We start from the raw sequence: 227,834 nt of genomic DNA on the forward strand, positions 1-227,834 counted from the left end.
GAGACGCTGCTATCGCAGCTCCTCAGGATGAGGGTGAATGTGGAAATGGCCGTAGTTTCTTACTGTCGAAGGTAGCGAAGGGGCCTCACTCCGCGGTCTTTGTTTGCGGCAAAGCGTTTTCGCCGCCGAGGGCGGCGGTCAGTGCTGCCGCTGCCGTCTTCACCGCGTCGGCGAAGGGGGCGATCCTGTCCGGGCTGACCCGGCTTGTCGGACCCGAGACGGAGAGCCCGGCAACGGCCTCGCCATAGTGATTGAACACGGGCGCCGCGATGCAGCGCATGCCGAGGTTCTTTTCTTCCCCGTCGATCGAAAACCCGCGCGCCCGGATCGCTTCCAGGTCCGCAGCCAGCAGATCCGCGTCACACAGCGTGTGCTCGGTGAAACGCTCCCGGTCGGTCTGCTTCAGAATGCGCTTGCATTGATCTTCGTCCATGAAGGCCAGCAGCGCCTTGCCGATGCCGGAGGCATGCAGCGGCGACAAGGTGCCGGGCGGGAAGAACGCACGAATGCTTTCGTGGGTTTCCACCTGACTGACGAACAGCACCTGGTCCGCCTGCGCGACGCCCAGATTGGCCGTTTCGCCCGTCTGCTCCATCAGGGAGCGCAGGATTGGGCGGGCCCGCTCCACCAGACTGGTGCGCCTCAAAAATCGTGCACCGATAATGAAAGCGCCCGGGCCTATGTGCCAGAGCTGCTGGGCCTGATCGAACTCCACCAGGCCGCGTGTCTCCAGCGTGAACAGGATGCGGTAGAGCGTAGCCGTGGATTCGCCAAGCTGGTCCGACAGGGCCGACAGCGAGACGCCGGACTGGGTGCTCAGATGCTCGAATACGGCCATTGCCCGGTCGAGCGACTTGATGGTGTTCTGCTCGGTCTTGTCGTCCCAGGCGCGTGGTCTCCCACGGGCACGTCTTGTGGCGGAACTGTCGGGTTTGGGGTCTATCATCAGCTCACTTTTTCAGAAATTGAAAAATCAATTCACCATATGAAAAATATAACATACTGACAATACTGATAGTTTTCGCAAAATCCATTTTTGAAAAAATATTTTAAAAAAATTGCGGCGAGTTGCCTCCGCGCGATACCGTTTCTCAAAATTCATAAGAGGAAACGGCCATGAGCTTCCAAAATCCTGTTTTCATTCCCGGCCCCACCAACATGCCGGAGGCGCTCCGCAGAGCCTGCGACATGCCGACTCTGGACCATCGCTCGCCGCTGTTCGGACAGATCCTCCAGCCTGCGCTTGCCGGCGTCAAAAAGGTGCTGAAGACGGAAACCGCCGAGGTATTCCTGTTTCCCTCGACCGGCACCGGCGGCTGGGAAACCGCGATCACCAACTGCTTGAGCCCCGGTGACAAGATCCTGGCTGCCCGCAACGGGATGTTCAGCCACCGCTGGATCGACATGTGCCAGCGCCACGGCCTGAAGGTTGAGGTGGTCGAGGCGCCCTGGGGCACGGGATTGCCTGCGGACCGTTATGAGGAAATCCTCACGGCGGACACCAGTCACGAGATCAAGGCGGTTCTGGCAACCCACAACGAAACCGCGACCGGCGTCAAATCCGACATTGCCGCCGTGCGCCGTGCGCTGAATGCCGCGAAGCATCCGGCGCTGTTCTTTGTCGACGGCGTCAGCTCGATTGCCTCCATGGATTTCCGCATGGACGAATGGGGCGTCGATGCTGCGGTCACCGGCTCCCAGAAAGGCTTCATGCTGCCGCCGGGCCTCGCCATCATCGCCCTATCGCCTAAGGCGCAGGCCGCTGTTGAAAGCGCCCGGTTGCCGCGGACCTTCTTTGATGTGCGCGACATGATGAAAGCCTACGCGTCGAACGCCTATCCCTATACGCCAGCTGTCGGCCTGATGAACGGTCTGAAGCAGAGCTGCGACATGCTGCTGGCTGAAGGGCTTGAGAACGTCTTTGCCCGCCATCACCGCATTGCCGAAGGCGTGCGTGCCGCAGTCCGGGCCTGGGGCCTGGAGCTTTGCGCCCGGTCACCGGACATCTATTCGGACTCTGTCAGCGCGATCCGCACGCCCGAGGGCTTCAACGCCACCGGCATCGTGACTCACGCCGCAGCGAAATACGGCGTCGCCTTTGGTGTCGGCCTCGGAGAGGTCGCGGGCAAGGTTTTCCGCATCGGCCACCTGGGCAGCCTGACCGACGTCATGATGCTGTCGGGTCTGGCCACAGCCGAAATGGTCATGGCCGATCTCGGCCTCGACATCAAACTGGGGTCCGGTGTTGCCGCAGCCCAGGAAGTCTATCGCAGCGACAGCGCCATTGCCTCGAAGGAAGCCGCATGAAAACCGACGCCCTGACCCAGTACATCCCGACGCTTGAGGATATGCTCGTCGCCCATGAGCGCATCAAGCCGTATATCCACCGCACGCCGGTGTTGACTTCGTCATTCCTCAACGAACTGACCGGCGCGGAGCTGTTCTTCAAATGCGAGAACTTCCAGAAGGCGGGCGCGTTCAAGGTGCGCGGTGCATCCAACGCCGTCTTTGGTCTGGACGAGGAAACCGCCAAGGCCGGTGTCGCCACCCATTCCTCCGGCAACCACGCACTCAGCCTGTCCTATGCGGCCGGCCGAAGGGGCATTCCCTGCCACGTGGTGATGCCGAGAACGGCGCCGCAGGCCAAGAAGGACGCGGTTCGTGGGTACGGTGGCATTATCACCGAGTGCGAGCCCTCCACCTCCAGCCGCGAAGCGGTCTTTGCCGAGGTCGAAGCCCGCACTGGTGCGGAATTCGTTCACCCCTACAATGACCCGCGTGTCATTGCGGGGCAGGGCACCTGTTCCAAGGAATTGCTGGAGCAGACAGACGGCCTCGACGCAGTGATTGCCCCGATCGGCGGCGGTGGCATGGTCTCCGGCACCTGTCTGACCCTGTCGAACCTGGCACCTGACGTGAAGATCTATGCCGCCGAACCGGAGCAGGCGGATGATGCCGCCCGCAGCTTCAAGGCCGGTCACATCATTGCCGACGATGCACCGGACACGGTCGCCGACGGATTGAAAGTGCCGCTCAAGGAGCTGACCTGGCACTTCGTCTCCAATCACGTCACCGACATCCTGACCGCGTCGGAACAGGAAATCATCGACGCCATGCGCCTGATCTGGGCGCGGATGAAGATCGTCATGGAACCTTCTTCCGCCGTGCCACTGGCAACCATCCTGAAGAACAGGGACGTCTTCGCCGGAAAACGCGTCGGCGTCATCATCACCGGCGGCAATGTCGATCTCGGCAAGCTGCCCTGGAGCATCCTGTGTTCCGAGGAACGCAGCTAAGATGCGCCATTGCTTTAAAAACGATCAACTTTTCAGCATTCGGATGAAATCCGAACGCTGGTTGATCCGGACCGTTTGAGCCACTTGGAGAAGTACAAAATGAACGCACAAACCGGATTTGAAAAACTCGAAGTCGGCTATGACATTCCCGCCGTGCCCGGCATGGATGAGGCCGATATCCAGACGCCTTGTCTGGTGCTCGATCTCGATGCGCTGGAGCGCAACATCAAGAAGATGGGCGACTATGCCAAGGCCCACGGCATGCGTCACCGGGTGCACGGCAAGATGCACAAGTCGGTGGATGTCGCCAAGTTGCAGGAACGCCTCGGTGGTGCCGTCGGGGTGTGCTGCCAGAAGGTTTCGGAAGCCGAAGTCTTCGCCCGTGGCGGCATCAAGGACATCCTGGTGTCCAACCAGGTGCGCGACAAGGCCAAGATCGACCGCCTGGCCCGGCTGCCCAAATTCGGGTGCCGCACGATCGTCTGTGTCGACGATCTCGCCAATGTTGCCGACCTGTCGGAAGCAGCCGTCAAACACGGCACCACGCTGGAAGTCTTCATCGAGATCGATTGCGGCGCAGGGCGCTGCGGCGTGACCACGAGTGACGCCGTCGTCGAAATCGCCAAGGCGGTGGACGCGGCAAGCAACCTGAAGTTCACCGGCATCCAGGCCTATCAGGGCGCCATGCAGCACATCGACAGCTTCGAAGCCCGCAAGGAAAAGCTCGACATTGCCATTGCCATGGTCAAGGACGCTGTGGAGGCGCTGAAGATGGTAGGCCTGGAACCGGAGCTCGTTTCCGGCGGCGGCACGGGTTCCTATTATTTTGAATCCAATTCCGGTGTCTACAACGAGCTGCAATGCGGCTCCTACGCCTTCATGGATGCGGATTATGGCCGCATTCTCGACAAGGACGGCAAGCGCATCGACCAGGGCGAATGGGAAAACGCCTTCTTCATCCTGACCCAGGTGATGAGCCACGCGAAAGCCGACAAGGCGATCTGCGATGCGGGCCTGAAAGCCCAGTCCGTCGACAGCGGCCTGCCGGTCATCTACGGCCGCAGTGACGTCGAATATGTCAAGTGCTCGGACGAGCATGGCGTCATCGCCGACCCGAACGGCGTCCTGAAGGTCGGCGAGAAGCTGAAGCTGGTGCCTGGACACTGCGACCCGACTGCCAACGTTCACGACTGGTATGTCGGCGTGCGGGGCGGCAAGGTCGAGACGGTCTGGCCGATCTCGGCCCGTGGCAAGGCTTATTGAGGACCACGAGCTCCCAGCTGCTCGTCATTGCCGGGCTCGACCCGGTAATCCATGCCGTGATCTTTCCGCACGTCGAAGCTTTTCGAACGAATGGGGCACGGCATGGATGCCATGGTCAAGCCATGGCATGACGGCGGTGGAGTTTGTCACACCAACCACCTCCTCATCCTGAGGAGGGCTGACAAGCCCGTCTCGAAGGATGGGCCAAGAATTCCGGAACAAGTGGCCCATCCTTCGAGATGCGTGCAAGGCGCGCTCCTCAGAATGAGGTCTTTAGACGTTCAGGGTCAGAACCCTCTGGAGACACATATGATCATCGTTCCTGAAAAGGAAATCGCAGGCCTCATCGGCCGCCAGGAATCCTTTGACGCTGTCGAAAGCGTCTTTGCCGCCATGGCGAGTGGGGCAGCCTGTAATTTTCCGGTTATCCGTGAGGCCATCGGCCATGCCGATGCGCTTTATGGCTTCAAGTCGGGCTTCGACCGGTCTTCGCTGGCGCTTGGCCTGAAGTCCGGTGGCTACTGGCCGGGCAACATGGCAAAGGGCCTGACCAACCACCAGTCGACCGTGTTCCTGTTCGATGCCGATACCGGCAAGGCAAAGGCCGTTGTCGGCGGCAACCTGTTGACCGCTCTGCGCACGGCGGCAGCCTCTGCGGTTTCCATCAAGCATCTCGCACGCAAGGACGCGAAGGTGCTTGGCATGATCGGGGCCGGTCACCAGTCGGCATTCCAGATGCGGGCGGCCGCCGAACAGCGCAGCTTTGAAAAGGTACTCGGCTGGAATCTTCATCCGGAAATGCTGGTGCGCCTGGAGGCAACCGCAAATGAGCTCGGTCTGCCTTACGAATCTGTCGATCTGGCCAGGCTGGGTGCGGAAGCCGACGTGATCATCTCGATCACCTCCAGCTTTGATCCGATCCTGATGGAAGAGCACGTCACGCCGGGCACCCATATCGCCTGCATGGGCACGGATACCAAGGGCAAACAGGAAGTCGATACTGCCCTTGTTGCCAAGGCCAAGCTCTTCACGGATGAAGTCGCTCAGTCGGCAACCATCGGCGAATGCCAGCATGCGGTCGCCAGCGGAATTGTCTCTGAGGACAATATAATTGAGATCGGCGCCGTCATTAATGGTAATCATCCGGGCAGGATCTCGCAGAGCGATATTACGCTTTTCGACGGGACCGGCGTCGGCCTTCAGGACCTTGCCGTGGCGTCTGCTGCGGTCGATCTGGCAATCCAAAAGGGCGTCGCGATCGAAGTGGATTTCTAGACGGACCGTAGACAATGCGGATTGTGATCAACGGGTTCGGCCGGATCGGTCGGACCCTCTTGCGTCAAGTGATGAAACTACCCGAAGCGGAACGGATCGAGGTGGTGCGGATCAACGATATCGCACCGCTGGAAACCTGTGCCTATCTCTTCAAGTATGACAGCGTCTTCGGTCCCTGGCCGGGCGACGTAACGGCGGGCGAGGGCACCTTGACGGTGGACGGGCGCGAGATGGTGTTTTCCGCCGAACACGATCTGTCTGTTCTCGATCTTTCAGACATCGACGTGGTGCTGGAATGCACCGGCAAGGCGGACACGCGCGAGATCGCAGAACGCGGTCTGAAAGCAGGCGCGGCCAACGTGCTGGTGTCCGGTCCTTCCAGGGCCGCCGACATCACGCTGGTGCTTGGTGCGAACGAAGATCAGCTCGGCGATCACCGCATCGTCTCAAACGGCTCCTGCACCACCAACGCACTCGCCCCTCTGCTGCGCGGCCTGGATGATGCCATCGGCATCAAGAGCGGGCATATGACGACCATCCACTGCTACACGGGCAGCCAGCCGATGGTGGATGCCCCGCGCGGGCCGCTGGAGCGCAGCCGCGCAGGTGGTGTCTCGATGGTGCCGACCACCACCAGCGCCACCAAGCTGGTCGGCAAGGTGCTGCCGCAGCTTGAGGGCAAGATCAGCGGTGCCGCCGTCCGGGTGCCCGCGATCAGCGTGTCCGCCGTCGACCTGACGGTGACACTGGCACAGCCCGTCAAGGCACCCTTCAATGATAGACTGCTCGAGATCTTTTCCGGCAATCCGGTGATCGGCTTCGTGCAGGACCACGTGGTGTCCACGGACATGCGTGCGCGGCCGGAATCCCTGGTCATTCACCTGCCCGAAACGCTCGAGGCCAATGACCACCAGGTGCGTATTTTCGGCTGGTACGACAACGAATGGGGCTTTTCCGCCCGCATGATCGACATGGCCCGGCTGATGGCGGGGCGGTAAGGGGGGAGAAGCCGCAAGCTCTCCTGTCACCGTCGTTCCGGATCAGTGCAGCATCGCTGCAACTTGATCCGGAACGCAGCTGATCTGTGTCAGCGCAGCGAACACCTCAGAAGAAGACTTGGCCGCGCTTTCAGCGCGAAATATGTCTGGATTCCGGATCTGCGTCCGGCTGCGCCTCCCTTGTCCGGAATGACGGAGGGGAAAATTTCCAACTGCTGAAACGCCTGAAATTCTTCCCTGCGAACCCTCACCATCGTCATCCCGGCCAAACGAAGTGCGAGCCGGGATCGGGGAGCCCCTGGACCGGATCATTTCACATTATCAAGTGAAAAGCCCCGGCACCTGGTTTCGGATCTCCGCGCCCAGGAAGACGGGCGACAGAAATAAAAAGGGCCGCTCAGGCGGCCCTTTCTCATCCTCATGTAAAGCTTGGCCCTACGCCGTTTCTTCCTTCGGCAGGGAGCCGCGTCCGTGGCCGGAGAGACCGCCGGAGACCTCTTCGGTGGATTCGTCGGAGAGTTCCTCCGGCAGCACCAGGTTGAGGACGATGGCGATCAGGGCTGCCGGCAGCAGGCCGCTGGTCAGAAGGATGCGTGCGGTGTCCGGCATGTGCTGCAGGGCGCCCGGTTCCAGCTGAAGGCCGAGGCCGATGGACAGCGAGATGGCGAAGATCACCATGTTGCGCCGGTTCCAGTTCACATCCGACAGCATCGAGATACCGGCGGCAACAACCATGCCGAACATCACGATGACACCGCCGCCGAGAACCTCGATCGGAACGGTGCGGATCACCGCGCCGACCTTCGGGATCAGACCGCAGACGATCAGGAAGATCGCGCCGATGGTCACGACATGGCGGCTCATGACGCCGGTCATGGCGATGAGGCCGACGTTCTGGCTGAAGGAGGTGTTCGGGAAGCCGCCGAAGAAACCGGCAATGGCCGTGCCGAGACCATCGGCAAAGGTCGCCCCGGCAATTTCCTTGTCCGTGGCTTCACGTCCAGCGCCGCCCTTGGTGATGCCGGAAACGTCGCCAACGGTTTCCACCGCTGAGACGAAGGCCATCAGGCAGAAGCCGAGCACGGCTGCAAACGAGAATTCGAAGCCGTATTTGAACGGCTGCGGCAAGGCAAAGACGGCTGCACGGTCCCAGGAGGTCGACACAGCTTCGAACGTCAGCATGCCGGTGGCCAGCGCGAAGATGTAACCGGCGATCAGGCCGAGCAGAACCGCGGAGACGGACATCATGCCCTTGCCGAAGAACTTCAGCCCGAGCGTCACCACGATCACCACCAGGGCGGCAGCCCAGTTGAGCAATGAGCCGTATTCCGGTGTGCCGATGGCTGGAACACCGCCAGCGGCATACTGGATGCCGACCTGGACCAGCGCGAGACCGATCATGGTCACCACAAGCCCTGTGACCAGCGGCGGCAGGGCAAAGCGGATCTTGCCGATGACGAGACCCAGGCACGCATGGAAAAAGCCGCCGATGATCACGCCGCCGAAGAGGGCTGCAAGACCGTCGACGCCCTTGCCGGCAACGAGCGGGATCATGATCGGCAGAAACGCGAAGGACGTACCCTGAACGATGGGCAGGGCCGCACCGACCGGGCCGATGGTGATCGTCTGCAACAGGGTCGCGACCCCGGCAAAGACCATGGACATCTGGATGAGATAAAGCAGTTCGGGAAAATCGGGTGAATTCGACCCGAAGCCGAAACCGGCTGCACCGGCCACGATGATGGCGGGTGTGACGTTGGAGACGAACATGGCCAGGACATGCTGGATGCCAAGCGGGATCGCCTTGTAAAGCGGCGGTGTGTAATTGGGATCCCGGAGCTGCGCCGGAGATCCGATCGATGAATTAGACATTTCTGCTCCTCTGAAGGTCGTGCGAACGTCTCCGCCTCGTTGAGCGGGCGGGGATCGTTCTGAAAGGGAGGCCTATTCCTTGTTATCGGCCTCCACTGTCCAAGGGTCGGGAAACCAGTGTTCCTCCAGGTTGGCTCCTTCCCCGATGCGGTCCACGACCGCGTAGCGGCCCGCTTGCCAGAGCGGTGCCAGAACTCCGTGCCAGGTGCCGCGATACAGGTTGATCGCCTGCCCGGGCTGGCTGATGAATGCCTTCAGGTTGACCGGCTGGCCGTTCTCGTCGTCCGCGACGACAACCAGCATCGGCACACCGTCCAGCGGAATGAAGGCCTGACTGCCTTCCGGGTGACGCTCGACCATGTCGACGACATAGGGAAACGACCGGGCCTTGGCATCGAACAGGCTGATGCCTGCCCGGCCAGTGCCGAAGTCGAGCTTTGCCCGGTCATGATGACGCCCACACATGCCCTGATTGATGATCTTGTCAGGCGCGCCCGCCACCTCGAGGACATCGCCATAGGCGGCGAAGGCCTCTGCGGTCAGGGGCGAGGGGGCGATGACACGGCTCACTGGAAAAGGTCCTTGAGCCGGAACTGGGCGATCCGTTCCACCTGGCGGCAGGCTTCGCCGAATTCCGTCGCCCGGTCGTTGTCGATCCGGCGCTGGAAAGCGGCCATGATCGAAGCCTTGTCATGATCGCGCACCGCTATGATGAACGGGAAGCCGTGCTTTTCGACATAGGCATTGTTCAGCCGGGTGAAGGTCTCGCGCTCCTCGTTGGTCAGCATGTCGAGACCGGCGCTAGCTTGCTCGTTGGTGCTTTCCGCCGTCAGGCGGCCAGCCTGGGCCAGCTTGCCGGCAAGATCCGGGTGGGCGGTCAGAACGCCGAGGCGCTCTTTCTCGCTTGCGGACCGGAACATCCGGCACAGCGCGTTGTGAACACCGGCGGAACAGTCATGTGCCGGGCCAAGTTCCAGCTCGAAGGCGCGCTCGGCAATCCACGGAGAATGCTCGAAGATGCCGCCGAAGGTTTCGACGAACTCGGCTTTCTCCATGCGGCTGGGGTGCAGGCCCTTCTGCGGGGGATGGGTCTTGGCCCAATGATCCGCGATCTCGATCCGGCGCGGACACCAGACGCCGTCATGAGCCTGGATATGGTCGATGAATTTCTTCAGAGCCATGATCTTGCCCGGACGGCCGACAAGGCGGCAATGCAGGCCGATGGACATCATCTTCGGTGTGTCCGTCTTGCCTTCTTCATAGAGCATGTCGAAGGCGTTCTTCAGATAGAGGAAGAAATCCTCACCATCCGTCCATCCTGGCGCCGTCGCGAAGCGCATGTCGTTGGCTTCCAGCGTGTAGGGAATGATCAGCTGATCGCGGCCGTCGGCATCCAGCCAATAGGGCAGATCGTCATCATAGGTGTCTGAAATATAGGCAAATCCGCCTTCCTCCGCGACGAGGCGGACGGTGTTTTCCGAGCAGCGGCCCGTGTACCAGCCGAGCGGACGGCTGCCGACCACTTCTGTGTGCAGGCGGATGGCCTCGGCGATGGCCGCACGTTCCTCGTCCTCGGGCATATCCTTGTGCTCGACCCACTTGAGGCCGTGGCTGGCGATTTCCCAGCCGGCGTCCTTCATGGCCTGCACCTGTTCCGGGCTGCGCGCGAGCGCGGAGGCGACACCATAGATAGTCAGCGGAATGCCGGCCCGTGTGAAAAGCCGGTGCAGGCGCCAGAAACCGGCGCGCGCCCCGTACTCGTAGATGGATTCCATGTTCCAGTGACGCTTGCCCTGCCACTGGGCAGCACCTGGAATATCGGACAGGAACGCCTCGGACGCCGCATCGCCATGCAGCACGCAATTCTCGCCGCCTTCCTCGTAGTTCAACACGAACTGGACAGCGACCCTGGCTCCGCCCGGCCACTTTGGATCCGGCGGGTTCTGACCATAGCCACGCATGTTCCGGGAATAGCGATTCAAGACGGACCTCCTCGTGATACCAACGTGTTTTGAACCAAGCAAAGACTGTGCCTCATTCAAGGGGCTGGCATGTTGTCTTCTTATAAAACAGAATAATGGACATGACTTTCTCGTCTTTTTAGAAAGTGCTTCCTGTGAACCACGGGTGCCCTTCGATTAAGGCCCACAGCATCATGCGCGCAAACTGACATTTGGAGGAAGCCAAGATGGCCGGTTACCTGACGACTCACGTGCTCGACACCGCCCAAGGGTGCCCTGGAAAAGGCATCAAGATCGATCTTTATGCAATCGAGGGTGACAGCCGGACCTACATACGAAGCCTGCAAACCAACGACGACGGCCGCACCGACAGCCCGATCCTGCCGAAAGACGAATTCAAGACCGGAACCTACGAGCTGGTGTTCCATGTCGGCGCCTATTTCGACGCCACTGGCATTGCTCTGCCGAAACCGAAATTCCTCGACACGGTGCCCCTGCGCTTCGGGATGTCCGAAGAAGCGCATTACCACGTGCCGCTGCTGGTCTCACCCTTCAGCTATTCGACCTATCGGGGGAGTTGAGGAGGGGCACCGGTTCGAGTGTTTTCCAACGTTACCGCCTCATCCTGAGGAGCGAGCCTGCTCGCGTCTCGAAGGATGGGACCCTTGCTCCGAACAAGTGGCCCATCCTTCGAGACGGACCCAAGGTCCTCCTCAGGATGAGGTTTTTGCTGGGTTGGAAGCATCGGCATCCTCGGGTAGGGCAAAATTATCTAGACAAGGCTAATCGATTTCTTTCTGCTTGCCACGGACCTCCTGGAAGGCCTCCGAAGGCAATCCATCTCCCATGTGCTTCTTGATTATGATTTCCCGGTGCGGGTACGGGATATTGACGTTGTTTTCCTTGAAGGTGTCCCAAAGCGCCAGCAGCACCTTGCCGCGTACGTTGGTCAGGCCCTGTTGCGGGTCGCGAATCCAGAAGCGCAGGACGAAGTCGAGCGAACTGTCGCCGAAGCCAGTCAGCCAGCAGACCGGGCGCCGGGAGCCTTCAACCCGGCCGACCGTCATCGCCGCTTCGATGGCAAGCTTTGAGACCTCATGCGGGTCGGCATCGTAGGAGACGCCGAAATTGACGTCGAGGCGGACGAGTTCGTCGCTGAAGGACCAGTTGATCACCCGGTGGGTGATGAAGTCCTCGTTCGGGATGAGGTATTCGCGTCCATCCCGGGTGACGACGGAAACGAAGCGGGCGCGCAACTCGCGGATCCAGCCGAATGTGCCTTCCAGCGAGATGGTGTCGCCCGGTTTGATCGACTTGTCGAGCAGGATGATGATGCCGGATATGAAGTTGGAGATGACCTTCTGCAAGCCGAAGCCGAGACCGAGGCCGACCGCTCCGGTGAAGACGGTAAAGGCGGACAGATCGATCCCGACCGACGACAGCGCGATCGTGCCGGCCACCAGAATCAACCCGAATTTTGCGACCTTGCCGATCAGCACGCGGATCGACGGTGTCAGTTCGTCCGACTTTTGAACCTGCTCATCGAAATAACGTCCAAGAATGACGGCGACCCAGATGGTCGCAATCAGAAGCAGCACCGCCTTGAGAATCAGCAGCAACGACAGCCGCATCTCGCCGAGGGGCAGAGCCATGCTGTCGAGAAAACTGCCGGCCTCGTCGTCAAAGCCCAGAATGACCAGGGCAACATAGATCCAGGCGAGCCAACTGAGCGTTCTGGCAACCAGCCGGTTGCGGATAACTCTCGAAAGAACAGCAACAAACAGCCAGGCGAGCGACAGAGAGAGCGCAATGGCGATGAAATGGCTGCGGCTCGGCCACGTGACGGCGCGCATCACCGTAAGCGCGATGAACAGGAACAGGCTGAACAGGATCCATTCGGTCCGACGCAGCATAGCAATCACCACGCGTAGCAGACCCGGATGTCCCCTGATCTCGCGGGCGCGCGCTTCGAGCCTGGGTTCGACGCGAAGGCTCAGCACCTTGGCCAAGCCGAACAGAACCGCGATGATGGCGACCTGATAGGCAAACCAGGGCGCAGTCAGATAGCTGAGCGCAAGCATGCCCCAAGAGTGAAGTTCAGCAATGAAACCTTCGAGGTTCATGAACGCAGCCGTCCGTCTGTTTCCAGATGAAGCATCAAGAGCTTAACAGCATTCACGGCGCGTGGCCAAGGCGGGTGCAAAACCCCTTGTCTTCAGCGAAGGATACGATGCCGTGCCCCGGCCGGTTCACTCAGACGGCGCTCATGTGTGCCTAACATCCAGATCCACCCGGAAGCGCGATACCCAGTCGGCACTGGTGGCATCCGCCAGTTTGGTCACGCCGGGCACGACGCCATCCGCCGCGGTCTCCTTCAGGCCGAGGTGCTGGAGGACAAGGCGCAAGGTCGCCTGCGGGTCTGCCGAAAGGGCATCATATGTGATTCTGAGCGGGGCAATGCGCTGACTTTCGAACCAAGCCTGCCAGTCGCTCTCAAACCGGGTGAAGCGCTCGTAGCAGGCGCGGATCTCGGCAGCGTCATAGTGGGCTTCGCGCGGCTCAGACAAACGCTCCAGTTCGGTGCCGTCCGGGGCTCTGTGCCAGAGGCCGGATTGCTCGGCCCGAACGAAGGAGACCGCCTGTTCGACTTTGTCTGTCCGGGTCAGGTGAATGAACAGCGTGTTACCGAAGACAGCCTCAAGACGCGCCAGATCGCTGGGAGCGTCCGGATGCAGGCAGGCGAGCTGTTTCATGAAGAAATCGAAGCTGTGCCGCTGTAACCGCAATCCGAAGAGGCCGGTGCCACCTGTGCCTAATTCGATGGCCGCCGCAAATATCCGGCGCCGGAACTCCGCCTCGGGCTCGTCCGGCGCCGCCGCAACGCCAACGCCTTCGCTCCACGCCGTCAGAGACGGCTCGTGGAAATAGGACCTCGGATGCCCGGCAACGTCCGTTGCCGACAGAAGTTTGCACAAGAGCGTGCTGCCGCTTCGCGGCGAAGTGCACAGGATGTAGGACGAATACGCAGGCATTGGATCTTCCTGTCTGCGATCTGTGACAGGTGCAAGACACAAGCGCCATGGAAAGACACTTGCCGGGGATCTGGCCCTGAAAAGGTGGCGGATTTTCTATTCGGGGTGTCCGGCGAGCAACACCTTGCCAACGGCTCTCCCCCAACACCCTCCTCAGGATGAGGTGGTGGTTTGAAGGACCACAGCTGTGGGGGGGGAGGACACATGTAACGAGCGATATCAGCAGGGGCGGTGGAAACAATGAGGGAACAGGAGGCATCTGGTTCAGGCTCTCCCCCCCCAAAAAAAAACCCTCATGCTGAGGAGGACCGGGAGGTCCGTCTCGAAGCATGGGCGGCAAATTCGGAGCTGGTGGCGCATCCTTTGAGACAGCGCTTTACGCTTCCACAGGATGAGGGGGCAAGCACTCGGCGTGGAAACCGATAAGAGTGTTCACTCGCAAAGATCATCTGATACGGGTCGCGTCGCAACTAGCCCGGAACCGGCCTTTTTCCCGCTGAAAGAAAGCTGCGCTGCCCTCCTATGGGCGGAGGAGACGCCTCGGCAAAGCATGCAGCCGGTCTATAGCAACTTCAGGGAAACAGATTTCAGGATGTGAGGGCATAGCCCTCAATGCGTGCTAGCCATGTCCGCAAGCGATTTCTGGATATGCGCCACCATGAAATCCAGGAACAGGCGCACCTTCGGGTCCTGATGGCGGCGGTGGGTATAGAGGCAGGCCATCTGAACCGGGATAGGCGGCTCGTTTTCCAGCACCGGCACCAAAGACCCAGACGCCAGATAATCGGCGACTTCGAACACCGGCTTCAGCACGATGCCGTGGCCTTCCAGCGCCCAGCCGGTCAGAACATCGCCATGGTCGGATTCGAACGGGCCGGACACCGCGACACGCTTGACGCCGGTTTCCGTCTGCAGAGGCCACTGAAATTCCGGTGCACCGGGATACCGCATGTTGAGGCAGTCGTGGCGGCCGGCACCAAGCTCCTCGCTGGTTTTCGGGTTGCCCTTGCGGGCGAGATAGGACGGTGAGGCGCACAGCACGCGGCTGCAATCGGCGATCTTGCGGATCTTCAGGTTGGAGTCTTCCGGCAGCCCCAGGAAGAACGCGGCATCGAGGCCTTCACCCGTCAGGTCGACCTTGCGGTCGGACAGGCGCAGGCGAATGTCGATCAACGGATTGGCATCCTTGAATTTCGGGATCGCCGGGGCAATCAGCCGTTGGCCCATGCCGATGGGGGCGGCAACGAACAGCGTGCCGCGCGGCGAACGGGTGACGTTACTGATCTCCGCTTCGGCTTCTTCCACCGCTTCGATGATTTTTGTTGCACCGCGATAGAACAAGTTGCCATGCTCTGTCGGGCTGAGGGCACGGGTGGTTCGCTGGAACAGGCGGACGTTCAGATGCTCTTCCAGTTGGGACACCCGTGACGACGCGACAGCAGAGGAAATCCGCAGGTCGCGCGCGGCAGCGGACATGTTGCCCAGCTCGTAAACGCGCAGAAAGGTTCGGATGTTTTCCAGATACGCCATGAGGATGTCTAGCCGGGCCGGTTATTGTTCCGATTTTTTTGAAACTGCTCGGAATTATCCCGAGATACCAGAAAATTGCTGCTTGGGCTAGCTTGGATCAAACGAATTTGGAGGGGAAGCAATGCTGGACATTGCCATCATTTGGGACTGGATCGCCTTTGCGGTCCGCTGGCTGCATGTGATTACGGCGATGGCCTGGATCGGCTCGTCGTTCTATTTCGTTGCGCTGGACCTCGGGCTCAAGAAAGCTCCCGACCTGCCCAAGGGGGCTCACGGCGAGGAATGGCAGGTCCACGGCGGCGGCTTCTATCACATCCGCAAGTTCCTGGTGGCGCCGGAAAACATGCCCGAGCACCTGGTCTGGTTCAAATGGGAAAGCTATTCCACGTGGCTGTCCGGCGCGGCCCTGCTGATGGTCGTCTACTGGGTCGGCGGCGAGCTTTACCTGATCGATCCGGCCAAGGCCGATCTTGCCCTGTGGCAGGGTGTGCTGATTTCCGCCGGGTCTCTGACCATCGGCTGGCTGGTCTATGACCGGCTGTGCAAATCGAAACTCGGGGAAAGCCCGACGCTGCTGATGCTTCTGCTGTTCGCGCTGCTGGTGGCCATGGGCTACGGCTACAACGAGATCTTCACCGGCCGGGCCACCATGCTGCATCTTGGCGCCTTCACCGCCACGATCATGACCGCCAATGTGTTCTTCATCATCATTCCGAACCAGAAGATTGTGGTGGCAGACCTGAAGGCCGGCCGGACCCCGGATGCCAAATACGGCAAGATCGCCAAGCTGCGCTCCACCCACAACAACTACCTGACCCTGCCGGTCGTGTTCCTGATGCTGAGCAACCATTATCCGCTCGCCTTTGCTTCGGAATACAACTGGCTGATTGCCGCGCTGGTGTTCCTGATGGGCGTCACCATCAGGCACTATTTCAACACCAAGCACACGGGTGCCCCGGCGCCGACCTGGACATGGCTGGCAACGGCGATCCTGTTCGTCGCCATCATCCAGCTGTCCTTGGCACCGCTCCAGCAGGACACCTGGGAGGCCTCGGACGCCCGCCCGCTGACCGAGACGGAACAGGTGTTCGCGAATGCAGAAGGCATTGACGATGTCATGAACATCATCCCCGGCCGCTGCGGCATGTGCCACGCCCGCGAACCTTTCTACGAGGGCATCTACTGGGCCCCCAAGGGCATGCTGCTGGAAACCAAGGCAGACGTGGTGCGCGCCGCCAAGCAGATCTACCTTCAGGCCGGCGTCACCAACGCAATGCCACCGGCCAATGTCTCCTTCATGGAAGAGGGCGAGCGCAAGAAGATCATTGAGTGGTACAGGAACGCACGCGAGCAACTGCCCTTCGGTATGGCTGCGACCCATTAAAGTGCCGCCGCCAATCGGCCGCACAATGCGCTCCTCCTTGCGGGGAGCGTTTTTTGTTTGAGGCAGGCCGGTGCAGTCATGCGAAGCTGAGAACCGAAAATACTGGCGCAGCGCCCTGTCCAGTGCGTTCAGAGTTGCTCCGGAACTTCCGCAACAGGCAGCGTGACGAGAGCGATGCCGGGATCGTCCGGCGAGGTTCCGACCGAAAAGCCGAGCGACTGACACATGGAGATCATCGACGTGTTTTCCTTCAGCACCTCGCCCTTGATCACCTCGATCCCGTCCACCTTCGCATAGCGGATGAGCAGTTTCATCAAGGTCCAGCCAAGTCCCTGGCCCTTCAGGTCAGAGCGCACCATGACCGCATATTCGCCGGTCTGGTGATCCGGGTCGGCATGCAGCCGGACGACGCCAAGCAAGCTGCCGTCCTTCGGCTCGATGGCTGCAAAGGCGATGGCGCGGGCATAATCGAGCTGGGTCAGCCGCGACAGAAACCGGTGGCTGAAATCGCGCACAGGCGCAAAGAAGCGCAGGCGCAGATCCTCTGGCGTCTGCTGCTCGAAAAACGTCTTGAACAGGTCCTCGTCTTCCGGGCGCACCGGCCGGATGAAAATATCGCGCCCATCCTTCAGTTTGACGCTCTGTTCCCATTCCTGCGGATAGGGGGCAATGGCAAGACGGGACCTGCCGGTGCGGCCCGGACGCTTTTCCGGGTGGCACAAGGTCATGCGGGCATCAAGGCCGATCAGGCCGCTTGGCAGGGCAACCAGCGGGTTGATGTCGAGTTCCTGTATTTCCGGAATGTCGACGGTGATCTGGGAGAGTTTCACAAGCGCTTCGGCAAGCGCTGCCTTGTCCAGAGCCGGGCGCGCCGGCCCGCCGTCCAGAAGCCTGGCGATCCTTGTTCGGGCAATCAGCGCCTCGGCAAGGTTGAGATCAAGCGGCGGCAGTTCCAGCGCGATGTCCTCGCTTTCCTCGATGGCCGTGCCGCCGTGGCCGAACACCAGCACCGGGCCGAAGTCCTGTGTTTCGGCAACGCCCATATAGAGTTCCAGCCCATGCCGGTCTTCCAGCATCGGATGGATGGAGATCCCGTCAATCCGCGCGTCCGGATAGTCCCGCCGGGTTTTTTGGATCAGCTCCTGAGCAGCTTTGCGAACGGCTTCAGGACTTTCCAGACCAAGCCGGACACCGTCGATCCGCGATTTGAACGGCAGGTCCGGGGAGATCAATTTGGCAACGCAATGAGCCGCCGTCTTGAAGAACGGTTCCGACACTTGTGCCGCTTCTTCCGGCGTTGCAGCCATGGCGGTCGCCATGATCGGCAGGTCATAGGCTTCCAGAATCGCGACCACTTCCGGCGGATTGAGCCAGGTGCGGTCTTCCTGAAGGGCGGCGGCGACGATGCCGCGCGCCCGTGCGACATCTGGTGAGAACGTGCTCGGCAGGCTGGCCGGGGCCGCCATCAGGAATTCGCGTGCCTGTGCATCGTGGGCCAGATGCATCAGGCTGCGGGCAGCTTCCGCCGGGCTGGCGTAATTTGGAATCCGGGCCTCGGAAAGAGCGGCCCGTGTCGCGCCGTCGCCGCCGATAAGACCGGCCACAAGCGCCTTTCGCCGCCCGGTGCGGCGGCGGTCGAGGGCCGCGGCATCTGCAATTGCCTTTGCGATTGCGGACAAGGGCTGAAAGGCGCTGGCCGCCTGCAGCACGACGGCGCCATCCACATTCGGGTCTTTCAGCACAGTCACGATCGCCTCGGTGATCTGTTCCGGCGTGACGTTCTCTTTCAGGATCACCGAACCACCGGCCGCGGGTGTCACCGACAGACCGGCATAGCTGCGGCTGGTGTCCTCGAGGGCTGCCCGTGTGTCCGGGCCAAGCTCGGCGAACGAGCCCCCCAGATCCATCAGCCTGTCGACGGCGAGGCTGGCAAGGCTCCGTCCGTTCGCGATGACGGCAAGCTTGTTACATTGAGGAACGCGGATGTGGGAAAGGGTTTCCAGCGCCTCGAACATTTCATCGAGATCATGCACGCGCAATAGCCCGGTGCGGCGAAAGACGGTCTCGTAAACCCGGTCCGTGCGCGCAAGACGGCCGGCGTGGGTGCGGCCCGTGCCGCCCGAGTCCCGGCTCTTGCCGGAGCGGATCACGATCACCGGCTTGCTGCGCGCCGCCGCCCTGGCGGCGGAAATGAACTTGCGCGGAACGGCGATGCCTTCCAGGTGCAGGACGATGGCGCGGGTGTGATAGTCCTGAGCGAAATAATCGATCAGGTCACTGATATCGACATCCATCCGCGCGCCGAGCGACACCACGGCGGAAAACCCGGTGCGATGGGCTTTCGCCCAGGAAAGCGTTGCGTTGAGCACGGCCCCGGAGCGGGAGAAAAACGCGACTTCCCCCTTCTCTGGACGTTCGGCGCTGAGAAGCGCATTGAGCCCTGTTGCAGGCACGGCAAGACCAAGGGTGCCTGGCCCGATCAGGCGCAGGTTGGTTGCCTGTGCGGCTTCCCTGCACTCCTGAAGAAGCTCTTCCGGCCAGGTTTCAAATCCGGGGGAAGGGATGAGCACGGCCTTGGTTCCACCTGCACCCAGGACGCGGATCGTTGCCGGCAGTGTTTCCGCCTTGGCGAGATAAATCGCCAGATCCGGCATCTTTTCCAGATCGTCCAGCCGGGCAGCCTTGCGGCCCTTGAAAGGAACAACCTCGTCGATCCCGACAAGTGTCACCGGATGCCCGGCCTCTATGTCCTGCAGGCAGGAAACCAGCTTGCTGGTCAAGACGCCCGGGTGCCGGCAGGGGCCGATAACGGCTATCGATCCTGGCGCAAAGAAACCGTCGAGGTTGCGAATGGTCATGAGATCGATTCCTTGAAAAACGAGCGTAAGGAACGAGACGTTTGAAACGAACCTAGGTCATGGGCCACACATTTCACGGGCACGCAGCCAGAAACAGCAGAAAGGCTGCACACGAGGGACTTGCCTTGTCTGCGTCTTGAGCCGGTAACGGCTTGTTGTTTTTTCGCTCAAGAGCACTTGCGCACCGTCCCAGTCTTCTTGCGCTTTGGCGCGGTCAAAAAAAGCCCGCGGACCGGAGTGTGTCAGGTTCGCGGGTTTTTTGCATCGCAAAATCTCAACGATTGCGGGTGTGCTTATGCGTCAGTGCGCCATCAGTACCGGCACGGTCATCGCTTCCAGGATTTCCCGGGTTGCTCCGCCGAACAGGAACTCGCGCATACGGCTGTGGCCGTAACCGCCCATCACGACCAGGTCGTTACTGTTGTCGGAGACATGGTTGAGAACCGTGTCGGCAATGCTTGTCTGCGGATTGCTGATCACCTCGATGGTGACATTCATGTTGTGGCGGGCCAGATAGTTGGCGACATCGGCGCCGGGCTGGCCGGTTGCCTTGGTGGCCTTTTTCTCGACAACCAGGACGGTGATCTTGTCCGCCTTTTCCAGAACGGGAAGAGCCGCGTGGATGGCCCGTGTCGCGGTGGAACTGCCGTCCCAGCCGACCAGCACGTTCTGCGGCTGGAAGGATTTGCTGCCGATATAGGGTACGAGTAGAACCGGGACGCCGCTTTCGAAAAGAACCGTCTCGATCAGGAGTTCGCGCATGGGTTCCGGCTTGTCCGGATTGGCCTGGCCGATCACCACAAGGTCTGTCGGCCGGCAGTGCACCAGCACGTTTTCCAGCGGGCCGCCGGTCAGGATTTCCGCAAGCCGGCTTTCGTTCTTCACACCGGCCACACGGGCCAGCTCGTCGAACGCCTTCTTGGCCTCGGTCGCCGCGCCAACGGCCTGTTCGTGCGCTGCCTGCAAATAGTCAACCGGCATCGGCGCGGCTGCAAATGCAGGAACGACCGGCTCGAAGGATACCGCCAGTCCGGTGACATGGGCATCGTAGTTGCGGCCGAATTCGAGTGCGTATTTGGCGGCCGGCTGGTCACCTGCGAGATCCAGAACGGTCAAAATATCTTTGATAGGCATACATCCCTCCTGCGGCCGGCATCATCTCATCAATCCAGCCTCGTCAAAAATCTATAGGTGTCAATGTGGTGTGTCCTTGACGCGCATCAATGTCGCAATGCACGCGGCCTGTGTCCAGCGGGTGGCGGGAACGAAAAAAATGCGCAATATGGAACCATGTCGAAACGCTGGTTCTATCTGGCCTTGCCACCCCTGCTGCTCGTGGCGGCCGCTTTCATGCTGGTTCAGCTCTTCATGGAGATGGACGAGGACAGCGTTGACAGGAAGGCCGCCGAGCGGCTGACGCTCTATCGTCAGACGATTCTGGGGGAATACCAGAAGTACCGCTATCTGCCCTACATGATTGCCCGCGACCCGAGGGCGACCTCCGCGCTCGGCCTCGGCCAGCCGTCGGAAAGCGCCAATCGGTTCCTGCAGGAAATGGCTGAAAACTCGGGTGCCGAACTGCTCTATGTCATGAACGCCGAGGGCACGACGCTGGCTGCCAGCAACTGGCAGGACGAATTTTCACTGGTTGGCCGCAATTACGGTTTCAGGCCCTACTTCACATCGGCAATTCAAGGCGAGGAAGGTCGGTTCTTTGCAATCGGTGCGACCTCGCACGAGCCGGGCCTGTTCCTGGCCCGTCCGACGCCGGTCAGCGGCAAGCCGGTTGGTGTGGCTGTGGTCAAGGTGGACATGGGCCCCCTGGAAGAAGCCTGGGCCGAAGGCGGTGAGACCGTCTTTGCCTCTGACGACAATGGCGTGATTTTTCTGTCGAGCCAGCCCGATTGGCGCTACCGGACGCTGACGGTCCTGCCGGAGGAAGTGCGCCAGATGATCGAGGCCACTCGTCAATATGCCGGACGGGAACTGTCCCCGGTCAGCGACAAGCGGGATGAGGCGAAGCAGCAGCTTGTCATCGGCGGTAAGGACTACCGGCACAATTCGGCGGAGGTCGGCCTGCTCGGCTGGACCCTGCATTTCCTGGTTCCGGTGGAAGAAACCCGCAAGAGCGTGCTGCCGATCTGGGCGGCAACCATCACGCTGTGTCTCGTCTATGCAGTTATCGTGCTGGTTCTGCGCGGCTGGCGTCTGCGCAAGGCTTCTGTGTTGCTGCGCCAGGAATCGGCCGGACTGAAGGAACTCAATACCCGCCTGGTGGAGGAAATCCAGGAGCGGCGGCGCGTTGAAAAAGAGCTCCTGGAAGCGCAGCGCGGCCTTGCCCGCTCCAGCCGCCTTGCAGCCGTTGGCGAGATGTCGGCGGCCGTCGTCCATGAGCTCAGTCAGCCTTTGGCGGCCTTGCGCATGTTCGTTGCGGGCACGCGCAAGTTTCTGGAAAAGGGCGATACGGAAACCGCGTCGGAAAACCTCAACGAGATCGATTCCCTGCAGATGCGCATGGCCAGTCTCACGCAGGAACTGAAGCGTTTCGCCCGGCCCGGCGAAAGCCGGATCGAGAAGATCGACCTGACTGAAAGTGTGCGGACCGCCGAAAAGATCGTTCGTCCCCGTTTCGAGGAGACAGGCTGCAGCCTGAAACTGGACCTTCCGGCCGATCCGCTGGAAGCGGAAACCGCACCGCTCAGGATCGAGCAGATCCTGGTCAATCTCTTGCGCAACGGTGCCGATGCGAGCGCGGGTGAAGAGGCTGGCGAAGTTCGGCTGCGTGCGGGCCGGCAGGGGGCAGAGCTGGTGCTGGAGATATCCGACAATGGCCCCGGCGTTCCGGAAGACCTGAAGGAGCGGATCTTCGACCCGTTCTTTTCCACCAAGACCAGCAGCGGCGGCATGGGGCTTGGCCTTGCCATATCCATGCGGCTTGCGGAGGACCTGGGCGGCAGTCTGTCGGTGCGATCGAACACCCCAAGGGGCGCCGTCTTCGAGTTGCGTCTGCCTGCGTTGCCCAGTGAAAGGGCCAGTGAAAGTGCTGGTGAAAAGGCCAGCGAAAAGGCGGGTGAGACGCCGTCCAGCGCCAGGAACGAACGGGAACCGGAAGCCGCAGAATGACCGATCTTTCCCAGAAAATTCCAGTTCTTATCGTCGATGACGACCCGTCCATGCGCGCGGCGCTACGGCAATGGATAAGGCTTGCCGGGTTCGAAACCCGGGAAGTTGCAACGGCCGGACAGGCGCTCGCCGGATTGTCCCCTGACTTCGGCGGCTGTGTGGTTTCGGACGTGATGCTGGAGGGGGACGACGGCGTGTCGCTGCTCCGCAAGATCGGTGCGCTTGATGCGGATCTTCCGGTGGTGCTGATCACAGGTCATGGCGATGTACCGATGGCCGTTGAGGCAATGCGGGCGGGCGCATACGACTTTATCGAAAAGCCGTTCGATCCGGATCACATTGCCGATGTTGTGCGCAGGGCCTGCGACCGGCGGGCGCTCGTTCTGGAAAACCGTTCACTGCGCACGCAGCTTCACCACAGCGCCGGGCTGGAAAGCCGCCTGATCGGTACCAGCCCCGCCATGCAGGCCCTGCGCCAGCAGATCCTGCATTTCGCCGCTACCGATGCCTCTGTTCTGATCACCGGCGAAACCGGCACCGGCAAGGAAGTGATTGCCCAGGCCCTGCATGATTTCAGCGCGCGCAAGGATGGGCCTTTCATGGCTATCAACGCCGCGGCCCTGCCGGAGGCCATGGTGGAGGCGGAACTGTTCGGCCATGAGGCGGGGGCCTTCACCGGCGCCGACAGGCAAAGGATTGGCCGCATCGAGGCGGCCAGCGGCGGTGTGCTGTTTCTGGACGAGATCGTCTCCATGCCGCTGGCACTCCAGCCGAAACTGCTCCGCGTTCTGCAGGAGAAAAAGGTGGATCGTGTCGGCGGCACAAGGCCCGTCGATGTCGACATCCGTCTGGTCAGCGCAGCCAACATCGACCCAAGGGAAGCGGTGCGCACCGGCCGATTGCGTGAAGACTTGCTCTTCCGGCTGAACACGATCGAACTGCGCGTACCTCCGTTGCGCGAGCGTGGCCGCGACGCACTTTTGCTGTTCGATACCTTCCTCAACCGCTTCGCCGCCCATTACGGTCTGGATGCCCCGGCGACCAGCGCACGCGACGAGGCGTTCCTGCAAACCTATGGCTGGCCGGGCAACGTCCGGGAGCTGCGCAACGCCGCCGAACGCTTCGTACTCAATGCCCCGGTCGCGCCGCGGCCGCTGGAAGAGCTCGTGACCGGACAGCGGGAGACGGGCCCTGTTCCCACCGGTGGAGGTCTGAAGGAGCTCATGGACGCCTATGAGCGCAACCTGATCGAAGGCGCGCTCCGCCGTCACGGCGGGCGGATGGCCGATGTGATGCAGGAGCTCAACCTGCCACGCCGCACCCTCAACGAAAAAATGACCCGCCTCGGCCTCAGCCGCGATCAGGCCAATGCCGAGAGTGTGGAAGGGTAGGCATTCCTCAGAGCATTCCCCCGAGCGATTCCCTCACATTCAGCCTCATCCTGACGAAGCGCGTGAGCACTGTGTCGAAGGATGGGCCGCTTGCTCCTGAGTGTGCTGCCCGTCCTTCGAGAAGGACCTGACGGTCCTCCTCAAAGTCTGACTCGAAAGTGTCAAAGGACGCAATTGTCATGGTATCTGTCACGAACTTGCGCCCTTCTCAGTTGTCATCCCCGCGAAAGCGGGGACCCAGGAACCGCATGAGTTTGCTTTATAGGCTCAAGACTTACCTCACGGAGTCCTGGTTTCCCGCTTTCGCGGGAATGACAAATGTGGTTGAGGCAGTCTCCCCGGGCACCACTTTCGGGTCAGACACTCAGGATGAGGTTTTGGGGAAATGAGAGGGTGGTTTGAAGCCTGGCAAAGACAGAGGGGCAAGCAAGAGCCCCCGACCACCCAACCGGCGAAAATCCGCCGAGCGGATCGGGGTGTCGGCAAGATCTTGCCGAGCTGCACTGCAGCAAATCCGGCGCGGCGTGGAAAGAAACACCAATTCCTGCCGGAAAGTGTTGCCAGCAAGAACTGGCACGGGTCATGCTAGTGGATCATCGACTTGGCACGGGCTTGTGCGCGGAGGCGTTCAGGCCGAGTTGCCAGGGAAATGAGCAAACATCTTGGGAGGATTGCATGCTCTTTTCACTGAAATCCGCAACCGCTGTATCCGCGGCTGCGCTGTCTCTGGTCTTTGCCACCGAAACCTTTGCCGCTGATGTCACCTGGAACGTGTCGCTTTGGGGCAAGCGCCGTGCGTTTACCGAACATGTCGAAAAGCTGGCTGAAGAAGTGGCCGCGAAGACGGACGGCAAGTTCGAGATCAAACTTCAATACGGCGAAGCCCTGTCGAAGTCGCGCGAGAACCTCGACGGCATTTCTTTCGGCGCGTTCGAAATGGCGCAGATCTGCGCTTCCTATCACCCGGACAAGAACCCGAGCCTGACGGTGCTGGAACTGCCGTTCCTGGGCGTGAAGGACCTTGATGAGGAAATCAAGGTTTCGATGAAGCTGTATGAGCATCCTGCGGTCAAGGAAGACCTGGCCCGCTGGAACGCCCAGGCCCTGATGCCTTCGCCGATGCCACAGTACAACTTCGCCGGCAAGGGCGATGTGCCGGGCTCGATTTCCGATTTCAACGGCATGCGCGTGCGTGCTCTGGGCGGTATCGGCCAGTTGATGGAAGCTGTCGGCGCGGTGCCGACGTCCGTGACGGCTTCGGAAACCTATCAGGCAATCGATTCCGGCACAGTGGCGGCTGCGAGCTTCGCGCCGCATGCGCATCTGTCGTTCAAGGTGGTGGAAGTCGCCAACTGGTGGACCAAGAACCTGAACCCGGGAACCGTGCAGTGCCCGGTGATCGTGAACATCGACGCCTACAACGCCCTGCCGGACGACTTCAAGGCAGCTCTCGACAGCTCTGTTGAGCCGGCGCTGGCCCATTATCTGGAGACCTATGACAAGGTCTACGAAAAGTGGTGGCCGGAGCTGGAAAGCCGCGGTGTGACCCAGGTCGAGTTCTCCGATGCCGAACTGGCCGCTTTTGCCGAAAAGGCCGGTCCGATCCAGGCAGCCTGGGTCGAAGAGCAGTCCGCCAACGGTCTGCCGGCGCAGGACATCCTGGACATGGTCAAGTCGACCCTCGCGGAATAAGCCCGGCCAGCCTGGACTGATCCACACTCTTCCCGGCGCGATCCGCGCCGGGAAGCCAATGCTCGGGGCTTAACTCATGAACACAATCGATCCCGGAGGACGTTCCGTCTCGGAGCGCCCGGTCACTTATATCCGGTTTGACGGCTGGCTCGCGCACGTCGAGAATGCCTTCAACCTGTTCGCTGCCGGATCCATCCTGGCCTTGATGCTGCTGGCCGTGCTTCAGGTCATCGGCCGCCTGGTCTTCAACACCCCTGTGCCCGGCTTCATCGACATCACCGAACAGGCCATGGCCATCTTCGCCTTTGCCGGTATCGCCTATTGCCAACGCGTTGGCGGTCATATCCGCATGGAAATCGTGCTCGGCAAGTTGAGCGGTCGCACGCTTTACATCTGCGAAATGCTCGGCGTCATCCTGATCGCCCTGACGGTCGCCCTCCTGATCTGGGGCTCCTGGTACCATTTCGACCGGTCCTGGACGATCGGCGACAGCACCATGGACATCCGCCTGCCGACCTGGCCATCCAAGCTGATGGTGCCGGTTGCGCTCAGCCTCCTGTTCCTGCGTCTGTGCATGCAGATCTATGGATACGCCCGTCTCGTGGCCGATCCGACGCGAGAGGCCTTCTGCGTGCCGATGATCGAGGGAGTCGAAGAACACGCCAAACACGAGATCGAAGAAGTCTTTGGCGACGACGTTGAAGAAGGAGGCGCGCGATGACGACGCCGTTTGAAGTTGGCCTCCTGATGACCGGCGTTCTGCTGGTGCTCGTCATTCTGGGTGTTCGCGTGGCCTTTGCCGCGGCCTTTACCGGCCTGGTTGGCCTCATCATTCTGTTCTCGCTGAAGATGGGCTTCTCGAAAGGCTTTTTCGTCGCCTTGCAGATGGCAGGCACGATCCCCCATTCCAAGTCGGTTACCTATGCGTTGTCGGTGCTGCCGACATTCATTCTGATCGGTTTCCTTGCCTTCTACGCCGGCTTTACCAAACAGCTTTTCGAAGCTGCAAAACGCTGGCTCGGCTGGCTGCCGGGCGGCATGGCCGTCGGTACCGTGTTCTCCACTGCCGGTTTCGCGGCCGTGTCCGGGGCATCGGTGGCAACGGCTGCGGTCTTTGCGCGGGTCGCCATTCCCGAAATGCTGGCGGCCGGTTATTCCAAGCGCCTGTCGGCGGCGGTCGTTGCCGCGGGCGGCACGCTTGCCTCGCTCATTCCACCCTCTGCGATCCTGGTGATCTACGCCATTCTGGTGGAGCAATCTGTCGGAAAGCTCCTGATTGCAGGGTTCCTGCCGGGCGTCTTTTCCGCGCTGATCTATGTCGGTATCATTGTCGGCGTTTCCGCCTGGCGGGGAGACGCACCGCCTGTCGGCGGCTTCACCTGGAAAGAGCGTTTCGAAAGCGTGCCGGGCACCTTGCCGATCATCGCGGTCGTCGCGATCATCTTCTGCTCGTTCTTCTTCGGTCTGGCCACCCCGACCGAAGCCGGTTCGCTCGGCGCCTTCGTGGTGCTGATCGTTGCCTTCATGAAGGGCATGCGCACCAAGCAGCTCGGTCAGGCCCTGCATGAAACCGCGAAACTGACGGTGATGATCTTCACCCTGATCTGGGGCGTGCTTGTCTACGTGCGCTTCCTGGGCTTTGCCGGCCTGCCGGATGCCTTCAAGGACTTCATCGTCGCGCTGGACTATTCCCCCTGGGTGGTGATGGTCTGCATCCTTCTGGCCTATGCCGTGCTCGGCATGTTCATGGATGCGATCGGCATGCTGATTCTGACGCTGCCGGTGGTCTATCCCGCCGTGATGGCGCTGAACGGCGGCGAGGGGGTTTCGGCGGCAGACAGTGCCTTCGGCATGTCGGGCGAGGCCTGTTCGATCTGGTTCGGCATTCTGGTGGTGAAGATGGCGGAGCTCTGTCTGATCACACCCCCCATCGGCTTGAACTGCTTCGTGGTTTCGGGTGTGCGTCCGGATATTCCGGTGCAGGAAGTCTTCCGGGGCTGCGTTCCGTTCTTCGTCGCCGACGTGCTGACCATCGCGGGGCTGCTGGCCTTTCCGTCGATCATCACCATCCTGCCCGAGTTGATGGCCTGACGGGAAAGCCAAGAGCAAGAAAACAAAACGCCGCCGGAATTTCTTTCCGGCGGCGTTTTTTGTTGCAGGCCGGGGAAATGCCCCGGGTTCGGGTTAATCGAAGATGTGAGCCTGGCTCTGCGGCGTATCGTATTGGTTCGGTCCCGGTGTGCCGGAAAAGAACATGTTGGCGAACCCCTGGACGAGGGCGAAGAAACTGCCGACGATCGGAATGAACCAGACAAGCAGCCAGTAGCCCGATACGTCCCTGTCGTGAAAACGGCGAACCTGTACGGCAAGGTTCGAAACGAAAAACGGCAGGATCAGCAGCCACATGGTCAGCACGCTGCCGCTTGCAAGCAGTTCGTCCGAATTTGCGTAATTCTGCAGCTCGTCCTGGATTGCCGTTAAGTAGGCGAAGAGGACAGCCATCATCATGACCAGGTTGAAGGTGCCGATCCCCCAATAACCGAGGCGGCCGGTGCGGCCTTTGAAGCTGAAAAACAGCCCAAGGCATTGCATCACCGCGTCTATGAGGGAACCGCCGCTGTCGCCGGCCACCTGAATGGCTGCGCCGCCTGCGCGAGCATAGGCACCGGCAGTCGCCGCATAGCCGTCGTTGCTCGAATAGCTGCTCTGGTTCGGGCCCCACTGGCTCGGGACCTGCCGGTCCAGACCCCGTCTTCCAAACTGCTTGCGCTGCGCCGGCATGCGTATCCCCCGTCCGAAAATATCTTGTCAGAACGGAGATAACGCTACGCGAGGCAGTTTAAGATTGACGTAAGGGACGTGGTTAAATCTTGGTGAAATTGCTTAGGTTTTTCTGACCGGTCAGAACAGGCTGCCCTGGTTGGTTGCCGGGCCCTTGCCGGCCGGCTGCTTTTTCGCTTTGGCAGGTTTCGGGCCGGCACTGTCGCTGAGCGCGACCGCGTCGACCGTGCCGTCCGCCAACTCGATGGAGAGAGCTGCTCCGGAAGCAACCGCTCCTGCCGAGCGCACCGGCTGGCCGCTGTCATCGCGCACCACGGCATACCCGCGCGCCAGCACATCCTTGTAGGAAAGCGACTTCAGCAGCTTCTGCAATCCGTCGAGACGCGCCTTTTCCTGCGACAGGCGGGCAAGATAGGCCCGGTTAAGCCTCTCGCCCAGACCGGACAGGCGTTCGGTGCCGAGCGTTGTCTGCTGGGCCAGGCGGGACGGTGTCAGCCGCACGGCCAGTGCCTCGAAAGAGTGCCTCTTCTGCGAGACGGCCACCTGCAGCGCGCGCTGCTTGCGCTCGCTTGCCTGGATCAGATCCTGCCGTGCCTTCGTCGTCAGGCGGGACAGAAGCAGCGGAGACAGGCGTCCGGCAAAATTCTGATAGTGGGTCCGATGGGTTCTGGTGCTGACGATCAGAGCCCGTTCCAGGCTGCTGGCCAGCGTGTCGAATTTCTGGCGCGGCAGGGCCAGAAGATCCTGCGGTGCGGGCAGGGCGGCGCTGGCGGCGCGCAGCTCGGTGCGCCGGGTGGTCACGAACCGCACAAGGCCGGAGTTGAGCCTGCGGGACCGATCGTCGACCATCGCCATCAGTTCGGCCTTCACCGGCACGGCAAATTCCGCGGCACCCGTTGGTGTCGGGGCGCGCAGGTCGGCGGCAAGATCGATCAGCGTCCAGTCGGTCTCGTGGCCGACGGCTGAAATCAGCGGGATCTGGCTGTCGGAGGCCGCGCGGACAACAGCTTCCTCGTTGAACCCCCAAAGGTCCTCGATGCTACCGCCTCCACGGGCGACGATCAGCACATCCGGCCGCGGGATCGGGCCGCCGGGTTGCAGGGCGTTGAAGCCGCGAATGCCATTGGCAACTTCCGCGCCCGACGTTTCGCCCTGGACACGAACCGGCCAGACCAGAACATGCAGCGGAAAGCGGTCAGAGATGCGGTGCAGAATATCGCGGATGACGGCACCGGTCGGCGAGGTGATCACACCGATGACCCTTGGCAGGGGCGGCAGGGGCCGTTTGCGTTCTTCGGCAAAGAGACCTTCTGCGGCGAGTTTCTTCTTGCGCTCTTCCAGCAGCGCCATCAGCGCACCGGCACCGGCCGGCTCAAGGGAGTCGATCACCATCTGGTACTTCGACTGACCCGGGAAGGTGGTGATCTTGCCGGTGGCGATCACCTCCAGCCCCTGTTCTGGCTGGATCTTCAGCTTGGACGCGGACCCGCGCCAGATCACGCCGGACAGCACCGAGCGGTCGTCCTTCAGGTCGAGATAGATATGACCGGACCCCGGCCGGGAGATCCGGCCCAGTTCACCGCGCACGCGCACATAGCCAAATGCTTCTTCCATCGTACGCTTGATGGAGAAGGAGATTTCGGAAACGGAGAATTCGGCAACGTTGGACTGGGTTTCGCTCACGCAGATGATTCCTCTTCTGCCTCGAAAGTGGCCGTTCGGGCAGGCAGGGTCAAGGACCGTGCGGACCGCTTTGGCCCAAGGCTTGGGAAAAGAAGATACGGGTTAAGCTGGCGCGGGAGAATCAAATAGGCTGTGGAAGCTTCCACAGCCATCTGGACCGCCTTGAAACCCTCACAATCGAACGCATACCTAAGCACCATGGCCAAATACGAGTTCAATATGCAACGACTGTTCTTGCGACACATTCTTGCCGATGGCGCGCGCATAGAAGCGGACCGCAGCCAGGCGAACTACCTTCTGAACGTTCTGCGCCTCAAGGACGGCGACTATGTGCTTGTCTTCAATGGCACCGACGGTGAATGGCTGGCAAAGATCGTCAGCAATGGCCGGCGCGACTGCACCTTGCAGCTCATGGAACGCACCCGCGAGCAAACCTCGGCAAATGACCTGATGTATATGTTCGCGCCGCTCAAACACGCCCGGCTGGACTATATGGTGCAAAAGGCCGTGGAGATGGGCGCGGGCAGCCTGAAGCCGGTGCTCACCCAGCACACCCAGGCCAGCCGGATCAACCTGGAGCGCATGGAAGCGAACGTGATCGAGGCGGCCGAGCAATGCGGCGTTCTGGCAGTGCCGGAAGTGCTTGCGCCCCAGCCGCTGGCCGATGTGCTCTCGGTCTGGGCTGAAGCACAGCCCGGGCGCCGGCTGCTTTTCTGCGACGAGGCGGAGGGGACGAACAACCCGCTCCTGAGCCTGGCGCAGATGAAGGAAAACGGCCCGCAGCCGCTGGCCATTCTGATTGGCCCGGAAGGCGGCTTTTCCGAAGAGGAGCGCTCGCTCCTGCGCAGTCTCGATTTTGTCACCCCAATTCCCCTCGGACCGCGTATCCTGCGTGCCGATACGGCCGCGGTGGCGGCCCTGGCTGTTCTTCAGGCAACGGTCGGTGACTGGAGATAGGTGAATGCCGCAGGACATCCTTGCACACGGGAATGCTGCCAACGGAAACGTCGACGCAGCCCGTGCTGTCAGGGATGTGAAGAAATCGGGTCCTCCGGCGGAAAAGGACAAGCGTTTCCGTCTGCCGGTCGGCGTGGCTCTCGGGCTGGTGTTTTCCATACTGCTGGTTGTCATCTGCGGCATCATCATCACCTATATGGCCGCCTCCGACCGGCGCATCGCCGGACGGCTTCTGGATGAGCAGGGCGTCGCCGTTCTCAGAGCCAACGAAGCGGTTCTGACCGGATTTTTCGACAGGCAGGAGCTGCTCTTCCGCTCCATCGCAGCCCATGTTGCTGAAACCGACGCCAGGCTTACCGCCGCCGATCTTCGCGTTTACGAGAAGCTCCTGCCGGAAGGCGCCAGGCTGGAAACCGGTTCGGCCGTCCTGGTGGAGGCCCCGCCGGATGAATTGCCGGAGATCTCCTGGTCTGCCTTCGAGATCCGCCCCGGCTTTGATACGGCGGTCAAGACAGCGGAACTGGATCTAGGCAACGGCCAGCTCCTGATCGGCATCTATCCGCAACAGGTCTTTGCCGATATTGCCCGCGAAATGGCCTTTGAAGGCAGGCAGCAGGTTTTCATGCTGTCCGGACGGGACCATGCAATCGCGATCGAAGGATTGTCCGCGAGCGATTTTCTGGCCCAGCCCGGCCAGCCGCTGCCGGCCCTGGAGACGCTGGATGGATCTCCCCTCCATCTCATCTGGGCTCCGAACGACCAGTCCCACGATATGGGCGGCTCGGTGACGGGCAGGGTGTTTCCGGGGGACCAGGGCATGTTCACCGCGCTCTATACGGAGGTGGGCTCCGGCCCGGCCAAGGGCTGGATCCTGGGAGCCCTCTACAAGGCGGAGGAATTCGGCGCCGCGCTCGACCAGACGCGGATCGTCCTTTACGCAGCGCTGGTTGCGCTTGTGGTCGGCGCGGTTCTGTCTTTTGCGGTCGGCCGGATGCTTGGGCGCCCGCTGATCCGCCTTGCTCACGCGGCGGCCGCTCTGCATCAGCTTGAGTTTGCCTCCACCGACAAGTTGCCTCGTTCGCGGCTGAAGGAACTGGACGACGTCAACCAGGCTTTCAACGGTTCCCTCGGTGCGCTCAACGCCTTTGCCAAATATGTGCCCCGACAGCTCGTGTCCCGGTTGATCGAAGAAGGCATGACCGAGGCGCGGAATATCGAACTGCGGGAAATGACCATCGTCTTTACTGATCTCGCTGGTTTCACAGGCATGGCCTCGCACCTGAGTGCTGAGGAAACGGCCGCCTATCTGAACGGATACTTCGAGACGGTGTCGCAGGCGATAACCGAGCGACAGGGCACCATCGACAAGTTCCTCGGCGACGGCGTGATGGCCTTCTGGGGCGCGCCTGCCGATCAGCCCGACCATGCCGCCATGGCGATTGCCGCGGTCAAGGCGCTTGCGGACCGTATTGCCGCCGAACCTGATGCCTCCATGCGCGTGCGTGTTGGTGTTCACACCGGCAAGGTGGTGGTCGGCGACATCGGCTCTGCCGCCCGGATGAATTACACCGTCATCGGCGACGCTGTGAACGTTGCTGCCAGGCTGCAGGAATATGGCAAGCAGGTTGACCCGGAGGCACGGGTGATCGTTCTTGCCAGCGGCGATACCATGGCCCAACTGCCCGAAGGCGTCAGCGCCACCAGCCTCGGTCCCATCCAGTTACGTGGCCGCACGGAACCGTTATCCGTCTTCAGGATTGCGTGACGCAAGAGTCCCGGACTGACGGTGTCGAGTCGCCGGGCAGGGCCGTTGCTCGGGTTGGTCCCTCGTTATCAAGGACGCGTTTCACCACAGCCAAAGGCGCAAGATCTTGCAGTTAGGCCTTCGTCTCGAAGTCGTTTGCCAGTGGTGGTACACGGCGTAAGATGAACCCGAGGCGCCCTTTCGAATGAGCGCGTGCACTCCTGAAATCACCTGCTACGAGCACCGCGTGTTCTTCGGTGTCGTTTCCTTGCTTGCATTATTGTTTCAAGAAACCTAAATCACCGAGGCTCAAAAGCGTTCCAACTGGAACGCGCCGGATCACTGCGGTTTGTAGGGGGCAGCCTGACGGGCCGCGCAGTTTTTAGGACGCTTTCATGGCCCGCGATACGGTCGACTCAACCCCGATTGAAACGGTAGCGGACCTTGCCGCGACGCTCGAAGAAGGCTGTAAGCCGGAAGAGAAGTTTCTCATCGGCACCGAGCACGAAAAATTCGGCTTCTGCCTGAACGAACTCACGCCGATCCCCTATGAAGGCGAAAAGGGCGTCGAGGCCATCCTGACCGGCATGGAAAAGCTGATCCACTGGGAGCGGATCGAGGACGCGGGCAAGATCATCGGCCTTGCGGACGACCGCGGCGGCGGTGCCATCTCCATTGAGCCAGGCGGCCAGTTCGAACTCTCGGGCGCACCGCTCGACAACCTGCATCTGACCTGCCGCGAAGCCAACCAGCATCTTGCCGATGTGCGCCGCGTTGCCGAACCGCTCGGCATCGGCTTCCTCGGCATCGGCATGGCCCCGACCTGGTCGCGCGCCGACATGCCGCGCATGCCGAAATCCCGCTATGACATCATGACCAACTACATGCCGAAGGTCGGCTCGCTTGGTCTCGACATGATGTACCGGACGTCCACCATTCAGGTGAACCTCGATTTCTCCTCCGAAGCGGATATGGCCCTGAAGATGCGAGTCGGTCTGGCTCTGCAGCCGATCGCGACCGCCATTTTCGCCAATTCGCCCTTTACCGAAGGCAAGCCGAACGGCTTCAAATCCTTCCGCGCCCAGATCTGGACCGACACCGACCACGACCGCACCGGCGACATGCCCTTTGCTTTCGAGGAAGGCTTCGGCTTCGAGCGTTATGTCGAATGGGCAATCGATGTGCCGATGTATTTCGTCAAGCGCGGCTCGACCTATTACGACGTCACCGGCACCACCTTCCGCCAGTTCATGAACGGGGCGCTGGAAGGCAAGGTGCCGGATGCGACGCCCAATATCGGGGACTGGAACAACCACCTGTCCACACTTTTCCCGGACGTGCGGCTGAAGAAATATATCGAGATGCGCGGCGCTGACGGCGGCCCGTGGCGGCGTATCTGCGCTCTGCCGGCGCTCTGGGTCGGCCTGCTTTACGACAAGGGTGTGCTCGATCAGGCCTGGGAGCTGGTCAAGGACTGGACCCAGGAAGAACGCGCGGCTCTTCGGGCAGGCGTTCCGAAAACCGCGCTGCAGACGCCATTCCGCTCCGGCACGGTTCTGGACGTTGCAAAACAGGTGCTTGCCCTGTCGCAGGAAGGCCTCAAGCGCCGCAAACGCCTGAGCGACGGCGATCTGGACGAGCGTGTGCATCTGGCGCCGATCGAGGAAGGTCTTGCTTCGGGCATGTGCCCGGCCGACGTCCTGTTGCAGCGGTATAACGGCTCCTGGAAGGGCGATATCAGCCAGGTCTTCCGCGAGTACGCCTACTGAGCAAGGCCGGCCGCCACAGTATGTTGCGGGCGGCAGATGCGATCCGCAAAAGGCCTGAATTGACCTGAGGCCCGCGAAGCGTCACTCTGTCTGTGATCGGTCTTTTTTCTCAAGGCCTTGCAACAGCGTGAGCGGAGCGACGTAATGACTGGCAGCGAGACGGTAGCCCCTCCCTTCGACATCTTTTCCCTGTCGGAAGATGTGCGCAACCGTTTCGGCTGGTCGAACGACGACCTCAGCCGGGTGATGGAGCAGCTCTTGCCTGCCGCGCTGAACGGCTTCCGGTACTTCGGCAGCACGGTGCCGGGCTTTTCAGAGTTTCTGGGTCAGACTTCGCCGCTCGGGTCAGCAACGCAAAACCCTTTCGCCGGATATGCAGGTCTGTTCCAGAGCCCGTCCGATGAAGCTCTGACACCGTTTTTCGGACCCGAAGCCGTTCAAAAGGCCCTTGCGAGCCAGATTTCCGCCTACACGGGGCTGCAGCGCGATGCCATTCAGGAAATGATGCCGGTGGCGGCAACGCTTGCCATGGGGCAGATCGCCCGGCCCTTCGTCCACGGCGAGGCCCGTAACCTGCTCGACGCCTATCTGCGCGGATTTGCCAGAGGCCGACCGAAACCGCAGCCGACCCCCGTCGACTATCTGCAGGGCTACGCCGAGGCAATGCAGTCCTTCTGGGGAGCGTTCCTACAGCCGGCCAGCATCGTCACGAAGTCCCCGGCGCCAGAACCCGACCCTGAGCCACAGGAAGAAGATCTGCCCCAGGACGACGAACCCGATGCCCCCGAAGCAGGTGCCCCCGAAGCCAATGCTTCGGAATTTGAAGAAATGGTGTCCAGTTGGATGTCCGCTGGACGTGACTTCCAATCCAGCCAGTTCAAGGCCTTCGACAGTTTCTTCGAAAAGGCCTCCAAGGACTTTCGGGGCGCCTAGGCCTGTCCATGCGGCTGCGTCCGCAGATCTCTTTTTCCAAAAAAAGACCCGCCGTGAGGCGGGTCAGGTTCGTCAGCAAGGCTTGCCGACAGGGGCTGCAAATAAGGGGAAGTCAGTCGAAAGGTCAGGCCGCCAGTTGGCGGGTCTTGCTTTCGGTCACGAGGGTCATCACCGGCTTGTCCTGCGCCGAATTGGCGGCGCTGTAGCCGACGGTCTCGCGGAGCGCTGAAGAACCGTTCACCAGAGATGTCGGATCGGTATAGAACGGTTGGGCCAATGCGCGTCGAACGTCGCTCCGCGTCAGGCCGATGTCCTTCAACTGCTCATCTGACCAGTCAGTCAGTTCCGCGAACTGACGACGGTTTTTGGACACACGCCATACACGGGCAACCATCTGCCCGAAGAGAGCGAAGAACGGGGTGCTTGCTGTATGTGTCATGGCAAAATTCTCCTGTTGGCGGACGGAGGGATTCCGACTGCCTGTTCCGAGCCTGATTTGGCGTCACTTGTTGTGGAACATCTCCTATGTGGACTGTTTGCTGCTATTAATCCAACGAATGTTTGTGATTGAAATTATCACTTTCTGTGAAGTCAAAATTCCCAAAGCGCTTCGATTGAAGCAATGCAGCCGCTTCGCGAAATCATTTCCCCTTTAAATGGATGCCGTGTTAAATATGAGCATCCTTTATCAGTGAGGCGCTCATGCTCGACCTGGATCAGCTCCGGACCTTTGTGGCCATTGCCGAAAGCGGCAGCTTCACCAAGGCGGCGGACAATGTGCACAAGACACAGTCGGCGGTGTCGATGCAGATGCGCCGTCTGGAGGAGCGGATCGGCAAACCACTCTTTGTCCGGGTTGGCCGGCAGTCCCGCCTGACCGAACATGGTGAGCGTCTGCTGCATTACGCGCGCCGGCTGGTGCAGTTGAACGACGAGACACTTGCGGCATTCGACGACACCGAATTGGCCGGTCTCGTCCGCCTGGGCACACCTGACGATTACGCCGACCGGTTCCTGCCGGAAATTCTGGCGCGCTTTTCCAGATCCAATCCAAAAGCGGAAGTCAGCGTCGTCTGCGCCCCGACGCCCAATCTGGCCGACATGATCGCCGAGGGCGAACTTGATGTCGCGATCATCACCCACGTGCAGAAACGCGGCCGCAAGAATGTCGACCTCGTCCGGCGCGAGCCGTTGCTCTGGGTCGTTTCCGCCCGTCACGCGGTGGAAAACGAGTCGCCTCTGCCATTGGCGCTCGGGCGCGCCACCTGCGACTGGCGCCGGGCTGCGATCAATGCTCTCAGCGACCAGATGCGCGAGCATCGACTGCTTTATTCGAGCTGGAATTCAACGGCAGTCGGGGCCGCCGTTCTGGCGGGTCTTGCCATTTCCGTCCTGCCGGAATCGGCGCTGCGGTCCGGTATGCGGGTGCTGACGGAGGCCGAAGGCTTTCCGAAACTGCCGGATTGCGAGATCGGGATCATGCGGTCCTGGCACAACAATTCCCGTGTGACGGACGCACTTGTCGAGCACATCGTGTCGTCGCTCGACAACCTTTCGGTGCCGCTGGCAGCGGAATAGTTGCAAATAATCGGCATTATCAAAATGATTTCAAAATCTTACCTAGGGTAGTTTTTTCTTCGGGTGGTCAAATACGGATTGAGTTGTAAGAAATTTTGATGTATCTTTAACCAATCAATTCGAATCTCAAATCTCACCACTGGTTTGTGGCTCATTTATAGGGTCCTTGCATGCATCACGCACTGGACATCGACCAACTTCGGACGTTTTTAGCTATCGCGGAACTTGGGAGCTTCACCAAGGCTGGTGAGGCCGTGCACAAGACGCAGTCTGCGGTCTCCATGCAGATGCGGCGGCTGGAAGAGCGCGTCGGACAACCGATTTTCATCAAGGACGGGCGCCAGTCCAGGCTGACCGAAAACGGCTTGCGGCTGGTCGAATTTGCCCGCCGCATGATCATGCTGAACGATGAGACCCTGTCTGCCTTCAATGGCCAGAAGGAGGTCGGCCATGTGAAGCTGGGCGTGCCGGACGACTATGCCGACCGTTTGCTGCCGCAGGTGCTTGCGGCCTTCAACCGGCTCAATCCTTCCATCGAAGTGCAAGTGGAATGTATCTCCAGTCACCGGCTGACGGAAGCGATCCGGGAAGGAACGCTCGACGTCGCCATCACGACCTCCCAGGATACGATGGATCTGCGTGGCGAAATCATCCGCCGTGAGCCGCTCTATTGGGTAACGGCCTCCCAGCACTCTGCTCATACCCAGGACGTTGTCCGGCTGGCCCTCGGTCCGGTCACCTGCGGCTGGCGCCGGCTTTCCATGGATGCTCTCGACCGGGCAGGCCGTCCCTACCGGGTCTCCTACACCAGTTCCAGCGCGGCCGCCCTTGTCGGTGCCGTTCAGGCCGGGCTTGCCGTAACGGTGTTTCCGGAAAGCGCGATCCGCGATGGCATGCGCATTCTGGACGAGAAGGACGGGTTTCCGACGCTGCCCTATTGCGACATCGCCCTACTGAGGTCCGATACCGCCCGCGAAGCCATGCACGACACATTGTGCAACCACCTTGTGGCGGCCATCGGCAACGTTGGCAGCGGCACATCGCAACTGGCGGCGGAATAAGCTTCCGCCGTCCGGCTTCTTTTCAGGTCAGCGATAGAGTTAGCGGGCGCGCAGCATCATCAGATTGCCGACGATGACGCAGACAAGGCCTGCCGCCGCTATCGACGTCCACTGATACCCTTCGAATATCGTCGACAAGGTGAGAGCGACCACGGGAAAAAGCACGGTGGCATAGCCAGCCCGTGCCGAGCCGATACGTCCGAGCAGCGTCAGGTAGGAGGCAAAGGCGATGACCGAGGAAACGACCGCCAGATAGATCAGGCTGCCAACATAGTTGACGGACCATTCCATGGAAAAGGTCTGACCGCGCAGGGCCGAAAACAGTCCCAGAAACAGCATTCCGTAGACCATGCCCCAGGCAGTGGCGGGCGTAACGCCGATGCCGCGCCGCTGGGTGTCCGCCGACAGCATGTTGCCGAGACAGAAGGAAAAGGTGCCGCCAATGCACATGGCAAGGCCGATGGCGGCGTCCTCGTTGAACTCGGCCCCGGCCAGTTTCGGCCAGAACATCAGTCCGATGCCGAGAAAGCCGAGCAGGCCTGCGGCAAGCGCAATCGGGCTTGGCCGCTGGCCGAACAGGATCAGCCCCAGGAAGAGATTGAAGATAGAGGCGGTGGAGAAGATTACCGCCAGCAGCCCGGACGGCAACACCGCTGCGCCATAGTAGAACAGGGTGAAGTTGGTGGAAAACAGAAGCACGCCAAGACCGGCAAACCGCATGTGATCCTGAAGTCCGAAGGCCAGTTGGTGGCCGCGAAAGCGCGCCCAGACCATCATGATCGAAGCCGCCAGCACAAAACGCCAGAACACCGAGACCTCAGGCGCAACCGTTACCACCTGACCCTTCATCGCAATCCAGCTAAAGCCCCAGGCCAGAACGGTTACGGCGTAAAGACCATAGTCTGTCGCGCTGAAACCGGCAGAGGTGTGCCGGAGGCTGGGGGATGCAACGCTCATGAAGGAACCGATCTTTGTGGAGATATCGGCACTCAGATTGGCGACCTCAACACTTCAATGCAAATGATTGTTTTTGATGTTTTCATCAAGGTTGCGCATGGATAAAGTCTGTCCGGAACGGGAGCGATTGGGCTCACGGGCGCGTTTGAGGACAACATGCAATTTCTCGTCGTTGAGAACTATGAGCATACGGAACTCGGCATTCTGGGCCGTGTGGCCGCGCAGGAAGGACATAGCTGGAAGACCGTCAAGGCCCATCAGGGCGAGCCGCTTCCCTCGGCAGCCGATGCGTTTTCCGGATTGGTCGTATTGGGCGGAGCCCAGGATGCGCTGGCCGATGAAGCCTACCCGCATCTGCCGCAGGTTTGCGACCTGATCCGTGCCTTTGACGATGCCGGCAAGCCTGTCCTGGGCATTTGTCTTGGCTCACAGTTGATCGCCCGCGCCTTCGGGGGAGAGAACCTTCTGGGCCTCCCGGTGGAATTCGGTTGGCGCGATGTGACACCGACGGACGCGGGGCTGGAAGATCCTGTCGTTGGCACGCTTGGAGAAGGGGCGCCGCAGTTCCACTGGCATTCCGATACGGTGACACTGCCAGACGGTGCGGTGCTTCTGGCAAGCAGCGCCATGACGCCGGTTCAGGCTTTCCGGATGGGTGAGCTGACTTACGCAATCCAGTTTCACTTTGAAACCGGCCTGCCGGAAGTGCGCAACTGGTCTGAAGCCTTCGCCGAAGATATCCGCGCGCATACGCCGGACTGGCATGACCGACTGGAGGCTGAAGCAGCCCGGCACGCAGAGCAGGCCGACGAGACGGGAGCCGCAATTTCGAAAGCCTGGCTGTCGTTGCTTTAAGACCCTCCGGGCTTCCTGGCCGGTGTGACCCCGAACGTTGTCATCCCGGTTTGCCACAAAGCGGCAAGACCGGGATACAGTAATTGACCAGGCTAGGTAGCCGGGCGAATTCACCTCGGTCACTTGCGAGAGGCCAGCACGGCTTCTGAACACACGGTCGTCAGACCACAGGCGTTCCGCCGGTCAGAACCGTCTGCAGGGCCGTTTCGTCCAGGTTGCCTCCCGACAGAATGATACCTGCTTTCTTGCCTTGAAGCTTCGGCGCGTCCTGCATCAGGGCGGCGAGCGCGGCGGCGCCCGCGCCTTCGGCAAGATTATGCGTATCGGAAAACAGAATGCGGATGGCGGCGGCAATCTCGTCATCGCTCACCATTGCAATCCGGTCCGCACCGTTTTGCAGGATGTCGAGCGCGGCTTGTACCGGCTCCCGGCAGGCCATGCCGTCGGCGAATGTGGCTGCGGTCTCCGTGGTGACGATCTTGCCGGCCTCAATGGAAAGCCGGTAGGCGGGGGCCTTTTCCGTGACAACCGGAACGATTTCGGTTTTCAGACCCAGCAGATCGCGAACCGTGATCAGTCCGCAGGCGCCCGAGCCCATGCCGACGGGAACATAGACCACATCGAGATTGGCATGCATCTGGAAGAATTCCAGCGCGTAGGTGGCAACGCCCAGGACGATGTTCTTGTGAAAGCTCGGCACCATCAGGAAACCGCTTTCGCTGGCCAGCCGCTCGGCGGTACGCCGGGAGATGTCGAAATCCCGGCCATCGATCACGAGATCCGCACCGAAGGCTTTCATCGCCCTGTTCTTGCCCTGCGCATTGCCTTCCGGCACCACGATTGTGGCAGGCAGGCCAAGCGTGCGGGCGGCCAGCGCCATCGACTGACCGTGGTTCCCACGGGTCGCCGTGACCACGCCGCTCGGGCGACCGTGCTCTTCGATATGTTTCTGAATATAGACGATGGAGCTTCTGGCCTTGAAGGCACCGATCGGGGTGTGATTCTCGTGTTTTACCGCGATCTCCAGTCCGAAACGCTCTGTCAGGAGCGGCCAGACATAACTTGGCGTTTCCGGCACCAGCTGGCGCACGATCGGAAAAGCGGCTTCAAGGTCTTCCAGGGTAAAAAGAGCGGGCATTTGAAGATTCGGGTCCGGTTCAACGTTCAGATTTGCGGTGAGTATAACTTCGCGAACAAATCTGTCTTTCAGGATCCTGAACCTCTTCGGGCTTGCGCGGCGTGTGTTCCTGGGTCAGGCTTGCCCGCCATGCAACCGCACACTGTTCACCTTCATCAGGGGTCAGCCCCTCTCAGTCGCGAGATGGCCGGGCACAGGCTCAGCCTGCTGCCGGCTGCTGCCTATGATGTCGGCTTCGTTGCCGACGCGGACACCATCGGCTTTGCGTTCGATGTTCAAACGGGCAGCCACGCCGTCGGCTCGGACCGGCAGGAAAATTTCGTGCGCTTGCCCAACACTCTGGCTTTGACGCCCGGCGGGTGTGATGTCCGCTCCCGGTCAGACCGCGGCGGTGAATATCTCTTGCTCAGTGGTGGCGGTATCTGTCTGGCGGGGGATTGCTACCGGACCAACATTCCATCGAAGTCCGCTTTCAGGGCTGCAAGCAGGTTGCGCATGTGGTTGTTGTCGGATGCGCTGCCGGCTTCGCTTGAAAGCGAGGCTTGCATCGCCCGCCTGTCCGAGGCGGTGCAAAAACCACAGCGCCCGGACAAGGCGGCCAGATGGATGACCGGCAATAGGTTCAGAAAGGTTACAGACAGGATCGAGGCCGATCTCGGCTCCAGCCTGACCGTGGCTGGTCTGGCGGCGGAAATCGGCGTTTCGGCCAGTTTCCTGAGCCGGGCCTTCTCGGCATACTGTGGGCAGTCACCCTATGACTATATCGTCAGCCGACGGCTGCAGCGTGCCCGTGCGCTCATCGCGTCCACCTGCACGCCGCTTTCGGAAATCGCCCTCAGTTCAGGCTTTTCGTCGCAAAGTCACATGACGGAAAGTTTCCGGACGCGCCTGGGGATCAGCCCCTCGAAGATCGCGCGCCCGGACAACAGGTGATCGCTCAGAGCACCAGGTTGTGGCGGCCAACCTTGTTGATGTCGGTTTCACCGCACAGCCCCATGGTGACGTCCAGTTCCTTGTGCATGATCTGCAGCACCTTGGAGACGCCTTCCTTGCCCATGGCGCCGAGGCCATAGATGAAGGCACGGCCGATGTAGGTGCTTTTCGCGCCCATCGCGACGGCCTTGAAGACGTCCTGGCCGGACCGGATGCCGCTGTCGAAATGCACTTCGATCCTGTCGCCGACCGCATCGACGATGTCCTGAAGCACTTCATAGGACGCAAGAGCTCCGTCGAGCTGACGGCCGCCATGGTTGGAGACGACGATTGCGTCGGCACCGACATCGGCGGCGATCTTCGCATCCTCCACATCGTTGATGCCCTTGAGGATCAGTTTGCGCTTCCAGTGGGACTTCACCCATTCCACCGAAGACCAGTCGAGGGTCGGGTCGAACTGGCTGTTGGTCCATTCCGCAAGCGAGGTCATGTCGCCGACGCCGGACACATGGCCATGGATGTTGCCGAACTGGCGGCGCTTGGTCTGCATCATGTTCCAGCACCAGCGCGGCTTGAAGGCAAGGTCCAGGAGCACGTGCGGCTTGGGCTTGGGCGGCGTGGACAGGCCGTTCTTCAAGTCTTTGTGCCGCTGGCCCAGCACCTGAAGGTCGAGTGTCAGCACGAGCGCCGAACAGCCGGCATCCGTCGCACGCTGCATCAGGTTTTCCGAAAAGCCCCGGTCGCGCATCACGTAAAGCTGGAACCAGAACGGGTTCTTGGTGTTCTCGGCGACATCCTCGATGGAGCAGACGCTCATGGTGGAGAGCGTGAAGGGCACGCCAAACTCCTCGGCGGCCTGCGCTGCGAGAATTTCACCGTCGGCGTGCTGCATCCCGGTCAGGCCGACAGGGGCAAGGGCAACCGGCATGGCAACGTCCTGGCCGACCATGGTGGTCTTGACCGAACGATTGTCGATATTGCAAGCCACGCGCTGCCGCAGCTTCTGGCGCTTCAGGGCCGCCTCGTTCTCCCGGTAGGTGCTTTGTGTCCAGGACCCAGTATCCGCATAGTCGTAAAACATCTTAGGCACCCGGCGTCGGGCCAGGGCCTGCATATCGGCAACATCGGTCACAACAGTCATCGATTTCCTCCTGAGGCTCACGAGTGAGCCGGTTTTCGGGTCCGTCTCAGGCCGGCAAGCTGTTCGCGCCGGTCCAGGTCCTTCGTTTCGGCAAGGGTGCCGCGCACATAGTCGATGTGGTCTTCCGAGGCTTGCCTTGCGCGGTCGGCATCCCCGACCTGAATGGCGTCGGCAATGGCCTTGTGCTGCTGCAACAGCTCAATGCGTGCCGTCGGGTGGTGGTAGAGCCGGCCGCGGTTGTAGAAGACGCCGTTTTCCAGAAGCCGGTAGCAGGAGCGGAGGGTGTGCAGCATCACCACATTGTGGGCCGCTTCACCAACCGCATGATGGAAGGCAACGTCCAGCCGGCTTTCCGCAGGCAGATCCTCGTTGTCATGTGCTTCCTGCATCTGGCGCACGATGTCCTGAAGTCTCGCAAGGTCGGAAGGCGCTGCGCGCGCGGCTGCAAGGGCCGCCGCCTGGCTCTCGATACCGCGCCGGAACTCGAAATAGTCGTTCACCGCGCCCGGATGCCGGGCAATGAGCTGGATCACCGCTTCTGAAAAGATCGGGCCAATGAGGTCGGCAACATAGGTGCCGCCACCCCGACGCGAGGAGATCAGCTCCCGGTCTTCAAGCGTCTTCAGCGCATCGCGAAGGACGGGCCGGGAAACGTCCATCTGGTCGGCAAGGTCACGTTCGGCGGGCAGTCTGTCACCGGATTGCAGCACGCCCTTCAGGATCAGATCCTCAATCTGCTCCACGACGGCATGCGCTGTTTTCTGATGATCGACCGGCTGAAACATGCCGCTCCCGCTCCTTTGTTGGCGCGGAAATTAGCGCCGCTTTTGAAATTGGTCAATTTTTTTGTCCAATTCTTTGTTGCCGAAATGTCGCTCAGGTACCCAATTGCCGGCTGCGTCGAAAATGCCGGTTGGTTTTTGCCATGCCTTCGCGGAATGTAAGGGAGACAGAATTTGACCAAAGTCGGGGGTGCTCCTTGGATCAGGGATCAGAGAACGGGTCTGCCTTTCCTGCCTTTCGCACGTCGCCACTCAGGGAAAAGGTTCTGGGCGAGGTTCATGCCCGGCCGTTTCGCGCGCTGCCCTGTCCGCGGACAGTACTCCACTACGCCTTCCTGACAGATGCCGAAGAAGCTGCCCGCGATCATGCCTGGCTGTCCGAGTTCTGCATTTCCCGTGGCGGTCACGGACCTGCGCCCGGCGCCCGGCATCACACGGTCAATTTCGGCGGCGGCACCTTGAGCTGGGAACAGCACGCGGAATTCACCACCTACACATGGGACGGCACCGCCCACGAAGAAACGATTTTCGGCCAGGTGCCGATCAACCATCCCTTTGGTGCCGCGTTCCGCGCGCCTGGCGATCTGCTGGTCGCCGTCAGGCTGGAACTGCGTGGGGGCGACGAGGGCAAGGAATGGCGAAACCAGTTCGATGAGGGCAGCCTGACGGTCTCCAATCTGGAAGACGGTGCCGCCATGGTGGCGACCGACTTCCGGCAGGATGGCGATGGCCTGACGCGGCTGCTGGTCTGTAACCGGACCTTGAGCGACGTTCAGTCCGGCGCAGTCGTCCAGCGGCTTCTGGAAGTGGAGACCTACCGCACCCTGGCGATGCTGGGCCTGTTCGAAGCAACGAGACTGCAGCCGGACATCCGGCGGTTCGAGATCGAGCTTGCGGCATTGACCGGCCAGATGCAGGAGACTTCCGCGCTGGGGGCCAATCAGGAACTTCTGGACAAACTGAGCGGCCTGGCCGCGGCGCTGGAGGCCGGTGCGACGGCCAGCACGTTCCGGTTCGGGGCGAGCCGTGCTTATGACCAGATCGTGCGGGCGCGGCTGGAGACCCTGCGTGAAGAGGCTGCCCCCGGCGAACTATCCATGGCTTCCTTCCTCGTCCGCCGTCTTGCACCGGCCATGCGCACCTGCCAGGCGATCGAAGACCGTCAGGCGATGCTGTCGCGCAAGCTGGCACGGGCCACCACGCTTCTGCGCACCCGGGTCGACGTGGAACTGGAAGAACAGAACCGCTCATTGCTGGAATCGATGAACCGGCGGGCCCACCTTCAGCTTCGCCTGCAGCAGACCGTCGAGGGCCTGTCCGTCGCGGCGGTGAGCTACTACGTCGTCGGCCTGATTTCCTATCTCGCGAAAGCCGCCAAGGAAACCGGCCTGCCGCTGCCGGATGCCAACGTGATGACAGGCATATCCGTTCCGCTGGTCGTGCTGGTGATCTGGTGGACGGTCAAACGCATTCGCCAGAAACATGGCGAGCATTGAAACCGTAAACGGCAGCGCGCATCGATGGCTTCTTCATAAACCGGATCGTCATCCCGGCCAAGCAAAGCGCGAGCCGGGACCCGGGGAGCCACCAGATCCTGAGGTTTGCAGGAAACACTGTTGACACCGAGGCTCACCGGTCCCGGATCTCCGCTTCGCTGCGTCCGGGATGACTGATGAGAGGCGTCACCTGACACAAAAAAGGCCGGGTCGCCCCGGCCTTCTTGTCAGTCGGCAAGCAGTGCTTACTTGCTGGAACCGTCTTCGTTGTACTGATTCAGGTAGGCGATGACGTTCTCACGGTCGTCTTCCTTCTTCAGACCGGCAAAAGCCATCTTGCCCTTCGGAATCAGGTCCTTCGGTTTGGTCAGGTAAGCATCGAGCGTTTCGTCGTCCCAGACCTTGCCATCGGCCAGTTCAAGCAGGTTGGCGGAATACTTGTAGCCGTCAACCGCGCCCCATGGCCGGCCGACAATACCGTTCAGTTCCGGACCGACCTTGTTTTTGGCGTCAGGACCAACCGCGTGGCACGCGGCGCATTTCTTGAAAACTTTTTCACCCTTGGCAGGGTCGCCATCGGCGCTAGCCTGAACGGTCAGGGCCAGAAGCGCGGTTCCGGCGATCATCAGCAGTCGCTGCATGTATATCTCCCTCGATTTGGGTGTTTGAAACCCGTTCCAACAGAACAGGATGTCACGCTTTGATGCAAGTGACGGACCGTCGCATCTTGTCCGAGCCTCCTGCAATCACCCCGCGGTCATGTTGCGACCGGATCGGTATCAGCCCGCGCGGGCGCTGCTCGGCAGGCGCAACCAGTCTTCCAGGCCATCGTCCCAATAGGGCGACGAGCCATAGAGCCCGGCCAGAAAATCAATGAAAACGCGCACCTTGGCCGGCAGGAACTGGCGGCTGGGATAGACGGCGTAAAGCCCGACATCCTTCGAGGCCCGGTACTCGGGCAGCAGGATCTGCAGTTTGCCTTCCCGCAGTTCCGGACCGACGTCCCATGTGGATCGGAGCGCGACACCGACGCCCGCCAAAAGGCATTCCCGCACGACCTCGTTGGAGTTGGTCTTGATCGGCGCCTGCGTGCGAACCGTCTCGATGCCGTTCGGTCCTGCGAGCCGCCACGGGTCCTGATTGGTCGCCGCGATGGTCACGTGATTGGCAACGAGATCCTCGATACTCTCCGGAATGCCGTATTTGTCGAGATAGGCAGGGCTTGCGCACAGCACACGGTGTACCGGTGCAAGTCGCCGGGCAACGAGGCTGGAATCGGAGAGCTCGGCAATGCGGATGGCAAGATCGTATCCGTCTCCGACAATGTCGACAAAATCGTCGGAGAGATCGAGGTTGACCGACAGATCGGTGTTTTCCGCCAGGAAAGTGCCGAGATGAGGGGCAATATGCAGGCGGCCAAAGGACGTCGGCACAGCCACCTTCAGATTGCCGCGTGCCTTGGCCGACCCGCGTGAGACGAATGATTCGGCTTCTTCGACGGAGGCGAGAATGGCCACCACTCGCTCGTAAAATCCTTGTCCGGCCTCCGTCATGGCAATCTGGCGTGTCGTGCGTTGCAGCAGCCTGGTTCCGAGTTTTTCTTCCAGTCGCCGGATGCGCTTGGAAACCACTGCGGGCGACAGGCTCATTTCGCGGCCGGCTGCCGACATGCTGCCGGCACTCACCACCCTTGCGAAAATCTCCATGTCGGTCAGATTGCTCATTTTCAATCTCTCAGAAAGACAATTAGTATTTGCCGGTCGTTTTCCTTGGGCACGAACCTTGCCAGACTCGTACAAGGGGAATTCAATGCCATCAGGTGTTACGCAAGGCCAATTCGATTGGATCAGCGTATAAAATGCATAAGGAGTTCATTTCGTGACCGCCATTGCGATGCCCGCGCCCGATCAGGCCGTTTTGGCCCGCCGCCAGGAAATCCTGAGCGCGCTCCAGGCGATTGTGCCCGGAGAAGGGGTGATCCATGACGAACGCGAGATGCGCGCCTATGAGACTGATGCGCTGACGGCCTACCGTCAACTGCCGCTGATTGTTGTTTTGCCGGAAACGGTCGAGCAGGTCTCCAGGGTTCTGAAATATTGCCACGACAACGACGTAAAGGTCGTTCCGCGCGGCGCGGGCACATCTCTCTCCGGCGGTGCGCTTCCTCTGGAAGACGGTGTGCTGCTGTCGATGATGAAGTTCAACCGTGTGCTCGACATCGATTATGAGAACCGCGCCGTCGTCGTTCAGCCCGGCGTCACCAATCTGGGCATCACCCGCGCGGTAGAGCATGAAGGCTTCTACTACGCGCCGGATCCGTCTTCGCAGATCGCCTGTTCCATCGGTGGCAACATCGCGGAAAACTCCGGCGGCGTGCACTGCCTGAAATACGGGCTGACCACCAACAACGTTCTTGGCCTTGAAATGGTGCTCATCACCGGAGAGGTCATCCGCCTTGGCGGCAAGCATCTGGACAGCGAAGGCTATGACCTCCTGGCCCTGATGACAGGTTCGGAAGGTCTGCTCGGAGTCGTGACCGAAGTGACCGTGCGGATCCTGCAAAAGCCTGAAACCGCGCGGGCGCTTCTGATCGGCTTTCCCACCAGCGAGGATGGCGGCCGCTGCGTGGCCGACATTATCGCCGCCGGCATCATCCCCGGCGGTATGGAGATGATGGACAAACCTGCCATCCACGCCGCTGAGGATTTCGTCAATGCGGGCTACCCACGCGATGTCGAGGCCTTGTTGATCGTCGAGCTGGACGGACCGGAAGACGAGGTCAACTATCTGATCGAACGAGTGGAAGAAATAGCCAACGCCAACCGGGCCAGCCATGTGCGCGTTTCCCAAAGCGAGGAAGAGCGCATGACCTTCTGGGCCGGACGCAAGGCCGCATTCCCGGCCGTGGGCCGCATTTCGCCGGATTATCTTTGCATGGACGGCACCATACCGCGCCGCGAGCTGCCGAAGGTTCTTGCCCGTATGCGGGAGCTATCGGTTAAACACGGGCTTGGCGTCGCCAACGTTTTTCATGCTGGTGACGGCAACCTGCATCCTCTGATCCTCTACGATGCCAACAAGCCTGGTGAGCTGGACGCAGCCGAGGCCTTCGGCGCGGACATCCTCCGGCTGTGTGTCGAGGTCGGCGGCGTTCTGACCGGCGAGCACGGGGTCGGCATCGAAAAACGCGATCTGATGACGGACATGTTCACCGAAGCGGATCTGAAGCAGCAGCAGCGTGTCAAATGCGCTTTCGACCAGAAGCACCTGCTTAATCCGGGCAAGGTTTTTCCCGTGCTGCACCGCTGCGCGGAACTTGGCAAGATGCACGTTCACAAGGGCCAGTTGCCCTTTCCAGACATTCCGCGGTTTTGAGGGCAAGGCATGGACGCGACACTGAAACCGCAAAGCACCGGAGATGTGGAAAAGGTGGTGGCCTGGGCTGCTGCCGAAGACCAGCCTCTGGAAATCATCGGCCAGGGCTCGAAGCGGGCGCTCGGCCGGCCTGTCCAGGCCGCCCATGTTCTGGATCTTTCTGGGCTGACCGGTATCGAGAGTTATGAACCGGCGGAGCTGGTGCTGACCGTGAAGGCCGGCACTCCGATTGCCGAGGTGGAGAAGCTGGTCGATGACAACGGCCAGGAACTGTCTTTCGAACCGATGGATTTCGGCCCGCTTCTGGGCTGCGCACCGGCGCAGGGCACGATCGGCGGTGTGCTGGCGGCAAATCTCTCCGGTCCCCGCCGGATCAAGGCCGGTGCCGCGCGCGATCACGTGCTTGGCATGGAAGCCGTGTCCGGGCGGGGAGAAGTGTTCAATTCCGGCGGCAAGGTGGTCAAGAACGTCACCGGTTACGACCTGCCGAGGGCCTTGTGCGGTTCCTACGGAACGCTTGCGGTTGCGACGACCGTCACGCTGAAGGTCAATCCCAAGCCGGAAACATCGGCAACCTTCATGCTGTCCGGGCTCGATGACGACGACGGCATCAAGGCACTGTGCCAGGCCATGGGATCGTCCGCGGAAATCTCGGGTGCGGCCCATCTGCCTGCCGGTGTCAATGGCGGCAGCAGCTCAACCCTGTTGCGGCTGGAAGGCTTTTCGACCTCGGTGGATTACCGCTTCAGGACGCTGCAGACATTGCTTGCAAGCTATGGGGCACCGTCGCGGCTGGAGGCGGTGGAGACAGGGTCGCTCTGGCAGACGATCCGGGACGTCAAACCCTATGCCGACGGTACAACGCCCGTCTGGCGGATTTCCGTTGCTCCGACGGCGGGGCCGCAACTGGTTGCCGGCTTGAGGGAAACATTCGAACTGCAGGCATATTACGACTGGAGCGGTGGTCTTGTCTGGCTGTCCTGTCTGGATGGCGCTCTGCACGAGGCGGACATTCGAGCTGCGATCGATGCGGTCGGCGGGGGTCATGCAACGCTTGTGCGGGCCGATGCGTCTCAGCGCGCGAATGCTTCCGTGTTTCACCCGCAGCCCGGTCCGCTGGCAGCCTTGTCACGCCGACTGAAGGAACAGTTCGACCCGAAAGGCATTCTAAATCCTGGAAAAATGGTCAGTGGCGTGTAGTGTGAAGGCATAATCGTCACGCGCATTTCAAACGGAGTGCCTTCATGGATCAACAGTCCGAAGTTTCAGGCTACATGGAGCCTGGCGGCAAGAACGCCACGCTCGTTTATATTCTTTATCTGGCAAATATCATCGTTCCCTTCACCGCCATTGTCGGTGTCATCTTCGCCTATCTCAACCGGGGCAAGGGATCGGCCTGGGTAGACAGCCACTACACCTATCAGATCCGCACCTTCTGGATCGGGCTGCTGTTCGGTATCGTCAGCGGTCTTCTGACCCTGGTCCTGATCGGCTTCCTGATGTTGATCGCCGTACTGGTCTGGATGATTGTCCGCTGCATCAAGGGGCTTCAGTTGGCAGGTCGCAACGAGCCTGTGCCAAATCCGGAAACCTGGATGGTCTGATCATGGGACAAGGCCCGTCCGCAATGTGCGGTACGGGCCTCGAACCTTCAACAGGCTGCCGGTACGTTGGTTGTTACTGCGCCGGCAGGCATTTCACCGTGACGTCATAGCCGTAGCCATCGCGCTGATGTGTGGTGTTTTTATAGGACCACTTGTTCTTTGCGGCCTTGTTCTTCTTCGCCGCCACGGCGTCCAGTTCGAAATAGGCCTTGGCGGACACGGTCCAGGTCTTGCTGAGCGCGACCGACTTCTTCATGCCGCCCTTCAGCACCTTGTCCAGATTGAGCGAGCACGCCTGAACCGGATCCCAGCCCTGCCACTTCACCTTGGCCATCGCGATCACCGGCTTGTAGGAAAGGGAAACCGTGCGCTTGGTGCCTGCACCAACATCGCGGTTCTGAAAGCTCTTGCTCCACAGGTCGCCGTCCGCTTCGAAATACTGCACGTTCTTGAAGGAACCCACCTTCATGGCAACGATCCGCTCGCCACTCGTGGCCTTGGCCGACAGGCGCAGCAGGAACCGGTGATTGCCGGACTTGATCTTGGTGTAGTTGTAGGAGTTGGCTTTCACTTCGACGGGAATGACGTCGATGCCGTCGCGCTTGACTTCCACTTTCTCGATCCAGTCCTTGGCCATGGCACCTGTTGCGACACTGGCCAGAACAGCAGTCAGAACGGCGGTTTTTGAAATCATCTTAATCATCAAATCAATTCCTTGGTTGGTATATCAATCTTCCACGCCTTGCACCTTAGGCGGCCGGCGTTGAACCGATCCTGAGCGCGGCATTTATCTTCGGTTCATGTTCCCGGCCATGGTGCACGGGGCTCTGGAAGCGGAGGGACAGAAAGTCAGAGGTGGCAAAACCGTTGTGCCGCAAAGGTGCCTTGTGCGGCTCTTCTTCTGACCGTACGATCCGCCTCGCTCGGAAGGAGAGGCCCGGGACGAAGGGCCATTGAGGGATACGGGGGCAATGCAGACAAATTTCACCGCAGAGCAGTTGAAAGACAGTCACGTCGCAGCGTCGGAGAAGATCCTGCGCAAATGCGTACACTGCGGTTTTTGCACGGCCACGTGCCCGACCTTCACACTTCTGGGGGACGAGCTCGACAGCCCGAGGGGCCGGATCTACCTGATCAAGGACATGCTGGAGAACGACCGTCCGGCGGACAAAACCATCGTCAAGCATATCGACAGGTGCCTGTCGTGCCTCGCCTGCATGACCACCTGTCCGTCCGGCGTGCATTACATGCATCTGGTCGATCATGCGCGCACCCACATTGAGAAGACCTACAAGCGCCCGCTTGCCGACCGCCTGATGCGTTCACTCCTCGCGTTTGTTCTGCCGCATCCGAAGCGGTTCCGGCTGGCGCTGATCGGCGCGTATTTCGGCCGGCCATTTGCCGGTCTCCTGAAGAGGATGGGCGGCCCGCTCGCCAAGATGGGCGCGATGCTGGAACTGGCACCTGCCAGGGCGCCAGGACGCGGCCAGCTCGAAGGACCCGGGATCTTCACGGCTGAAAGCCCCAAACGCAAGGGCCGTGTTGCGCTCCTCAGCGGCTGTGCCCAGCCTGTTCTCAATCCCGGTATCAACGATGCGACCATCCGGCTGTTGCGCCGCGCCGGCTACGAGATCGTGCTTCCCGAAGGCGAGGTCTGCTGCGGCGCGCTCGTTCATCACATGGGCAAGGAAGAGGCCTCGCTGGAGAATGCTCGCCGCAATGTGGATGTCTGGATGAAGGAAGCCGAGGGGGAGGGCCTGGACGCCATTCTCATCACCGCCTCCGGCTGCGGAACCACCATCAAGGACTACGGCTTCATGCTGAGGGACGATCCGGCCTATGCCGAAAAGGCGGTCCGGGTGTCAGCTCTCGCCAAGGACATCACCGAGTTTCTGACCGGTCTGGACCTGGGCGAGCCGCCGATGCAGCCCGGCCTGACGGTTGCCTATCACTCGGCGTGCTCCATGCAGCACGGCCAGAAGATCACCCGCCAGCCGAAGGATCTTCTGAAGGCGGCCGGTTTTGCCGTCAAGGATGTTCCCGAAGGCCATCTGTGCTGCGGGTCGGCCGGCACCTACAACATTCTCCAGCCGGAGATCGCCCGCCGCCTGCGCGACCGCAAGGTTGCCAACATCGAAAAGACCCGGCCGGACGTAATCGCAACAGGCAATATCGGCTGCATGACGCAGATCGGCCTAGGCACCGACATTCCGATCCTGCACACGGCCGAACTTCTCGACTGGGTTTATGGGGGCCCGCAGCCTGAAAGCCTGACACCGGTGCTTCAGCAGCGCGCGGCAGCGGAATAGGCAGGACAGAGCGACCCGCAGTTGCGGGGTCGGGTCTGAGGCTTGTCAGAGCTCCCGCGTGCCCAGTTGAACTGGCGTCTTGTCTCCGCCTGAAGGACCGTCCACAGGCTCTCCGGCCAGGCGGAGCGAGCGTTCCAGCAGTTCCTCGTAGATGGGACGTCCGCCCAGGTGGTGGGCCGTCAGCGAAGCCGTGGTGCAGGTGATCAGCACGGGCATGATCAACGAATAAGCACCGGTCAGCTCCATAACCAGCACCACGCCGACGAGCGGTGCACGCACCGAAGCGGCGAAGAAACCGCCCATGGCGGCGACGGCGCATGCGCTGCGGAAATCGTCATCAACCGGCAGCAGTTCGGCTGACGCGACACCGAAAGCAAGACCGGCACAGGTCGCGATCGACAGCATCGGGGCAAAGATGCCGCCGGGCACGCCGGATGCATAGGAGAAGAGAACACCCCCGAAGCGCAGCAATGTCAGCACCAGCAGCGTGATCACCCCGTAGTTTGTCAGAATGAGGTCGTGAACCAGCTCCTCCCCGCCACCGGTGGCGGCAGGAAGAATGTTGAGCAGAATGCCTGTTGCCGCTCCGATGACAACGGCCGGGACCCAGCGCAGGCCGGAGGGGATCTTCAGGAAGAGATCCATCACCGTGATCAGCGCCCGGTTGAAGAACACGCCGAGAGCACCGAGGAAAAGACCGAGAACCGCTAGCAGCGCAAAGCTCCAGACCGGCACGAAACCGACATCCACCTGTAGTGGCGGGCCGATGCTGGTCAGTTGTTCGGTGATCGCCGCACTCAGGATCGATGCGATAATGACGGCCATATAGGTGCGATAGCCGAAGGGAAACTGGCGGCGGGTTTCCTCAACGATGAACAGGATGGCCGCAAGCGGGGCGTTGAACGCAGCCGCAAGTCCGGCTGCCGCGCCGGCCGCCAGAAGGCCCTTGTGGTCATCGCCTGACAGATCCTGTGAGCGTGAAAGAGCCTCGGCGGTCATCGCCCCCATGTGGATGGTCGGGCCCTCCCGCCCAAGCACAAGACCGGATCCGAGTGCCAGCAGGCCGCCAAAGAACTTGGCAATGAGAACGCGCGGCCAGTGGAGCGGCCGCTTGTCTTCCATCGCGCCTTCAATTTCCTGGATACCGCTGCCGGCAGCTTCCGGTGCGACGCGCTTGACCAAAATGTAGGCCCCAGTGACACAGGCTGCCGAAATGGCCATGGAGACGACATAGGGCATGTACCCCGGGCCAAGCGCCTGCCGAAGCGCCGCATAGTGTGCAAACAGGAAATCGAGGCCGGTGTGAAATCCGGTTGCCAGGCCGCCGACCAGAATACCGACCAGGGTGGCCTTCAGAAAATAGGCGGCATCCGAACGGACCGATATGGAGGAGAATGGGTCTTTCATGCCGCGGTCCTGAAAGAGATTTTGAGGAAATGGTCGCGGGTCGGCGATTCGACCCTTCGTGCCGTCACACTGCAAAGAAAAGCCAGCCCCCGCAACAAAAACGCGCGGCAGGCCGCGCGTCAGTGTTCCGTTTACCGAGTTGCGAGTAGGACGTTAGATCACATGCACCGTGGTGCCGACCTTCACCCGTTCGTAAAGGTCCATGACATCCTCGTTGCGCATGCGGATGCACCCGGAGGAAACCGCGTGACCGATGGTCCAGGGCTGGTTGGAGCCGTGGATACGGTAGAGGGTCGACCCCAGATACATGGCGCGGGCGCCAAGCGGGTTTTCCGGGCCGCCGGCCATGAAGGTGGGCAGGTCGGGACGGCGCTTGCGCATTTCCGCCGGCGGACGCCAGTCCGGCCATTCGGCCTTGCGGGTGACCTTGTGCGTGCCGGCCCATTCGAAGCCGGGCTTGCCGACGCCGACGCCATAGCGCCGCGCGGTGCCATCGTTCTGGACCAGATAGAGGAACCGTTCGTTGGTATCGATCACGATCGTACCGGCCTTGTGCGGGCCGTCGTAGTTGACGATGGTCGGCAGGAATTGCGGCGCGATCTGCCGGGTCTGCGGGGCTTTCGCCTGACGTTGCGGCTGCTGGCGCACCGGTTGCTGACGGGGTGACCACCAGTTGGCGCGGCGCACCTGCGGCTGCTGAATCCGTTGCTGCTTGAACTGGTAGCGCTGCGCCGTCGAGCGCCGCTGCACCTTCGGCTGGAGTTGCAGCATCCAGGGTTCGGTCAGGTTCGGGCTGAGCACGAGCGGAGGCGGCGAGACCTGGCCTGCGGTTGCCGGAGAGCCGGCAAGGCCGGAAAGACCGGTTGAAAGAACCAGGACACCGGCGAACCCGAGAGCCCTGGGAAGCATATTGCACAAGCGGAACATGGCAGCACTCATCAACTTGTTATCGACCACGTTCAGCGGCCTTTTACAGCCGCCGGTTAACGGATTGGCAAGGATGATAAGCAGCTCAGGCTGTTGCAAAGATGAATCCGGCGTACGGAAATCAGGTAATCTTTTCTTATGGTTAGTCGTTGGTTGAGGAACAGGCTTAACGAAACCCCAACCGTTGAGAGCCTTGCTGGAACAGCCTTTGAAGGCCGTTTGAAAAGACAGTGCTTTCCACGATTCCTTGGTTAACGCACGCGCCGCCGGGCATCGCGTGCCACCAGCGGCAGGATCGACCGGGTCTGCTGTATCGACATGCCCGGCTTGATGCGCGGATCGTAGAGCATGTTCAAAATGATCTGGTCGAACACGGTAAAACGGCTGTGGCGCGAAGAATCGTTAAACACCGAGTGGGTGAGTTGCTCGTCGTCGTTCATCGGCCCCAAGCCCTGCAGAAGTTCCTCGACAAGACAGCGCTTGAACAGGAACTCGCCTTCGTCGGACACGATGACGGCCGCCGAGCGCTTGATGCCCTTGCGGCCGGAAACGACACGTACAAGGCATCGGCCGGGAACCCGGGCATGTTCGTTCTTGTAGATGTCCTTCTTCACCACCGGTTCATACTGGGCCCGGTCGACCACATAGATCTCGAAATTTGCTTTGGCCGGATCGTTGGTGACGTCGGTCGTCAATCCGCCGATGCGGTTGTCGATTTCCATTATGAAGCGATGGACGGTCTGCGTCCTGTCGCGCGCGGACAGATTATGGACATAGAACAGGACCGGGGTGGTGAATTTCTTGACCAGATAGGGACGCCAGCTCCAGCTACGGTACTCAAGCCCGAATACCGTCTTCTCAAATCCTTCCAGAAGCTCTTCCGTAGAGAAGGAATCGCTCGCTGCCGAAGCGGAACTCAACGTGATGGGACCTGTAAGAAGCAGCACACAGGTGACGAGGAAGCGCACGAAAATCATCTAGGTCAAAGCACCGTTTGCAGCCACATCGGCCTGAGGGACATGCCTGTTCATGCGCGCAGCAGTTCGTTGTTAATGAGGGGGGAGGATACCCAAAGCGGTGACGGGAGGAAAGCCAAGAAACCGTTACCAAACACCAAATTATGTCTCTCAGTGTGCCAAGCTTTGAAAAAACAATTCTTTAAACTTCCCACGCTATAAGAGCCCTATTGCGATTTATGAAAGCCTGCAGGGGCGGGGAACGGGAGTAGGCATGGCCGCGGTGAAAAGATCCTTTCGAGCGGAAAGCTTGATGCGCATGAATTCCGGGGCGAACGAGAACCCCGCCTATGCTGAAGAACGTCGTCACCAGGAAGTTCTTGCAGAAATCGCCAGCCTCAAATCCATGATGAGGAATGGCCCGGACAAGCAGGCGCAGCTTGATCCGGAAGAGATGAGTGCGAAGTTCATGGCCGAGTTCCGCAAGGAGCTGTCTGAGGCTGCCAAGCTGAAGGTCGAACTGGACGCCATCTACGAAGCAATTGCCCAGACGAAGCGTGAGATCGCCACCCTGCATCACACCACCGGTGCCAAAGGTGAGGAGATGACCCGGGTCACCAACGAGCTGGATGCCGTCGTGATCGGAACGGAAGGGGCAACCGAAACCATTCTTTCGTCTGCCGAGTATATCGATGAAACGGCCAACACGCTTTCCGCGCGTCTCGGCAAGGAAGATGCCGAACTTGCCAACGACATCCGGGACAAGGTGATCCAGATCTTCGAAGCCTGTAACTTCCAGGATCTGACCGGTCAGCGCATCACCAAGGTGGTTTCGACGCTGCGGTTCGTCGAGGACCGGATCATGCAGATGATGGATATCTGGGGCGGCATCGAAACCTTCAAGGATATCGAAGTCGAACAGCGCGAGCTGAAGGAGGGCGACGCAGCCCTGCTCAACGGTCCGGCGCTGGAAAGCGATGTCGATGTGGCGACCCAGGACGATATCGACGCTCTGTTCGCCTGAGACACCCTTCAAGTCAGATTTTGAAACCCGGCCAAACTGGCCGGGTTTTTTATTTTCGAAGGAATGGCTCGCATTTCGGGTTGCCTCAAGGTATCGGGGAGGGTACCAAGATGGGAACAAATAGTGAATATCGAGGTGGCGCATGGCAGATCAGAAACCGGCGGAAACGGCCAGAACGGAGCGCGACCCGGTCACAGGTCTGCTGTTGGGCGAGGACGGCAGGAACCGCTGCTGGTGGCACGGCGGGCTGGCGGACTACCAGCACTATCACGACACGGAATGGGGCTGGCCGGTTGACGAGGACAGGCGGCTTTTTGAAAAGATCTGCCTGGAAGGGTTTCAGTCGGGTCTCTCCTGGCTGACCATCCTGCGCAAGCGCGACTCGTTCCGGGCGGCTTTCGCCAATTTTGAGTTCGAGCAGGTGGCGGAGTTTACGGAAGCCGATGTCGAACGCTGTCTTCAGGACAGCGGTATCGTCCGCCATCGCCGCAAGATCGAATCCACCATCAACAACGCAAGGCGAGCCCTGGAACTGCGCCAGGAATTCGGGTCTCTCGCCGCCTATGTCTGGTCATTCGAACCAAAGCCTGCGGATCGTCCGCAAAAACTGGATTTCGCCACAGCCAGAACCCTTGGCAAGACGGCCGAAAGCACGGCGCTGTCCAAAGACCTGAAAAAACGCGGCTGGAGCTTTGTCGGCCCAACCACCGTCTATGCCTTCATGCAATCCATGGGCATGGTCAACGACCACCTGGAAGGCTGCTGTTGTCGGGAAAGCGTTGAGGCAGCACGCGAGGCGTTCAAGCGTCCGGTACGGCGCTGAAGGCGCTCAGGTCTTGAAGAGTTGCAAGGCATAATCTCCAACCACTGTCCACGAACACCTCGGTCCGTGCCCTAGCCAACATCGGCAGGAAACGCAGAGCTGAGAACTGGCACGGCTGGATTCCCTTCCCCCTTGTGGGGAAGGGTCAGGGAAGGGGGTATTCGGCTAAGCCGAAAATGCACCGGACATAAGCAATGCCCGCAAGGACATCACGCGGCACGGAAACGCCGCGAAGCGCCTATCCGCCCACCTTTGCCTTTAGCGGAGAAAACAGCCGGTTCTCCTTGGAGAAGACATAGTCCAGCGTTTCGACGGTTACCGTTTCCGCGCCTTCTTCGATCAGGAGCTGAGCGCAGTCGGCAACGGCGTCCCTGGGGCACAGAACGCTGACATGATGCAGGTCGTCGACCTCGGAAAAGCGCTGCTGGGCACCAACCTTGCTGACAGACCGAAGGGCCTGCGTGCGGTCGGCGACCACGGCTTTCACCAGTTTGACGTTGCGCGCTGCTTCTTCCGCGGCCACCCGGTCGAGGATCGCCCGGGCCGCGCCGAGCGCAGAGGCAGACCAGTCGGCGTTGAGCGAGGCCACGAGATTGGCCTGGCTCTTCAGCATCACCCCATCGCTCAGGATTTTCAGGTTGTTGGCCTGCAATGTCGAGCCGGTGGTGGTGATGTCGACGATAAGTTCTGCGGAACCCGCCGCCGGTGCGCCTTCCGTTGCGCCCGCGCTTTCCACGATGCGATAGTCGGCGATGCCGTGACCGGCGAAGAAGGAGCGGGTGAGATTGACGTATTTGGTCGCAACACGCAGGCGGCGGCCATGGCGGTTGCGGAAATCCGAAGCGACATCGGAAAGATCCGCCATTGTTTCGACGTCAATCCACGCCTTCGGGACGGCAACCACCACATCCGCCGGGCCGAAGCCGAGCGGGGTGACGATGTGAACGGTGCTGTCCGGGTTGGCGATGTTCTCATGCACCAGATCCAGGCCGGTGATGCCGAAATGGACCGTGCCGTCGGAAAGCTCCCGTGCGATTTCGGAGGCCGACAGGAAGGCGATCTCAACGTTCGGCAGGCCCTTGATGGCGCCGCGGTAGTTCCGCGCGCCGCCGGGCTGCACCACCTTCAGGCCTGCGCGGCCGAAGAACTCGTGCGTGTTTTCCTGCAGACGGCCCTTGGAGGGAATGGCGATAATCAGTTTGCTCATGACCTAACACTCGCTGCAATCCGGTCGAGCCACATGGAAAAGCCGATGGCCGGCACGTCGTTTTCGGCCCCCAGAAGGGTCACCAGCTTGTCGTAGCGCCCGCCGCCGACCAGCGGACCTTCCACCGGTGGATTGACTGCATGGATCTCGAAAACAAAGCCGGAATAATAATCGAGACGCCGGCCGAACTCCGCTGCAAATGTCAGCCGGGCGGGATCGATGCCCTTGGCTTCAAGGGCCACAAGGCGCTGCTCGAAGGCGGCAATGGGCGTGTCCAGGCCAAGGCCGAAGTCGCTCGAAAAACCGCGCAGTACATCCGCGGCACTGGCTCCATCCGCCTTCAGCGCGAGATAGGCTGACAGTATTTCCGCCGCCTTGTCGTGACCACGTGCGCCGCTCGCAAGGGCCGCCTGTTCCAGAAACCGGTCGGCGATTTCGCTGGGGGTACGTCCGCCGACAGCCGAAATTCCGGCAATCGACAGAAGATCCTCAACCACGGCATGGGCAGCCTCGGGGTCAGCGCCTTCCAGTGCGGACAGGAAGCCGAGGCGGACATCGCGGCTGTCGTCGTCGGAGGCAGACCCTCCGGCCATACGGGAGATCGCGGCAGTCAGCCTGTCGGTCTCGCCAAAGAGATCGCGCAGACGGCGGCGCCAGACTGTCGGCAACTCGAGACCTTCCAGCACGGCGGCAAACAGCGTTTCATCGCCAATGCGGATCACGATGTCCGACAGGCCGAATTCTTCCAGTGCCTTGACGGACAGCGCGAGCAGGTCGGCGTCCGCTTCGGGCGTGTCCGTGCGGCCGAGGCTTTCCGCACCGAGCTGCGGAATTTCACCCAGGCCGTCCGGGCGCTGGCGGAACACCGGGCCGTTGTAACAGTAAGCGGCCGGAAGCTTGACGGCGTCCTGCGCCAGATGGTGACGGCAGACCGGAATGGTGAAGTCGGGACGCAGACACAGGTCCAGTCCGTCGGTGCCGCTGGTCAGATAGAGCCGGCGGCGGATGTCCTCGCCGGTGAGGTCCAGAAAGACGTCCGCCGGTTGCAGGATCGGCGGGCTGACTTCGTCATGGCCCGCGGCCTTGAAGAGGCCAAGAACCGTCTCGATCTTTTCCGGAGCCAGTCCGGTCACCTGTGCCGCCCCACTCATGTTCAGCCCTCGTTCTGGCGCTGGCGGTCTTCCGCCTGTCCGTCCAGGATACCGCGCACGGTCGCGATGAGGTCCGTCTCCTTGACGGTCACCTGCGCCGGGCGGCTTTCACGCCAGGTAATGTTGTCGGTAATCTCTTCGGAAAGCCGCTTGCCTTCGATCAGGTCCTTGACCTGGATTTCGCCGGCCTCCCGCTCGTCCGAGCCCTGAATGATGGCAATCGGGCAGTTGCGCCGGTCAGCGTATTTCAGCTGGTTGCCGAACTTCTTCCAGTTGCCCTGATACATTTCGGCGCGGATACCGGCTTCGCGCAGGTCCTGCACCATCTTCTGATAGCGACCGAGCGCGGCGACATCGCCGTCCATCACGGTGACCAGCACCGGCGCGACAACGTCGGATGTTCCGAGTTTGCCGAGGTTCTTCAGCGCGGTCATCAGGCGGGATACGCCGATGGAAAAGCCCGTCGCGGGCACGTCACGTCCGGTGAAGCGCTTGACCAGCCCGTCATATCGGCCGCCGCCGCCGACGGAACCGAATTGGACAACGTCACCCTTCTCGTTGGTCACGTCGAACAGCAGTTCGGCTTCGAACACCGTGCCGGTGTAATATTCCAGGCCGCGCACGACGGACGGATCGATCTTGATCCGGTCCTCACCATAACCACAGGCCGAGAAGATCTCCGCCATGGTGTTGAGCTCGGTGATGCCTTCATTGTCCAGCGTGCCGGTTCCCGAGACAAAGGCGATGATGCTGTCGATGCCTTCCGGGGCGAGTTCCGCACCCTTGGTAAAGTCGCCGCTCTCGTCCTTGCGTCCTTCGCCCAGCAGCAGCCGTACGCCTTCCGTTCCGAACTTGTCGAGCTTGTCGATGGCTCTTAGGACGGTCAGCCGGCGCTCTTCGTGCTCTTCACCGCCAAGGCCGATGCTTTCCAGCACACCGTCCAGAACCTTGCGGTTGTTGACGCGGATCACATATTGCCCGCGCGGAATGCCGAGGGCTTCCATCGTGTCGGACATCATCATGCACATTTCGGCATCCGCCTGGACGCCGGGCGCGCCGACGGTGTCGGCGTCGAACTGCATGAACTGGCGGAAACGGCCTGGCCCCGGCTTTTCGTTGCGGAACACCCAGCCGGCCCGGTAGGTGCGGTAGGGCAGCTGGATTTCGTTGATGTTTTCCGACACGTGGCGGGCCAGCGGCGCGGTCAGGTCATAGCGCAGGCTCATCCACTGCTCGTCTTCGTCCTGCACGGAGAAGACGCCGGCATTCGGCCGATCGGTATCAGGCAGGAACTTGCCGAGGCAGTCGGTGTATTCAAAGGCAGGGGTTTCGACGGGATCGAAACCGTACCGCTCATAAACGGCCCGGATCTTCGCCAGCATCTCGTCGGTGGCGCGGATGTCCTCGGCAGAGCGGTCAACGAAGCCGCGCGGCAGGCGGGCTTTCAGCTTGTTCGGTTTTTTGGCCATAAAGGTCTTGAATCCTGGCGAGTTTCCGGCCGGACGCGCCCAAGGAAACCCTTGCATCCGGCTGTCTGATATTGCGGCTGTCGTAGACGAAACACGGCGCAAGGGCAAGGCGGTGCAGCATTCTGCCGGTTTTCTTGTCGTCCGCAGGAATCGCGGCAACCGGTTTCGGTTCAGAGTTGAAGTCGTTCGCCTCTAGCTGGAGCGCATTTCGACGGAAATTACGCTTCATACAACGCCGGTATCACCCTGGCCGACACGGCAGCGGAGCCAGGTTTGACGTGCGGAGCGAAGGGGCACGTCTTCAAATCTGCTGCCCGTGCCTTGTTTGCATCACAGTTCGCGGTAAAAGGGCGCTTCAGGAACAGTGGAACTTCGGCTGCGAAGGCAGGGAAAGCACATTGGCCCGGTAAACGGGCCGGACTGCGCAGTCGTTTCATTGTCTTTTCTTGTATTTAATCTCTGCCGGGCTATGGTCCGCGCGGATCGGTTGAAATGGGCCGTCCCGGCGCTAAAGGAAGGCGCGGGAGCGGCGGACGGGGCTCAGTATGGACAGTGCGGTGCGCATGGCGGACGAAAAGGCCGGCGAAAGCGGGACAGAGGCCCTGACGGGACCAGGACTGACGGGACCGGGCCTGGCGAGACCGGGTCTGATGGCTGCCGAACTCAGTGTCATCCTGCCGAGTTTCAACGAAGCTGCAAACATTCCAATCCTGATCGACCTTCTGGACGAAGCGCTTGCCGGAATTGCCTGGGAAGCAATCGTCGTTGACGACAATTCACCTGACGGAACCGCCGAGGTTGCGCGCGAGATTGCGCGAAGTGACGCCCGCGTCCGGGTCATCCGCCGCATCGGCCGCCGGGGCCTGTCCGGGGCCTGCATCGAGGGCATTCTGGCATCTTCCGCCCCCTTTGTTGCCGTCATGGATGCCGACCTGCAGCACGACGAGACCATGCTGCCCAAGATGCTGGCCGCCCTGAAGGCCGACGACACGGATCTGGTGGTCGCAAGCCGCAAGGTTGATGGCGGTACCATTGGCGAAGGCCTGTCATCGTTTCGCGCCTGGGGGTCTAACCTTGCCAACGGGCTTGCGCAGAAGCTGCTGAATGTCACTCTGAAGGACCCGATGAGCGGGTTCTTCATGATCCGCCGGGACAAGGCCGAAGCGCTTGCCCCGAAACTCTCGCCGCAGGGCTTCAAGATTCTGCTGGATCTGGTGTCCAGTGCAGGCGGTACCTTGAAGATCAAGGAACTGCCGTTCACCTTCCGTGAGCGCCAGCACGGCGAAAGCAAGCTGGATACGCTGGTGACGCTCGACTATTTCGGTCTGCTGCTTGCCAAGTATTTCGGCAACATCGTTTCGGTCCGCTTCCTGATGTTCGGCCTGGTCGGGGCGAGCGGCCTCTTTGTCCATCTGGCGGCGCTGCGTGTGTTTCTGCTGAGCGACATGGAATTCAACCTCGCCCAGACGGCAGCTTCCTTTGTCGCCATGACATCGAACTTCTTTCTCAACAACCAGCTTACCTATCGCGACCGGCGCCTGACCGGCATGAGGGTGCTGATCGGCCTTCTGACCTTCTACGCGGTTTGCTCGGTCGGCGTTCTCGCCAACGTCGGTGTCGCCAACCTGATCTACGCCGATCCGTCCTACTGGTGGTTTGCCGGTACAGCGGGGGCAATCATGGGCGCTGTCTGGAACTACGCGGCAAGCTCCGCCCTGACATGGCGCAAGACGTAAAGGCCGCTCGTGACTGCTGAAGCTCAGACCGGACCCTTGCCCTTTTACCTGCGGCCGGCAGGATTGATCCTGATCGTCGGGCTGCTGACGGCGTTGAAGATTTTTGCCGCCGCCAACTCCCATTTTGTCGAGGATGAAGCCTATTACCGGCTCTGGGGGCTGTCTCCGGCGCTGAGTTATTACGATCATCCGCCGATGATCGGCTGGTGGATCGGTATCGGCCAGGCGCTGTTCGGCGACACGGTCTTTGCCGTCCGTGCGCTTGTCATCGTGTCCGGGGTCGTCGGGTCCCTGGCGCTGTGGCGCACGGCCTCGCTGTTGTTCGGGCGCCCTGCCGCGGGCTGGTCTGTTCTGTTTCTCAACGCCAGTCTTCTGGTGGGCATCGGCGGCATTCTGGCAACGCCTGACGCACCTTCCGTGCTGTTCTGGGGCCTCAGCCTGTGGGCGTTGACGGAGCTGTCGGCATCGAAAAATGCCAACTGGTGGCTCATGATCGGGCTGATGGCCGGCTGCGGATTGCTTGCCAAATATTCGGTTCTTTTTCTGGGCGCGGGCATCGTGCTCTGGTTGGTCTGGGTGCCGGATGCCCGCCGCTGGTGGCGCTGCTGGCAGCTCTGGGCCGGCGGCCTGCTTGCGCTGCTCTGCTTTTCACCGGTGCTCTACTGGAACCACGCCCATGACTGGGTCAGCTTCTACAAGCAGTTCGGCCGGGCTGGCACCGAAGGGTACACGGCAAGATATGTTCCGGAATTCCTGGGCGCGCTGATCGGTCTTCTGAACCCGCTGATCGCTGTGCTGGCGGCCGCCGGTTCGATCACGCTTTTCAAGGGCCTGCGGGCACGCGAAAACGCGGCGTCTCTCCTGCTGCTCACCGTTTTGCCGTTCCTGCTCTATCTGGTCTATCACTCGCTGCATTCGCGGGTGCAGGCCAACTGGCCGGCGCCACTGTTCCCGGCCTTCGCCATGATGGCGGCCGTGTTCGTCACCAATAGGCCCGCCGGAGGGGCTCTTTGGCAGCGTCTGGCGCAAGCCGGTGTCGCCCTGGGTCTTGCCGTGGCCGTGGTCGTTCAACTGCATGCGGTCTGGCCGATAACGGGCACTTTTGCCCGCAAGGACCCGACTTTCCAGCTGCGTGGCTGGCCCGAGATCGGGCAGGAAGTGAAAGCCTTGGCCGACCGGGAGGGGGCGGGCTTTGTGGCAACAACCAGCTACGGCCTCAACGGCCAGCTCGACTTCCTGCTGAAGGACGACCTGCCGGTGTTCCAGCTCACCGAGCGTATCCGTTATATCATGCAGCCCGAAGCGGACCTGTCGCTGTTCGATGGCCCGGGGCTTTATGTTGCCGAAAAGCGCCGGAACCGGGAAGGCGATCTGCGGCGGTCCTTCGCCAACGTCGAGGAAGTCGCAGAGCTGACGCGCAAGGTCAAAGACGTGCCGCTGGAAAAGCTTGTCGTCTACAAGGTCGATGGCCGTATCGGCCCGGTGTTCGAGCCTGTCGACAGCAAATGATCCGGCACGAGTTGCCGCCTCAACTCAACATCCGACTTGATTTGCTTGACCGAATGCCGCAGGGATGTGGCTTAATATTCATAGTGTCCGGTCCGCCTGCGGAATTTCATGAAGCGAATTACACTTGGAGCGTTGGACTATGGCCTTGCCTTCGGGGTCGACCGCGCGTTGCGTGACCTTGTGGAGCGCGGGCGTCTCAGCGCACTCGGGGCCATGGTTGCCACAGAATTATGGCCGCGCGAATTCCGTCCACTTCAGGAAACCGCCGAAAAGGTTGGCAAGCGCGCCCTGTTCGGCGTGACACTGGCCTTCAGCGGTGACCGTGTGTCACCCGTCAGCGCCCGCATGCAGGAAATCTACGGCGACCGAATGTTCACGCGTGAGCAGCTTCAGCGCCGCGCCTTGCTGCGTCTTCTTCCCGACCAGCTTCTGCAGGAGGAAGCCCAGGCACAGCTTGCCCGCTACAGCGTATTGATGAAACGTCAGCCGGATTTCGTGGCAGTGCGCGAGGGTCTTCTGGAGCGCACCTCTGTGGCGCGGATCGTCCTGAAGGCGGTTGAGCATGCCGGTTATCGCGAGCCGCCCTTGCTGATTTCGCCGGTACAGTCAGGTCTCAAGGCTGTCCGGCTGGCGCGTCTTGCAAAGGCACATGGTCTGAAGCTTCTGCCGAAGGCAGATCCCTTGCCGGAGACCGAGGACCAGGAAACGCTGCACGCTCTTTTGCACAATCACTTTGACGGCATGGCCGATCTCAGCTTTGTTGCGGCTATACCGGGCCGCTCGGACGACCGGCTGCGGCGGGACGAACCGCGCCGGAAGATTGCGATACGCGAATGCCAGTATGAGGTTCTGTCCAGTCAGCGGTTCTTCCATACGCTGGAGAAAAAAGACGTTTTTCTGAATTGAAGCCGATGGTGTGTTTCAGGCGCAGGTCGCCGAGCTTTTTGAATTAGGCTTTGGCCGTGGCTGAGCAGGCAAAGGCTGCAACGAAAAAACGGCCCTGCGGGGAACAGGGCCGTTTTTCGTGGAGGTCGGGAAGAGGGGAGGGGCGGCCCCGCTTCCATGTCCTTTGATATAGGGTTATTTTGCTGGTTTGCACGTGATGGGCATCACAAGATTGCGTTTGATCTTGTAATTTCGCGGGCAGCAGCGCTTTTGGCAGGGGGAAGGTGTGGCGGAAATCAAGGATTTTTTAAAAAATAGCTTTTCACTTGAAGGGCTCGACCCGGAATTGGCTGTTGGTCTGTCGCGCCTTGCAAGGCCGATGAAAATATCGGCTGGCACCATTCTTTTCGAAAATGGCGATCCCGGAAACGGCTGTTACGCGGTTCTGGAGGGATCGCTCAAGGTGTCGCTTCTGTCCGTGGAGGGCGACGAGCAATTGCTTGCGGTTCTCGGCCCGGGCGATCTTGTCGGCGAACTGGCCCTGCTCGACGGCCGTCCACGGTCGGCCACGGTCATCGCATTGAAGGAAGCTCAGCTCGCCTTTATCGACAAGGCCGCCTTCCAGCGCTTTGCCGATGAGAACCCGGCCGTCTACCGGCACATGCTGTCGATTGTCGGAAAGCGGCTGCGCCATGCCAATGATGTTCTGGCCGCGCGCTCGTTCCTGCCCTTGCCGGGACGTGTCGCGCAGACCCTGCTCCAATTGGCGGAAACCTTCGGCAAGCCGCTCGACGACGGCCGCTTGCTGATCCACTACAAGCTCAGCCAGGCGGATATCGCCAACATGGCAGGCGCCGCGCGTGAAAATGTCAGCCGTGTTCTCAACGACTGGAAACGGGCCGGCACCATCAGCCGGATTTCCGGGTACTACTGCCTGGAACAGATGGACTTCCTGGAGAAGGCCTCGACGCTTTAGGAAAAACGGGGCGGCCTTCTGCGGACCATCTTGCTGAGGCAAATGGTTGAAGGCCGCGCCCGCCTTCGCTTGACCCCGATGTGCCTTTCCGGAAGCTGCTCTGGAACTCTCTTGCCGAAAGAGGGAATCAAGCCTCTGTTTCCACTGGAAGCGCCATCTGCGTTCCGGCCAGGATCGACGCCAGCGTCTCGGTGTTGAGGCTGGCGAGAAATGCTTCCGATGCCTGCGCCATTGCACCTTTCAGGGCACAGCGCGGCAGGAAGGCGCAAACTGTGGGCTCGGGCTTCAGACAGGCGACGACACCCAGGTCCGGCTCGATCAGCCGCACGACGTCGCCAAGCCGGATCGTGGCCGGTGCCTTGGCCAGCCGGATACCACCGCCACGCCCCCGTGTCGTCTCCAGGTAACCGCCCTTGGCAAGATGGGCGACGATTTTCATGACATGCGATTTGGCGAGTCCAAGCTGCTTCGAAAGCTTGTCGACGGTCTGCGGATCATCTGACTGGCCGGTGGCCATCAGGATTCTCAAGGCAAAATCGCTGGCCTGACTGAGGCGCATGGCGGGGTCTCTTTAAACATTCATCTTATATGTTGATTTTAGAGTGTCGCTGTGCCATTTAAAAGATGCATCTAAAATGAATGTTATGGAGGCGGCCATGGAAGCCCCTGACACAAGTTCCAACAGGTACAAGCTGAAGAGACGCGAAGCGCCGGACAGGGGTGACCGTCTCCAGCGGTACGAGCAGGTCGACGAGCAGGCGGTCCATGTGATGGTGCATACCTTCTATGGCTGCATTCGCCAGCATCCGCGGTTGGGGGGCATCTTCGAGCGACGCCTGGCAGGCCGGTGGGAAGAACACCTGCCGAAAATGGAAGCCTTCTGGCAGTCCGTCCTGATGAAGAACGGCGCCTACAAGGGCAAGCCCGTGCCGGCTCACCTGAAGCAGAAGGAACTGGTCAGTGCGGATTATGGCGAATGGCTCGGCGTCTTCCGGCCCGTGATCCGCGAATTGTTCGTGCCGGACCTTGCCGACGAAATTGTCGCCATTGCCGAACGCATCGCGCAGAGCCTCTGGCTGGCCACCTTCGGGACCCCCGGAGCCAATCCGCCTGCCGAGCTGACGTCGCAACCCTCAGACTGGAGCGGATCATGCTGATAACGATTGTCCTGATAGCGGAAGCCTTGGTGTTCGTCTGGTTCACGGTCTTTTCGCTGATGCTTCTGTCCATGTATCTGGATTCGCGCGGCATGCCGCTGCCGAAACTGGATGTCGCCGGCCGCACACTCATCGGCAGCGCGAAACTGGCCTTTATCACGGGCATCGTCGCCCTTGCGGCGATGACAGTCTTCGAGATCCAGGCCCTCAGTTAGAAAGTCACCGAAATGAATACGTCCAATCTGCTCCATCGCGGCCTGCCGATTCTGCTGATCTGGGTCGCTGCCCCGATGCCGCTCTGGATCATGGTGATCCTGATGTTTGTTCTGCGATAACCGGTCTTTTTCTTCGTTCAACCGGATAGTCTCCTGTTCAACCACTTCTATTCTTGCAGGCTATGACCTAGTCTTCTTGCGAGAATCATTGGAGGGGCTCAGGCGTGTACGACGAAAAGCCGACAGGCGATCTGACATTACGCACGATGGCAATGCCGGCCGATACCAATGCCTCGGGAGATATCTTCGGAGGCTGGGTGTTGTCGCAGATGGATCTGGCAGGCGGTATTGCTGCCGGTCAGCGCGCCGAGGGACGTGTCGTGACCATCGCGGTCGACAAGATGAAATTCATCCGGCCTGTCCATGTCGGCGACGTGCTGTGCGTTTATGCCGAGGTCATCCGAGTTGGCAATTCGTCCATGGAAATCAAGCTTGAATCCTGGGCCCTGCGTCATCGCTATGGCCACCGGGAAAAGGTGACCGAAGCGGTCTTCACCATGGTGGCCGTTGATGACGGCGGCAAGCCGCGCCCGGTCCCCAAGCGGGACTGAGCGTCGCGTTCTCACCCGGCTTATCTCAAAAGAAACCTCATCCTGAGGACGCGCGTCTGCGCTGTCTCGAAGGATGGGCGGCATACTCAGGCGCAAGCAGCCCATCACTCGATACGGGCCTTCGGCCTTCCTCAGGATGAGGCGGATCATTTTGCCAGACTCGCGGCCGAAGAACTGCACGAAGAACCTCTCCCGTCAGTGCCTGACGGGTCCGTGCCGGTTGAGAATATCGGCAAAGAGGTCTTCATCGACAGCGCAGGTGCAGCCGTTCGCCCACAGTTGAAGTAGGGTTTTCAGACGCTCGGTACGGGCTGCCGGAGTGAGCGGCGCCTTGTGCCGCGGCAGGCCGCCCAGAATGCGCAGGGATTTGATCCGCGCCAGCACGCAGTCTTCGGCGGCCTGGCACCAGATATCCGTTCCGGCGAGCTGGGAGCCCGCCACCACATGGTTCTCGATCAGATCTGCCGCTCGTCCGGCAAAAGGGTCCTGAGACAATAAATCCTCCATCGGTTGCCCGAGGAGGACTGGCGCATGCAAATTAACCGCTTCGTTGCCGGAAAACCTCGGTAGAGGGTCTGACCGGCCGCATCCCTGTTGCGGAAACCACCTTGCCCGGACGGCAGGTTGGCGAGGGCGCCAGCCCTTCTCTTGATGATGGCGGGCTTATGCCATGTCCATTCCGGCTTGGCAAGACCGTCAGTGCATGGCACATCTTCCTGAAAAGACTAGCTCGGGAGTGCGCAGTTGGACCGATCCATGTTGCATCACAGCCGGCCGATCGTGCCGGTTCTACTTGCCTTTTGCGCCTGCTTCATTGATGTGGTCTGCATTCTTGGCCTGTTTCACACCTTCACGGCCTTCATCACCGGCACGCTTGTCGTTCTGTGTACGGAGATGTTTCATCAGGCGGAAAACGCGGCGCTGAAGGTTTTCGTGCTCGCGGTTTTCTTCGCTTCAACACTCTTCTGGTTCGCGTCGGTCACGAGACTGGTTCAGAAAAACAGGATTACCGTCCGGCATCTGTTCGCGCTGGAAGCGATCCTCGTTGCTGCCTTCATGCTTGTCGCAGGCCTCGGCGATCCGGCTGCCGGAGGCGCGCTGTCTGCCGTCACCCTGACGGCGGTCAGCTTTTCAACCGTGGCCATGTCGCTGCAGAATGTCATCATGCTGACGCTGCTGAACAGGCATGTTCCCACAACCGTCATGACGGGCAACACGCTGAAGCTCGTGCTTGGCATTGCCGACTATTTCACGCACCCCGAAACCCGTCCCGGCAGCCGGACGTTGATCCGTCACCAGGCGCTGGTGCTGTCCGCTTTCGCCGCCGGAGGGCTTCTGGCCAGTTTCCTGATGACGATGCTGGGTTTCTGGGCGCTCGCGATACCTGTTGCCCTGCTGATGCTGCTGGCGGTGGTTCAACCGGTGCACGAGCTGCAGACTGCCTGACCCTGATATCCCGCCTTTATTCCTGGCGGAGCCTGTCGTAATCGACGCGGCCATCAACGAGATGGATCCGCCGGTCCATCCGGTCGGCAAGCTCAAGATCGTGGGTGACGGCGACGACGGTGGTCCGTTCGCTCGTCACGATGTCCTGGAGGCTTTCAAACACCTGTTCGGTCGACACGCTGTCGAGGCTTCCGGTCGGCTCATCCGCCAGGATCAGCGCTGGCGAATTGGCGAGCGCGCGGGCAACGGCCACCCGCTGGCGCTGCCCCCCGGAAAGCTGTTCCGGGCGGCGGTGCAGAAAGTCAGCCAGACCAAGCGCCGCCAGAAGCTCCGTTGCGTGGTCGACCTGTGCCTTGGGGCTGCGTTTGCCGAGCCTCTGCATCGGGATCATCACGTTTTCAAGCGCGGTAAACTCGGGCAGCAGAAAGTGAAACTGGAAAACGAAGCCGAGCTTTTCCAGGCGAAGATGCGCCATTTCGGCGGACGTCAGCGCATGGGTGGGAAGGCCATCTATCCGGACCTCGCCGGAGGTTGGCCGGTCCAGAAGGCCAAGCAGATACAGAAGCGAGGATTTGCCGGACCCGGACGGGCCGGTTATCGCCACGAACTCCGCTTCCCCCACCTGAAAACTCACATCCTGCACCAGCGTCACCGGCACGATGGCCGGCAATATGCGGGTGAGGTTGCTGGCTTCCAGCAACACACGGCCTGGGGCCATTTGTTGGTTTGGGGCAGGGTCACGGGCAGGGGTCATGTCGCCCCGCGAATGATGTCGACAGGATTGAGCCGGGCCGCTTTCCGGGCGGGAATATATCCGGCGATGCCGGAAGAAAACAGCGCCAGAAGGCAGGCAATGACGTAGTGCAGGGTGGAGAAATAGATCGGCAGGTGAGTCATTTCCACGTCCTGGGTAAACTCGAATTTGACCGACGCAAGATAACTCGACAGGCTGAACCCGAGCGCCGAGCCCGCGAGCGCACCCAGGATTCCGATCACCAGTCCCTCAAGCACGAAGATCTGCTGAATGTCGCCCTCCGGAAATCCGAGCGATTTCAGAATCGCGATGTCGCGCGCCTTTTCGTGCACGATCGTCGAAACAATGTTGAAGATACCGAACCCGGCAACGACCAGAATGGCCCCGACGACCGTATACATGATCACGTTGCGCACGAAGAAGGCCTCCATCAGCCCCTCGTTGGCCTCCTCCCACGAAACCGCCTTGTAGCCGAGCTGCCGCTCAGCCCGCGCGGCAACCTCGTTGGCTTCGCCGATAGCGTTGAGATGGATTGCGATCGAGTTGATGATGTCGGGCTTTTCCAGAAGGATCTGCACGGCCTTCAACGGTGCATAGGCTAGGCCTTCGTCGCTGGTGGTGATGCCGCTGTGGAACAGGCCGACGATCTTGAAGCGCTTGGCGACACTGTTTGCAGACGTCAGGGTCACGGTATCGCCCAGCTCCGCCCCCAGCCGTTCTGCGGCCTTGTCGCCGATAACGAGCCCGTTGGACGTCGTGTCCAGATCCTCGAAGGCACCCTGGCGCATGTCCTCGCCGATCTTGGAGACGTTCAGTTCGCGCTTGGGCTCCACGCCGACCAGCGTCATGCCGATATCCTGACCGGCGTAGCGCAGCACCGCCTGGCCACTCAGACGCTGCGCCATCGAGCCGTTCACCCAGTCGCGCAACGAGGCAAGCGCTTCGGTCGGGTTGCGGATACCGCGAAGGTCTTCCTTCGGTCTGAGACCATGATAGGTGACGGCGTCGTAGACGGCACTGGCTGGCTGTTCTGCCGGTGCGCGCTGCTCGTCAAGGATCTCCACGTGGGGAATCGCATCTATCAGCGTTGCCGTGAAATCCCGTTGAGACCCTTCCATGAGGCTGGCCATCGCCACCGAAAACCCGACGCCGAGCGCAACACCCAGCGTCGAGACGATGGTTTGGCGCAAACGGTTTCGAATGTGGGTGGAGGCGATGCGCAGGAGAAGCATTATTTTGCATCTCCGGGCACCGGTCTGACCTTCTGTCCTTCCACAAGATCCGGGTTGTAGGGAAAGACGACTCGCGTGTATGCGCTGAGACCTTTCAGCACTTCCGTGGCACGCGTGCCCGTTATCCCGGTTTCGACCTCCAGCGGAACGACCTTGTTGTCATCATCCAGCGTCAGCAGTTTCGCGCCGTCGAAGGCTGCAGCAGGCAGCAGCATGGCATCCTCCTTTTCGGAGGTAACGATATTGATCTCGGCTGTCATGCCGATGCGCAAAGGTGTGTCTTCCGGCAGATCGAGATAGACGCGGTAGTTCTTTAGAACCGGGTCGCCCTTTGGCGTGATGCTGGCAACTTCGGCAGTCAGTTCCTTGTCCGGAAAGGCGTCCGCGCGGATCAGCGCCTTGTGGCCCTTGGCCACCTTGGGAATGTCTTCCTCGTTGACTTCCGCCACCAGTTGAAGCGGAGACGGCTGACCGATCCAGAACAGGATTTCACCTGGCTCGGCAACTTCCCCCACCGACCCGTCCGCCCTGAGCACCATGCCGTCCATGGGGGCCACGATGACATAGTCGCGCAGCCGTTCTTTCTGGGCCGCGGTGGTGGCGTTGATACGGATCAGTTCGTTCTGGGCCTTGTCGTAAACCTGCTGGCTGACGACCCGCCGCTCAAGCAGTTGCAGGGCACGTTCCTTGTCGGATTGCGCCAGCTCCTGGCGTGCCTCCAGTTCCGCGAGCGTCGCGCGGGCATCGCCGCTGTCGAGCTCCGCCAATTGGTCGCCCTTCTTGACCTGCTCACCCTCGCAGCCGCACAGCGACACGATGCGCTCGCGAATGATGCTTGTGACCTTCGCCCACCGCACCGGCTCCACAACGGCGGTGGCATAGACCACTTCGGCTGCCCGTCCGGTCGTGGGCATCACTGTCTGGACTTCAGGCGGTTTCTTGAGCCACCAGAACGTACCGGCGGCAGCCCCCGCGATCAGCAGAAGAAATATCGATAGTTTCAAAAAACGCATGGCACACCCTTGCCGGACCTGCCGACACAATAACGCCTGGGGCGGGGGATGCCATGGCCTGGATCAAATGAAGGTGCGCGCGCTGCAAGGCTTGCCGGATGGATGGGCCGTCGAACCTCCGGTCAGGCAAGGGGTCGCAAAGGGGTCAGTAATGCGGCGGCTTTTCGATCTGATGACCGGGCAGAACGTTTTCCATCAGTTCTGTAACCTGATCCGTCATATTGGTGACGAGCCGGTTGAGCCGGTCGATTTGGCGTCCCTGATCGAAAACAACGGTGTTCAGCTCATCGATGGTATTGAGCGCATGGGCGAGATCGATTTCTAGCTTCTCGATACGGGCTTCCTTGTCGTCCGCCATTGGCGTCTCCTGCGTCTTCTTGGGGCAACCGGTGTTCCGGTGCGTGCCCGATGTCTGTCGAGGCAGGTATATTGCGGGAACGGCGAAACACCAACTCTCATACTCGGTTGCCAACTCTCATACTCGGTTGACTGTGTGTTTGCCCCGGCTGTTCCTGCGCTATAACTATGCGAAATCCTGACAGGGGCTGGTGCCCGAAAACGGCTAAAGGGGGCTGTATGACTGATCTGTCCGACTTCGAGATCACCCGCAAATGGCCTGCAAAGCATCCCGACCGCATTCAGCTCTATTCGCTGCCGACGCCCAATGGCATCAAGGTGTCCGCCATGCTGGAGGAGACGGGCCTGCCCTATGAACCGCATCTCGTTGATTTTGGCAGCAATGATCAGTTGAGCCCGGAGTTCCTGTCGCTCAATCCGAACAACAAGATCCCGGCCATCATCGATCCGCTTGGCCCTGGCGGCAAGCCGCTGCCATTATGGGAATCCGGGGCGATCCTGATTTATCTGGCGGAAAAGTCGGGCAAGTTCCGCCGCAAGATCCGGCAAGGCGCGCCGAGACGCTTCAGTGGCTGATGTGGCAGATGGGAGGGCTCGGTCCCATGGTGGGACAGCTCGGCTTCTTTCACAAGTTTGCCGGTCGCGAATATCAGGACCGCCGTCCGTTCGAACGCTACCGCGACGAAACCAAACGATTGCTCGGCGTTCTGGACCAGCAGCTCGAGGGGCGTGCCTTCATTATCGGGAGCGAATACACCATTGCCGACATGGCCTGCTGGCCTTGGGCCCGCAACATCAATGGGTTTTATGAGGCCGGAGAGGTGACGGACTTCGCATCCTTTGAGAACGTCGTTCGCTGGGTCGATACCTGCATGAACCGCCCGGCGAGCCAGAAGGCAGTCGACATTCCTTCTTAAGGCCAAGGGTCGGGTTTCACCGGTCAGGCCAGAAAGACAACCGAGGTGAGCAGGGCCAGCAGAAGAACGATGACCGCCGCGACCCGCCAGATCGTGCCATATCTGGAACGTGGCGGTACCTGGGATTCCAGCTCCTGGTCGGTCTGAGCCTCCTGTGCGATCGTCCTGTTGAGCGCGTCAACATTCTCAATACGATCTGAAGCTGCCTGTCTTTCTTCCTGAGCCATCATTGTCTCCCGTGTTTCCGTTAATGAGGAAAACGGGCGGAGAGAGCTTAGGTTCCGAATCCAGTGCCGGACGGTCGCGACGCGGAGGCGGATGCGGATGCCGTAGCGGCTACTGCCCTTCAGTCTCTTTCAGCGGTGGACCGCTGAACTCCGTCTCGATAACGAACTCAACCTCATCGCTCACCCCGAGGTTGGAACCTTCAGGCGGCAGGCCGTAGGACATGCCGAAATCGGACCGTTTCAGCGTACCGGTTGCCGAAAATCCGATCCGCGCCTGAGGATCATAAACAGCCAGGCCCGGATAGCCGCCGTTGAAACGCACGTTCAGCTCAACGGGCCGTGTCACTCCCCTGAATGTCAGGTCACCTGTCACGACGGCCGTTGTAGCGCCAGTGAGTTCAATGCCGGTCGAACGGTAGGTAATTTTCGGATGGTCTGACACGTTCAGCCAGTCCGGGCCAAGCAGCATGTCACGAAAACCGTCGGGTGGAGTTGCCGTCAGATGCAGGGACGCGGCGTTTATGTCAACGCTCAGGCTGGCTTTTGCAGGGTCGGCTGGATCGAGTTCCAGGGCGGCGTCAAAGTCGGCAAAGGATGCGCTGTAGAATGAAAATCCGAGGTGATTTGCCCGGAAGATGAGTGTGGAATGGTATTTGTCGATCTTGTAGCTGCCCGCCGGCAGGTCTGCCGCAGTGTCGCCCGCATGTGCGGCAAGTGGCGACAGGAGCATCGAGGCGCCAAAGCAGACCGCATGGAAAAGACGGTGCACCGGAAGCTTAAACATGGCGGTTCCTCTGGTGACAGGAGGTTTCAGGCCGCAACGCAGCGTATCGCCGATGAGGACTTTGCGAAGAACAGTGCTGTCTCCAACCGATATGAAAACACGGTGCGCGTGCGATGGACAAGCACATCCTTGCGGTGCGATCTGCTGTTTGCGCTTGCCATATTCCAATGCCGCCCCTGTGCCGCAAGGCGGCACAAACGCGAGATGATGGGCGGCAAACAAAAAGGGCGGTCCGGAGACCGCCCTTTCGATAAAGCTTTTGAGCTTTGGGCTTCTTAGAAGCCCATGCCGCCCATACCGCCCATGTCGCCGCCCGGCATTGCCGGACCGTCTTTTTTCGGCAGTTCGGCAACCATGGCTTCAGTGGTGATCAGCAGACCAGCGACGGAAGCTGCGTCCTGCAGAGCAGTACGGACAACCTTGGTCGGGTCGATGATGCCAGCTTCGATCATGTTGACGAACTGTTCGGTCTGAGCGTTGAAGCCGAAGGACGGATCGTCGTTTTCTTGGATCTTGCCAACAACGATGGAGCCTTCGACACCAGCGTTTTCAGCGATCTGACGGATCGGAGCTTCCAGAGCGCGCAGGACGATCTTGATACCGGCTGCGATGTCTGCGTTGTCAGACTTCAGGCCTTCAACGGCCTTCTTGGCACGCAGGAGAGCGGTACCGCCACCCGGGACGATGCCTTCTTCAACGGCAGCGCGGGTTGCGTTCAGAGCGTCGTCGACGCGGTCTTTTTTCTCTTTCACTTCGATTTCGGTCGCACCGCCAACGCGGATCACGGCAACGCCGCCTGCGAGCTTTGCAAGACGCTCCTGGAGCTTCTCACGGTCGTAATCGGAAGTGGTTTCTTCGATCTGAGCCTTGATCTGGGAAACGCGGCCGTTGATGTCGTCCTTGGAACCGGCACCGTCAACGATGGTGGTGTTTTCCTTGGTGATGGACACCTTCTCGGCGGTGCCGAGCATGTCGAGGGTCACGTTCTCAAGCTTGATGCCGAGATCTTCGGAGATCACGGTACCGCCGGTCAGGATCGCGATGTCTTCCAGCATGGCCTTGCGGCGGTCGCCGAAGCCCGGAGCCTTGACGGCAGCAATCTTCAGGCCGCCACGCAGCTTGTTGACGACGAGGGTAGCGAGTGCTTCGCCTTCAACGTCTTCAGCAATGATCAGCAGCGGACGGGAAGACTGAACAACAGCTTCCAGGATCGGCAGCATGGCCTGCAGGTTGGAGAGCTTCTTCTCGTGCAGCAGGATGTACGGCTTTTCCAGGTCAGCCATCATCTTGTCAGCGTTGGTGACGAAGTAAGGAGACAGGTAGCCGCGGTCGAACTGCATGCCTTCAACGACTTCGAGTTCCGTTTCGAGGGACTTTGCTTCCTCGACGGTGATCACGCCTTCGTTGCCGACTTTCTGCATCGCTTCGGCAATGTCCTTGCCGACCTGCTCGTCGCCGTTAGCGGAGATCGTGCCGACCTGAGCCACTTCAGCGGAAGTGGTGATGGTCTTGGAGGCAGCGGTCAGAGCCTTGACGGCTTCAGCAGCAGCGAGATCAACGCCGCGCTTCAGGTCCATCGGGTTCATGCCGGCTGCAACAGCCTTGGCGCCTTCCTTGACGATGGCCTGGGCCAGAACGGTTGCGGTGGTGGTACCGTCGCCAGCGATGTCGTTGGTCTTGGAAGCCACTTCGCGCACCATCTGGGCGCCCATGTTTTCGAACTTGTCTTCCAGTTCGATTTCCTTGGCAACCGAGACACCGTCCTTGGTGATGCGCGGTGCGCCGAAGGCCTTGTCGAGAACGACGTTACGGCCTTTCGGGCCGAGGGTTACCTTGACGGCATTTGCGAGAGTGTCCACGCCGCGCAGCATGCGCTCGCGAGCGTCTGAACCGAATTTTACTTCTTTAGAAGACATGTGATCGTCTCACTTATTTTGGAATTTGAATTGAGATCAGAAGCGGTTCGCGAGTGGTTACGCGATCACGCCCATGATGTCGGATTCCTTCATGATCAGGAGGTCTTCACCGTCGATCTTGACTTCGGTGCCGGACCACTTGCCGAACAGAACGCGGTCGCCAGCCTTGACGTCGAGCGGAACGATCTCGCCATTGTCCTTGCGGGCGCCGGTGCCGATGGCGATGATTTCGCCTTCCTGCGGCTTTTCTTTAGCGGTGTCCGGAATGATGATGCCGCCAGCAGTCTTTGCTTCAGAATCTACGCGGCGAACGACGACACGGTCGTGCAGTGGACGAAATGCCATAACACTGTTTCCTCTCATGAGCGCGCCCCACGCAATAGGCAGCGCGCGAGACATGAACATTGGGTTTCGTTGCACGGAAGGATGATGCCTCCCGTCACTTATTAGCACTCCTTAACAGCGAGTGCTAACAGCGCCATGGATTTATGTAGCCGAGGTCAGATTGTCAATGCTTTGTGACGAGAATTTAATCGCAATCGGTCCCGATGCGCCTATGGCCTAGTCAACAGATCCAGGCGGCGGAAATATGACGAAGCCTGAAGGTCTCCGACAACGCCGCTTCAGTTCGAGGCGGAAACGCTGAAAGGCAGCGTAAAGGCGCTCGTTGCACCGCCGACTTCATCGGTGAAACTCGTTTCAAGCTGGTAGTCGCCAGCCGGCAGGCCACTGAACTGGAAGGTGAGGGCGGCAGAGAGTTCGCGCTGCCTGGACCGGCCGCTACCCGAGAAGGTCGCGAAGTTTTCCTGTTCCGCCAGCACTTGCCCGGATTTGGTCAACAGCCTGTAGTCCGCCGTCAGCTCGTAGGCAAAACCGCCATCGGTTTCCCGAAAGCCATAACCCACTGGTTCAGCATAGACATTAAGCGCTTCGTCATCGGAAAAGACAGCGTCACCACGCGGCGTATAATGGCCGAACCCGCTGCTGGGGCCGGCAGAGAAAACCGCGACCATGAACGAAAGACCGGCATCCGACCATGCCTGGTCGTAAGCGGCAAGCGCGTTCTGGAAAGCTGCTGGAGGACTGGCGGGTGATTGGGCCTGCGCGGACATCAACCCCGCAGATACACCGGTTGTGATCACAACAGCGGACAGCATCCGCCTCAAAGCACGACTTCCCACCAGCATCATCCGTATCCCCGCACGCCTTTAAATCTTGTCGTTTTCAGCGATTTTTGCCGATATAAACCGACTTGTCCGATTAAACAAGGCAATGTGTGCGGCGCGGTAAACGCCGGGATTTCACGATGCTCAACACGTTATCCGCGAAACAAGAAAACCGGATTGCGGTTAAGGCGTCGCCGGTGACGGCCCTCACATGGTGCGGGCCGTCCAGGACTGGCGCTTGCGATAGATCGTCGAAGGGCTGATTTCAAGGGCGGCGGCAGCCATCGCAATGTTGCCGTCGAAGGCGTCAAGAGCGTCTTCGATGATACGCCGCTCCTGGGCCCACAGCGGTTCGATGGTTCCGAACGGCCGGCTTGGCGGCGGTGCAGCGCGCGACCGCTCGCGGGACAGGTCGATCAGAGTACCCGGCCGGCTGCTCTGGTCGCGGATGACCAGCGGCAGCATGTCATAGGTGACTGCGGCTCCATCGTTCATGACCACGATCTGTCGGATGGTGTTCTCAAGCTGGCGCACGTTGCCCGGCCAGGGGTAGGAGATGATCCGCGCTTCCGCGTCCGCGTCGAACCCTCTGAATCCGCGCCGCTCTTCCGCCGAATAGCGTTCCAGGAAGGTTTCGGCGAGCGGCAGAATATCGTCGCGGCGCTCCCTGAGTGGCGGCAGGTGGATCGGCAGAACGTGCAGGCGGTAGTAGAGATCTTCACGGAAGCGGCCGGCGGATATTTCCTGAACCGGGTTCCGGTTGGTAGCGCAGATGATGCGCGCGTCCACCTTGCGGGTGTGTGTGTCGCCAAGGCGCTGGAACGTTCCCGTCTGCAGGAAGCGCAACAGCTTGCTCTGCAAAAGAAGGTCCATCTCGCCGATCTCGTCCAGGAACAGCGTTCCGCCATTGGCCTGCTCGGCGGCGCCTTCGCGGTTGTCCGTGGCTCCGGTAAAGGCGCCGCGCACATATCCGAAAATTTCGCTTTCGATCAGATCCCGGGGGATAGCGGCGCAATTCAACGTCACGAACCGGTTGGAGCGCCGTTCGGAAAGGTCATGCACCGCAGCGGCGCACAGTTCCTTGCCTGTTCCGGATTCGCCGGTAATGAAGACCGGGGCCTGCGACGGCGCCATGCGCGCGATCTGGTCGTGAATGTCGCGCATCTGCGCGGAGGTGCCCACAAGCCGGTTCATTCCGGACGTTTCGGGTCTGACCGGAACTGTCCGGGCCGGTGGCGCGGAAAACTCCGGGAAAGAAACGGCGGGCTGCACGGTCTGCGGCGCTGCGGAAGCTGCCGGCTGAGTGGGCCTGCGTTGTTTCAACTGGAAGGAGATCTTGGAGGCAAGCGCATCAAGCGAGAAGGGCTTGGTCAGGAAATCATGCGCACCGGCACGCATGGCGCTGACGGCCCTGGAGACCGACCCCTTGGACGAGACCGCTATGATGACCGCCTTGGGGCAGCGGACCGCGTAGGCTTCCAGAGCTTCATCGCCGCCGATGGTTTCCAGATCGATGATCAGAATGTCGGTGGTCTTGTCTGCAAGGTCCTGCAGGCAGGAGGAGGATTCCGTGTACAGGATGGGGTCCGTACAGGCATGAGACAGCTTGGCGCAAACCGCAGATGTGCGGGCGGCCTCGGAGGCCGTTGCGTCAAGTACGCGTACTATAACAGGCAGCTCTTTGCCCTCATTACTCCCCATTGCTGGGTAACTCCCATCGCTGGATACGGGTCAATCGAGTATCGAAAGATTCGTCAATTTGATAATTCTCCGAACAGGGTAAACAAAGCGTTGTCAGAACGCGCAATTTGCAGTCGATCTTCGGCTTCGGCACAGAAAAGGGCCGAAATCAGCAAAATAATCCACTGGCGACGGGGCATTTGCCGGAAGGTGGGAGATCGCACGCCCGTGAGGGCTTAAAGAACGGCCACGAGGTATCCAGCCAGAAAACTCGCAAGGCAGAGGGCGACCACCAGCCGTGGAGCAACGGGATTAGCCAATGCAGCCTGCAGTTTGCTGACGCCCACCGAAGAGGGCTCCCGGTTTCGGGCTGGGGTTCCAGAGAGCAAAGGGGGCAGCGGCGACCGAGGTATGTCATACCCAAGATCCGTGACCGGCACGTCCCCTGTTGCAAGGCGCTGAGGCGCTATCGCCTCCGGTAAAAGGTGTCTCCCTTCCAGATCGATGTCAGCCTCGTCTTTGGTCGCAAGGTCTGGTGAACGCTCCAGCAATGCCGCCGCATGCGACGGAAGGAACTCCGGTGCGTAGCTGCCTTTCGGAATGGTGATCCGGACAGGATCCTCGGCACCGGAACCGGCATAATATTTCTCGAGCCTGCGCCGAAGCCGGGCCGCCTCGACACGAACGATCGGGTCCGTCACCGGATTGAAGTCTTCCGGCCGCCCGAGCGCTTCGACCGCGATCGTATAGCCTTTGATTTTTTCCTGTTGCCTGCTCAACGTGGCATTCACGACAAAGCCAAGGAAAGCCCGCAGTTGGGGAGCCGACTGGAATTCGGGACTTTTCAGGGTGTTGATGAGAGCGGCCTGTATCTGTTCCTCGCACGGAACCTGGTCCGGATCCGTTTTCTGGGCGATCGCTTCATCGGGCTCCAGGGAAAGAGGCGCACCCGGCACGGGGCGATCCTTGGCAGGCTGGTCTATCTTCGCATCCGGCGCATTCCCGCGCCGTGTCCGATATGTCGTTTGTTCGGCTGCATGCATATCAGCCCCCTGCAAGACGTATTAAGTGATCCGTCGCGAAAAGTTCCCTTGCGTAAATTTAGACGAAGTGCTCCCGATTGCAATGGTCAAAGAGACAAAGCAGCGTAACCGCAGAGGGTTGATGGTTGTGAGCCACTTCCGCTACACCGAACGCTGCGGCAAGTGCGAAAACACCAAAATTACGTGACGCATCAACCATAGTCGGGGACAAGTCACCGATTCCAGACTGCAAAGCGGTTGTAGATTCGGCCATGCATGGTTCTTAAGGCATGATTAACCAGTAACTTTTGATTCGCGTTGGAACTTTCGAATACCATGGGGCGGACAGGGACCATATTTGTAGCTATTTGCATGGCCGTGATCGCGCTGTCGTCCGCGACAGTCCTGATCTTCCAGTTCGGACGGCCGTTCGGCGAAGCTGTATCCCTGTCGCTTGCGCTCATGTGCACCATGATCCTGATCCATCTGCTGATCGGTCGCGCGCGCGACCGGGGCGCCGTGAGCGAGGCGGTCGACCGTCTGGAAGAACGCATGGCGGATCTGGACGAGGATGTCGGCAATCTGGAAGGCAGGCTCACGGGCATGGAACACACCATGCCGCGCCGCACCCGTGCCGAAATCGATCCGCTGTTTGCCGAAGTCGAGGTGCTGGGAACCTTGGTCAAGCAGATGGCCGAGGCCATGTCGGATCTGGAAGCGAGGGTGGAGGACCAGCAGGCCATCGCCCCACCGCCGCAGATGCCCAGCCTGCCGCGCTACCAGCAGCCCCAACAACCCTATCAGGGCGAAAACCGCCCTTCCTCTTCCTATCAGGCTCCGCAGAACTGGCCTCCGGTGCAGCAGCCGCAGGCCCCGCAGCGACAGCAGCAGGCCTCGGCACCCGCTTATTCTCAGGCGCCTGACGCCGGCTTGCAGGCCCCCTATGCTCCCGCGGCTGCGCCCGGGCGGGACATGAGTGATTTCGACCGCCGCTATGGCGTCCAGACACCGCGCCTCGGCGACAAGCCCGGGCATATTTTCGGCGGCGAGCAGCCGGTCCATAACGAGCGGGATTACGGGCACGAGCAGGATTACGCGTTCGATCTGCCGGCAGAGCATGAGCAGCGTCTTCCGGAACGCGCTGCCATGCCGGCGGAAAAGCCGAAGCCGAACATGGCCATGCGCGAACTGATCACCTCGGCGCTCAACGCCAATCGGGTGGAGCTGCACCTGCAGCCTATCGTGACGTTGCCTCAGCGCCAGGTGAAATATTATGAAGCCTTCACCCGCCTGCGGGACCATGGCGGCAATCTGATCGAGGCGTCAGCCTTTGTGCCGGAAGCGGTTCTGTCCGGTCAGATCGCCCGCATCGACAATCTGCTGCTGTTCCGTTCCATTCAGGTGGTCCGCCGGCTGACATCGCGCAATCGCAATGCCATCCTGTTCTGTAATATCTCGACGCAGTCGCTTGTCGACGAAACCTTCTTCCCGGGCTTCCTGGAATTCGTGAAGGCCAACCAGGATCTGGCGGATGTTCTGGTGTTCGAATTTTCCCAGGACGATGTCGCCCAGATGGGCGCACTGGAGCTGGAAAGCCTGAGCTCCCTGTTCGAAGCAGGGTTCCGCTTCTCCGTCGATCAGATCGTTGATATGAAGATGGACTTCAATTCGCTGGCCGGTCGCGGTTTCAAATACGGCAAGCTGCACGCCGACTATCTCATCGGCCGTCGCGAGGCCAAGCACGGCCACATTCATCCGTCCGACTTTGGCGATCTGCTGCACCGCTATGGCATGCAGTTGATCACCGACCACGTCGAAACGGAGTCTCAGGTGCTGGAACTGCTCGACTATGACGTCAAGCTTGCCCAGGGCAACCTGTTCTCACCGCCACGCCCGGTGCGCGCTGAAGTGCTCCAGGGTGCACCCGCGCCCGGCCCAAGACGGTCCGCCGCAGGCTGATCCACTCGCCTGTTCACTCGGTTGCAAAACTAAAAGCTATCGAGGGCTTACCAACGTTCAACGAACCAGCTTGACTGTCTTCTGACGTCAGCGGCCGCAACACGTAAAGAAGCAGGCAACATAAGGTCCTGTCATCAGCCGTCTTCCGCTGCCGCTCTCCCAACCCTCGGTGTCGCCCCGGACAAGCGCGCCGCAGATCCGGGGCCCACTCTCAAGCCACCTTGCCGAAGCGATTGACCCTGGATCGCAATGGTCCCCCTTGGAATGACGCTGACGGCGTTGGAGGCCCACACACAACACCGCCAGAAGCTTATCTCGCATCTAACATGAGCTGACGCCGGCAAAACCAAAAACGCCCCGGTTTGAGCCGGGGCGTTTGTCATTGCTGTGGTGTTGCAGGAGGCGAGGCGCTATCCCTGTTTGGGGCCGACGGTCACCACGGTGGGCGACTTGTCCGCCAGAAGGCGTTTGGCAACCCTTTTGACGTCGTCCAGTGTCACGGCCTCGATCTCGCTGTTGCGGCGGTCGAAATAGTCGATCCCCAGCTCGGCGTTCTGCAGCGCGACCAATTGACGGGCGATCTTGCCGGAGTTGTCGAAGCGCAAGGGGTATGAGCCGGTCAGATACTGTTTGGCGGATTGCAGTTCATCTTCGCTGGGCCCGGTCTCGGCCATCCGCCGGATCTGTTCCAGCATGATCTTCACCGTTTCGTCTGCACGGTCCGCCTTGGTTGCGGCGTTGCCGATCAGAAGACCCGTGTGCGCATAGGGAGAAAGAGACGTGCCGGCGCCATAGGAAAGGCCGCGTTTTTCCCGCACTTCCTCATACATCCAGGACGTGAAGGTGCCTCCGCCCAGAATGTGGTTCATCACGAAGGCGGCCTGATAATCCGGATCGTTGCGGGTCAGCCCCGGCAGGCCGAGCAGGATCGTTGTTTGCGGAACCGCCAGTTGCTGGTTCACCTCTGTCCCGAAGTCCGGTTCGAAATCGGCGATCTCGATGAGCTGGCCTTCCTCCGGTAGCGGAGCGAAAACCTTGTCGAGAACACCGGCGAGGGTGTCCGCATCGATTGCGCCGACAACACCGATGATCAGTCCCTTGCGGGCAAGAAGCTTGCCCTGCTGGCTTTCAAGATCAGCCGCGGTCAGGCCGCTGAGGGTCTCGGCGGTGCCGATCGTCGGCCGGGCGTAGGGGTGATCGCCGAACATGGCTTCGGCGAGGGACCTGCCGGCGATCGCGTCCGGGTCGCTTTCATTGCGTCTTGCGCTTTGTGAAAGCTGATCTTTCATGCGCTCGACCGGGGCTTCATCGAAACGCGGCTGATTGACGGCCAGGGCCAGAAGGTCACTCGCTTCTTCAAGGGTCGGCGTCAACGTGCGCAAGCTGCCGTAGAACCGGTCCTTGCCGGTACTGAAGTTGATGCTGACGGCGAGTTCTTCCAGTCTGGACTGGAAGGTCTCGGAATCCATTTCACCCGCGCCTTCATCAAGCGTGGCAGCAAGCAGACGCGTCAGGCCTTCCTTGCCGGCCGGGTCCTGTGCGGAACCGCCGTCGAAGGAAAAATCGAGCGCGATGATGGGCACGGTGTGGTCTTCCACCAGCCAGGCCGTGATGCCTTTCGGGCTGGTGACTTCCTGGATCTCGACGGCCTGCGCCAACCTCATCAGGCCAAGCAGGGCAACGAACGACAGGGCGAGTGCGGAAACGGGACCGCGCAATGCGAATAGAGTTTGTGCCATGATCAGGACTTGTCCTTCATCTGGGGCGCGTCGGATTGGGCGGCATCAGGCACCACCGGCGGTTCCATGCGCAACTCGCCGGTCACTGGCACGCTGGCGAGATAGGTGCGGGCCGCATCGACAACGTCCTCGGGCGTGACGGCCTGCACCTGCGAAGGCCAGGTCTGGACATCCTCGACCGTTTGTCCGGTGGTCAGGGCGCCGCCAAACAGGCGTGCCAGTCCGGACTGGCTGTCCTGGGCATAGATCGCGCTAGCGATCATGCTGTTCCGGGCCCGTTCGACTTCGTCTTCGGTGACACCTGTTTCAATCAGCTTGTGAAGCTCGGCCTCGATCAGGCGTTCCATGTCCTCCAGCGTGTAGCCTGGACGCGGCACGGCGTAGACGCCGAAGCGGCCATCGTCGAGGGCGCTGCCCTGGTAGTAGGCCCCGGCATTCAGGGCGACTTCCTGATCGAGGACCAGAGCTTTATGCAGACGGCTGGAAGGCCCTTCACCGAGGATGTAGGACAGGATGTCCAGCGCCTCGGGGGTGCGGCCCTTGCCGGTGGTCTGGCTCGGCACGATCCATGTCTGCGACAGGGACACCTGACGCACACGCGGGTCGGAAACGGCTATGCGCCTTTCTCCGGCAAGCGGCGGTTCGGCCGGGCGGACGCGCTCACCAGGCTCGGCGCGCCGGGCAACCTTGCCGTAGGTTTCCTCGGCCAACTTGTGAACTGCATCCACATCCACATCACCGGCGATCACCACCACCGCGTTGTTGGGCGTGTAGAAACGGTCGTAGAAGGCAATTGCGGCTTCCTTGTTGAGCGCTTCGATTTCGCTCTGCCAGCCGATGACGGGAGACCCGTAGGGGTGGTTGACGAAGGTGATGGAATTGAGGGCTTCCTGCAGCCGCGAACCAGGCTCGCTGTCGACCCGCATGCGCCGTTCTTCTAGAACCACGTCCCGTTCCGGCGTCACCACGTCGTCGGTGAGGACCAGATTCTCCATCCGGTCGGCTTCCAGCGTCATCATCAGCGGCAGGTGCTGCTTGGCGACCTTCTGGAAATAGGCGGTGTAGTCGGTGCTGGTGAAGGCGTTCTCCTGGCCACCGCGATCGGCAACCATCTTGGAGAATTCCCCGTTGGGATGGTCATGCGTTCCCTTGAACATCAAATGTTCGAGAAAATGCGCAACACCCGACTGGCCTTCCGGCTCGTCGGCGGAGCCGACCTTGTACCAGATCATATGGGTGACTACCGGCGCACGGCGATCCGGAATGACCACCACCTGCAAGCCGTTGTCCAGCGTGAAGCTTTCCAGGTTCGGCGCAATCGTCAGATTGCCGGTGGCTGCCGGGGCGGAAAAGGCGGTTGCCGGAATGAGAGCCGTGCCGCCGGCAAGCAGGAACGCGGGCACCAGCACGAGACCGATGGAACGCTTCAACCGCCGCACGGGGGACGTCGTGGCGTGTCTTGAGTGGGATGGGTTCACATGCAACTCCCGTTCTTTGTCTTCCAGACAGCATGCGCTTCAACAAGGGGAGGGGAAAGCGCAAGGCCGGATAATTTCAAGGTGGCCAACAAAAAAGACCTCCGGACTTACCCTCCATATAGGAGGTGCGGTCCGGAGGTCCCGTTACATTTTTGTCATCTGAGCCGTGGGCCGGAGCCCCGCTCACCGATCGATCATTTACAGAAGGCCTGATCGCCTTCCAGGCAGCGCGGATCAAGCGGCGTGGAACTGTATTCGTCGTAATTGGTCGGCTTGCGCTTTTTCTTCACGACTTCCGGCATCGGTGCATCCGGCGACGGCGTGCTGTAGCCGGTGGGCGGGTCGGTCAGATAGCGGCGTGCGGACAGGCCGTTCTGCTCGATACCGGCCTGCTGGGACCGCAACTGCTGCAGGCGCTCCCATTCGGCCTTTTGCTCCGCGCGGGTCAGCTTGCCGCCCTCGGTAACCTCGTTGAACCGCCGCTCCGCTTCCAGATCGCGATTCTGGCCGGTCACACCGGTGATCTTGAAGCCGCGCATCTGTTCCGGCGTCAGCGCTTCGCTGTTCATGCTGCCTGCCTTGCCGGAACTTGCATAAATCTGCTTCAGCTCGCTCAGCTCTTCGCTTTCGCGCTGTTTGGGCCAGTTCTGATCGTTCACGCCGGCGACATTGGTCTCCGGTTCGGGCAGGTTTGTCGGCTCTGCAGGCATGGCAAGCGGCGCACGGGGTTTGTATTCGATCTGCTTTTCGTTCGGATTGACAGCGCCAAGGCCTTTCATGACCGAGTCGACAAGGGCGACATCCGGTGCCTGGCTCGTGCCATCCGCCGCCTGGCACGCGGCCAAACCGGCCAGAAGCACCAGCACTGCAGAATTCTTTACAAACCCAACTAACGTCCGCACTGCGCAGACCCCTCGATTTCTCATAAAATACAGCCGGCAGCACTTCGCCCGCGATAAGTCGTTGTCCAGCCTAAACCACTATTTTGCGGCTGAATTAGGACCGTTTCGAAAACTGTCATACAGGAGACCGGCGACGCCCGCAACGATCCACACATCCGCCAGGTTGAACACGTACCAGGAGAAGGTGCCGACGTGGAAATGGACGAAATCGACCACGGCGCCAAAGGCCAGTCTGTCGATGCCGTTGCCGATTGCCCCGCCGATGACGAGTGCCAGCGCAAGCGCCACAAGGCGCGACGGGCACCGCGCCGACCAGACCCACAGGCCAATGGTGACGGCAATCGTCACACCGGCCAGGAGCCAGCGGCCCAGATCGCTGTTCTGCTGGAACAGGCCATAGGAAATGCCGCGGTTCCACACCAGCACGATCTCCAGAAACGGCAGAAGATCGACCGGTCCGTTGCGGGCAAGATCGAAGCCGTAGACCAGCCAGAGCTTGCTGCCCTGATCGATGGCAACGCCGACCAGCGCGATCAGCAGCACGAAGCTGCTGAAACGGCCCCAGAGAAGGGGCCGTTTCGTTTCTTTGAAAGATGGTTCCTGCGATGTCATCGTGACGGGGATCCCTGCCGCTCAGGCCGGGGCATGGGCTGCGTCCCATTCACGCAGGGCAGCGGCGTCGCGCAGGGTCACGTCCGGATACTCCGGATCGGAGCCGACTTCCGGCAGCACTTTCCAGGAGCGGGCGCATTTGGTGCCCTCGGCAAGACCCGGCACAACGGCAACACCCTTGGTGTCGCTGAGCGTGAAGGCTCCCTCCGGTGCCGGTTCGCTGCTGAGCTTCAACTGGCTGGTGATGGCGATGTCTGCCATGTCCTTGCCCTGAAGCGCGTCCATCAGTTCCGGGTCGGTCACATGCACGACCGGGTGCGCTTCCAGCGACGAACCGATCCGCTTTTCACGGCGCTCGATTTCCAGCGCACCGGTGATGACGCGGCGCACCGTCTTGATTTTCGCCCATTTGGCCGCCAGCGCATCGTCGCGCCATTCGGCAGGCACGTCCGGAAACTGCTGCAGGTGAACGCAGGTGTCTTCGCCGTAGCGGGACGTCCAGCTCTCGTCCATGGTGAAGGGCATCATCGGTGCCAGCCAGGTGACCAGGCAATCGAACAGCTTGTCGATCACGAAGAGAGAGGCCTTGCGGCGCACGGACGAAGCCGCGTCGCAGTAAAGCGCATCCTTGCGGATGTCGAAATAGAAGGCCGACAGTTCCACCGTCATGAAGGTGAAGAGCTGGTGGAAGACCTTCTTGTAGTCGAACTCCCAGTAGGCTTCGCGGATCATCTTGTCGAGCTCGGAGAGCCTGTGCAGCATCAGCCGCTCCAGCTCCGGCATGTCGGCCAGGGCAACTTCTTCGCCGGTGGCATGGGCAAGCGATCCCAGCATCCAGCGCAGTGTGTTGCGCAGCTTGCGGTAGCTGTCGACGCTGGTCTTGATGATCTCCGGCCCCAGGCGCTGGTCTTCCCAATAGTCGGTGGAAGCCACCCACAGGCGCAGGATGTCAGCGCCATACTGCTTGATGACGTCCTGCGGGAACACCTGATTCCCGAGTGACTTCGACATCTTGCGGCCGTCTTCGGCCATGGTGAAGCCGTGGGTCAGAACGGCGTCATAGGGCGCATGACCGCGCGTGCCGCAGCTTTCCAGGAGCGAGGAGTGGAACCAGCCGCGATGCTGGTCGGAGCCTTCCAGATAAAGGACGTAATCCTCGCCGCCGTCGGTCTTGCGCTTGGGCGCAAGGTCTTCACGCTGTTCCAGCACGAAGGCATGGGTGGAGCCACTGTCGAACCAGACATCCAGAATGTCGGTAACCATGTCCCACTCGTCGGCCTTGTAGTCGTTGCCCAGGAAACGCTCCCTGGCACCGTCTGCAAACCAGGCGTCGGCACCCTCAGATACAAAGGCATCGTAGATGCGCTTGTTGACGGCTTCGTCCTTCAGGACTTCCGAGGTGTCCTTGTGAATGAAGACGGTGATCGGAACGCCCCAGGCGCGCTGGCGCGAAAGCACCCAGTCCGGCCGGTTTTCGATCATCGAACGCAGACGCTTCTGGCCGGCACCCGGCACGAAGCGAGTCTCGTCGATGGCGGTGAGCGCGCGCGTGCGCAGCGTGTCGCCTTCGCCGGAAAGCTGCTTGTCCATATAGACGAACCACTGCGGCGTGTTGCGGAAGATCACCGGTTTCTTGGAGCGCCAGGAATGCGGATAGGAATGCTTCAACCGGCCAAGACCGATCAGGTTGCCGCTTTCCTTCAGTTTCTCGATCACGGCCTTGTTGGCCTTGCCCTTCTCGCCCTTGTGCGTGATGACCTCACAGCCTTCGAAGCCCGGAGCTTCCTTGGTGTAGAAGCCGTCATCGGCAACGGTGAACGGGATGGCGGTGTTGATGCCGCGCGCTTCCAGGTCGGCCCGGTTGGTCATCCAGATTTCAAAGTCGTCCGTGCCGTGGCCCGGTGCGGTGTGGACGAAGCCCGTACCCGCGTCGTCGGTGACATGGTCGCCGTCCAGCAGCGGCACGTCGAAATCGTATCCGCCGAGGTCGAGACCGGCCAGCGGATGGGCACAGGTCAGCGTTGCCAGCTCGTCGTTGCTGACGGATCGCACGCGTGTGAAATCGGTGATGCGGGCATTCTTGAACACTTCGCCGGCAAGCGCATCTGCCAGAAGCAGCTTGTCGCCCTTCTGGACCCAGTTGTCGTCCGGAAGCCCGTCCTGCGTAACCTTATAAAGGCCGTAGTCGATCCGCGAGGAATAGCTGATGGCGCGGTTGCCCGGGATGGTCCAGGGCGTGGTCGTCCAGATCACGACGGCAGCGTCCAGGAGTTCCTCGACCGCCGCTTCATCGCGTCCGCCGGCGCTTTCGATCGGGAATTTCACCCAGATCATGTCGGACTGGTAGTCCTGATACTCGATCTCGGCTTCGGCAAGCGCCGTCTTTTCGACAACCGACCACATCACCGGTTTGGAGCCGCGGTAAAGCTGGCCGGACGTGGCGAACTTCATCAACTCCTGCGCGATGATGGCTTCGCTCTCGAAGCGCATTGTCAGGTAGGGATTGTCCCAGTCGCCTTCGATGCCGAGGCGCTTGAATTCCTTGCGCTGCACGTCGATCCAGTGCTCGGCGAATTCGCGGCACTCGCGGCGGAATTCGTTGATCGGCACCTCGTCCTTGTTCTTGCCCTTGGCGCGGTACTGTTCCTCGATCTTCCATTCGATCGGCAGGCCGTGGCAGTCCCAGCCCGGCACGTAGTTGCTCTCGTATCCGGTCATCTGCATGGACCGGGTGACGATGTCTTTCAGCGTCTTGTTGAGCGCGTGGCCGATGTGGATGTTGCCATTGGCATAGGGAGGCCCGTCATGCAGCACGAACTTCTTGCGGCCCTTGCCCTGTTCGCGCAGCTTTTTATAGACGTCCATCTGTTCCCAGCGGGCCAGGATTTCCGGCTCCTTCTTGGGAAGTCCGGCGCGCATCGGGAATTCGGTCTGCGGCAGGTTCAGCGTTTCGGAATAGTCGCGTTTATCTGTCTCGGTCATCGTCACGTCGATCCGGTCGTTCGGGCCCTGGGCCCGCGTCATTTGTCAGGATGATTGCCGTCCCGTTTTCGGGCAGCAACATGAAATCAGGAAGTCCCGGTCCCTGGCGCCGCATTGCCGCGTCAGCCGAAGGCCGGGCAAGTAATTCGCGTAATCGCGGTCGTCGGTCTGGCGACGACTATGAGAGCCTTGTGTTGCATGGCAAGGGACATAGCAGCACTTCGGCGATGAATAAAGATGTTCCGGCAAATCCTGTGTTGTTTGTCTGTGCTCCTGCCGCAGGACGTTCTGAAATCGGCGTCGGGTAACCGAATATGAATGTCTTTGCGCCATGGATAGGCCCGGATTGGGACGGGTGAGCGACGGACAGACCGGCAAGATGACCAATGAAGCGGAACAGGTGGCGATGGGATCGCCGGAAGCGGGAGCGCAGGCAAGCCTCTGGTCCCGCGGTGTCGTGACCGGCGACTGGCTGAGCTGGGACAGGATCGGCTTTGCGTGCCTGTGTTCGGCAATCGGGTTTACGCTTTGTCTCCTCTGGATGCTGGTTCTGCCCAACAGTTTCGGTGCCCCCAACGGCACGTTGCTGATGGATTACCTGAGCTTCTGGCTCGCAGGTGGCCAGGCCCTCAACGGCACGCCGGAGGTGGCTTACAGCCCCGCAGCCTTTTCCGCGCTCCAGCAGCAGGTCACCGGGTCGGATACTGTCTTCGGCTTCTTCTATCCGCCGACCTTCCAGATGCTGCAGATGTCATTTGCACTTCTGCCCTACAAGATCGCGTTTGCCGCCTTTATCGGGATCACCACGGGCCTGTTGTGCCTGGCTTGCCGCTTGATTGCAGGCAATTGGCTGCTGGCTGCCTGTCTGATCCTCATTCCGGCCTGCGCCAACAATGCCTTTCACGGGCAAAACGCGGCCCTTACCGCTGCGCTTTACGGGTTCTTTCTTGTCGGGATCGAGCGGCGGCAAATGGTCTGGGCCGGTGTTGCGCTGGGACTGCTGACCATCAAGCCACAATTGGGCATTCTGATTCCGCTGGCCCTGATCGCCAGTTTCAACTGGCGCACGTTCCTCAGCGCATCCGTTACAACGCTGGTGTTCGCGGCTCTCAGCGTCGCGGTGCTCGGCTTTGGCGTCTGGCAGGCCTTCTGGGTGCAGGCACCGGTGGCCTCCGCCATGATGGAACTGGGCGGCGTGGAATGGGTCAAGATGATCTCGGTCTATGGCGCGGGCAGGGTGCTCGGGCTCGGTCATCTTCCGGCGATGATGTTTCAGACCGCCTTTGCCCTTGCCGCTGCCGCCTGCGTGTGGCGGGTCTGGCGCCGGACGGAGGCTATGGCGGTGCGGGCCCCGGTTCTCGTCGGCGGCACCTTGCTGCTCACGCCTTTTGCCCTTTCCTACGACCTGACGCTGATCATCATTCCCTGCGCTTTCCTGATCCGCGAGGGGCTCAGAAACGGTTTTCTTCCCTATGAGAAAATCGCGCTCTTCATTGTCATCGCCCTGTCGGCATCCACCAGCCCGTTTGCGATCTGGCTGGGCCTGCCGATTGCGCCCCTCTTGCCGGTGATGCTTGTCTGGCTGGGTCTACGCAGGTTGCAATCGGTTGCCACTGGCGCGGAACGCAGCCGCCTTGACGGCGCGGTTGCCGGTTCACTTTGAGGCCATCTGCCTCAGCTTGCGCTCCCGGTGGGTGATGTAAAGCCCGCTCATGATGATAAGGGCAATCCCGAGCCAGGTCGGCCCGTCCGGGAAATTGGAAAACACCAGATAGCCGAACAGGGTCGCGCTGACGATTTCGATATATTGCAGTGGCGCCAGCAGACTGGCATTGCCGCGCTGAAACGCGGAAACGACGAGCCCGTGGCCCGCAAAGGAAATCAGGCCGATCAAGGCCAGCAGGCCGGTCTGGGGTGCATCCGGCATGACGAATTCCATGCCTTCGATCCCGGTCAGATACCCGATCAAAAGCCCGACGCCGAGCAGCAGCGAGCCGGACAGGCCGGCGCTGAACTGGATCGTCAGCAGATCGTCGCGAACGGGATAAAGCCTGTTGAGCAGCAGGTAGAAGGAAAACAGAACTGCGGTTGCCACCGGCAGCAGGCTGACGATGCCGATTTCGGCCAGTGTCGGCCGCAGCACGATGATGGCGCCCAACAGACCGACAAGAATGGCGCCAATCCGGCGCGGGCCGACCTGTTCCTTCAAGAGCACCGCCGCCAGGATGGTGAGGACCATCGGCTCTACAAAGAAGATCGAGATCGCGGTCGCCACCGACATGTACTTCACTGCGGTGAAGAAACAGAGTGATGCCGTGCCCAGCAGGATACCGCGCAGGTAATTCACGACCGGCTGCTTGCCCTTCAGATGCATGAGACGGCCAGTGACCAGTGCAATGCCAAGGCTGATCAGAAGCTGAAAGAAAAAACGGCCGAAGGTGACTTCAATCGGCGGAAGCTCCGCCGACAGATATTTGGCGGTAATGTCCATGACCGGCAGCAGCAGCATGGCCGAGGTCATCAGAAAAATTGCTGTCAGCGGGTTCTGCTCGACATCCCCGGCCTGTGAGGAACTGGACTGACGCTTCATCGTGCTGCAACCTCCGGAGCGTCTTCACTGCTGAAAACCGCGCAAACAGGGATATCGCTGCCTATCCGGCGATCGGGCGGCCGCCCTGGACATGGACCGGCAACAGGAAAAGGCTGGATAAAGACTCCTGCGTCGTTTGCCGCAGGATTGATTTCCGATCTGTCTTCCTTGTGAAGTCGAACGCCTTCCGGGGCAAGCCGGGAAACGGGCGAACCGTCAGAAACGGGAAAATATTTGCCGGCAGCTCAGGCAGAAAGGTCGAGCAGCTTCATGTCGAGTTCGGAAAGGGGTTGCAACGACCCCAGTGCGGCGCGGGCTTCTTCGCTGTCCCTGTCCATCTGGGCGATCAAGGCCTCGACCGTATCGAACTTTTCCTCACCGCGCAGGTAGGACACCAGGTGGACACGCAGCGTCTTGCCGTAGAGATCTCCCGTGAAATCGAACAGGAACACTTCAAACAGGGCTGCGCCATTGTCGAAGGTCGGGCGGCGTCCGTAACTGGCAACGCCATCGTGCCAGGTGCCCTCGACACGGACCTTGACGGCATAGATGCCCTGCTTCAACGGGCAGGCCTCGGAAAGGCTCATATTGGCTGTCGGATAGCCGAGATCACGGCCCCGCTTGTCGCCATGGCGCACGTCCGCATCGAAGAACCAGCGGTAACCCAAAAGCCCGTTTGCCTGGGCAATATCCCCCCGCGACAGGCTTTCGCGGATCCGAGTGGAGGAAATGACCTCGGCGCCTTCATCTTCCTGCTGCTGCACGATTGTCACGCCGAAACCGTGATTGGCCCCGGCTGACCGCAGATAGTCCGGCGTGCCTTGCCTGGCGCGACCGAAGTGGAAGTCATATCCGGTGACCGCATGGGAGATGCCGAGCGTATCGATCAGGATATCCTGAACGAAGGCATTGGCCTCGATGCCCGCAAACGCCTTGGTGAACGGCAGGATGAGCGCGCCGTCGAGCCCGCACAGGCGCAACAAGTCGAGTTTCTGCTGCGGTGGTGTCAGACGGAAGACGGGTTTGGACGGATTGAAGACCGTCCGCGGGTGCGGTTCGAAGCTCATCGCATAGACTGGATGATGTGTCCCGTGACCTAGGCCGAGAGCCGCATCCAAGACGGCGCGGTGCCCCCTGTGAACGCCATCGAAGTTGCCAATGGCCACGATGCCGCCTTTCAGGTCTGCCGGAAAGGCATCCAGACTTTCGATGACCGGAAAGCCGGAAGGATCTTTGGAGCTCATGCGGCAAACCTTCGCGCAAGGATGACGGCAGAACGGAGCGAAGCGTCGGCCCGTTTGCAGGAACACGCCGGCAAGATCCCCGGTGAGGTCCCGCCAACTTTGGCGTGGAACCTGCCGTCAAGCAAAGCAAAGGTCAAGATGGGGATATGCTGAAGGCCAGGTCCACACCCTGGCCCTTGCGGGCTCAGTCCGTCAGAGACCCGATTGATCCTCGTCCCGGCCGGGAACCTTCACCAGCGCTTCCCCCTCCAGAACCACGGTGCCGTCGACGCTGCAAATGCACGACAACCGGGCCCGATTCCCGCGCTCCATCAGTTCCTCGACGGTGACCGTCACCTTGACGTCGTCGCCGATCCTGACCGGGGCCTTGAAATTGAGTGTCTGCGACAGATAGATGGCGCCGGGGCCGGGCAGCCGGGTTCCGAGCACGGCCGAAATCAGGCTGGCCGTATAAAGGCCATGGGCGATTCTCGTCTTGAAAGGCGTGCGGGCGGCGAAGTGTTCAGACAGGTGTATAGGGTTCCGATCGCCGGATACTTCCGCAAAGCCGACTACATCAGAAGAACTAACATGCTTTACAAGTTCTTCACTCATACCCACCGAAAGATCTTCGAAGCAGAGTTTTTGCAGTTCCAACATTACGATTCCCGCCCTGATTTGTCTTGATTTGCAGTAGGCGGACGCTAGGGGGTGCAAGGTTTTCTGGCAATTGTGCTTTGGGCGAAGAAAAAAACGTCTGCTATTAACGGTCTTTTCAGGGGCGGCCGGTAGATTGCGTGGAGTGTGGGGAGGTGAGGACACAATAATGTGTCGCTCTCCTTCGAAGTCATAACGCGTTTCCACCGGCCCACGGCCAGGGGCCGCGCAAATTGACAGTATGGAGTAGACAATGGCCCTTGATCTTCAGATGCCGGTCCTCGTGGTCGATGACTACAAAACGATGATTCGCATCATTCGGAACCTGCTCAAGCAACTTGGTTTCGAAGACATCGACGATGCTGCGGACGGCACCGAAGCTTTGGAAAAAATGAAACAGCGCCGCTATGGCCTGGTGATTTCCGACTGGAACATGGAGCCGATGACCGGTTACGAGCTGCTGAAGCAGGTTCGTGCCGACGGCAGCCTCAGCAAGACGCCCTTCATCATGGTGACCGCTGAATCCAAGACGGAAAACGTCATCGCCGCCAAGAAAGCCGGCGTGAACAACTACATCGTGAAGCCCTTCAATGCTCAGACATTGAAAGGCAAGATCGAGGCGGTCTTCTCCGACTAATTTCTTGCACTTGGCGGAGGCCAGCCCTGCGGCACACCTCCGCCAGTGCCAGACGGATGCACATGATCGGCGCGGTCTTGCTGGGCAGGCAGGCCGGGTCTGATTTGGTGCACCCGAAAAGTAATAGCGGTTCCAGAGCATTTCGGATCTGCGCTTCGGAGGATGCTTTCAAATGGAAAGGCTCGACCTAGTGGCTAGTATGAAACAAGAAAACATTGCCCGAGTCATAGACTTCCTTCAGGAAAACAAGAGCAGGCAAGGCGAAGTTTCCCTGACGGACGTGATGCATCTTGCAGAGGTCATGTCAGGTTCAATGCATGATTTCCTGTCGACGGTCCAACCGGCCGTCACTGAGGAACTGACTGCTATTGCCAAGGAAATCCGTCGCATGAAGGAGGAAATCTCCCAATTGCGTGCCAATGACATGACAGGCAGCAAGATCCCGGACGCCGGACGGGAACTGGATGCCATCGTGGAAGCGACGGAAGCCGCCACCAACACCATCATGGAAACGGCTGAAGAGATCATGGGAGCTGATGCCAGCGACCACGATGCCTATCAGGAACTGGTCAGCAACAAGATGATCAGCATCTTCGAAGCCTGCACCTTCCAGGATATTACCGGCCAGAGAATTTCCAAGGTCGTCGAAACGCTCCGCTACATCGACGAGCGCGTCACCTCGTTCATCGAGCAACTGCGCATTCCCGAAGATCTGGATGCGGCCCTGGTCGAAACCGAATCGGAGCGCCGCAAGCGCGAGCTGATCCTCCATGGTCCGCAGCATTCCGGCGAAGGCGTCTCCCAGGACGATATCGATGCCCTTCTGGGCGGTGCCCAGGCGGATATCGACAAGCTGTTCGACTGATCCGGACTGAAGAAAAGATTTCGAAGGGCTCTCCATCGGAGGGCCCTTTTTGGTTTTGAACATTCTCTCCGTCGCCATCCCGTGGCTTGACCATGGGATCCATGCCGCTTCGTCTCCAGTTGGATGGGCTTTGCGCGAGACAAGGCGACGGCTTGGATTGCTGGGGCAAGCCCCGCAAGGACGAAGTCGGAGAGGGGCATCTATTCGGCGGCCGCCAGGTTCTCCCGATGCGCCTTGCGTTCCCGGGCGAGCGAGGTCAGGTCGAAATCGTCCAGGATAGTGTAGAACGCGGGAACCACGAACACGATCATGAGCGTCGTGCCGATCAGCCCGAAGGAGATCGAAGTCACCAGCGGGATCAGCACCTGTGCCTGGGGACTTGTTTCGAACAGCAGCGGCAGCAGACCGACGATGGTGGTGACCGACGTCAGCAGGATCGCACGGAATCTTGCCTTGGCGCCCAGGGGAGCGATCTCGGCAACGCTTTCCAGTGACGGGTCGTGCTCGTCCTTGATGAACTGGACCAGTAGGATCGAATCGTTGACCACGATCCCGGCGAGCGAAATGAAGCCCAGCATGCTGGGCATCGCAAAGTCGATCCCCATCAGGAAGTGCCCCCAGACCGCGCCGATCAATGCCATGGGGATCAAGGTCATTACGACGATCGGCTCGCTGTAGCTGCGGAACTGGAAACTCAGCAGGATGAACACGAAGATCAGGCCGGTGCCGAGCGCCTTGACCATGGAGGCCTGTGTCTTGGCGCCTTCCGCATTCTGCCCCTCGGTCGAGGTGCTCAACCCGGGATATTTTTCCAACAGTTGCGGCAGGAACCTAGTTTCCGTGTCCTTGACGACTTCGTTGGCATTGGCAACGCCGAGAAGAACGTCGCCAGTCACCGTCACGGTCGGCACCCGGTCGATGCGGTTGATCCGCGTGTAGCTGCGGTCGGACCGGATATCGGCGACGGAGCTGAGCGGGACACGGTGGCCCGAAGGGGTTTCCACGGTGAAGAGTTCGAAATCGCCGAGGCTGTTGCGGTCACTGCCTGCAAGACGGACATCGACTTCGAAGCTTTCGGAGCCGACTTGAACCTCATCGGCGGTAATGCCGTTGTAGGCCCCTTTCAACTGGTCTGCGATTGCCTTTGCATCAAGCCCGACAGCCCCGGCACCGTCCTTGAGGGACAGGGCCAGTTCCGGTTTGCCGAGGCTGAGATCATCGGAAATGTTGTAGACGCCGTCATAACCGTTGAGCCAGGCCTGCAGGTCTTCCGAAGCCCGGTCAAGGACTTGCAGGTCGTTATGGGCCAGACGCAATTCGATGGCGCGTCCCGCCGGCCCGATGCTGGATTCGGTGAGGATGATGCGCCGGACGTCGAGCGTCTCGGGCAATTCCTGGCGCCAGATTTTCAGGATCTCCTGGTTGCCTGCGTCACGCAGGGGCCCATCCAGCAAATCGATATCGATGGTCGCCAGATGCGCGCCGCTGGTGCCGGCATCGCTGTTTTCGTTGAACCGCACCAGAACGTTCTTGAGGAGAGACGCCCCGTCCGGATTGCGCGGCGACAGCGCCGTATCCATGCGTTCCAGTGCACTGACGGTCTCCGCCACCACCTTGCGGGTGTCGGCGAGCGCCGCGCTGGCCGGCAATTCGATCCGCGCTTCGATCTGATCGCCCTCGACGTTCGGAAAAGCCTGGAATTTCACCGCGCCACCGGCCAGCAGCGAGACCGAGGCGAGAAACAGCATGAAGCAGACACCGATGACAAAATAGCGGTTCCGCACCGACCATGTCGCGCAGGGGCCGATCACATGCTCTCGCGCCCAACCGACACCGCTCTCGGCCTTGCGGGTTACCCAGTTCGGAGTGTCATGCGTAGCGCCATGGGACAGGTGGTTGGGCAGGATCAGAAAGGCTTCCACAAGGGAAACGGCCAGAACCAGCAGCATGACGATTGGGATAACGCGCAACAGGTCACCCAGGTCGCCCTCGATAAAGGCAAGCGCACCGAAAATGGCTGCGGTCGTGACAAACGACGATAGAACGCCTGGGGCGACCTGCCGCGTTCCCTCCACGGCGGCCTCCAGGGGACCAAGCCCCTTTTGCCGCCGTGTCGCGATGTTTTCGGAAATCACGATGGCATCGTCCATCATGATCCCGACCACGATCAGCATGGCCACCATCGACAGCATGTTGATCGTCAGGCCCAGAATGGACATGGCAGCAAGGGCGCCCAGAAAGGACACGGGCAGGCCCATGCCGATCCAGAATGCCTGCCGCCCGCCGAAGAAGATCCACATGGCCGCAACGACAAGAGCCAGACCCTGGAGAGAATTGTTGACCAACATCCACAGACGGTCCTTCAGGATGATCGAACCGTCGTTGATGATGGTCAGGGTGATGCCAGGCGCGGTACGGGCCTGTTCCTCGCCGACGAATTCCTGCACCCGCTCCACCACCTTGATCAGGTCGTCGCTGCGGGTCATTGAGATGTCGAGAACGGCGGCCAGTCTGCCGTTGAGCCTGGTCTCGACTTCTTCGTCCTCGAAGAGATCGGTGATCGTGGCAATGTCGCCCAGCTTGATCTGGCCGCCTTGCGGGGAAGAAGCGACAATCACCGAGGCATAGGCATCCGCGGCAAGGCGTTCGTCGGCAAAACGCAGCAGGATCGATCCGCCCTCGGTGGAGATCTCGCCTGAGGGGGCGCTGATATTCTGCCTGGTCAGGGTATTTGCGATTTCCGAAAGGGTGAGCCCAACTTCGCGCGCGGCGGCGTCACGCACCTCGATACGGAACTGCCGGTCAGAAAAGCCGGAAATCTCGACCTGGGGTATGCCACCGAACTTAAGCATGCGGTCCTTCACCGCTTCGGCGTAGTTCTTCAGCTGCGGCTTGTCGTCGATTCCGGTGATGACGACAGAGGTTGCCTCGCTCAGGCGGCCCGCTTCCTCAATGACCGGGTCTTCAACGCCTTCGGGAAAATCGTCGATCGCATTGATCTCCCGGTCGATATCCAGCATCAGCTGGTCGATGTCCTTGCCTTCCATGATCTTGATGGTCGCAAGTGCAAGGTTTTCCCGGGAATCGCATTTCAGTTCGTCGATGTTCTCGATCCCGTCGAGCGCATCCTCGATCCTGCGGCAGACGGTGCGTTCGACATCGGCGGAAGTCGCGCCGGGATAGGCGACTGTCACGGTGATCCGCTTTATCGGGATCTGCGGAAAGGTTTCAAGCAGAAGGCCCGGCAGGTTCAGCAGGCCGAGAATGATGAAGCCGGCCATCAACAGATTGGCGGCGGTGGGGTGCTGTGCGAAGTAGCGGATCATTGCCGGTCCTCGCTTTTAACCGCATCCGTGCCTGCCATTCGCTTCAGGCCTGCTTTTACGGCTTCGTCCTCAACCGGCTTCAGCAGCATGCCTTCGATCACCGGAGACACGTCGCTGACAATGACCCTGGTTCCTGCAGGCAGAGCTGTTTCAAGAACGACGATGTCTTCAAAGCGGAAGGCGATCGCGACCGGCACCGAGACCAGTCGGCTGTCGGACGAGACAGTCATGATCCTGCCGCCGTGGACCGCGTTGCGGGGCAACACGATCTGATCTGCCACCGGCGGTGCGGACAGTTCAACCTCGGTAAACATGCCTTTGACCAGCGGCGGTTTGATGCCGGGCCGGATGGTGTCATAGGGCTTGTCCACGCTGACGATCAGTCCGATGGAGCGGGTGTCCGGATCAACTGTGTCGCTGACCCGCTTGACGTGCGCATCCCAGACCGCGGTCTCTCCGACAGAGCCAACCCTGACCTTGGCCTTCAACCGGTCCAGCGAATGCCGTGCCCGGATGACACCTTCTTCCGTTTCCAGTTGTCCGGGAAAGGCCAGATTGGCAAATCCGGCCATGTTGCCGGGGCTGATCTGAACGTCGATGTCGGCCGCGTCGATGCCGTCGAGTTCGCCAATGGAACTTCCGGCACCGACATACTGGTCGATCTCGACATTGACCTTAGAGACCCTGGCATCAAATGGGACCCGGATCGTGGTGCGGGCAAGGTTCAGTTTTGCCGTTTCCAGACGAACCTCATTCTTGGCCTTCACCTGTTCCAGTGCCTTGCGCTTCACCGGATTGAGCGCAATTTCGTTTTCCAGGTCCTGAACCTGCGACTTCTGCTGAAGCACGGTGCCTTCCTGGTTTTCAACCAGCTGGTCGGAGGCGACCTTGCGCTCCTGGAGCGTTTTCAGCCGGGCCAGCTCACGCTGTTCCAGGTCGAGGACCGATTTCGCAATTGCCAGGGATTGTTTCTGTGTGTCCAGGGTAACAGCCAGCTCTTCTATGTCCACCTCGGCGCTGGCGATGTCGCTCTCGGCCTCGGCAATTTCCAGCTCGTAGTCTTCCGGTGCCAGCGTCACCAGAATTTCACCTTCAGGGATAAATTCACCGCGCTTGAAATCCGGGTTGATGAAGGTGACCCGGCCGGACACCTGCGCGATGGCATCAAGCGTATGGGCCGGATCGACCGTACCGTAACCGGTCACGCGCGGCACGAGGTCCTGGGGCTCGACCGTGACCACACGCACGAGCGTTGCCGTTTCGCCGATGTCGGTGCGCTTGGGTGCCTCTCGCCCGCTGACCGCATAGACCAGCACCGCCACACCGGCGATCAAGGGAGGAAGGATCAGGGCTTTTCGCAACAGCGACACGGCAGCTCTCCTAGCAAAGTGTTCGCACGACAGAGGCAATCCTCCAGCGGCGACATTCCTTTTAATGCAAGTCTGAACTTGCAAATAGTCATGGTTCAATTTTATTGCAAGTCATTGCTTGCATTTGCAGATTGTTTGGCGTTAGGTGCGACGGAATGCCTTCCGGAAAATTGAGGACGCGCCCGGCGCGTTTGGCGGCCAAGTGCCTAGAAATGTAGATGTTTCAGAAATCTATTCCGCAACCATCGAGCTGTTTTGTGAGCGCGGATTCAGCGGAACCACGACCAGGGAAATAGCGGACAGGGCAGGGGTGAACGAAGTCACTCTGTTTCGCCGTTTCGGGTCGAAGGCAGGTTTGATCGAGGCTGCCATTGGCGACACGCTCTCCGACGTGTCCTTCGGCAAGATGTTGCCGGGGGAAGACGTAAAGGCCGATCTTCTGGAAATCGTGCGCAAGTATCTGGAGACATACCGCAAGCACAGCGGGCTGGCCCTGACGCTGTTTGCGCAGGTGCCCCAGCATCCTGAACTGCGAACGGTGACGCCCTTCCTTTTGAGGAACCTGCAGGGTGTTGCCCGCACGCTGGCCCAGCATCAGAGCAACGGAGGGCTCAAGCCGGGCGATCCGGTCAGCTTCGCCGTTGCGCTCATCGCGCCGCTGGCCGTCATGGGCTTCATGAAGGAGATGGGCCTGGGCACCGGCCACGAAGGCCTGGACGTGGAAAAATACGTCCAGACCTATTTGCAGGGGCATGGCCCGAATACCGGCAGCTAAGCTTGCCTGGCAGAAAGATTGCGTCTGGTTACCACCAGAGGCGGGGCAGGGCGGCGCGTGCGCGCAGACCTTCTTCGGCAAGGCGGCGGCGGATCAGATGCTCGTCCGGTGCGTCGCTCGGGCCGAAGTCGGAGGCATGAATGCCGGCCGTGATGAACAGGACGTCGAGATCCTGAGACACCGCGCCGCGGATGTCGGTCGGCAGGCCGTCGCCAATGGCCAGAACGTCTTCCTTGGCAATGTCTTCACCTGCGAGCTTCGCAAGACGCTCCATCGCCGCATCATAGATCGGCGCATGCGGCTTGCCGAGAATGGACACCTGGCCGCCCAGATCCTCATAAAGGCGTGCCAGCGCACCGGCGCACCAGATCAGGCGATCGCCGCGTTCCACAACGATGTCGGGATTGGCGCAGATCATCGGCAGGCCGCGTTCGGCCAGTTTCTGCAGCCGCTCGCGGTAATCGTCCGGGGTTTCGACTTCATCGTTTACCAGCCCTGTGCAACTGATGCCTTCCGCTTCCTCGTCATTCGTCGTGAAGGTGGCTTCAAGTCCGTGATACAGCGGCTGGTCCCGGTTCGGGCCGATATGCAGCAGGGTCTTCTTGCCCTGAGCCACCAGAACGTCACGGGTCACGTCGCCGGAGGTGACGATGTCGTCATAGGTGCCGTCCGGCACGCCGAGACCGGCCAGCATCTCGCCGACCTGCTTGGCCGGGCGTGGCGCATTGGTGATCAGGACCACCTTGCCGCCGGCTTCCTCGCGGAAGGCCTTGAGGGCTTTGTGCGCGCCTTCAAAAGCAGATACACCGTTGTGCAGCACGCCCCACACGTCACACAGGATGCCCTTGTAGGACGGGGCGAGGGTGCGGAGCCCCTCAACAAGAAGCGGTGCAGAAACTGTCATGGCGGGTCACTCGGATCTGGGTAGGTCTGATAAGCTTTGCTCAAGAATCGACGCAAACTCGGCGCGGACCATATAGGAACATGGCGCAGTGCGAAACCGAGTAGAGGGAGTTTCATGAAGGTCAGGCAACTTGGCGAACAGGTGATCAACCAGATCGCAGCCGGCGAGGTGATCGAACGCCCCGCCAGCGTCATCAAGGAGTTGATTGAAAACGCTGTAGATGCCGGGGCGAAACAGGTCGAGATCGTCACCGCCGCCGGCGGCAAGACCCTCATGCGCGTTGCCGACGATGGCGAAGGCATGCGCCGGGAGGATCTGCAGCTTGCCATCCGCCGTCACTGCACTTCCAAGATTTCCGACGACGACCTGTTCGATATCCGCACACTCGGCTTTCGCGGTGAAGCGCTGCCGTCCATTGGTTCCGTTGCCCGGCTGGCGATCCAGACCCGCCACAAGGACGAGGACCATGCCTGGGCGATCGCCGTCGAAGGCGGGCGGGAACAGCCGCTCGTGCCGGCGGCCCGCACCAAAGGCACTCAGGTCGAGGTGCGCGATCTCTTCTTCGCGACACCCGCCCGGTTGAAATTCCTGAAATCCGACCGCGCGGAAGCGGCCGCCATCACCGAAATCGTCAAGCGGATCGCGCTTGCCTATCCGGAGATCGGCTTTTCCCTCGGCGGCGCCGACCGGCAGTCCCAGAGCTGGCCCGCCGCGCGTGGCAGCGAGCCGCATCTGGCGCGGATCGCGCAGATCCTTGGTCAGGATTTCGTCGACAATGCCATGGAGATTGACGCTGCCCGCGAAGGGGTGCGTCTCACCGGTTTTGCAGGCTTGCCGACACACCACCGCGGCAATGCGCAGAACCAGTTCTTCTTCGTCAACGGCCGCCCGGTGAAGGACAAGCTGCTGCTGTCCGGTTTGCGCGGTGCCTATGCGGACGTCCTTGCCCGCGACCGGCATCCGGTCGTGGTTCTGTTCATCGATCTCGATCCGACGTTGGTGGATGTCAACGTGCATCCGGCAAAGGCCGATGTGCGTTTCAGGGACAGCCAGCTTGTGCGCGGGCTTCTGGTCGGTGCCATCAAGCACGCACTGGTCCAGTCGGGCCACCGGTCATCGACCTCCAATGCGGCCGTTGCACTGGATGCCATCAGGGCTCAGTCGGCCGGTTTTGCGCAGCCAGGTCCCACGCCGTCTGCCCCGGCAGGTTCCGGCGGCTATGGCGGCGGCTCCTACACGCGCACATCCGCCGCACCGCATTGGGCACCGGATGCTTTCAGTCCGCTTCAAATGGAAAGCACGCCGGCAACAGGTTTTGCCGAAGCCCCGCAGCCGGCCTTCGAACGGCAGAACGGTTTTGCCGACTTTGCCAGGCCTTCAGCAGATGCCCGCGCGAATGACGTTCCGGTCGAGACGGAAAAGACCCGCCTGCCGCTGGGGGCCGCCCGCGCGCAGGTTCACGAGACCTATATCATCGCCCAGACCGAGGACGGTGTCGTCATCGTCGATCAGCATGCGGCGCATGAGCGGCTCGTCTACGAACGCCTGAAGGAAGCGCTGGCCAGGAAGGATGTTGCCCGCCAGATCCTGCTGATCCCCGAGATCGTTGAACTGCCGGAAGAAGATGCCATCCGGCTCGCAGATCGCGCGGAAGATCTTGAAAAGGTCGGCCTGTCGCTGGAGGCCTTCGGTCCCGGAGCCATCGCCGTGCGCGAAACACCGGCGATCCTGGGTGACATGGACATCCAGGGCATGGTCCGGAACCTGGCCGACGAACTTGCCGAATGGGACACGGCCGAAGGCCTGAAGGAAAAGCTGGACCATGTTGCCGCCACGATGGCCTGCCACGGTTCGGTGCGTGCAGGCAGGCGCATGCGTCCGGAAGAAATGGATGCGCTCTTGCGCGACATGGAAGCGACCCCGCTTTCCGGACAGTGCAATCACGGCCGGCCAACCTGGGTGGAGCTGAAACTCGGCGATATCGAAAAGCTGTTCGGCCGCAAATAACCCGGCAATCTGATCGGCCTCTCGTTGCGGATCGTAGACATCGGAGCGATGGGAGACAGTCACATGACGCAAACCGGCTCCGGCAGTGCGGAAGAGGTGGGAACCAGGACCGGTAGGTCAGGGCGTGCCTTCTGGAAAGCCCTGTTGCGGGTGTCCGTCATTGTCGGCATCGCCTACGCCGTGGCTGCCGGTTATATGTATTTCAATCAGCGCAGTTTCATCTTCATTCCAACCGGTGAGCTAAGCACGCCGGAGGAAAAGGGGCTGGCGGGTGTTACTGTCGAAGCGGTGCCAATGTCCGACGGCACGAAGGTGACTGTCTGGCGCGCGGAACCCGCGGCCCGCGGTGCTCCCACGGTGCTCTATTTTCACGGCAACTCGGCCAATGTGTCGGCGCGCTGGAAGCGGTTCAAACAGATTCTGGACAGTGGCTTTGGTCTTTATGCACCCAGTTACCGGGGATATGCCGGAAGTCAGGGCAGTCCGTCGGAAGACGCGCTGATTTCGGACGGTCTGGAACATTTCGATCGGCTGGCGGCGACAGGAACACCGGTCGTCGTCCATGGGGAAAGCCTTGGCTCGGGTATTGCGGCGGCTGTGGCCGCAGAGCGTCCGCAAACGGACCTCGTTGTGCTGGAAGCGCCCTATACGGCCCTGATCGACATGGCCGCCAAGCGCTATCCCTGGTTGCCGGTTGGCCTGTTGATGAAGGATCCGATGCCGACACGGGACCGCGTCGACAAGATCACGGCCCCCGTCCTGATTGTGCACGGGACGGAAGACCGGGTCATTCCGGTCGAGCACGGCAGGCGTCTTTTTGAATACGCGAAGACCCCCAAGCAGCTCGTGATCGTTGAAGGGGGTGGTCACAGCAATCTGTGGTCAAACGGCATGTGGGACACCGTTCTCTCTGCCTGGGCAAAGCGGCATGAATGAGCGCGCCTGATGCAGTCGCGCCAAAGCTCTGAAAGCAGAAAACCCCGGGCAAGGCTCCGGGGTTTTGTTTGTTTTGGAGCGTGTCACGTTTAACCGGAAAAATCCTGCATCGCTTTTGGCGTTGAAATCTCTGATTTCAGGCAGCGAAAAGCGATTCCGATAAAACGCGACTTGCTCTCTTTCCGGCTGTTAGAACGTGCGCTGCAGACGGAAGGTGCCGTAGAGCTCGTAAGTGTCGTTCAGGCCGGAGGTGCGGCTGTAGTCGATGTCACGATACTGGAATTCCGGACCCATCTGGAAGCCGGAGACCGGTTCCCAGACCACGTTGGCGGTCGCGTCCCACTGGGTGAAGTCATAGGCGCTGGTGCCGCCGTCGACATCATGGTAGCCGCCCTCGACATTCACCTGAACGGTGTCGGTCACGCCGAGCGTCACACCGCCGAAGATGTTCAGCGTCTTGGTGGTCTCGGTGCTGGTGCCGTTCCACACCGCGTCGGTGATGCGGCTGTTCCAGCCCGTGGACCCGTAGCCGCTGGCGCCATCGGTATAGACCGCCTGCAGGGAGACCGCGCCGCCCTTGGCAAAACCGCCGAAGTTGACGGTCACGCCCGCGCCTGCAGCCCAGCCGAGTTCATCTTCCGTCCGGCCTGCAAGGCTGTTGTAGGCAGCGCTCGGATAAACCTGGTGCAGGGCACCCATGATCTGCGCCTTGCCCCAGCCCTGGTTGACGCCGAGAGCCGCAATGAAGTCGGGTGCCCGGGTGCCGCCATAGGTCTGGTTGGTGCCGTTGATTGCGATTGCCTGTTCACGGCCCGACCGGTCTTCCAGCGCCACCGTGGCATTGAAGCCGTTGCCGAAGGCCATCGTATAGGCGATCTGGTTCAGCTTGCGGTCGGAATAGCTTTCGATCTGGGCGTTGAAGGCGTACCCGGTGAAGAAGTCGAAGTTCGATCCGTTGTGTCCAGCCAGAAGGCCGCCCCACTGGATATAGGCCTTGTCCAGGGTGGTTGCGTTCGAGCCGTTGGTCAGCGTGACATAGGATTCGATATAGGCGCGCAGGGTGCCGAATTCGGTTGCGGTGCGCGCATCAAGGTAGAGATATCCGCGCGAGCGCCACTGGTAACCGTCGGTGTCCCGGTCGCCCCAGGCATTTTCCGCTTTGCCGAAGTTGCGGACGCGGATCTCGGTCCGGACACGGCTGCCGACGCGCAAGCACGTTTCCGTGCCGGGGATATAGTAGAAGCGTGCGCCATAGGCGTCACAGATCCGGACGTAGTCGACGGGTTCCGGGGCCACCGGCAGGTCCGCGGATAGGGCCGGGCCTACGGCTGCAACGAGCCCGGCGAGTGCCCCGAGAACTTTAATTCGAGTCATGTGATACTCCGATGAAGTGCGGAAATGCCCCTGAGAACAATATGCTGTTCCTAGAAGACACTTTCAGTTTCCCGAAGTAACGAATACGGACTTTGCGCATGTTTGGCGGCCATTGTTGCTTTTGGGCAACGGACAATCCCGTCAATCTGCGCTGAATTCACTCTAGGGTGTGGACCCATAAATGAAGATGAAATGGTTTGAGGTGGATTGGTCCACGCCCTAGCGTTTCGCCTGGAAGAACGTTTTGAGCAGCTCGCCCGCTCGCGTTTCGCCGATGCCCGAATAAACGTCTGGTGCATGATGGCAGGTCGGCTGGCAAAAGAACCGCGTGCCGTGATCGACGGCTCCGCCCTTTTCATCGCCTGCGCCGTAATAAAGCCGGCGGATCCGTGCGAAGGAAATTGCGCCCGCACACATGGGGCAGGGTTCGAGCGTCACATAAAGATCGCAGTCGGGGAGGCGCTGGGAGCCGGCCAATGCACAGGCGGAGCGGATCACGAGAACTTCCGCGTGGGCGGTCGGATCGTTCAGCTCAAGTGTCCGATTGCCGTCTCTGGCAATCACGTCTCCCCCGCGGACCAGCACGGCACCGACAGGCACTTCCCCGCGATCCGCCGCCTTCACGGCTTCTTCAAGCGCAAGATCCATGAAAGATGTCTGATTGGAGAAAGCTGTGGGCATCATGCAAGATGTGTTGGAGCGAAGGGGTGCTGCCAGCCTTGATCTGAAGGCCGTCCGGCTGGTCCTGTTTACCTGCAATTGCCGTTGCCGTCAGCCCCGGCGATGGCCTTTGCCTGGGTCGCATGGCTCTGCCATGCATCCGGAACACGGCGCCTCTGCGGTTTATGCAGAAAACAAGCGATTCCCGAAAGGCTCAAGCTCTGCTATGACGCGCGCATGACGACAAGAAAATTCTCTTCCGAGCGCCCGGGCCCCGCAAAAGGCCGGGGACGCGACAAACGTGCACCGGAAAAGCGCCGGTCTGCACCGAACGACAAATCGAAAGCCGGCCCCAAAAAGGGCGGCTTCGAAAAACGGGCGCCGAAACCGGCGACTGCACCGCTGGCAGCCGAAGCCAATGACCGGGGCGAGCGCATTGCCAAGGTGATGGCGCGCGTCGGCCTTTGCTCCCGCCGCGAGGCGGAAGTCTGGATCGAAAACGGCCGGGTTGAGCTCAATGGCAAGCTGTTGACCACGCCCGCCGTCACGGTCACGCCCGACGACAAGGTGGTGGTCGATGGCCAGCCGCTGCCGATGCGCGAACGCACACGGCTCTGGCTCTATCACAAGCCGCGCGGTCTGGTTACCACCAACAAGGATCCGGAAGGCCGTCCGACCGTGTTCGAACGCTTGCCCGACGATCTGCCGCGCGTCCTGACCGTGGGCCGTCTCGACATCAATACCGAAGGCCTGCTGCTCCTGACCAACGACGGCGGGCTGGCGCGCGTTCTGGAACTGCCTGCCACCGGCTGGTTGCGCCGCTACCGCGTGCGCGCCTTCGGCAAGGTGACCCAGCCGGATCTAGACACCCTGAAGGACGGCATCGCGATCGAAGGTGTGCTCTACGGCGCCATCGAGGCAACGCTCGACAAGGAGCAGGGCAACAACGTCTGGATGACGGTGGGGCTGCGCGAAGGCAAGAACCGTGAGGTCAAGCGCGTCCTGGAGCATCTGGGTCTTGCCGTGAACCGGCTGATCCGTCTGTCCTACGGCCCGTTCCAGTTGATGGATCTGCCGGAAGGCGACGTCCGCGAAATCCGTGGCCGCGTTCTGCGGGACCAGTTGGGTGATGCCCTCGCCGAGGAAGCCGGTGCGGATTTCGACGCTCCGATCTTTCATGCGCCCAAGCCGGAAGCTGAAAAGAAGCCCGCAGGCGCAAAGCGAGGCGGCAGCCGGGATGGAGGCAATCGCGAAGGCCGTGACCGGGATGGTGGCGGCCGGGATGGTGGTGGCCGGGACGGCGGCAAGCGCGAGGGCGGCCAGGGCCGCTGGATGACGGCGCGCGAAGGCCGTAGCGAGACCGACCGCAAGCGGGCAGCCAAGAACGAACGCAACGAACAGCGTGAAGAACGCAAGAAGGGAGCCGGCAAGGGGCCGCGTAAGAATGCCGGGCCGCGCCAGGAAAAAGTAAAAGTCTCGCCGCGCTCCCGTTTCCGCCTGACCTCCGAACCGAAACCGCGCAAGGATTTCGGTGAAGAGCGTTTCACGCCGCCGCCGCGCCGCATCTGGGGCGAGGAAGGCGTGGTGGAAGACAAGCAGCAGGAACGCCGTTCCAGCCGTGACAAGGACGACCGGCGCGGGCCTCCGAAAGGTGGACGTCCGCCGCGTCGCGGGGATCGTTCGTGAGAATAGTCGCCGGGCGTTTCAAGGGCACAGCCCTTGCCGCGCCGAAATCACACGACACCCGTCCGACCAGCGACCGCTTGCGCGAAACCATTTTCAACATCCTGGCCCATGGCCTGGATGTTGATCTTGAAGGCGCACGCGTGCTGGACCTGTTTGCCGGAACCGGCGCGCTGGGCTTCGAGGCGATCAGCCGGGGCGCCCGTCACTGCACCTTCATTGAAGAAGGGGCCGAAGCCCGCGGCATCATACGTCGGAACATGGAAACCCTTGGCCTCAATGGCGCTGCCAAGATCTTTCGGCGCGATGCCACGCGGCTCGGCAGTGCCGGCACGATCGAGCCTTTCGATCTGGTGTTCGCCGACCCGCCTTACGACAAGAAGCTGGGCGAAAAAGCCCTTGCTTCTGCTGCCGGGGGAAACTGGCTCAAGCCGGGTGCTCTGTGTGTGCTGGAAGAAAGAGCGTCGGCTCAGATTGACGTTCCAGAGGGCTTTGAGGAACTCGACCGCCGCCAGGCCGGTGACAGCCAGGTTCTCTTTCTGAAGTTTGCCGGCTGAGGACTTTTTTCCTCAGCCGTTCCGAATGCGCTCAGAAGGCTACTCGCCCCATCAAGCTCCACCCGGCATCATGATGTAGGCAGTCTTCCGCGTTGGCAGGCTGGACCGGCTGACAATCAGTGTGGGTGTTTCCGCCCGCACGATGTCGTAGCCCGCCTCCTGGGCGCGGCCGACGAAGGCCTGCAAGGCTCCGGGAAAATGAAAATGCATCGGGACGACCATTGCTGGGCCGATGCTTTCCAGAACGTCCATCAGGCTGTCGAGCCGCAGCGTCGAGGAATTGTCGATTGCGGCAAACACAACGTCGATCTGGCCAAGGCGCACTAGATCTTCCTGTGTCAGCCGGTGATGCAGGTGGCCCAGATGCGCTATGCACATGTCCGCGACTTCGAAGATGAAAATCGAATTGCCGAGTCGACGTTCGGCGCCGTCCCAGCCGCGGATGTTGGTCTGAATGTTGCGGATACGGACATCGCCAACCGTCAAGTCATGATCCAGCGGGCCGCCCTTCGGGTTCCAGCCGTAAAGCAGATGCTCGATGTTGGGATCCGGGCTGACGGAATAATGCGTGCCGTGGGCGCCGTTCATCGTGGCGACGGTTGGCGGCAGCAGCGGCCGGACACTGTCGTTGTAATCGGTCGCGATCCGCACGCCCTTGGGTGTCTCAAGTTCGAAGGTGGAATGGCCGATATATCGGATCTGCACTTCGTTGGCCTGCAAGGACGCACGCCATATTCGCACTTCATCCGGTCCCGGGGTTCTGTAGGGGGCGTCGGCGACCAGTTGACAGACCGCGTAGGCCGGCCCGGACAGCACCGCTGCAACCACGAGCCCGAGCAGCAGGGGAACAATCCGGAGCCGCCCTCCTGCCTTCCGTCGCCGTCCGTGAAATGGGAAACTGAATATCGCCATGTCGATCCATCCCGAGAACCACCTCTGAAGCAAATACTAGGGGGCGGACCGGCAACGGCAAGGCTCGGCCTCGGCCCGAATGGCCGATTGCCTGAAACTTGAGACGTTTTGGAAGGCGATGCCAAAAGAAAAGGCAACCGGCCTGCGCTGAAAGCTGCAAAGGCGGTTGCCTAAGGTGGGGGCGGGTGGGAGGAAGAACCAGCCCCGGAATGGACTTTCAAACCACGTAGAGACTGACCGGTGGTTTGCCGGATTTCGCCGTTCGGCCGGCCGCATCGCCCTCTGTCGAAAGGCCGGCGCTGCTTGCCTGCCGGTAGATCAGGTCGCCTGCATGCCCGGCTTCCATGACAAGTGCCTGCTGGCTGCAGAGCGACGCCAGTGACAGGCCCAGCCGGCGGAAGTGAGCCCGGCGGTAGCAGTAGACGGCAAGGGCAGCGCGCTGGTGCTCCGGTAGCTGGTACCCCACATCCGATACCGCGTTCAACGTTGCGTCCAGCAACCGTTTCAGCAAATCGTCCGATACCGGACAGGCTTCCAAATCTGTTGATCCCGATGGCCGCATTGACCTTCTCCTAATAGATTTAGAAAAGTATTTAGGAGTAAGATTAATGATGTGTTAAAGGCCAAGACCGGTTCAAATAAAAAGGAATAATACGTATAAATCAGGGATTGTTGCCATTAAGTAACTACCATTGTTTCTTTTGTCAGTTTCTCCAGTTGTTCCCTTGTAACTGTACGCAAGGACTCGGCCTTATCCAGAATGCTCTCCGCTTTCATGAAGTCCAGGACACGGATCGAGTCGTGAGGTGGGCTGACAAGGATATCCGGTTGATCTGATTTCAGTTTTTGCTTGGTGATGGTCTGCATGAGGATCTGGGAAGAGCCAAAAAGGGAGTCCAGCATGCTGATGTCGTCCTTGTCTTCCCGGGGCACCGGCGCGCCCACGACATCAACGGCAATGACGATGTCGCAAGTCGCCCTGAGACCGTCGAAAGGCAGTGGATTGACGACACCGCCGTCGATCAGAAACCGGTCGTCATAGCGAACTGGTCTGAAAACTGCGGGAATCGCTATCGAGGCAGCCAGGGCGGGCAACAACGGCCCGCTTTCGAAATCCACTTCCTCGCAGCGGTAGAAATCCGTCGCCAGCATGCGCAGCGGGATCTCGAGATCCTCGAAGGTCTCGGACAGATAGTCGGAGACAAACACTTCCAGCACCCGCAGCGGGTCGAACTGCACGGGGCCACCCCGGAACATGTCGGCGAGCTTGCGCGGTCTGAGTTGCCAGAGGCGCGACAAAACGCTGTTGCGGTCTGCGAAGATCTCCAGGGCGATGTCGCGGATTTCCTGGCCGCTGCGGCCGCTGGCATAGGCGGCCCCCATCAGTGCTCCGATGGACGTGCCGTTGATCCGCACGGGTTTTATGCCAAGGTCGTCAAGCGCTTCCAGCACGGGGATGTGGGCAAGACCACGCGCGCCGCCGCCGCCAAGGGCGAGACCGATTTTGGGGGAAGTGGTGGAGGGCATGTTCCGGATCCGGCAGTGAGGGTATGACCTCCTGCACATGGGTGTTGGAAAGCGCCTTGCCAACCGTCTGGCTGCCGGCAATGTCCATCCCGGTCCAAAACAGCCACGCGGTGCCTGGGGATATTAGATCACGAAATAGAGGTCGTCCGTAGCTTCCGACATCCAGTCCGTTGCCTGATGGAAAGGCATCGGCCGGGCGATCAGGTAACCCTGGATCGAAAAATCGCCCATCATTCTCAGGCGGTCGTATTGAGCGTCGGTCTCGACACCCTCGCAGACGACGCCGATATTGAGCGATCTGGCCAGGTGGATGAGCTGGTTGACGATCACTTCCTTCTTTGCGTCCTGAAGCATCTGACGGGTGAAGGAACGGTCGATCTTCAGCCCGTTGATCGGCAAATCGGAGACATGGGACAGCGACGCATATCCGGTTCCGAAATCGTCCAGCTCGATATGAACCCCGAGTTCGAAAAGCTCGCGCAGCGCCGCCAGGTGCCCGGACCGGTTGTCGTTCAGAAACACTGATTCCAAGACCTCTGCGGTGATCCGCTCCGGTCCGATATCGTGTTTTTCCATCGCGGCCTTGAAGTGGTCGAGCAGAAGCCCGGACGAGAGATGCGAGGGTGAAACGTTGACGGAAATGCGGCCGAAGTCGATGCCCTGGTCAATCCAGGACCGGGCGGCGGCAAAGGCCTTGTCGATGACGATCTCGCCCAGAATCGGTGCCAGCCCGGATTTTTCAACGACGGGCAGGAACTCCGCAGGGGAGACCGTGCCGCGTTCTGGGTGCTGCCAACGCACCAGTGCCTCGATGCCTGTGACAGCCTGGGAGCGCAGATTGACCTGCGGCTGGAACATGAGGAAGAACTGGTCGTTCTTGACCGCATCCTTCAGCTCGAGCTCGATCTGCGCTTCCGTTTCGCTGTCAGTGCGCATGTCCGGACGGAAGAACGTGTAGCGGTCCTTGCCGTTTTCCTTGGACTGGTAAAGGGCAAGGTCGGCATTGACCAGGAGCGTGTCGAAGTCGTCGCCATCGTCCGGGCAAAGTGCCAACCCCATGCTGACGGTCGGCCAGAACCTGTTGCCGTTGAATTCCATCGGCATCCGCATGATCCGGCGCGCCCGTTCGCACAACTCGTTCGGATCCGACGTGCCCCCTTCTGCAAGGATGACGAATTCGTCTCCCCCCCAGCGATAGGCGGTACCCAGCCCCCGGCAGACTTCACGAAGCCGGCGTCCGGTTTCTTCCAGACACTGATCGCCCGCAAGGTGGCCAAGCGTGTCGTTGACCCGCTTGAACCCGTCCATGTCGACATGAATCAGGAAGGCAGGTTTTTCACGCCGGGCAAAGCGTTCCTTGGCATCGCGCTGGCAGCCGGCGCGGTTGGACAGTTTCGTCAGGGGATCGAAATAGGCGAGACGTTCGGCCCGTATCTTGGCTTCGCGCGTTTCGTTTTCCCGCTGCACCCGTTCCGACACATCATTGGCAATCGCCACGAGCAGATCCCGGTCCTGGTCACGGAGGATCTGCACCCTTAGGTCGACCGGGTATTCGCTGCCGTCCTTGCGCCGGTGGACGCTTTCGGCCGACAGACTGTCCCTGTGTCCCTTCAGCAGTGGCGCCACATGCCGACGCACCGTGTTCGGGTCGTAAACGGGATCGATGTCGCCGATTTTCTGGGACTTGAGCTCTTCCAGCGTGTAGCCGAGATTGGTGAGGGCACAGCGATTGGCATGTTCGATCTGGAAGGTGGAGGCGTCCAGGATGTAGATCTCGTTGAGAGAAGACTCCAGGATATGGGCCAGCAGATGGTTCCTGCGCTCGGCCAGACAGCGGTCGGTGATGTCGTGAATGGTGCCGATCAGCTTGGCTGCCCTGCCATCAGGGCCGGCAAGCACGTAACCACGAACGTGCAGATACTGGATGCTGCCGTCGTCGTGCACCATGGGATGTTCTATGTCGAATTCGCCGCAGGTCTTCACGGCTGCATTGACTGCGGCCAGGGTCTTCTTCCGTTCGTCACCGGGAATGCGGGAGAACAAAAAGCCTTGGACCTCGTTTGCCGGAAGGCCCGGCGGAATCTTCATGACCCGGTAGTATTCCTCGGACCCGATAATTTCATTTGAAGAGATGTCCCGTTCCCAACTGCCGACATGCGCGATCCGCTGCGCTTCGATAAGCTGCATCGTGCTGCTTTCCAGCTTGCGGGTATTCTCCAGAACCTCTGCCTCCAGACGGGCACGCGTCAGTTGGACGGAGGACTGGAGGCGGGACAGGAGACGGAAGACCACGGTCCAGGCAAGCAGTGCCAGACCGACCCCCGCCATCAGCGACAAGAGCGTGCCCTTGGCAAAGGCCCAGATGTTGCTGGTGATGTCCTTCACAAGCAGAAGCTTCACATCATGGTCCGGGCTGACGACAGCAATCGGCAGGTCTCGAACCATGAACACCTTGCTGTCCTGAACGGTGAAGCTGCTGAGGCCGTCGAAATGACCGTTGGAAGTAACTTTATCGAAGTCGAAGCCGGTCGGCGTCAGGTTTCCAAGAACCTTGTAGTGAACAGTGCTCGTGTCGTCAGCATCGAAGATTTCGAAGGTCTTGACGATCTGCGCATTGACCGCAGTGCTGGCCAGCGCGAGCGATGGTTCGATGTTGATCGCAAGCTTCAGATATCCGATCCGGGTACCGTCAACGAGCCAGGGCTTGAGCAAACTGACGACGAATTCGTTGTTTGGGCCGAGTTCGATCGCATCGACTTCGCGGAACCTGCTCGAATTAAGCTCGGATTGGAAGCTGCCGGGATTCCGGGCTGCGGAAACGTTGCTCTGGGCGAGATAGACGACCTCCTGGTCGGCGGAGTAAATGGTCAATTCCGCAATGTTGAGTTCTGCTGCCTTTCCGGCAAAGACCCCGTCGGCAACGGCCTTGATGTTGGCCGGATCTCTCTTGCGGATGGCAGTCTGCAAGTCGGTGTCGGCGCTGACGACACTGACGGCCTGATCGAGCGCTTGCTCCCCAAGCGCCCGTTGGTGCATCAGCAGCCGCTCCGTGGTGCGCACGATCAGATCCTGCGGCTCGCTCAGCGTGCGATATTCCGTGATGACATTCTGAAAGGTAAGAACAGCGACCGTCAGGCAGAGAAACGACAGAAAAACGACACGCAGCGGTTTTTCGAAACGGGTTTCATCCTTGCACCACCGGGCGAGAAGCTGGTCAACGACGGCGCTCGGACTTTTGCCAAGCGTCTGCTTGCGCGGTGTCTCGTCGCGCAAGTTCTTCCGTTGCCAAAACTTTTGCTTGCCCAAGCGTTGCATCTGTTCCCCCGAGCAGCCGCAGCTCCTCTTGTTTCGGCAAGGACAGTCCACTCATTAGGTATGGCCACCAGGCACGGTGAATTTATGCAAACGACCACTGCCATTTTTCTCAATAGGCCGTATTGGTTAAATTGTTTTGAATGTGTTCCTTAAAGTCCATTAAGAAAAAAGCTGCGAGCAGTGAGCTTTCACTGTTTGAAGGTGAGCTGTAATTGTTCATGATCTGATGAAAAGGCACTCACCAAAAGAATTCAAATGGTGTTCGGTGGTCAACGCTGCCTGTGTCATCTTGCAGTGCAATCCTGCTGAGTACGCAGGTGTAGCAACCCGTGGTGGCTGCTTGTTTTCAGGACAATTCCGCCGTGTTTCTGAAAAACGCGATCAAGGCCGCGACCGTTTCCTGAGGAGCTTCTTCAGGCAGAAAATGCCCGCAGGCAACTGCGGCTCCGGTAACGTTTGCGGACCAGCCTCGCCAGACCTCAAGCGGGTCATCGACGCTGGTGGCGATGCCTTTGCTTCCCCACAGCGCGAGGAGGGGAGGCTGAATTTTTTTTCCGGCGTCGAGGTCCGAGCGGTCATGCTCGTAGTCGATCCTCGCCCCTGCTCGGTAGTCCTCGCAGGTTGCCGACACCCGGTCGGGTTCGCAGAACCAATCGCGATTGTGTGTCATTGCCTCTTTGGAAAAGCACGATAGATCCTTGGCGGCGGTCCAGCTTGCCAGCGTGTGATCGAGAAACGCCACAGGTGCGGCAGAAATCATGTTTTCCGGAAATGGGGCCGCCTGGGCCAGAAACATCCAGTGATAGATCTTCAGGCCGAACAGCCTGTCCATCCGGTCCCAATAGTCGCAGGTTGGCAGAATATCGAGAACGGCCACCTTCGTGAGCATTTCGGGATGATCGAGCGCCAGCCGGTAGGCCACGCGTCCGCCGCGGTCGTGTCCGGCCAGAGAGAAGGTCGTGTGGCCCAGAACCTTCATGAGCTCGACCATGGCCGCTGCGATGTTGCGTTTGGAATAAGCAGCATGATCGTCCGATAGCGGCGGGACAGACGACCGGCCATACCCCGGCAGGTCCGGCAGGACGACCGTGAAGTGTTCGGCAAGCTGTGGTGCGATCTTGTGCCAGCAGATATGCGATTGCGGATAACCGTGGAGCAAAAGCAGCGGTGGCCCTGATCCGCCGATCCGGCAGAACAGGTGCACATCGTTGACGTCGACAGTCATGCTGTCGAACCCCGGAAACAGATCCGGCAGGTCGTTTTTCACGTTTGCCTCCCCAGCCCGCGCTGGAGAGGAGATTAGCTTTGAATTCGCACGCGCGCCAAGTCCCAGAACCGCAAATTCCGGAAAGTCGCCGCCGTTAGCCTTCGCTTTCCCGTGCGATGGCGCGCCAGCCGATGTCGCTTCGGCAGAAACCTTCAGGCCAGTCGATATCACGGATGCGCTCATAGGCGCGCTGCTGTGCCTCGTGAACGGTGGCGCCAACGGCCGTGACGTTGAGGACACGTCCGCCATTGGCGAGGATCTGCGTCCCGTTGCGTTTGGTGCCGGCGTGAAAAACGGCAACGTCGTCTGTCGCGGCCGTGTCGAGACCACGAATTTCCGTGCCCTTGTCGTAGCTGCCTGGGTAACCCTTCGCAGCCATGACGACGGTCAGCGCGGCTTCGTCACGCCAGTCGGCGGTCATCTGGTCAAGTCGGCCTTCGACGCTGGCAAGCAACAGGTCCAGCAGATCGCTTTTCAGGCGCATCATCAGCACCTGACATTCCGGATCGCCGAAACGGGTATTGTATTCGATCAGCTTCGGGCCGTTCTTGCCGATCATCAGGCCTGCGTAGAGAACGCCCTTGAAGGGCGTGCCGCGTTTGGCGAGCGTTGCGATGGTCGGTTCGATGATGGTGCGCATCACGTCGGCAATCAGCGCGTCTGTCAGAACGGGCGCCGGCGAATAGGCGCCCATGCCGCCGGTGTTCGGGCCTTCGTCGCCGTCATAGGCGCGCTTGTGGTCCTGAGCGGTGGCAAGTGGCAGTGCGTTGGTGCCATCGGACAGCACGAAGAAACTTGCTTCCTCGCCTTCCAGAAATTCCTCGATGACGACTTCCGCGCCAGCCTCTCCAAACGAGCCCTCGAAACAGGCTGTCACTGCGTCCTCGGCTTCTTTCAGGGTCATGGCGACCACAACACCCTTGCCCGCTGCGAGCCCGTCCGCCTTGACGACAATCGGCGCGCCCTGTTTGCGAACGTAGGTCAGCGCGTCTTCTGCCGTGTCGAAACGGCCGTATCCTGCCGTCGGGATGTCTGCTTCGTCGCAGACACCCTTGGTGAAGGCCTTGGAGCCTTCCAGTTGGGCGGCTGCTTTCGACGGACCGAAGGCCTTGATGCCGGCTGCTTCCAGATCATCGACAAGGCCGGCCACAAGCGGTGCTTCGGGACCGACGACGACAAGGTCGATCTCATGGTCACGGCAGAAACCGATAACCGCCTGATGGTCCGTGGTATTCAGATTGCAAAGCTCGGCGACCTCGGCAATGCCGGCATTGCCGGGTGCTGCATAGAGCTTTGTCAGCTTGGGAGATTTTGCCAGTGCCCAGGCAAGCGCATGTTCGCGGCCGCCGGATCCGATCAGGAGAAGTTTCATAAACGGGCAGTCTCTTCGTGAAGATTGAAGCAGGAGGGCCGTCACCTAACACGGAGGGCCGCACACCGCAATTGGCGGTGCAGGCAACGGCGCATTTCCGCCGGTCAGCGCCCCACCGTGACGCGGCAGTAAACAATGTTGTCCGTTTTCAGATCCGGTCCCCAGATCAGCTCTGCCGACGGGCCCCAGGTGATGCGATCATATCCGTCCTTCGGCCCGACTTCGCGCGCGGAATGCACGCTGGCTGCCGGCCAGGCGCTGTCGTCGAAATCCGGTGAGGTCCAGTTTTCCGGGACGGCGGTTTTCCGCTGCGCACACACCGGCAACGAAGGATCGGGCTTCCGTTCCCGCGCACATGTGGCGTCCGCGGGCGCGGACTGAACGGTCAGGCATTTCCAGTCGGCTCCCGTTGCCGTCAGAAGTCTGCCGCTCGACGCATCCTTGAACTGGGCAATGGCACCGCCGTCGCCAAGTTGCTGGCGCCGGGTGCCGACATATTCAAGGCCAGTCTCGTTTTCCATGAAGTCCCGAAACTCGAAAGCCAGCGTCATCGGCAGGTTGGTATTGAACTCGAACCGCTCGGCGTTGAAGGACCGTTCTGTGGTGAGGGAGACACTGTCTTCCAGAAGCGCAGTGCCGTTGACCCAGAGCCTGAACCAGTTGTCCACCCACACTTCGCCCAGCATCTTGTATGCGCCGGCAGACTTGATCTGGCTCTCGTGAAGGTCGGGACCGCCGCCGTTTGGCGGCGGCTTCTGCGCGAAGGAAGCTGCCGTAAGGCTTGTCAGCCCCATGGTGAGCGTGAACAGGAGGCCGAAGACCCGCAGGGTTTTGATCGTCACAATATGCTTCCTTGCCCAACTCAGAAGATCACGATAGCGCCTCTGTGACGTCTTGCGGGATGAATTTCCTGCCGAATGTCGCTAAAAGAACCGGACAAGAGCGGAAAGCGGCAGCGGTTCCGCCGGATAATCGACAAATGGACGGATCGAAAGTGTTTTCCACGAACGACACGGGGCCGGTTGCGGATGCGGTCAAACAGCACTGGGTAGACACGCGGTTGCCCGCTGGTCTGCGCCCCTATGCCCGCCTGGCCCGCTGGGAACGTCCGATCGGCTGGTGGCTGTTGCTGTGGCCCTGTTTCTGGTCGGCGGCACTGGCGGCAATTGCCGGTGGAAAGGCCTGGCCCGACCTTTGGCACATGGGTCTGTTTTTCATCGGCGCGGTCGCCATGCGCGGTGCGGGCTGCACCTATAACGACCTTGTCGACGTCGATATCGATTCAAAGGTCGAGCGGACCCGCTCAAGGCCGATCCCGGCGGGGCAGGTCAGCAAGTTACAGGCAAAGATCTTTCTGGTGGTGCAGGCTCTGATCGGCCTTGCGGTTCTGCTGCAGTTCAACACCTACACGATCTGGCTGGGCATTGCCTCGCTTCTGCCGGTTGCGATCTACCCGTTCATGAAGCGCATCACCAACTGGCCGCAGTTGTTTCTGGGCTTCGCCTTTTCCTGGGGCGCGCTCATGGGGTGGGCAGCCGCCTTCGGCTCGCTGTCCTGGTCACCCTTGTTTCTTTATGTCGGCGGTATCTGCTGGACGATCGGTTACGACACCATCTACGCCCATCAGGACAAGGAGGACGATGCCCTTGTGGGGGTGAAGTCGACAGCCCGTCTCTTCGGTGAGCACACCAAGCCGGCCCTCATCCTGCTTTATAGCTGCGCAACGGCCCTGTTTTTTATGGCCGCGATGTTTGCCGATGCCGGTCCGGCCGCCTTTGTCGGCATTCTGGTCGGCGTAGTTCATCTTGGCTGGCAGATCGTGGTGCTGGATATTGACGATGGCGATCAGTGCCTGCAGTTGTTCCGGTCCAACAGCACCTATGGCTGGATCCTGTTCTTCGGCTTCGTTGCCGATGCAATGATCGGAGCGCTTTAACGAAAAAAGCCCCGTACGACGGGGCTTTTTTGGAAATCTCGGGCGCGCATCAGGTGCGGGCGATAATCTCGCGCTCGTTGGCATGAACGGTTGCCGCGGGTTCCTGCCGGCCGGGAAGACGGCGATTCAGGAAGCGTGGACGGCGGCCGGTCAAAAGGCGAAGCTTGCGCCGGGGCGCAGGTTTGGCCGCCGGAACGGCGCTGTAGGCTTCGATCGGCTTCACCTTGCCACCAAGGTCGCACACCAGCATCGGCAGGTTGAAAACCTGGGCCCAGCGGCTCCAAAGAACGGCCAGGTCGTCGGATTTCTCCGTTTCCGCTAGGGTGATCGACAGAGCGCTGTCGGGATGTTTCAGGATCAGGGTCGCAACGATTTCGCCAGGCACCGCCCCCGGAACGATCCGGACCATGACACCGTCGAAACCTTGCGCAGGCACCACCACCGTTACCGGAACACCGGCTACCCGCCGCTTGATGACCGCCCTGTCGCGGTCCAGGAAAATTTCGGCTGGCAGGGAAGGAGTGCCCGGCCGGTTTTCAAGGCGTTGCTCGAAGTGGGCCGGAAGGCAACCGGGGTGCGGCATCGTATTCGTGCCGGCCCCGGTTGCTACCATTTCCTGTATTTCTGTTTGACGTCTCAAATGACTCTCCACCGGACCTTTAGGTCGGACCATTTTGGTCTCTCGATGTGTTTCAATGTACGGATGAAAAGTCGTGAACCACTTAAGATACAGAGTTAAAAAAGTCTGATTTATAAGAGGGTTACTGGAATGTAATCAGGCAGGTAAGGTCTTGTTCAGTCATGTGGCAGATGGAGCGAAATACAACCTGTGAATGAATTTTTCGCCTTGTCCCTATCCGGCCTATCCTGCCGTCTCCATTACGAAAACCCGTCGCCAGGACTTGGCATTGCAACCTCTTGCCGTGACTGGTGCAAAATCCCATTTGCAGCCGGTAAGGGGAGTGACCCCCATGGCTTATGCGTCCTATAGCGGTCGGATTGCCCGCAAACTGCCCCGGCAGTTGCAGCGCAGCCGTGCTGAGCGTAAACAACGGCCGAACCAGAAGACGAGAGAGCGGACACGATGTCGGAACTGATTGATCAAAGCGAACTGCAATCCCGGGCAACCCGTCTGGTGGAAGCGGCCCGCAAGGCCGGAGCTGACGCCTGCGACGCAATTGCGGTTACCGGGGTTTCGCTGTCGGTCGATGTCCGCGAAGGCAAGGTGGAAGAGACCGAGCGCGCTGAAGGCGATGACGTCACCTTGAGGGTATTTGTCGGCAAGCGCACCGCGGCCGTATCTGCCAACCGGCTCGATGATCCGGCGAGCCTTGCCGAACGCGCCGTCGCAATGGCGAAGGTGGCCCCGGAAGATCCTTATGCCGGTCTTGCCGATCAGGATCTTCTCGTGAAGGACTTTCCGGAGCTTGAGCTTCTGGACACCAAGGAAATGACTGCCGAGGATCTGACGCAGATCGCGCTGGAAGCGGAAGCCGCCGGTCTGGACGTCGAGGGTGTCACCAAGTCCGGGGGCGCGGGCGCGTCCTGGCGCCTGGCCGGGATTGTTCTGGCGACCAGCCACGGATTTGAAGGCTCCTACATGTCATCCCGCTATGGCATGTCCATGACAGCCGTCGCGGGCGAAGGCACCGGCATGGAGCGGGACTACGACTTCGACAGCCGCACCTTCTTCGAAGATCTGGAAGCGCCGGCGGAAATCGGCCGCAGGGCAGGCGAAAGAGCCGTTCGCCGCCTGAACCCGAACAAACTGTCGACCCGAACCGCAAATGTCATTTATGAATCGCGTGCCGCCCGCAGCATTCTCGGTCACCTCGTCGGGGCGATCAACGGGGCCGCGATTGCGCGCAAGACCAGTTTCCTGAGAGACCGGATGGGCGAGGCGGTGTTCGCACCGGGCATTCAGGTGGTGGACGACCCGTTCAAGCGCCGGGGCGCCGCTACCCGCCCGTTCGACGGGGAAGGCACGCGCGCGGAACGTCTCGATGTCATTGAAGATGGTGTCCTGCGCCATTGGTTCCTGGACGGTGCGTCCGCACGTGAACTGGGGCTGACGCCAAACGGCCGGGCACACCGCAGCGGCAGCGGCACGTCCCCTGGCGCAACCAACATCACGCTGATGCCGGGCGAGAAAACGCTGGAAGACCTGATGGCGGAAGCCGGACAGGGCCTCCTGGTCACCGATCTCATCGGTCACGGCGTCAACACTCTTACCGGCGACTATTCCCGCGGTGCGGCCGGCTTCTGGTTTGAAAACGGCCAGATCGTCGAAGCCGTCAGTGAAATCACCATTGCAGGCAATCTGAAGGACATGTTCGCACGGCTCGTTCCGGGCAGCGACCTGGACAATCGCTACTCGGCTGCCACCCCGTCGGTGATGATCGAAGGAATGGCCCTTGCCGGAAGCTGACAAGGGATCGGCCGACAGCGGACTGGATGAAGCCGGGCGGGACGCTGATCTGCGTCTGCTGGAAACAGCCGCGCGCCAGGCTGGCGATATCGCGCTGGGCTTCTTCGGTCAGGATCCCGAGACCTGGTACAAGGGCAAGGCGGGCATGTCGCCGGTGTCGGAGGCCGATCTCGCTGTGGATCGTTTTCTGGCCGATTATCTGCGATCCGCTCGACCGGACTACGGCTGGCTGTCGGAGGAAACGGCCGACGACCGCAGCCGTCTGAACCACGAGCGCGTCTTTATTGTCGATCCGATTGACGGCACGCGTGCCTTTCTGGCAGGGGGAGACGAATGGACCGTGGCGATTGCCGTGGTCGAGGCCGGTCGGCCCATTGCCGCTTCCGTTTTCTGTCCGCGCCGGGACGAGATGTTCCTGGCCCGCACAGGCGGCGGAGCCTGGCTCAACGGGTCGAGGCTGGCGGTATCAGACCGGAGAGGCCTTTCCGGCGCAACGCTGACCGGGCCACATTCCATCGTCGCCAATCAGGATGTCGTGGCCGCAGGATTTGTCGGGACGGAAATCCTGCGTTCTCTGGCTTACCGGTTGGCCGTCGTTGCGGCGGGTCGGGTCGATGTCGGCACTGCGCGTGGCGGCCCGAGCGATTGGGACCTTGCAGCGGCGGATCTTTTGGTGCAGGAAGCGGGCGGTGTATTGACCGACCTGTCGGGCCGGAACCTGATCTACAACCGCGCCAAGACCGGCCACCCGGCCCTGATCGCAGCTCCTGTTGCGCTGATCGGGCCTGTGCGCGACGTGCTCGATGATCTGATCGGATAGCGGCACGGTTGCAGCGACGAAAGCGAGGAAATTCATGAGTGACACCGATACCCCGAAACAGCTCCTTCATCTTGTGTTCGGCGGCGAGCTGGAAACACCCGAAGGGCTGACGTTCCGGGACCTCAACGATCTGGATATCGTCGGGATCTATCCGAATTATGCCGAAGCCTACAAAGCCTGGAAATCCAAGGCGCAGGCGACGGTCGACAATGCGCATATGCGCTACTTCATCGTCCACATGCACCGCTTGCTCGATCCGGAAACGGCTTCTTAAAGGCAGCGCAGCTCTTTCAGGCGACAATACCAAATGATCAAACGCCTCGGCCGCCAACCCTGGGTTCTGGCCAGCATCGGCACTTTGATGGCCCTATACCTGAAGCTGGTCTATCGCACCAACCGGTTCGTCATCGAGCCGGAGGGCGTCCACGAACAGTCCGAAAAGGATCTGCCGGTGATCGTAGCCATGTGGCATGGGCAGCATTTCATGGTTCCGTTCGCCAAACCGGCCCACTGGCCGGCCAAGGTGATGATTTCCCGCTCGGCCGATGGTGAGGTCAACGCAATTGCGGCCCGCAAGCTGGGCCTGGGGCTGATCCGCGCTTCCGGCGGCAAGAATGCCCGCCAGATCAAGAAGCGCGGCGGCATGCGCGGGTTTATCGAGGCGCTTCGCGCGCTGAAGGAAGGCTATTCGATCGCCATGACGGCGGATGTGCCCAAGGGTCCGGCGCGCAAGTCTGGCGTTGGTATCGTTCAGCTTGCCAAGCATTCGGGCCGTCCGGTCCTGCCGGTGGCCGTGGCTACCAGCCGCAGTATCGAGCTCAACAGTTGGGACAAGGCCAGCGTCAATCTGCCTTTCGGCCGTGGCAGCATCGCGGTGAGCGATCTTATCTGGGTTCCCGCAGATGCGGACGATGCAACCCTTGAGGACTATCGCCTCAAGGTCGAGGACGGGCTGAACAAGGCAACGAAGCGGGCGTATGAGCTGGTCGGAAGGGCGGATGGCTGACCGGCGCCCCCTTGTCTTCAGTCTCTACAGGGGCCTTGCCCGGGCCCTGACGCCTCTGTTCAATCTTCTCTTCTGGTTTCGCAGCCGGTCGGGCAAGGAAGTGCCGGCCCGCAAGGGCGAGCGTTTCGGCCGCATGGCAACAAGCCGCCCCTCCGGAACACTTGTCTGGATCCACGCCGCCAGTGTCGGCGAAACCGTGTCCGTGCTGCCGTTGGTCGAGGAACTGACGGCATCCGGGCACAAGGTGCTGCTGACCACTGTCACCGTGACGTCGGCCGAGCTGGCGCAGAGCCGTCTGCCCGACGGCGCAATCCACCAGTTCATGCCTTTCGACGCACCTGGTCCGATTTCCCGTTTTCTCGACCACTGGTCGCCGGATCTGGCAATGGTGGTGGAATCCGAAATCTGGCCCTGCCTGTTCGATGAAATGCGTGCGCGTCAAACGCCGTTCGTGCTGCTGAATGGACGCCTGTCGGACAGGTCCTACCGAAGCTGGGCACGGTTTCCGCGCATTTCTGGGTATCTGTTCCGGTGCCTCGATCTGGTTCTGGCGCAAAGCGCCGCCGATGGCGAGCGGTTCCGCCTTTTGGGCTGTGGCACCGTTTCAACGCCGGGGAACTTGAAATTCGACGCACCGGACCCGGCCGTGGATGAAGACCAGGCAGCCGCCCTGACGGCGCAGACAGGGCACCGACCAGTGTGGCTGGCGGCGCTGACACATCCGGGCGAGGACGAGATCGTGCTCGATGCCTTTGGCCGTCTGCGTGAAGAATTCCCGGATCTTTTGCTGCTTCTGGTGCCGCGCCATCCTGCCCGTGCGGATGAGATTTCTGCCCTCATCGAAACCCATGGCCTGCGCACCGCGCGCAGAAGCCTGAATCAGCCAATCGAAACGGACACAGATGTCTATCTCGGTGATACACTGGGTGAGATGGGACTTTTTTACAGATTGGCACCGGTGACATTTTTGGGTGGTTCTTTTAACGATGCAGGCGGTCATAACCCGGTGGAAGCCGCGCTTTCGGGCTCGGCGCTGGTCACCGGGCCGCGCGTGGCGAACGCCCGGGCCGTCTACAAGGATTTCTGGATCCGGCAGGCTTCTCTTAAAGCCGAGCAGCCGGAAGATCTGGCGAAGCACATCGGCAGCCTTCTGCGCGATCCCGAAAAAGCAAGGGGGCAAGCGGAAACAGCGAGAGCTCTTGTTGAAGCCGGACGCGGCGCGTTGGCCGAAACCCTGAAGGTGCTTCAACCCATGCTCGGAAAATCTGGCCCGGTGCCTGACACTCCACGCTCTCGGGGCCATGCATGAAGACGGCGCCCGACTTCTGGTGGAAGCCGGGATCGACGCTGGCTAGCTGGCTGCTGTCGCCGGCTGGCTGGATTTATGGCCTCGTCTCCGGACGGCGCATGTTGAAGAAACCGAAAGCCAGGAGCCGGTTGCCCGTCATCTGTGTCGGCAATTTCGTGGTCGGCGGCACCGGCAAGACACCCTTTGCCATTGAACTGTCCTACCGCCTGCAGGAAGACGGCCTGCGACCCGGTTTCCTGCTGCGCGGTTACGGCGGCAAGGCCAAGGGGCCGCTGCTCGTCGACGCTGGTCTGCACGATGCTGATGTGGTTGGGGACGAAGCCTTGTTGCTGGCCAGATACGGGCCGACCGTGATTTCCGCCGACAGGCCCGCAGGAGCCCGGCTTGCCGAACAGCAGCCCATCGACGTTCTTCTGATGGACGACGGATTTCAGAACCCGGCCCTGGCGAAAGACCTCAGCCTGGTGCTGGTCGATTGCAGCGTAGGTTTCGGCAATGGCAAATGCCTGCCCGCCGGGCCCTTGCGGGCGCCGGCGGCGAAGCAGATCCTCAAGGCCGATTGTCTGGTTCTGGTGGGCGAGGGCGATGCAGCCGAAGAAGCGATCCATCTGGCCGGCCGCAAGGGGCTGCCGATCCTGCACGCGCATGTGCGGCCGCAGCCGAACGACGAACTGGCCGGATTGAGGCTCTTTGCCTTTGCCGGCATCGGCAGGCCGCAGAAATTCTTCGATACGTTGAAATCGCTTGGTTATGACGTGAAGAAAACGCGGGAATTTCCCGATCACCATCTCTACACGCAAGCCGACGCCCGCGCGCTGTTGACCGAAGCCGAGGAGGCCGGCTTCAAGCTGGTGACGACGTCAAAGGACATGGCACGGCTGGAAACCGCGACGGGGGAACTGTTCCACTGGATCGCATCCAGCGCGGCCGTTCTGGAAGTGCGAATGGAAATCGACGACGAAGATCGGTTGGCATCGCTCATCAAGGAGAGACTGCGGCAGCGTCAGTTCGGAAAATAAGGCTGTGTCGTCTTGCCTGAAGCGGCTCAGTGCGTTTCCAGGTACCGCTTCATGGATGCGTTGGCATCGACATAAGCTTCCTGCCGCGCGACAGACCAGTATTTCAGTTCGTCCAGCGGGATGGCTGTTCCGGTCACCGCACAGCGTACGAACGTCCCCGGTGTTTCCACCTGATAGTCTCCGTCCAGGTAGCGGACACGGGCTTCGCTGGGGATGCGCGGATTTTCGTAGCGGTTCATGATCTGCAGTTTGGCTGTCGGTTGATCGGGAAGTCTTGGTAGCATTTATGGCAGACTGGCGGGTGAGGGCAAGTCAAAGCTTTGCCGGGGCCATTTCCCACGACAGTCCTTTTCGGCCATAAGCCCGGCAAGGTCCCCCATGCCCAACACGAAAGAGAGCTCGGGGCTTGGAGAAATTGGCAAGTGGAATTCTCCGCTTATGGGATGAATTGTGCGTCAAAACGCCTATGTTGGGATAAACAACCAAATTGCCCGGCCTGACAGTGTGACCTCCACCGGCCAGACGATCCGGGCGAAATCAGGACAGACAGATGACCCTTTCCACGACCGATCTTATCGAATCTTCAGGCCTGGGGCTCGAAACGGCAAGGCGGATCACCCAGGACGCCCTTGATGGCGCGGATGATGGTGAGCTTTTTGTCGAATACCGGCAAAGCGAGGGGCTTGTGTTCGATAATGGCCGCCTGAAGGGCGCCAACTACGACACCGTGCAAGGCTTCGGCCTCCGGGCGGTGGCCGGCGAAGCTGCGGGCTACGCCCACGCTGGCGACATTTCCGAGGGGGCTTTGAAACGGGCCGCCGATGCGGTCAGCGCTGTCAAGAAGGGCTATTCGGGCAGCTATGCGGCTGCCCCCGCCCGCACCAACCAGACGCTTTATACCGATGCAAATCCGCTTGGCGGACCGAGCTTTGAGGACAAGGTCAAGCTTCTGCAGGAAATCGATGCCTATGCGCGGGCAAAAGATCCGCGCGTGCGTCAGGTGTCCGCGTCGCTGGCCGGGTCCTGGCAGGTGGTCGAGATCCTGCGCGCGGACGGTCATCTGGTGCGTGACGTGCGCCCGATGGTGCGACTGAGCATTTCCGTCGTTGCTGGCAATGACGACCGCCAGGAAAACGGCTCTTTCGGTTGCGGTGGCCGGGAAGGTTTCGAGCGGTTCATCACGACGGAAAACTGGCAGGGCGGCGTCGACGAGGCGCTGCGTCAGGCTCTTGTCAATCTGGAAGCCGTTCCCGCCCCTGCGGGCACCTTCGATGTGGTGTTGGGGCCGGGCTGGCCGGGCATCCTGCTGCATGAAGCCGTTGGCCACGGCCTCGAAGGCGATTTCAACCGAAAGAAAACCTCCGCATTTGCAGGCCTCATGGGCCAGCGCGTTGCCTCGCCGGGTGTCACCATCGTCGACGACGGCACCATCGCCGATCGTCGCGGTTCGCTGACGGTGGACGACGAAGGCACGCCGTCCAGCCGGACGGTGCTGATCGAAGACGGCATCCTGAAGGGCTACATGCAGGACCGCCAGAACGCGCGTCTGATGGGCATGGAGCCGACCGGTAACGGCCGCCGGCAATCCTATGCCCACATTCCCATGCCGCGCATGACCAACACGGTGATGATGGCGGGCGACAAGGACCCGGACGAGATCCTGGCGTCGGTCAAGGACGGCATTTACGCCGTGTCCTTCGGTGGCGGCCAGGTTGACATCACCTCCGGCAAATTCGTGTTCTCCTGCACCGAGGCCTACCGTGTCCAGAACGGCAAGGTCGGCGCACCGCTGAAAGGGGCGATGCTGATCGGCAACGGACCGGATGCGCTGACCCGCGTCTCCATGATCGGCAACGACATGAAGCTCGATCCCGGAATGGGCACATGCGGCAAGCAGGGACAGGGCGTGCCTGTCGGCGTCGGCCAGCCTTCCATGCGCATCAATGCCATGACCATCGGCGGAACGGCGGTCTGACAAGACTGCCCGGGGAAACTATGCCTGACATAAAATTCGTTATCTTCGATATGGATCTGGTGCTCTACGACTATGACCACCAGATCCGCCTGAAGCTGCTTGAAGACCTGACGGGACGGCCTGCTGCCGAAATCGATCAGTCGGTCTGGGGTGGTCCGCATGAAAATGCGGCCGAGGCGGGAAATCCGGCAACGTCCGAAGCCTATCTGAAGCAATTTGCAAGGTTGCTCGAGTATCCGATCGACTTCGAAACCTGGGCGGATGTGCGCCGCCAGATGATGCGCGCGCGGCCGGATGTGTTGTCGCTCGTCCGCAATTTGAAGAGGGCCGCGGACGTCGCGCTTCTCACCAACAACGGCATGCTGTTGAAGGAGGCCTTACCGGTCTGCGCGCCGGAGACTGTCGAGATTTTCGGCGAAAAGGCGCACGTCTCGGCGGAGTTTGGCGTCCGCAAACCGGATCCGCTCATCTATGAGCGCGTCTGCAGCCGGTATGGCTACCGTCCAGAGGAAAGCGCGTTTGTCGATGACCGCGAGGAAAATGTCGAGGGCGCGCTAAGTGCCGGATTGACCGGCCACCTCTACGAGACTGCCGAAGGCCTTGAAACCTTCCTGAGGGCTTACCGGTTGATCTGACTGGCACGGGTGCCCGGGTATCAGGCTGGTGTCAGGCTTTCGGGTGAAAGTGTCTTTGAGGCAGCAGGTCGTCCGCGCTGAACGTTCCATTGCCGGCTATCACCATGCCGCGAGCGACGGTCAGGTTTCTGGCGACGCCACTGCCTTTCAGTAGTCCCGCCCTCAGGTCCGGATCGTCTTCCCGAAAGGAGCCTCCGTCCGCCAGCGTGCAGCTATCGACGGTAATGTTGCCGAGGATCTGGCTGCCATCGCCCAACACGCATCTGCCGAACAGGGCCGGGTTGTTAAGGTGCCGGCCATGGCTGCCGATCCGGATCTCCGCGCCGGGCCTGTTGGCCTTGGCGGTAAACCCGCCTTCGCCGAACTGGTTGTTGCTTCCAATCAGAATGTTGCCGGTCACCGCCTCGAAAAGGCTGCCCGCGTGCACACTGTTGTCGTCTCCAAGGCGGATCTCCATGCCGGTTGAGGCTTTAAGCGTGACGCCTGGATAAAAGGTATTGTTTTTCCCGGCCGTTACGCCTGCCGATATCAGCGTGGAAAAGGGATCCAGAACGTGATTGCCCGCAAGGGCGTCCATCATCTGTGACAAGGGCAGAAACCCGCAGGCAAGGCGGGCAGCATCGATAGAGGCAAACAGGCCGGACATGCTGTGAGGGGTTCCTGTTGGAGGGCGGGTGAAACGTACCACCGTGCAGAGCGCACGCTGTCTTCCAAGCTCTTTCACCGGATGCGCACGAAGCTACGCAGCGACGTTCCGGCTTGCAATCAACTTGTGCGGTCCTTCGCGGGTTTGGCCGTGCCTGGATTGAAAATAAAGCACTTTTTTGCTGCAGGCGCTGGATTTGATGGAGGGATGGGGCGTATTCTCTGATATCTTCGAAGAGTGCCGGATTTGCTTGGCGTAAACAGGCGAAAAGGCGGGATCTAACGGCATAGGAGAAGGAATGGCAGCAGAAGGAGCCCCTCCGTTTTTCGCTGAGTCGATCGTGTTTCTGGCGGCAACGGTCGTCGCGGTTCCGATCGCCAAGCGGCTGGGGCTTGGGTCGGTGGTCGGATATCTCGCCGCCGGGGCGGTGATTGGTCCGCACGGCCTTAAGCTTCTGGGATCCGGCGAGGATGTGCTTCACGTCGCCGAACTGGGCGTTGTCCTGCTGCTCTTCGTCATAGGCCTGGAGCTGGACCCGCGAAAACTCTGGCGGATGAAGCGCGACATCTTCGGCCTTGGGACGGCACAGGTGCTTCTCACTGGTGTGACCTTTTACGCAATTGGGCGATTTGTCGGCTATTCCTTCACCACGTCTTTGGTGGCCGGTTTCGGCCTTGCCCTCTCATCCACCGCATTCGCGTTGCAGATCCTGCAGGAACGCGGTCAACTGTCGTCAGCCTACGGCCAGCGGGCGTTCGGCATCCTGTTGCTTCAGGATATCGCCATCGTGCCGCTGCTGGCGATGGTGGCCATTCTGGCACCGGGGGAAGGCCAGTCCACCTACACTCAGATCCTGAGCGAGATCATGATCGTTCTGGCGGCGGTGGCCGCCGTTGTCCTGACAGGCCGATATCTGGTGTCGCCGATTTTCCTGTTGCTGGCGGCAAGTCGGGCGCGCGAGGTCATGCTGACGGCGGCGCTTCTGGTCGCCCTCGGCAGCGCCGGCATCATGCACGCGGTGGGCCTGTCCATGGCGCTCGGCGCTTTCCTGGCCGGTGTGCTGCTGGCCGAATCGAGTTTCCGACACACACTGGAAGCGGATATCGAGCCCTTCCGGTCTTTATTGATGGGGCTGTTTTTCGTCGCTGTCGGCATGTCGCTCGATTTTTATCTGGTGATGAGCCATTGGGAGATCCTCGCCATTGGCGTCTTGTGTGTCATGGGCGTGAAGGGGATCTTCCTCTGGGCCCTGTCGCGTGGCACCGGCTCGCCGAATTCTGATGCTCTGCGCATAGCCGTCACCCTGCCTCAAGGGGGCGAATTCGCCTTTGTTCTGTTCACGGCTGCCGTTGGCGAGCGCCTGCTGACCTACCAGGACGTCAATCAGCTCAATGCTATTGTCGTCTTGACCATGCTTCTTACGCCGGTCGCCTGTCTCGGGCTGGACCGGCTGGCCGCCAGGGTGAAGGCACGCGGCGTTGAAAATCCGTCGATTGAAACCTTCGAGGAAGCAACGCCAACGGTGCTGGTGATCGGCTTTGGACGTTTCGGCATGGTGGTTGCCCAGTTCCTGACATCCGAAGGCCTGGAGATCACGGCAATCGACAACCGGCCGGACCGCATCGCCTATGCTCGCAAGCAGGGCTACAAGGTGTACTACGGCGATGCCACGCGCGCCGATGTGCTGGCGGCGGCCGGTGCCGGCAAGGCTGCGCTTGTCGCCATGTGCATCGAAAACGACAAGGTGATGGGCAAGGCAATCGATCTCGTCCGCGAGGGCTTCCCCGATGCCCTGATCTTCTGCCGCGCGACAGACCGCGCCCATATGCTGGATCTCACCAAGCGCGGGGTCGATTTCCAGATTCGCGAGACGTTCGAATCAAGCGTCGTCTTCGGCCGGGCGGCGCTGGAAGCGCTTGGAACCCCGCTCGACCGGATCGACCAGATCGAGGAAGACGTGCGCGACCGGGACGAGGAGCGCCTTGCCCAGCAGCTGCGTGAGGGCATGTTCGCCGGTGCGGACAAGCTTCACAAGGTGACGCCGCGCCGGCCGATGGAGACAAAAGCCCCCGACGCGCCAGCCGCTGAGTAGGCCGGGGGATGGCGGTATCACCGGGTCCTGAACAGAAAAAGGCGCCTCAGGGGCGCCTTTCGTTTGCTTGTTGCCTGGTATCCGGTCAGGGCAGGGCGTCGAAGCCCGCGGAGAAACCGTTCAGCGAGATCGGAATGCCGATTCCTTCTTCCGGGGTCTGGAAGATGATGAAGGTGGCCTGTGAGCCGGCCTGCAACTTGCTCAGCAGATCTTCTTCCAGGATGACCTCGGCAATACAGCCGTTCGGCAGGCAGCGGACGAAGCCGGCGCGGCCGATATCGGCATTGTCGACCCTCAGGCCAAGGCCGGATGGCAACAGCACGCCAAGCGGTGCCAGAACCCTGAGGATGCGGGCCTGCTTGTCGGCGGTTTTAAGAATGATCACCGACAAGCCGACGTTTTCCCGGTCGGCGGCCGTGACGTTCTGGATCAGGGCGCACTGCTCGCCGGTGGAGCCAGGAGGCGTGTCGCAACGCATTTGCCAGTCGCCGTGAGTCGAGCGGACCTCGCCTTGTGCCGCGGCGGGCAGATTTCCGTATGTCAACGAACTGCAGACGATCCCGGCAATGGCCGCGAGTTTTGAAAAAGACAGTCTGGAACGTCCGTTGGGGCGGGCAGCCGGTGACTGCGGCAATTGGGTTGACAAGAAATCCTCCAGTCAATCGTTGTCCGGTTCGCTTCTGGCCGGCCTGCTAAAAAGAAGCGGCCGCTTGGCGAATCAAGATGTAATTCCAGGCCAGACATTGACGCATGACGGCGCGCGTTTCCAGTCCGGCGGCTCAGGAAGCGCAGGATTAACCGCAATTCTTGTCGAAAATTCGCATGTCCTTGACCCTTGTCAAAACGCAGAGCGCTTGTGGTGGCTGTGAAAAGTTGGAAATTCCGTTGCAGCTCGGCGTTTCTTGTGGTTTTTGTGCGGCTCAAAGGTGTCGGTGGATTGATGCGGCACATCGCCGCTATGCCCGATGGTAGCCATCGCCCTTTATATGAGTTTGTGGTTATAGTCCGGTCAAACTCATGACCTTGTCCAATGCCAGGACGCAGCAGATTTGGCTTGCGCAGTGCCGCCAAGCCCGCTACTGCCGCACCGGATTGGACCGGATCTGAGTCCGGAAATTTAGCATTTTCCGCCACTTGAGGCGGATGAGGGAAGGGAGCGCGGACGTGAAGGCAGTCTTCAAGCGTCTCATGACTATGGCCGGTGCGGCGGCGACTTTTGCTGGAGTGTCGACAGCGGCCCTGGCAGCGGAATCCGGCATCAAGGAATGGCAGTTGGGCTTTCAGGCCTCTGTCACCGATGTAATGGACGACATTACCTGGTTCAACGGGTTCACCCTGGTGATCATCACCGTAATCACGCTGTTCGTGCTTGCGCTGCTGATCGTCTGCATGACCCGTTTCAGCGCGAAAAAGAACCCGGTTCCGTCCAGGACGTCGCATAACACCATGATCGAAGTGGTCTGGACGGTTGCTCCGATCCTGATCCTGGTCGTGATCGCGATCCCGTCTTTCCGGCTGCTCTACAAGCAGCTGGACATTCCAGAATACGAGATGACCGTCAAGGCGACCGGGTACCAGTGGTACTGGGGTTACGAGTACACCGACGAGAACATGGGTGAGCTCTCCTTCGATTCCATCATGGTCAAGGACGATGAGCGCCAGGCAGTGGCAGACGCCCGCGGCGTGACGCTGAACGAAGTTCCGCGCCTTCTGTCCGTTGACTACGACCTCGTCATTCCGGTCGACACGACGGTTCGCGTCCAGGTGACTTCCGAGGACGTGATCCACTCCTTCGCGATGCCGTCCTTCGGCGTCAAGGTCGACGCCATTCCGGGCCGTCTGAACGAGACCTGGTTCCACGCTCGCGAGGAAGGCGTCTACTACGGCCAGTGTTCCGAACTGTGCGGCAAGGATCATGCTTTCATGCCGATCGCGATCCGGGTGGTTTCCAAGGATCAGTTCCAGACCTGGTCGACTGCCGCTCAGGACGATCTGGACACTGCAAACCAGCAGCTCCTGGCATCGATCGCCGATACCAAGAAGCTGGCTGCCGCAGGCAAGCTTGAAGAGATCTCTGTCGCCGCGAAATAACGCGGCGACGATCCTGTTTGGCGATGCGCGCGATGTCATGCAGCGCCGCTGAGAAAGTCTGAAAGAGGGAGCCCAAAATGGCTGCGACCGAAGCACATGCGGCACATGGCCATCCGACCGGATGGCGCCGCTGGGTCTATTCGACCAACCACAAGGACATCGGTCTCATGTACCTGATGTTCGCTATTATGGCAGGTATCGTTGGCGGCGCGCTCAGCGTCGGCATGCGGATGGAACTTCAGGAACCGGGGATGCAGATCTTCGGCGATCCGCACCTGTTCAACGTGTTCACCACCGCTCACGGCCTGATCATGATCTTCTTCATGGTGATGCCGGCCATGATCGGCGGCTATGCCAACTACTTCGTGCCGATCATGATCGGTGCGCCGGACATGGCGTTCCCGCGGATGAACAACATTTCCTTCTGGCTGCTTCCGCCGGCCTTCCTGCTGCTGCTTCTCTCCCTCTTCGTTGAAGGTCCTCCGGGCTCCAACGGTGTCGGTGGCGGCTGGACCATCTATCCGCCGCTGTCCACCTCCGGTCAGCCCGGACCGGCAATGGATCTGGCGATCCTGGCCCTGCACATCGCAGGTGCTTCCTCGATCCTCGGTGCCATCAACTTCATCACGACCATCTTCAACATGCGTGCGCCGGGCATGACCCTGCACAAGATGCCGCTGTTTGCCTGGTCCGTGCTGATCACCGCGTTCCTGCTGCTGCTGTCCCTGCCGGTTCTGGCGGGTGCCATCACCATGCTGCTGACCGACCGTAACTTCGGCACCACGTTCTTTGCGCCTGCCGGTGGCGGTGACCCGATCCTGTTCCAGCACCTGTTCTGGTTCTTCGGTCACCCGGAAGTGTACATCCTGATCCTGCCGGGCTTCGGCATCATCAGCCACATCATTTCCACCTTCTCGCGCAAGCCGATCTTCGGTTACCTGGGCATGGCCTACGCCATGGTCGCCATTGGCGTCGTCGGCTTCATCGTGTGGGCGCACCACATGTATACCGTCGGCATGTCTTCCGAGACGCAGGCCTACTTCGTGGCCGCCACCATGGTGATCGCGGTTCCGACCGGCGTGAAGATCTTCTCCTGGATCGCGACCATGTGGGGCGGTTCCATCGAGTTCCGCACACCAATGGTCTGGGCAATCGGCTTCATCTTCCTGTTCACCGTCGGTGGTGTGACGGGTGTGCAGCTCGCCAACGCCGGTCTCGACCGTTCGTTCCACGACACCTACTACGTGGTTGCTCACTTCCACTACGTGCTGTCGCTGGGTGCCGTGTTCGCGATCTTCGCGGCCTGGTACTACTGGTTCCCGAAAATGTTCGGCTACATGTACAACGAGACGATCGGTAAGGCCCATTTCTGGATCACCTTCGTAGGCGTGAACCTGGTGTTCTTCCCGCAGCACTTCCTGGGTCTGAACGGCATGCCGCGCCGCTATGTCGACTATCCGGATGCGTTTGCCGGCTGGAACTTCGTTTCCTCCATCGGCTCCTACATCTCGGCCTTCGCGGTTCTGGTGTTCCTCTTCGGTATCTTCGAAGCGTTCTCCAAGAAGCGCGTCGTCGGCAACAACCCGTGGGGCGAAGGCGCAACGACCCTGGAGTGGACCCTGTCTTCTCCGCCGCCGTTCCACCAGTTCGAGACTCTGCCGCGCATCAAGTAATCCGCGGCGGGAGGTTCGCCTCCCGGTCAAGATCAGCACCGCGCCGGTTGCCGGCGCGGTGCTCCCTTTAAAGAAATCTCCCGGGCCATGTGCACCCGGTTGCGCGATCCCTGGATCGCGGACCAAAACAAGAATTCGAAGGACGTGCCTATGTCGCTCGTTGAGCGCCAGGATATGATGAGCCAGGAAACCGCCGTCTGGGACGGCGGCATGGGATCGGTGAGCGACTATGTGGCGCTCCTGAAGCCGCGTGTGATGTCCCTGGTTATCTTCACCGCTTTTGTCGGCCTGATGCTGGCTCCGGGAACCGTCCATCCGGTGCTCGGTGTTGTCGCGATCCTGTGCATTGCCATCGGCGCGGGCGCTTCCGGCGCGCTCAACATGTGGTACGACGCTGACATCGATGAAGTCATGACGCGGACCCGCAAGCGGCCGATCCCGGCCGGCAAGGTTACGCGCGACGAAGCGCTGGCCTTCGGTGTGACGCTGTCCATCGGTTCGGTGGTCCTGCTCGGCCTTCTGGTCAACTGGTTTGCCGGAGCGTTCCTGGCCTTCACCATCTTCTTCTACGTGATCGTCTATACGATGTGGCTGAAGCGCTCGACGCCGCAGAACATTGTGATTGGCGGTGCTGCGGGCGCTTTCCCTCCGATGATCGGCTGGGCAGCCGTTACCGGCAGCGTCAGCCTGGAAAGCTTCGTTCTGTTCCTGATCATCTTCATGTGGACACCGCCGCACTTCTGGGCGCTGGCGCTGGTCAAGAATGGCGACTATCAGGCCGCCAAGATCCCGATGCTGCCCGTTGTCGCCGGCGAGACCGCGACACGGCATCACATTCTTGCCTATGCCGTTCTGCTCGCCCCCATCGGTGTCGCGCCTTACCTGCTTGGCTTCGCCAGCCCCGTTTACGGTGTGGCATCGGCGGTTCTGAGCGCCATCTTCGTCGGCCTGTCCTTTGATGTCTGGCGCAAACGCGAAGGCGACCCGGCGAAGGCCGCCTGCTGGCGCCTGTTCAAGTTCTCGATCTTTTACCTGTTCATGCTGTTTGCCCTTCTTCTGGGCGAAAGCCTGATCGCAGGAGCGTGACGTGATGGCCAAGGAAGATCAGGGCATTACGCTCACCGAAGAACAGAAGAAGAAGCGCCGCTCGCGGTCGATTGCGATTGCCTGCGTGCTCGGCGGCCTCGTCTTGCTGTTCTATGTCGTGACCATCGTCAAACTGGGCCCCGGCATTCTCGACCGGGCGCTGTGAGGAAGATCGCGTGAGCAACGGACAAGACACTTCCAACCTGTCACGCAGCAACCGCAAGGTCGCGGTGGTCTGCGCTGGCGTGTTCATGTTCATGGTCGGGGCGGCCTATGCCGCCGTGCCGCTCTACAATCTTTTCTGCCGCGTCACCGGTTTTGGCGGCACCACGCAGGTTGCCACCGCCGAAAGCGACGTGATCCTGGACCGCAAGATCACCGTGCGCTTCGACGGCAACGTCAATCACGAGCTGCCCTGGAAGTTCAAACCGGTGCAGCGTTCGGTCACGCTTCAGATGGGCGAAACCGCCCAGCTTGAATATGTGGCAACCAACACGGGTTCCGAAAGGACCGTCGGGACGTCGACCTTCAACGTGTCGCCGCCGACGGCCGGAGCCTATTTCAACAAGCTGCAATGCTTCTGCTTCACCGAGCAGGCGCTGGAAAGCGGCGAGACTGTCGAAATGCCGGTCGTCTTCTTTGTCGATCCGGAAATGGACAAGGATCCTGAGCTGAAACACGTGAAGGAAATCACTTTGTCCTACACCTTCTTCCCGGTAGAACAACCGGAACGTCCTGTTGCAGCCAAGGCCGAGAAGGCTGAAGCTGAAACAAAATTTGAGTGATTGGCGCAACCGCGCCTGAAATGAATGTCTTTGGGGAGCTTGCCGATGGCTGAGGCACATACCAAAAATCACGACTATCACCTGGTCGATCCAAGTCCGTGGCCGTTCATCGCATCCGTCGGTGCGTTCGTCATGGCACTGGGTGCCATCGGCTTCATGAAGTTTGCTCAGGGAACGGAATTCGTTCTCCTCGGCATGAATCTCACCGGCTGGGGCCTCTTCGCCGTCGGTCTGCTGATCGTCCTTTATGTGATGTTCGGCTGGTGGCGCGACACCATTCGCGAATCCGCTCAGGGTCACCACACCCGTGTGGTCTCGCTGCATCTTCGCTACGGCATGCTGCTGTTCATCGCTTCGGAAGTGATGTTCTTCGTTGCCTGGTTCTGGGCCTATTTCGATGCTTCGCTCTTCACCGGCGAAGCCATCCAGTATGCCCGCGTCGAGGCAACCGGCGGTCACTGGCCGCCGGCTGGCATCGAAACGTTCGATCCCTGGCACCTGCCGCTGCTCAACACGCTGATCCTGCTGTGCTCCGGCACCACGGTCACCTGGGCGCACCATGCTCTGCTGCACAATGACCGCGATGGTCTGAAGTGGGGCCTGACCTGCACGGTTCTGCTCGGTATTCTCTTCACCATCTGCCAGGTGTACGAATACTCTCACGCTGCATTCGACTTTGGCGGCAACATCTATGGCGCGACCTTCTTCATGGCGACCGGTTTCCACGGCTTCCACGTGATCGTCGGCACCATCTTCCTGGCCGTCTGCCTGTTCCGGGCTCTGGCCGGTCAGTTCACCGTCGAGAAGCATTTCGGCTTCGAAGCGGCTGCATGGTATTGGCACTTCGTTGACGTCGTCTGGCTGTTCCTGTTCGTCTCCATCTATATCTGGGGCGCAGGCACACCGGCCGCTCACTAGGTTCGCGCCACACCGGCACGAACAACGCCCGATCCGGCCCACCGGATCGGGCGTTTCCATTTTCGCTTAAGCTTGAGGCACATCATGGAAGACAAGGCGCATTTCCCACCGGTCAATCCGGTTACTGCCGGCCTGTCGGGCAAGTGTCCACGTTGTGGCCAGGGCAAGCTTTTTGACGGTTTCCTGAGCGTCAAGAAATCCTGCATGGCCTGTGGACTTGACTATTCCTTCGCTGACAGCGGCGACGGCCCGGCAGTCTTTGTCATCATGATCGTCGGCTTCATCGTTGTCGGCCTGGTGCTGTTCGTCGAACTGTCCTACCAGCCGCCGATCTGGGTGCATCTGGTTCTCTGGCTGCCGCTCACGGTCATTCTGGCCGGCGGTGTGCTGCGGCCTTTGAAGGGGCTGATGATCGCGCTTCAGTTCCGGCACAAGGCCTCCGAAGGGCAACTGGACAACGGCAAGGACAACAACTGACCGGGCAGGCCCCGGGAAGACAATCCCATGCGCAAACTCATTCTCCTGACGCTAGCCGCCATCGCGGCACTGGTGGTTCTGCTCAATCTCGGCTTCTGGCAGCTTGACCGCCTGGCCTGGAAAGAAAACCTCATCGAACAGGTGGAGGCTGGTGTCACCAGCTCGCCGAAGGCCGCACCCGAGCCTGCGGACTGGGCAGACCTGTCGCCCTCGGACGACTATGAGCGTGTCAGGCTCAGCGGCCGTTTCCTGGAAGGTGCGGTCTTCTATTACACTTCCTTGAGCGAACCGGCGGGAGCAGTGGGCGGTCCGGGCGTGATGGTCTATGCGCCTTTTGAAACGGATCAGGAGTGGGTTGTCCTGGTCAATCGCGGGTTCCTGCCGCAGGGCCTCGACAAGACAGTGCGCCAGCAGGCAATCGTACCGCCCGATGGCGCCTGGGAGCTGACGGGATTGTTGCGGTTGAGCGAAAAGCCCAACTGGACGACGCCGGAACCGGGAAAGGAAGATCGTATCTGGTTCGCGCGCGACACGGAGGCCATGGCTGCGGAACTGGGCCTCGACCCAGCAAAACTTGCGCCCTACAGCATCGATCTCGACGCATCCTTCACGCCGCCTTCAGGTCTGCCGCAGGCAGGTGAGACCATCGTTCGCTTCAAGAACGACCACCTCGGCTACGCACTGACCTGGTTCGGTCTGGCGGCAACGCTGATTGGTGTCTACCTGACTTACGCCGCAAGCATCCTGTGGCCGCGCAAACGGCAGGCGGGTGAAACGTCGACCAAGTAGGTGGTGCTGGTGGCCTCGTGACACGAGAGAATTTGGCTCCGGGGGGGGGGCGGTAAAACCCAGGCTCTCGGTCGTCATCCCGGCCAGGCAAAGCGCGAGCCGGGATCGGGGAGCCATAGCGGCACTTTTGTCAGCAGTTATTTTGAAAGGCCCTCGGCTCTCCGATCCCGGATCTCCGCGTTGCTGCGTCCGGGATGACCTGCTGAGAAGGGGCGATAAAAAAAGGGCCCCGCAGGACCCTTCGTCATTTCTCGTGCAGGCTTGCAAACGGCTTAGCCGAGGGCTTCCAGGATAGCGGCAGCGCCTGATTTAACGGCTTCGCCCGGGGCGTCTTCAATGGCCATGAAGGTCACGACCCCGTCTTTTGCAATCAGCGCAAAACGCTGCGAGCGCAGGTGGCCGAAGATTGGTGCCGGGCCGAGGCCGAGACCAGCAGCTTCCACGAAAGCGGCGCCCGTGTCGGACAGGAAGGTGATGCTGTCACCGGCATTGGAGGCCTTCTTCCAGGCGTCCATGACGAAGACGTCGTTGACGGACAGGACCGCGATGGTATCGACGCCCTTGTTCTTCAGCGTTTCCGCATGCTCGATGAACCCGGGCAGATGGTTCATGTGGCAAGTCGGGGTGAAGGCGCCGGGCACACCGAAAAGAACAACGGTCTTGCCGGACGTCAGCTCGCCGGTCGACATTTCGCCGGGGCCGTCCGCGGTCATGATGTTGAACGTTGCTTCAGGAAGACGATCCCCAACAGAAAGTGTCATAGTGAATATCCCTTGATTGAGTGGCTGCAGCGACACGGCAGCCCCGCGACACAGATAGGGCGTGTTGGACCATCCGTCGAGGGAGGTTGTGCCAAAAGCGGTTCGGTGGCGCCGCTGGCACAACGGATATTCAAGGGGTCACACCTTATTTCAGCCAGGCCGGATCGATTGCAAAGAGCTGCTCGATCGCGCGTCCGTCGGCAGAAAGGACAAGGCGCAAGTCGGTGTCGGTTTCCGTCGTTTTCATGCCTTTGAGCGGCAGGCGCCAGACAGGACCTTGACTGCTTTGACCCGTGGGTTTCGGCAGACCGATGTAGGAACCTTCGGGGGCTGCCGCAAAAAGATCGGGCGAAGTGCCTTCAGGTGCCTGAACCTCGATGTCCAGCGCATCTCCGGTGGCCGATAGCGTTACGGTCTTGATCTGAAGATCTTCCGAAGGACCGACGTCCGGCACGGCGTCAAGGTCGCGCGCAATCAGCGTCTGGGCAAGGCTGTCAGTCTGGTCATCTGGAACCAGATCCAGCGTCAGGGAGGCGTCGCCGGGAACACAGATCTCGTTGCAGATGCCGAAAAAGACATCCAGCGACAGCGTCATCGGTTGGTCAACGGTCTCCGGCTGGATCCGTAGCGGCAGAACAATGCCGTTGTGATAGACGATCGATTCCGAAAAACCGTCGTCATAACGCTCCGGAACGGGAAAGAGCACTTCCATGGACTTGAGGTTCGCGCTTGCCGAAGTGTCGATCAGAGGCGGAATTCCGGCTTCCCCCGGATAGCGCCAATAGGTGTGCCAGCCTGGTTCGAGCATGAACTCCAGCCCGGCTTCATAGTGGCCATCCTTCAAGGGACCGGATGCGATCAGCCTGACGGCCCCTCCCTGAACTTCCGTCCAGCCTGTCATGGCGGCATGGGCGGGCGGGGCAAGGACTGCAAGAGCGACTGCGAAAGCGACGACAGAGCGTTTCATGCCTTCTCTGCTACACGAGTTTCGGGCAAGCGTCATCGGTCAGACTGGCCAATTCAGGTCATATCCTTGTGACGGTTAAGTGAGCTGGACGCGATCCGGCGGGCACAAACAGACATTAACAAAGCTCCTCAAAGGGTCTATGCTTTTTGCAGGGCTAAGAGCGTCAACAGAAAACGAGGTATGCATGGCCGGAGCCGCAGCAACAGAATCCCTTGAAGGTCAGTTTCTGATTGCGATGCCGGGCATGTCAGACAGCCGGTTCGAACATTCCGTGATTTATCTGTGCTCCCATTCCGACCAGGGGGCCATGGGCATTGTGGTGAACCAGGTGGCCCGTCACCTGTCCCTGGAAGAGCTTCTCATCCAGCTTGATATCGTCAACGATGACAGCGCCATCCGCCTGCCGCCAAAGGTGCGTGACATGAGCGTGCACAAGGGTGGGCCGGTCGAGGTCGAACGTGGCTTTGTGCTGCATAGCGACGATTTCATGCTGAACCAGTCGACCCTGGCCATCGACAACGGCATTTGCCTGACGGCAACGCTGGAGATCCTGCGGGCGCTCGCGCAAGGTGAAGGTCCGGCCCAGGCGATGCTGGCCCTCGGCTATGCCGGCTGGGCGCCGGGGCAGCTTGAAAACGAAATTCAGGCCAATGGCTGGCTGACGGCGCCGGCCGATCCGGACATCCTGTTCGACCGGGCCTCCGACAAGAAATGGCATCGCGCGCTTGCCAGCATGGGGATCGACCCTGCCATGCTCTATGGCGATGCCGGGCACGCCTGAGCGCGCCAGCCTTATGAACGGTTTCGGGAAACTTGTCTCTCCACGGTCATCATTTTAACCAAAAGCGACTTGCGCTTGAATGTTATGGCGCGTAAGTCGCATCAATGGCATGGTTTGTTTCAAATCTACCGGAATTCAAGTAGGCTGATCTTTCTCGCATCAGAGGTCTGGCAAACAGGCAGGGGACGCGGGCGTCCCGCGACAAACAAAAGCAAGAGGAACGTTGCGCGGTGAAATACATCAGTACGCGTGGTGAAGCACCAGTTCTGGAATTTTCCGATGTCCTGCTCCAGGGGCTCGCACGCGACGGCGGACTTTACTTACCCGAAACCTGGCCGCAATTTGATGCCGACACCATCGCATCCTTCGCTGGAAAGCCGTATCAGGATGTTGCCTTTCAGGTGATTTCGCCTTTTGTCGGCGGCGCCATTCCCGAAGACGATCTGAAGTCCATGATTGCAGAAGCCTATGACGGCTTCCGCCACCCGGCCGTTACGCCGCTTGTCCAGACAGCCCCCAACACCTTCATCCTGGAACTGTTCCATGGCCCGACGCTGGCGTTCAAGGACGTCGCGATGCAGTTGCTCGGCCGGATGATGGATTATGTCCTGAGCGAACGTGACCTGCGGGCGACCATCGTCGGCGCGACATCCGGCGACACCGGCGGCGCAGCCATCGAAGCCTTCCGCGGGCGCGAGCGCACCGATATCTTCATCCTGTTCCCCGACGGGCGCATTTCCAACGTGCAGCGTCGGCAGATGACGACGCCGGCGGAAGAGAATGTCCATGCCCTGGCTCTGACTGGCAACTTCGACGATTGCCAGGCGATCCTGAAAGGCATGTTCAACCACTTTTCGTTCCGCGACAGGGTTGCCCTGTCCGGTGTCAATTCGATCAACTGGGCGCGTATTCTGGCGCAGATCGTCTATTACTTCGTCGCAGGCGCAGCCCTCGGCGCTCCGCATCGGAAGATCTCCTTCACGGTGCCGACCGGCAACTTCGGCGATATTTTCGCCGGCTATGCCGCCATGAAGATGGGGCTTCCCGTCGAAAAGCTGGTGGTGGCAACCAATGTCAACGACATCCTGGCACGGACACTCGAAACCGGGCGCTACGAAAAGCGCGGCGTGACGCCGACCATTTCTCCGTCCATGGACATCCAGGTATCGTCCAATTTCGAGCGGCTGCTGGCCGAGGTCTGCGGCCGTGATGGCGGCACTGTCCGCCGCATGATGAACCAGTTGAGCCAGTCCGGCAGTTTCGAGATCGAGGAAGGCCCGCTTCGCGAGATGCGTGCGGTCTTCGGAGCCGGGCGCTGCAACGAGGACGAAACGGAGGCGACCATCGCCGAGACATGGAACGAGGCCGGCTATCTTCTGGACCCGCACACGGCAATCGGCGTCCATGTGGCGAAAGACCATGATAACGGCGAGGCACCGATGGTGGTGCTGGGCACGGCCCATCCGGCCAAATTCCCGGATGCGGTGGAAAAGGCTTCAGGAAACCGGCCGGAGTTGCCGGAAAACCTGAAGGACATGATGACTGCGGAGGAGCGCCAGCAGGTTCTGGCGGCGGAACAGGGCGTGGTGGAGAAATACATCGAAGATCACGCCCGGGCCGTTACTGCTGGGGTGTGAGCATATGAAAGTACAAACAACAATCCTCGACAACGGGATGACGGTCGTCACCGACCAGATGCCTCATTTGAAGACGGCGGCTCTCGGCGTGTGGGTACGAACGGGATCCCGCGCGGAGACCGTGCACCAGAACGGGATTACCCATCTTCTTGAGCATATGGCCTTCAAGGGCACCAAGACCCGCACAGCTCGAGGTATTGCCGAGGAAATCGAGGCCGTTGGCGGTGAGCTGAACGCCTCCACCAGCATCGAACACACCAATTACTACGCGCGTATCCTGGCCGAGGACACACCGCTTGCGGTCGATATCCTCGCCGACATCCTGCAGAATTCCACATTCGATGCCCAGGAACTGACGCGCGAGCAGCATGTGATCCTGCAGGAAATCGGCGCTGCCAACGATTCTCCCGACGATCAGGCATTCGACCTGTTCCAGGAAACCGCCTGGCCGGAGCAGGCCATCGGGCGGCCGATCCTCGGAACGCCGGAAACGGTGCAGGGGTTCAACCGGGATGCTCTGAACGCCTATCTCGCAGACCGCTACCGGGCACCCGACATGGTTCTGGCCGCGGCCGGGGCTGTCGAGCACGAGGCGCTTGTGGCTCTTGCTCGCGAAAAATTCGGCGGGTTCAATTCCGAACCGGCTGCGCCGGAATCGGAAGCGCGGTACCGGGGTGGGGAAACCCTTCGGCCGAAAGAGCTGATGGAAGCTCAGGTTCTGATCGGTTTTGAAGGCCAGCCCTATAAATCCGCGGACTATTACGCCATCCAGATCCTCGCCTCCGTTCTGGGCGGGGGCATGTCGTCGCGCCTGTTTCAGGAAATCCGCGAGAAGCACGGCCTTTGCTACGCCATCTACAGCTTCCACTGGGCGTTCTCCGATACCGGCTTGTTCGGTCTGCATGCGGCCACCAGCCAGGAAGATCTCGCGGCACTGATGCCAATGATCGTGGAAGAGCTTATTGCTGCCACGCAGACGATCACCGACGAGGAAGTTGCCCGGTCCAGGGCACAGATCCGCGCCGGCCTGATGATGGCGCTGGAAAGCCCGGCAGCACGGGCCGGTCAGATTGCCCGCCAGATCCTCGTGCACAACCGTGTGCTCGATCCGGACGAGATTTCCTCGAAGATCGAAGCCGTGACGGCCGCCGATATCCGCAGGGTCGCCCACCAGACCTTCGTCGGCACGGTGCCGACACTGACGGCGATCGGGCCGGTGGACGGCATCATGACTGCGGACGAACTCGCCGGACGGCTTCAGCAGAGCCCGATCCTGCGGGCAGCGTCCATGTAAGGCTGGCAGAACAAGGCGGAGTGTGGGGCATGGCGCTTTTACGGCCGGGAGCATCACCTGACGCCGAGCTGCTGATCGAGGCGGGAGGCTATTACCTTCGCCCGCCGATCATGTACGATTTCAAGCCCTGGGCTGAACTACGCGGTGAAAGCCGGGCCTTCCTGAAGCCCTGGGAACCGCTCTGGCCTTCCGACGATCTGACCCGCACCGGGTTTCGCCGCCGCTTGCGCCGCTATTCGAAGGACCGCAAGGAAGGCCGAAGCCTGTCCTTTCTTCTCTTCCGTGCGCGCACCAACGAGATCCTCGGCGGTCTGACCCTCAGCAATATCCGCAGAGGTGTCAGCCAGACTGCAACACTTGGCTACTGGATGGGAGAACGACACGCGGGAAAAGGACATATGTCCTCGGCTGTCGCCATGATCTTGCCGTTTTGTTTCGACGTTTTGAACCTTCATCGTATTGAAGCGGCCTGTCTGCCAACGAACATGCCGTCCATCCGTCTGCTCGAAAATGCCGGGTTCCACCGGGAAGGATACGCACGCAACTATCTGTTAATTAACGGGACCTGGCAGGATCATCTGCTGTTTGCCTGTTTGGCGGAAGACCATGCGTTACGACCTGAAAAGGTGGCTCCGAGCGTCGAGGGAATCTTGAAAGAATTCTTGTGACATGCGCTACAACCCGGTACTTCTTCGCCCCATGTCGATTGTGATACCGGATCCGATAAGAAGCGTGTTCAGAAACCTTGTCATTGCTCTGGCGTTGTTTGCAACGTTGCTTGGCAGCCTGCCGGCACGGGCGCTGGAGCCGATTCCTGTTCCGATCGATGTCGAAGCGCTGGATATCACCAATTCCGTCGACCTGCATCGCGAGGCCGGTACCCGCCTGCAGGTGTCGACCGCACCGGGTGCGGACGGCATCGTGCGCCGCATCGAGGTTCCATCGCGTGAAGGCACCAACACCAACTGGGCGGTTTTCGCGCTGGCAAACACCAGCGATGAACAGATCGATCGCCTGATCGTTGCCCCCAACTACAAGCTGGTCGGCTCCGACCTGTTCTGGCCGGACCTCGGCTCCTCGCGCATTCTGGCGATCACGCCGAGCCAGGGTATCGCCCCGGAACGTCAGAAAAGTCTTGAAGCCGATGTCTTCCTGGTCACGCTCGACCCGGGCTCCATCGTCACTTTCGTCGCGGAAATGACGACGCCGAACCTGCCGGAAATCCGGATCTGGGAACCGGACGTCTACGAGGAAACCGTCAACGCGTACACGCTTTATCGCGGCATCATTCTGGGCATTTCCGGGCTGCTGGCCCTGTTCCTCACCATCCTGTTCGTGGTCAAGGGCACGGTCATGTTCCCGGCCACTGCAGCGCTTGCCTGGTCGGTTCTGGCCTATCTGTGCATTGATTTCGGCTTCTGGGGCATGGTGTTCAATCTGGAAGGAGGCGGCAGCCAGCTTGCGCGTGCCTGTGCCGAGGTCATGCTCGCGGCCAGTTTGATCATCTTTCTCTACGCCTATCTCAATCTCAACCGCTGGAACATTCACTACTCGCATCTGGCACTGACGACGCTGATCCTGATCCTGGGTCTGCTGGGCGTCGCCGTCTGGGACCCGTCGATTGCAGCCGGTATTGCCCGTTTGGCGCTGGCCGTTATCGGCATACTCGGCTTCGTCACCATCGCCGTGCTTGCCTTCCAGCATTACGACCGCGCCATTCTGCTGATCCCGACCTGGTGCCTGCTGATGGCCTGGCTGGTCGGGGCGGCGATGACCGTAACCGGATATCTGTCCAACGACATCGTCCAGCCTGCCCTTGGAGGCGGTCTCGTCCTCATCGTGCTGCTGATCGGCTTCACGGTGATGCAGCATGCCTTTGCCGGCGGTGCGATCGCGCAAGGTCTCATTTCCGATGTCGAACGCAAGGCCCTGGCCTTGACTGGTGCCGGTGACATCATCTGGGACTGGGACATTGACCGCGACCGCATCTACACGGGCAACGAGGTGGAAGACCTGCTCAACCTGAAGCGGGGCACCCTGGAGGGGCCTGCGCGCGACTGGCTGGATATTCTTCATCCGCAGGATCGTGACCGGTTCCGAGCAACGCTGGACGCGGTCATCGATCAGCGCCGCGGCAAGGTCACGCAAACCTTCCGGCTACGCTCAGAAGACGGCCATTTCCGCTGGTTCCGCCTGCGCGCCCGCCCGATTATCGGCTCCGATGGTGAGGTGATCCGCTGCGTGGGCACGTTGCTGGACGTGACCGAGGAGCGCACGGCGGAAGAACGTCTTCTGCACGATGCCGTCCACGACAATCTGACCGGCCTGCCGAACCGGGAGCTCTTCGTTGACCGTTTGCGCACCAGCGTCATCCGGTCGAGGGCAGAGGAAACCACCAAGCCGACCTTGCTCGTGCTCAATCTGGACCGGTTCAAGCAGGTCAACGACAGCATCGGTCTGTCCGCCGGTGACAGCATTCTGCTGACAGTTGCCCGCCGGCTTGGTCGCCTGATCGGTCAGCAGGATACGCTCGGCCGCCTGTCCGGCGACCAGTACGGCCTTGTCCTTCTGTCCGAACAGGAGCCCGACCGGATCGTCGCGCTGGCGGATTCGCTGCGCAAGGCCGTCCGTGCTCCGATCACCTTCGGCGACCGGGAAATTTTCCTGACCTGCTCCGTCGGCATTGCCTTCTTCGAAGGCGGCAAACAGGCGGTGGAAGATATGGTCACCAATGCGGAGATCGCACTCAATCACGCCAAGCGTCTGGGTGGTGACCGCCAGGAAGTGTTCCGTCCGATCCTGCGTCCGCTCGACAAGAACATCGTCGACCTGGAAGCCGATCTGCGTGAAGCGATCAAGAAGGAAACGCTCGGCGTCTATTTCCAGCCGATCATCCGGCTGGAAGACCAGTCCGTGGCCGGTTTCGAAGTGCTGGCGCGCTGGAACCACGCCAAGCGCGGCAAGATTTCGCCCTCGGAGTTCATTCCGGTCGCCGAGCAGTCCGGTCTCATCAACGAACTGGGCATCTACATGCTCGACAAGGGCGCGCAGCAGCTGGCGTTCTGGCAACGCGAGTTCCCGTTGCCGCAGCCGCTGTTTGCGTCGGTCAATCTTTCCTCGCGCCAACTGTTGAAGCAGGACCTGATCAACGATGTGAAAGCGGTTCTGTCGCGAACCTCTCTCACTCCGGGCACCTTGAAACTGGAGCTGACGGAATCGCTCGTCATGTCCAATCCGGAATATTCCGCCAAGGTTCTGGAGCGCCTTCGCGGGCTCGGTGCGGGTCTGTCCCTGGACGACTTCGGCACAGGGCACTCCTCGCTGTCCTACCTGCAGCGGTTCCCCTTCGACACGATCAAGATCGACCAGTCCTTCGTCAAACCGAACGGCTCGTCCGCGCGGCCGGTGCTGCTCAGGACCATTGTCGCCATGGGCCACGATCTCGGCATGTCGGTCGTTGCCGAAGGGGCGGAGAGCGAGAATGACGCGCTGGAACTCTACCAACTCGGCTGCGAATTCGCTCAGGGCTTCTATTTCGGCGAGGCCGTCACGGCGGCGGAGGCGACCAAGATCCTGCGCAAGATGCCGGCCCAAGCCGAAACGGCTTGATATTGGCCGGCGTCTGTCGCGTCGATTAATCTTGCTTCAGCGGTTCTGGCATCAGCTTCCCATCCACTTCGTCATGCCATGGCTCGACCATGGCATCCATGCCGCTCGCCATCCTGTCGGAAAGACTTCGGGTGGGGCGAGGAAACGGAATGGATTGCAGGGTCGAGCCCTGCAATGACGGGGAATGGAAATGGCTGAGGTGACGAAAGGAACGTAGCGCGAGTTGCGTTCTTCTGGCGCGCCACTCAGTCTTCGACAAAACACAAAGCCCCTATCGAGACACTGAGCCCCTCGACACACCCTCCGTCATGCCATGGCTCGACCATGGCATCCATGCCGCTCACCATCCTGTCGCAAGGACTTCGGGTGGGTCGAGGAAACGGAATGGATTGCAGGGTCAAGCCCTGCAATGACGGGGAATGGAAAGGGCTGCGGCGACAAAAGGTGCGTAGTGCGTGTTGCGTTCTTCTGGCGTGCGATTCAGTCTTCGACAACACGCAAAGCCCCTATCGAGACACTGAGCCCCTCGACACACCCACCGTCATGCCATGGCCCGACCATGGCATCCATGCCGCTCGTTCTCCTGTCGCAAAGACTTCTGGTGGGGCGAGGAAACGGAATGGATTGCAGGGTCGAGTCCTGCAATGACGGGGAATGGAAAGGGCTGCGGCGACAAAAGGTGCGTAGTGCGTGTTGCGTTCTTCTGGCGTGCGATTCAGTCTTCGACAACACGCAAAGCCCCTATCGAGACACTGAGCCCCTCGACACTTTCTCCGTCCTGCCATGGCTCGACCATGGCATCCATGCCGCTCACCATCCTGTCGCAAGGACTTCGGGTAGGGCGAGGAAACGGAATGGATTGCAGGGTCGAGCCCTGCAATGACAGAGGGAGATGTGTGATCGGGAGTGTGAGAGGTGAGGGGACGTTGTTGCGCGGTTTCCGCGTCAGGGTGCCAGGACAGGAACTGTCTTGTCCGTCTGCCGGATTTCCAGTGGCGTCGCGCCGAAAGGATCGCCGTCCACCTGCGCGGCGACGGCGCCTGTTGCCAGAATGGATGCGGATGTGAATGGGCGGACCAGGGCACCCTTGGCCTTGTGAATGCGACCCATCAGGAGGGCGATGCCGTAGCAGAAGGACGACCAGGGGTCGTCTCTTTCCAGAACCAGCATATGCAGGCCCGGATCGGTCGCTCCACCGGGACAGATGACGAAGGGGCCACCGTAGTGGCGGGCGTTGCTGGCAACGGCGAGTTTGCCGGTCACTTCTTCTCCATCAAGGATGACCTTCAGCGAAGCACTCTTGCGTTTGAAGCCGGTGCGCAGGGCCGTGATGACGTAGGCGAGCTTGCCAAGACGCCGCTTCAGGGACAGCGGCACGGCGTGAACGACTTCGGCATCAAAACCGGCGGACGCCATCAGCACGAAAGGCCTGCCGTTGGCGAGCCCATAATGCAGTTGTCTGGTCTTGCCGCGCCGGATCAAGGCCGCGATCGCCTTTGCAGTGCGCGGCAGGCCGAGTTCCAGTGCCAGCACGTTGGCGGTGCCAAAGGGGATAATGCCCAAGTGGGGCGGGGCGGGGTGGTTCTGAAACCCGGTCAGCGCCTCGTTGACGGAACCATCGCCTCCGGCGACCACAAGCGTTTGCACGGGCAATGAGGGATCAGAGCAGATGTCGCCGATTTCACCGGCGTGACGGGTCAGCCGGATTTCGGTCTTGCAGCCGAGGTCTTCCAGTCGGTTGCGCACGTCATCCAGGAGCTCGGCGTTGTAACCACCCGAGGTCGGGTTGGCAACGATCAGCACCTTTCCGGCCATATCCGGAACCATTGTGCGCACTGCCGCTGCGCCGGACCACGAGAAAAGTCTCACTCAAAATCCTCTGCTCATCAGACAGGATTCGTTTTTTCGCCGTTCTTATACGGGGCCATTCCGCCGCGCGCCAGTTCATCGGCGCGTTCATTGTCCGGATGGCCTGCATGTCCCTTGACCCAGTGCCAGGTAACGTCGTGACGTTCCTTCGCTGCGTCAAGGGCTTGCCAGAGATCCGCATTTTTCACCGGTTTGTTGGCAGCCGTGCGCCAGTTTTTGCGCTTCCAGCCGTACATCCATTCCTTGATGCCGCTGCGCACATAGGTGCTGTCGGTATAAAGGTCGACCGCGCACGGGCGCTTGAGGGCATTCAGCGCCTCGATGGCAGCCATCAGTTCCATACGATTGTTGGTGGTTTCCGCTTCGCCGCCGCAAAGCTCTTTCTCGTGCTCCCCGAACCGCAGGATCACCCCCCAGCCGCCTGGGCCCGGATTACCCGAGCAGGCGCCATCCGTATAGATCGTGACCCGATTGGTATTTTCCGTCATCGCTCCAACCCATAGGCTTCGGCGGAAGAAATGCTCTGATGAAAGCGAAGCTTCTTCAGGTATTCCAGCGGGTCCTTCGGCGTCACCAGCGCCCCTTCCGGAACGCTCAGCCAGTCGTAAAGCCGCGTCAGCAGGAAGCGCAGCGCAGCACCCCGGCAAAGCGTTGGCAAGGCATCATACTCGGCCTCGCTCAACGGCCGGACAGTGGCATAGCCCTTGAGCAGCGCCTTCGCCTTGGTAACGTTGAACGACATGTCCTGTTCGAAGCACCAGGCGTTGAGGCAGATGGCAACGTCATAGGCAAAGGCGTCGTTGCAGGCGAAATAGAAATCGATCAGCCCGGACAGCTCGTTGCCGAGAAAGAACACATTGTCCGGAAACAGATCCGCATGGATCACGCCGCCCGGAAGGTCGTTCGGCCAGACTTTTTCAAGGTGATCGAGTTCACGCGCGATCTCGCCGCCAAGGCCCGGGTGAACAGTATCGCTGCGTTCCCCGCATTGATCGAACAGGGGCCGCCAGCCGCTGACGTCGAGCGCGTTCTTGCGGAAGCCCTCGTAGTCAGCGCCGTCCAGATGCAGCTCGGCCATGGCTTTGCCAAGTTCGGCGCAATGATCGACCCTGGGCCGTTTGACCCACATGCCGTCCAGAAAGGTAACGAGCGCCGCCGGCCTGCCGGCGAGCGTGCCCAGAAGCTTGCCGTCCCTGGAGGGAACGGGCGTCGGGCAGGACAGGCCCTTTGCGGCCAGATGCTGCAGAAGGTTCAGAAAATAGGGCAGGTCATCCGGGTTCACGCGCTTTTCGTAAAGCGTCAGAATGTAGGACGCCTTGTCCGTGTGGACCAGGAAGTTGCTGTTCTCGACGCCCTCGGCGATGCCCTTGAAGGACAGCAGGCGTCCGACGTCATAGCTGCCGATGAAGTCGTTCAGTTCCTCATCGGTCACTTCGGTATAAACAGCCATGGGGTTATCCGGCGGCGGCCTGGGAGGCGTCGATCATGTCGCGCAGCTCCCGCGGCAGGTTGAAGGAAATCGTTTCTTCGGCGGTGCGAACCGTCTCGACCTTGACGTCGAACCGGTCGGCGAAGGCCGCGATGATTTCCTCTACCAGAGTCTCGGGGGCCGATGCACCCGCCGTCAGACCCAGCGACGAGATTCCTTCGAAATCCAGCCAGTCAATGTCGGTTGCGCGCTGTATCAGCACTGCCGTCCTGCAGCCGGCCCGTTCCGCAACCTCGCGCAGGCGCTGGGAGTTTGACGAATTCGGAGCGCCGACAACGATCATCGCATCAACCTTGGGCGCCACATGCTTGACCGCTTCCTGCCGGTTGGTGGTGGCGTAGCAGATGTCTTCCTTGTGAGGAGCGACAATCTGCGGGAACCTTTCCTGCAACACCGCCACGATGCCGGCCGTGTCGTCCACGGACAAGGTGGTCTGGGTAATGTAGGCAAGAGGGCGGTCGGTCTTCGGCGTGAAGGCGCGTGCGTCGTCCTCGGTCTCTATCAGGCTGACGGTGCCTTCCGGCAACTGGCCCATGGTGCCGATCACTTCGGGATGGCCCGCATGACCGATGAGCAGAATTTCCCGATCCCGCCGGAAGTGGATTTCCGCTTCCTTGTGGACCTTGGAAACCAGCGGGCAGGTGGCATCAAGATAGAACATCTTGCGGCTCTGGGCATCTTCCGGCACGGATTTCGGCACACCATGCGCCGAGAAGATCACCGGCCTGTCGGTGTGTCCGGCCGGAATTTCCTCCAGCTCTTCCACGAAGACAGCGCCCATGGCCTTCAGCCCGTCGACGACGAACTTGTTGTGCACGATCTCGTGACGGACGTAGACCGGGCTGCCATATTTCTCCAGCGCAAGTTCCACGATCTGGATCGCGCGGTCGACGCCGGCGCAAAACCCGCGGGGTGCGCACAGGTGAATGGCAAGCGGTGTTTTTTCCTGTCTGCTCTCGGTCATCATGCTCTTTCGAGGAACGTTTCTGCGCGCAATAAGGGCTTGCTGCCCGGCTGTGTCAAGGGATGTGCGGCAAGCTGAACCAATTCAGCCACAATGAGCTGCTTCAAGGTTTGCGTTTGACAAGCCTCGCCAAGCAATTCTTCACCTGCTATGAAGCTCCGCCGACAAGTGTTGCATTTTATGGAATGAAGATGATCAGTGCGATTCACGCCGTCTCCGGCAAGACCCTGAAGACAATTCTGGCCGTGGGCCTGTCCGCCGCGGCTCTGGCGGGGTGCATGAGTGCCGCCGACGGTGTCGCAGGCAAGGTGATTTCCGGTGGTCAGAAGCCGATCGAGATTTCGCCCGATACCTTTGCACCGCCCGTTCCCTGTCCTGCGTTGCAGCTTCAATCCAACACCTATCTGATACGCAAATATGTTCGCGGCAAGGATGATGACCCGCAAGGCCTGCTCTATCAGGCGACCGTGAAGGACTGGGCCAACACCTGCACACAGCAGCCCGACGGCAGCCGCCGCATGAAGCTGGGCCTGTCCGGCGATGTGACGTCCGGCCCTGCCTGGAAGGGTGGTGAAGTGGTCCTGCCGATCCGGGTCGCGATTGTGCCCGGCGGCAGCGGAGCCAAGCCGATCAGTTCCGAGATCCTGAAAATTCCGGTCACGCTCGGCGCGAATTCCCCCAGCGAAACCTGGACGCTGATCGAAGAGAAATTCACCATACCGGCAGGTGCGGAAGCCAAGGTGATCTTCGGATTCGACGAAGGGCGCCGCCGGTAAGGCAGCATTCGCACGTAATTTGCCGATTTCCGATGCTTGATCTGGTCCTTGCCGGAACGTTTGAAACCGGCGGGCTGCCGCTCGTGCGTGGCCTTTGGGACGGTGCCTAAAATTTGCACCGGCAAAATTGCGGGCGCCGCATGTCGCATATTGACAAGACTATGTCTGCCTCGCACAATCCCGCCCCAATCGGGGTCGTCCCCCGGTTGGCGTGGTAACACGTCAATGTTTATGCGGGAGAGGCCGGGTGAAAGGATCCTGGCGCCGAAGGAGCAACCGCCCCGGAAACTCTCAGGCAGAAGGACCGCATGAACTGCAACGCTCTGGAAAGCAGTGCTCCGCAACTGGGTTTGCGGACTGCTCACCGAAGGAGTAACCGGAAGGCACCGACGGTGCCGGTCGGGAAATCTCTCAGGTACTCGGACAGAGGGGGTGCAGACGGATCAGGACCCGCACGGGCCGATTCGGGACTGCGCAACCCCGAATACGAGGACCGTTCATGGCGGAAACCGTTGCAGACGAAGATCTGAAACAAACGCCTCTTCACGACCTTCATGTGGAACTGGGTGCACGCATGGTGCCGTTTGCCGGCTATTCCATGCCCGTGCAGTACAAGGCCGGTATCATGGCCGAGCACCAGCAGACGCGCACGAAGGCCGGCCTTTTCGATGTTTCCCACATGGGCCAGGCCCTGTTGATCGGTCCCGATCACGAAACGACGGCCCGGGCGCTGGAAGCGCTGACCCCGTCCAATTTCGTCGAACTCGGCCATGGCCGTCAGCGCTACACGGTGCTGCTCAACGACGAGGGCGGCATCATCGACGATCTCATGGTCACCCGCCCGCTGTCTGAAGACGAAGACGGCAAGCTGATGCTGGTGGTCAATGCTTCCCGCAAGGATGTCGACTACGCACATCTGCGCGAGAGACTGCCTGACAACGTAACCCTTGAAGTGATCGAGGACCGCGCGCTGATTGCGGTTCAGGGTCCGGAGGCTGTTGCAGCTGTTGCCGCGCACGCACCGCAGGCGGCAGACCTCGGCTTCATGGCCGCAGCACCAATGGAATTTGACGGGATCGACTGTCACGTTGCCCGTGCCGGCTACACCGGCGAGGACGGCGTCGAGATGTCCGTGCCTGCAGGTGCCGCGGAAGCCATTGCCCGCGCGCTGCTGGCCGATGACAGGGTCGAACCGATCGGCCTTGGCGCGCGCGACAGCCTGCGTATGGAAGCCGGGCTTTGCCTTTACGGCCACGACATCGATGAGATGACGTCGCCGGTCGAAGGCGCGATCACCTTCTGCATGCAGAAACGCCGCCGCGAAGAAGGTGGCTTTCCGGGCGCTGAACGCATTCAGGGCGAACTTGAAAACGGACCGGGCCGTATCCGCGTCGGCCTGCGCCTTGACGGCAAGGCCCCCGCGCGGGAAGGGGCCGAGATCGCTCAGCCCGGCGGGCCGGTGATCGGCATCGTGACATCCGGCGGCTTTGCGCCCACCGTGGGCGCACCGATTGCCATGGGCTATGTGCCGTCGGAACATTCCGAAATCGGTACGCCCCTTGAATTGATCGTCAGAGGCAAGCGCCTGCCCGCCACCGTTGCGGACATGCCGTTTGTTCCGAACCGGTATTACCGCAAACCCAAAGCATGACACTTTCCAGATAACGGACGCACACTATGACCACCTATTATTCCAAAGACCACGAGTGGATTGCCGTTGACGGCGACACCGCCACCATTGGCATCACGTCTTACGCGCAGGAACAGCTCGGAGATGTCGTGTATGTGGAGCTGCCGGAAGCCGGCAAGGCGCTGTCACAGGGCGATGAAGCCGCTGTTGTCGAATCTGTCAAGGCAGCCAGCGAAGTCTACGCGCCGATCGACGGCGAAGTGGTTGAAGCCAACAATGCACTTGTAGACGAACCGGCCAAAGTCAACGAAGATCCGGAAGGTGCCGCCTGGTTCATCAAGATGACCGTCGGCAATTCGGATCAGCTGTCCGACCTCATGGACGAGGCAGCCTACAAGGCGTACGTGGAGACGTTGTAATTCATGGCAGGGCACTACTACACGGCACAGGTGGAATGGGCATGCGACGGCGACTACACCGCAAACGCTTATTCCAGAGGGCATATCTGGCGTTTTGACGGCGGCCTGGAGGTTCCGGCAAGCGCATCGCCCACGGTGGTACCCCTGCCATACTCCATTGAAGCCGCCGTCGATCCGGAAGAGGCTTTCGTCGCCGCTATCTCGTCCTGCCACATGATGTCCTTTCTGGATCTGGCCCGCCGGGCGAACTTCGTTGTCGCCAGCTACAGCGACCGTGCCCAGGGCCAGATGAGCCGTGTGGCGCGGGGCAAGATGGCGATCACGAAAGTGGTTTTGCGGCCAGCAATCACGCTGGTCGCAAAGGAAAATCCGGACCCGACCTGGCTGACGGATCTGCATGAAAAGGCGCATGACGTCTGTTTCATCGCCAACTCCGTGAATTGCGAGATCGTTGTGGAGCCCGAACCGCTCCGCCTCGTCGCACCGTGAATGTGCGGGATCGGCCGCACGCTGTCGCGGCCGGTTCCATGCTCTGGATGGTAACCAATACTCCTCTCCGTCCTCCCGGACGGCGCCTCCGCGCCGACCCGGGATCGGGGAGCCCGTATCCGGGAGCTTGCCGGCTCTCCGGTCCGGGGTCGCATTCCCTTCGCCCGGGATGACGAACTGAGAGCGTGGTTGTGCCGGTCCGTTTTTAGATCAAACCCTTGGGAGCTGCCTGATGCGCTACCTGCCTTTGAACGATACCGACCGCAGCGACATGCTCGCGCGGGTCGGCGTCAAATCCGTCGACGAACTCTTTGCGGATATTCCCGAAGACGTTCGCATGAAAGGTCTGCTCGACCTTCCCAAACGTGCCAGCGAAATGGAAGTGGAGCGCAAGCTCACGGCCATGGCCTCCAAAAACACGGCCGCCGGTTCCGTACCGTTCTTCGTAGGGGCCGGTGCCTACAAGCACCATGTGCCGGCAACGGTCGATCACCTGATCCAGCGGTCGGAGTTCCTGACCTCCTATACGCCCTATCAGCCGGAAATCACGCAGGGTACGTTGCAGTACCTGTTCGAGTTCCAGTCCCAGGTCGCGCGGCTGACCGCCATGGATGTTGCCAACGCGTCCATGTATGACGGCTCCACCGGCACCGGTGAAGCCGTGCTGATGGCGCACCGGGTCACCAAGCGCAACAAGGCCGTGCTTTCCGGCGGTCTGCATCCGCAGTACCGCGAAGTCGTCGAAGGCCTGTCCAACATGGCTGGCGACCGGGTTGTCAGCCTGCCGGCAGACCCGACGGGCACCGAAGACATCCTGTCCCAGATCGATGACGAGACGTCCTGTGTTGTCGTCCAGTCACCGTCGTTCTATGGTCAGTTGATCGACCTGAAGCCGATTGCCGAAAAGGCACACCAGCACAAGGCGCTGCTGATCGCGGTCTTTACCGAAGTGGTGTCGCTCGGCCTGATCGAACCGCCGGGAACACAAGGCGCGGATATCGTGGTTGGTGAAGGTCAGTCCATCGGCAACGGCCTCAATTTCGGCGGGCCGTATGTGGGCCTCTTCGCCACCCGTCAGCAATATGTCCGCCAGATGCCGGGCCGGCTCTGCGGTGAGACGGTGGACGCGGAAGGCAAGCGTGGTTTCGTGCTGACGCTGTCCACCCGCGAGCAGCATATCCGCCGCGACAAGGCAACGTCGAACATCTGCACGAACTCGGGCCTCTGCTGCCTTGCCTTCACCATTCACATGTCGCTGCTTGGGCAGGCCGGGCTGACCAAGCTCGCCCGCATCAACCACGGCAATGCGGTGAAGCTGAAGAAGCTGCTTGCCGGCGTGCATGGTGTCGAAGTGCTGAACTCTGTCTATTTCAACGAGTTCACCATTGCCCTGCCGAAAGTGGCGGAAGACGTGGTCGAGCAACTGGCCGAGCGCGGCATTCTCGCTGGCCTGCCGGTTTCACGACTGGAGCCGGGCAACAAGGATCTCGCAAACCTGCTGGTCGTCGCATCGACCGAAGTCAACACGGATGAAGACCGCGCGGCCTTTGCGGACGCGCTGAAGGAGGTGCTGGCATGAGCATGAACACGCAAGGCCGCCCGACAGCCGCGGGCGACGTCGGGGAGAGCTTCCGCCCGAAGACCTTCACCGGCAACCGGGGTCTCGACATGGAGGAGCCGCTGATCTTCGAATTCGGCTCTCTGGAAACCACTGGCGTCGACCTGGATGAGGACGAAAGCGCCGAGTTCGAGCTTGGCAGCTTCAAGCGTACCGCCGAGATCGGCCTGCCGGGTCTCGCCGAACCGGAAGCCATGCGCCATTACGTGCGTCTGTCGCGGAACAACTACGCCATCGACAGCGGCCTTTACCCGCTCGGCTCGTGCACCATGAAGCACAATCCGCGTCTCAACGAGAAAATGGCCCGCTTGCCGGGCTTCGCAGACATCCACCCGCTGCAGCCAGTCTCCTCCGTGCCGGGCGCGCTGGAACTGATCGATGCGCTTGCCCACTGGCTGATGGTGTCGACCAACACCTCCGCTGTCGCGATGAGCCCGAAGGCCGGTGCCCACGGCGAACTGTGCGGCATGATGGCGATCAAGGCGGCCCACACGGCAGCCGGCCGCGATCCGAAGATCGTGCTGGTGCCGGAAAGTGCCCATGGCACCAACCCGGCAACGGCAGCCCTCCTAGGCTACAAGGTCGTCAACATCGATGCCAAGGATGACGGCACCGTCGATCTGGAGGCCCTGAAAAAGACCATTGCCGAACACGAAGGCAACATCGCCGGCATCATGCTGACCAACCCGAACACCTGCGGGCTGTTCGAGCGGGAAGTGAAGCAGATCGCCGATCTGATTCACAAGGCGGATGCCTATTTCTACTGCGATGGCGCCAACTTCAACGCCATCGTCGGCAAGGCTCGCCCGGGGGATCTCGGCGTCGACGCCATGCACATCAACCTGCACAAGACCTTCTCGACGCCTCATGGCGGCGGTGGTCCGGGTTCCGGTCCGGTGGTCCTGTCCGAGCGCCTGGCGCCCTTTGCGCCGCTGCCGTTCATCCGCAAGACGGACAAGGGCCTTGAGCTGGTCGAGACCGAAGCCGCCACCAAGGACAGCGAGCAGCCGTTTGGCCGCATGACTGCCTTCCACGGCCAGATGGGCATGTACGTGCGGGCCCTGTCCTACATGATGAGCCATGGCTCCGACGGTTTGCGGCAGGCGTCTGAAGATGCGGTCTTGAACGCGAACTATGTCCGCGTCGGCCTGCAGGACCTGATGAGCCTGCCCTTCGGCGAGCGTCCGTGCATGCACGAAGTGCTGTTCGACGACAGCTTCCTGAAGGACACTGGTGTCACCACGCTCGACTTCGCCAAGGCGATGATCGACGAGGGCTATCACCCGATGACCATGTACTTCCCGCTGGTGGTCCATGGTGCGATGCTGATCGAGCCGACGGAATCGGAAAGCCGGGCCGCGCTTGACCTCTTCATCGCCACCATGCGTGATCTGGTGATGAGTGCAAAACGCGGTGAAACGGAACGCTTCTCCGGCGCGCCGTATCTCGCTCCGCGCCGCCGTCTGGACGAAACGGGCGCCGCCCGCAAGCCGGTCCTGAAGTGGACCGAGCCTGCTCCGGCCGAAGTGACCCCGGCCGCCGCGGAGTAACGCTTCGCACGATCCGCAAGAGTTTGAAAACCCCGGCCTCGGCCGGGGTTTTTGTTTTTCGAACCGTCGGTGCGTCATCCCGGCTCGCCGTCTGCTTGACTGCGATAGCAAAGACTGGATTTTCGCGTCGCTTCTTGCAAAGACACGGCTGCGGTTTGTCCCTTCACCTGGAAGTGTCCGGCGCTTTTGCCAAATGCACTAGCGCCATATTCGCATTCGACAACTCAAAACCATGTTGACAATATTAATGTCAAAATGACATAAAAATTGTCAAATGAGGTGCCCATGAAGAAGTCCGTCGAGCTTTACGAAATCATTCGCCTGATACGTCCCGTACACCGCCGGCTCGCACGGGCGGTGGAGGCCAAGCTGGAGGGAACCGGCGTGACCGTGGGTATGCGAGCGGTCATGGAAGTGCTGGAGGAGGCCGGGCCGATGGCGGTACCCGAGACCGGCCGGGCGTTGTTTCTTGCCCGCCAGCAGATCCAGCTCCTGATGAACGCCCTGGAAGAGCAGGGGCTGGTTGAACGCAGGGCCAATCCGGCGCACAAGCGATCACCGCTATTTGCGCTCACCGAAGCGGGGCACGACCGGTTTGGCGAAATCCGGTCGCGGGAGACCGACGAGATCGAAAAGGTCTGCGAGCTCTTCTCGGACGACGATCTGTGCTCCACGCAGCGGGTGCTGTGTACCATGCTTGATCATTTTGCCGCTTTCGAGGACGACCCGGACCAGCCCATGGGGCTGGAATAACTTGAAAACAGGAGAGGTCACATGACCGGTATCTGGATTGCAGTCGGGCTCTGCGCTGCGAGCGGGCTTGCCTATATCGTTTATTGCCTGAAGCGTCTGGGGACGCCGACAAAGGGCAAGAGGATCGACAGGGCAATGCGGCCGGTCACCGCCCTTGTGGTGATTGACGTGCAGGAGGATTTCACCCGCAACACCGGCAAACATGCCTTCGATCCAGGCGAGAGAGAGGCGGCACTGGCTGAAATCAACCGGCAGGTGGAAGCGCATCGGGTGGCGGGGCATCAGGTGGTTTTCATCAAGAACGTCTTCCGGGACTGGCCGGTGATCGCTGCGATGAAGATGGCCGCGGACGGCATCGGCACACCCGGTCGCGACGGGCTGAAACTCGACCGGACGCTTGATGTAGGCAACGCCGCCGTCTTCGAAAAATCGATCGGGGACAGCTTCTCCAGTCCGCAATTTGAAGCCTGGCTGGAAGAAAAACGCGTCGGCAAGCTGGTTCTGGTCGGTCTTGATGCCTGCCACTGCGTGCAGTTGACCGCAAAGGGAGCCCTGGCCCGGGGCTATGAAGTTGAAATCAGGGATCCGGCGACCCTGACCACGCGGCCGGACAAGTGGGCGGAGCTGAAAGGCGAGTTGAGCCATCTTGGAGCCGCCTTCGCCTGATGCGGGCGCAGCCGGGTTTGGCTTCGGCTGCGCCGCAAGCTCCTATTGTGCGGCCTGGAGTGCCTGCTCCCGGCTGCGCAGATCAAGCAGATGGGACATCCAGCTGCCGCGCTTTTGCAAAAAGGCGGTCAGGAGCGCGGGATAGTCCTCCGAGACGGCTTTCCGGACAGAAGGTCTTGCCGCGAGGCTGTCACGCCACGCCGTGACCCGGTCGAGGGCGTCAAAAGTTCCAAGGTCTGCAAAACCGTCAAAGACATCGAAATAGCGGAACACAGGCGCAAAAGCTGCGTCGACCAGCGAAAAGGAGGACCCGGCAAAGAAGGGGCCAGCCGGATCAAGGGCGTTTTCCAGATGTCGGAACTTTGCGCGCAAGGCTTCGCCGGCAGCATAAAAGCCGGTGTCGTCCCTGGCGTTGTAGAGCGTGCCGATGCCGTTCAGGATCTGCGAGGCAAATTCGATATAGGCCCGGTGCCGGGCGCGTTCCACCGGGTCTGCCGGGTGCAATCGGCTCCCCTCGGTCTCGTCCAGGAACTCGACGATCGGAGCGGATTCGAAGAGATAGCGGTCGCCGTCCAGTTTCAGCAGTGGCACCTTGCCAAGCGGGGAAGCCGTGCGGAACCAGTCCGGTTTGTCGGCAAGGTCGATCATGACCCGGTCAAACGGCACATTCTTTTCATCAAGGACAATCGCTGCGCGCTGCACGTAAGGGCAAAGCGCGTGGCTGATCAGGGTAAGCTTGTCTGGCATCTGAAAACTCCTTTTTCATGCACTTGCATTAAGATGAATGCACTTGCATTAAAAATCAAGATTGATGCACTTGCATAAATTTTCTATTTCTCCCTCATGAGCAAGAGCACCCCAACTCCGTCTGCCGCCATCGATGCCTGGGCCCGTTTGCAGCGGGCGAGCGGTGCTGTCCTGGCTCGCGTCGAGACGCGCCTCAAGACGGATGGGTTTCCACCGCTTGGCTGGTACGATGTGTTGCTGGAGCTGAGCCGTGCCGAGGACAGGACACTGCGTCCGGTTGAAATCGAAAAGCGGATGCTGCTGGCGCAATACAACGTCTCGCGGCTGCTCGACCGCCTCGCGGCGGCCGGTTACATCGAAAAGCTGAAGAGCCCGGAGGACGGCCGCGGCGTGTCAGTACGCCTTACATCCGAGGGCGAAGCGCTTTTGAAGGCCATGTGGCCGTGTTACCAGGCTGCAGTGGAGGCCGAATTTACAAACCTTCTGGAGCCGGGAGACGCCGAAACGCTCTGGAATGTGCTGGGCAGGCTTGTGCGGTGACATCTGTTCCCGGGGAGTGAACACACTGTTTCCCCATGGCAGACCAAAACATGCGTATAAGGTCCGCAAATACCCTAGGGTGTGGACCCATACATGAAGACGAAATGGCATGAGAAATGGTGAAGCCGCGTTAGAAGGATGCGCGGAGCGGGCTTTGTGCCCGGTCAAGCAGGCTGACGACACGCGGTGAAGCCATTTTCATGTCCTTCGGATTTGACCGGATTGGTCCTCCTCGGCGTTGCGGAAGCTTGAAAATGAGCCACATTTCCTGCGCTTCCGCGCCTTGACGAAGACCAATCCGCCTCAAACCATTTCATCTTCATTTATGTGACCACACCCTAACCAACCGGACCCTGAGGCCCATGACCAAAACAACCAATCTGGATGAACGGACCGGACTTCCGCAGGAATGGCTGTTCCTTCTGAAAGAGCATCCGCGTGAAGATTGGCCGGGGCACCGCAATCTCGGCCCATTGACCGAATTCTGGCTCGCCCGGCACAATGGCTTCCGTCAGCTTGGCGGCGATCTGAACAAGATCCTGACCGACTTTCGCGAACAGAAGATCCCGGTAAACCGATTCGGCAACCTGTTTGCGCCGCGCCTGCAGCAGTTCCTCAGCGAATTGCATCACCACCACATGATCGAGGATCACCACTATTTCCCGGTTTTCATGGAAGCGGAAAAGCGCCTTGTGGATGGATTCGAGCTGCTGGAAGGCGATCATGAGCTGATCCATCATCGCATTGAATCGGTCATCAAGAGCGCCAACAAGCTGTTCGGGCAACTGCAGACGAAAGACCGCGATGCCATCCGACGCGCAGCCGACAGTTTCGCCGGTGTCAGCGACACGCTGATCTCCGGGCTGATGCGCCATCTGGATGACGAGGAAGACCTGATCGTGCCGGTGATACTGGATCGCGGCGAACGGAAGCTGGGACTGTCCTGACACGCCCGTGTCTGCGGGTTTGCCTCCGATCGCACAAGGCGATACCGGGTTTGCTACCCGCTGGGCGGTGATGAGGCTTTCCGGTTACATCCGGCCCGGCCAGTGTCCTTACGAACACAACAGGCTTGACTCTTTTCCCGCTCTCGCGCATTTAAACTGGCATGACCAAGACGAGCGCATCCTTCGTGTATTTTTATTACGTCACCGACATACCGGCGGCTGCGTAGGATCTTGTTCACCCCATAGACACCTCAAAAGCCGCCGCGTCAGGCGGCTTTTTGGTTTCTAGAGACCCGAGCTTCCTGGCGGGGGAACCAGGAAGCGAAAAATGACCAGACATATGATCGAAGCCGGTAAACCGGCGACAAAACTCAAATCGGAAGCACTTGCCGTGCTTCTGGAACGTGGCCTCGTGCACCAATGCACGGATATCGAGGCGCTCGACCAGACCCTGTCGCAAGGGCCGATCACAGCATACGCCGGCTTTGATGCCACGGCGGCAAGCCTTCATGTCGGCCACCTGATGCCGCTGATGACCATGCGCTGGCTGCAGAAGCTCGGCCATCGTCCCATCGTCGTGCTGGGAGGCGGCACCAGCCAGATCGGCGATCCGAGTTTCCGCAAGGATGCCCGGCCGATGCTGGAAGAACGCCAGATCGCCGCCAACATAGCGACCATTCGGCGATCCGTCGAACGGCTGGTCGACATGAACGGCGAAGACGGGGCTTTGCTGGTCGACAATGCGGAATGGCTCAATGAATTCCGCTTCCTGGAATTCCTCCGCGACTATGGCTCCCAGTTCACCGTCAACCGCATGATGACCTTCGACAGCGTCAAGTCACGCCTCGATGCACAGATGCCGCTGACGGTTCTGGAGTTCTGCTACATGATGCTGCAGGCCGTCGATTTCCTGGAACTGGCAAAGCGCTACGATTGTTCGCTTCAGGTCGGTGGGTCCGATCAGTGGGGCAACATCGTCAACGGTGTCGAGCTTGGCCGCCGCGACGGCCGCAAGCTGCACGGACTGACGGTTCCGCTGCTGACGACCGCGAGCGGCGCCAAGATGGGCAAGACGGCCGCCGGTGCCGTGTGGTTGCATCCTGAACATCTGTCGCCCTTCGGCTTCTGGCAGTTCTGGCGCAACACCGCCGACGCCGATGTCGCCAAATGCCTGCGGCTCTTCACCGAACTGCCGATGAGCGAGATCGAACGTCTGGCAGCGCTGGAAGGGGCGGAGCTCAACGAAGCCAAGAAGATCCTGGCCACCCAGGTGACGGCTATCGTTCATGGACCCGAAGAAGCGCGTGGCGCCTTGCAGCAGGGCGATGCCCTGTTTTCCGGCGAAGGCGAGATCCTGGAACCGACCCACAGTCTGCCGCTGAAAACGCTGGCGGAAGGTCTGGGTCTTCTGGAACTCGTGGTCGCGGTCGGCTTCGCGTCCTCCAACGGCGAAGCCCGCCGGCTGGTGGAAGGAGGAGGCGTCCGCCTCAACAACCAGATCCTTGACGACCCGCGCCGCCGCATCGCCACAGGTGATCTTCAGGCCAATGACCGCCTGTCGATTTCCGTCGGCAAACGCCGCAAGGCCCTGATCGGCTTCGAATGAGGCCGGTCAGACGGTTTCCGCGTCATCGATCAGAACGGCCGGCTCCAGCCGGCCGTTGTAGCCGAAGACCTTCCCGATCAGCGGGAAGGTCACCTCAACGCTGAAACTATACCTCCCATTGACAACACGTTCGCGCCCGACCGCTCTCGGAGCAAGGCACAGCGGCAAAGACAGAGGACCGAGTGAAACTTCCGCCGGGGTGATGTCGATACCCTGTTCGCTCGCCGTCACCTGCATCTTGAACAGGAACGGTCCAAGGCGCTCCAGCATGCAGGGATAGGCTTCGCCCTTTCCGGCCATCATGTCGGTCTGGAACGGCTGTCCGTCAAACCGCCGTGTCCAGCGCTCTCCACCCGCGATAGGTTCGAAGCTGGTCTCGACCGGAACACCCGTCCGGGCTTCCGGCAACTTCGCCAGCCGGCAGACCAGTCTTGCGCCCCACGAGCTTCCCCGGATGACATCCGCGGTGCCCTGCGCCACCCGCGCGAAGCTGTGCATCCGCCGGATTTCTACCGGAACCTTGTCTAACTCGGGGCCGAGGATGGTTTGATAAAGCGTGCGGGGCATGTGAGAACTGCTTTGATGTCGATGTGTCTTCTCAGACAGACCATTCTCGCGTCGATTGGACAACTGCAAATCTCTTTGCACTTGTTTGGTAACGTCCAGGTGAGCACCATTCAGCCTTCTCATCCCTCAGCCTCCCCATCATCCCTCTCCACTTCCTCCGTCATGCCATGGCCCGACCATGGCATCCACGCCGTTCCCCATCCGCCAATTGAGGCTTCCGGTTGAGGCACGGTCACGGCATGGATTGCAGGGGCGGGCCCTGCAATGACGGGGGAGTTTGAGGGGGCAGTAAGAGGCCGAGTTCTTTGGGGTATGCTGCCCTATGTGCGGACGCCCCGCTGCGCCCGGAAGACTGCCCGCAGCACGCTGTCCAAACGCCCAATTCTCCACTTCCTCCGTCATGCCATGGCCCGACCATGGCATCCATGCCGTTCCCATCCGCCAATTGAGGCTTCCGGTTGAGGCACGGTCACGGCATGGATTGCAAGGTCGAGCACTGCAATGACGGGGGAGTTTGAGGGGGCAGTAAGAGGCCGAGTTCTTTGGGGTGTGCTGCCCTATGTGCGGACGCCCCGCTGCGCCCGGAAGACTGCCCGCAGCACGCTGTCCAAACGCCCGATTCTCCACTTCCTCCGTCATGCCATGGCCCGACCATGGCATCCATGCCGTTCCCCATCCGCCAATTGAGGCTTCCGGCTGAGGCACGGTCACGGAATGGATTGCAGGGTCGAGCCCTGCAATGACGAATGTTTGGGACGAACGGAACAGTCCAGGCTTTCCGGACTGTGGAGAGGAACTGAAAGAGGGAAGCGCAACGCGGCCACAAAGAAAGAAGCCGGGATTGCCCCGGCTTCCTTTTTGACCAGTCAGCTTTGTTTCGCCAGTTGCCTTGCCCGGTAATCTTCCACCGGCAGGCCGCCGACGCCCCAGTTCTCAAGGTCCACTTCCTCGATCACCACGAAGGTGGTGGCGGGGTTCTTGTCGAGCACATCGACCAGAAGGTCCGTCGCGCCCTTGATGAGCCTTGCTTTCTGCTCTGCGGTCACCCCTTCGCGGGTTACCTGGATATTCACGTAAGGCATGTCAGGTCACTCCTTCGGTGCGAGGCCGGATTTCGAAGACCTTCGCCATGATTTGCCAGCGGCCCTCGTCACGTACGAAGGTAAGGAGATCGGTGAAGTCATTACTTCCGATCGAGCAGCGAACCCGGGCAAAGGCAGTGTTCTCGCCGGCAAACTGGATTTGGTCGATGACATCGCGGCGCTCTTCGCCCCGGGACGCCGGCGACTGACGGGCCGCGACGACCGGCACATACTCGGTCATCGTGCGGTAGAGCAGGGGTGTTTCGTCCGCAGTGGCGTAGATCGCCCGTTCGTGAAACACCTGCTGCAACAGGTCGGTATCACAGTGATAGAGCGCGTCGAAATAGTTGGAAATGACCTTTTCCAGCGCGATCAGGGCGCTGCTCATGCTGCCAGACCTTCTTCCTGAAGGGTCTTCTGGGCCGCCGGACGGGCGCGGATGCGCTCCACATAGGCTGCCGTCTCCGGCCAGTCGCTGAGAGACACACCGATGAAGTTGGTCCAGTTCAGGATGACGAAGGCATAGGCATCGGCGACGGAGAAGGTGTCACCCAGCAGATAGTCGCCGCCCTTGGCCAAGAGGGCATCGAACTGGCCGAGCCTGGTCTTCAGCTTGGCCTGCCTTTCAGCCGCTTCGGCATCGGAAAACTCCCTGCCAGAGAAGAACGGGCTGAAGGCGTTGTGCAACTCGGAAGACAGAAAGCTGAGCAACTCCAGCACGCGGAACCGGTCGAGCGGTTTGCCGGCGCTATCGGAGGCAAAGTCCGGATATTGTTCGCCAAGCCAATGCAGGATTGCAACGTTTTCCGTGAGAACGTCGCCGTTTTCAAACCGAAGCGCCGGCACATAGCCGCGCGGATTGGTCTCGTCGTAAGTCGCGCCGGTCTCCGTCAGACCCGCAGACGTATCCACTTTTTCGAGACTGTAGGTGGCGCCCGCTTCGTTGAGAATGAGATGAGCAGCCATGGAACAGGCACCGGGTTTGTAGAACAGTTTCATCGATTGGCTCCTTGGTTCATATCGATGCCCGGAAGGTGTAATTTTAGGTCACCATTGACAAGCAGGTTTCTATTGGTAACTTGAATTATCGAGTTACCGGGCAGAAACCTGATGGTTCCCGCGTGACCTTGGAACTTAAAAGATCGTGTGGTGCCCATGGCATTGAAAATGCGCAAGAACCTGAGCCCGAAGCCGCCGCAGCCCTGCAGTCTGACCCAGTGCATGAAGGTGATTTCCGGCGCCTGGGCGCCCAACGTCATCTGGAGCCTGCGGGCAGGTCCGCGCCGGTTCAACGAGCTGAAGGCGGATATTCCCCCTGTTTCCGGCAAGGTTCTGTCCCAACGCCTTTCAGAACTGGAAGGGCGCGGCATACTGTTGCGCCATGTCAGGCCGACATCGCCACCGTCTGTCGAATATGAGCTAACGGACCTGGGCCAGGATCTCGTTCCCGCGCTGGAAGCCATCGTCGAAGTCGGTCACAAACTGAAGGAACGGCGTGATTTCCAGAAGGCAGCGGAAGCTGCCGAATAGGCGCTGGATCGGGGAGGGGAACTTGAAACAACGGACCTTTGTTTGTGTCCACGGCGTCTGGCATGGCGGCTGGTGCTGGTCGCGTCTGGCAGATGTCTTGAGGGTGCGCGGCCACCGCGTCACCACACCAACGCAAACGGGCCTCGGCGAGCGCTCGCATCTGCTTTCGCCGGACATCACGATCCAGACCTTCGTGGAAGATATCGTCCGGCATCTTCAGTTCGAGGATCTGACGGACGTCATTCTTGTGGGCCACAGCTTTGGTGGTATTCCAATCACCGGTGTTGCGGACATCCTGCCGGAGCGCATCGCGAAGCTGGTCTCTCGACGCCATCATGCTGGAAAGCGGGGAGACCTGGTTCGATCTTCTGCCGCAAGATCTTGCGGAAGACCGCCGGAAACTGGCTGAAACCAGCAGCAACGGCCTCTCGCTGCCGCCGGCCCCGCCGGAAAGCTTTGGCATCACAAGGCTGGACGACGTTGCCTTTTTGAAACCGCGCCTGACCCCGCATCCGTTCAGGACCTTCACCACGGCGCTGAAGCTGAAACATCCGGTGGGCAACGGCCTTCCGGCTCATTACATCGAATGCACAGACCCGTCCTATCCTCCGGCAAAAATCGCCTTGGCCCGGGCACAGGCAAAGGGTTGGCCGGTCTCGCAGATAGCGACCGGGCATGATGCGATGGTGAGCGAACCGGAGAGGTTGGCGGACTTGCTGGAAGGCATTGCAAAAGAGCTTTGACGACGAAGGGGCTGCCGCTCCCGGTTCTTCAACGAAAAACGGGGCAGCCCTCTTTCGAAGGCTGCCCCGCATCACTGCCAGGACAAGATCGGGTAACGCCGGCAGTCTTTAGAAGAACCCGAGCTTGTTCGGGTTGTAGCTGACCAGCATGTTCTTGGTCTGCTGATAGTGATCCAGCATCATCTTGTGGGTTTCACGTCCGATACCGGACTGCTTGTAACCGCCGAAAGCCGCGTGGGCCGGGTAGGCGTGGTAGTTGTTCACCCACACGCGGCCAGCCTCGATGGCGCGACCGAAGCGGTAGCAGCGGTTGGCATCGCGTGACCACACGCCGGCGCCGAGGCCGTACATGGTGTCATTGGCAATCGCCAGGGCTTCTTCTTCGGTCTTGAACGTGGTGACGGACACCACCGGACCGAAGATTTCCTCCTGGAAGACCCGCATCTTGTTGTGGCCTTTCAGGATGGTTGGCTGAACGTAGAAGCCGCCGGAAAGGTCGCCGTCGAACTTGGCTTCCGCGCCGCCGCACAGCACTTCCGCACCTTCCTCGACCCCGATGGTGAGATAAGACAGGATCTTGTCCTGCTGCTCACGGCTGGCCTGCGCTCCGACCATGGTCTCCATGGCGCGCGGGTCGCCTTGCTTGATGGCTTTCACACGGGCAATCGCCCGTTCGATGAAGGCTTCGTAGATGTCTTCCTGGATCAAGGCGCGGCTCGGGCAGGTGCAGACCTCGCCCTGGTTGAAGGCGAACAGAACAAAGCCCTCTATGGCCTTGTCCAGGAATGCATCGTCTTCGCTCATCACGTCGGAGAAGAAGATGTTCGGCGACTTGCCGCCGAGCTCAAGCGTCACCGGAATGAGGTTCTCGGTCGCATACTGCATGATCATCCGGCCGGTTTCGGTGGAACCGGTAAAGGCGATCTTTGCGATGCGGTTGGACTTCGCAAGCGGCGCGCCGACTTCAGCGCCAAAGCCGTTGACGATGTTGAGAACGCCATCCGGCAGCAGGCCGCCGATGAGCTCTGCCAGCACCATGATCGCAGCGGGTGTCTGCTCGGCCGGTTTCAGGACGACACAGTTGCCGGCAGCAAGCGCCGGAGCCAGCTTCCAGGCCGCCATGAGGATGGAAAAGTTCCACGGAATGATCTGACCGACAACGCCGAGCGGTTCGTGAAAGTGATAGGCGACCGTATCGGCATCAATCTCCGACATCGATCCTTCCTGGCCGCGCAGAACGCCTGCGAAATAGCGGAAGTGGTCGACGGAAAGCGGAATGTCGGCGGCGGTCGTCTCGCGGATCGGTTTGCCGTTGTCCCAGGTTTCCGCCTTGGCCAGAATGTCGAGGTTCTGCTCCATGACATCGGCGATTTTCAAAAGAACGTTGGCGCGCTCTGCCGCCGGGGTCCGGCCCCAGGCGTCCTTGGCTGCATGGGCTGCATCCAGCGCCAGCTCCACGTCGGCGGCGTCGGAGCGGGCGACTTCGCACACGGTTGTGCCGGAAATCGGTGTGATGTTGTTGAAATACCGTCCGTTCACAGGGGCAACGAACTTGCCGCCTATGTAGTTGTCGTAACGGGATTTGAACGGCGACGACGTGTCGATGTTAAAACTGGGCATCTGGTTCATCTGGGATCCTCCACTAGATCGGCAGTCCGGCGGGTGAAGCCGCGACAATCCGAAGGTCCCGGTCCTCCACCGGGAATGGGTGGACTGTGCCGGAGGAGCTCTGGAAGCGGTAGGAGGGGGAAAAGACCAGTGTTTCGAATGTGTCTCAGTTCTGAGACAGGTCGGCCGGGATTTCAGTCGATACCGAGCCGTTTCATGCGCCGGTAAAGGGTTGCCCGGCCGATGCCGAGCGCGCGGGCGGCTTCCGAGACGTTGCCGCCGGCGCGCGTCAGGGCGCGGATGACGGCGGCTCTTTCTGCCTTTTCAAAGCCGCTCGGACCATCCTCCCGGCCAAGCAGATCTGAGGCGGGCAGGGGTTTCAGCGGGCCGCTCGCGCCGAGCCCGAAGGCCTTTCTGGCGGCACGGGTCGCGCCCAGCACGATGTCGTCGCCGTCGACCGCCAGCAGCATCGCGTTATCAGTGCTTTCCCCATCGGCGACAATGATACGGGCGCCAGGAAAGGCAGCGCGGAAGGTTTCGATCTCGATCTGCCTTGCGGTCTGCGAGACCATGGCGGCAATCAGCCGGTTGAAGGCTTCTGTCTGGTCCGACCGGGCTGAGGAGACGTCCAGAGCCCCGGCGAGTCGCCCATCCGGGCCGTAGATTGGCGCGTCCATGCAGCTCATGCCGACATTGCGTGCCAGAAAGTGCTCCTGCCGGTGAACGATGAGATTGCGTTCTTCCGCAAGGCAGGTGCCGATGCCGTTGGTGCCGACGGCAGCCTCGCTCCAGTTGGTGCCCTGGCTCAAGCCCCAGTCCTGAAAGATATCCGCGTCGGCTGAGGTGCAGCGCTGGTCGAGAATGACACCTTCCGCATCGGTCAGAAGAACCGTGCAGCCGGATTGACCGACCAGGCCAAAAAGCTGATCCAGCTTCGGGGCCGCGATCTTCAGGAAAGCGCCCGTCTCTTCGCGTCGCTGGTAAAGCTGGTCGTCGCCGATGCGCTGAGGGGGCTTGCGAGCGGCCGGATCCAGACCGTGCTTGTCGATGGATCTGCGCCAGGACGCAGCGATCCGGGACAGCGCAGGTGCTGAGGCGGATTGCACGGTTCGCAGAACTGTTTCGACATGATCCTTCATCGTCGCGATCGCCGGCCCAGAGGCTGCCGGCATTCTGAGCCGGCCTCAAACCTTGGATCCGTTCCTCCCATGAACGCTCGTTTGAGCGCAGAGGATGGCGGCATTGCATGGCGATTGCAAGCTGTCTGTCCGGCGGAGTTCCCGGACCGGTGTCGCGCAAGGCCCCATCTCTACAGGCTGCTGCTGCCTTGCTGGCAAATCGCGTTGAAAAGGATTTCCGCAATTGTCGACGTAAGGGGAGGGCAGATACTCCTTGTTGTTTTTCTGGATGATTTCGTGCGGAAAAAAGAAACGTAGAGTGATTATTTGAAAAATCTCGCGAGAAAGTAGTAAATTTTTCTCTCGATGAGAGTTAAGTGCCGAAATATTTCTGGAGCAGATTAAAGCTGATGTAAGCAAATTCGTATAATCACAATATAAATTCCGGAGGGGCCTCTATGTATGGAATGCTGAACGAGGGCATTCGTAGTTTCATTACGGACAACCATGGACCCGAGGCCTGGCAACGCATTTGTGAATCCGCGGGCCTGGATCAGCTCGAATTCGAAAGAATGTCGAGTTACGACGATGCCATCACCTACAAGCTTATCGAAGCCATCTGCCGCTTTACGGGTCTGCCTTTGACGGAGGTTATGGACATCTTCGGCAGATACTGGGTTGAATTTGCGGGCGCTTCGCATTTCGGCAATCTCATGCGGCTCGCCGGCAATTCCTTCATCGAACAGTTGAAGGGTCTCGACGACATGCACGACCGCATTCTCCTGACGATGCCGCACCTCAAACCACCCTCCTTCGAAGTCGACCAGAAGGACGATGGCTCCTGCATTCTGCATTACTATTCCGAGCGCGAAGGACTGGCACCGATGGTGATCGGCCTTCTGCACGGCCTGGCCAAGGAAACCGGTGAGCGCATCGAGGTGAGCCAGGTCGCTGTGAAATCCGAGCAGTTCGATCACGACATTTTCGAAGTCAGGATTCTCGACAAGGCACCGAACCCCACCAGCACCGAGGCCGGAATTTGACCGCATCCAAACTCGATCTGACCGGCAAGGCCATCGACATGCTTTTTCCCATGCATGTTGTGTTGGACGATCGCGGTCGGATCGGAGGGCTGGGCCCGACCCTGGAAAGGGTCCTTGGGACAGGCGTTTTGGAGGCGGATCTGTTTGACGTCTTCACGGTGGAAAGACCGCGAAACGTCAGATCGATGGCCGATATCCGTGAAAGGCTCGGTACGAAACTGGTTCTGAGGGCACATCTGCAAGACGGCGCGCCGATACAGTTCCGCGGTTTCGCGCTGGCTGCCGCGGACGAGGAGGGGATATTCCTGGATCTGTCCTTCGGTCTTCACCTGTCGCAGGTTGTCGAACGTTTCGGGCTGACGGAAGCTGACTTCAAACCCAACGATTTTTCCATCGATCTTTTCTATTCCTTCGAAGCGCAGCGCACGCTTCTTGAAGACAGCCAGAAAATGGCCTCCGCACTCAAGGCGGCGAAGATAGAAGCGGAAAAGAAGGCCTTGCAGGACCCACTGACGGAAATAGCGAACCGGGGAGCCCTGCACCGCCGCCTGGAAGACGTATTGCACCTGCCGGACAGGGGGCAAATGTTCGCCCTTCTGCATATCGATCTGGATGAGTTCAAGTCGATCAACGATAACTTCGGCCACTCCGCAGGTGACATGATCCTCCTGCAGACGGCGGAGGCAATGACATCCTTTTGCGGTCCGAACGACCTTCCGGCGCGCCTCGGCGGGGATGAGTTCGCCCTGTTTCTGGCAGAGCCCCCGGACAAGGAAGAGCTCCACGCCATGGCGCTTCGCCTGTTGAATGCGATTGCCATGCCGATCCGCTACAACGGCCATAGTTGCCAGGTCACGGCAAGCATAGGCGTTGTCCTGTTTCATCCCGGACAGGTGCAGAACGCCGACCGGCTGATCGCGCATTCCGATATCGCGCTTTACGACGCCAAGACCACCAGATCGTCCGTCAAATTGCTGTCAAAGGAGATGATCCGGCGGCACGAGGAGACCAGCAGGCTGATCTCGCTGATCGAGAGGGGGCTGAAACTCAGCCAGTTCGTTCCCTATTTTCAGCCGCAGATAGACAGCATGACGGGAGGGGTGTGCGGTCTGGAAGTGGTTGCCCGCTGGCAGACCGAGAAGGAAGGGGTACTGCCGCCGGCCCGTTTTCTGGAAACGGCGACCAGGGCAAATATCATGTCCGAGATTGACCGGCAGGTGCGGTGCAAGGCCTTCACGCATTTTGCGGAATGGAAATCCGACGGCAAGGACATCGGCAAGCTCTCCCTGAACGTGACTGCATCCAACCTCAGGTCGGAGGCGTTTGCCGCAATTTTGCAGACCGAACTTGCCGATGCGGGTCTGACGCCCGGCGATATTCAACTGGAACTTCTGGAATCGATCCTCTTCGACCAGTCGGACCAGGAATTGATTGCCCAGTGCCGCAATCTGGAACAGGCAGGCTTTGCCCTGGCCCTTGATGACTTCGGCACGGGGCACTCTTCCATCGCCACCTTGATCGAGACACCAGTTGCGACCTTGAAGATAGATCGCTCTTTCGTCTCCGGGCTCGACAGAAACCCGAAGATGCAGCGGATTGCAGGTGCCATGCTGGCAATGGCCCAGAACATGGGACTGGATGTTCTGGCAGAGGGCGTTGAAACGCGCGAGGAACTGGAATTCCTGGAAAACTGCGGCTGCCGGCTGTTTCAAGGCTTCTATTTCTCGCCGCCCCTCAGCGCAGTGGAGATCCGCAAATGGCTGGATGTCTGGGCGCCGGACCTGAAGCGCGTGACGGCCTGATCCGGGCAATTCCCCCTCTTAAACAAAGAAAACCCCGTCTCCCTTTCTGGGAAACGGGGCTAAGTGGATCTCGCGGGGAACGCGAAGTCTCCTCTTTGGAGTGCCTGCTTATGCCTGCAGGCGGGATCTGATTTCCTTGCGGAGGTCGTCGATAGGTGACGTCTTCCCGCCTTCGTTTATGTGCCAGAAGGTCCAGCCGTTGCAGGCTTCCTGCCCCTGTACCAGCGCGCCGACCTTGTGGATCGAGCCGGTATGGTCGCCGGACTTGAGCGAACCGTCCGCACGCACGATGGCAAGATGTTTGCCTTTCGGGCAGCTTAGTTCCGTGCCTGGCTGCAGCAGACCGCTCTCCAGAAGCGTGCCGAAGGGAATGCGCTTCAGAGCCCGCTTGCCCTGCTGCATTTCCAGCGATGCGGCATCGCCGGGCTCAATGGCCTCGATACGAGCCGTGGCCGCGTCGATATAGTCCTGCTCGCGCTCCACGCCGACATAGTGACGGCCGAGTTTCTTGGCGACGGCGCCAGTGGTGCCGGTCCCGAAGAACGGATCGAGCACGACGTCTCCCGGCTTGGAAGAAGCGGTCAGGACGCGGTAGAGCAGAGCTTCCGGTTTCTGGGTCGGATGCACCTTCTGTCCGTCCTTGCCCTTCAGCCGCTCGGCACCGGTGCACAGAGGCAGGTGCCAGTCGGAGCGCATCTGAAGGTCCTCGTTGAAGGTCTTCAGCGCATCGTAGTTGAAGGTCGGCTTCGCATCTTTCGACTTCACCGCCCAGATCATGGTCTCGTGGGCATTGGTGAACCGTTTGCCGCGGAAGTTCGGCATCGGGTTGGACTTCAGCCAGACGATGTCATTCATGATCCAGAAGCCGAGATCCTGCAGGATCGCGCCGACGCGGAAGATGTTGTGATAGGAGCCGATCACATACAGCGAGCCGTCTGCTTTCATCACCCGGCGGACGGCCAGCAGCCAGGCCCGGGTGAAAGCATCATAGGCTTCGAAACTCTCGAACTGGTCCCAGTGATCGTCACAGGCATCCACCTTGGACTGATCCGGCCTGTGCAGGTCGCCACCCAACTGAAGGTTGTAGGGCGGATCCGCAAAGACCAGGTCCACAGACCGGGACGGCAGTTTCTCAAGGGCGGCAACGCAGTCGCCCTTCAGGATCGTGTTCAGCCAGGAAGCACCTGCTTCCGGTTCATTGGATAGACGGGGTGCCCCGAAGGACACCCCGGTACGCAGTACACTCATTGCGACGCAATACCTCACGCAATTTCGAGTGTCATGGTTACCGGGTTTGGTAAATCAGCGGTTAAGCGATCGAAACAAAAATTCCCTTTGAATCAAGGCTTTGTTTACAATCGTAAAAGCTGAATGAGAAGTTAATGGCCTGTTCCGACCGAAAAGGCCAGAATTCTGCTGATTTCATTGAGGGGACGACCGGAAGTTGCTTTCCATTCGTTAAAGGCAGCCTGAATCGCGTTCAGATTTTTTTTCGACATCGCGTCCTTCTCAATGACATTTTCGCGGATGAGGGCGTTAACCACATCGCCGGAGAGGATTAAACTTTCCTTGCCCATGAATCGCAAAGCGATTTGCCCGGTGTTGCCGCCGAGCCGGCAACCCCGCTTCTTGAGAAGGTCCATCAGGCCGATCTGATCGCTCACCGGGTAATGCGCGAAAAACCTGGCCGCGCTGCCGTGTTCGGCCGCAAGCTTCTTGAGGAAAATCGCGTTCTCCTGAACGGAACGGATCTTGGCGCCATTGCGCACGATCCGTTTGTCGCCGAGCAGTTCCTCGAACGCTTCGTCGGGCAAGAAGGCGAGGCGGGCGACATCGAAGCCTTCGAAGGCCTCTTCGAAACCCGGCCACTTCTGATCGATGACTTTCCAGCTGAACCCGGCCTGAAAGACGCATTTGGTGAACATGGCAAGCCAGCGGTCGTCACCGACCTGTTCCAGCTCTTCAGCCGTTCTCGGGGCTGCATGCTCTGCAAGCAGCGCCTTGAGTACTTCCGGTCCGCCCTTTTTCTCCGCGGCCAGGTCTTCTATTTCTTCAAAGGAACGCATGCAGATCTCCGTCTCGCTGCAGATGCCGTTCCCCCTGCACCCCCTCATCCTGAGGAGGGCCGCAAGGCCCGTCTCGAAGGATGGGCTACATACTCGGGAACAAGCAGCCCATCCTTCGAGACGGCGCGTCGCGCCTCCTCAGGATGAGGGAGGAGGAAAGGCGTGGTCAGGCGAAAACCTTAGCGTTCCTGGATCTGTTTTGTCCGTTCAAATTTGCGCAGGGCCAGCGAAAGCGTGATCGTCATCATCAAGTAGATCAAGGCGACGACGTTATAGGTCTCGAAATAGCGGAAGGAGCCGGCGGCATAGACCTTGCCGAGCTGGGTGATGTCCGCGACGCCCAGAACCGACACCAGCGAGCTGTCCTTGATCAGTGCGACGAAATCATTGCCGAGCGGCGGCAGGATGGTCTTCAGCGCCTGCGGGAAGATGATGAGGCGAAAGCGTAGCCAGCCGTTCATGCCGAGTGCCTCGGCTGCCTCGATCTGGCCCTTGTCGACGGCCTGAATGCCTGCCCGGAAAACCTCGGCAATAAAGGCCGAGTAGCCGATCGTCAGCGCAAGAACCGCCCGCCAGAGCAGCGGAAAATCCCGGGTGCGCAGAAGGTCCAGCCCCAAAGGCTCCAGAACGGCGTTGACCGCTGCGATGAACAGCGGGGTCGCGACGAAGGCAATATAGAGCAGAAGCACGATGATCGGCATTCCGCGCACGATCTCGACGTAGAACCGTGCCGTCTGACGCAACACGATCGATCCGGACAGCGAGGCGAGCGCCAGCAACAGCCCGAGCAGCGACGCGCAGAAGAAGGCGACAAGCGTTACGAAAACCGTCAGTCCGATACCGCGCGAAACCGTCGCCATGACCTGCGAATAGATGTCGTTAGTCGCGATCTGGAACAACAGGAAAACCGCAATGCCGACCGCAACCAGAAGCCAGTAGGGGAAATCTTCCTTGGGCGCGCCGGACGGTGTCTTGGTGCGGAACATGGCTTGGTCTGGGCTCCAGCGTTGGTTACGGCGGTTCAAACGAAAATGGCCGGCATCGGGGCCAAAAGCCCGGATACCGGCCATGGGTCGTAAAGTCCAGCCGCCAACAGGCGGTGATTGACCCTACTCGGCGACTTTGTAGTCGAAGAACCACTTTTTGTTGAGGGCATCCAGCGTACCGTCGTCGCGCATGCTGGCAATGGCCGCGTTGACCGGTTCGATCAGGTCCGAGCCTTTGGGAAAGATGAAGCCGAAGTCTTCCGAGCCCATCGGATCGCCAATCAGCTTGAAGGTGTCCGGATTGGTGGAGACATAACCCTGGCCGCCGGTGCTGTCGGTCAGAACCAGATCGACATCGCCTGCCTTGAGCGCCTGAACGGCCGCACCGAAGGTTTCAAACAGCTTGATGCGCGGGTTGGCTTCGTCGCCATCCAGCACTTCATAGACGGTGACATAGAACGGCGTGGTGCCCGGCTGAGCGCCGGCCAGAAAATCGCTGTTGGCGGCAAAGCCCTTGGCATCGGTGAACCGGTCTTCGCCCGCGCGTACCAGCATGAACATTTCGGACCGCATGTAGGGGTTTGAAAAGTCTACCTGTTCGGCGCGGTCGGCGCGAATGGTGATGCCGTTCATCGCGATGTCGTATTCGCCGGCGGAGATGGCGGGGATCATCGCGTCCCAACTGGTGTTCTGAAAGGTGACGTTCAGGTTCAGCCGTTTGGCAATCTCGGCAACGGCATCATATTCCCAGCCGATTGCCTCGCCCGACTTCGGGTCGACGAATTGCAGCGGCGGGTAGGTATTTTCGGTCGCGATGACGACATCCCGGCCGCCGAGATCCGGCAGATTGTCGGCAAGGGCGGAAACGCCTGCGCCAATCAGGGAGGAAACGGCGACCGCAAGGGTCAGGACAGTGTTTTTCATGGGGAACTCCTGATCGAAAACTTTGCCGGACTTTAGCCGCTTGCCTCGCTTTGGGAAAGCCTGCTCAAATGCAGCAGTAAGAGGCGGTTTGCAGAAATTTTCTCTCTGCGAAAAAAAATTCAAAATCCGATGCTAGATCTATTGACCATGGCAAGCGTTAGCGGGACTGTGAGCCCATAAGAACAATAAGGAGACGGTTTGTGTCCAACTCGAACAAGAACATGTTTCATCAAGCCGCCCGCAGGGTCCGGCACGCGCCATCGCATCCGCTTGAGGTTTTTACCGACGCCGATAAGGCCGTCGACCGGCTGATCGAAATTTTTGAATCCAACACCGCGTTTCTGCGTCAGCATTTTCAGGAACTCTTGGAAGGCAAGGAAATCAGTGGCCGCGTGCGCGCGTTCTATCCGCAGGTCCGGATCGTGACCGACAGCCATGTCCGGCTGGACAGCCGCCTGTCTTATGGTTTCGTCTCCCGTCCCGGCACCCACGCCTCGACGATCACCCGCCCGGACCTCTTCCGGCACTATCTGGTGTCCCAGTTGTCGCTGCTGATGAAGAACCACGACGTGCCGATCCAGGTCGGCGACAGCGACATGCCCATCCCGCTGCACTTCGCCTTCTATGACGGCACGCATGTGGAAGGCGGAGCTGCAGCAGCGAATCTGGACCGTCCCCTGGCGGATATGTTCGATCTGCCGGACCTGACCGTCATGGACGATTCCATCGCCAACGGCACGTATGATCCGGCCGACGGGGTGATGCCGCTTGCTTCCTTCACGGCGCCGCGTGTCGACTATTCCCTGCACCGCCTGCAGCACTATACGGCGACAAAGGCCGAGCACTTCCAGAACTACGTGCTGTTCACGAACTATCAGTTCTACATCGACGAGTTCTGCCGCATGTCCAAGGAACTGCTGTCGCAGCCGGATAGTGGCTACGAGTCTTTCGTTTCCCCCGGCAATGTGGTGCTGGAAGCAGGACAGAGCCAGCCGGATGGTGAAGAGCTGACAAAGCTGCCGCAAATGCCGGCCTATCACCTGAAGCGGGCGGACGGCAGCGGCATCACCATGGTCAATATCGGTGTCGGGCCGTCCAACGCCAAAACCATTACCGACCATATCGCCGTGCTGCGGCCGCATGTGTGGCTGATGCTCGGTCACTGCGCAGGCCTCCGGAACAGCCAGACGCTTGGCGACTACGTTCTGGCCCATGGCTATGTGCGCGAGGACAATGTCCTCGACCAGGACCTGCCGATCTGGGTGCCGATCCCGCCTCTGGCGGAAGTGCAGGTGGCCCTGGAAGACGCGGTCGCGGAAATCACCGGTATAGACGGCTACGAACTGAAGCGTGTCATGCGGACGGGAACCGTCGTCTCGCTCGACAACCGCAACTGGGAGCTCTGGGATCAGCCGGAACTGGTCAAGCGATTCTCCCAGTCCCGTGCCATCGCGCTCGACATGGAATCGGCGACCATCGCCGCCAACGGGTTCCGTTTCCGCGTGCCCTACGGCACGCTGCTGTGCATCTCGGACAAGCCGCTTCACGGCGAGTTGAAGCTGCCGGGCATGGCAACCGACTTCTACAAGCGCCAGGTTGCCCAGCATCTTCAGATCGGCATCCGGGCGATGGAGAAGATGCGCGACATGACCGCCGAACGCCTGCATTCGCGCAAGCTTCGCAGCTTCGCTGAGACAGCATTCCAGTAAGACGTCCTGAACGGTGCAGGCGGTTCGCTAACCGGCGGTACCGAAAATGACGAAGCCTGCCGCATGAAGTCGTAAGAGCGCGAAACACAACAAAAAAGCAACGGTGTTGGCAGTCAAGATGGCGTCGGCACCGTTGCTCTGAGTCTTGCATTAAGAATGATGATCATTTTCCGCATGACAGCGACGAGAGCGACTTTTGATGGTTTTGCATTTGTCTTGAGGCGTGTGTAGAAGCCTTTCATTGTGGGGTCGAAGCGAATGGCTGGCAGAGCTGCGATATAGAGAGCATCTCGGATTTGCCGTCTTCCACCGGAGATCATGCGTTTTCCGCGCATGAGGCCGCTGTCCCTGTTGAGTGGAGCTACACCGACAAGCTTGGCGATCTGGCCCTTGGTCAAGGTGCCCAGTTCAGGCAGGTCGGCGAGCAGGAAACAGGCAGTTTTCAGACCGATCCCCTTGAGGGACATGAGGACTTCCGCCTTTTTGGCGAGATCTGGATCCGACTTGATGCAAAGCTGCATGTCCTCGGTGACAGCGTGGCGCTGGTCGCTCAGGAAGCGCAGGCTTTCCTCAATCAGGACTTTCGTCTTGCCGGTTAGTTTTTCCCTGCGGTTCTTTTCCTGAACAATCATGTGGGCCAGTTGTCGGTACCTTTGAACCAGCTCCTTGAGCAGGGATTGAGCCGGGGACCTGGGATCCAGCAGGCGCGTCTCAAGGCGCCGGCCATAGTCGGCCAGAATGAAGGCGTCGATCCTGTCGGTCTTGGAGAGCTGTCCGCACGCACGAGCAAATTGCCTGACCTGCTTGGCATTGATCTTGGCAACAGGCATTCGGGCCGCCAAAAGGCTTGCCTCAACAGCACGCTCATAGCCTCCGGTCGGCTCGAGGATAAGGCGCTCTATCCCCTTGAACCTACCAAGAAGGGCCAGAAAGGCACCAATCCCCTCATCTGTGTTGGCGAAGGTTGCATGCTCTTCATCTGGCAAAACGCAAACGTCAAATGAGGATTTTGATATGTCGATGCCGACAAAACGATTAGCATAAGGCATGGCTTGGTCTCCCTTATACGCGAGCGCGAAGCTCTCTCAACGGTTCGACGAAGCCTCTGCGCACGAAGGGTTTTGCTTTTTTGCGAACGTGAAGTTCATCCCCGGAAGGGCTCAACCACTTCGTATGCCGCCATCGAGGTAAGGCCATACCTCAATGACAATGAGGCCGGAGCATCTAACCATGCTCCGGCCTCTCAATGTATAAGCCGGTGCAATGCACCGGCTTTTGCATAGCCAATGAAATGGCGGCTTGACGGTTTACTCGGCTTCGTCGGCCGGGGCGGCATTCAGCATGCCGTAGCGCTCGACACCGATCTTTTCCAGAAGCTCAAGCTGGGTTTCCAGAAAGTCGATATGACCTTCCTCGTCTGTCAGCAGCTCTTCGAAAAGCTGCATGGAAACATAGTCGCCTTCCTCGCGGCAGATGTCGCGGGACTTGGCGTAGGACGTGCGGGCGTCATATTCGCCGGCAAGGTCCGATTCCAGAACTTCCTTGATGTTCTGTCCGATCCGCAGCGGTGCAACCTTCTGCATGTTCGGATGGCCTTCGAGGAAGATGATGCGGTCGACCAGCTTGTCGGCGTGCTGCATTTCCTCGATGGATTCTTCACGTTCCTTCTTTGCAAGGCGCGCGAAGCCCCAATCGCTCAGGAGGCGGTAGTGAAGCCAATACTGGTTGATGGCGCCCAGCTCCAGAAACAGAGCTTCGTTCAGGCGCTCAATGACTTTCTCGTTCCCTTTCACGGCAGAGCCTCCTTCTTGGAAATCGATTTTGTTTAGAATTATTCTAGAGTATTTCACTTCAGGCGCAAGGGGCCTTGGCACTCTGAAATGGAACTTCCACTGGTTACACCCCGAAGCGGCGAATTGAAACTGGCCACTGATCGCTCAATGTAAGGCAAACCGGTTTCAAGGCCTTTTCCGGGCAAGCAATCGCAAATTCGTCTTACTGCCCGTTTGTTGCCGCCTGATGAACGGAAGTCCGCCGCAAGGAAAGGAACTTGGCAACTGCTCGAGCAGGCGTCTGCCCCGGCCTCAGCGGAAGCGGGGGCCATGGCTCCAGCAGGTGAGGGAGTAGCGGGTTCCCTTTGTCACCGGCACCACCCTGTGCAGCATGAAACTGGCAAACAGCGTTGCGCAGCCCTGATCGCGTGAGGCAGCCATCACCTTGTGGCCGAGGCTGATTTCCAGCGCCCCGCCTTCATAGGCGTCCGATGGCGAAAGCTGTGTGACGATAGTCGCCTTGCGGAACTGGGCGATAGGGCCTTCACCGACATCCGAATGCCAGTCGTAGTGGCCTTCTTCGCTCTCATCGTAGATGGCAACCTGAAGCTTTTCCCGAAACTCGGTGATGTCGAAATCGAAGGCCTCGCGGTTGGCTTTTGCAACGGCGGTCATCACACGGTCCATGACCCAGCCGGCGGTGCCTTCGTCATCAAGCCAGCTTATGCGCGCGCGGCGGATCTCGCCTTGCTGCTTGCCACCCACCAGGCCGCCCGTATCCTGGGCTTCCGCCTGGCTCAGGCGGATGATTTCATCGCAGTCCTTTTGAGAAAAGAGTGCGTCGTAGGAATAAGTGAACATCGAGGCTCAGATCCAGGAAAGAGGTGCGCTGTTCAACCTCCAATCCGGGGAAACTGCAACAGTTTTTTTGAGCCGGGAAAGAACTATTTCCTGGGCCTTTCGACCGCGGCGGCCAGCGCCTTCTTCATCACCGTCGGAAGGGCTTCGCTTTCAATGACGTCCGGGGCCGACCACCAGGCACCGTCCAGCAAGGGTGTGGCGCTCACTACAAGGTCGGCCCGGTAGACCGTGAGCCGTAAATGGAAGTGGGTGAAGGTGTGTTTCACTTCCACCGGACGCTGCTGCCAATCCGCGGGAAACGGCGCAAGGCTGACAGCATCCTGAAGATCGAAATCCTCTGCCCACTTGGTTCCCGGCACTTCGCTCATCCCGCCCAGCAGGCCTCGCGGCGGGCGGCGGCGCAGCAAGACGGCGCCCGTTGCCGCGTCGACCGCCACGAAGGCCGCACCGAACCGCGTGGGCTTTTCTTTCTTGGGAGCCTTGCGCGGCAGTGTTTCGGCAAGGGCCGACGACTGGACCCTGCAGATGGAGCGCCAGGGGCAGATGGCGCAGGCCGGTCGTCTGGGTGTGCAGATCGTCGCGCCGAGATCCATGACCGCCTGCGCAAAGTCACCGGGCCGCTCGTCTGGCGTCAGCTCCGCCATTTTCGCCTTGATTTCGGGTTTGGCGTCCGGAAGTGGCGTTTCGATCTGGAAAAGCCGCGTCAGCACCCTTTCCACGTTGCCGTCAACCACAGCCGCGTGCCGGTCGAAGGCGATGGTTGCGATGGCTGCCGCCGTATAGGGGCCGATGCCCGGCAACTTCAGCAAGGCTTCTTCATCTTCCGGAAACCGGCCGTCGTGATCCCGGGCAACGGTTTCGGCACATTTTTTCAAATTGCGCGCCCGCGAATAATATCCAAGGCCCGCCCAGGCTTTCATGACGTCTTCTTCCGCCGCCTCGGCAAGATCGGTCACGGTTGGCCAGCTTCGCGTAAACTTCTCGAAGTAGTCTTTCACGGCGGCGACGGTGGTTTGCTGCAGCATGACTTCAGACAGCCAGATCCGGTAGGGATCCGGGACTTCACCCAGGTTTCGGTCTTCCGGAGAAACTCGCCAGGGCAGGCGCCGGGCGTGCCGGTCGTACCAGTCAAGAAGCAGTCGAGAAGGGGAAGCAGATGCCATGAGATCAGATGAACAACAGGTGGTGATATGAAGCAGCAAGCCTTGGATAGCCTGGGGACAACTTGGCTGATATAGGCAGTGCGATGAGTTCGGGGAAAGTAATCGTCGTCATTTTGTCGTATTCTATTGAGACACAACACCCCAATCTGGAAACCGGCCGGCAAATCGCCGGACCGTATGTCTGGATGAGGAGGTAGGCTATAAGCGCTACGAAGGCAAACCCTGTGCACGCCTCGAGAGGGGCAAAGACGCTGGCCGATCTTGTCGGCAAGGCCATGACGCCTGTTTGCCGGAAGCGTGGGTTTGCGTCCGTTGACATCATTGCCTCCTGGGCCGACATCGTCGGCGAGCGTTACGGCACGCGTGTACAGCCTGACCGGCTGATCTGGCCACGCCAGCCCGAGCGCAGCGACCCGGAAAACCCGCCGGAGCCGGCGACACTCGTGGTCCACACTGACGGCGCAACGGCCCTGATGCTGTCTCATGACAGTGCGCAGGTGATCGAGCGCATCAATACTTTCTACGGCTGGCGGGCCATTGGCCGCATCAAGATCTTGCAGAAACCGGTTCTGGTGAAGCAGCCGGTGCGCAAGAAACCCCTGCGCGATCTGACACAATCCGAAGAGCAGCAGCTTGAGGCACGGCTGGAGGGCGTCGAAAATGACCGTCTTCGGCAAGCGCTGATGAAACTGGGTGCGCAGGTCATCGCCCGCCGTGAAGACGATGCTGCGTGACGCGGACGCGCCTTTTCCTCCAATAACAACTCTGTGAAGCGCGGATCGGCGTCCATTCTCTTGGACACTGCTTTTCCCGAAAAGGGCTGCTTTTTCCGGACCCTTCGCTCGATCGGGGTCTGGAATGACGCAATGAGGCCTCGGCGGTTGCCCGTCCTCGCTCCTGCCACATTTGATAAGCTTTGTTGACGCCGCCTGCCCGAGAGGGCAGAGAAGGCGGCAAGCCGGTTCATCCTGCATTCAGCTGAAGGCAAATAGGGTGGCCCGGTACCGTTAAACCCGATCGGCTTGGATATCCGTCAGGATGTTCTTCGATCCACGCACCGGCCGGTGCAGCGCTTGACTATTGTGACAGGACGATCTTCGTGACCCAGACCCGTAGACAGTTTCTCAAAACCACTGCCCTGGCGACGGCAGCCTTCTGCCTTGCCGGTTCGAGCTTGGCTCTTGCGCAGACCGTCGACCAGGACGAACTGGTAAAACCCGGCCCGCTGGGTGACAAGATCCTCGGCGATGAAAATGCGCCGGTCACCATTGTGGAATATGCGTCCATGACCTGCGGTCATTGCGCCAACTTCCACAAACGCACCTATCCGGAGCTGAAGGCCGATTACATCGATACCGGCAAGGTTCGCTTCATTTTCCGCGAGTTCCCGCTGGATCCGGTTGCCGCAGGCGCTTTCATGCTGGCACGCTGCGCACCTGCCGACAAATATTTCGAGATTGTGGACATCATGTTCGAACAGCAGCGGACCTGGGCGTTTACCGACAATCCGTACCAATCCATGCTCGACTTTTCCAAGCAGATAGGTTTTACAAAAGAGTCCTTTGAGGAATGCTTGGGGAACCAGGGTCTGCTTGATGCCATCGATGCGGTGAAAAACCGTGGTGCGAGCGAGTTTGGCGTGAATTCCACCCCGACGTTCTTCATCAATGGCGAAAAGCACTCGGGGGCGCTTTCGATTGAAGAGATGGGCAAACTTATTGACGCAAACCTCTAGACTGGCGGTCGATCCGCCGGTCTTCTCGGTTTGCCTCGATCAAACCCATGATCTTCGGGTGTCCGTGTCCACGAGGCACGGGCGCCAATGAAATTTTCCAAACTCCGCATCGTCGGCTTCAAATCCTTCGTCGAACCGATGGAGTTCATCATCGGCAACGGCCTGACCGGAGTGGTCGGGCCGAATGGCTGCGGCAAGTCCAACCTTGTCGAAGCCCTGCGCTGGGTGATGGGCGAAAACTCCTACAAGAACATGCGTGCGTCCGGCATGGACGACGTCATCTTTTCCGGCAGCCTGAACCGCCCGGCGCGCAACACCGCCGAAGTGACGCTGTACCTGGAAAATCAGGACCGAACGGCACCAGCCGCGTTCAACGATGCCGATGCGCTCGAAGTCAGCCGCCGCATCGAGCGCGAGCAGGGCTCCAACTACAAGATCAACGCCAAGGATGTGCGTGCGCGTGACGTGCAGCTTCTGTTCGCGGACGCCTCCACCGGCGCGCGCTCGCCTGCCATGGTGCGTCAGGGGCAGATCGGCGAGTTGATCGCTGCCAAACCGACCTCTCGCAGGCAGATCCTGGAAGAGGCGGCCGGTATCTCCGGTCTGCACTCGCGTCGGCATGAGGCGGAAATTCGCCTTCGTGCCGCAGAGCAGAACCTGGAGAGGCTGGAGGATGTCCTCGTCCAGATCGACGGCCAGCTGGACAATCTGCGCCGCCAATCGCGCCAGGCCTCGCGCTATCGTAACCTGTCGTCTGAAATCCGCGCAGCCGAAGCCTCGATCCTTTACATTCGCTGGACCGAGGCACGCGATGCGCTGGGCACCGCCGAAAGGCATTTTGCCGAAGCCCAGAAGCAGGTGAACGAAGCCACGGGCCTGCAGGCCGAAAGCGCCCGCATTCAGGCCATCGCCGCCCACAAGCTGCCTGAACTGCGTGAGGATGCGGCTAAGGCGGGGGCCGCATTGCAACGGCTGGTCATTGCCCGCAACGAACTGGACGCCGAAGAGCGGCGGGTGAAGGAAAAGCTTCAGGACCTGGAGCGCCGTCTGGTGCAACTGGCGGAAGACATCCGGCGCGAACAGTCCATGGTGTCTGAAAATGATGAGGTTCTGGAGCGCCTGTCGGAAGAGCGCGCAGAGCTGCTGGAAGAAAACGAGATGGTGCAGGAGCGCACCGAAAGCGCCCGCGAAAAAGTGACCGAGGCAGAAGAGGCCGTGGGAACGCTGGAAAGCCAGTTGTCCGACCTGACTGCGGCCGAGGCTCGGGCGACTGCCGAACGCCGCCAGTTGGAGCGGGCTGTTGCCGAAAGTCGGCAGCGCGCGGACCGGCTGCTTGCCCAGGCCCAGGACGCCCAGAAAGCCCTTGCCGAAATCAACGAGCGCATGGCCGAACAGGACGGCGTTACCGAAAACCGGGAAGCCCTGGAAGTGGCCGAGGAAGCCCTTCTGGAGGCGGAGGCTGCCGCGGAAGAAGCCGAAACTGCAACCCGAGAAGCACGTGAGCAGGAGCAATCTGCCCGCGGCCCCGTTGGTGACGCCCGCCAGTTGCTTCAAGGCCTTGAGACCGAGGCCAGGACGCTGGAACAGGTACTCAACGTTCATTCCGAACAGGATCACACACCGGTTGTCGAGCAGATTCGCGTGGAGCAGGGCTTTGAAACGGCTCTGGGGGCCGCGCTTGGCGAAGACCTGGATGCTTCTCTGGAAGAAGCTGCCGCCGTCCGCTGGGGCGGGGTTCTGTCCCATGACGGCGATCCGGCCTTGCCGGCCGGTGCACGCAGCCTGGCCGAGGTGGTGGAAGCGCCCGCCGAACTGAGCCGCCGTCTGCGCCAGGTCGGTCTTGTCGACCAGGCAGCGGGGCCGGGCCTGCGCACATCCCTGAAGCCCGGTCAGTGTCTTGTTTCCGTTGAAGGTGATCTGTGGCGCTGGGATGGTTTCGTGATTGCAGCCAATGCGCCGACACCGGCAGCGCAGCGCCTGGCACAAAAGAACCGCCTTGCCGAACTGGACGACGAAATCGAACACGCCCGGCGTGAGCTTGAGGATCGCCAGCAGGCGCTGGAGGGTGCTGCGACCAGGGTGCGTCAGGCCGTCGAACTGGAGCAACTGGCCAGAGGCAAGGTTCGCGACGGTCAGCGCCAGGCAGCTGCAGCGCGTGAAGCGCTCGCGGCAGCGGAGCGGGCGGTTTCCCAATTTGCCGCCAAGCGGGAAGCTGCACAGGACCGGGCACAGCGCCTTGGCGAAGAGGCTGAACTGGCCCGCGAACAGCTTGCCGAAGCCGAGGAACGTCTCGAGGAAGCGCCTGACGGAACCAGCTATCGCGACCGCATCGAGGATTTGCAGGGGCAGGTCGCGGCAGCGCGTGGTGCGCTGGCCGAGGCGCGGGCGGTTGCCGAGGGCCTTGCCCGCGAGCAGCAGATGCGCGACCGCCGTCTGGAGGCCATTGCCCGGGAATACGACGGCTGGAAGACCCGTGCCGCCAACGCCGCACAGCAGATTTCCATTTTGCAGGAACGGCGCGAAGAAGCGGAAGAGGAGCGGGCCGAGCTGATCGAAGCGCCCGAAGACATCGAGATCAAGCGCCGCGACCTGTTTTCCGCCATTGCCAAGGCGGAAGAAGACAAGAAGGCAAAAGACGATCAGCTCCAGCAGGCTGAGCTGGATCTTGCCGAGGTGGACCGCGCGGCCAAGATCGCGATGGAAGCGATGGCGGGCGCACGAGAAGAAAAGATCCGCGCCGAGGAACGCCTTGAAGCTGCCCGTGACCGCAAGCAGAACCTGGAACGGCGGATCGACGAGGACCTGGAAGTGTCGGTGACGGCACTGCCGGAAATCGCAGGCCTGAAGGAAGGCGCGCCGCTCCCCGATCCCGATGCCATGGAACGCAAGCTGGAGCGGCTGAAGGCCGAGCGTGAACGGCTCGGCGGCGTCAACCTGCGTGCGGAGGAAGAGCTGCGTGAAATCGACGATCAGAAGACCACGCTGACGTCCGAGCGCGACGATCTGATCGAGGCGATTCGGCGCCTGCGGACCGGGATCTCGAATCTCAATCGCGAGGCGCGAGAGCGCCTGCTGGCCTCCTTCGAAGTCGTCAACGGCCACTTTCAGCGGTTGTTCACCCATCTTTTCGGCGGCGGCACGGCGGAACTGCAGCTCGTTGATAGCGACGACCCGCTTGACGCCGGTCTGGAAATCATTGCCCGCCCGCCGGGCAAGAAGCCGCAGACCATGACACTGCTGTCGGGCGGTGAGCAGGCACTCACGGCCATGTCGCTGATTTTCGCGGTGTTCCTCACCAACCCGGCGCCGATCTGCGTTCTCGACGAGGTCGATGCCCCGCTGGACGACGCCAACGTGGAGCGTTACTGCGACCTTCTGGACGAGATGGCCAAGAGCACGGAAACCAGATTTGTGGTGATCACGCACAATCCGATCACCATGGCGCGCATGAACCGCCTCTTTGGCGTGACGATGGCCGAGCGCGGCGTTTCCCAGCTTGTTTCGGTCGATCTGGAGACGGCGGAGCGATTCCGGGAAACTGGCTAAGAATGCGTCTGGTGCGGCACTGCCGCGAAAACCTTATGCAACTTAGGTCTGGCTGATTCTGCTAAAACAGAAAAATATATTATTTTTCAAAGAGATAGAGTTTGATGCAGGCTTCTTGACACGGCATGAGGTGCCGACTATGGTGCGCGCGGCTTAGGGGGCTCCCCAGTTGTCGGATCAAGCATGTCGGCGCGAGCTGAGGACTTAAGAACATGTCTTCGCAAAACGGCGATAACAAGGATCGGGCGGTTGGTTCCCCGGAAGCGGGTCTGTCGGAACGGCGGGCTCAATTGAACCGGAAGCTTGACGACTTGAGGGTGGTTGAAGAAAAAACCGCTCGGAAGTCTCAAAGCAGCTCATCCGGATACGCGCAGGCAATGAAACTCTCTTCTGAGTTTATCGCCGGTGTGCTGGTGGGGGCCGGGATTGGTTGGGTTGCCGACCAGTGGCTTGGGACATCGCCTTTCGGGCTGATCGTCTTTCTGCTGCTGGGTTTCGTAGCCGGGGTCTTGAACGTTCTGCGCGCGGCGGGTGTCGTCGAGCAGCCGGATGCCAAGGTCCAGCACGAAAAAGACGTTCAGAACGACAGATCGAAATAGAATTTGTCGCGCCTTTTGGCGCATTGATATGAACGAACGAAGAAGGCTGGCCGGTGGCGAACGATCCGATCCATCAGTTCAATATCCAGACGCTATTCCCGATTGAAGTCGGGGGCATGGATTTCTCTTTCACCAACTCTTCGTTGTTCATGGTTTTGACCGTGGCGGCGACGTCTGCATTCCTGATTTTCTCGACCAGCGGCCGCGGACTTGTTCCGACCCGCCTGCAGTCGATTTCGGAAATGGCGTATGAGTTTGTAGCCGGAACACTACGAAGTTCAGCGGGAACGGAAGGGATGCGCTTCTTCCCTCTCGTGTTCTCTCTGTTCATGTTCGTTCTGGTCGCGAACCTTTTCGGGATGTTCCCGTACTTCTTTACCATCACCAGCCACATCATCGTGACCTTTGCCCTTGCGATGCTGGTGATCCTCACCGTGATCATTTACGGCTTCATGAAAAACGGCATGAAGTTCCTCAAGCTTTTCGTCCCGAGTGGCGTGCCTGGGGCACTGATTCCGCTCGTGACGCTGATCGAGGTGATTTCGTTCCTTTCACGTCCGATCAGCCTGTCCGTTCGTCTTTTCGCGAACATGCTTGCCGGTCACATCACGCTGAAAGTGTTCTCCGGATTCGTCGTCAGCCTTAGCGCGATGGGTGCGGTCGGTATCTTCGGATCCATTCTCCCTCTCGGAATGACGGTTGCCCTGACGGCTCTGGAATTCCTGGTCGCGTTCCTGCAGGCATACGTCTTCACCGTTCTGACCTGCATGTATCTGAACGACGCCATTCATCCTTCACACTGAGGGTAACCCAATCACACGGCCTTTGCGCCGCGAGTGAGCAATCTGCAAACACCATTTAGGAGCACGTGTCATGGAAGCAGAAGCAGCAAAATACATCGGTGCCGGTATCGCATGCCTGGGCATGGGCGGCGCAGGCATTGGCCTCGGCAACATTTTCGGTAACTACCTCGCAGGCGCTCTGCGCAACCCGTCCGCTGCTGATGGCCAGTTCGGCCGTCTGATCTTCGGCTTCGCCGTGACGGAAGCTCTGGGCATCTTCTCCCTGCTGGTGGCTCTGATCCTCCTGTTCGCTTAATCGCTAATTCTTTAGCGACGACCGATGCGACTCCGGTGGCGGCGCGCTCTAGCGCCGCCCAGCCGGATTTAGGAGACTGGAAATGGCAGGCCAAACTCACTCGACCACAGAAGGCATGCACGAAGCCATAGAAGTGCCGGCCGCAGAGCATGGCGCGGGTTTCCCGCCTTTTGACAGCACCACATTCGCCTCCCAGCTCTTGTGGCTCGCGATCACGTTCGGCGTGTTCTACTGGATCATGAAGAATGTGGCCGTTCCGCGGATCGCAGGTATTCTGGAAGACCGCAGGGACCGTATCGCCGGTGACATTTCCGAAGCCAACCGGCTGAAGGAAGAAACCGACGCTGCGATCGCAGCTTACGAGCAGGCGCTGGCCGAGGCCCGCAACAAGGCTCATGGCATTGCCCATGAAACGCGGACCAAGCTCAAGGCAGACCATGAAGCTCGCCGCGAAAAAGTGGAAGCCGAGCTGAACGGGAAGCTGAAAGAGGCTGAGGCACAGATCGCCGCAACCAAGACCGATGCCCTTTCTCAGATCGGGGATATTGCCGGAGAAACCGCTTCAGCGCTCGTCGAGCAGCTGATCGGCAAAGCTCCGACCAAGACCGACCTGACCAAGGCGCTCAAGTCGGCGATGAACTGAGGAGACCGTCATGGACGCTACATTTTGGGCCCTGATCGGTCTTATCCTGTTCTTCGTCGTAATTTTCTACGTCAAGGTTCCGGCCAAGATCAACGGTTCACTGGACGACCGCGCTGAAACGATCCGCAAGGAACTGGAAGACGCACGCAAGATGCGTGAAGAAGCCCAGGCTCTCTTGTCCGAGTATCAGCGCAAGCGTCACGAAGCCGAAGGCGAAGCGGAAGCCATCATTGCAGAAGCCAACTCGGAAGCCGAGCGCCTGACGCTTGAAACCAGCCAGGCTCTGGACGAAATGATTGCTCGCCGCACCAAGGCCGCGGAAGACAAGATTGCACAGGCCGAAAGCCAGGCAATCGCTGAAGTCCGCGCCAAGGCAGCCGATATCGCCGTTGCCGCGGCTGAGGAAATCCTTGCCGCCAAGGTGAAGGACAAAGTCGCCGACGACATCCTCACCAAGAGCATTGCGCAGGTGAAGGAGCGGCTGAACTAAGTTCGGTCCACTCTGCTGACGAATTGAAGAAGCGGCCTTTCGGGGCCGCTTTTTTGTTGCAGGCAACAAACTGCCCACACTCCGGAAGGATCGGCGACAAAGCGTTTCGATCCGTATTGGCTCGAAGCGGTCTGCGAACGAGCAAGAGAAAGTGTGAGCCTGATCGGCAGGCAGATGTGGGTTGCAGGCACAAGCTGTCCCGGCAATCGTGCTCGTGATTTGGGGGCGGTTGGCTTGCGGGCTGCGTCAGTCCGTTTTCAGTCTGTTTTCAGGCCGGCATCGGACAGGTCCCGTGTCATGATCAGGTTGGGGGCAGAGCCGCCTTCAAAGTCGAACGTCCAGCGGCCTTCTTCGATCAGTCCCTGGGCCTTGTAGAACCCGATGGCTTTCTCGTTCCCCTCGTAGACAGTCAGAAAAAACTTCGGCTGGCCCGCTTGCCGGACGAGGCGGCAGGCGGCTTCAAGAAGCTTGCAGCCCACCCCCATGCCCTGATGATGGCGCCGGACGTAAAGGGTCTCGATTTCAACCGTTCCCGATCCGGGTTGAACAGGTTTCGCCTCGAGGTCGAGTTGCAGATATCCGAGCAGGCCTGCGTCCGTGCGGCAAACGATCAGACGCTTGTCCGGGTCTTGCAGGACGCCTGCGAACGCTTGCGGTGAATAAGTCCGCAGAACGTGCCTGGCGTGGTTGTCGGGAATACCGTCCAGGGCGTAGGTATCCAGCCACACTTCGATGGAAAGCGCCGCCAAGGCGTCGAGATCCGCGGATGTGGCGTCGCGGAGTTCCGCGTTCGGAGGCAAACTGGGCTTTGGCGTGTCGGACCTTGGGCTGACCTTCCTCACGACCCGGCCGCCAGCCTGACCGGTTTGAAGCTCATGCGATGGTGAACCGTCGGGCCGTGGCGCTCCAGAGCCTGCTGATGCTGCGGCACGCCATATCCCTTGTGCTGGGCAAACCCGTAGTCCGGAAAACGGGCGTCCAGGTGAACCATCATCCGGTCCCTTGTGACCTTGGCGACGATAGAGGCTGCCGCCACGCACAGGCAGCGGCCGTCGCCCTTGATCAGTGCCTGGCCGGCCTGTTTCAGCCCCAGCGGCACGTCACGGCCATCCACCAGGACATAGTCTGGAACGAGGGGCAGGTGATTGACGGCCCGAACCATGGCCGACAGGGTCGCGGTGCGGATGTTTACCGCATCGATGGTTGCCGGTGACGCGCTGGCGAGCGAAACATGGGCCGACGCAACGATCTGTTCGAAGAGCTCTTCACGCCGGGCCTCGGTCAGCTTCTTTGAATCGTTGAGGCCATCGGGCAGCCGGTCGTAGTCAAGGATAACAGCTGCGGTTACGACAGGCCCGGCCCAGGGACCACGGCCCGCCTCATCGACGCCGCAAAGCCGCCCGTCGAACGCGGCAGCGTGTTTGCGTTCAACAGCAAGATCCGGGCTATCGGGAAAGGCAAGGTCAAAGAGGGAAGCACTGAACGTCATGACATGCACCCTGCCGCCGAACAGCCCGTTTCTCAAGATGTCGCGTCAAAAGAGATCCAATTGCACACCGCCTTTTTGCGGCTGGACGAAGGCTTCCGTATTGAGTTTCTTCCGCCGGAGATTGAGACCCAGCCGTTTCGCTGCGAGGGAGAAGCGTTTGGCAATCTGGTCGGCATAAGGGCCGCGTCCTCGCATGCGTTCGCCCCATTTGGCATCATAGTCCTTGCCGCCGCGCATGGACCGGATCAGGTTCATGACATGGCGATAGCGGTCCGGACGCTCGCGCAGCAGCCAGTCGCGAAACAGTTCCGACACTTCCAGCGGCAGCCGCAGCAGGATATAGGCAACCTCCGTTGCGCCATGTTCGGCCGCCGCTTCCAGCACGTTTTCAATCTCGCTGTCTGTCAGGGCAGGGATCACCGGTGCCATCATGACGGACGTCGGAATTCCGGCTTGCGACAGCGCCCGCACAGCCTCAAGCCGCTTGTGGGGCGCAGAGGCACGCGGCTCCATCGCGCGGCAGAGTTTCTTGTCGAGCGTCGTGACCGACAGGGCAACCTTCACTAGGTTTCGCTCCGCCAGCCTCGACAATATGTCGATATCGCGCGTCACCAGTGCCGACTTGGTGACGATGGCGACCGGGTGAGAGCAATTGTCCAGAACCTCCAGGATGTCGCGCATCAGCTTGTAGCCACGTTCCATCGGCTGGTAGGGATCCGTGTTGGTTCCAATGGCAATCACGCGCGGCTGGTAGCCGGGCCTGGAAAGTTCACGCTCCAGAAGTTGTGCGGCGTTGGGTTTGGCAAACAGCCTGGTTTCGAAATCCAGCCCCGGCGACAGCCCCATGAACGCGTGGCTTGGCCGGGCGAAACAGTAAATGCAGCCGTGCTCGCAGCCCCGGTAGGGATTGATAGAGCGGTCGAAGGAAATATCAGGCGATTCGTTTCGGGTAATGATCGTCCGCGCACGCTCCTCCTGCACCTGGGTTTTGAGCGGGGGCAGGTCTTCAAGGCTTTCCCAGCCATCATCGAAACATTCCCGTGACAGCTTTTCGAACCGGCCGGAGGCATTGAGCGCAGCCGCGCGTCCCCGCCGCCTGTGCTCTGCGACGGAGCGGACATCGGGCAGGGGACCTGTTGCATCGGCTGCAAGGGAAATCTCATCGGGAGGGCTGACGGGCACGCGCTAAGGTCCAGGTTACGGGTTGGAACATAACAGGAACATTATCACGGTGCCAGCGCGATGCAAGGTGGCGTTTTCGTCCGGTGCGGTCCGGGCTTCAAAAGATGGTGGACTGTCGGGCTGCCCAGAAGCTCACGAGCCGCCACGGTGATCGCCGCCCGGGCGGCGGCCAAGGTATTTCACCAGAATTGCGTCCAGCGTGCCATCTGTCTGCATTTCGCGAATGGTGGCCTCATAACGCTCTGGCAGAGTTTCAATCTCCGGAAAGGTCGAGGCTTTGGCAAAGACGTTGTAATAGGGCTTGGTGATGAGCGGCAGAGGCAAGGTGGCCAGTTGGGTCAGACGCCCAGCCTTCTTTTCCTCGTAGAGCGTGCTGATCGTGTTCATCGGAACCGCATCAACACGTTTGGCCAGAAGCATGCCGATCTGCAGTTTGTTGCTGGCGATTGTCTGAAAATTGAGACCTGACGAGAGAAACTCCGGCGTATAGGAAAAGTCCTGGGTGATGCCGATCTGCAGCCCCTTCAGATCGTTGTAGTTCTCAAAATGTATCGATCCGGCATCTTCTGCACGGATGAAAAAGCTCCAGCTTATGTCGATGTAACTTTCCTGCGGATAGACGAGATACTCCATCCTGTCCTGCTTCTTGGAAAACAGGAGCAGCATATCCGCACGCCCGGCACGCGCTTCCTGTTGAATGCGCGTTCCGGAGTCGACAAACGCCAGCGAGTAGGAAAGCCCGAGGCGGCGCATGACCTCATCGAGAACCTCCACGTCGATGCCTTTGGAGACCCCGTTTTCGACGAACTTGTAAGGCTCTTCAGGCGTTGCCAGCACCACGAGATCGCGGGCCGATACCGTCGCGGCCTGCAAAGCCAGCGCCAGAACAAATCCGGCGAATCCCGCAAGAACTCGACTCGAGAGCCATGCCAGGCGATTTCGGCCGGAGGTTGGCTGTTGATCAGGTGTCGTCATAGCGCCTGTTGCTTGTGTCGTGATCGGGCAGAGGGCCTTCAGCTTTGGCATGCTCTCTTAAAATACCATGAAATCCAGCCCTGTCTTTCGCCGGAACGGGCTAAATTTTCAAAACCCGGCAAATGGATAGCGCGTACTGGCAGGGCGAAGCAACTTTTCGAAGCGGACTGATCTACTCGGCACAGGTACTGGTGCAGCATTCACAGGGTCTTTTATTTCCCTGCGACCAAAGTAGACATTACCTCGTTCGATATTGGGTGACGCTACGGGGCCGATTATTGAACTTTGTTAAGAAACGGAACAAAAAACAGCGCCTGCTTCGTTAGTTGCGCTCGCACTTTGAAAAAAATCATGTAAGACTTGAGATCATGATTAGCGTGATTATTGCGACACGAAATTCCGAAACTGAACTCGTTCACGCGCTTTCGGCCTTGGTGCCGGCGGCCGCTGAAGGCGTTGTCCGTGAAGTCATCGTGGTCGATGGCGGATCGTCGGATAACACCGAGAAAGTTGCCGACGCGGCCGGATGTGTCTGGATCAATCGCAGCGGTGCCTCCCGCAGCGAGCGCCTGGCCTATGGCGCCTCAATGGCAAGTCGGGGAGACTGGCTGCTGTTTCTGCGCCCCGAAACGCTTCTGGAAAGCGGCTGGCATCACGAAGCCCAGGCCTTTGTCGAGCGGGCGGCCCGTGCGCCAAATGGGCCGCGGACAGCAGCCAGCTTCCGCCTTCGGTATGAAGCCTTCGGGCTCAGCGCACGGTTGAGCGAGTCCTTCGCGGCCTTGCGGTCGCAACTCCTTGGCATGCCCTACGGCAACCAGGGCCTGCTTATTTCCCGGCAATTTTATCAGAAGCTCGGCGGCCATCGGCCGTTGCCCGAATTGGAAGATCTCGATATCGCCAAGCGGATCGGGCGCGGGCGGATGGTGTTCCTGCGGGCCGCTGCCGTTTCTTCCGGAGCGCCTGAGCGCGAAGGGCTTGTGTCACGGTTTCGTCAGGCCTTCGCACGCTTCTGCGTCGGCACCTTGCGCATTCCGGCAAGCGTTGCTGTCAAGCTGCACGGCTAACACCGGCGTGATGTCCGCTCGGGCGAGTTTTTCGCCCTTCTGCGGGCATCACGCTTCTCGCAGCTTGCCGCGCTTCAGGTGCTCGTCAAGCCGGGGCATGATTTCAACGAAATTGCAGGGCATGTGACGATAGTCCAGCTGCCATTTCAGGATACCGTCCCAGGCATCCTTGCAAGCGCCGGGTGAGCCTGGCAGCACGAAGATATACGTCGCCCCGGCGACGCCGCCGGTCGCGCGGGACTGGATCGTCGAGGTACCGATCTTGTCGTAGGAGATCCGGTGAAAGACCTCGGAAAAGCCGTCCATGCGCTTTTCGAACAGCGGCTCCATGGCTTCCGGCGTCACGTCCCGCCCGGTAAAGCCGGTACCACCGGTCGAGACGATCACATCCACGCCCTTGTCCGCGATCCAGTTTTTGACGACGGCCTGAATAGCCGGAACGTCATCAGTGACGATCTGCCTGTCAGCGAGCACATGCCCCGCCTTTTCGATCCGGTCTGCCAGCGTGTTGCCGGACCGGTCTTCCTCCAGCTTGCGCGTGTCGGAAACCGTCAGAACGGCAATGTTGAGCGGAATGAACGGGCGGCTTTCATCGAGACGGGACATGGCGAACTCCTTTGCTCTCCAGACATAGGCGATAGCCGAACCGGGTTCCAGAGGCAGCGAGCAATCTGTCGCGGCAAATGTGATTTGAAATAAAATTACAAAAAATAACAAGATTGAGACACTTGCAATACAGTTAGGTCAGTATTATTGACTTAAATAACCAATCCAAAAATGTAACGAGCCAACAATGACAACCTGGGAAAGCCTCTACGCCCGACGCGCCAGCCGCATGCGCGCCTCGGAAATCCGTGAACTCCTGAAACTGCTGGACCGGCCGGACGTGATCAACTTTGCCGGTGGTATTCCCGACCAGGCGCTGTTTCCGGCCGAAGCCTTCAAGGAGGCCTATCAGGAAATTCTGGCAGGTGACGGTGCGGGCCGCGCCCTGCAATACGGCATGAGCGAGGGCAGCGCTCGCCTGCGCAACTGGATCGTCAGCCACATGCGCGGCCTCGGGGTCGAGTGTGGGCCGGAGAACATTCTGGTTACGTCAGGCTCTCAGCAGGGGCTGGATTATATTGGCAAACTGTTCCTGACCGAAGGCGACACAGCGCTGGTGCAATGGCCGACCTATCTGGGCGCGCTGCAGGCCTTCAATGCCTATGAACCCGGCTATGACCGGCTTGACCCGGGCGTCAATCGCCCGGCGGAAGATTTTGCGGCGGCGGCACGCGAAAGGGGAGGGCGGATCAAATTCGCGTATCTGTCTCCGGACTTTGCCAACCCGACCGGCCTGACGGTGGATTTGGCCGGGCGAAAACGCCTTCTGACGCTGGCCGGGGAACTCTCCTGCGCGGTCATCGAGGATTCACCCTATGAGTCGCTGCGCTACGACGGTGAAGCGCTGCCGCCAATGCTGGCGCTTGATTGCGAAGCGTCGGGGGGCATCAACAACGCCCGCACACTGTACTGTGGCAGCTTTTCCAAGTCGCTCTCGCCGGGCTTGCGCCTCGGCTGGATCTGTGCGGCGGCTGATGTCATTTCCAGGCTGGTGCTGATCAAGCAGGCGAGCGACCTCAACTCGCCGGTGCTCAACCAGGAAGCCATGGCCCGGGTTGCGGAAAATGTCTTTGAGGCGCACACGGCCAAGACCAATGCGGTCTACAAGGCCCGCCGCGATGCAATGCTGGCCGCGCTGGAGCAGCACATGCCGGCGGGCGTCAGCTGGACCCGGCCGGAAGGGGGCATGTTCATCTGGATGACGCTGCCCGAAGGGCTGGATGCCGCCGCGTTGCTGGAGACCTCCATCGAAACGGTGCGGGTCGCCTTCGTGCCGGGCCGCGCCTTCCATCCGGACGGGACCGGCGCAAATACCCTGCGGCTCAGCTTCTCCTGCAACGACTATCATAAAATCGAAGAAGGTATTTCAAGGCTTGGCCGCTTGATTAGGGAAACTGTCACGTCCAAGTTGTAAGTCCTTCGAGGGAAGAAGCAGGGGTGGGTGTTGGAGCCGATGGCGCTGACCGACAGGCTGGACAATTATTGTGAGCGGATTGGGCCGGAATTCTGGTCCGAGCCGTTCAACGCGCTCACCAACGCGGCTTTCCTGATTGCAGCCGTCGCCGGCTATATGCTCTGGCGACGCAGGACGCCGGACGATTTCCTTGCGCTCGTCCTGATCGGCATCGTGTTCGTGACCGGTGTCGGGTCGTTCCTGTTCCACACGTTTGCGACACGATGGGCGAGCCTTGCGGATGTCATCCCGATCGCGCTGTTCATCCATGTCTATCTCTATGCGGCGCTGAACCGGTTTGTGGGACTGCCCTGGTGGGCCGCGCTCGGCGTCGTGATCGCGTTTTTTGCGGCAACCCCCTTCGCCGGGCAGGCCGTTGCGCCGCTGGTCGGCTCGTCTGCAGGTTACGTGCCTGCGCTTGTAGCGATATTCGTTGTCGGGGGGCTGTTTGTTGTCAGGAATGCCCCTCTCGGGCGCGAGGTGCTGCTGACCGGTGTCATCTTTGCCGTGTCGCTGACATTCCGGACGCTGGATGGTCCGATTTGCGACCGGCTTGCAATCGGCACGCATTTCCTGTGGCATATCCTGAACGGGCTCGTGCTGTTCTTGCTATTACGGGTTCTCATCAGGCAACGTGCCGGTTAAATCACACAGAGTATTCACGAAATTGCAGATCATCGTCGCGGACAGACCGGACGGCTTTGCGACACAACAAAATGACCTAAGGGAAGAGGCAGGAGACAGGGACCGTCATGAGCGACAGCAACAAGACCGGAAGTGATCTGACAGAAGCGGCCCTGTACTATCACGAGCATCCGCGCCCCGGTAAACTGGAGATCCAGGCGATCAAGCCGCTGGGCAACCAGCGCGACCTTGCCCTGGCCTATTCACCCGGTGTCGCCGCGCCGTGTCTTGCGATTGCCGAAAACCCGGCGCTCGCCGCCAATTACACCTCGCGCGGCAATCTGGTTGCCGTCATCTCCAACGGCACGGCGGTGCTCGGCCTCGGCAACATTGGTCCGCTGGCGTCCAAGCCGGTCATGGAAGGCAAGGCGGTTCTCTTCAAGAAATTTGCCGGTATCGATGTTTTCGATATCGAGGTGGCGCAGACCGATGTTGAAAAATTCGTCGATGCGGTAGCGGTTCTGGAGCCGACCTTCGGCGGCATCAACCTGGAAGATATCAAGGCACCCGAATGCTTCATGATTGAATCGAAGCTCCGGGAACGAATGAATATTCCGGTCTTCCATGACGATCAGCACGGCACGGCGATCATCGTCGGGGCCGCTGTGCGCAACGGTCTGGACCTTGCCGGCAAGAAGATCGAGGAAGCCAAGATCGTTGCCTCCGGCGCGGGCGCGGCAGCGCTTGCCTGTCTCAACATGCTGGTCTCGCTCGGCGCTAAGCGGGAAAACATCTGGGTCACCGACATTGAAGGCGTCGTCTATGAAGGCCGTGAGGCCTTGATGGACGAGTGGAAGGCGGTCTTTGCCCAGAAGACGGATCTCAGGTCGCTCGATCAGGTGATCGACGGCGCCGATGTTTTCCTGGGACTGTCCGCTGCCGGTGTCCTGAAGCCGAGCATGGTGGAGAAGATGGGCAAGGGCCCACTGATCCTGGCGCTGGCCAACCCCAATCCGGAAATCATGCCGGAAGACGCCAAGGCCGCCCGTGATGACGTCGTCATGTGTACCGGCCGGTCCGACTATCCGAACCAGGTCAACAACGTCCTGTGTTTCCCTTACATTTTCCGGGGCGCGCTCGATGTCGGCGCGACCACCATCAATGAGGAAATGAAGCGGGCCGCCGTCGAGGCGATTGCGGGCCTTGCTCGCGAGGAACCGTCCGACGTGGCGGCACGCGCTTATGGCGGCAAGACCGAAACCTTCGGTCCGAACTACCTGATCCCGTCGCCCTTCGACCAGCGCCTGATCCTGCGCATTGCACCGGCCGTTGCCAAGGCCGCCATGGCAACCGGCGTCGCCACGCGTCCGATCGAGGATTTCACCGCGTATCTGGACCGCCTCAACCGGTTCGTCTTCCGGTCCGGCCTGATCATGAAGCCGATCATCCAGAACGCCAGCAAGGATCCGAAGCGGATCATCTATGCGGAAGGCGAAGACGAGCGTGTCCTGCGGGCCGCCCAGGTTCTGATCGAGGACAATATCGCCAAGCCGATCCTGGTTGGCCGTCCGGATGTGTTGCAGCAGCGCTGCGAACGCTTCGGCCTTCGCATCCGCCCGGATGTCGATTTCGAATTCGTCAACCCGCAGGACGATCCGCGCTACCGCGACTATGTCGATGAATATTTCGACTGCGTCGGACGCAAGGGCATGCCACCCAATGCGGCGCGGACGGTCGTTCGAACCAACACCACCGTGATTTCGGCACTTGCGGTGCGCCGCGGCGATGCCGATGCGGTCATCTGTGGCCTCGAGGGACGGTTTATCCGGCATCTGCGCGACATCAGGCAGGTCATTGGCGTCTGCGAATCCGCCAGGGATCTGTCGGCCATGTCGCTGCTGATCAACTCGCAAGGGGCAATCTTCCTGTCGGACACATTCGTCACGGAAGACCCGACAGCGGAAGAGATCTCCGAGATGGCAATCCTCGCCGCCGAGGAAATTCGGCGCTTCGGCATCGAACCGAAAATCGCCCTGCTGTCGCTGTCCAACTTCGGATCCCGCGACACGGCATCCTCACGCAAGATGCGTGAAGCACTGGAAATGATCTGGCAGCGCTATCCGGAGCTGGAAGTCGATGGCGAAATGCACGGCGACAGCGCCCTCAGCGTCGAACTGCGTGAGCGAGTGATGCCGGGCAGCAAGCTGAAGGGGGAGGCCAACCTGTTGCTGTTCCCGAACCTGGATGCGGCCAACATTGCCCATAACTTGTTGAAGGTTTCGACACAGGCGCTTCATGTCGGCCCCATCCTTCTGGGCACCGCCAAGCCTGCACATATCCTGACCCCGTCGGTGACCTCCCGCGGTGTCGTGAACATGTCGGCGCTTGCCAGCGTAGAGGCGCAGACCCGGTCTGCCGGTTAATCCCGGCTTGAAGGAACGCTTACTTCTGATCAAGGCGGACCGGCACTGTCGGTCCGCCTTTCCATTTTGGAAAACAGACGACAATGACCCGATTGAAACAGCCCGCCGACTGCGTCAGCAAGACGGACATCCGGTCCGCCATCGATGCGCTTGACGAGGAACTCCTGCAGCTCTTCGCCCGCCGTCAGGGATATGTCCGGCGCATGGCGGAACTGAAACAGCATCCGGATGAGGCCTTTGACCACGAGCGGATTGAAACCATGGTCGCAGCCCTGAAGGACCGGGCCGAGGAACTGGGCCTGGAAGGCGCGCAGGCAGAGGCGGTCTGGCGGACGTTGATCGACTGGAACGTTGCCTTTGAAAAGCGCGCGATCGCCGCTCGGCTCGAGGCATTGCGAGACAGGCCGTCGAAACCGGGGGCAGATTTTTAGCACCTTGCCGGGTTTTCCGGACGGATCAATCGCCTACCTACTAGTGGAAATGGATCGTCCGTGGAGCCCTCATGACACTGAAATTGCCTATTCTTCCGGGTGTGGCCGCAATGGCCGCTGCGCTTGTTTTGCCGCTCGCCCCTGCCGCACTGGCACAATCCACCGTTCAGCTCGAAACCGTCGGCGCCGGCCTGTCCTATCCCTGGGGCGTCGCCTTCCTGCCGAACGAAGGCTATCTGGTGACGGAGCGGGACGGTGCGGTGAAGCATATTGATCCATCCGGCAGGCAAAGCGAAGTTGACGGCGCGCCGGAAGTGTTTGCACAAGGGCAGGGGGGCTTGCTGGATATTGCGCTCAGCCCTGATTTTTCCTCCGACCGGACGGTGTTCCTGACCTATTCTCAAGGCTCCCCTGCTGGCGCCGGCACGTCTCTGTTTCGGGCAAGGCTGGCCAATGGCTTTGAAGGCGGCTTTGTACTGGAAGACGGGCAGACCATATTCTCCGGCAACAACAAGTCCTATGGTGGCCGCCACTTCGGATCGCGCCTTGCCTTTGCGCCCGATGGCACCTTGTTCATGACAGTCGGCGAACGCGGAGACGGCGAGCGCGCGCAGGACACGTCGGACCACGCCGGGTCGGTGCTGCGCCTTACCCGGGACGGGCAACCTGCGCCGGACAATCCCTTTGTCGGGCGAGGCGACGCCAAACCGGAAATCTGGTCCTACGGTCATCGAAACCCGCAAGGGGCTGCGATCCACCCTGAAACCGGAGTTCTCTGGACGGTTGAACACGGTGCCCGCGGCGGCGACGAAATCAACATTCCCGAAGCTGGAAAGAACTATGGCTGGCCGGTGATTTCATACGGCCGTCATTACTCGGGGTCCAAGATCGGTGAAGGCACTTCGAAAGACGGCATGGAACAGCCGATCCACTATTGGGACCCGTCCATTGCCCCGTCCGGCATGGCATTTGTGACCAGCGATCTCTATCCGGAATGGAAGGGCGATATCCTGGTCGGAGCTCTGGCCGGGCAGCATCTCGCCCGTGTTGACTTGGAGGATGGCAGGGTCGTTGGCGAGGAAAAACTGCTGACGGATCTGGGTGAGCGGATCCGCGACGTCCGTCAGGGTCCTGACGGCTACATCTACGTCCTGACCGACAGCGATGATGGCCGCTTGCTCCGCCTGAAGCCGTGAGAGCAGCCGAACTTTTTGAGCTATAAGCGCTTTTCTGGCTTCTTTGCTTGACATTGCGGCCTTTCCCGCCGATATACCGCAGTGCAACCGCTGCCGCGTGAGCAGAGAGTGCGCCCCGCACAGGAACACATTCCTGGCGGGCAGCCGCAAGAGGGTTGCCACTTCAAGAACCCAATGAGGGGTTCAACCAGTTCCCATTTCACGCGAGGGTCTGGCGGTAAAGAGACCGAGCAGCGATGGCTGCCGGCTGTACCGCACTCCAACTTCGAGCCGCACTGTCATCGACGTGCGGTTGAACAAGCGTTTGTTTTCGCTTGAACCAAGGATTTTATATTGACCGACTTTCAAAGCCTGGGACTCTCCAACGGCCTCGTAACTGCCGTTTCCGAGAATGGCTATGACACTCCGACGCCGATCCAGCAGAAGGCCATTCCGTTAATTCTGGAAGGCCGGGACCTGATGGGTCTGGCGCAGACCGGCACGGGCAAAACGGCGGCTTTCGGCCTGCCGCTGATCGACCGGCTGCAGGCGGAGAAGAAGAAAGCTGTCCCGAAGGGGACACGGGCGCTGATTCTGGCGCCGACCCGCGAACTGGTGAACCAGATCGCCAAGAACCTGATTTCTTTTCTGAAACACACCCCGCTGCGGGTTTCCTCCGTCGTGGGTGGTGTCTCCATCAACGGTCAGATCAAGCGCCTCTCCAAGGGGACCGACATTCTGGTGGCAACGCCAGGCCGGTTGCTCGATCTGGTCGACCGCGAAGCGATCGATCTGCGCACGGCCTCCTATCTGGTCCTCGACGAAGCCGACCAGATGCTTGATCTCGGCTTCATCCACGCCCTGCGCCGGATTGCAGGCCTGGTGGCCGACAAGCGCCAGACGTTGCTGTTCTCTGCCACCATGCCGAAACAGATCAACGAACTGGCACAGTCCTATCTGCGCAATCCGGAGCGGGTTGAAGTCGCCCCGGCCGGCAAGACCGCCGACAAGGTCACTCAGTCGGTTCATTTCATGGACAAGAACTCGAAAGGCGATTTTCTCGTCGATCAGCTTCGCGACAAGCCGGACGGGCTTTCGCTGGTGTTCTGCCGCACCAAGCATGGTGCCGAGCGGCTGATGCGCAAGCTGTCGCATTCTGGCATTTCCGCTGGCTCGATCCACGGAAACAAGAGCCAGAACCAGCGCGACCGGGCAATCAAGGAACTGCGGGAAGGCACCATCAACGTGCTTGTGGCAACGGATGTTGCGGCCCGCGGTATCGACATTCCGGGTGTCAGCCACGTCTATAACTTCGAGCTGCCGGAAGTGGCCGAAGCCTACGTCCACCGGATCGGTCGTACGGCCCGCGCCGGTGCGGAAGGCGAGGCAATTGCCCTTTGTGCTCCGGAAGAAATCGGCCTTTTCCGTCAGATTGAAAAGCTGATCGGCATCGAGATTACGGTGGCAGGCGGCGAAATTCCGCCAATGTCCGCAGCATCCGGTCGCGCCAAGCGCGGCGGAAGCAACAACCGGAACGGTAGCGGCAAGCCGGCCAGCAAGAAACCGTTCCGCAAGCAGTCGTCTTCCGGTGCGAATGACAACGCCTCCGAAAGCCGCCGTCCTCCGCGCCGCCGCCGTCAGAACACGCGCAGAGACGCTGCCTGACGCTGTCAGGTTCACGTCGCAGTTATGTGAACTTGGAAAGAAGTTGCACCGGGAAGTGGCCTTCCCGGTGCCGAACCTTGTGGTCGATGGGATTCAGAACTGCTTTGACAGCACTGAATGAATTTGGTGGATGATCCGCAAGATCATAACCAGTACCGCCGCGGCCTGGCCAAGCCCCCGCTTACCTCCTGTCCACAAGGTATCCAGCCACTTGCGCAGCTCGATCTCTATAATCAGTCGGGAAAACCGCGTGAAATACGCGAAGAACTTGCTGGAAGTCACCAAGACCTTGGTGAACTGCTACAAATTTGCCCCGTTGAAGTAAAAGTAAATTAACAATCACGAGACCGCAATCACAACCGGTTCTGTGCGCCTTGCCGTGTGGACAAATTATTTTATTAATAAATACAGATGTTTAGAGAGATTGTCGCGCATTAGACTTTAGTTTGAGTGACAACCTCTGGTCGAGACTGCTGTCGGTCGTTGCAAAGAAGTGCTTAGATTTCAAAGAATTGGCGATTTCATTTTCTTTATCTATCATTGTATAGAAAAAATTTATGGAGCCCGTTTGAGCGGGGCGACTGACTATCGCCTTGTTTGCAAATGATAAAATCGGCCGTCGTTGTCTCGGCAAATATTGCGATGCGATCGACGTTTTTCAGGCCGATTGCACGAACGCTCGGCCCAGATCTTTCGATTCGATCCTTTCGATCGATTTTTGACCAAATGGTATAGTTTTGCCTTTTGGAGTCATAACAAGTTTTTATTCGTCCTATAATTCGTTTGACCTTGCCGTAGGGTGAGTTTATCCCGACGCCATCAAGGTTTTGGTTAACGAATGTAAGTGAATCGAAACCCGAAAAAATCCAGATCTTCTCTGGGATAAAGTGCACGCTGGCTCCATCGGGACCAACGACCCCATAAAGAATAGCCCGTATTTAATACGGGTACGAACTTGTGGCGCGGGAAAAGCGCGGCAGCAAGCTGAGCGGCATGACTGCTCGGTCCCGTTACCGTGTTTGACAACCGCAACAGGCTGGACCCCCACAAATGCCAGCCTGATAACGACCCATCGGCCGCAAGACTGCAGCACCGGAAAGGTCTCCTTTCCGGTGCTGTTCCTTTTTTCAGGAACGAAAAAAAGCCACGAGTTTCCCCGTGGCTTTCAAGGATTGAAGGTCCGCCGAACTTACATGTTCGGATAGTTCGGGCCGCCGGAGCCTTCCGGAACCGTCCAGGTGATGTTGCCGTTCGGATCCTTGATGTCGCAGGTCTTGCAGTGGACGCAGTTCTGCGAATTGATCTGGAACCGCGGCGCATCCTCACCTTCCTCGATCCACTCATAGACGCCCGCCGGGCAGTAACGGCTCGATGGGCCGGCAAAGACGTCGTGTTCAGAACGCTTCTGCAGCGATTCGTCCTTCACCTTCAGATGGATCGGCTGATCCTCTTCGTGGTTGGTGTTGGACAGGAATACGGATGTCAGCTTGTCGAAGGACACGACGCCATCCGGCTTCGGATAGTCGATCTTCTTGCAGTCCTTGGCCGGCTTCAACGTGTCGGCGTCCTTCTTGCCGTGTTTCATCGTGCCGAAGAAGGAGAAGCCGAACAGCTCGTTGGTCCACATGTCGAGGCCGCCGAGCGCGACGCCGATTGCGGTGCCGAACTTGGACCACAGCGGCTTGGCATTGCGCACGCGCCACAGATCCTTGCCGATCGGACTTTCGCGCCAGGCAGTGTCGTAGTTGTTCAGTTCGTTGTGTGCCTCACCGCGGCCGATGGCCGCCATGACTTCCTCAGCCGCCAGCATGCCGGACAACATCGCGTTATGAGAGCCCTTGATGCGCGGCACGTTGACGAAGCCTGCCGAACAGCCCATCAGCAGGCCGCCCGGGAAGGAGAGCTTCGGAACGGACTGGAAGCCGCCTTCGGTAATGGCGCGGGCACCATAGGAAATGCGCTTGCCGCCTTCAAAGGTGTCGCGGATGGCCGGATGGGTCTTGAACCGCTGGAATTCCTCGAAAGGGGACAGCCAGGGGTTCTCGTAGTTGAGGTGAACGACGAAGCCGACTGCCACCTGATTGTCTTCCAGGTGGTAGAGAAACGAACCGCCGCCCGTCTTGCCGTCCAGCGGCCAGCCGAAAGAATGCTGCACAAGGCCGAGCCGGTGTTTTTCCGGGTCGATCTGCCACAATTCCTTGATGCCTATGCCGAACTTCGGCACGTCGCTGTTCTTGTCGAGATCGAATTTCTCGATGAGCTCCTTGGCCAGGGAGCCGCGGGCACCTTCGCCGATCAATGTGTACTTGCCGCGCAACTCCATGCCACGGGTGAACATGGCGTTGGGCTTGCCGTCCCGGCCGATACCCATGTCGCCCGTCGCAACCCCAACCACGTTGCCGTTGTCGTCATAGAGGATTTCGGCAGCAGCAAAGCCCGGGTAGATTTCAACACCGAGGGCTTCGGCCTTCTCGGTGAGCCAGCGGCAGACGTTGCCAAGCGAGACGATATAGTTGCCGTGGTTGTTCATGAGTTTCGGCATGAACATGTTCGGCAGGCGCATGGAGCCAGCCGGCCCCAGAATGAGGAAATGGTCGTCGGTGACCGCCGTCTTGATCGGCGTGTCTTCTTCGCGCCATTCCGGAAGCAGCTTGTCGAGAGCGATCGGGTCGATCACGGCACCGGAGAGAATATGCGCGCCGACTTCAGACCCTTTTTCCAATACGACGACGCTCAGCTCTTCGCCCTTGTCATTGGCGATCTGTTTCAGCCGGATCGCGGCTGCCAGGCCCGCAGGCCCGGCGCCGACGATAACGACATCCACATCCATGCTCTCGCGTTCGCCAAGCGCTTCTTGTTCGCTCATCTTTTTCTCCCTCCGCCCAAAGGGCAACTTCTGCGCCGCAAGGTGCTCAATTCAGTGAGCCAGTGTCTCGATAACGGCTGATATCCAACTGTCAGAGCAACTTAACCGCGTTCGTTCGCAACCAGCGCTCCTTAGCCCTTACCGCCTATTTGCCTTATTTTGCAGCGCAAAACACGACATTTTTCATAGGCAATTACGAAATCAGGCCGCTGATCGTCCTATTGGCCCCAGATAGACCAAAGCACGTGCGGGGCGTCAAGTGTCAACTTGACGCTTACGTAAACGTAATTAGAAAGTGTTTCGACCTTTGATCGCATGTGCACAGGCTTTGGAAAACCGACCGGATTGAGCGTGCCCTTCCGTTGCACGCTTGTAGAAATGACCGGGGTCGTTAAACTCCGCGCCGGAGGCAGCCACTTGCAACAGATCCCGAACGACCCGAGACATCTCGAAGCCCTGCTGGATTTCTACGCGGGGGCGGGAGTCGATTGTTTTCTGCAGGACGATCCCGTCGATTGGGTGGCGCTCACGCGTGCACAGGCCGCGCAACGGGCGCAGGCCGGTTCGCAGGTGGCAAGCTCCGCGCAGCCGCAGCAGCCCCGGCAACAGACCCCCGCAAGCAACTTTCAGGGTCAGGCGACAGCCCCGCCGGTTCCGGCAGCCCCTATTGCAGCTCAGATCGGCGCGGTGCCACCTGCGTCCATGGGCCAGTCACCGGTTTTGCCCGACAGGGAGATCATCGCCGCGGCCAGGGATCTGGCGGCGTCTGCCCCGACCCTCGATGAACTGCGCAATTGCCTCAGCGCCTTCGAAGGCTGCAACTTGAAACTGACTGCCAAGAAGCTTGTTTTTGCCGATGGCAATCCTGAGGCGAAGCTCATGTTCGTCGGCGAGGCGCCTGGACGTGACGAGGACCTGCAGGGCCTGCCTTTTGTCGGACGTTCCGGACAGTTGCTGGACAGGATGCTGGCGGCCATCGGTCTGGATCGCTCCTCGGCCTATATCGCCAACGTGGTGCCCTGGCGGCCGCCGGGCAACCGGACGCCGACCCCGCAGGAAACCGAAATCTGCAAGCCGTTCATCTTGCGACAGATCGAGCTGGTCAATCCGGATGTACTCGTCTTTCTCGGCGCGGCGTCCGCCAAGACCCTGCTCGGCGTTCAGGACGGCATTCGCAAGATGCGTGGGCGCTGGATGACCTATCCCTGCAAGGGGCGGGAGATCTCGGCAATCGCCACCTATCACCCGGCCTACCTCCTACGCAGCCCTCTCGAAAAACGCCTGTCCTGGCGGGACTTTCTGGCGATCAAGCAGAAGCTTGGTGAAAAGGCAGCCGATTGATCCGCCTGCAGTTCGGTGCAGAACGACCGTGCTGAAAAAGCCGTGAGGGCCCATCTTTCCGCGGGCTAAAGTGACCTTTCGTCAAATAGGGATCGGTCTGCAGATTTTGGGCTGGGATATGTTATCCTGCATGCAGTCTGAACAATCTGGTCATGACGATGGATGCAGACAAATGCATTTTGGCGCTTGTCGTCGACTTGGCGGACATGTCCTGTTTCGAAGCGACCGCCTATGATCTCACGGAGAAGGGCTGCTGGATCGCGTCCGACAAGGTTGACCTCCTGAAAGAGGAGGTCGGATTGCGTCTGGCCGGCTTCGACAAGCTGGTGCGCGGGACGGTGATTGCCTACGGCGACCAGCAAGCCCAGATTTCCTTTCAAATCGAGCATCAGGAACAAGGGGATAAGCGCGGTGAGATCCGGCGTCAGGTCTGGATCACGGCCATCGTCTGCGGAAAGACCAATCCGGTGACGATGAAATGCCGCATCGTCGATGCCAGCAGGTCCGGCTGCCGGCTGGAGGGCGACAGGCTGGACCGTCTCCCCGATGATATCGAAGTCTCCATTCCCGGTCTTGATCTGCCCATCAGCGCAAGAATTGTCTGGCGCAAGAACAACGAGGCCGGCATCAAGCTCAACTGGCCGTTCGAACCGGCGCCGAAACCCAAACCGGAAGACGTACTGGAGCGCATGAAGGAAGAAGACGCAAAGCCGAAGCGCAAGGCGAAAAAGAAGATCAGCGCGTTCGGCGGTTGACCAGGCTTTCGCGAGATAAAAGCCTGCGACTCGGTTTTGACGGCCGAGAGCCTTTGCAAGCGGACCTCGCGTACATATATCGGGAAGAGATTGTGAACTCTTTCAGGGCCTATTACGCGTGATTTCATCCCTTCGCCGTTTTCTTCCCAAACGCTTTCGAAACGACAAGCCTGTTATCCCGGTCGTGCGCCTCAGCGGCGCAATTGGCGGTGGTGGCCCGTTCCGGTCTGGTCTGTCCCTGGCGACCGCGTCCATCCCCCTGGAAAAAGCCTTCTCGATGAAGAAAGCGCCGGCGGTGGCTCTGGTCATCAATTCGCCGGGTGGTTCACCTGTCCAGTCGCGGCTCATCTTCAAGCGGATACGCGACCTGGCAAAGGAAAATGAGAAGGATGTTCTGGTCTTCGTCGAGGATGTGGCAGCCAGCGGCGGCTACATGATTGCGCTCGCAGGCGACGAGATCTTTGTGGACCCGTCCTCCATCGTCGGCTCTATCGGCGTGGTTGCGGCAGGGTTCGGCTTTACCGAGATGATCAAGAAGATCGGTGTCGACCGGCGCGTCTATACCGCCGGTGAAAAGAAGGTGACGCTCGATCCCTTCCAGCCTGAAGTGCCGGAAGACATCGAATACATCAAAAGCCTGCAGCTTGAGATCCACGAGACCTTCATCGACATGGTGAAATCGCGCCGAGGCGATGTGCTGTCCAACGATCCCGATCTTTTTTCGGGCAAGTTCTGGACCGGCCGCACCGGTGTTGAACTGGGGCTGGTCGATGCCATCGGCGACCTGCGGGGTGTGATCAAGGAACGGTTTGGTGACAAGGCCGAGCCGAAACTTATTTCCGCACCCCGAGGGCTTCTTGGCCGCAAGGCCGGAGTTGGGGTCGGCCTTGGCAAGGGCCGGTTGCTGGAGGGCATCGGGGACGAACTGATCTCCTCCGTTGAAGAGCGGGCAATGTGGATGCGTTACGGCCTTTAAAAAGGCACAATGCCTGTGTGAAAATCGGGTGAGCAAGGGGAAACGATATGACCGAACTGATAGGCGTGGCCGCATTGGCCGTGGGTGGCTACTGGATCGTGCAGCGCGTCAAGCGCAAGATGGCCGAGGTTGAAAACCAGATTTCCCGGGCCGCCGCCAAGGCCGATCCGAATGGCCGTGGCGCCAAACTGGTGCAGGACCCTGTCAGCGGCAAATACCGTCCGCAAGCTTGACGAAACGGCGGGCTATATGCCCGCCCGCCGTCGCTGTTTTTTCTTTCGTCAGCTTCATTTTGCCGAAACGGCCCGGAACAGGCCCCAGCGTGCCGAACTTCTGCGCGCAGTAACTGTTAGTAGCGCCAGCGTCACCACAAGCAGCATCAACTCCGCCAGCGGACTGGACAGCCAGATGCCGCCTTCTCCGAAATAGACCGGCATGACGAACACCAGCGGCAGGAAGAACGCATAGGGCTTGGCGAGGCTCAACAGGGCAGCCCGGCCGGCGTCCCCCAGCGCCTGAAAATAGGTGGCCACCATGAACAGCGGCCCCGCCACGAAATAGAGCGCCACCATCACCGGCAGGATCCGGCTGACGTCCGCCGCAACACGGGGATCGTCGACAAAGGCGAAGCCGATCTCGTGCGAGAAGAATGTCAGCCCCAGTTCCGCGAGAGCGCAGTAGACAAACGCCACCACCAACCCCAGACGCAGCGTATTGTCCGAGCGATGCCAGAGGCCCGCGCCGGAATTGTTGCCGATCATGGCCTGCAGCGCCTGGGCAAGACCCAGTAGCGGCAGATAGCAGAAGGTCATGATCCGGGTGACAATCCCGAAAGCGGCGACCGTTGCCTCATAGCCACTGGCGCCGGCCGATTGCAGAGCGGTGATGGTCGCTGCGGAGCCAAGGGCAATGCCAATGAAACTGAGGCTCTGTGGCGTGCCGAGTGTCAGGATTGTGCGCCAGGAGGAGGTTAGCGGATGCCGCAAAAGCGCGGAGGGCGACAGCTCCGTTTTTCCGCTCAGCCGCAGGCCCAGCATGATCGCAAGCGCGAGAGCCTGCGCCAGCACGGTTCCAGCGGCACTGCCGGCAACGCCATAGTCGAAGACCGCGATCAGCAGATAATCGAAGACGATGTTGGCCAGCGAAACAAGCAGGCTGAAACCTGCCATCACGACGGCAAGGCCTTCGTTGCGCAGAGCATCCGCATTCACCGTCAGCACGAACATCAGCGGTGAGAAGGCAACCGTGATCGCCAGATAGGTATGGCTCATACCGGCAATCTCCGCCGAACCGTCGGCAGCGGCGAGCGTAAGCCTGTCGCCAAAGACACCGAACAGCGTGATCACGATAGCTGCCATGGCAAGCGCCAGACCGTGGGCACCGGCAAAAACCGCTTCGGCATCTGCCCCAAGACCTGCTCCGAGTTTGCGGGCAAGCACGCTGGACATGCCGCTGGCAACCAGTGTCGCCAGTGCAGCCAGCAGCATATAGGCAGGAAACATCAGCGTGACCGCGCTGAGGGCGTCCGGTCCGGTGATCAGGCCAAGGAAAATGGCATCGACCACCGTCAGCAGCCCGTTCATGCTCATCACCAGGATGATGGGCAAGGCGGTTCTGGCCAGGGTCGGAAGGATTGGCCCATGGGTAAAGCTGTTGGGCCGGGATATGTCGGAAGACATTCCGTTCTCCATCAATGGGCATTTCGATCAGGAAGGAGGGGCTCGCATTGCCACCAGCGCGAAATGCGTGGGGAACAGAAAGTCTTGAAGACCAGAATTTCACCGTGACTGTTGTCCGCGAGCGGCAGGCATTCTGAAGCCGGTGCGAGGGATACCTTGGTGCCGGCGCTCCGTCAATCTGAAACGGCCACGCCCGCTTCGCCTTGACCTTGCCCCGACATCGTGGCACCTGTCGCCCGAACCGGCGGTCGTTGACCGCCGGGCAGAGCCACATTCGCGGAACACCTTCATGTCGACTGAAACCCTGCCGGCGCACATGCGCCCGGAAAACTCCTTTCAAGGCCTGATCCTGACCCTGCAGCGCTACTGGGCCGACCAGGGCTGCGTTGTGCTTCAGCCTTACGACATGGAAGTGGGCGCCGGTACGTTCCACCCGGCCACCACGCTGCGCTCGCTCGGTCCGCGTCCGTGGCGGGCTGCCTATGTGCAGCCGTCGCGCCGTCCGACCGATGGACGCTATGGCGAGAACCCGAACCGCCTGCAGCACTACTACCAGTTCCAGGTGATCCTGAAGCCGTCTCCGGCGAACCTTCAGGAGCTGTATCTGAACTCGCTCTATGCCATCGGCCTCGATCCGAAGCTGCACGACATCCGCTTCGTGGAAGATGATTGGGAAAGCCCGACCCTGGGCGCCTGGGGGCTTGGCTGGGAATGCTGGTGCGATGGCATGGAAGTCTCGCAGTTCACTTATTTCCAGCAGGTGGCCGGCTTTGAATGCTCGCCTGTTTCAGGCGAGCTGACCTACGGTCTGGAACGCCTGGCAATGTATATCCAGGGCGTTGATAACGTCTATGACCTCAACTACAACGGCATGGAAGGCGACGCCAAGGTAACCTATGGCGATGTCTTCCTGCAGGCCGAGCAGGAATACTCCCGGCACAATTTCGAGCACGCGGACACGGAAATGCTGTTCCGCCACTTCAAGGATGCTGAAGCCGAATGCCGTTCGCTGCTGGAGGCTGGGGCCAAGGCGCGTGAAGCGGCTGGCGCCAACGTTCATCAGGTGGTTCTCCCGGCCTACGACCAGTGCATCAAGGCCAGCCACGCCTTCAACCTGCTGGACGCGCGCGGTGTCATCTCTGTGACCGAACGCCAGAGCTACATCCTGCGGGTTCGCGAACTGGCCAAGGCCTGCGGTGCGGCCTTCCTGGAAACGGAAGCCGGCGGTGTCGGCTATCACAACCAGGCGGCCGGCTGAACGCATCTGCGGTCTGGCCAGCATTCCATCGCCCCACTGCGATCTTTCTGAACACCGGTCCGGGTTCGACCTCCCGGCCGGTGGCGGCTTCTTGTGTGAGCCGTCTGTTTCGGGGCTGTGCTGAGCATTTGCCTTGCTGGAAGCCGGGACACGCCTGGAGCTCCCGAAAGGGACGCGGGTCAGGTTCCCGAAGTGCTCCGTACAACCGATTTGCGAATTGGAATTATTATAAAAATCAATACTTTGGTGCAAAAATACAACTATCTGAAAAAGGCCGTAACGTAAGCTTTTCTCCCTGTCACCAAGATTTGATCCATCTCAATGTTTGCCCATCTTCATGCGCCTAGGCCGAGGAGCAGCGTACTTCTGCGCGACGACTCATGGAGACTGAAATGGACAGGAAATGGAGCGGCCTAGCAGCCGCAGCCTTGGCGATGACGTGTGCCCAGCAGGCGGTTGCTGCCGATCTTGGAAGCAGCGAGCCGCCGGCGGCGTTCGAGGTCGTCGCACCCAAGAGCCCGTGGCAAATCCGTGTCCGTGCACTCGGTGTCATCACCCAGGACAGCGGCTCGGTCGACGGCATTTCCGGCTCCGATCTTTCCTACTCGGACACGGTGATCCCCGAACTCGACATCACCTACTTCTTCACTGACAACATCGCTGCGGAACTGATCCTCGGAACGACCTTCGCCAAGGTCAACGGTGAGGGCACGATATCGGCCCTCGGAGAAATCGGTGAGACCTGGCTGCTGCCGCCCACCCTCACGCTGCAGTACCATTTCACCAACTTCGGCAAGTTCAAGCCCTACGTCGGTGCCGGTGTGAATTACACGATCTTCTATAACCAGTCGGGAAAGAATGCCCAGGACCTGAATATCGAGAACAGCTTTGGTGCGGCTGTGCAGGCTGGTTTCGACTATATGATCGACGACCACTGGGGCGTGAACCTCGACGTGAAGAAGATCTTCCTGGAGCCCGACTATGACGTCACGGTCGCGGGCAACAAGTTGCACGGTACAGCGGAACTCAATCCGTGGCTCGTGGGTGCCGGTATCACGTACCGGTTCTGATCGAGGCACTTTGAAGTTTGGCAAATGATGCGGCGAACGAGCCGGGGCTGCTGTGCGGTCCCGGCTTTTTCGCGCTCGGTGCGTCACGCTCCCGGTTCGGCTTCCATGTCGCAGGGGATCTCCCGTTGCTCGATGTAGAGGAACGCATGGGCAAAACGGCCCGAGAAGCGAAAACCGCCGCTTTCATAGTGAAATCCTGACGCAGCTTTCCGTTCTTCCAGAAGCATATGCTGATGCTCGTCCGCTTTTGCCTGCTCCAGCGGGCCATAAAGTGTTGCGGGACCGGGCTCATGCGGATTGACGACGACTGTAAAGGTCATATCCCCTGACGTGCAGACATACTGGTCTGCGAGCGACGCCGAGGCCTGCCGAAGGCCCGGAAGCGACCCGGCCAATACGGCCGTCACGGCCAGGGTTGCACGCGCGTGCCTGAAAACCATCCCGGACATATCCCTTCTCATCCAACCGAATGCGGATTCTGATGGCTTCGAACCGGAAACCTGTGTTCCAGATTACCGTTTGTCGTTTCATGACTGTCTGTAGAACTGATCCTGATGACAAGCCATTTGTCAGCGGTTAGCTTCCTCGGTAGATTTCGGAGGTTCATATGGTCTTTGCCTGGTTCATTCTTGCGCTGTTGATCGCGCTCTCGCTGTTGGTGATTGTTCTTTACAACGCCCTGGTCCGCAAACGGCAGATGACCGAGGAGGGCTGGAGCGGCATTGATGTGCAGCTCAAGCGCCGGGCCAATCTCGTTCCCAACCTGGTCGAGACCGTGAAGGGCTACGCCTCCCATGAAAGAGAAGCGCTCGAAGCGGTGACCAGCATGCGTGCGCAGGTCTCGGCGGTTCCGAAGGATGATGTTGCCGCCCGCGCAAAAGCCGAAGGCGAACTCAGTCATGCGCTTGGCCGCTTGTTCGCGGTCGCGGAAGCCTATCCGGACCTGAAGGCCAGCCAGAACTTTTCCGATCTGCACAAGTCGCTCGACGAGATCGAAAACGCCATCCAGATGGCCCGCCGGTATTACAACGGCGCTGTCCGGAACCTGAATGTCGCCGTCGAGAGTTTTCCGTCCAATCTGATCGCCAACCAGTTCAAGTTCGAGAAGGCCGAATACTTCGAAATCGAAGACGAGACGGACCGCGCGGTGCCGAAGGTCCAGTTCTGAGGTGCGTGCAATGCTGAACCGGATTTCCGCCGGCGTTCTTGCGGCTTTCGTCCTGCTCGTCGGGGTCATGGGGGCTCAGGCGGACGAGCGCATCCTGAAGTTCGTTTCCGATATCGACGTTGCGCGAGACGGCACTTTGACAGTCACGGAAACGATTACCGTGCGCGCGGAAGGCGATCAGATCAGGCGCGGCATTTTCCGCGACATTCCGCTTGCGGTGGAGGGGGCGAACGGGCGCATCTACAAGGCCGGCTTCAAGCTGCTCTCCGTGCTGCAAGATGGTGTTCCAGCGCCATACCATACCAACGGCAACAGCCAGGGTATCCGGATCTACGTCGGGGACGAGAACACCTTCCTGGCGGCGGGCAATTACACCTACACCTTCAGCTACGAGACGGACCGGCAGATCCGCTTTTTTGAAGACCGTGACGAGGTCTACTGGAACGTGACTGGCAACGAATGGATCTTCCCCGTCGATGAAGCCATCGCGCGGGTCGTTCTGCCGGAGGGTGTGAAGGCCAGCGAATGGACGGCCTATACAGGTGGTTATGGCGAGACCGGCAACGCCTTTGAGGCGCAGAGCGTTCAAGACGCGTCTGAAGTGGTTTTCCGGACAACGGCGGTTCTGCCGCCCTACGAAGGCCTGTCGGTCAACGTCAGCCTGCCGAAGGGCGCGGTCACGCCGCCGTCTGAAGCCGACAAGCTGGAATATTTCGTCAATGACTACAGATCGGAGCTGATCGGCACAGCAGGGCTGCTGCTGGTGCTCCTGTATTACTTTGCCGCCTGGTGGATGGTAGGCCGCGATCCGGCTGAAGGCGTCGTTTTTCCCAGGTTCTCGCCTCCTTACCGCATCTCGCCCGCCCTTGCGAAATACATAGACAGCCGGGGCTTCGGTGATGGCGGCTGGGTTGCGCTTTCGGCCGCCTGTCTCAACCTGGCGGTCAAGAAACGGTTGCGACTTGAGGAAGAGGACAGCGACACGACCCTGGTGCTGAACCGGACGGGCCGGGACGAGCATATTCCCGGGTTTGGACTTCCAAAGGGTGAGGCGGCGCTGGAGGAATGGCTGAACGGGCGGGGGAGCCCGTTGACCCTGAACAAGGCCAACGGCACATCGATCCAGGCTCTGGGCAGCAAGTTTAGGGCGGCGATCGAACGGGAAAGCCGGGACGTCTATTTCAGAACCAATAAACGGTATCTCATTCCCGGGTTCATTCTGAGCCTCGTTACCATTGTCGCCCTGCTCGCCTTCGGCGGATTGCAGCCCGGCCAGGAAGGGTTCGTCATCGTCTTCCTGGTCTTTTCCGTCTTCGCGACCATCATTTCGGTCAATCTTGGCAAAGCCATTTTCCGCTTCGCCAGCATGAAACTGCGCATGGCCTTGATTTTCGTGGTCTTCGGCCTTGCCATTTCGGGAGCGGCCTTCGGGGCCTATCATGTGAATGGCGGCGTGGAATCCCTGCCAGTCCTGCCGTTCATCGCGGTGGCGCTGGTCGCCCTCAACATCCTGTTCTTCTTCCTGATCAGTGCACCGACGGCGCTCGGCCGTCAGGCTCTAGACGAGATCGAGGGATTGCGGATGTATCTGAGCGTGGCCGAAAAGGAACGGCTGAACATGGCGAAAGTCCCGGACATGAGCACCGGTCATTTTGAGGAGCTTCTGCCCTACGCCGTGGCGCTCGGCGTTGAAAAGCCATGGGCGAAGGCCTTCGAAGCCTGGCTGACCACGGCGGCAGGGGCGGCGGCCGCCGCCAGTTATCATCCTGGCTGGTATTCCGGCAGCCATTTCGATGCCCGGCACGTGTCCGACAGCCTGGGCCAGACGGCAAGTTCCATGGCCGGGTCTTTCCGGTCGTCACTTCCCGCTCCCAAATCATCCAGTTCCGGATCCTCGGGCTCCTCGGGTGGCTTTTCCGGCGGCGGTGGCGGCGGCGGCGGCGGCGGCGGCTGGTAGGCCGCGGGAAGGCAGGCATCCCACGCCTTGCACAAGCTGCTTCGAACGGCATAGTGGACAGGTCAGACAGAGGCGGGGAGGCAGATGACCGGCGAAACGATCACGCTAACGGAATTCGTCAGCTTCAATCTGGCCATCCTCGTCTATTTTCTGGGCGTGCGGCTGAACAAGAAGATCGCCCTTCTGGACAGGTTCAACATTCCGGAACCGGTGTCAGGCGGTCTGCTGGTGGCGCTGTTGTCACTTGGTGTCTATCTGACCCTTCGAACCGAAATCGGGTTCTCCCTGCAATCGCGCGATTACCTGCTGTACTGCTTTTTCACCGCCATCGGCCTGAACGCCCGCTTTGCAGATCTTGCCAAGGGTGGCAAACCGCTTTTGATCCTGCTGGTGCTCACCGTCTTTTACATGCTGCTGCAAAATGCGGTTGGTTCGGGGCTCGCGGCGGCAATGGGGCTGCACACAGGCTTCGGCTTGCTGGGGGGCACCATCTCGCTGGTCGGTGGTCATGGCACCGCAATCGCCTGGGGGCCGAAGCTGGCATCTGATTACGGCGTTGCGGGTGCCGTCGAGATCGGGGCTGCAACGGCAACGCTCGGCTTGATCGCCGCCAGCCTTCTGGGCGGGCCAGTCGGCAAGTTTCTGATCGAAAGGCGGGGTGGCAAGCCCGACCCGAACCGCCCGGAAGAAGCCCCGATGATCGGCCTTGAGATGGACCGGGAAGCGGACGCAAGCGTGACGCACACCGGGCTGATGCGCTCGCTGCTGGTTCTCAACATCGCAATCGGTCTCGGCGTTGCCCTTCAAGAGGCCTTGAGCGCGGGTATAGGGCTGGATCTCCCTGTGTTCGTCTGCTGTCTCTTCTGCGGCATCCTGCTGTCCAACACCGTGCCGCTGGTCTTTCCGAAAATGACCTGGCCGGCCAGGTCCAAATCCCTGGCTGTCCTGTCCGACCTTGCCCTTGGCATCTTTCTGACGATGTCGCTCATGAGCCTGCAGCTCTGGACCATTGCGGGTCTGGCCGGGCCGATGCTGCTGATCCTCGTCGCGCAGATCGTCGTTGCGGCTGCCTTCATCATCCTGGCGCTCTATCCGCTGATGGGCCGCAACTACAATGCGGCGGTCCTGGGGGCTGGTTTCGCGGGGTTTGCGCTTGGTGCGACACCGACCGCCATTGCCAACATGACTGCCATCACCAAACACTTCGGACCGGCAACCCAGGCCTTCCTGATCCTGCCGCTCGTGTCAGCCTTCTTCGTGGATCTCGCCAATGCGGTCATCATCCTCCTGTTCCTGGGGGGATGAGAGGATGGAAGAGGAAGGCTTGGCGATCAGGCCGCGTCTGTTTTCTCGCTGAACGGCAGCCGGCCATCGACCTGGGATGCCAGCAGGAGGCTGGCCTCTTCAGAAGTAACCGCGGCCGCATAAAGGAACCCCTGTCCATAATGGCAGCCGTTGGAATTGAGTGCGTCATGAACCGCGCTTTCCTCGATCCCTTCCGCAACCGCATCGATGTCGAGCCCCTTGGAAAGAACCAGAATGGCTTCAACGATGGCCGCGCACTGCTTGTCTTCCAGCATACGTTCGGTAAAGGACTTGTCGATCTTGACCTTCTTGATCGGGAAATCGCGCAGGTAGCTCAGGCTGGAATGGCCCGCGCCGAAATCGTCAAGAGCAATGGAGATGCCTGCTTCCGTCAGTTCGGTCAGGATGCGTTTGGCCGATTCCGGGTTTTTCAGCAGCGACGTTTCGGTGATTTCCAGAACCAGACGGCTGGGAGAAAACTCGAACTTCTTCAAGATGGCACTGATCTGTAACGGCAGGGCGGGGTCTTGCAGTTGCACCGGAGAGAGATTGAAAGACAGGTAGAGATCATCCGGCCAGTTGGCGGCGACCTTGCAGGCGTCCTCCAGCAGGTGCTGCGTCAGCTCGGAGATAATGCCGCAGTCTTCCGCGATCGGAATGAACTGCAGCGGAGGCACCTTGCCGAAGTCTGTATCGGTCCACCTTGCCAGAGCCTCGAACCCGGCAATACGGCCGGAATCCATGTCCAGGATCGGCTGGTAATAGGCCTTGACCTCTTGATCCGAAATCGCGCGGCGCAGGCGTTGTTCCAGGAGGGTCCGATGCAGGATCGAGGCGTCCATGTCGACCTCGAAGAACCGGTAGGTCGAGCGCCCGGAGGACTTGGCCCGGTAAAGCGCGATGTCGGCCCTGCGCAGAAGTTCGGTAATCGCGTGGCCGTCATGGGGATAGAGAGCGATGCCGATGCCCGAACCGATGGAAATCTGCCGGTTGCCGAACTCGAAACGGTCGTTGATCCGGGTGATCAGCCGCCGGGCGAACCCTGCCACATCCGACTTTTCCTTGAACACCGGGGAGACAATAGCGAATTCGTCACCGCCGAGCCGGGCGACAATGCCGTCCTTGCCAAGCGTTTCCGCCAGCCGGTCAGCAAAGCTGCGCAGCAGGTTGTCGCCGAAGGCGTGGCCATAGACGTCGTTGATCGGCTTGAAGCCGTCGAGGTCAAGCATCATCACGGCGCGGAAACAGTCCGGCTTCACCTCGTATGTCAGGTCGGCGAAGGCTTCCAGCAGACGGCGCCGGTTGGGAAGCCCGGTCAGCGGATCGTGCTGGGCAAGGGCCAGGGCTTCGGAATGGGCCGAGGACCTGGCTTTCAGCTCCTTGCGCAACCGTCGGGTCGCCCATGCTCCGTACCCCAGACTGAAGATGGCGATGCCCAGCACAAGGCTGGTGATAAAATCAAACGTCAGTTGGGAATGATCGAGTTCATAAGCAGGAAAGAATACTGGTACCACCTTGATACCGGTAAAAATGACAAGAACTATTGCAAGTAATGCAACTATAGATCGCGTCACATATCTGTTGTCTGCAACTTCCCGTTTCACTGAAGGTTGGTCCCAATACATACGACTGCTAACAAGTTGCGGAGTTTCACATGCAATTCTTGAAGAAGAATGAAACAAAGCAGATGTGCCGCCGTCTGAACGGCCGGCCGTGGGCGTGCATTGCCGCGAAAAGGGGTGACAAGTCCTCATTGTCTTGGTAACGGACGGCGCAAACCGTTTCCGGTGTTATCCCACCAGACCAAAGGTCCAGACATCCATGCCCGATCTTCTGCTTGAACTGTTCAGCGAAGAGATTCCGGCCCGCATGCAGCGCAAGGCGGCCGAAGACCTGAAATCTCTCGTGACCAATGCCCTGGTGGATGCCGGTTTGCCGTATGAAGGCGCAAAGGCCTTCGCGACACCGCGGCGTCTTGCCTTGCATGTCGCAGGTGTTCCAGCAGGTTCCGCCGCCACGCGCGAAGAGCGCAAAGGCCCGCGTGTCGGAGCCCCGGAAAAGGCGCTGGAAGGCTTTCTGAGAGGGGCAGGGCTGACGTCGATTGATCAGGCAACCATCCAGACAGACCCGAAGAAGGGTGACTTCTACGTCGCCGTGATCGAAAAGCCGGGCCGGTCGGCGATTGATGTCATTGCCGAATTTATGCCGGGCATTCTGCGCAATTTCCCCTGGCCGATCACCATGCGCTGGGGCGCGGCAACCACCCGCTGGGTGCGGCCGCTGCATTCCATCGTCGCTACCTTCGGCCCGGAAACGGAAGAACCGGACGTGGTGTCGTTCGAATTCGACGGCATAAAGGCCGGCAAGACCACGCGTGGCCACCGCTTCCTGGCGGATGAGGCTTTCGACGTGCGCCGCTTCGACGACTATGCGCCGGCACTCGAAAAGCACAAGGTCGTGCTCGACGCGGACCGCCGCAAGGACATCATCCAGAATGACGCCAAGGATTGTGCCCTGGCGCTCGGTCTCGATCTGGTCGAGGATCCGGGTCTTCTGGAAGAGGTCGCCGGACTGGTCGAATGGCCGGTGGTGCTGACCGGCAGCTTCGACGAGGATTTCCTGACGATCCCGGATGAGTGCATTCAGCTCACCATCAAGGTCAACCAGAAGTGCTTTGTGCTGAAGAACCCGGCCACCGGGCGTCTTGCCAACAAGTTCGTGCTGATTTCCAACATCATCGCCGATGATGGTGGCAAGCTGATCGTCGCCGGCAACGAGAAGGTGATCCGCGCACGTCTGTCCGACGCCCGCTTCTTCTGGGAAACGGACCTGAAGTCGAAGCTGTCGGATAATCTGCCCAAGCTGGACGAGGTCAAGTTTCACGAAAAGCTCGGCAGCGTCGGTGAGCGGGTGAAGCGCATGATTGCGCTGTCGGCCGAACTTGCGCCGGTTGCCGGGGCGGACGAGACGAAGGCCAAACGTGCGGCGGAACTCGCCAAGGCGGATCTTGTCTCCAACATGGTCTTCGAATTCCCGGAACTGCAGGGCCTCATGGGCCGCTACTACGCAACGGCCCAGGGCGAGGATGCATCGGTGGCAACCGCCATCGAGGAGCATTACAAGCCGCAGGGGCCGAGCGACAGCGTGCCGACCGATCCGGTCGCCGTTGCCGTGGCGCTTGCCGAAAAGCTGGATCTGCTTGCAGGTTTCTGGGCGATCGACGAAAAGCCGACCGGCTCCAAGGATCCCTATGCTCTGCGGCGTGCGGCGCTCGGCGTGATCCGGATCGTTCTGGAAAACAATCTCCGGATCAGACTTGGCGATATTCTCCGGTCCGCTCTGGATCTTCAGGGTGTGAAAACGGCAGACCCTGCAGCTCTTGTCGCCGATCTCCTGTCCTTCTTCGCCGACCGCCTGAAAGTCCACCTCAGGGACGAAGGTGCGCGTCATGACCTGATCGACGCTATCTTTGCGCTGGAAGGTCAGGACGATGTTCTGATGGTGGTCCGGCGTGTCGAGGCGCTCGGCAAATTCGTTTCTTCCGACGACGGCACCAACCTGCTGGCTGGCTACAAGCGCGCGGTCAACATTCTGAAAGCCGAGGAAAAGAAGGACGGCGCCGCCGTTTCCGGAAAGCCGCACCCGGACCACTTCCAGGAACAGGCCGAAATCGATCTTGCGGCTGCCATCGATGTGGCCCGGGCCGAAGCGGCCGACGCCGTGGCAAGCGAGAACTTCGAGGGGGCGATGGAAGCTCTGTCGAAGCTGCGTGCTCCGGTCGACCGTTTCTTCGTTGACATTCTGGTCAATGCCGAAGACGCCACACTGCGCATGAACCGCCTGCAGCTCCTTGCTGAAATCCGGGATGCGACCCATGTGGTGGCGGATTTCTCGAAGGTGGCCGGCTAAGCAAAGGATTGAAAGTTTTGGTATTGGATTATTTTGCGTTATCCTTTCACAAATCGAAGTAGGAATTAATGGGTTGATGGAAACGAAATCGGACGGTCGAAGAAACGAACCGATGCAACCTGAGGAAGCTTTTGCTAACGGAGAGAAAAATTCTCCCGCAAGTAATCAAGCAACGAAACGTCGTACCATTCGCGAAATGGTAGCCGATAACAACACCCGTTTTGCTGCGACAATGAAGTCTCTTGGTGAATGACAAGACTGATTGAGCCGGTCTGGTTGTCATTTGATGAAACAGAAGAAATCATTCAAGCAGTCGGGGAGCTCTATCCAAAGCATCGGGTCGAATTGGTGCGGCCAAATGAATTGGCTGCCGCATTGGAGCGTCCTATAAATCGGTATCATTATGCAGGCAAAACCAACATCTTTATGCTCTCGTGTGAATATGTCTATGGTATCGGCAAGGCGCATGCATTGGTAGACGGCAACAAACGCATAGCTTTTATGGCGGCGTTGGTTTTTCTCGAATTTAACGGGATCAAGCTCAATGAGCCGGCCGACGAGTTTTTTGCTGTCTATATAAAGGCTTTGATGTCTGACAGGATAAACCTGCAGATGCTTGCCACAGTATTTTCTGTCTTTTCAGTACAATTTTCCTGAACGACAGCGCTCCCACATAGTGGAAACGCTGCTTCTTGGACGAAGTGCCTTACTCGGCTGGTTCCGCAGCCAGCCGGTCGACGGGTTTTTCCTCGATCGGCCAATGCACAATGGCGGCGAAGATGCCGAGGGCGATGCCCAGCCACCAGATGGCGTCGTAGGAGCCAGTTTCGTCGTAGATCTTGCCGCCCAGCCAGACGCCCAGGAACGAGCCGATCTGGTGGGACAGGAAGACGAAGCCGAACAGGGTTGCCATGTAGCGCGGACCGAACATGACGGCCACCAGGCCGGACGTGGGCGGCACGGTCGACAGCCACAGGATACCCATCACGCCGGAGAACACGAGCACCGAGGCTGGTGTGACCGGCAGCATGATGAAGGCGAAGATCGCAACGGCACGGGCAAGGTAGATCAGCGACAGGAACATCGGCTTGGAATAGCGGCCGGAAATGTAACCTGACAGCAGCGACCCTGCGATGTTGCACAGGCCAATGAGCGCAATGGCTGTGGCGCCCCAGGCCGGATCAAGACCTAGATCGGCGATATAGGGCGGCAGATGCACCGTGATGAAGGCAACGTGGAAGCCGCACACGAAAAAGCCGAAAGTCAGCAGGATAAATCCGCGGGTTCCGAAGGCTTCGGAAATGGCGGAGGTGAGCTTCTGATCGTTCGCCGGATTGCTGTTTTGAGGCAGTTCCGACTTGCCCCGGAGTGCAATGGCCAGCAGCGGCACGAGGGCGACGAGCCCGGCAAAGACGACAAGGGTCTGCTGCCAGCCGATGCTTGCGATCAGCGCGCCGCCAAGAGGGGCGAACAGAAACTGGCCGAGCGAGCCGGAGGCGGTGCCTATGCCGAAGGCGAGCGTTCTCTGCGACGCAGAGACCGTGCGGCCGAAAGAGGCCAGAACCAGAGAGAAGGACGAACAGGAAATGCCGAGACCGATGAGCACACCGGCCGAGATATGCAGGGCGACCGTGCTTTCCGCATCGATCATCAGCAACAGGCCGGTGCAGTAAAGAACAGCGCCGAGCGTCATGGTTTTCCAGGTGCCGAACCTGTCGGCCATCATGCCGGCAAGCGGCTGGCCGATGCCCCACATGAGGTTCTGGATCGCCAGCGCCAGCGCGAATATCTCGCGGCTCCAATCCCGGGCCTCGGTCATTGGCTGGAAGAAAAGGCCCATCGCGGACCGCGGACCGAAGGAAATGAGCGCGATCAAACAGCCGCAGGAAATCACCAGCGGGATATTTGGCCCGGCCCGGCCAGTGGAGGAAGCAGTTGTCATGCATGTCTCTCTGATCGTGAAATTACGATCAGAATAGTCTGAAGTCGGGCTCCGGAAAAACGCCTAATTTTGATGGATTGATCAGCGTTTCAAATGGAATATGCTTTGACAGACATGCCGCAGCAATGTGTCCGGAGAGGTCTGGAGGGGGGCTCCGGTCTGCAGGTAAGGCCGGCTGAGGGGCACTGTTTCGGTGCCAGGTTTATGGGGCGAATTGTTAGCCGGCTTCCAGGGCGCGGAAAAAATTGATCTTAAGCTTCGGAAAAGAAAGGAGAAACGGACGCTGGACGATAATTTTTCCGATTTTTGTAGATTTTCGATTTGCTGACCCTTATATAAACTCCGAAAGAGCAAAAGTATGGGCGTCACGGCCCGTTTTCTTTTGCCTCTAATATGCTCAAGTTGAGTATAACTAAATAGCGGCAACACCCACCCCTCACGCCGCGCAATAAAGGGAGGTCGCCATGACCATTGCCCAGATCAAAGCACCGGTTGGAGCACCCATTGCCGCCGGACTGACGGCACTGGAACGTTTCGGCAAACTGGAGCGCCCGGACCTGCGTTATACGCCGGAGGTCGCCGAGGCGACCGCGCCGATCTACGAGAAGGTCAAGCATATCATCCCGGCCATCGAATGGCCTGCTCTGGCACCGACCATCCATGCGATCAACAAGCTGAAGAAGCAGCGCAACGCGGTTATCCTGGCCCATAACTACATGACGCCGGATATCTACCATGGGGTGGCCGACATCGTTGGCGACAGCCTGCAACTGGCCATCGAGGCGACCCGCACCGATGCCGAAGTCATCGTCCAGTGCGGCGTGCACTTCATGGCGGAGACCTCGAAAATCCTGAGCCCGGAAAAGACGGTGCTGATCCCGGATATGCGCGCAGGCTGCTCTTTGGCCGAATCCATCACCGGGGCGGACGTACGGGCCCTGCGCGAGCGCAACCCCGGCATCCCGATCATCACCTATGTGAACACCTCCGCCGATGTGAAAGCGGAATGCGACATCTGCTGCACGTCTTCCAACGCGCTGCAGGTGGTCGAAAGCTTCGGTGTCGACAAGGTGTTCCTGATTCCGGACAAATACCTGGCCGCCAACGTCGGCAACAAGACCGACGTCGAGGTTCTGGTCTGGGATGGCGCCTGCGAGGTGCATGAGCGCTTCACCGCGCAAGAGCTGCGCGACTATCGCAAGATCGAGCCGAATGTGAAGATCATTGCCCATCCGGAATGCCCGCCCGAAGTGGTTGCGGAAGCCGACTTTGCCGGGTCCACCGCGCATATGATTGACTGGGTGAAAACCAAGCGTCCGGAAAAGGTGATGATGATCACCGAATGCTCCATGGCGGACAACGTTGCCAGCGAAACGCCGGGTGTGGACTACATCCGTCCATGCAACCTGTGCCCGCACATGAAGCGGATCACATTGACCAAGATCCTGGACTCTCTGCTCGAGATGAAAGAGGAAGTGGTCGTTGACCCGGTGGTGGCCGACAGGGCCCGTACCGCAGTCGAGCGGATGATCAACTTGAAAATCTGACCGGCTTCGGTCTAAACCGCATCTATGCGATGGCTTCCGGGCGTCTCCAGCCCGGAAGTTTCTTTTGGGACTTGTGCCCGTCTTTTCCAGGAAGTTTCCCATGGCCGTGTCGGTTGAGGATTTTG

Annotated in this window: 208 protein-coding genes, 1 pseudogene and 2 riboswitches (1 of these 211 running past the window's edge); of the genes and pseudogenes, 116 read left to right on the forward strand and 93 right to left on the reverse strand. The window is 60.3% G+C overall.

Features of this window, described 5'->3' with window-relative positions:
* Positions 1–85 precede the first annotated feature (85 nt).
* Positions 86–946 carry an HTH-type transcriptional regulator BhcR gene (bhcR, locus tag SIAM614_RS14430; RefSeq protein WP_006935544.1) on the reverse strand — a complete coding sequence of 287 codons (861 nt, stop codon included), beginning with the start codon at positions 944–946 and terminating at the stop codon, positions 86–88.
* A gap of 170 nt (positions 947–1,116) precedes the next feature.
* Here bhcR and bhcA point away from each other — a divergent pair, with 170 nt between their 5' ends.
* The 5 genes from bhcA (at position 1,117) to SIAM614_RS14455 (ending at position 6,832) form a co-directional block, all read left to right on the forward strand.
* The gene (bhcA, locus tag SIAM614_RS14435; protein ID WP_006935547.1) at positions 1,117–2,307 is read left to right on the forward strand and encodes an L-aspartate--glyoxylate aminotransferase BhcA; all 1,191 of its coding nucleotides are present in this window, start codon (positions 1,117–1,119) and stop codon (positions 2,305–2,307) included.
* Positions 2,304–3,296: a beta-hydroxyaspartate dehydratase BhcB gene (bhcB, locus tag SIAM614_RS14440; protein WP_006935548.1), complete on the forward strand. Its 993-nt coding sequence runs from the start codon at positions 2,304–2,306 to the stop codon at positions 3,294–3,296. The genes bhcA and bhcB overlap by 4 nt, the downstream gene beginning before the upstream one ends.
* A gap of 99 nt (positions 3,297–3,395) precedes the next feature.
* Entirely contained in the window at positions 3,396–4,559 is a 1,164-nt protein-coding gene (gene bhcC, locus SIAM614_RS14445) for a 3-hydroxy-D-aspartate aldolase BhcC (RefSeq protein WP_006935549.1), read from the forward strand.
* A 309-nt stretch (positions 4,560–4,868) separates the two neighbouring features.
* A complete protein-coding gene (bhcD, locus tag SIAM614_RS14450; protein ID WP_006935550.1) occupies positions 4,869–5,834 on the forward strand; it encodes an iminosuccinate reductase BhcD in 966 nt (321 codons plus the stop codon).
* A gap of 14 nt (positions 5,835–5,848) precedes the next feature.
* Positions 5,849–6,832, forward strand: coding sequence for a type I glyceraldehyde-3-phosphate dehydrogenase (locus SIAM614_RS14455; RefSeq protein WP_006935551.1), 984 nt, complete (start codon positions 5,849–5,851; stop codon positions 6,830–6,832).
* 435 nt (positions 6,833–7,267) lie between these two features.
* Here SIAM614_RS14455 and SIAM614_RS14460 read toward each other — a convergent pair whose 3' ends face one another.
* The 3 genes from SIAM614_RS14460 to puuE all read right to left on the reverse strand — a co-directional run bounded on the left by SIAM614_RS14460 (position 7,268) and on the right by puuE (position 10,665).
* Complete coding sequence (locus SIAM614_RS14460) at positions 7,268–8,704, reverse strand: uracil-xanthine permease family protein (protein ID WP_006935553.1); 1,437 nt, start codon at positions 8,702–8,704, stop codon at positions 7,268–7,270.
* Positions 8,705–8,776: 72 nt separating this feature from the next.
* Complete coding sequence (locus SIAM614_RS14465; RefSeq protein ID WP_006935554.1) at positions 8,777–9,274, reverse strand: ureidoglycolate lyase; 498 nt, start codon at positions 9,272–9,274, stop codon at positions 8,777–8,779.
* Positions 9,271–10,665, reverse strand: coding sequence for an allantoinase PuuE (puuE, locus tag SIAM614_RS14470; RefSeq protein WP_006935555.1), 1,395 nt, complete (start codon positions 10,663–10,665; stop codon positions 9,271–9,273). The genes SIAM614_RS14465 and puuE overlap by 4 nt, the downstream gene beginning before the upstream one ends.
* 227 nt (positions 10,666–10,892) lie before the next feature.
* On the opposite strand from puuE, the gene uraH reads away from it, so the two are divergent.
* Positions 10,893–11,246 carry a hydroxyisourate hydrolase gene (gene uraH / locus SIAM614_RS14475; protein ID WP_040440347.1) on the forward strand — a complete coding sequence of 118 codons (354 nt, stop codon included), beginning with the start codon at positions 10,893–10,895 and terminating at the stop codon, positions 11,244–11,246.
* A gap of 201 nt (positions 11,247–11,447) precedes the next feature.
* On the opposite strand, the gene SIAM614_RS14480 is transcribed toward uraH, so the two are convergent.
* The 3 genes from SIAM614_RS14480 to SIAM614_RS14490 form a co-directional block, all read right to left on the reverse strand.
* The gene (locus SIAM614_RS14480) at positions 11,448–12,788 is read right to left on the reverse strand and encodes a mechanosensitive ion channel family protein (protein WP_006935557.1); all 1,341 of its coding nucleotides are present in this window, start codon (positions 12,786–12,788) and stop codon (positions 11,448–11,450) included.
* A gap of 141 nt (positions 12,789–12,929) precedes the next feature.
* Positions 12,930–13,697, reverse strand: coding sequence for a Stf0 family sulfotransferase (locus SIAM614_RS14485; protein ID WP_006935558.1), 768 nt, complete (start codon positions 13,695–13,697; stop codon positions 12,930–12,932).
* Positions 13,698–14,306: 609 nt separating this feature from the next.
* Positions 14,307–15,227, reverse strand: coding sequence for a LysR family transcriptional regulator (locus SIAM614_RS14490; RefSeq protein WP_006935560.1), 921 nt, complete (start codon positions 15,225–15,227; stop codon positions 14,307–14,309).
* Between the two features lie 121 nt (positions 15,228–15,348).
* Here SIAM614_RS14490 and SIAM614_RS14495 point away from each other — a divergent pair, with 121 nt between their 5' ends.
* Positions 15,349–16,611, forward strand: a complete 1,263-nt coding sequence (locus tag SIAM614_RS14495; RefSeq protein WP_006935561.1) for a urate hydroxylase PuuD — start codon at positions 15,349–15,351, stop codon at positions 16,609–16,611.
* 128 nt (positions 16,612–16,739) lie between these two features.
* Here SIAM614_RS14495 and SIAM614_RS14500 read toward each other — a convergent pair whose 3' ends face one another.
* Positions 16,740–19,469 (reverse strand): bifunctional acetate--CoA ligase family protein/GNAT family N-acetyltransferase, encoded by a 2,730-nt coding sequence (locus SIAM614_RS14500; protein ID WP_006935562.1) that lies wholly within the window; start codon positions 19,467–19,469, stop codon positions 16,740–16,742.
* Between the two features lie 300 nt (positions 19,470–19,769).
* A complete protein-coding gene (locus tag SIAM614_RS14505; protein WP_006935563.1) occupies positions 19,770–20,603 on the reverse strand; it encodes a universal stress protein in 834 nt (277 codons plus the stop codon).
* Positions 20,604–20,759: 156 nt separating this feature from the next.
* On the opposite strand from SIAM614_RS14505, the gene SIAM614_RS14510 reads away from it, so the two are divergent.
* From SIAM614_RS14510 to SIAM614_RS14530, 5 genes are all read left to right on the forward strand, one after another.
* On the forward strand, positions 20,760–22,592 hold the full coding sequence (locus SIAM614_RS14510) for a sensor histidine kinase (protein ID WP_006935564.1): 1,833 nt from the start codon (positions 20,760–20,762) through the stop codon (positions 22,590–22,592).
* Positions 22,589–23,983: a sigma-54-dependent transcriptional regulator gene (locus tag SIAM614_RS14515; RefSeq protein ID WP_006935565.1), complete on the forward strand. Its 1,395-nt coding sequence runs from the start codon at positions 22,589–22,591 to the stop codon at positions 23,981–23,983. The genes SIAM614_RS14510 and SIAM614_RS14515 overlap by 4 nt, the downstream gene beginning before the upstream one ends.
* Before the next feature lie 675 nt (positions 23,984–24,658).
* On the forward strand, positions 24,659–25,675 hold the full coding sequence (locus tag SIAM614_RS14520) for a C4-dicarboxylate TRAP transporter substrate-binding protein (RefSeq protein WP_006935568.1): 1,017 nt from the start codon (positions 24,659–24,661) through the stop codon (positions 25,673–25,675).
* A 76-nt stretch (positions 25,676–25,751) separates the two neighbouring features.
* Positions 25,752–26,396 carry a TRAP transporter small permease subunit gene (locus SIAM614_RS14525; RefSeq protein ID WP_006935569.1) on the forward strand — a complete coding sequence of 215 codons (645 nt, stop codon included), beginning with the start codon at positions 25,752–25,754 and terminating at the stop codon, positions 26,394–26,396.
* Positions 26,393–27,766, forward strand: a complete 1,374-nt coding sequence (locus tag SIAM614_RS14530; protein WP_006935570.1) for a TRAP transporter large permease — start codon at positions 26,393–26,395, stop codon at positions 27,764–27,766. The genes SIAM614_RS14525 and SIAM614_RS14530 overlap by 4 nt, the downstream gene beginning before the upstream one ends.
* Before the next feature lie 93 nt (positions 27,767–27,859).
* On the opposite strand, the gene SIAM614_RS30600 is transcribed toward SIAM614_RS14530, so the two are convergent.
* A complete protein-coding gene (locus SIAM614_RS30600) occupies positions 27,860–28,456 on the reverse strand; it encodes a DUF805 domain-containing protein (RefSeq protein WP_006935571.1) in 597 nt (198 codons plus the stop codon).
* A gap of 120 nt (positions 28,457–28,576) precedes the next feature.
* Complete coding sequence (xseA, locus tag SIAM614_RS14540; protein WP_006935572.1) at positions 28,577–30,139, reverse strand: exodeoxyribonuclease VII large subunit; 1,563 nt, start codon at positions 30,137–30,139, stop codon at positions 28,577–28,579.
* A gap of 198 nt (positions 30,140–30,337) precedes the next feature.
* Between xseA and SIAM614_RS14550 the strand changes: the two genes are divergently transcribed.
* From SIAM614_RS14550 to SIAM614_RS14565, 4 genes are all read left to right on the forward strand, one after another.
* Positions 30,338–31,096 (forward strand): 16S rRNA (uracil(1498)-N(3))-methyltransferase, encoded by a 759-nt coding sequence (locus tag SIAM614_RS14550; RefSeq protein WP_006935574.1) that lies wholly within the window; start codon positions 30,338–30,340, stop codon positions 31,094–31,096.
* 4 nt (positions 31,097–31,100) lie between these two features.
* Positions 31,101–32,861, forward strand: a complete 1,761-nt coding sequence (locus tag SIAM614_RS14555) for an adenylate/guanylate cyclase domain-containing protein (protein ID WP_006935576.1) — start codon at positions 31,101–31,103, stop codon at positions 32,859–32,861.
* Between the two features lie 374 nt (positions 32,862–33,235).
* Positions 33,236–34,609, forward strand: a complete 1,374-nt coding sequence (locus SIAM614_RS14560; protein ID WP_006935578.1) for a glutamate--cysteine ligase — start codon at positions 33,236–33,238, stop codon at positions 34,607–34,609.
* A 144-nt stretch (positions 34,610–34,753) separates the two neighbouring features.
* Positions 34,754–35,542, forward strand: coding sequence for a DUF937 domain-containing protein (locus SIAM614_RS14565; protein ID WP_006935580.1), 789 nt, complete (start codon positions 34,754–34,756; stop codon positions 35,540–35,542).
* Positions 35,543–35,666: 124 nt separating this feature from the next.
* Here the strand turns inward: SIAM614_RS14565 and SIAM614_RS14570 are convergent, their stop codons facing one another.
* Complete coding sequence (locus SIAM614_RS14570) at positions 35,667–35,981, reverse strand: DUF1127 domain-containing protein (RefSeq protein ID WP_006935581.1); 315 nt, start codon at positions 35,979–35,981, stop codon at positions 35,667–35,669.
* Positions 35,982–36,244: 263 nt separating this feature from the next.
* On the opposite strand from SIAM614_RS14570, the gene SIAM614_RS14575 reads away from it, so the two are divergent.
* Both SIAM614_RS14575 and SIAM614_RS14580 read left to right on the forward strand, forming a co-directional pair.
* A complete protein-coding gene (locus SIAM614_RS14575) occupies positions 36,245–37,120 on the forward strand; it encodes a LysR substrate-binding domain-containing protein (protein WP_006935582.1) in 876 nt (291 codons plus the stop codon).
* Between the two features lie 170 nt (positions 37,121–37,290).
* Positions 37,291–38,181 carry a LysR substrate-binding domain-containing protein gene (locus SIAM614_RS14580; RefSeq protein WP_006935584.1) on the forward strand — a complete coding sequence of 297 codons (891 nt, stop codon included), beginning with the start codon at positions 37,291–37,293 and terminating at the stop codon, positions 38,179–38,181.
* Between the two features lie 39 nt (positions 38,182–38,220).
* Here the strand turns inward: SIAM614_RS14580 and SIAM614_RS14585 are convergent, their stop codons facing one another.
* Positions 38,221–39,138, reverse strand: a complete 918-nt coding sequence (locus SIAM614_RS14585; protein WP_006935586.1) for a DMT family transporter — start codon at positions 39,136–39,138, stop codon at positions 38,221–38,223.
* 156 nt (positions 39,139–39,294) lie between these two features.
* On the opposite strand from SIAM614_RS14585, the gene SIAM614_RS14590 reads away from it, so the two are divergent.
* A complete protein-coding gene (locus SIAM614_RS14590; protein WP_006935590.1) occupies positions 39,295–39,993 on the forward strand; it encodes a type 1 glutamine amidotransferase in 699 nt (232 codons plus the stop codon).
* A gap of 160 nt (positions 39,994–40,153) precedes the next feature.
* Here SIAM614_RS14590 and SIAM614_RS14595 read toward each other — a convergent pair whose 3' ends face one another.
* On the reverse strand, positions 40,154–41,131 hold the full coding sequence (locus SIAM614_RS14595) for a threonine dehydratase (protein WP_006935591.1): 978 nt from the start codon (positions 41,129–41,131) through the stop codon (positions 40,154–40,156).
* A gap of 129 nt (positions 41,132–41,260) precedes the next feature.
* On the opposite strand from SIAM614_RS14595, the gene SIAM614_RS14600 reads away from it, so the two are divergent.
* Complete coding sequence (locus SIAM614_RS14600; RefSeq protein ID WP_040440305.1) at positions 41,261–42,064, forward strand: helix-turn-helix transcriptional regulator; 804 nt, start codon at positions 41,261–41,263, stop codon at positions 42,062–42,064.
* Between the two features lie 4 nt (positions 42,065–42,068).
* Here the strand turns inward: SIAM614_RS14600 and SIAM614_RS14605 are convergent, their stop codons facing one another.
* Complete coding sequence (locus SIAM614_RS14605) at positions 42,069–43,205, reverse strand: alpha-hydroxy acid oxidase (protein WP_006935593.1); 1,137 nt, start codon at positions 43,203–43,205, stop codon at positions 42,069–42,071.
* A gap of 17 nt (positions 43,206–43,222) precedes the next feature.
* Positions 43,223–43,990, reverse strand: a complete 768-nt coding sequence (locus SIAM614_RS14610) for a FadR/GntR family transcriptional regulator (RefSeq protein WP_006935594.1) — start codon at positions 43,988–43,990, stop codon at positions 43,223–43,225.
* 194 nt (positions 43,991–44,184) lie between these two features.
* Between SIAM614_RS14610 and SIAM614_RS14615 the strand changes: the two genes are divergently transcribed.
* Positions 44,185–45,483, forward strand: a complete 1,299-nt coding sequence (locus tag SIAM614_RS14615; protein WP_006935596.1) for a DUF3422 family protein — start codon at positions 44,185–44,187, stop codon at positions 45,481–45,483.
* A 245-nt stretch (positions 45,484–45,728) separates the two neighbouring features.
* On the opposite strand, the gene SIAM614_RS14620 is transcribed toward SIAM614_RS14615, so the two are convergent.
* On the reverse strand, positions 45,729–46,124 hold the full coding sequence (locus SIAM614_RS14620) for a c-type cytochrome (protein WP_006935598.1): 396 nt from the start codon (positions 46,122–46,124) through the stop codon (positions 45,729–45,731).
* Between the two features lie 138 nt (positions 46,125–46,262).
* Complete coding sequence (locus SIAM614_RS14625) at positions 46,263–47,207, reverse strand: LysR family transcriptional regulator (RefSeq protein ID WP_006935600.1); 945 nt, start codon at positions 47,205–47,207, stop codon at positions 46,263–46,265.
* Positions 47,208–47,376: 169 nt separating this feature from the next.
* Between SIAM614_RS14625 and SIAM614_RS14630 the strand changes: the two genes are divergently transcribed.
* The 3 genes from SIAM614_RS14630 to SIAM614_RS14640 are packed head-to-tail and all read left to right on the forward strand — an operon-like array spanning position 47,377 to position 50,462.
* On the forward strand, positions 47,377–48,858 hold the full coding sequence (locus SIAM614_RS14630) for an FAD-linked oxidase C-terminal domain-containing protein (RefSeq protein ID WP_006935602.1): 1,482 nt from the start codon (positions 47,377–47,379) through the stop codon (positions 48,856–48,858).
* Positions 48,859–48,867: 9 nt separating this feature from the next.
* Complete coding sequence (gene glcE / locus SIAM614_RS14635; protein WP_006935604.1) at positions 48,868–50,058, forward strand: glycolate oxidase subunit GlcE; 1,191 nt, start codon at positions 48,868–48,870, stop codon at positions 50,056–50,058.
* Positions 50,059–50,102: 44 nt separating this feature from the next.
* Positions 50,103–50,462: a DUF4870 family protein gene (locus SIAM614_RS14640; protein ID WP_006935606.1), complete on the forward strand. Its 360-nt coding sequence runs from the start codon at positions 50,103–50,105 to the stop codon at positions 50,460–50,462.
* A 73-nt stretch (positions 50,463–50,535) separates the two neighbouring features.
* Here the strand turns inward: SIAM614_RS14640 and SIAM614_RS14645 are convergent, their stop codons facing one another.
* A complete protein-coding gene (locus tag SIAM614_RS14645) occupies positions 50,536–51,165 on the reverse strand; it encodes a hypothetical protein (protein WP_040440309.1) in 630 nt (209 codons plus the stop codon).
* Between the two features lie 268 nt (positions 51,166–51,433).
* Here SIAM614_RS14645 and glcF point away from each other — a divergent pair, with 268 nt between their 5' ends.
* Positions 51,434–52,771: a glycolate oxidase subunit GlcF gene (gene glcF / locus SIAM614_RS14650; RefSeq protein WP_006935609.1), complete on the forward strand. Its 1,338-nt coding sequence runs from the start codon at positions 51,434–51,436 to the stop codon at positions 52,769–52,771.
* A 45-nt stretch (positions 52,772–52,816) separates the two neighbouring features.
* Here glcF and clcA read toward each other — a convergent pair whose 3' ends face one another.
* From clcA to SIAM614_RS14665, 3 genes are all read right to left on the reverse strand, one after another.
* A complete protein-coding gene (gene clcA / locus SIAM614_RS14655; RefSeq protein ID WP_006935610.1) occupies positions 52,817–54,178 on the reverse strand; it encodes a H(+)/Cl(-) exchange transporter ClcA in 1,362 nt (453 codons plus the stop codon).
* Positions 54,179–54,331: 153 nt separating this feature from the next.
* Positions 54,332–55,105, reverse strand: coding sequence for a L,D-transpeptidase (locus SIAM614_RS14660; RefSeq protein ID WP_050789401.1), 774 nt, complete (start codon positions 55,103–55,105; stop codon positions 54,332–54,334).
* Positions 55,106–55,356: 251 nt separating this feature from the next.
* Positions 55,357–56,082, reverse strand: a complete 726-nt coding sequence (locus SIAM614_RS14665; RefSeq protein ID WP_006935612.1) for a DUF2927 domain-containing protein — start codon at positions 56,080–56,082, stop codon at positions 55,357–55,359.
* 292 nt (positions 56,083–56,374) lie between these two features.
* Between SIAM614_RS14665 and SIAM614_RS14670 the strand changes: the two genes are divergently transcribed.
* The gene (locus SIAM614_RS14670; protein ID WP_229597975.1) at positions 56,375–57,085 is read left to right on the forward strand and encodes a protein phosphatase CheZ; all 711 of its coding nucleotides are present in this window, start codon (positions 56,375–56,377) and stop codon (positions 57,083–57,085) included.
* Positions 57,086–57,227: 142 nt separating this feature from the next.
* Positions 57,228–57,908 (forward strand): DNA-3-methyladenine glycosylase I, encoded by a 681-nt coding sequence (locus SIAM614_RS14675; RefSeq protein ID WP_006935614.1) that lies wholly within the window; start codon positions 57,228–57,230, stop codon positions 57,906–57,908.
* Between the two features lie 238 nt (positions 57,909–58,146).
* Here SIAM614_RS14675 and hisG read toward each other — a convergent pair whose 3' ends face one another.
* The 3 genes from hisG to hisS are packed head-to-tail and all read right to left on the reverse strand — an operon-like array spanning position 58,147 to position 61,735.
* A complete protein-coding gene (gene hisG / locus SIAM614_RS14680) occupies positions 58,147–59,115 on the reverse strand; it encodes an ATP phosphoribosyltransferase (protein WP_006935615.1) in 969 nt (322 codons plus the stop codon).
* On the reverse strand, positions 59,112–60,266 hold the full coding sequence (locus SIAM614_RS14685) for an ATP phosphoribosyltransferase regulatory subunit (RefSeq protein WP_006935616.1): 1,155 nt from the start codon (positions 60,264–60,266) through the stop codon (positions 59,112–59,114). Before SIAM614_RS14685 ends, hisG begins: the two co-directional genes overlap by 4 nt.
* Positions 60,267–60,268: 2 nt before the next feature.
* Positions 60,269–61,735 (reverse strand): histidine--tRNA ligase, encoded by a 1,467-nt coding sequence (gene hisS, locus SIAM614_RS14690; RefSeq protein WP_006935617.1) that lies wholly within the window; start codon positions 61,733–61,735, stop codon positions 60,269–60,271.
* 650 nt (positions 61,736–62,385) lie between these two features.
* Between hisS and SIAM614_RS14695 the strand changes: the two genes are divergently transcribed.
* The 4 genes from SIAM614_RS14695 (at position 62,386) to SIAM614_RS14710 (ending at position 66,841) form a co-directional block, all read left to right on the forward strand.
* Positions 62,386–63,471, forward strand: a complete 1,086-nt coding sequence (locus SIAM614_RS14695; RefSeq protein ID WP_050789402.1) for a glycosyltransferase family 2 protein — start codon at positions 62,386–62,388, stop codon at positions 63,469–63,471.
* 9 nt (positions 63,472–63,480) lie between these two features.
* A complete protein-coding gene (locus SIAM614_RS14700) occupies positions 63,481–64,980 on the forward strand; it encodes an ArnT family glycosyltransferase (protein ID WP_040440311.1) in 1,500 nt (499 codons plus the stop codon).
* A gap of 108 nt (positions 64,981–65,088) precedes the next feature.
* Positions 65,089–65,886 carry a ChbG/HpnK family deacetylase gene (locus tag SIAM614_RS14705; RefSeq protein WP_040440313.1) on the forward strand — a complete coding sequence of 266 codons (798 nt, stop codon included), beginning with the start codon at positions 65,089–65,091 and terminating at the stop codon, positions 65,884–65,886.
* Between the two features lie 358 nt (positions 65,887–66,244).
* Positions 66,245–66,841 (forward strand): Crp/Fnr family transcriptional regulator, encoded by a 597-nt coding sequence (locus tag SIAM614_RS14710; protein ID WP_208983997.1) that lies wholly within the window; start codon positions 66,245–66,247, stop codon positions 66,839–66,841.
* Positions 66,842–66,968: 127 nt separating this feature from the next.
* Here SIAM614_RS14710 and SIAM614_RS14715 read toward each other — a convergent pair whose 3' ends face one another.
* The gene (locus tag SIAM614_RS14715) at positions 66,969–67,400 is read right to left on the reverse strand and encodes an RrF2 family transcriptional regulator (RefSeq protein WP_006935623.1); all 432 of its coding nucleotides are present in this window, start codon (positions 67,398–67,400) and stop codon (positions 66,969–66,971) included.
* A gap of 97 nt (positions 67,401–67,497) precedes the next feature.
* Here SIAM614_RS14715 and SIAM614_RS14720 point away from each other — a divergent pair, with 97 nt between their 5' ends.
* From SIAM614_RS14720 to SIAM614_RS14730, 3 genes are all read left to right on the forward strand, one after another.
* Positions 67,498–67,998 carry a group III truncated hemoglobin gene (locus SIAM614_RS14720; RefSeq protein WP_157139870.1) on the forward strand — a complete coding sequence of 167 codons (501 nt, stop codon included), beginning with the start codon at positions 67,498–67,500 and terminating at the stop codon, positions 67,996–67,998.
* Positions 67,992–68,213: a hypothetical protein gene (locus tag SIAM614_RS14725; protein ID WP_006935625.1), complete on the forward strand. Its 222-nt coding sequence runs from the start codon at positions 67,992–67,994 to the stop codon at positions 68,211–68,213. The genes SIAM614_RS14720 and SIAM614_RS14725 overlap by 7 nt, the downstream gene beginning before the upstream one ends.
* A 266-nt stretch (positions 68,214–68,479) precedes the next feature.
* A complete protein-coding gene (locus tag SIAM614_RS14730; protein ID WP_050789403.1) occupies positions 68,480–68,824 on the forward strand; it encodes an acyl-CoA thioesterase in 345 nt (114 codons plus the stop codon).
* 195 nt (positions 68,825–69,019) lie between these two features.
* Here the strand turns inward: SIAM614_RS14730 and SIAM614_RS14735 are convergent, their stop codons facing one another.
* Entirely contained in the window at positions 69,020–69,319 is a 300-nt protein-coding gene (locus SIAM614_RS14735; protein WP_040440315.1) for a hypothetical protein, read from the reverse strand.
* A gap of 41 nt (positions 69,320–69,360) precedes the next feature.
* Positions 69,361–69,484, reverse strand: a riboswitch (SAM-I-IV-variant riboswitch).
* Between the two features lie 96 nt (positions 69,485–69,580).
* Here SIAM614_RS14735 and SIAM614_RS14740 point away from each other — a divergent pair.
* On the forward strand, positions 69,581–70,270 hold the full coding sequence (locus SIAM614_RS14740; protein ID WP_006935630.1) for a YoaK family protein: 690 nt from the start codon (positions 69,581–69,583) through the stop codon (positions 70,268–70,270).
* Between the two features lie 16 nt (positions 70,271–70,286).
* On the opposite strand, the gene SIAM614_RS14745 is transcribed toward SIAM614_RS14740, so the two are convergent.
* From SIAM614_RS14745 to SIAM614_RS14760, 4 genes are all read right to left on the reverse strand, one after another.
* Positions 70,287–70,988, reverse strand: coding sequence for an ABC transporter ATP-binding protein (locus tag SIAM614_RS14745; protein ID WP_006935632.1), 702 nt, complete (start codon positions 70,986–70,988; stop codon positions 70,287–70,289).
* 32 nt (positions 70,989–71,020) lie between these two features.
* Positions 71,021–72,259 (reverse strand): ABC transporter permease, encoded by a 1,239-nt coding sequence (locus SIAM614_RS14750; RefSeq protein WP_040440317.1) that lies wholly within the window; start codon positions 72,257–72,259, stop codon positions 71,021–71,023.
* Positions 72,256–73,269, reverse strand: coding sequence for an efflux RND transporter periplasmic adaptor subunit (locus tag SIAM614_RS14755; protein WP_006935636.1), 1,014 nt, complete (start codon positions 73,267–73,269; stop codon positions 72,256–72,258). The genes SIAM614_RS14750 and SIAM614_RS14755 overlap by 4 nt, the downstream gene beginning before the upstream one ends.
* Positions 73,270–73,414: 145 nt before the next feature.
* Positions 73,415–73,627 carry a SlyX family protein gene (locus tag SIAM614_RS14760; protein WP_006935638.1) on the reverse strand — a complete coding sequence of 71 codons (213 nt, stop codon included), beginning with the start codon at positions 73,625–73,627 and terminating at the stop codon, positions 73,415–73,417.
* 218 nt (positions 73,628–73,845) lie between these two features.
* Here SIAM614_RS14760 and SIAM614_RS14765 point away from each other — a divergent pair.
* Positions 73,846–74,543: pseudogene (locus SIAM614_RS14765) on the forward strand (glutathione binding-like protein).
* A 23-nt stretch (positions 74,544–74,566) separates the two neighbouring features.
* Here SIAM614_RS14765 and SIAM614_RS14770 read toward each other — a convergent pair.
* The 7 genes from SIAM614_RS14770 to SIAM614_RS30605 all read right to left on the reverse strand — a co-directional run bounded on the left by SIAM614_RS14770 (position 74,567) and on the right by SIAM614_RS30605 (position 81,272).
* Entirely contained in the window at positions 74,567–74,770 is a 204-nt protein-coding gene (locus SIAM614_RS14770; protein WP_157139871.1) for a hypothetical protein, read from the reverse strand.
* A gap of 109 nt (positions 74,771–74,879) precedes the next feature.
* Complete coding sequence (locus tag SIAM614_RS14775; RefSeq protein WP_050789397.1) at positions 74,880–75,554, reverse strand: YceI family protein; 675 nt, start codon at positions 75,552–75,554, stop codon at positions 74,880–74,882.
* A gap of 275 nt (positions 75,555–75,829) precedes the next feature.
* Positions 75,830–77,470, reverse strand: coding sequence for a chaperonin GroEL (gene groL, locus SIAM614_RS14780; protein ID WP_040440318.1), 1,641 nt, complete (start codon positions 77,468–77,470; stop codon positions 75,830–75,832).
* Positions 77,471–77,527: 57 nt separating this feature from the next.
* Positions 77,528–77,815: a co-chaperone GroES gene (groES, locus tag SIAM614_RS14785; RefSeq protein WP_006935644.1), complete on the reverse strand. Its 288-nt coding sequence runs from the start codon at positions 77,813–77,815 to the stop codon at positions 77,528–77,530.
* A gap of 278 nt (positions 77,816–78,093) precedes the next feature.
* Positions 78,094–78,657, reverse strand: coding sequence for a hypothetical protein (locus SIAM614_RS14790; protein WP_157139872.1), 564 nt, complete (start codon positions 78,655–78,657; stop codon positions 78,094–78,096).
* A gap of 186 nt (positions 78,658–78,843) precedes the next feature.
* The gene (locus tag SIAM614_RS14795) at positions 78,844–80,337 is read right to left on the reverse strand and encodes a sigma-54-dependent transcriptional regulator (protein WP_006935646.1); all 1,494 of its coding nucleotides are present in this window, start codon (positions 80,335–80,337) and stop codon (positions 78,844–78,846) included.
* Positions 80,338–80,552: 215 nt separating this feature from the next.
* Positions 80,553–81,272, reverse strand: coding sequence for a hypothetical protein (locus tag SIAM614_RS30605; protein ID WP_157139873.1), 720 nt, complete (start codon positions 81,270–81,272; stop codon positions 80,553–80,555).
* 438 nt (positions 81,273–81,710) lie between these two features.
* Between SIAM614_RS30605 and SIAM614_RS14805 the strand changes: the two genes are divergently transcribed.
* The gene (locus tag SIAM614_RS14805; protein WP_006935648.1) at positions 81,711–83,297 is read left to right on the forward strand and encodes an EAL domain-containing protein; all 1,587 of its coding nucleotides are present in this window, start codon (positions 81,711–81,713) and stop codon (positions 83,295–83,297) included.
* 410 nt (positions 83,298–83,707) lie between these two features.
* Here SIAM614_RS14805 and SIAM614_RS14810 read toward each other — a convergent pair whose 3' ends face one another.
* The 5 genes from SIAM614_RS14810 to ileS form a co-directional block, all read right to left on the reverse strand.
* Positions 83,708–85,036, reverse strand: a complete 1,329-nt coding sequence (locus SIAM614_RS14810; RefSeq protein ID WP_040440327.1) for a M16 family metallopeptidase — start codon at positions 85,034–85,036, stop codon at positions 83,708–83,710.
* A gap of 2 nt (positions 85,037–85,038) precedes the next feature.
* Complete coding sequence (locus tag SIAM614_RS14815; RefSeq protein WP_407636307.1) at positions 85,039–86,439, reverse strand: M16 family metallopeptidase; 1,401 nt, start codon at positions 86,437–86,439, stop codon at positions 85,039–85,041.
* A gap of 269 nt (positions 86,440–86,708) precedes the next feature.
* Complete coding sequence (locus SIAM614_RS14820; RefSeq protein WP_006935654.1) at positions 86,709–87,380, reverse strand: hypothetical protein; 672 nt, start codon at positions 87,378–87,380, stop codon at positions 86,709–86,711.
* Between the two features lie 114 nt (positions 87,381–87,494).
* On the reverse strand, positions 87,495–88,028 hold the full coding sequence (gene lspA, locus SIAM614_RS14825) for a signal peptidase II (RefSeq protein ID WP_006935656.1): 534 nt from the start codon (positions 88,026–88,028) through the stop codon (positions 87,495–87,497).
* Between the two features lie 21 nt (positions 88,029–88,049).
* Positions 88,050–91,010: an isoleucine--tRNA ligase gene (ileS, locus tag SIAM614_RS14830; RefSeq protein ID WP_040440365.1), complete on the reverse strand. Its 2,961-nt coding sequence runs from the start codon at positions 91,008–91,010 to the stop codon at positions 88,050–88,052.
* Positions 91,011–91,365: 355 nt separating this feature from the next.
* Here ileS and SIAM614_RS14835 point away from each other — a divergent pair, with 355 nt between their 5' ends.
* Positions 91,366–92,673, forward strand: coding sequence for a glycosyltransferase family 87 protein (locus tag SIAM614_RS14835; protein WP_006935660.1), 1,308 nt, complete (start codon positions 91,366–91,368; stop codon positions 92,671–92,673).
* On the opposite strand, the gene SIAM614_RS14840 is transcribed toward SIAM614_RS14835, so the two are convergent.
* The 3 genes from SIAM614_RS14840 to SIAM614_RS14850 all read right to left on the reverse strand — a co-directional run bounded on the left by SIAM614_RS14840 (position 92,665) and on the right by SIAM614_RS14850 (position 95,483).
* Positions 92,665–93,600: a DMT family transporter gene (locus tag SIAM614_RS14840; RefSeq protein ID WP_006935663.1), complete on the reverse strand. Its 936-nt coding sequence runs from the start codon at positions 93,598–93,600 to the stop codon at positions 92,665–92,667. The two genes, SIAM614_RS14835 and SIAM614_RS14840, sit on opposite strands and share 9 nt — an antisense overlap.
* A 245-nt stretch (positions 93,601–93,845) precedes the next feature.
* On the reverse strand, positions 93,846–94,844 hold the full coding sequence (locus tag SIAM614_RS14845; RefSeq protein ID WP_006935664.1) for a bifunctional riboflavin kinase/FAD synthetase: 999 nt from the start codon (positions 94,842–94,844) through the stop codon (positions 93,846–93,848).
* Between the two features lie 192 nt (positions 94,845–95,036).
* On the reverse strand, positions 95,037–95,483 hold the full coding sequence (locus SIAM614_RS14850; RefSeq protein ID WP_006935665.1) for a MaoC family dehydratase: 447 nt from the start codon (positions 95,481–95,483) through the stop codon (positions 95,037–95,039).
* A 250-nt stretch (positions 95,484–95,733) separates the two neighbouring features.
* Here SIAM614_RS14850 and SIAM614_RS14855 point away from each other — a divergent pair, with 250 nt between their 5' ends.
* Positions 95,734–96,117: a response regulator gene (locus SIAM614_RS14855; protein ID WP_006935666.1), complete on the forward strand. Its 384-nt coding sequence runs from the start codon at positions 95,734–95,736 to the stop codon at positions 96,115–96,117.
* 199 nt (positions 96,118–96,316) lie between these two features.
* Positions 96,317–96,982: a protein phosphatase CheZ gene (locus SIAM614_RS14860; RefSeq protein WP_006935667.1), complete on the forward strand. Its 666-nt coding sequence runs from the start codon at positions 96,317–96,319 to the stop codon at positions 96,980–96,982.
* Positions 96,983–97,182: 200 nt separating this feature from the next.
* On the opposite strand, the gene SIAM614_RS14865 is transcribed toward SIAM614_RS14860, so the two are convergent.
* Positions 97,183–100,308, reverse strand: coding sequence for an efflux RND transporter permease subunit (locus SIAM614_RS14865; protein WP_006935668.1), 3,126 nt, complete (start codon positions 100,306–100,308; stop codon positions 97,183–97,185).
* Entirely contained in the window at positions 100,305–101,678 is a 1,374-nt protein-coding gene (locus tag SIAM614_RS14870; protein ID WP_006935669.1) for an efflux RND transporter periplasmic adaptor subunit, read from the reverse strand. The genes SIAM614_RS14865 and SIAM614_RS14870 overlap by 4 nt, the downstream gene beginning before the upstream one ends.
* A 202-nt stretch (positions 101,679–101,880) precedes the next feature.
* Here SIAM614_RS14870 and SIAM614_RS14875 point away from each other — a divergent pair, with 202 nt between their 5' ends.
* Positions 101,881–102,453, forward strand: a complete 573-nt coding sequence (locus tag SIAM614_RS14875) for a TetR/AcrR family transcriptional regulator (protein ID WP_157139874.1) — start codon at positions 101,881–101,883, stop codon at positions 102,451–102,453.
* A 28-nt stretch (positions 102,454–102,481) separates the two neighbouring features.
* Here the strand turns inward: SIAM614_RS14875 and SIAM614_RS14880 are convergent, their stop codons facing one another.
* Positions 102,482–103,357, reverse strand: coding sequence for a TIGR01459 family HAD-type hydrolase (locus tag SIAM614_RS14880; protein ID WP_006935671.1), 876 nt, complete (start codon positions 103,355–103,357; stop codon positions 102,482–102,484).
* Between the two features lie 114 nt (positions 103,358–103,471).
* Between SIAM614_RS14880 and mutL the strand changes: the two genes are divergently transcribed.
* Together mutL and SIAM614_RS14890 are read left to right on the forward strand one after the other, a co-directional pair.
* Positions 103,472–105,364: a DNA mismatch repair endonuclease MutL gene (gene mutL / locus SIAM614_RS14885; RefSeq protein ID WP_006935672.1), complete on the forward strand. Its 1,893-nt coding sequence runs from the start codon at positions 103,472–103,474 to the stop codon at positions 105,362–105,364.
* Positions 105,365–105,427: 63 nt separating this feature from the next.
* Positions 105,428–106,300, forward strand: coding sequence for an alpha/beta hydrolase (locus SIAM614_RS14890; protein ID WP_208983998.1), 873 nt, complete (start codon positions 105,428–105,430; stop codon positions 106,298–106,300).
* Positions 106,301–106,489: 189 nt separating this feature from the next.
* Here the strand turns inward: SIAM614_RS14890 and SIAM614_RS14895 are convergent, their stop codons facing one another.
* Both SIAM614_RS14895 and SIAM614_RS14900 read right to left on the reverse strand, forming a co-directional pair.
* On the reverse strand, positions 106,490–107,674 hold the full coding sequence (locus SIAM614_RS14895; protein ID WP_006935674.1) for a porin: 1,185 nt from the start codon (positions 107,672–107,674) through the stop codon (positions 106,490–106,492).
* A gap of 219 nt (positions 107,675–107,893) precedes the next feature.
* Positions 107,894–108,358 carry a nucleoside deaminase gene (locus SIAM614_RS14900; RefSeq protein ID WP_006935675.1) on the reverse strand — a complete coding sequence of 155 codons (465 nt, stop codon included), beginning with the start codon at positions 108,356–108,358 and terminating at the stop codon, positions 107,894–107,896.
* Positions 108,359–108,571: 213 nt separating this feature from the next.
* Here SIAM614_RS14900 and SIAM614_RS33540 point away from each other — a divergent pair, with 213 nt between their 5' ends.
* Both SIAM614_RS33540 and rsmD read left to right on the forward strand, forming a co-directional pair.
* A complete protein-coding gene (locus SIAM614_RS33540) occupies positions 108,572–110,020 on the forward strand; it encodes a pseudouridine synthase (RefSeq protein WP_157139876.1) in 1,449 nt (482 codons plus the stop codon).
* Positions 110,017–110,574, forward strand: coding sequence for a 16S rRNA (guanine(966)-N(2))-methyltransferase RsmD (gene rsmD / locus SIAM614_RS14910; RefSeq protein ID WP_006935677.1), 558 nt, complete (start codon positions 110,017–110,019; stop codon positions 110,572–110,574). The genes SIAM614_RS33540 and rsmD overlap by 4 nt, the downstream gene beginning before the upstream one ends.
* Positions 110,575–110,625: 51 nt before the next feature.
* Here the strand turns inward: rsmD and SIAM614_RS14915 are convergent, their stop codons facing one another.
* The 7 genes from SIAM614_RS14915 to SIAM614_RS14945 form a co-directional block, all read right to left on the reverse strand.
* On the reverse strand, positions 110,626–111,486 hold the full coding sequence (locus tag SIAM614_RS14915) for an MBL fold metallo-hydrolase (RefSeq protein WP_081455262.1): 861 nt from the start codon (positions 111,484–111,486) through the stop codon (positions 110,626–110,628).
* Between the two features lie 217 nt (positions 111,487–111,703).
* Positions 111,704–112,048 (reverse strand): hypothetical protein, encoded by a 345-nt coding sequence (locus tag SIAM614_RS14920; RefSeq protein WP_081455263.1) that lies wholly within the window; start codon positions 112,046–112,048, stop codon positions 111,704–111,706.
* Positions 112,049–112,164: 116 nt separating this feature from the next.
* A complete protein-coding gene (locus tag SIAM614_RS14925; RefSeq protein ID WP_006935681.1) occupies positions 112,165–113,013 on the reverse strand; it encodes a patatin-like phospholipase family protein in 849 nt (282 codons plus the stop codon).
* Between the two features lie 123 nt (positions 113,014–113,136).
* Positions 113,137–116,286, reverse strand: coding sequence for a bifunctional diguanylate cyclase/phosphodiesterase (locus SIAM614_RS14930; protein ID WP_006935682.1), 3,150 nt, complete (start codon positions 116,284–116,286; stop codon positions 113,137–113,139).
* A gap of 388 nt (positions 116,287–116,674) precedes the next feature.
* Positions 116,675–117,595, reverse strand: a complete 921-nt coding sequence (locus tag SIAM614_RS14935; protein ID WP_006935683.1) for an alpha/beta fold hydrolase — start codon at positions 117,593–117,595, stop codon at positions 116,675–116,677.
* A gap of 94 nt (positions 117,596–117,689) precedes the next feature.
* Complete coding sequence (purD, locus tag SIAM614_RS14940; protein ID WP_006935684.1) at positions 117,690–118,967, reverse strand: phosphoribosylamine--glycine ligase; 1,278 nt, start codon at positions 118,965–118,967, stop codon at positions 117,690–117,692.
* A 104-nt stretch (positions 118,968–119,071) separates the two neighbouring features.
* The gene (locus SIAM614_RS14945; RefSeq protein ID WP_006935685.1) at positions 119,072–119,809 is read right to left on the reverse strand and encodes a hypothetical protein; all 738 of its coding nucleotides are present in this window, start codon (positions 119,807–119,809) and stop codon (positions 119,072–119,074) included.
* Positions 119,810–119,946: 137 nt separating this feature from the next.
* Here SIAM614_RS14945 and ubiA point away from each other — a divergent pair, with 137 nt between their 5' ends.
* Complete coding sequence (gene ubiA, locus SIAM614_RS14950) at positions 119,947–120,903, forward strand: 4-hydroxybenzoate octaprenyltransferase (RefSeq protein WP_006935686.1); 957 nt, start codon at positions 119,947–119,949, stop codon at positions 120,901–120,903.
* A 49-nt stretch (positions 120,904–120,952) separates the two neighbouring features.
* Here ubiA and SIAM614_RS14955 read toward each other — a convergent pair whose 3' ends face one another.
* Complete coding sequence (locus tag SIAM614_RS14955; RefSeq protein WP_157139878.1) at positions 120,953–121,543, reverse strand: DUF6101 family protein; 591 nt, start codon at positions 121,541–121,543, stop codon at positions 120,953–120,955.
* 444 nt (positions 121,544–121,987) lie between these two features.
* Here SIAM614_RS14955 and SIAM614_RS14960 point away from each other — a divergent pair, with 444 nt between their 5' ends.
* The 6 genes from SIAM614_RS14960 to lpxK are packed head-to-tail and all read left to right on the forward strand — an operon-like array spanning position 121,988 to position 127,485.
* Positions 121,988–123,331: a TldD/PmbA family protein gene (locus tag SIAM614_RS14960; RefSeq protein WP_006935688.1), complete on the forward strand. Its 1,344-nt coding sequence runs from the start codon at positions 121,988–121,990 to the stop codon at positions 123,329–123,331.
* Positions 123,318–124,151, forward strand: coding sequence for a 3'(2'),5'-bisphosphate nucleotidase CysQ (locus SIAM614_RS14965; RefSeq protein ID WP_006935689.1), 834 nt, complete (start codon positions 123,318–123,320; stop codon positions 124,149–124,151). Before SIAM614_RS14960 ends, SIAM614_RS14965 begins: the two co-directional genes overlap by 14 nt.
* 34 nt (positions 124,152–124,185) lie before the next feature.
* On the forward strand, positions 124,186–124,425 hold the full coding sequence (locus tag SIAM614_RS14970) for a DUF4170 domain-containing protein (protein ID WP_006935690.1): 240 nt from the start codon (positions 124,186–124,188) through the stop codon (positions 124,423–124,425).
* A gap of 33 nt (positions 124,426–124,458) precedes the next feature.
* A complete protein-coding gene (locus SIAM614_RS14975; RefSeq protein ID WP_006935691.1) occupies positions 124,459–125,157 on the forward strand; it encodes a lysophospholipid acyltransferase family protein in 699 nt (232 codons plus the stop codon).
* Complete coding sequence (locus tag SIAM614_RS14980) at positions 125,150–126,466, forward strand: 3-deoxy-D-manno-octulosonic acid transferase (RefSeq protein ID WP_006935692.1); 1,317 nt, start codon at positions 125,150–125,152, stop codon at positions 126,464–126,466. The genes SIAM614_RS14975 and SIAM614_RS14980 overlap by 8 nt, the downstream gene beginning before the upstream one ends.
* Positions 126,463–127,485, forward strand: coding sequence for a tetraacyldisaccharide 4'-kinase (gene lpxK, locus SIAM614_RS14985; RefSeq protein WP_006935693.1), 1,023 nt, complete (start codon positions 126,463–126,465; stop codon positions 127,483–127,485). Before SIAM614_RS14980 ends, lpxK begins: the two co-directional genes overlap by 4 nt.
* A gap of 26 nt (positions 127,486–127,511) precedes the next feature.
* Here lpxK and SIAM614_RS14990 read toward each other — a convergent pair whose 3' ends face one another.
* Positions 127,512–127,727 carry a DUF2093 domain-containing protein gene (locus SIAM614_RS14990; protein WP_040440372.1) on the reverse strand — a complete coding sequence of 72 codons (216 nt, stop codon included), beginning with the start codon at positions 127,725–127,727 and terminating at the stop codon, positions 127,512–127,514.
* A 308-nt stretch (positions 127,728–128,035) separates the two neighbouring features.
* Between SIAM614_RS14990 and tldD the strand changes: the two genes are divergently transcribed.
* Together tldD and SIAM614_RS15000 are read left to right on the forward strand one after the other, a co-directional pair.
* Positions 128,036–129,460, forward strand: a complete 1,425-nt coding sequence (gene tldD / locus SIAM614_RS14995) for a metalloprotease TldD (protein WP_006935695.1) — start codon at positions 128,036–128,038, stop codon at positions 129,458–129,460.
* Positions 129,461–129,480: 20 nt separating this feature from the next.
* Entirely contained in the window at positions 129,481–130,095 is a 615-nt protein-coding gene (locus SIAM614_RS15000) for an HAD family hydrolase (protein WP_006935696.1), read from the forward strand.
* Between the two features lie 31 nt (positions 130,096–130,126).
* Here SIAM614_RS15000 and SIAM614_RS15005 read toward each other — a convergent pair whose 3' ends face one another.
* Positions 130,127–130,741 (reverse strand): hypothetical protein, encoded by a 615-nt coding sequence (locus SIAM614_RS15005; RefSeq protein ID WP_006935698.1) that lies wholly within the window; start codon positions 130,739–130,741, stop codon positions 130,127–130,129.
* A gap of 298 nt (positions 130,742–131,039) precedes the next feature.
* On the opposite strand from SIAM614_RS15005, the gene SIAM614_RS15010 reads away from it, so the two are divergent.
* Complete coding sequence (locus SIAM614_RS15010; RefSeq protein WP_006935699.1) at positions 131,040–132,833, forward strand: monovalent cation:proton antiporter-2 (CPA2) family protein; 1,794 nt, start codon at positions 131,040–131,042, stop codon at positions 132,831–132,833.
* 85 nt (positions 132,834–132,918) lie between these two features.
* Here the strand turns inward: SIAM614_RS15010 and SIAM614_RS15015 are convergent, their stop codons facing one another.
* Positions 132,919–133,401: an invasion associated locus B family protein gene (locus tag SIAM614_RS15015; protein ID WP_050789405.1), complete on the reverse strand. Its 483-nt coding sequence runs from the start codon at positions 133,399–133,401 to the stop codon at positions 132,919–132,921.
* Here SIAM614_RS15015 and SIAM614_RS32465 point away from each other — a divergent pair.
* The 9 genes from SIAM614_RS32465 to SIAM614_RS15050 all read left to right on the forward strand — a co-directional run bounded on the left by SIAM614_RS32465 (position 133,400) and on the right by SIAM614_RS15050 (position 140,652).
* Positions 133,400–133,702: a hypothetical protein gene (locus SIAM614_RS32465; RefSeq protein ID WP_198137329.1), complete on the forward strand. Its 303-nt coding sequence runs from the start codon at positions 133,400–133,402 to the stop codon at positions 133,700–133,702. The two genes, SIAM614_RS15015 and SIAM614_RS32465, sit on opposite strands and share 2 nt — an antisense overlap.
* A 274-nt stretch (positions 133,703–133,976) precedes the next feature.
* Positions 133,977–134,924, forward strand: coding sequence for a cytochrome c oxidase subunit II (coxB, locus tag SIAM614_RS15020; protein ID WP_006935701.1), 948 nt, complete (start codon positions 133,977–133,979; stop codon positions 134,922–134,924).
* A gap of 77 nt (positions 134,925–135,001) precedes the next feature.
* Entirely contained in the window at positions 135,002–136,597 is a 1,596-nt protein-coding gene (gene ctaD / locus SIAM614_RS15025; protein ID WP_006935702.1) for a cytochrome c oxidase subunit I, read from the forward strand.
* 150 nt (positions 136,598–136,747) lie between these two features.
* Entirely contained in the window at positions 136,748–137,683 is a 936-nt protein-coding gene (locus SIAM614_RS15030) for a heme o synthase (protein WP_040440375.1), read from the forward strand.
* Between the two features lie 4 nt (positions 137,684–137,687).
* Positions 137,688–137,849 carry a hypothetical protein gene (locus SIAM614_RS32470; RefSeq protein ID WP_006935704.1) on the forward strand — a complete coding sequence of 54 codons (162 nt, stop codon included), beginning with the start codon at positions 137,688–137,690 and terminating at the stop codon, positions 137,847–137,849.
* 10 nt (positions 137,850–137,859) lie between these two features.
* Positions 137,860–138,468, forward strand: coding sequence for a cytochrome c oxidase assembly protein (locus SIAM614_RS15035; RefSeq protein ID WP_006935705.1), 609 nt, complete (start codon positions 137,860–137,862; stop codon positions 138,466–138,468).
* A gap of 45 nt (positions 138,469–138,513) precedes the next feature.
* Positions 138,514–139,386: a cytochrome c oxidase subunit 3 gene (locus SIAM614_RS15040; RefSeq protein WP_006935706.1), complete on the forward strand. Its 873-nt coding sequence runs from the start codon at positions 138,514–138,516 to the stop codon at positions 139,384–139,386.
* Between the two features lie 81 nt (positions 139,387–139,467).
* Entirely contained in the window at positions 139,468–139,863 is a 396-nt protein-coding gene (locus SIAM614_RS15045) for a DUF983 domain-containing protein (protein ID WP_040440377.1), read from the forward strand.
* A 27-nt stretch (positions 139,864–139,890) separates the two neighbouring features.
* Positions 139,891–140,652 (forward strand): SURF1 family protein, encoded by a 762-nt coding sequence (locus SIAM614_RS15050; protein ID WP_006935708.1) that lies wholly within the window; start codon positions 139,891–139,893, stop codon positions 140,650–140,652.
* Positions 140,653–140,924: 272 nt separating this feature from the next.
* Here SIAM614_RS15050 and SIAM614_RS15055 read toward each other — a convergent pair whose 3' ends face one another.
* Both SIAM614_RS15055 and SIAM614_RS15060 read right to left on the reverse strand, forming a co-directional pair.
* On the reverse strand, positions 140,925–141,413 hold the full coding sequence (locus SIAM614_RS15055) for a peroxiredoxin (protein WP_006935709.1): 489 nt from the start codon (positions 141,411–141,413) through the stop codon (positions 140,925–140,927).
* 145 nt (positions 141,414–141,558) lie between these two features.
* Positions 141,559–142,380 (reverse strand): protein-disulfide reductase DsbD domain-containing protein, encoded by an 822-nt coding sequence (locus tag SIAM614_RS15060; protein WP_006935710.1) that lies wholly within the window; start codon positions 142,378–142,380, stop codon positions 141,559–141,561.
* Between the two features lie 184 nt (positions 142,381–142,564).
* Between SIAM614_RS15060 and SIAM614_RS15065 the strand changes: the two genes are divergently transcribed.
* The 5 genes from SIAM614_RS15065 (at position 142,565) to SIAM614_RS15085 (ending at position 149,701) form a co-directional block, all read left to right on the forward strand.
* Complete coding sequence (locus SIAM614_RS15065) at positions 142,565–143,161, forward strand: YqgE/AlgH family protein (protein WP_006935711.1); 597 nt, start codon at positions 142,565–142,567, stop codon at positions 143,159–143,161.
* Between the two features lie 230 nt (positions 143,162–143,391).
* Positions 143,392–144,798 carry a threonine synthase gene (gene thrC / locus SIAM614_RS15070; RefSeq protein WP_006935712.1) on the forward strand — a complete coding sequence of 469 codons (1,407 nt, stop codon included), beginning with the start codon at positions 143,392–143,394 and terminating at the stop codon, positions 144,796–144,798.
* 4 nt (positions 144,799–144,802) lie between these two features.
* A complete protein-coding gene (locus tag SIAM614_RS15075; RefSeq protein WP_040440330.1) occupies positions 144,803–146,092 on the forward strand; it encodes a M16 family metallopeptidase in 1,290 nt (429 codons plus the stop codon).
* A gap of 29 nt (positions 146,093–146,121) precedes the next feature.
* Positions 146,122–146,760 carry a GNAT family N-acetyltransferase gene (locus tag SIAM614_RS15080; RefSeq protein WP_006935714.1) on the forward strand — a complete coding sequence of 213 codons (639 nt, stop codon included), beginning with the start codon at positions 146,122–146,124 and terminating at the stop codon, positions 146,758–146,760.
* A 31-nt stretch (positions 146,761–146,791) separates the two neighbouring features.
* Positions 146,792–149,701, forward strand: coding sequence for an EAL domain-containing protein (locus SIAM614_RS15085; protein WP_006935715.1), 2,910 nt, complete (start codon positions 146,792–146,794; stop codon positions 149,699–149,701).
* A gap of 945 nt (positions 149,702–150,646) precedes the next feature.
* Here SIAM614_RS15085 and SIAM614_RS15090 read toward each other — a convergent pair.
* From SIAM614_RS15090 to ispH, 4 genes are read right to left on the reverse strand one after another with little or no spacing between them, the layout of a single operon-like run.
* Positions 150,647–151,570 (reverse strand): diacylglycerol/lipid kinase family protein, encoded by a 924-nt coding sequence (locus SIAM614_RS15090; RefSeq protein WP_208984000.1) that lies wholly within the window; start codon positions 151,568–151,570, stop codon positions 150,647–150,649.
* A 17-nt stretch (positions 151,571–151,587) separates the two neighbouring features.
* A complete protein-coding gene (gene rnhA / locus SIAM614_RS15095; protein ID WP_006935719.1) occupies positions 151,588–152,058 on the reverse strand; it encodes a ribonuclease HI in 471 nt (156 codons plus the stop codon).
* Positions 152,055–153,020, reverse strand: a complete 966-nt coding sequence (thrB, locus tag SIAM614_RS15100) for a homoserine kinase (protein ID WP_006935720.1) — start codon at positions 153,018–153,020, stop codon at positions 152,055–152,057. Before thrB ends, rnhA begins: the two co-directional genes overlap by 4 nt.
* 4 nt (positions 153,021–153,024) lie before the next feature.
* The gene (gene ispH / locus SIAM614_RS15105) at positions 153,025–154,026 is read right to left on the reverse strand and encodes a 4-hydroxy-3-methylbut-2-enyl diphosphate reductase (RefSeq protein ID WP_006935721.1); all 1,002 of its coding nucleotides are present in this window, start codon (positions 154,024–154,026) and stop codon (positions 153,025–153,027) included.
* A gap of 188 nt (positions 154,027–154,214) precedes the next feature.
* On the opposite strand from ispH, the gene SIAM614_RS15110 reads away from it, so the two are divergent.
* From SIAM614_RS15110 to SIAM614_RS15145, 8 genes are all read left to right on the forward strand, one after another.
* A complete protein-coding gene (locus SIAM614_RS15110; protein ID WP_040440379.1) occupies positions 154,215–154,799 on the forward strand; it encodes a hypothetical protein in 585 nt (194 codons plus the stop codon).
* 224 nt (positions 154,800–155,023) lie between these two features.
* A riboswitch (glycine riboswitch) is annotated at positions 155,024–155,116 on the forward strand.
* Positions 155,117–155,298: 182 nt separating this feature from the next.
* Positions 155,299–156,450: a glycine cleavage system aminomethyltransferase GcvT gene (gcvT, locus tag SIAM614_RS15115; RefSeq protein WP_006935727.1), complete on the forward strand. Its 1,152-nt coding sequence runs from the start codon at positions 155,299–155,301 to the stop codon at positions 156,448–156,450.
* Between the two features lie 26 nt (positions 156,451–156,476).
* Positions 156,477–156,848, forward strand: coding sequence for a glycine cleavage system protein GcvH (gcvH, locus tag SIAM614_RS15120; RefSeq protein ID WP_006935728.1), 372 nt, complete (start codon positions 156,477–156,479; stop codon positions 156,846–156,848).
* 3 nt (positions 156,849–156,851) lie between these two features.
* Positions 156,852–157,337, forward strand: a complete 486-nt coding sequence (locus tag SIAM614_RS15125; RefSeq protein WP_040440334.1) for an OsmC family protein — start codon at positions 156,852–156,854, stop codon at positions 157,335–157,337.
* A gap of 232 nt (positions 157,338–157,569) precedes the next feature.
* Positions 157,570–158,916, forward strand: a complete 1,347-nt coding sequence (gene gcvPA / locus SIAM614_RS15130; protein ID WP_006935730.1) for an aminomethyl-transferring glycine dehydrogenase subunit GcvPA — start codon at positions 157,570–157,572, stop codon at positions 158,914–158,916.
* A complete protein-coding gene (gene gcvPB, locus SIAM614_RS15135) occupies positions 158,913–160,505 on the forward strand; it encodes an aminomethyl-transferring glycine dehydrogenase subunit GcvPB (RefSeq protein WP_006935731.1) in 1,593 nt (530 codons plus the stop codon). The genes gcvPA and gcvPB overlap by 4 nt, the downstream gene beginning before the upstream one ends.
* 285 nt (positions 160,506–160,790) lie before the next feature.
* Positions 160,791–161,258, forward strand: a complete 468-nt coding sequence (locus SIAM614_RS15140; protein ID WP_006935733.1) for a MarR family winged helix-turn-helix transcriptional regulator — start codon at positions 160,791–160,793, stop codon at positions 161,256–161,258.
* A 21-nt stretch (positions 161,259–161,279) separates the two neighbouring features.
* Positions 161,280–161,924 (forward strand): cysteine hydrolase family protein, encoded by a 645-nt coding sequence (locus SIAM614_RS15145; RefSeq protein ID WP_006935736.1) that lies wholly within the window; start codon positions 161,280–161,282, stop codon positions 161,922–161,924.
* A 42-nt stretch (positions 161,925–161,966) separates the two neighbouring features.
* Here the strand turns inward: SIAM614_RS15145 and SIAM614_RS15150 are convergent, their stop codons facing one another.
* On the reverse strand, positions 161,967–162,671 hold the full coding sequence (locus SIAM614_RS15150; RefSeq protein WP_006935737.1) for a glutathione S-transferase family protein: 705 nt from the start codon (positions 162,669–162,671) through the stop codon (positions 161,967–161,969).
* Between the two features lie 96 nt (positions 162,672–162,767).
* On the opposite strand from SIAM614_RS15150, the gene SIAM614_RS15155 reads away from it, so the two are divergent.
* The 3 genes from SIAM614_RS15155 (at position 162,768) to tyrS (ending at position 165,764) form a co-directional block, all read left to right on the forward strand.
* The gene (locus SIAM614_RS15155) at positions 162,768–163,211 is read left to right on the forward strand and encodes a MarR family winged helix-turn-helix transcriptional regulator (protein WP_006935738.1); all 444 of its coding nucleotides are present in this window, start codon (positions 162,768–162,770) and stop codon (positions 163,209–163,211) included.
* A gap of 362 nt (positions 163,212–163,573) precedes the next feature.
* Positions 163,574–164,158, forward strand: a complete 585-nt coding sequence (locus SIAM614_RS15160) for a hemerythrin domain-containing protein (protein ID WP_006935739.1) — start codon at positions 163,574–163,576, stop codon at positions 164,156–164,158.
* Between the two features lie 328 nt (positions 164,159–164,486).
* The gene (tyrS, locus tag SIAM614_RS15165) at positions 164,487–165,764 is read left to right on the forward strand and encodes a tyrosine--tRNA ligase (protein ID WP_006935740.1); all 1,278 of its coding nucleotides are present in this window, start codon (positions 164,487–164,489) and stop codon (positions 165,762–165,764) included.
* A gap of 6 nt (positions 165,765–165,770) precedes the next feature.
* On the opposite strand, the gene SIAM614_RS15170 is transcribed toward tyrS, so the two are convergent.
* The 4 genes from SIAM614_RS15170 to SIAM614_RS15185 form a co-directional block, all read right to left on the reverse strand.
* Positions 165,771–166,331, reverse strand: a complete 561-nt coding sequence (locus SIAM614_RS15170) for a DUF4166 domain-containing protein (protein WP_006935741.1) — start codon at positions 166,329–166,331, stop codon at positions 165,771–165,773.
* A gap of 866 nt (positions 166,332–167,197) precedes the next feature.
* Complete coding sequence (locus SIAM614_RS15175) at positions 167,198–167,413, reverse strand: tautomerase family protein (protein ID WP_006935742.1); 216 nt, start codon at positions 167,411–167,413, stop codon at positions 167,198–167,200.
* Between the two features lies 1 nt (position 167,414).
* Complete coding sequence (locus SIAM614_RS15180; protein ID WP_006935743.1) at positions 167,415–167,801, reverse strand: nuclear transport factor 2 family protein; 387 nt, start codon at positions 167,799–167,801, stop codon at positions 167,415–167,417.
* Entirely contained in the window at positions 167,798–168,412 is a 615-nt protein-coding gene (locus SIAM614_RS15185; protein WP_006935744.1) for a glutathione binding-like protein, read from the reverse strand. Before SIAM614_RS15185 ends, SIAM614_RS15180 begins: the two co-directional genes overlap by 4 nt.
* A gap of 156 nt (positions 168,413–168,568) precedes the next feature.
* Here SIAM614_RS15185 and SIAM614_RS15190 point away from each other — a divergent pair, with 156 nt between their 5' ends.
* The 3 genes from SIAM614_RS15190 to SIAM614_RS32965 are packed head-to-tail and all read left to right on the forward strand — an operon-like array spanning position 168,569 to position 169,686.
* Positions 168,569–168,943: a winged helix-turn-helix transcriptional regulator gene (locus SIAM614_RS15190; protein ID WP_006935745.1), complete on the forward strand. Its 375-nt coding sequence runs from the start codon at positions 168,569–168,571 to the stop codon at positions 168,941–168,943.
* A gap of 22 nt (positions 168,944–168,965) precedes the next feature.
* A complete protein-coding gene (locus tag SIAM614_RS32960; protein WP_198137330.1) occupies positions 168,966–169,352 on the forward strand; it encodes an alpha/beta fold hydrolase in 387 nt (128 codons plus the stop codon).
* Positions 169,279–169,686, forward strand: coding sequence for a hypothetical protein (locus SIAM614_RS32965; RefSeq protein ID WP_006935747.1), 408 nt, complete (start codon positions 169,279–169,281; stop codon positions 169,684–169,686). Before SIAM614_RS32960 ends, SIAM614_RS32965 begins: the two co-directional genes overlap by 74 nt.
* Positions 169,687–169,794: 108 nt before the next feature.
* Here the strand turns inward: SIAM614_RS32965 and adh are convergent, their stop codons facing one another.
* A complete protein-coding gene (gene adh, locus SIAM614_RS15200) occupies positions 169,795–171,315 on the reverse strand; it encodes an aldehyde dehydrogenase (protein WP_006935748.1) in 1,521 nt (506 codons plus the stop codon).
* Between the two features lie 173 nt (positions 171,316–171,488).
* Positions 171,489–172,466: a GAF domain-containing protein gene (locus SIAM614_RS15205; protein ID WP_006935750.1), complete on the reverse strand. Its 978-nt coding sequence runs from the start codon at positions 172,464–172,466 to the stop codon at positions 171,489–171,491.
* A 404-nt stretch (positions 172,467–172,870) separates the two neighbouring features.
* On the opposite strand from SIAM614_RS15205, the gene SIAM614_RS15215 reads away from it, so the two are divergent.
* Positions 172,871–173,455: a heme NO-binding domain-containing protein gene (locus SIAM614_RS15215; RefSeq protein WP_050789399.1), complete on the forward strand. Its 585-nt coding sequence runs from the start codon at positions 172,871–172,873 to the stop codon at positions 173,453–173,455.
* A complete protein-coding gene (locus tag SIAM614_RS15220; protein WP_006935754.1) occupies positions 173,452–175,257 on the forward strand; it encodes a putative bifunctional diguanylate cyclase/phosphodiesterase in 1,806 nt (601 codons plus the stop codon). Before SIAM614_RS15215 ends, SIAM614_RS15220 begins: the two co-directional genes overlap by 4 nt.
* A 108-nt stretch (positions 175,258–175,365) precedes the next feature.
* Here SIAM614_RS15220 and SIAM614_RS15225 read toward each other — a convergent pair whose 3' ends face one another.
* The 4 genes from SIAM614_RS15225 to SIAM614_RS15240 all read right to left on the reverse strand — a co-directional run bounded on the left by SIAM614_RS15225 (position 175,366) and on the right by SIAM614_RS15240 (position 179,233).
* Positions 175,366–176,505, reverse strand: a complete 1,140-nt coding sequence (locus SIAM614_RS15225; protein ID WP_006935755.1) for a site-specific DNA-methyltransferase — start codon at positions 176,503–176,505, stop codon at positions 175,366–175,368.
* A gap of 131 nt (positions 176,506–176,636) precedes the next feature.
* On the reverse strand, positions 176,637–177,323 hold the full coding sequence (locus tag SIAM614_RS15230; RefSeq protein WP_006935756.1) for a DNA-3-methyladenine glycosylase I: 687 nt from the start codon (positions 177,321–177,323) through the stop codon (positions 176,637–176,639).
* Positions 177,324–177,502: 179 nt separating this feature from the next.
* Positions 177,503–178,309 (reverse strand): amino acid ABC transporter permease, encoded by an 807-nt coding sequence (locus tag SIAM614_RS15235; protein ID WP_006935757.1) that lies wholly within the window; start codon positions 178,307–178,309, stop codon positions 177,503–177,505.
* 123 nt (positions 178,310–178,432) lie between these two features.
* Positions 178,433–179,233 carry a transporter substrate-binding domain-containing protein gene (locus tag SIAM614_RS15240; protein ID WP_006935759.1) on the reverse strand — a complete coding sequence of 267 codons (801 nt, stop codon included), beginning with the start codon at positions 179,231–179,233 and terminating at the stop codon, positions 178,433–178,435.
* Positions 179,234–179,454: 221 nt separating this feature from the next.
* Here SIAM614_RS15240 and SIAM614_RS15245 point away from each other — a divergent pair, with 221 nt between their 5' ends.
* A complete protein-coding gene (locus SIAM614_RS15245; RefSeq protein ID WP_006935760.1) occupies positions 179,455–180,942 on the forward strand; it encodes an AMP nucleosidase in 1,488 nt (495 codons plus the stop codon).
* Between the two features lie 113 nt (positions 180,943–181,055).
* Here the strand turns inward: SIAM614_RS15245 and SIAM614_RS15250 are convergent, their stop codons facing one another.
* The 4 genes from SIAM614_RS15250 to mutY all read right to left on the reverse strand — a co-directional run bounded on the left by SIAM614_RS15250 (position 181,056) and on the right by mutY (position 184,738).
* On the reverse strand, positions 181,056–181,991 hold the full coding sequence (locus tag SIAM614_RS15250) for an IS110 family RNA-guided transposase (protein WP_040440336.1): 936 nt from the start codon (positions 181,989–181,991) through the stop codon (positions 181,056–181,058).
* A gap of 258 nt (positions 181,992–182,249) precedes the next feature.
* On the reverse strand, positions 182,250–182,735 hold the full coding sequence (gene bfr, locus SIAM614_RS15255; RefSeq protein WP_006935763.1) for a bacterioferritin: 486 nt from the start codon (positions 182,733–182,735) through the stop codon (positions 182,250–182,252).
* A gap of 291 nt (positions 182,736–183,026) precedes the next feature.
* Positions 183,027–183,575, reverse strand: a complete 549-nt coding sequence (locus SIAM614_RS15260; RefSeq protein ID WP_006935764.1) for a 2OG-Fe(II) oxygenase — start codon at positions 183,573–183,575, stop codon at positions 183,027–183,029.
* 83 nt (positions 183,576–183,658) lie between these two features.
* Entirely contained in the window at positions 183,659–184,738 is a 1,080-nt protein-coding gene (gene mutY, locus SIAM614_RS15265) for an A/G-specific adenine glycosylase (RefSeq protein ID WP_006935765.1), read from the reverse strand.
* A 224-nt stretch (positions 184,739–184,962) separates the two neighbouring features.
* Here mutY and SIAM614_RS15270 point away from each other — a divergent pair, with 224 nt between their 5' ends.
* From SIAM614_RS15270 to SIAM614_RS15305, 8 genes are all read left to right on the forward strand, one after another.
* A complete protein-coding gene (locus SIAM614_RS15270; protein WP_006935766.1) occupies positions 184,963–185,472 on the forward strand; it encodes a DUF721 domain-containing protein in 510 nt (169 codons plus the stop codon).
* Positions 185,473–185,837: 365 nt separating this feature from the next.
* Positions 185,838–186,473 (forward strand): thioredoxin domain-containing protein, encoded by a 636-nt coding sequence (locus SIAM614_RS15275; RefSeq protein WP_006935767.1) that lies wholly within the window; start codon positions 185,838–185,840, stop codon positions 186,471–186,473.
* Positions 186,474–186,560: 87 nt separating this feature from the next.
* Complete coding sequence (gene smc / locus SIAM614_RS15280; RefSeq protein ID WP_006935768.1) at positions 186,561–190,019, forward strand: chromosome segregation protein SMC; 3,459 nt, start codon at positions 186,561–186,563, stop codon at positions 190,017–190,019.
* Positions 190,020–190,231: 212 nt separating this feature from the next.
* Complete coding sequence (locus SIAM614_RS15285; protein WP_006935769.1) at positions 190,232–190,618, forward strand: AtpZ/AtpI family protein; 387 nt, start codon at positions 190,232–190,234, stop codon at positions 190,616–190,618.
* Positions 190,619–190,671: 53 nt separating this feature from the next.
* The gene (locus SIAM614_RS15290; RefSeq protein ID WP_006935770.1) at positions 190,672–191,421 is read left to right on the forward strand and encodes a F0F1 ATP synthase subunit A; all 750 of its coding nucleotides are present in this window, start codon (positions 190,672–190,674) and stop codon (positions 191,419–191,421) included.
* 70 nt (positions 191,422–191,491) lie between these two features.
* Complete coding sequence (locus tag SIAM614_RS15295) at positions 191,492–191,716, forward strand: F0F1 ATP synthase subunit C (protein WP_006935776.1); 225 nt, start codon at positions 191,492–191,494, stop codon at positions 191,714–191,716.
* 82 nt (positions 191,717–191,798) lie between these two features.
* Positions 191,799–192,359, forward strand: coding sequence for a F0F1 ATP synthase subunit B (locus tag SIAM614_RS15300; protein ID WP_040440338.1), 561 nt, complete (start codon positions 191,799–191,801; stop codon positions 192,357–192,359).
* Between the two features lie 10 nt (positions 192,360–192,369).
* The gene (locus SIAM614_RS15305) at positions 192,370–192,849 is read left to right on the forward strand and encodes a F0F1 ATP synthase subunit B family protein (protein WP_006935780.1); all 480 of its coding nucleotides are present in this window, start codon (positions 192,370–192,372) and stop codon (positions 192,847–192,849) included.
* Positions 192,850–193,106: 257 nt separating this feature from the next.
* On the opposite strand, the gene SIAM614_RS30610 is transcribed toward SIAM614_RS15305, so the two are convergent.
* The 4 genes from SIAM614_RS30610 to SIAM614_RS15325 all read right to left on the reverse strand — a co-directional run bounded on the left by SIAM614_RS30610 (position 193,107) and on the right by SIAM614_RS15325 (position 196,393).
* The gene (locus SIAM614_RS30610; protein ID WP_157139880.1) at positions 193,107–193,691 is read right to left on the reverse strand and encodes a GNAT family N-acetyltransferase; all 585 of its coding nucleotides are present in this window, start codon (positions 193,689–193,691) and stop codon (positions 193,107–193,109) included.
* Positions 193,688–194,338, reverse strand: a complete 651-nt coding sequence (locus SIAM614_RS15315) for a ribonuclease HII (RefSeq protein WP_040440339.1) — start codon at positions 194,336–194,338, stop codon at positions 193,688–193,690. Before SIAM614_RS15315 ends, SIAM614_RS30610 begins: the two co-directional genes overlap by 4 nt.
* Positions 194,339–194,383: 45 nt before the next feature.
* A complete protein-coding gene (locus SIAM614_RS15320) occupies positions 194,384–195,496 on the reverse strand; it encodes a PA0069 family radical SAM protein (protein WP_050789407.1) in 1,113 nt (370 codons plus the stop codon).
* Positions 195,497–195,652: 156 nt separating this feature from the next.
* Positions 195,653–196,393, reverse strand: a complete 741-nt coding sequence (locus tag SIAM614_RS15325) for a substrate-binding periplasmic protein (RefSeq protein ID WP_157139881.1) — start codon at positions 196,391–196,393, stop codon at positions 195,653–195,655.
* A 470-nt stretch (positions 196,394–196,863) separates the two neighbouring features.
* Between SIAM614_RS15325 and SIAM614_RS15330 the strand changes: the two genes are divergently transcribed.
* Positions 196,864–197,559 (forward strand): glycosyltransferase, encoded by a 696-nt coding sequence (locus tag SIAM614_RS15330; RefSeq protein ID WP_006935797.1) that lies wholly within the window; start codon positions 196,864–196,866, stop codon positions 197,557–197,559.
* Positions 197,560–197,607: 48 nt separating this feature from the next.
* On the opposite strand, the gene moaB is transcribed toward SIAM614_RS15330, so the two are convergent.
* Positions 197,608–198,165 carry a molybdenum cofactor biosynthesis protein B gene (moaB, locus tag SIAM614_RS15335; RefSeq protein ID WP_006935798.1) on the reverse strand — a complete coding sequence of 186 codons (558 nt, stop codon included), beginning with the start codon at positions 198,163–198,165 and terminating at the stop codon, positions 197,608–197,610.
* Positions 198,166–198,352: 187 nt separating this feature from the next.
* On the opposite strand from moaB, the gene SIAM614_RS15340 reads away from it, so the two are divergent.
* The 7 genes from SIAM614_RS15340 to SIAM614_RS32020 all read left to right on the forward strand — a co-directional run bounded on the left by SIAM614_RS15340 (position 198,353) and on the right by SIAM614_RS32020 (position 206,272).
* Positions 198,353–199,579, forward strand: a complete 1,227-nt coding sequence (locus SIAM614_RS15340) for an aminotransferase-like domain-containing protein (protein ID WP_006935799.1) — start codon at positions 198,353–198,355, stop codon at positions 199,577–199,579.
* 27 nt (positions 199,580–199,606) lie between these two features.
* A complete protein-coding gene (locus SIAM614_RS15345; RefSeq protein ID WP_324294000.1) occupies positions 199,607–200,263 on the forward strand; it encodes a ceramidase domain-containing protein in 657 nt (218 codons plus the stop codon).
* A gap of 107 nt (positions 200,264–200,370) precedes the next feature.
* Positions 200,371–202,665 (forward strand): NADP-dependent malic enzyme, encoded by a 2,295-nt coding sequence (locus SIAM614_RS15350; RefSeq protein WP_006935801.1) that lies wholly within the window; start codon positions 200,371–200,373, stop codon positions 202,663–202,665.
* A gap of 83 nt (positions 202,666–202,748) precedes the next feature.
* Positions 202,749–203,096: a chorismate mutase gene (locus SIAM614_RS15355; RefSeq protein ID WP_006935802.1), complete on the forward strand. Its 348-nt coding sequence runs from the start codon at positions 202,749–202,751 to the stop codon at positions 203,094–203,096.
* Between the two features lie 110 nt (positions 203,097–203,206).
* Positions 203,207–204,292, forward strand: coding sequence for a PQQ-dependent sugar dehydrogenase (locus tag SIAM614_RS15360; protein ID WP_006935803.1), 1,086 nt, complete (start codon positions 203,207–203,209; stop codon positions 204,290–204,292).
* A 333-nt stretch (positions 204,293–204,625) separates the two neighbouring features.
* Positions 204,626–205,936, forward strand: coding sequence for a DEAD/DEAH box helicase (locus SIAM614_RS15365; protein ID WP_006935804.1), 1,311 nt, complete (start codon positions 204,626–204,628; stop codon positions 205,934–205,936).
* Positions 205,937–206,053: 117 nt separating this feature from the next.
* Positions 206,054–206,272, forward strand: coding sequence for a hypothetical protein (locus SIAM614_RS32020; RefSeq protein ID WP_157139882.1), 219 nt, complete (start codon positions 206,054–206,056; stop codon positions 206,270–206,272).
* Between the two features lie 853 nt (positions 206,273–207,125).
* Here SIAM614_RS32020 and SIAM614_RS15375 read toward each other — a convergent pair.
* Positions 207,126–208,802, reverse strand: coding sequence for an electron transfer flavoprotein-ubiquinone oxidoreductase (locus SIAM614_RS15375; RefSeq protein WP_006935807.1), 1,677 nt, complete (start codon positions 208,800–208,802; stop codon positions 207,126–207,128).
* Positions 208,803–209,180: 378 nt separating this feature from the next.
* Between SIAM614_RS15375 and SIAM614_RS15380 the strand changes: the two genes are divergently transcribed.
* The 4 genes from SIAM614_RS15380 (at position 209,181) to SIAM614_RS15395 (ending at position 212,107) form a co-directional block, all read left to right on the forward strand.
* Positions 209,181–210,143 (forward strand): uracil-DNA glycosylase, encoded by a 963-nt coding sequence (locus tag SIAM614_RS15380; RefSeq protein ID WP_006935808.1) that lies wholly within the window; start codon positions 209,181–209,183, stop codon positions 210,141–210,143.
* Positions 210,144–210,295: 152 nt separating this feature from the next.
* Complete coding sequence (locus tag SIAM614_RS15385; RefSeq protein WP_006935809.1) at positions 210,296–210,898, forward strand: PilZ domain-containing protein; 603 nt, start codon at positions 210,296–210,298, stop codon at positions 210,896–210,898.
* Between the two features lie 118 nt (positions 210,899–211,016).
* Positions 211,017–211,874: a S49 family peptidase gene (locus tag SIAM614_RS15390; protein WP_006935810.1), complete on the forward strand. Its 858-nt coding sequence runs from the start codon at positions 211,017–211,019 to the stop codon at positions 211,872–211,874.
* Positions 211,875–211,921: 47 nt separating this feature from the next.
* Entirely contained in the window at positions 211,922–212,107 is a 186-nt protein-coding gene (locus SIAM614_RS15395; protein WP_006935813.1) for a hypothetical protein, read from the forward strand.
* Between the two features lie 54 nt (positions 212,108–212,161).
* Here SIAM614_RS15395 and SIAM614_RS15400 read toward each other — a convergent pair whose 3' ends face one another.
* Positions 212,162–213,553, reverse strand: coding sequence for an MATE family efflux transporter (locus SIAM614_RS15400; RefSeq protein ID WP_040440341.1), 1,392 nt, complete (start codon positions 213,551–213,553; stop codon positions 212,162–212,164).
* Between the two features lie 316 nt (positions 213,554–213,869).
* On the opposite strand from SIAM614_RS15400, the gene SIAM614_RS15405 reads away from it, so the two are divergent.
* Together SIAM614_RS15405 and SIAM614_RS15410 are read left to right on the forward strand one after the other, a co-directional pair.
* Entirely contained in the window at positions 213,870–214,811 is a 942-nt protein-coding gene (locus tag SIAM614_RS15405) for a glycine--tRNA ligase subunit alpha (RefSeq protein WP_006935822.1), read from the forward strand.
* A 392-nt stretch (positions 214,812–215,203) separates the two neighbouring features.
* Positions 215,204–215,881, forward strand: coding sequence for an OmpW/AlkL family protein (locus tag SIAM614_RS15410; RefSeq protein WP_157139883.1), 678 nt, complete (start codon positions 215,204–215,206; stop codon positions 215,879–215,881).
* 83 nt (positions 215,882–215,964) lie between these two features.
* On the opposite strand, the gene SIAM614_RS15415 is transcribed toward SIAM614_RS15410, so the two are convergent.
* A complete protein-coding gene (locus SIAM614_RS15415; protein WP_006935824.1) occupies positions 215,965–216,330 on the reverse strand; it encodes a hypothetical protein in 366 nt (121 codons plus the stop codon).
* Between the two features lie 158 nt (positions 216,331–216,488).
* Between SIAM614_RS15415 and SIAM614_RS15420 the strand changes: the two genes are divergently transcribed.
* From SIAM614_RS15420 to gltS, 3 genes are all read left to right on the forward strand, one after another.
* Positions 216,489–217,049, forward strand: a complete 561-nt coding sequence (locus SIAM614_RS15420) for a LemA family protein (protein ID WP_006935831.1) — start codon at positions 216,489–216,491, stop codon at positions 217,047–217,049.
* 10 nt (positions 217,050–217,059) lie between these two features.
* On the forward strand, positions 217,060–219,006 hold the full coding sequence (locus SIAM614_RS15425; protein ID WP_006935837.1) for a DUF2207 domain-containing protein: 1,947 nt from the start codon (positions 217,060–217,062) through the stop codon (positions 219,004–219,006).
* A gap of 84 nt (positions 219,007–219,090) precedes the next feature.
* Positions 219,091–220,311: a sodium/glutamate symporter gene (gene gltS / locus SIAM614_RS15430; protein WP_006935839.1), complete on the forward strand. Its 1,221-nt coding sequence runs from the start codon at positions 219,091–219,093 to the stop codon at positions 220,309–220,311.
* Positions 220,312–220,337: 26 nt separating this feature from the next.
* On the opposite strand, the gene SIAM614_RS15435 is transcribed toward gltS, so the two are convergent.
* Positions 220,338–221,825, reverse strand: a complete 1,488-nt coding sequence (locus tag SIAM614_RS15435; protein ID WP_006935840.1) for a putative bifunctional diguanylate cyclase/phosphodiesterase — start codon at positions 221,823–221,825, stop codon at positions 220,338–220,340.
* 307 nt (positions 221,826–222,132) lie between these two features.
* Here SIAM614_RS15435 and glyS point away from each other — a divergent pair, with 307 nt between their 5' ends.
* The 3 genes from glyS to SIAM614_RS15445 are packed head-to-tail and all read left to right on the forward strand — an operon-like array spanning position 222,133 to position 224,877.
* On the forward strand, positions 222,133–224,220 hold the full coding sequence (glyS, locus tag SIAM614_RS15440; protein ID WP_006935841.1) for a glycine--tRNA ligase subunit beta: 2,088 nt from the start codon (positions 222,133–222,135) through the stop codon (positions 224,218–224,220).
* Entirely contained in the window at positions 224,186–224,473 is a 288-nt protein-coding gene (locus SIAM614_RS32025) for a hypothetical protein (protein ID WP_157139885.1), read from the forward strand. The genes glyS and SIAM614_RS32025 overlap by 35 nt, the downstream gene beginning before the upstream one ends.
* On the forward strand, positions 224,470–224,877 hold the full coding sequence (locus tag SIAM614_RS15445; RefSeq protein WP_006935842.1) for a type II toxin-antitoxin system death-on-curing family toxin: 408 nt from the start codon (positions 224,470–224,472) through the stop codon (positions 224,875–224,877). Before SIAM614_RS32025 ends, SIAM614_RS15445 begins: the two co-directional genes overlap by 4 nt.
* Positions 224,878–224,926: 49 nt before the next feature.
* Here SIAM614_RS15445 and SIAM614_RS15450 read toward each other — a convergent pair whose 3' ends face one another.
* Positions 224,927–226,162, reverse strand: coding sequence for an MFS transporter (locus SIAM614_RS15450; RefSeq protein ID WP_006935843.1), 1,236 nt, complete (start codon positions 226,160–226,162; stop codon positions 224,927–224,929).
* A gap of 464 nt (positions 226,163–226,626) precedes the next feature.
* Between SIAM614_RS15450 and nadA the strand changes: the two genes are divergently transcribed.
* Complete coding sequence (gene nadA, locus SIAM614_RS15455) at positions 226,627–227,709, forward strand: quinolinate synthase NadA (protein WP_006935844.1); 1,083 nt, start codon at positions 226,627–226,629, stop codon at positions 227,707–227,709.
* A 100-nt stretch (positions 227,710–227,809) separates the two neighbouring features.
* Positions 227,810–227,834, forward strand: the beginning of a protein-coding gene (locus SIAM614_RS15460; protein WP_006935845.1) for an L-aspartate oxidase. It continues 1,577 nt past the right edge of the window; 25 of the gene's 1,602 nt are visible here — the first part of the coding sequence; the start codon lies at positions 227,810–227,812; its stop codon lies off the right edge, out of view.

This window comes from Roseibium aggregatum IAM 12614 (assembly GCF_000168975.1).
Classification (GTDB): domain Bacteria; phylum Pseudomonadota; class Alphaproteobacteria; order Rhizobiales; family Stappiaceae; genus Roseibium; species Roseibium aggregatum.

What these genes read in the sequence shown, in the direction of transcription:
- bhcR (WP_006935544.1), bottom strand. Translation starts at nt 946, where the DNA reads ATGATAGACCCCAAACCCGACAGTTCCGCCACAAGACGTGCCCGTGGG.
- bhcA (WP_006935547.1), top strand. Translation starts at nt 1,117, where the DNA reads ATGAGCTTCCAAAATCCTGTTTTCATTCCCGGCCCCACCAACATGCCG.
- bhcB (WP_006935548.1), top strand. Translation starts at nt 2,304, where the DNA reads ATGAAAACCGACGCCCTGACCCAGTACATCCCGACGCTTGAGGATATG.
- bhcC (WP_006935549.1), top strand. Translation starts at nt 3,396, where the DNA reads ATGAACGCACAAACCGGATTTGAAAAACTCGAAGTCGGCTATGACATT.
- bhcD (WP_006935550.1), top strand. Translation starts at nt 4,869, where the DNA reads ATGATCATCGTTCCTGAAAAGGAAATCGCAGGCCTCATCGGCCGCCAG.
- SIAM614_RS14455 (WP_006935551.1), top strand. Translation starts at nt 5,849, where the DNA reads ATGCGGATTGTGATCAACGGGTTCGGCCGGATCGGTCGGACCCTCTTG.
- SIAM614_RS14460 (WP_006935553.1), bottom strand. Translation starts at nt 8,704, where the DNA reads ATGTCTAATTCATCGATCGGATCTCCGGCGCAGCTCCGGGATCCCAAT.
- puuE (WP_006935555.1), bottom strand. Translation starts at nt 10,665, where the DNA reads ATGCGTGGCTATGGTCAGAACCCGCCGGATCCAAAGTGGCCGGGCGGA.
- uraH (WP_040440347.1), top strand. Translation starts at nt 10,893, where the DNA reads ATGGCCGGTTACCTGACGACTCACGTGCTCGACACCGCCCAAGGGTGC.
- SIAM614_RS14480 (WP_006935557.1), bottom strand. Translation starts at nt 12,788, where the DNA reads ATGAACCTCGAAGGTTTCATTGCTGAACTTCACTCTTGGGGCATGCTT.
- SIAM614_RS14485 (WP_006935558.1), bottom strand. Translation starts at nt 13,697, where the DNA reads ATGCCTGCGTATTCGTCCTACATCCTGTGCACTTCGCCGCGAAGCGGC.
- SIAM614_RS14490 (WP_006935560.1), bottom strand. Translation starts at nt 15,227, where the DNA reads ATGGCGTATCTGGAAAACATCCGAACCTTTCTGCGCGTTTACGAGCTG.
- SIAM614_RS14495 (WP_006935561.1), top strand. Translation starts at nt 15,349, where the DNA reads ATGCTGGACATTGCCATCATTTGGGACTGGATCGCCTTTGCGGTCCGC.
- SIAM614_RS14500 (WP_006935562.1), bottom strand. Translation starts at nt 19,469, where the DNA reads ATGACCATTCGCAACCTCGACGGTTTCTTTGCGCCAGGATCGATAGCC.
- SIAM614_RS14505 (WP_006935563.1), bottom strand. Translation starts at nt 20,603, where the DNA reads ATGCCTATCAAAGATATTTTGACCGTTCTGGATCTCGCAGGTGACCAG.
- SIAM614_RS14510 (WP_006935564.1), top strand. Translation starts at nt 20,760, where the DNA reads ATGTCGAAACGCTGGTTCTATCTGGCCTTGCCACCCCTGCTGCTCGTG.
- SIAM614_RS14515 (WP_006935565.1), top strand. Translation starts at nt 22,589, where the DNA reads ATGACCGATCTTTCCCAGAAAATTCCAGTTCTTATCGTCGATGACGAC.
- SIAM614_RS14520 (WP_006935568.1), top strand. Translation starts at nt 24,659, where the DNA reads ATGCTCTTTTCACTGAAATCCGCAACCGCTGTATCCGCGGCTGCGCTG.
- SIAM614_RS14525 (WP_006935569.1), top strand. Translation starts at nt 25,752, where the DNA reads ATGAACACAATCGATCCCGGAGGACGTTCCGTCTCGGAGCGCCCGGTC.
- SIAM614_RS14530 (WP_006935570.1), top strand. Translation starts at nt 26,393, where the DNA reads ATGACGACGCCGTTTGAAGTTGGCCTCCTGATGACCGGCGTTCTGCTG.
- SIAM614_RS30600 (WP_006935571.1), bottom strand. Translation starts at nt 28,456, where the DNA reads ATGCCGGCGCAGCGCAAGCAGTTTGGAAGACGGGGTCTGGACCGGCAG.
- SIAM614_RS14550 (WP_006935574.1), top strand. Translation starts at nt 30,338, where the DNA reads ATGGCCAAATACGAGTTCAATATGCAACGACTGTTCTTGCGACACATT.
- SIAM614_RS14555 (WP_006935576.1), top strand. Translation starts at nt 31,101, where the DNA reads ATGCCGCAGGACATCCTTGCACACGGGAATGCTGCCAACGGAAACGTC.
- SIAM614_RS14560 (WP_006935578.1), top strand. Translation starts at nt 33,236, where the DNA reads ATGGCCCGCGATACGGTCGACTCAACCCCGATTGAAACGGTAGCGGAC.
- SIAM614_RS14565 (WP_006935580.1), top strand. Translation starts at nt 34,754, where the DNA reads ATGACTGGCAGCGAGACGGTAGCCCCTCCCTTCGACATCTTTTCCCTG.
- SIAM614_RS14570 (WP_006935581.1), bottom strand. Translation starts at nt 35,981, where the DNA reads ATGACACATACAGCAAGCACCCCGTTCTTCGCTCTCTTCGGGCAGATG.
- SIAM614_RS14575 (WP_006935582.1), top strand. Translation starts at nt 36,245, where the DNA reads ATGCTCGACCTGGATCAGCTCCGGACCTTTGTGGCCATTGCCGAAAGC.
- SIAM614_RS14580 (WP_006935584.1), top strand. Translation starts at nt 37,291, where the DNA reads ATGCATCACGCACTGGACATCGACCAACTTCGGACGTTTTTAGCTATC.
- SIAM614_RS14585 (WP_006935586.1), bottom strand. Translation starts at nt 39,138, where the DNA reads ATGAGCGTTGCATCCCCCAGCCTCCGGCACACCTCTGCCGGTTTCAGC.
- SIAM614_RS14590 (WP_006935590.1), top strand. Translation starts at nt 39,295, where the DNA reads ATGCAATTTCTCGTCGTTGAGAACTATGAGCATACGGAACTCGGCATT.
- SIAM614_RS14595 (WP_006935591.1), bottom strand. Translation starts at nt 41,131, where the DNA reads ATGCCCGCTCTTTTTACCCTGGAAGACCTTGAAGCCGCTTTTCCGATC.
- SIAM614_RS14600 (WP_040440305.1), top strand. Translation starts at nt 41,261, where the DNA reads ATGCAACCGCACACTGTTCACCTTCATCAGGGGTCAGCCCCTCTCAGT.
- SIAM614_RS14605 (WP_006935593.1), bottom strand. Translation starts at nt 43,205, where the DNA reads ATGACTGTTGTGACCGATGTTGCCGATATGCAGGCCCTGGCCCGACGC.
- SIAM614_RS14610 (WP_006935594.1), bottom strand. Translation starts at nt 43,990, where the DNA reads ATGTTTCAGCCGGTCGATCATCAGAAAACAGCGCATGCCGTCGTGGAG.
- SIAM614_RS14620 (WP_006935598.1), bottom strand. Translation starts at nt 46,124, where the DNA reads ATGCAGCGACTGCTGATGATCGCCGGAACCGCGCTTCTGGCCCTGACC.
- SIAM614_RS14625 (WP_006935600.1), bottom strand. Translation starts at nt 47,207, where the DNA reads ATGAGCAATCTGACCGACATGGAGATTTTCGCAAGGGTGGTGAGTGCC.
- SIAM614_RS14630 (WP_006935602.1), top strand. Translation starts at nt 47,377, where the DNA reads ATGCCCGCGCCCGATCAGGCCGTTTTGGCCCGCCGCCAGGAAATCCTG.
- glcE (WP_006935604.1), top strand. Translation starts at nt 48,868, where the DNA reads ATGGACGCGACACTGAAACCGCAAAGCACCGGAGATGTGGAAAAGGTG.
- SIAM614_RS14640 (WP_006935606.1), top strand. Translation starts at nt 50,103, where the DNA reads ATGGATCAACAGTCCGAAGTTTCAGGCTACATGGAGCCTGGCGGCAAG.
- SIAM614_RS14645 (WP_040440309.1), bottom strand. Translation starts at nt 51,165, where the DNA reads ATGATTAAGATGATTTCAAAAACCGCCGTTCTGACTGCTGTTCTGGCC.
- glcF (WP_006935609.1), top strand. Translation starts at nt 51,434, where the DNA reads ATGCAGACAAATTTCACCGCAGAGCAGTTGAAAGACAGTCACGTCGCA.
- clcA (WP_006935610.1), bottom strand. Translation starts at nt 54,178, where the DNA reads ATGAAAGACCCATTCTCCTCCATATCGGTCCGTTCGGATGCCGCCTAT.
- SIAM614_RS14660 (WP_050789401.1), bottom strand. Translation starts at nt 55,105, where the DNA reads ATGTTCCGCTTGTGCAATATGCTTCCCAGGGCTCTCGGGTTCGCCGGT.
- SIAM614_RS14665 (WP_006935612.1), bottom strand. Translation starts at nt 56,082, where the DNA reads ATGATTTTCGTGCGCTTCCTCGTCACCTGTGTGCTGCTTCTTACAGGT.
- SIAM614_RS14670 (WP_229597975.1), top strand. Translation starts at nt 56,375, where the DNA reads ATGCGCATGAATTCCGGGGCGAACGAGAACCCCGCCTATGCTGAAGAA.
- SIAM614_RS14675 (WP_006935614.1), top strand. Translation starts at nt 57,228, where the DNA reads ATGGCAGATCAGAAACCGGCGGAAACGGCCAGAACGGAGCGCGACCCG.
- hisG (WP_006935615.1), bottom strand. Translation starts at nt 59,115, where the DNA reads ATGAGCAAACTGATTATCGCCATTCCCTCCAAGGGCCGTCTGCAGGAA.
- SIAM614_RS14685 (WP_006935616.1), bottom strand. Translation starts at nt 60,266, where the DNA reads ATGAGTGGGGCGGCACAGGTGACCGGACTGGCTCCGGAAAAGATCGAG.
- hisS (WP_006935617.1), bottom strand. Translation starts at nt 61,735, where the DNA reads ATGGCCAAAAAACCGAACAAGCTGAAAGCCCGCCTGCCGCGCGGCTTC.
- SIAM614_RS14695 (WP_050789402.1), top strand. Translation starts at nt 62,386, where the DNA reads ATGGCTGCCGAACTCAGTGTCATCCTGCCGAGTTTCAACGAAGCTGCA.
- SIAM614_RS14705 (WP_040440313.1), top strand. Translation starts at nt 65,089, where the DNA reads ATGAAGCGAATTACACTTGGAGCGTTGGACTATGGCCTTGCCTTCGGG.
- SIAM614_RS14710 (WP_208983997.1), top strand. Translation starts at nt 66,245, where the DNA reads ATGAAAATATCGGCTGGCACCATTCTTTTCGAAAATGGCGATCCCGGA.
- SIAM614_RS14715 (WP_006935623.1), bottom strand. Translation starts at nt 67,400, where the DNA reads ATGCGCCTCAGTCAGGCCAGCGATTTTGCCTTGAGAATCCTGATGGCC.
- SIAM614_RS14720 (WP_157139870.1), top strand. Translation starts at nt 67,498, where the DNA reads ATGGAAGCCCCTGACACAAGTTCCAACAGGTACAAGCTGAAGAGACGC.
- SIAM614_RS14725 (WP_006935625.1), top strand. Translation starts at nt 67,992, where the DNA reads ATGCTGATAACGATTGTCCTGATAGCGGAAGCCTTGGTGTTCGTCTGG.
- SIAM614_RS14730 (WP_050789403.1), top strand. Translation starts at nt 68,480, where the DNA reads ATGGCAATGCCGGCCGATACCAATGCCTCGGGAGATATCTTCGGAGGC.
- SIAM614_RS14740 (WP_006935630.1), top strand. Translation starts at nt 69,581, where the DNA reads ATGTTGCATCACAGCCGGCCGATCGTGCCGGTTCTACTTGCCTTTTGC.
- SIAM614_RS14745 (WP_006935632.1), bottom strand. Translation starts at nt 70,988, where the DNA reads ATGGCCCCAGGCCGTGTGTTGCTGGAAGCCAGCAACCTCACCCGCATA.
- SIAM614_RS14755 (WP_006935636.1), bottom strand. Translation starts at nt 73,269, where the DNA reads ATGCGTTTTTTGAAACTATCGATATTTCTTCTGCTGATCGCGGGGGCT.
- SIAM614_RS14760 (WP_006935638.1), bottom strand. Translation starts at nt 73,627, where the DNA reads ATGGCGGACGACAAGGAAGCCCGTATCGAGAAGCTAGAAATCGATCTC.
- SIAM614_RS14770 (WP_157139871.1), bottom strand. Translation starts at nt 74,770, where the DNA reads ATGGCTCAGGAAGAAAGACAGGCAGCTTCAGATCGTATTGAGAATGTT.
- SIAM614_RS14775 (WP_050789397.1), bottom strand. Translation starts at nt 75,554, where the DNA reads ATGTTTAAGCTTCCGGTGCACCGTCTTTTCCATGCGGTCTGCTTTGGC.
- groL (WP_040440318.1), bottom strand. Translation starts at nt 77,470, where the DNA reads ATGTCTTCTAAAGAAGTAAAATTCGGTTCAGACGCTCGCGAGCGCATG.
- groES (WP_006935644.1), bottom strand. Translation starts at nt 77,815, where the DNA reads ATGGCATTTCGTCCACTGCACGACCGTGTCGTCGTTCGCCGCGTAGAT.
- SIAM614_RS14790 (WP_157139872.1), bottom strand. Translation starts at nt 78,657, where the DNA reads ATGCTGGTGGGAAGTCGTGCTTTGAGGCGGATGCTGTCCGCTGTTGTG.
- SIAM614_RS14795 (WP_006935646.1), bottom strand. Translation starts at nt 80,337, where the DNA reads ATGGGGAGTAATGAGGGCAAAGAGCTGCCTGTTATAGTACGCGTACTT.
- SIAM614_RS14805 (WP_006935648.1), top strand. Translation starts at nt 81,711, where the DNA reads ATGGCCGTGATCGCGCTGTCGTCCGCGACAGTCCTGATCTTCCAGTTC.
- SIAM614_RS14810 (WP_040440327.1), bottom strand. Translation starts at nt 85,036, where the DNA reads ATGGCACAAACTCTATTCGCATTGCGCGGTCCCGTTTCCGCACTCGCC.
- lspA (WP_006935656.1), bottom strand. Translation starts at nt 88,028, where the DNA reads ATGACATCGCAGGAACCATCTTTCAAAGAAACGAAACGGCCCCTTCTC.
- ileS (WP_040440365.1), bottom strand. Translation starts at nt 91,010, where the DNA reads ATGACCGAGACAGATAAACGCGACTATTCCGAAACGCTGAACCTGCCG.
- SIAM614_RS14840 (WP_006935663.1), bottom strand. Translation starts at nt 93,600, where the DNA reads ATGAAGCGTCAGTCCAGTTCCTCACAGGCCGGGGATGTCGAGCAGAAC.
- SIAM614_RS14845 (WP_006935664.1), bottom strand. Translation starts at nt 94,844, where the DNA reads ATGAGCTCCAAAGATCCTTCCGGCTTTCCGGTCATCGAAAGTCTGGAT.
- SIAM614_RS14850 (WP_006935665.1), bottom strand. Translation starts at nt 95,483, where the DNA reads ATGTTGGAACTGCAAAAACTCTGCTTCGAAGATCTTTCGGTGGGTATG.
- SIAM614_RS14855 (WP_006935666.1), top strand. Translation starts at nt 95,734, where the DNA reads ATGGCCCTTGATCTTCAGATGCCGGTCCTCGTGGTCGATGACTACAAA.
- SIAM614_RS14860 (WP_006935667.1), top strand. Translation starts at nt 96,317, where the DNA reads ATGAAACAAGAAAACATTGCCCGAGTCATAGACTTCCTTCAGGAAAAC.
- SIAM614_RS14865 (WP_006935668.1), bottom strand. Translation starts at nt 100,308, where the DNA reads ATGATCCGCTACTTCGCACAGCACCCCACCGCCGCCAATCTGTTGATG.
- SIAM614_RS14880 (WP_006935671.1), bottom strand. Translation starts at nt 103,357, where the DNA reads ATGACAGTTTCTGCACCGCTTCTTGTTGAGGGGCTCCGCACCCTCGCC.
- mutL (WP_006935672.1), top strand. Translation starts at nt 103,472, where the DNA reads ATGAAGGTCAGGCAACTTGGCGAACAGGTGATCAACCAGATCGCAGCC.
- SIAM614_RS14890 (WP_208983998.1), top strand. Translation starts at nt 105,428, where the DNA reads ATGACGCAAACCGGCTCCGGCAGTGCGGAAGAGGTGGGAACCAGGACC.
- SIAM614_RS14895 (WP_006935674.1), bottom strand. Translation starts at nt 107,674, where the DNA reads ATGACTCGAATTAAAGTTCTCGGGGCACTCGCCGGGCTCGTTGCAGCC.
- SIAM614_RS14900 (WP_006935675.1), bottom strand. Translation starts at nt 108,358, where the DNA reads ATGATGCCCACAGCTTTCTCCAATCAGACATCTTTCATGGATCTTGCG.
- SIAM614_RS33540 (WP_157139876.1), top strand. Translation starts at nt 108,572, where the DNA reads ATGACGACAAGAAAATTCTCTTCCGAGCGCCCGGGCCCCGCAAAAGGC.
- SIAM614_RS14915 (WP_081455262.1), bottom strand. Translation starts at nt 111,486, where the DNA reads ATGGCGATATTCAGTTTCCCATTTCACGGACGGCGACGGAAGGCAGGA.
- SIAM614_RS14920 (WP_081455263.1), bottom strand. Translation starts at nt 112,048, where the DNA reads ATGCGGCCATCGGGATCAACAGATTTGGAAGCCTGTCCGGTATCGGAC.
- SIAM614_RS14925 (WP_006935681.1), bottom strand. Translation starts at nt 113,013, where the DNA reads ATGCCCTCCACCACTTCCCCCAAAATCGGTCTCGCCCTTGGCGGCGGC.
- purD (WP_006935684.1), bottom strand. Translation starts at nt 118,967, where the DNA reads ATGAAACTTCTCCTGATCGGATCCGGCGGCCGCGAACATGCGCTTGCC.
- ubiA (WP_006935686.1), top strand. Translation starts at nt 119,947, where the DNA reads ATGGACGGATCGAAAGTGTTTTCCACGAACGACACGGGGCCGGTTGCG.
- SIAM614_RS14960 (WP_006935688.1), top strand. Translation starts at nt 121,988, where the DNA reads ATGTCGGAACTGATTGATCAAAGCGAACTGCAATCCCGGGCAACCCGT.
- SIAM614_RS14970 (WP_006935690.1), top strand. Translation starts at nt 124,186, where the DNA reads ATGAGTGACACCGATACCCCGAAACAGCTCCTTCATCTTGTGTTCGGC.
- SIAM614_RS14975 (WP_006935691.1), top strand. Translation starts at nt 124,459, where the DNA reads ATGATCAAACGCCTCGGCCGCCAACCCTGGGTTCTGGCCAGCATCGGC.
- SIAM614_RS14980 (WP_006935692.1), top strand. Translation starts at nt 125,150, where the DNA reads ATGGCTGACCGGCGCCCCCTTGTCTTCAGTCTCTACAGGGGCCTTGCC.
- lpxK (WP_006935693.1), top strand. Translation starts at nt 126,463, where the DNA reads ATGAAGACGGCGCCCGACTTCTGGTGGAAGCCGGGATCGACGCTGGCT.
- tldD (WP_006935695.1), top strand. Translation starts at nt 128,036, where the DNA reads ATGACCCTTTCCACGACCGATCTTATCGAATCTTCAGGCCTGGGGCTC.
- SIAM614_RS15000 (WP_006935696.1), top strand. Translation starts at nt 129,481, where the DNA reads ATGCCTGACATAAAATTCGTTATCTTCGATATGGATCTGGTGCTCTAC.
- SIAM614_RS15005 (WP_006935698.1), bottom strand. Translation starts at nt 130,741, where the DNA reads ATGTCCGGCCTGTTTGCCTCTATCGATGCTGCCCGCCTTGCCTGCGGG.
- SIAM614_RS15010 (WP_006935699.1), top strand. Translation starts at nt 131,040, where the DNA reads ATGGCAGCAGAAGGAGCCCCTCCGTTTTTCGCTGAGTCGATCGTGTTT.
- SIAM614_RS32465 (WP_198137329.1), top strand. Translation starts at nt 133,400, where the DNA reads ATGGCCGCGAGTTTTGAAAAAGACAGTCTGGAACGTCCGTTGGGGCGG.
- coxB (WP_006935701.1), top strand. Translation starts at nt 133,977, where the DNA reads ATGAGGGAAGGGAGCGCGGACGTGAAGGCAGTCTTCAAGCGTCTCATG.
- ctaD (WP_006935702.1), top strand. Translation starts at nt 135,002, where the DNA reads ATGGCTGCGACCGAAGCACATGCGGCACATGGCCATCCGACCGGATGG.
- SIAM614_RS15030 (WP_040440375.1), top strand. Translation starts at nt 136,748, where the DNA reads ATGTCGCTCGTTGAGCGCCAGGATATGATGAGCCAGGAAACCGCCGTC.
- SIAM614_RS32470 (WP_006935704.1), top strand. Translation starts at nt 137,688, where the DNA reads ATGGCCAAGGAAGATCAGGGCATTACGCTCACCGAAGAACAGAAGAAG.
- SIAM614_RS15040 (WP_006935706.1), top strand. Translation starts at nt 138,514, where the DNA reads ATGGCTGAGGCACATACCAAAAATCACGACTATCACCTGGTCGATCCA.
- SIAM614_RS15050 (WP_006935708.1), top strand. Translation starts at nt 139,891, where the DNA reads ATGCGCAAACTCATTCTCCTGACGCTAGCCGCCATCGCGGCACTGGTG.
- SIAM614_RS15055 (WP_006935709.1), bottom strand. Translation starts at nt 141,413, where the DNA reads ATGACACTTTCTGTTGGGGATCGTCTTCCTGAAGCAACGTTCAACATC.
- SIAM614_RS15060 (WP_006935710.1), bottom strand. Translation starts at nt 142,380, where the DNA reads ATGAAACGCTCTGTCGTCGCTTTCGCAGTCGCTCTTGCAGTCCTTGCC.
- SIAM614_RS15065 (WP_006935711.1), top strand. Translation starts at nt 142,565, where the DNA reads ATGGCCGGAGCCGCAGCAACAGAATCCCTTGAAGGTCAGTTTCTGATT.
- SIAM614_RS15075 (WP_040440330.1), top strand. Translation starts at nt 144,803, where the DNA reads ATGAAAGTACAAACAACAATCCTCGACAACGGGATGACGGTCGTCACC.
- SIAM614_RS15080 (WP_006935714.1), top strand. Translation starts at nt 146,122, where the DNA reads ATGGCGCTTTTACGGCCGGGAGCATCACCTGACGCCGAGCTGCTGATC.
- SIAM614_RS15085 (WP_006935715.1), top strand. Translation starts at nt 146,792, where the DNA reads ATGTCGATTGTGATACCGGATCCGATAAGAAGCGTGTTCAGAAACCTT.
- rnhA (WP_006935719.1), bottom strand. Translation starts at nt 152,058, where the DNA reads ATGACGGAAAATACCAATCGGGTCACGATCTATACGGATGGCGCCTGC.
- thrB (WP_006935720.1), bottom strand. Translation starts at nt 153,020, where the DNA reads ATGGCTGTTTATACCGAAGTGACCGATGAGGAACTGAACGACTTCATC.
- ispH (WP_006935721.1), bottom strand. Translation starts at nt 154,026, where the DNA reads ATGATGACCGAGAGCAGACAGGAAAAAACACCGCTTGCCATTCACCTG.
- SIAM614_RS15110 (WP_040440379.1), top strand. Translation starts at nt 154,215, where the DNA reads ATGATCAGTGCGATTCACGCCGTCTCCGGCAAGACCCTGAAGACAATT.
- gcvT (WP_006935727.1), top strand. Translation starts at nt 155,299, where the DNA reads ATGGCGGAAACCGTTGCAGACGAAGATCTGAAACAAACGCCTCTTCAC.
- gcvH (WP_006935728.1), top strand. Translation starts at nt 156,477, where the DNA reads ATGACCACCTATTATTCCAAAGACCACGAGTGGATTGCCGTTGACGGC.
- SIAM614_RS15125 (WP_040440334.1), top strand. Translation starts at nt 156,852, where the DNA reads ATGGCAGGGCACTACTACACGGCACAGGTGGAATGGGCATGCGACGGC.
- gcvPA (WP_006935730.1), top strand. Translation starts at nt 157,570, where the DNA reads ATGCGCTACCTGCCTTTGAACGATACCGACCGCAGCGACATGCTCGCG.
- gcvPB (WP_006935731.1), top strand. Translation starts at nt 158,913, where the DNA reads ATGAGCATGAACACGCAAGGCCGCCCGACAGCCGCGGGCGACGTCGGG.
- SIAM614_RS15140 (WP_006935733.1), top strand. Translation starts at nt 160,791, where the DNA reads ATGAAGAAGTCCGTCGAGCTTTACGAAATCATTCGCCTGATACGTCCC.
- SIAM614_RS15145 (WP_006935736.1), top strand. Translation starts at nt 161,280, where the DNA reads ATGACCGGTATCTGGATTGCAGTCGGGCTCTGCGCTGCGAGCGGGCTT.
- SIAM614_RS15150 (WP_006935737.1), bottom strand. Translation starts at nt 162,671, where the DNA reads ATGCCAGACAAGCTTACCCTGATCAGCCACGCGCTTTGCCCTTACGTG.
- SIAM614_RS15155 (WP_006935738.1), top strand. Translation starts at nt 162,768, where the DNA reads ATGAGCAAGAGCACCCCAACTCCGTCTGCCGCCATCGATGCCTGGGCC.
- SIAM614_RS15160 (WP_006935739.1), top strand. Translation starts at nt 163,574, where the DNA reads ATGACCAAAACAACCAATCTGGATGAACGGACCGGACTTCCGCAGGAA.
- tyrS (WP_006935740.1), top strand. Translation starts at nt 164,487, where the DNA reads ATGACCAGACATATGATCGAAGCCGGTAAACCGGCGACAAAACTCAAA.
- SIAM614_RS15170 (WP_006935741.1), bottom strand. Translation starts at nt 166,331, where the DNA reads ATGCCCCGCACGCTTTATCAAACCATCCTCGGCCCCGAGTTAGACAAG.
- SIAM614_RS15175 (WP_006935742.1), bottom strand. Translation starts at nt 167,413, where the DNA reads ATGCCTTACGTGAATATCCAGGTAACCCGCGAAGGGGTGACCGCAGAG.
- SIAM614_RS15180 (WP_006935743.1), bottom strand. Translation starts at nt 167,801, where the DNA reads ATGAGCAGCGCCCTGATCGCGCTGGAAAAGGTCATTTCCAACTATTTC.
- SIAM614_RS15185 (WP_006935744.1), bottom strand. Translation starts at nt 168,412, where the DNA reads ATGAAACTGTTCTACAAACCCGGTGCCTGTTCCATGGCTGCTCATCTC.
- SIAM614_RS15190 (WP_006935745.1), top strand. Translation starts at nt 168,569, where the DNA reads ATGGCATTGAAAATGCGCAAGAACCTGAGCCCGAAGCCGCCGCAGCCC.
- SIAM614_RS32965 (WP_006935747.1), top strand. Translation starts at nt 169,279, where the DNA reads ATGCTGGAAAGCGGGGAGACCTGGTTCGATCTTCTGCCGCAAGATCTT.
- adh (WP_006935748.1), bottom strand. Translation starts at nt 171,315, where the DNA reads ATGAACCAGATGCCCAGTTTTAACATCGACACGTCGTCGCCGTTCAAA.
- SIAM614_RS15205 (WP_006935750.1), bottom strand. Translation starts at nt 172,466, where the DNA reads ATGCCGGCAGCCTCTGGGCCGGCGATCGCGACGATGAAGGATCATGTC.
- SIAM614_RS15215 (WP_050789399.1), top strand. Translation starts at nt 172,871, where the DNA reads ATGTATGGAATGCTGAACGAGGGCATTCGTAGTTTCATTACGGACAAC.
- SIAM614_RS15225 (WP_006935755.1), bottom strand. Translation starts at nt 176,505, where the DNA reads ATGAGTGTACTGCGTACCGGGGTGTCCTTCGGGGCACCCCGTCTATCC.
- SIAM614_RS15230 (WP_006935756.1), bottom strand. Translation starts at nt 177,323, where the DNA reads ATGCGTTCCTTTGAAGAAATAGAAGACCTGGCCGCGGAGAAAAAGGGC.
- SIAM614_RS15235 (WP_006935757.1), bottom strand. Translation starts at nt 178,309, where the DNA reads ATGTTCCGCACCAAGACACCGTCCGGCGCGCCCAAGGAAGATTTCCCC.
- SIAM614_RS15240 (WP_006935759.1), bottom strand. Translation starts at nt 179,233, where the DNA reads ATGAAAAACACTGTCCTGACCCTTGCGGTCGCCGTTTCCTCCCTGATT.
- SIAM614_RS15245 (WP_006935760.1), top strand. Translation starts at nt 179,455, where the DNA reads ATGTTTCATCAAGCCGCCCGCAGGGTCCGGCACGCGCCATCGCATCCG.
- SIAM614_RS15250 (WP_040440336.1), bottom strand. Translation starts at nt 181,991, where the DNA reads ATGCCTTATGCTAATCGTTTTGTCGGCATCGACATATCAAAATCCTCA.
- SIAM614_RS15260 (WP_006935764.1), bottom strand. Translation starts at nt 183,575, where the DNA reads ATGTTCACTTATTCCTACGACGCACTCTTTTCTCAAAAGGACTGCGAT.
- mutY (WP_006935765.1), bottom strand. Translation starts at nt 184,738, where the DNA reads ATGGCATCTGCTTCCCCTTCTCGACTGCTTCTTGACTGGTACGACCGG.
- smc (WP_006935768.1), top strand. Translation starts at nt 186,561, where the DNA reads ATGAAATTTTCCAAACTCCGCATCGTCGGCTTCAAATCCTTCGTCGAA.
- SIAM614_RS15285 (WP_006935769.1), top strand. Translation starts at nt 190,232, where the DNA reads ATGTCTTCGCAAAACGGCGATAACAAGGATCGGGCGGTTGGTTCCCCG.
- SIAM614_RS15295 (WP_006935776.1), top strand. Translation starts at nt 191,492, where the DNA reads ATGGAAGCAGAAGCAGCAAAATACATCGGTGCCGGTATCGCATGCCTG.
- SIAM614_RS15300 (WP_040440338.1), top strand. Translation starts at nt 191,799, where the DNA reads ATGGCAGGCCAAACTCACTCGACCACAGAAGGCATGCACGAAGCCATA.
- SIAM614_RS15305 (WP_006935780.1), top strand. Translation starts at nt 192,370, where the DNA reads ATGGACGCTACATTTTGGGCCCTGATCGGTCTTATCCTGTTCTTCGTC.
- SIAM614_RS15315 (WP_040440339.1), bottom strand. Translation starts at nt 194,338, where the DNA reads ATGACGTTCAGTGCTTCCCTCTTTGACCTTGCCTTTCCCGATAGCCCG.
- SIAM614_RS15330 (WP_006935797.1), top strand. Translation starts at nt 196,864, where the DNA reads ATGATTAGCGTGATTATTGCGACACGAAATTCCGAAACTGAACTCGTT.
- moaB (WP_006935798.1), bottom strand. Translation starts at nt 198,165, where the DNA reads ATGTCCCGTCTCGATGAAAGCCGCCCGTTCATTCCGCTCAACATTGCC.
- SIAM614_RS15340 (WP_006935799.1), top strand. Translation starts at nt 198,353, where the DNA reads ATGACAACCTGGGAAAGCCTCTACGCCCGACGCGCCAGCCGCATGCGC.
- SIAM614_RS15350 (WP_006935801.1), top strand. Translation starts at nt 200,371, where the DNA reads ATGAGCGACAGCAACAAGACCGGAAGTGATCTGACAGAAGCGGCCCTG.
- SIAM614_RS15355 (WP_006935802.1), top strand. Translation starts at nt 202,749, where the DNA reads ATGACCCGATTGAAACAGCCCGCCGACTGCGTCAGCAAGACGGACATC.
- SIAM614_RS15360 (WP_006935803.1), top strand. Translation starts at nt 203,207, where the DNA reads ATGGCCGCTGCGCTTGTTTTGCCGCTCGCCCCTGCCGCACTGGCACAA.
- SIAM614_RS32020 (WP_157139882.1), top strand. Translation starts at nt 206,054, where the DNA reads ATGAATTTGGTGGATGATCCGCAAGATCATAACCAGTACCGCCGCGGC.
- SIAM614_RS15375 (WP_006935807.1), bottom strand. Translation starts at nt 208,802, where the DNA reads ATGAGCGAACAAGAAGCGCTTGGCGAACGCGAGAGCATGGATGTGGAT.
- SIAM614_RS15380 (WP_006935808.1), top strand. Translation starts at nt 209,181, where the DNA reads ATGACCGGGGTCGTTAAACTCCGCGCCGGAGGCAGCCACTTGCAACAG.
- SIAM614_RS15385 (WP_006935809.1), top strand. Translation starts at nt 210,296, where the DNA reads ATGACGATGGATGCAGACAAATGCATTTTGGCGCTTGTCGTCGACTTG.
- SIAM614_RS15395 (WP_006935813.1), top strand. Translation starts at nt 211,922, where the DNA reads ATGACCGAACTGATAGGCGTGGCCGCATTGGCCGTGGGTGGCTACTGG.
- SIAM614_RS15400 (WP_040440341.1), bottom strand. Translation starts at nt 213,553, where the DNA reads ATGTCTTCCGACATATCCCGGCCCAACAGCTTTACCCATGGGCCAATC.
- SIAM614_RS15405 (WP_006935822.1), top strand. Translation starts at nt 213,870, where the DNA reads ATGCGCCCGGAAAACTCCTTTCAAGGCCTGATCCTGACCCTGCAGCGC.
- SIAM614_RS15410 (WP_157139883.1), top strand. Translation starts at nt 215,204, where the DNA reads ATGGACAGGAAATGGAGCGGCCTAGCAGCCGCAGCCTTGGCGATGACG.
- SIAM614_RS15415 (WP_006935824.1), bottom strand. Translation starts at nt 216,330, where the DNA reads ATGTCCGGGATGGTTTTCAGGCACGCGCGTGCAACCCTGGCCGTGACG.
- SIAM614_RS15420 (WP_006935831.1), top strand. Translation starts at nt 216,489, where the DNA reads ATGGTCTTTGCCTGGTTCATTCTTGCGCTGTTGATCGCGCTCTCGCTG.
- SIAM614_RS15425 (WP_006935837.1), top strand. Translation starts at nt 217,060, where the DNA reads ATGCTGAACCGGATTTCCGCCGGCGTTCTTGCGGCTTTCGTCCTGCTC.
- gltS (WP_006935839.1), top strand. Translation starts at nt 219,091, where the DNA reads ATGACCGGCGAAACGATCACGCTAACGGAATTCGTCAGCTTCAATCTG.
- glyS (WP_006935841.1), top strand. Translation starts at nt 222,133, where the DNA reads ATGCCCGATCTTCTGCTTGAACTGTTCAGCGAAGAGATTCCGGCCCGC.
- SIAM614_RS32025 (WP_157139885.1), top strand. Translation starts at nt 224,186, where the DNA reads ATGTGGTGGCGGATTTCTCGAAGGTGGCCGGCTAAGCAAAGGATTGAA.
- SIAM614_RS15445 (WP_006935842.1), top strand. Translation starts at nt 224,470, where the DNA reads ATGACAAGACTGATTGAGCCGGTCTGGTTGTCATTTGATGAAACAGAA.
- SIAM614_RS15450 (WP_006935843.1), bottom strand. Translation starts at nt 226,162, where the DNA reads ATGACAACTGCTTCCTCCACTGGCCGGGCCGGGCCAAATATCCCGCTG.
- nadA (WP_006935844.1), top strand. Translation starts at nt 226,627, where the DNA reads ATGACCATTGCCCAGATCAAAGCACCGGTTGGAGCACCCATTGCCGCC.